This is a genomic window from Streptomyces sp. NPDC050560 (genome assembly GCF_044457285.1).
Taxonomy (GTDB): Bacteria; Actinomycetota; Actinomycetes; order Streptomycetales; family Streptomycetaceae; genus Streptomyces.
In genome coordinates this window covers 229,807-457,390 of sequence record NZ_JBITGT010000006.1, presented here as the reverse complement: position 1 = coordinate 457,390, position 227,584 = coordinate 229,807, and the positions used below count along the sequence as shown (strand labels likewise).

Here is a 227,584-nt window from a genome sequence, read left to right as displayed (position 1 = left end):
GCGGTCTTCGACATCCTCACGCACGGCTGGCGGCCCCCGGAGGCCCCGGCCGCACCCCCTGGTGGGTGAAGAGCGCTCTCCCGGCGGCGGCCATGCGCGTTCCGGCTCCGGCCCGTGGCGGGTCAGCTACCGGCCGCCCCCCGAAGAGCGCTCTCCCCCCCGGCAGCCTCACCCCAGCGACACCAGCCTTGCGCCGCCGTCCGACTCCAGGACCGTGCCGGTCAGGTTGGCGTTGGTGGCGGCCACGGCCACCAGCTCCGCCACCTCCTCCGGGGAGGCGACATGCCGTACGGGCAGTGCCGCGGCGGCGGCCGCGAAGTACTCCGCGCGTGCGGGTGCGGGCATGGCGTTCCACCACGGTGTGTCCACGACCCCCGGGGAGACTGCGTTCACCCGGACCGGGGCGAGTTCCGCGGCGAGCGGTTTCACCAGGGCCTCCACCGCGCCGTTCACCGCGGCCACACCCGAGGTGCCGGGCATGCCCGTCCGCGCGGTCACCGCGCTGACGAGGGTGATGGAACCGTCCGGCGCCAGATGGGGCAGTGCGGCGCGCAGGGTGGTCAGATGCGGCCAGAACTTCTCGTCGAAGGCGGCCCGAAGCACCGCCGGGTCGAGGTCCTTCAGCGGTCCGACTCCCTTGTTGCCGCTCGCGGAGAGGACGAGCCAGTCGACCGTGCCGATGGCGGCGAGCACCGCCCCGATGGCGTCCGGGTCCCGGGCGTCCGCCTGATGGCCCGTCAAGGCCGAGGTCGAGTCGGTGTAGGCCAGTTCGGATATCCGCCGACCGGTGCGGCCGACGACGTGCACCGCGGCCCCGCGGTCCGCCAGCAGGCGTGCCGTGGCCAGGCCGATTCCGGAGGTGCCGCCGACAATGAGTGCCGTGCGCTGGGACATGGGTCTCCCTTGGGTGGGACGGAGTGCCGTGTGTGTGGGGGGGTGACGTGTGCGGGGCGAGAGCTGTGTGTCCGGTGGACTGCGGGCACACCGATGGCGGGCATACTCCTGACCCGCGCCATTTCGAACCGCGCCGTCTCGAAATAAGCTAGCCTCATGACCATGGACAAGCAACCCACCCCCGCCGCCCGCGGCCGCAAGCGCAGTGAGGAGAGCCGGGGCGCCGTCCTGCGCGCCGCGTTCGAGCTGATGGCGGAGGCTGGTTACGGGGCGCTGACCATCGAGGGCATCGCACGGCGCGCCGGTGTCGGCAAACAGACCATCTACCGCTGGTGGCCCTCCAAGGCGCACGTCCTGCGCGAAGCGCTCGCCGTGAAGGCCGAGATGGTCATCGACCACAGTGACCACGGCGACTACGAGGCCGATCTGCGGGCGTTCCTCGGCGACACCTTCCGGCTCGGCGGCCGGGCCGACCTGGCCGCCATCCTGCGCGCGCTCATGGCGGAGGCGCAGATCGACGCGGAGTTCGGGGAGATCTTCCGCGGCGACTTCCTGAGCCGCAGGCGGGCGGCGCTGTGCGCGGTGCTCGACCGTGCCCGTGAGCGCGGCGACCTGCCGGGCACCCCCACGCCCGAACTGGTCCAGGACATCGTGTTCGGGACATTGTGGTACCGGCTTCTGGCCACCCACCGCCCCCTGGACGCCGCCCTCGTGGACGATCTCGTGGTGACGCTCACCGGGGCCCCGCCGCCCCCGCCCGGCGCCCCGGCCACCACCGCACACCCCACGCACCCCACCGAAGCCACCGCGGAGGACCCCACATGACCACACTCATCACCGGCGCCACGGACGGCCTCGGCCGCGGCCTGGCGCAGAGCCTCGCCGCCGACGGCGCCGACCTGATCCTGCACGGCCGCGACCGCGCCAGGCTCGACGCCACCGCCGACGCCATCGCGGCGGGCGGCGCCCCGCGCCCGCGCACCGTGCTCGCCGACTTCGCCGAACTCGACCAGGTACGGCGGCTGGCGGCCGAGGTCCGCGACACCACCGACCGGCTCGACGTCCTGGTCAACAACGCGGGCATCGGCGCGGGCGAACCCGACGGCCGTGAACGGCGGGTGAGCGCGGACGGCCACGAACTCCGGTTCGCCGTCAACCACCTCGCCGGATTCCTGCTCACCCTCGAACTGCTGCCACTGCTGCGGCAGTCGGCCCCCGCCAGGATCGTCCACGTCGCCTCCGCGGGACAGCGCGCGGTGGACTTCGACGACGTCCAGCTCGAACGCGGCTACGACGGCGCCCGCGCCTACTGGCAGAGCAAGCTCGCCCAGATCAGCACCGGCTTCGAACTCGCCGGACGGCTGCCCGCCGACCAGGTCACCGTCAACAGCCTGCACCCCGCCACCTTCATGCCCACCAAGATCGTGCTGAGCGAGGTCGCCAGCAGCATCGACACCCTGGAGACCGGCGTCAACGCGGTCCGCCGCCTCGTCCTCGCCCCCGAACTCGCGGGCGTCACGGGCCGCTACTACGACAGGACCGACGAGGCCCGCGCCGACAGCCAGGCATACGACCCCGCTGCCCGGCGCGCCCTGTGGGAGCTGAGCCTGAAACTCACCGGGGCCCGCGACGTGTGACGCCGGGCGGAGCCGGAGCGGGCGGCCTCGGGGCGCCGCGGAGTGCGGGCCCGGGGCCGTGCCGTGCCGTGCCGGGGTGGGTCCGGTGCGCACGGGGCGCGGGTGCAGCGTGCTGGTGGGGTGGTGGTTTCCAGGGGGCGGTACGCACGCCCCACGGCCTCCGCACGGGCGCCTAGCGCCCCGTATCGCTGTGGGAGAGCGTTCTTCCACAGGGCCGGGAGCGCGGGCGGGCCGGGTGTGCCCTGTGGGAAACCGTATTCCCACAGGGGGAAAGCCGTCGCGGAACGGGCGCTGTTCCACATACCGGGGGCGGCCCTCCGCTTTCTACGGTGAGGAGCGCACCGGGGCAGCACGCCCCGACCGAGCGCACCGGGGGACCCCGTGCACCTGCTGCCACTCGCCGCATCCGGGCCGCCCGCCGACGGCATCGCCGGCTGGGCCGCCGACCTGGTCGCCACCCTCGGCGGGCCGGGAGCCGGGCTCGCCATCGCCCTGGAAAACCTTTTCCCACCGCTGCCGAGCGAGCTGATCCTGCCGCTCACCGGGTTCGCGGCGGGGCAGGGGCGGATCGGGCTCGGGTCCGCGCTGCTGTGGACCACGCTCGGTTCGCTCGCCGGGGCCCTTGTGCTGTACGCGGCCGGGGCGCTGTTCGGCCGGGAGCGGGTGCGGCGGCTGTGGGCGGCGCTGCCGCTGGTGAAGCCGTCCGACCTGGACCGCACCGAACTCTGGTTCGCGCGGCACGGCACCAAGGCGGTGCTGCTCGGCCGGATGGTCCCGGTGTTCCGGAGTTTGATCTCGGTTCCGGCGGGCGTGGAGCGGATGCCGCTGCTCCTCTTCGCGACGCTGACCACGCTCGGCAGCCTCGTGTGGAACGCGGTCCTCGTCCTCGTCGGCTACGCCCTCGGGGACCGCTGGCAGCTCGTCGAGACCTGGGTGGGGCTGGCCTCCAAGGTGGTCGTGGCCGCCGTGGCGTGCCTGCTGGCCGGATACCTGGCGGTGCGGCTGCGCGGGCGGGGCGAGCGGGCCAGGCACCGCAGGACCCCGTGAGGCCGCCGCCGTGCCACCCGAACGATCTTGCCCGCCCCGGATGCCCCCGCTACGCTCGGTGACCGTGCCCCCGCAAGCCCCGGCGCGTGCGGACCCGCCCGCCGACACCCCCGTACCCCGTGCCCCCGGCGCCCCGAAACGCGCCGCGGGCCTGGTGGCGGGCTGCTTCACGGCGCTCCTCGGCGCGCTCTGGCTGGCCGTCGGCGGCCTGCTCTGCGGACCCGGGCTGCTGTGGCACCGCACCGGGCCTCGCGCGCTCGCCGCGCTGACCGCCGGGGCGCGCCGTTTCGCGGACCTGGAGCGGCGGCGCAGGTCGGCCTTCTTCGGAGACCGTTTTCCCACAACCGGCGCACCCTCCGACGAGAAGATCGTCGGCTACCTGCTGCGCCGCACCGCGACCGGCCTGGTGTCGGCCGTGGTGGTGGCGCTGCTCGGGTTCGGCGCCGTCCTCGCGGTGGTGCTCGCGGCGGGCGTGGCACGCGGCGACGTCGGCTGGGCGGACCTGGCGCTCCAGGCGGGGCTCGGCGGGGTGCTGCTCTTCCTCGACGTCCAGGGCCTGCGGTCGCTCGCCGCGCTCGACGCCCGCCTCGCCCGCGACTGCTTCGGCCTGTCCGAGCGCGAACTGCTCCAGCGCCGCATCGGCGAACTCGCCGCCAGCCGCGCCGCCGTGGTCACCGCCGTCGACACCGAGCGCCGCCGCATCGAACGCGACCTCCACGACGGCCTCCAGCAGCGCCTGGTCGCGCTCGCCCTGCTGATCGCCAGGGCCCGCAGGGGCCACGACACCGAGCGTGCCGCCGCCCTGCTCGCACAGGCCCACCGCGAGGTCGGCGACGTCCTCGGCGAACTGCGCGAGGTCGCCTGGCGGGTGTACCCGAGCGCGCTCGACGACCTCGGTCTTCGCGAGGCACTGGGCGGCGTCTGCGACCGCTGCGCGCTCCCCGTCCACCTCTCCTACGAGGTGCCCGGCCCGCTGCCCGAAGCGGTGGAGACCGCCGCGTACTTCGTCGTCTCCGAGGCGGTCACCAACACCGTGAAGCACGCGGCCGCGACCACCGTGCGGCTGCGGCTCGCCCACCGCGACCGGCGGCTGACCGTACGCATCGAGGACGACGGTAAGGGCGGCGCCGACCCCGGCGGCCGCGGCCTCACCGGGCTCGGCGGCCGTGTCGCCGCCCTCGACGGCACCCTCACCGTGGACAGCCCCGCAGGGGGACCGACCATCATCACAGCGGAGCTGCCGTGCGTGTGACGCTCGCCGAGGACTCGACCCTGCTGCGCGAGGGCCTGGCCCGGCTGCTCGCCGAGGAGGGCCACGAGGTGCTGGCCGCCGTCGGCGACGCGGACAGCCTGCTCGCGGCCGTCGCCGCCGAGCCGCCGGACGTCGTCGTCGTGGACGTCCGTATGCCGCCGGGCCACACCGACGAGGGGCTGCGGGCCGCCCTCGCCATCCGCGAACGCACGCCCGCCGTGGGGGTGCTCGTGCTCTCCCAGTACGTGGAGCGCACCTACGCGGCCCGGCTCATCGCGGCGGGCGCCGAGGGTGTCGGATACCTCCTCAAGGACCGGGTCGCCCAGGTCGAGGAGTTCCTTGACGCGCTCGAACGCGTCCACGCGGGCGGCGCCGCCATCGACCCCGAGGTGGTGCGCCAGCTCGTCAGCCGCACCACCCACACCGACCCCCTCACCCGCCTCACCCCCCGCGAGCTGTCCGTGCTCAGCGCGCTCGCCGAGGGCGCCACCAACGCCGCCATCGCCGCGAAGCTGCATATCTCCCTCAGCGCCGTCGAGAAGAACCTCGGCTCGGTCTTCGACAAGCTCGACCTGCCCCGCACCACGGGACACAGCAGGCGCATCCTCGCGATCCTGCGCTACCTCAAGTCCTGACAGCGCCCCCAAGCCCTGACAGTGACCCTGCGGGCTTCGCCGCGGTCACCCGCCGGGCGTCATCAGGCCCATCTCGTGGGACTTGGCGGTGGCCGCCGAGATGTGCGGGGCCGCGGAGTCTCCGTCATGACGCCGCCGCCGCGAGGTGCGTGTGGTGCGGCAGCGGCGGCGGCGCGGGCGCCCGGAAGCCGCCGCCCGCAGCTCACAGCTCGACAGCCCGCACCCCAGTCGCCCGCGTTTATTCCGCAATGAAGAATTACTGGCGTCGTGAATACGACTATGTAAGATTTTCCTTTGTGTCGGTGGCGTAAGGCAGGGGTGCGTGGGGCGCGCCGGGCCCTCCGGGTCTCGCGGGATCGTCCCCGCCGCGCACCCGTATCCGTACGCGTATCCGTCCCCGCTCCCGCCGCCGCACCACCCGGCCAACCGGCCACCCGGCCACCGGAAGGAACCCGCGCATGAGACTCGCCCTCTTCGACGACAACAGGCTCGGCGTCGTCACCGGACCCGCCGCCCGCACCGGGACCGACGCCGCAACCGAGCCAGGCGACCCCTCGGCCCTCACCCTCGTCGACGTCACCGACGTGCTGCCCTGGCCGCATGAGTCCGATCCGCTGGTCGGCGGGTGGTGGCGGGCGTTGTGCCGGGACTTCGCCGGTGTGGCGCCCGAGTTGGCGAAGGCGGCACGCGAGGGCACCGGTGTCCCGCTCGGGTCCGTGCGGCTCGGCGCCCCGGTGCTCGGCCCCAGCAAGATCATCGCCTCGGCCAGCAACTACCGTGCCCACGTCGACGAGATGCACGAGGTACAGCGGCGTACCCTCGGGCGCGTCGAGGCGTGGATGATGGACTTCGACGTCTTCCTGAAGGCGCCCTCGGCCGTCTCGGGACCCGCCGACCCCATCGTGCTGCCGCGTGCCGTGCTCGACGCGGGCGAGGAGGTCCACCACGAGTCCGAGCTGGTCGTCGTGGTCGGCACGGGCGGCAAGGACATCCCCGTCGAGGCCGCGCCCGACCACATACTCGGCTACACCATCGGCCTCGACATCACCGTGCGCAGCGCCGCCGACCGTTCACGGCGCAAGAGCTACGACACCTTCAGCCCGCTCGGCCCCTGGCTCACCACCGCCGACGAGGTGGGCGATCCCGGCGCCCTCGACATCCTGCTGACCTGCAACGGCGAGGTCCGGCAGCACGTCAGCACCGCCACCCTGATCACCTCGGTACCGGAGATCGTCTCCTACGCCTCGCGGATGATGACGCTCAACCCGGGCGATGTGATCTTCACCGGGGCGCCCCCCGGCGTCGGCCCCATCCGCCCCGGCGACGAGCTGGTGACCAGCATCGGCGGCCTCGGCTCGATGACGGTCCAGGTGGTGGCGGAGAACCGCTGAGCCGCCCGGGGCCGCGAAGATGTGAGGGGCCCCGCCGACCGGGCGGGGCCACGCGGAGCCGACCCTGGGAGCGCAGCGTGCCCGAAACCACCCCGATCCTCAGCCGCCTCAGGGAACGCGGGCCCGCGGCCGGTGTGGGACTCGGGCTCGCCGCCGTCGGCAGGCCCGGCTACATCAACCTCGGCCGCGCCGAGGACCTGCCGGACGAGCGCCCCGTCGACGTGATGCGCGAGCGCGCGCACCGGCTGCTCGACGCCGCGTACGAGCAGGGGGTGCGGTACTTCGACGCCGCACGCTCCTACGGCCGCGCCGAGGAGTTCCTCGCCGGCTGGCTGGAGCGGAACCCGGGCCGCGCCGAGGACGTCGTGGTCGGCAGCAAGTGGGGCTACACCTACACCGCCGACTGGCGGGTCGGCGCCGACGTCAACGAGGTCAAGGACCACCACGCCGCCACCTACACCCGCCAGTTGGCGAAGACCAGGGCGCTGCTCGACGGCCACCTGACGTCGTATCAGATCCACTCGCTCACCCTGGAGAGCCCCGCGCTCACCGACCCGGAACTCCACGCCCTCCTCGGCCGACTCCGCGCCGACGGTGTGACGGTGGGGTTCTCCACCAGCGGGCCCCGGCAGGCCGAGACCGTACGGGCGGCGATGGAGATCGAGGTGGACGGCGCACCGCTGTTCGGCTCCGTCCAGGCCACCTGCAACCTGCTGGAACCCTCCGTGGCGCCCGCGCTCGCCGAGGCGCACGACGCGGGGCTCGCCGTCATCGTCAAGGAGGCCATGGCGAACGGGCGGCTCGCCGGTGCGCACGCGCCGCAACCACTGCGCCGCGCCGCCGAGGAGCAGGGCGCGGCGCCCGACGCGCTCGCCATCGCCGCCTGGCTGCACAGGCCCTGGACGGACGTGGTGCTCTCCGGAGCCGTAACCACCGGCCAGCTCACCGCCAACCTCCGGGCAACCGAACTGAGTTGGGACCCCACGTCGCTCGACGGCCTCGCGGAGCCCGCGGCCGACTACTGGCGGACGCGGGCCGCGCTCCCGTGGACCTGACGCCGCGCCCGGCCGCCTGACGCGGCGTCAGCCCCCGGTACTCACCCCCGCGAGGCGCCCGGAACCTCGGGCGCCCTGAACACCGAGCGCACCTCCTGGTGCTCCTCCAGCGTCTCGTGCCGGTCGAGCCGGAGCGCCTCCATCGCCGGGGCGTCGCTGAGTTGGAACAGGTCGGAGGGCTCGCCCACCTCGTGGTCCACCGCGGCCCAGCTCGGCACCGCGAACATGTCGCCCGCGCGCCAGTCGATGGCGGTGCCGCCGACGACCGAGCGCCCCGACCCGGAGCGCACCACGTACACCGAGCTTCCGGTGGTACGGACGCTCGGGGTGCGGGCGCCCGGCAGTACGCGCTCCATGGCGCAGCGCATGGTGGGCAGCGCGTCGCCGCCCGTGGTGGGGTCGGTGAAGCGAATGCGCGCCGTGCGCTCCCCGGTGGTGTCGAGCAGGCCGCCGAGCGCGGCGTCGGTGTTCTTCCAGCGGTAGACGAGCAGCGGCGAGTGCGCGGGGCGGGACGGCAGCGGGTCGGGCACGACGCCCGCGGCGCCGTGCACCAGTTCGCTGCGGCTGACCGGGGGCGCGGGCTTCTCGGCGTCGAGGTCCAGCTCCTCGCGCGGCTGGAAGAACACCCCGCCGAGGCCCGCCACCATCGGCAGGTCGAGGCCGTCGAACCAGATCATCGGGTCGTCGCTGAGGTTGTGGTGCTCGTGCCAGGCCCACCCGGGCGTCAGCACCAGGTCGCCGGGGCGCATCGAGCACGCGTCGCCGTTGACCATCGTCCACACCCCGGTTCCCTCCAGCACGAACCGCACCGCGCCGGGGCTGTGCCGGTGTGCGGGAGCGCTCTCCCGGGGCCCGAGGAACTGCACCGCGCCCCACAGGGTCTCGGTGGCGTACGGGAGCCCGCCGAGACCGGGGTTGCTCAGCGCGAGCACCCGGCGCTCGCCGCCGCGCTCCACCGGCACCAGGTCGCCGGAGCGGCTCGCGAGCCGGTGCAGCAGGTCCCAGTGCCAGGCCCACGGCACCGAGCGGGGCTTCGGGGTGGGTGTCATCAGCTCGGCGGTCTGGGTCCACAGCGGCTGGAGTTCGTACGCCGCGACCTGCGCGTAGAACGCGGTCAGCTCCGGCGGGTCCCCGGCCGCGGTGCGCGCGGTCTCGTCGCTCTGCTGGAGTTCCGTCATGGCAGTTCCTCCGTGAAGGCGTCGGATGGCGGGCGGGAGCGCGGGGCGGCACCCCGGATTCCGAGGGGCGCACGAAGCGGCCGCCGCCTCTTCACAGTAGGTCCGCGACCCGCGATGCGGAATACATGCCCCCCTCACATTCTTCTCAGCGGAAAAGTGACATCGGCGGGGAGCGGGCGGGCGTGGGGCGGGGGTGTGTGAGAGGGAGGGGGCCGGGGGGCGCGGTGGGGGCTACGCCTCCTCCTCCAGGGCGTTGCCGATCGCCGCCGCCGTCTCCCTGAGGGGGCCCAGAACCGCCGTCACCTGCTGGGAGTTCATCCGCACCGAGGGCGCGGACACCGCGAGCGCGGCCACCGCGACCCGGTCCGCGTCCCGGACGGGCACCGCCACCGCGGTGATGCCCTCCTCCGACTCGCCGTCGTTGAGCGCGTATCCCTGCCCGCGCACCGTGGTCAGCTCCTCGCGGAGCGCGTCGAGGCTGACGATGGTGCGGTCCGTCATCGGCAGCATGTCCTGACCTGCGAAGAGCGCGATCAGTTGGCGGTGCGGCAGCTCGGCGAGCAGCACCTTGCCGCCGGAGACGGTGTGGCTCGGCAGCACCGCGCCCATCCGCACGCTGGTCCGCAGCGGGCGCTCGCCCGGCACACCGCCCACGAAACGGCAGAAGGCGCCTTCGAGCACCACCAGGTTCACCGTCTCGTCGAGCGTCCGCGACAGCCGTGCCACATGTGGCTGGGCGCGGGCGGGCAGGTCGGGCTCGGACTGCCCGGCCTGTGCGATGGCGCGCAGCGCGGGGCCCATCCGGTAGGTGCGGGTGCGGTGGTCCACCGCGACGAAGCCGCGGTAGGCGAGGGTGGACAGCAGCCGGTGCGCGGTGGAGGGGGCCACCCCCAGCTCCTGACTCACATCGGTGACCCGCAGCCGGTGCCGGCCGGGCAGCAGCGCAAGCAGGCGCAGCGCCCTGTCGACCGACTCCAGCGAGTACGCGGGCAGCGGTCCCGCGCCGTTCGCGGCGGGGGCGGCCTGGGCGGCACCGGCCGGTGCGGCGGCGGTCCTCCTACGGCCCGGGGAAGCCTTCCCGTCCTTGGCGGCCATGACCACTCCTTCGCCTCTGCGGAACACGGAACGGCACTCGTTCCGCTCACGGGGCCAACTTACGTGAGGCGGGAGCGGGCCTCCATGGCGAAACGGGCGGGTGGGGAGGCCGGTGAGCCTGGTCGTGCGGCGGTGAGTGCGGTGGCGGGGGAGGGGGCCGGGGGGGGTGTGGGCCACCTCCGGGGAAGAAATCGCAACCAGGTGATAGCGGTAGTTGCGATTTCGGCGGGTGGTTGCGACACTGGCCGGGACGGTGTCGACGGTGAGGGAGGGGGCCGCTGTGGCAGGCGGACTTACGGGGAGAGAAGCGCTGGGGCCGTTGCTGCCGGAAGAGCCCTCGACCCGGGCCGCTAGCGCCGCGGACGTGGGGCGGCGGGTCAGCAGGGCACGAGCGCGCCGCGCGCTCGGGGGCGAGGCGCTCGGCGCCCTCGTCGGTCTCGGCAAGGACCAGATCTCCAAGATCGAGAACGGTCGGCGCAGGATCAGCGTCCGGGAGCTGCCGAAGTTCGCAGAAGCCCTCGGGGTCACGGTCGACCACCTCCTCGGGCGGCCGTCCCGGCCCACCCTGGCCATGGCGCACCGGCTGGCGGGAGGCGCGGGGGACGGGGAGCAGGACAACGCCAGGCGCCGGGCCTTGCAGTTGATGGAGGTGGAGGACGTCCTGGCACAGCGCGCGACACCACCGCCCGCCGCGCCGACCGCGGCGGGACAGCGGGTCTTCGACCACGCACGCGGAGAGATGTCCCGCCGTCCGCGCAACCGCGCCGAGGCGGAGCGGCAGGGGCGGCACCTGGCCCGGCGTGCCCGGCAGGACCTCGGCCTCGGCTCGCATGAGCTGGGGGACCTCCCGGGCCTGATCGAGCGGCACTTCGGGGTCGACGTCGCGTTGTCCCCCCTCGGGACCAGGACGGACGGCCTCTGCGCCCACGGCGAAGGGGTGGCGCTGATCGTCGCCAGCACCGACTTCTCGCCGGGACACGTCCGCTTCACCCTCGCCCACGAGCTGGGCCACCACCTGCTCGGCGACCCCCGGGCCGTCATCAACGAGGGCGAGCCCGACATGTTCGCCGACGATCTCCAGGAGAAGCGGGTGAACGCCTTCGCCGGGCACCTGCTGATGCCGGAGGAGGGCATCAGGGAGACCCTGGGATGGCTGAGCGGCGGTCGCGTCACCGAACGCGGTCTGGTGGCGCTCATGGAGCAGTTCGGCGTCTCCCTCGCCGCGCTGGTCTACCAGCTCTGCGTGCTGGGCCTGATCACGTACGAGCAGAACAGGCTGCTGCGTGGCCAGCGGGTGGGAGACCTCGTCAGGCGCCACGCCTCCGCCGCTCCCACCGGGGCCGGGATCACGGTCAGGCACACCGTGCGCGCGCCGGAGCGGTTGCTCGCCGCGGCGGTCGACGCGGCGCGTCGGCAGCAGGTCGGCCTCGGCCTGGTCGCCACCCTGCTGCAACGCGACGACGATGACGTGCTGTGGGACGCCGTGATGGAAGCGGACTCAGGGGTGCTCACCTGACCCCCGTCGGCGCGGTGCCGGCTCCCGCGCCCGCGAAGCCGTCCGTCTGGTTCGTCGACACCTCGTCCCTGCTGTCCCTCGCCGCCGACGGCAACTTACGCCAGATCGTCATGGACGAACTCGTCCCGCACCGCCGCGTCCTGCTGGACGTCGTGGTCGACGAACTGACGGGCCTCGCGGACCACGGCCCACCGGACACCAGGAGCCTCGCCGGTACCGCCCTCGGACAGGCCGACTGGCTCGGCGAGCCGGTCGACACGGGCGAACTCGCCCCGCCAGCACGGGTCGTGGAGATCCGGGACATCATGCGCGGCGGTCGAAGCCTGCGGCACCCGGCGGAACACTGGGCGGAATCGGTCATCATGGCGGTCGCCGAGCGGCTCCAGCAGGTCGCTCCGTACCTCCTCTGCGAGGACTACGACGCGCGCGTCGAGGCGCTCCACCACAACATCACGCCTTACAGCACCCACAAGCTGCTGGCGCGCATGGTCCAGGACAGCAGCCTCCCCGCCGACAAGGCCGCCGCCGTGGCGGCATCCCTGGAGGCGCTGGGCCGCGGGAAGGACTACACCGCCGCGGAGTTCATATCCGGCCGACTGGGACGGGTCGGCAGGCCCTAGCGGAGTTCCCAGGCCCCCCGTGCCCCGACCCCACCCCCGTAGGGGCCGGGGCGGGATAGGATTAGTCGATCATCGCCGAGAACATCCCCGCCTCGTACGAGCCGCCCTTCTGGTGGACGATGACTGCCAGGCGGTTGGCGGCGTTGATCAGGGCTATCAGGGCTACCAGGGCCGCGATCTGGTCGTCGTCGTAGTGTTCGCGTGCCGCGGACCACGTCTCGTCCGACACGCCCTCGTGGGCGTCCGCGAGGCGGGTGCCCTCCTCGGCCATGGCCAGGGCGGCGCGCTCGGCGGGGGTGTACACCGTGGACTCGCGCCACGTCGCCACCAGGCTGAGCCGCACCGCGCTCTCGCCCGCGGCGGCCGCCTCCTTGGTGTGCATGTCGGCGCACCAGCCGCAGCCGTTGATCTGGCTGGCCCGCAGCGACACCAGTTCCTGGGTGGCACGCGGCAGCGTCGACTGGTGGATCAGCAGCGACGCGTTGGCGAAGCGCTTGGAGAACCTGGCGCCGAGGTCGTTTCCGAACATGTCGAAACGGGGCGCTTCCGGGGTCACGGGGGTCATGGGGGTCGCAGCGGTCATGGGAGGGTCCTCACTGTTCTGGGGATGGGCTGTCCTGGATCGGAGTCCGGCGGTGTTCCGGGTCGTAGGGGCGCTCTCGCCCGGGCCGCGCGGGCTGTCGAACACCAGATGCCGGGCGGCCGCGTGCCGTGACACCGTGGAGGTGTGACCTGTACCACCGGCCGCGGATGTCACAGAACCGCCGTGAGCGGCGTCCCGTGTGCATGAGGCGCGCGGGACGGCCCCCGAAGGGGCAGACGGGAGGATCAGTGGGCACTGGGCGGGACGGGCACGTTGGGGACGGTATGAACGACACAGGCGGCATGGGCGACTTGGGTAATGTGGGAGCCGGGGGCCACCAAGGCGCCGGAGGCGGTGCGGCGGGCTCCGCCGTCGGGGGCGGCGGGGGTGTGGATGTTGCCACCGAGGTGTTCCTCACCCACCGGAACCTGCTGTTCACGGTCGCCTACGAGATGCTCGGCTCGGCGGCCGACGCGGAGGACGTCCTCCAGGAGACCTGGCTGCGCTGGGTGGGCGTCGACCTCGACACCGTGCGGGAGCGGCGCGCGTACCTGGTGCGGATCACCACCCGCCAGGCCCTCGGCCGGCTGCGCACCCTCGGCCGCCGCAAGGAGTCCTACGTCGGCACCTGGCTGCCAGAACCGCTGCTCACCACGCCCGACGTCGCCGAGGACGTCGAACTGGCCGACAGTGTCTCCATGGCGATGCTGCTGGTGCTGGAGACCCTGACCCCGACCGAGCGCGCGGTGTTCGTGCTGCGGGAGGTGTTCGCCCTCGGATACGACGAGATCGCCGAGGCCGTCGGCAAGGCCCCCGCCGCCGTGCGCCAGGTCGCGCATCGGGCGCGGGCCCATGTCGCGGCCCGCAGGCCCCGCGAGGCCGTCACCGCGGGTGAGACCGCGGACGCCCTCGCCGCCTTCCGGCGGGCCGTGGAGACCGGCGACCTACAGCGGCTGCTTGACGTCCTCGCGCCGGACGTCGTCCTCCTCGGCGACGGCGGAGGCGTGCGGCAGTCCCTGCCGCGGCCGGTCGTCGGCGCCGACAAGGTCTCCCGCGTCCTCGACGTCGGAACGGCCAGGATGCGGGAGCTGGGCACCCTGCGGCCCGCACAGGTCAACGGCTGGCCCGCGCTGGTCTTCCACGTGGAAGGCGAACTCGACACCGTCCTCGCGATGCGCATCGACAACGGCCTGGTCACCGGGCTCTACGCGGTACGCAACCCGGAGAAGCTGTCCCACATGGCGCACCCGACCCGGCTGCGCCGGGCGGTCGACACCCCGGGGGACCAGGGGCTCACACCTCGCTAGCCCCCGCCTCGGCGGGCGTCCGCCCCCGCACACCGTCCAGGAGCCGTCCGTCGACGTCGGCGGGGCTCGCACACCCCGTCAGCGCCAGCGCCCGGTCCAGCTCCGACGTCAGCAGCCGCACCACGTGCTCCACCCCGGCCTGCCCGCCCGCCGCCAGGCCGTACAGATACGGTCTGCCGATCAGCACCGCGCGGGCGCCGAGCGCCAGCGCCGCCAGTACGTCGGTGCCGCGGCGCACCCCGCCGTCGAGGAACACCTCCGCGCGGCCCGCCACCTCCGCCACCACCCCGGGCAGCGCGTCCAACGAGGCGGGGGCGCGGTCGAGTTGGCGGCCGCCGTGGTTGGACACCACGATGCCGTCCACCCCGAGGTCCAGCAGCGGCCCGCAGTCCCCGGGACGCAGCACGCCCTTGACGACCAGCGGGCCGCTCCACCGCGCGCGCAGCCACTCCAGGTCGGCGGCCGTCACCGGGTACAAGGTGCGCAGCATGGCCCGCTGCTGGGTATGGGGGCTGACCCGGCCCGCCGCCGAGCCGCGCCGCGCCAACTCGCCCCGTACCAGGCCCGCCGCCCACACCGGCCGGGTCGCGCAGTGCGCGAGGGTGCGCGGGCCGAAGCGCATCGGGAGGGAGAAGCCGCTCCTGCGGTCCCGCTCGCGGTTGCCGAAGACCGCGCTGTCCACCGTCACCACCAGCACCCGGTACCCGGCCGCCCGCACCCTGTGCAGCAGCGCCCGTACCGCCTCCCGGTCGTGCCACAGATAGAGCTGGAACCACCGCTCGGGCGCCGACACCGCGGCCGTCGCCTCCAGGGGGTAACTGCCCACCATGGCCTGCACATACGCCGTGCCGGTGGCCGCCGCGGCGCGGGCCACCGCGAGTTCGGCCTCCCGGTGCAGCACCCGGGCGGCGCCGGTCGGCGCCAGCAGCACCGGGGTGGCGAGCCGCTGCCCGAACACCTCCACCGACGTGTCCCGCCCGCCGGGGGCCGCGAGCGCGCTCGGCAGCAGCCGCAGCCGCCGGAACGCCGCCACGTTGCGGCGCAGGGTGACCTCGTCCTCCGCGCCGCCCTCCACCACGTCCGCCACCGGGCGCGGCAGCCGCCGCAGCGCCAGCGCCCGTACGTCCGCCACGTTGACCGCCCCGCGCACCCTCACCGCGCCCCGCCCCCCTCGGCCGCGTAGCGGCGCAGCGCTCCGGCCGCCGCAAGCACCGCGCGCCGTCTGCCCTGCCGGGTGGCGCCCGCGATGTGCGGGGACACCACACACCCCGGCGCCCGCCACAGCGGATGGTCCCCGGGCAGCGGCTCGGGGTCCGTGACGTCGAGGACCGCGAGCAGCCGGCCCGCGACCACCTCCGCGGTCAGCGCCGCGGTGTCCAGCACGGGGCCGCGCGCCGCGTTCACCACCACCGCGCCGTCCGGCAGCCGCTTCAGCACCTCCGCGCCGACCAGGCCCACCGTCTCCGGGGTGGCGGGCACCAGCAGCACCAACGCATCGGTCTCCGCGGCCAGTTCAGGCAGCCGGGCGACCGGCTCCACCCCCTCACGTGCGGTGCGCGCCACCAGTGTCACCCGCACCCCGAGCCCGGTGAGCAGGTCGCGCGCCGCGCGCCCCACGGAGCCCGCGCCCACCACCACCGCCCTGCTGCCGTACAGCTCCGTGCTCTCCGTACGGCGCCAGCGGGCGCGGTGCTGGTCGCGGGCGGCGGGCAGCAGCCCGCTCGCGAGGCCGAGCAGCGCGGACGCCACCCACTCCGCGACCCCGTTGTCCCTGCTCCCGGCCGGGCGCGCGAGCCGTACCCCGGGCGGCAGATGGGGTGCGAGCCAGTCGGTGCCGACGACGAGGGTGTGCACGAGGCGCAGCGCGCGCATGCCGGCGAGGGCGGGGAGCAGGTCCGTACGGGTGTGGTCCAGGACCAGGAACTCGACGGCGTCGAGCACCGCGTCCGCCGCCCCGGGTTCCGGGAGCGCGACCGCCCGCGCCCGCCCGGGGGCGGCGGCACCGAGCGCGCCGAGCGCATCGCCAGGACCGGCCGCCACCACCACCCCCCGCGCACCACCCACCCCGGCCGAACCCGTCCGACCCGTGCCTGCCCCACCCGAGCCCGCCCCACCCGCACCCGTCCGACCCGGACCCCTCTCACCCCGCCCCATCTCAGCCCAGCACCGCCAACGCCTTGTCGAAGCGGTGCAGTTCCTCCACCCCGTCGGCGCCGATGATGACGTTGTCGCAGACCCAGTGGCAGAAGCCGTCGAGGTTGTAGCGGGGGTGGCAGGCGATGTTCATACCGGCGCTGAGCGGCATGTCGTCCTCCGCCCTGATCAACGGCCGCTCCACCAGGTCGGTGCCCTGGCCGTGGCAGTGCAGTCGCAGCTCCTCGGGGCGCCCGTTGTCCCGCAGGAAGGCGTTGTACTCGGACCAGACGTCCGCGGGGCGGGCGCCGGGGCGCAGCAGGCCGTAGCAGAACCGCTGCGCCCGCAGGCAGAACTCGTACTCCTCGGCGACCCGTTCCGGCACCTCGCCGACGATGCCGGAGCGGCCGATCTCGGTGTACATCCCGCCGGGCCCGTTGACCTCCACCATCAGATGGAACGCGTCGCCCTCTCGGATCACCCGGTGCTGGCTGTGCGGGTGGGCGATGCGCCCCGGGGTGCCGAGCGGGGTGGAGGCGCACCAGTAGATGCCCTGCTCGCTGCCGAGGCCGTGCGCGGTGTGCTGGGCGACGGCGGCGATGTCGCTGTCCCTGAGGCCCGGTTCCACCGCCTTGAACGCGGCCTCGATGGCGGCGTCCTGGAGCTTCGCGGTGGCCCTGACCAGGTCGAGTTCCTCCGCGGACTTCACCGCGCGCACCACGTCGACGACGTCGGCCGCCTCCGAGAAGCGGGCCGCGTGCAGATGGCGGCGCAGGTGGTCGCCGAACGCCATCGGGATGGTGGCGGTGCCCACCCAGCCGATGTGCCCGCCCGCCCATGGCCGCAGCGCGTCCAGGGCCATGTCGGCCGCGTCGTGCCGGGTGTAGGCGGCGGACGCCATGAAGGGGCTCGCCATCGCCCTGCCCACACCGCGCAGTACGGGGTCGGCCTCGGGGGCGATCCGCAGGTCCTCGCCGCGGGCGCCGTGCCTGATGAGGGTCATCGGCTCCTCGCGGGGGAAGACGACGGTGACCGGATAGCCGTTGGTGGCGGGGATGTCGGTGAGGTAGCGGATGTAGCCGCCGACGTAGTCGTTGCTGGTCTGCGCCACCAGCACATCGATGCCCCGGTGGGCCATGCCCGCCCTGACGGCGCGCCAGCGGCGCTCCAACTCCGCTGTGCTGACGGGGTGGTTGAGCCGTTCCGAGAGTTCCACGCGGTTCTCCGTAGCGTCGCTGCCGTCGGTTTCTGCTGCCCTGGCCCCGCTCATACGGGCGTCGAAGCGGCGCCGTCGGCCGCGCCGCCAGCCGCGGCACCCCCGGCACCCCCGGCGCCGCCGGACTCGCTGATCAGCTTCAGCACCTCGGTGCGCAGCTCCGTGAAGCGGGGCAGTGCCTTGGTGCCCACCTGGCTGCGCGGCCTGGGCAGGTCCACATCGATGATCTTGCGGACGGTGGTGGGTCTGCCGGACATCACGACGACCCGGTCGCCGAGGTAGGCCGCCTCGTCGATGTCGTGGGTGACGAGCACGATCGTCAGGTTGGCCTCGTGCCGCACCCGCAGCACCAGGTCCTCCAGGTCGGCCCGGGTCTGGGCGTCCACCGAGGCGAACGGCTCGTCCATGATGAGGAACTGCGGCCGGTACGCGATGGCCCTGGCGATGGCCACCCGCTGCTGCATACCGCCGGACAACTGCCAGGGGTAGTGGTCGCCGAAGCCCTCCAACCCGACTTCGGCGAGGGCCTGTTCGACCGCGGCGCGGCGCTCGCCACGGTCCCTGATCTTGTTCTTCAGCGGGATGGCCACGTTCCGCGCCACCTTCGACCAGGGCATCAGGGAGCGGCTGTAGTCCTGGAAGACACAGGCGATCTCCGGCGGCGGGCTGTCCACGAGGCGCCCGGAGCCGGTCAGCACCACCCGGCCCCCGGTGCGCGGCAGCAGCCCCGACAGGCACCGCAGCAGCGTCGTCTTGCCCGCCCCCGAGGGCCCGACGATGCTGACGAACTCGCCCTCGCGGACGGTGAAGGTGATGTCCCTGAGCACTTCGAGGGTGCTGCCCCGGACGTCGTACGACTTCTGGAGGTGTTCCACGGTCAGCATGTCAGCTCCCCTGCTCCTTGGTGTACCAGCGCAGCAACCGCCGCTCGACGAGGACGAAGGCACCGTTGAAGAGCACGCCCAGGATTCCCAGCAGCAGCATGCCCGCCCACATCTCGGACACCTGGAAGCTCTGCTGGGCCTGGAGCGTGACGAACCCGATCCCGCTGGTGGCGGCGGTCAGCTCGGTGACCACCATCATCACGAACGAGACACTGAGCGCGATCCGCATCCCGGCCAGGATGTTCGGCGCCGCCGCGGGCAGTTGCACGAGCAGCACCCGCTGGGCCCTGGTCAGCCGGTAGGAGCGGGCGGTGTCCTCCAGCTCCCTGCCCACCGCGCGCACCCCGTCGACGGTGTTCAGCAGCACGGGGAAGACGGTGACGAACGCGGTCAGGGCGATCTTCGGGGCGTTGCCGATGCCGAGGAGCACGATGCCCACCGGCACCAGCGCGGTCGCGGGAAGCGCCCGCAGGAACTGGAGCGCAGGTTCGAAGGCGCGGCGCAGCACGGGCAGCCGCCCCAGCGGCACCCCGAGGCCAACGCCGACCACCACCGCGAGGGCGTACCCCGCGAGCATCCGCCCCAGGCTCGGCAGGATGTCGGAGCCGAAGCGGTCGAAGAGCCACAGGTCACGGAAGGACGTCACGATCGACTTCAGCGAAGGCCAGAACGGTGAGGTGCTGTCCAGCGACACGAACCACCACACGAGCAGCAGCGCCACCGGCACGATCAGCGACACCAGCCACCTGGCCGTCCTGCGGCCGAGCGCCTTCGAGGTGTGCGGCATGGCCATGGGTCAGCCCTCCCGGTACGAGACGTGCCAGCGCAGCCACCGGCGTTCGAGCAGGCGCAGGCCGACGTCCACCAGCACCCCGAGCACGCCGACCACGAAGACCAGCGCGTACATCCGCGGATACACGGCGTTGGAGGCGTACACCTGGATGTCGGCGCCGAGCCCGCGCACCGACGAGATGATCTCCACGGCGACCACCACGACCAGGACGTGCGAGGCGGCGATGCGCACCCCGGTCGCCACGAACGGGGTCACGGTGGGCAGCACCACGTGCAGCAGCCGCTGGCGCCCGGTCAGCCCGAACACCCGCGCCGAGTCCCGCAGCACCCCGTCCATGCCGCTGACGCCGTAGTACGCCTGGAACAGCGTCGGCCACAGCGCGCCCACCGCGCCGAGCAGCGTCGCCACCCGGGGCGTGGCGCCGAGCAGCAGGAGCAGCAGCGGCAGGTACACCACCGCGGGCACGAACCGCAGGAAGTCCAGCACGTAGTGGAGCAGCCGGTGCAGCAGCGGCACCGCGCCCACCGTGATGCCGAGCGCGATCCCGGCCACCGCGCCGAAGGCGAGCCCCACCGCGGCCTGTTCGAGGGTGGCCAGCAGCGCGTGCACGAAGGGCTTCTCCGGCGCCAGTTCGAGGAAGGCGTCCGCGATCCCGGTGACCGGCGGTATCTCCTCGGGCAGCGCCCCGGTGCGGGCCAGCAGCTCCCACAGCGCGAGGATCGCGGCGGTGGTGGCCCAGGGCAGCGCGCGCAGGAACCACAGCCGGGCGCGCTCCCGCTCGGCGGCCGGTACTGCCCGCGGCGCCGGTGCCGGGGCCGCGGTCAGCTCCGCGGCGGTCGTCCGGCCGCTCATGGCGCCACGTACGTCTCGTACTGCGGCGCGGAGTCCACCACGCCGTACTTCACCGTGAAGGACGCTTCCTTCTCGATCACCTTTCGGCTCACCAGCGAGGTGTACGCCGGCAGGGGCGCCGTCGACACCAGCTTCGGGTCGGCGCCGGTCTGCTCGACCGCCGCCGCGCGCGTCTCCTCGGGATGCGCGTTGGCGTACTCACTGGACTGCTGCACCGCCTTGCGCCACCTTTCCACGATGCCTGGGTGGTCCTTGATGAACGTGCGGGACATGAAGAAGACCGTGTTGTCGGCCGAGGGGTCGTCGAAGGCGACGGCGGGGGAGTCCCCGATGTCGCGGTAGCCGCTCTGCCTGAGCGAGGTGGCGTAGGGCTGCGCGGTGCTGATGGCGTCGACCTTGCCCTGCTTGAGGGCGGTGACCTGGTCGGGGAAGGCGAGCTGCACCAGCTTCACCTTGGCGGGGTCGCCGCCGTCCTTGCGGATGGCCTCCCTGATCCAGAACTCCCAGCAGCACTTCAGGGAGTTCACGGCGACCGTCCTGCCCTCCAGGTCCCTGAAGGACCTGACGGGGCTCTTGCCCGCCACCATCGTCTGGTACTGCGCCCCGTCGTCCGAGGGGCGGTCGGCGACCGAGCCCGACACGATCGTCACCGGGATCTTCGAGGCCGCGGCGATGATCACCGGCGAGATGCCGCCGAGCGCCACCTGCTGCTGGCCGTTGATGACCTGGGTGATGGCCCCGGCCCCCGTGCCCGCGTGGGCGAGGGTGAGGTCGATGCCGTTCTGCTGGAAGAAACCGTGTTTGGCGCCGACGATCACCGCCGTCGACGACTGCGAGGCTGCCACCCCCGCGGTGATGGACACGAGACCGTCGTCCGAGCCACCGCCCAGGCTGTTCGTGCCGCTCAGCGCGCCGCAGCCGGAGAGCAGCAGGGTGAGCCCCGCCAGCAGCAGACAGGCCGCCTTTCGCGTTCGTGTCACATTGGCTCCGTTTCGTCGCTGAAACGAGTCAGGACTCCCGTGTCGCACGGGGCCCTGAAGACCCGGGAGGTCGGGGTGGGGCCCGCTCGGAAAAAGTTGGTATGCGTACGATTCGCGTCGCGGTGGGCGTGCCCGGCGGTGTGCCGGTGGGGGTGTGCGCGTGGGTGTGTCTGTGTCTGTGCCTGTACGTGTACGTGGGCGTGGGGGAGTGGCGGCTAGGCCGCGTCGCCCCGTGCCGCCGTACCACCCCCGATGCCGGGCAGCAGGGCCAGCGCGTTGCCGCGGTTGACCGCGGCGCGCTGCTCGTCCGTGAGCCCGTAGGAGTCGAGCTGGGCGGTGAAGTACTGGGCGTTGTCGCCGCGCGCGTACGGCCAGTCGCTGCCGTACAGCACCCGGGAGGGGCCGGCGAACTCCAGCAGGGTGGGCAGGGTGTCGTGCCCCGCGGACAGCGCGGTGTCGAACCAGAAGGAGCGCAGGTCCGCGAGGAAGTCCTCCCGGGTGGTGGTGTGCCCGCCCGCGCCCTCGGTGAGGCTCGCGATCCGGTGCGCCGCGTACGGCACGAACCCGCCCGCGTGCGACAGGATCATCCGCAGCCGCGGGTACCGCGCCACCACCCCGTGCCGCACCAGGTTGAGCGCGGCGCGGGTGGTGTCCAGCAGGAAGTCGGCGCTGAACGGCGGCACTCCCGGCACCGGCGGCCCGGGCGGCGCCGTCGGGTGGACGAACACCACCGCGCCGCGCCTGTCCAGCTCGGCGAACAGCGGCTCGAAGTGCGGGTCGCCGAGGTACACACCGCCGTAGTTGGCGAGCAGGATCACCCCGTCCGCACTCAACTCGTCGAGCGCGTAGGACAGTTCGTCGAGCGAGCCGTCGACGTCCGGCAGCGGCAGGGAGGCGAAGAGGCCGAAGCGCCCCGGGTGGTCCCGCGCCAGGCCCGCGCCGTACTCGTTGACCTCGCGGGCCAGCCGCCGCGCCGCCCGGTCGTCGCCCAGGTGCACCCCCGGCCTGCCGACCGACACCACGGCGGTGTCGATGCGGAGTTCGTCGAGGAGTCCGACCGCCGCCGGGCTCCACCGCGGTGTGGACTGCCCGCCGAAGTAGCCGTCGGCCGCCAGCGCCGCCGCCCACACCGGGGGGACGATGTGATGGTGTGTGTCGATGCGTCCCGTGCTCATCGCGTCCCTTTCCTCGCTGCACTGCGCCGGTGTCCCGGCGGGGCCGACCGCCCCGGCGGCCCCGCCGGGGGTCAGTGGTGCCCCGCCCCGCTCGGCTCGGCGGCCCGGGTGCCGAGCAGCCTTCTCGCCCGGGTGAACTGCCGGGCGCTGTTCCAGCCGAGCACCCCCGTCACCACCCCGTCCACGCTGTGGGTGGCGACGAACCGCTCGTCGTCGAGCGACCCCTCGGGGCAGCTCAGCACCCCGCCCTCGGGGAAGGCGCCCACCGCCTGGACGCGCAGCTCCCCGACGTCCGTCCAGAAGAACCGCGAGGGGGTGAACTCCTGCCCGGCGCCGAGCAGGTTGAGCGCCGCGCACCTGCCCTGCTCGGTGGCGTTCATCCGGTGCTCGAAGCGGTGCCTCGCGCCGGTGGCGGGGTCCGGGTTGCTCGCCACGTCGCCCGCGACGTACACCCCGTCCGCCGCCTTGCAGTACGCGTCGCAGCACACCCCGCCGGCCAGGTCGAGCCCGGAGCCGGCGAGCCAGCCGGTCGCGGGCTGTGCCCCCACCGCGGCCACCACCAGGTCGGTGGTGAGTACGGTGCCGTCGTCCAGGTGCACCGCGCGCCTGCCGCCGGGGCCCGCGCCCACGCCCCGTACCCCGGTGCCGAGCCGGAAGGCCACACCGAGCGCCTCGCACGCGGTGCGCACCCGCTGCCCGAGCACCGGCCCGAACTGCCGCACCATCGGGTACGGCAGCGGGTCCACCACGGTCACCTCGCCGCCCAGGGCGCGCGCCGCCGCCGCGATCTCCACGCCGAGGAACCCGGCGCCCACCACGACGGTGTGCCGCGCCATGGGCAGCCGCTCCCGCAGGTCGAGCGCGTCCTCCAGGTCCCGCAGGTAGAGCACCCCCGTGAAGCGCTCCACCGCCCCGAGCCGCCTCGGCCGCACCCCGGTCGCGATCACCAGGCCGTCGTAGCCGACCTCGGCGCCGTCCGCGAGCCGCACCACCCGGCGGGCGGTGTCGAGGCCCGCGGCGCGGGTGCCGAGCCGCAGGTCGAGCCCGAGGTCCCGGTAGCGGTCCGGGGCGCGCAGCGCCAGCCGCTCGGGACCCAAGACGCCCAGCAGGACCTGCTTGGACAGCGGCGGTCTGTCGTACGGCAGATGGCGCTCGGCCCCGACCAGGGTGAGGCGGCCGTCGAAGCCGGACTCCCGCAGCGTCTCCGCCGCGGTCAGACCCGCCGCACCGGCCCCCACGACCGCGATCGCGCGGGGTGGGCCGCTCATGCCGCGCTGCCCGCCACCCGGATCGCCCGCGCGGGGCAGATCCGCTCGGCCGAGCGCACGGCGTCCTCCTCGCCCTCGGGCACGTCGCTGCGCCTGAGGACGACGATGCCGTCGTCGTCGCTCTGGTCGAACACCGAGTCGGCGAGCAGCACACACTGCCCCGACGCGATGCACTTGTCGGGCTCGACCTCCACCTTCAGCTCCGCCATCAGGGTCTTCTCCTTCACCACTCGACGGGCATCGAGAACAGCCCGTAGAACACCATGTGGGTCTTGAACGGCAACTCCTCCACCGGCACCGCGAGCCGCAGCCCCGGCAGCCGCTCGAACAGCGCCGGGTACACCTCCTGAAGCTCCACCCGCGCCAGCGGCTGCCCGAGGCACTGGTGGACGCCGTAGCCGAAGGTGAGGTGGTGGCGGGCCTCGCGGCCGAGGTCGAGCCGGTCGGGGTCGCCGGGGAACGCGTCGGGATCGCGGTTGGCGGAGTCGTTGGCCGCCACCACCGGCTCCCCGGCGCGCACCAACTGCCCGGCGACCTCGACGTCCGCCGTCGCCACCCGCCTGCGCCCGAAGTGGGTGATGGTGAGGTAGCGCAGCAGCTCCTCGACCGCGTTCGCCACCCTGGGCGCCGAGGTGTCCGCCCTGAGGGCGGCGAGCTGGCCGGGGTTCTCCAGCAGTGCGAGGGTGCCGAGCGCGATCATGTTGGCGGTGGTCTCGTGCCCGGCGCCGAGCAGCAGCCTGAGCATGTTCAGCAGTTGGTCGCGGTCGATGGCGCCGGTCCGCTCCACCTCGATGAGATGGCTGATCACGTCCTCGGCGGGCTCGGCCGCCTTCCGCTCCACCAGGCCCCGCAGGTACTCGCGCATCTCCTCGTACGCCTGGAGGGCCTCCTCGGGCCCCGTCTCGCCGGAGACGAGCAGGCCGCTCTGGTACTGGAAGAACTCGTGGTCCTCGTACGGCACCCCCAGCAGCTCCGAGATGACCGAGGAGGTGACGGGCAGTGCGAGTCCTGTGACCAGGTCGGCGGGGCGCGGGCGGGCGGTGAACTCGTCGAGGAGCCGCTGTACGTGGTCCCGGATGCGGGGCCGCAGCGCCTCCACCCGCTTGATCATGAAGTCCCTGGTGAGCATGCGGCGGTGCACCGCGTGCTCCGGGTCGTCCATGTTGAGGAACGTCGGGTGCTTCTGCCGGGTCGCGGCCACCCCCGCGCTGTGGCTGGGGAAGCCGGGGGCGTTCATGTCGGAGCTGAACCGCGGGTCGGACAGCACCTCGCGGACGTCGTCGTAGCGGGTCACCAGCCACGCGATCTTGCCGTCCCAGAGCCTGACCTTGCTGATCGGCTCCTGCTCGCGCAGCGTGCTGAACTCGGCCGGAGGGTCGAAGGGGCAGCCCGTGGGCCGCTTGAGGGGATACTCGGGTATCTCTTTCGTAGCGATGACGCACCTCTGGCTCGGGTAGTGCGGTCGGGAAGAGCGCCGTCTCAGGCGACATCATGAGCGCGCGGCGGCGGAAAGACCATCCGTATACGTACTTTATTTACGGGGCCGTGGTGTGGTCCGCCCGTGCGGGGCGGTCCCCGCGGGCGGCTCAGGCGGTGCCGCGGGGCCGTACGGGGGTGACCTCGGCGGGCGGCACGGGCCCCGCGTCCGCGCCGAGCGTGGGGCAGGCGACCGCGCCCTCGGAGGTGACGGAGACGGTCAGCTCGCCGAGCCCGGTGAGCGCGGTCGTCACGGTGTCGCCTTCGGTGATCCTGCCGACGCCCGCGGGGGTGCCGGTGGTGATCACGTCGCCCGGGTGCAGCGTCATCACCGAGGACACGTACGCGATCAGCGCGGGCACGTCCCAGATCAGGTCCGCGGTGTCGGCGTCCTGGCGCAGGGTGCCGTTGACCGCGCAGGTCAGCCGCAGGGTGTCGGGCGCCCCCGCCTCGTCCGGGGTGACCAGCCAGGGGCCCAGCGGGGTGAAGGTGTCGAAGGACTTGCGCACCGAGCGGTCCTCGCCGCCGCGCATCGTGATGTCCAGCAGGTTGGTGTACCCGAAGACGTACGACAGCGCGTCCGCGCGGGCCACGTGCCGGGCCCGCCGGCCGATGACCAGCGCCAGTTCGCCCTCCTGGTCGAAGCGGCGGTCGGTGTACGGCAGCCGGACCGTCCCACCCGCGCCGGTCAGCGAGGACGGCGCCTTGAGGAACACCCCGAGCCCGTCGACCTGGGTGCGCTGGCTCATCTCCGCCTTGTGGTCCAGGTAGTTCACCGGGGCCGCGGCGATCTTGCCGGGGTCCGGCACCGGCGGCAGCAGCCGCACCCCCTCCGCGGGGACGCCGGGACCGTCGGCGAGCACCACACGGGAGGGGTCGCCGCCGCTCGCGGCGATCAGCCTGAGCATCGGGCTGCCGCCCGGCGGCGCCTTGTCGAGGAAGGCGGGGTCGGCGTCCACGAGGGCGCCGTCGACGAGCGCGCCCGCGCGGGGCGCCCCGTCGCCTGGGTGAACGTAGCTGACCAGCCTCATCGTCGGCTCCCTCGGGTGGCGGTCGGGACGGGTGCGCGGGGCGGCGCCTGGCGCCGGGCGGACATGGCGCGGGGCATCAGGACGCGGCCCTCTCCGCGGCGGCCCCCGCGGTGCGTTCGGCGTAGAGCCAGTCGAGTTCGGTGTAGTCGTCGGCCCTGCGCCCCCGCATGAAGCGGTCGCGCAGCGCGAGGGTGACCGGGTCGCCGGTGTGCCACACCTGGCCCCACATCCTGGCCCTGGTCTGGCAGAGGCCCGCGAGCCGCAGCCGGGTGTCCTCGTACCCGCGCAGCGCGGCGCCGAGGTCCCCGCCCGCGCCGCGCACCGCGTCCGCGAGCGCGAGCGCGTCCTCAAGCGCCTGGCAGGCGCCCTGCCCGAGGTACTGGAGCATGGGGTGCGCGGCGTCGCCGAGGAGCACCGCGCGGCCGTGCGTCCAGGTGTCCAGCGGATCGCGGTCGTAGATGGGCCAGTTGCGCCCGCGGTCGATGCGCGAGACGTGCTTCTGCACCTCGGCGCAGGTGGTGGCGAAGCGCTCGGTCAGCTCCTCGACGCCGCCCACCTCGGCCTCGCCGCGCGCGAAGCTGTCGCTGCGGAAGACGGCGACCTGGTTGTAGATCTCGCTGCGGCGCACCGGGTACTGGATGAGGTGCAGCCCGGGGCCCACCCACAGCACCACGTCCTGGTCGGCCACCTCGGTCTTGACCTCGTGCATCGGCAGGGTGCCGCGGTAGGCGACGAAGCCGCTGGGCACGGGCGCGTCGTCGGAGACCAGGGTGCGTACCACCGAGTGCAGGCCGTCGGCGCCGACGAGGAGCTGGGCGCGGTAGGAGCTGCCGTCAGAACACCGCACGCCCGCGCCGTCCTCGTCCGCCCACGCGGCGGTGACCAGCTTGTTGTTCTCCAGGTGGATCAGCGGCTGCGCGCGGCAGGCGCCGACGAGGATGCCCAGCAGGTCGCTGCGGTGCACCACCACGTACGGGTAGCCGTAGCGGGTGCGGAAGGCGTCGCCGAGGTCGAGGCGGGTCAGCGGCTCCCCGGTGACCGCGTGCCGCATCACCCCGTAGCGCGGCAGCACGGCCACGTCGAGGAGCTGGTCGAGCAGGCCGAGGCGGTCCATCATCCGGGTGGCGTTGGGCCCGACCTGGAGCCCCGCGCCGATCTCGGTGAACTCGGCGGCCCGTTCCAGCAGCACCACCTCGCGGCCCGCCCCGGCCAGCGCGAGCGCGGCCGTCAGACCGCCGATGCCGCCGCCCGCGACGAGGGCGTACGTGCCGTCGGCGGACGCGGGGCGGCCCGTGCGGCCCCGGGAGGGCGAGGGAGTCGTCCCCATGCGCTCAGCACTCCCGTCCGCGCGCGGGGCGGGTGCCGGTGGCGGGGGGTGTCCCGTGGCGGTCGGGGTCTGGGCCCTGGTGGGTGGGTGTGAAGCGAGACGTAGCCATGGCGGCGTTCCTCCGGTTCACTTCGCGGGCCCGCGCAACCCCCGGGCCCTTGCCGCTCGTTCGCCGGGGCGCGGATCGCGGCCCGCCCCCGGACCGTGCGGTATTAGTACGTGTACGTACGATGTGCCGTCACGGTAGGGCGGGCTTTCCCGGCCGTCAAGGGGTGTTGGGGCAATCCGTGACCGGCGCACTCCCCGGAGATCGTACGGATGCGTTCGAATGACGTTCCGCCGCGAGCCGCGCCTCGGATACGGTGGCGTGTGCGCAGGACAGGAGAGGACCACGTGCGAAACCCCGCGGCCGACAGCGGTCCCCCAGCCGAGGCACCCCCCGCTGCCGTGCCGCCCGCGCTGCCGCTCGACACCACCGCGGGCCACCTCATCCGCCGCGCCCAGCAGGCGCACACCGCCATCTGGTCGGCCGAGGTCGGCGGCGACGTCACCAGCCCGCAGTACGCGATACTCAGCGCGGTCGGACGCACCCCGGGCGTGGACCAGCAGACCGCGGGGCGGCTCGCCTCGCTCGACAAGTCGACCACCGCGAACGTCGTCGAACGCCTGGAGCGCAGGGGCTGGATAGCCCGCGGCCGGGACACCGAGGACGGCCGCCGCAACATCCTGGAACTCAGCGCCGAGGCCAAGTCGACGCTGCACGGTCTCACCGCGCGGGTGGCCGCCGTCCAGGAGCGCCTGATGGCCCCGCTCGGCCCCCACCTCAGGCGCACCTTCCACCGGCTCCTCGGCCGGGTCGCCTACCAGGGCCCCGTCCCGGCGGCGGGCGGCGGCCCCGGCCCCGGCGGCGACGTGGACGTCCTCGGGCTCACCGCCGCCGCGGGCCACCTCATCCGCCGCGCCGAGCAGGTGCACGGCGTGCTGTGGGGCAGACACGTCGGCGCCCTGCTGACGCCGTCCCAGTACGCGCTGCTCAGCGGTCTCGCCTGGCGGCCCGCCATCGACCAGACGGCGGCGGGCGAGATGGCGTCGCTCGACAAGTCGAGCACCGCGGACATCGTGGCCAGGCTGCGCCGCAGGGGCTGGATACTCGACACCCGCGACGAGACCGACCGCCGCCGCAAGCTCCTCACCCTGACCGACCTCGCCCACGAGGCGCTTGCCGAGGTGACCCCCGCGGTACGCACCGTCCAGCGGGACCTGGTGGCACCGCTGTCACCGCGCGAACAGGACCGCCTCGTCAGCCTGTTGCGCAGGATCGCCTACCGCTGAGACCGCGGGCGCCGCCGCCCGCGCGCTCAGGGCCGGTCAAGCGCCTCGTTGAAGTCCCCGAGGAACCGGAACGCGCCCTTGTCCACCCGGTAGAGGTACAGGCCCTCGCGCCGCCCCTCGTCGCCGCTGACGTGGAACGCGGACGTCGTCGCGTCGAACCGGTAGGAACGGGTGACGCCTTCGTACCGCCCCTCGCGCAACTCCCGCACCAGCGCGCCGCGTTCCGGCTCCGTGCCGAGCGAGCGCAGCCCGGAGGCGAGGAAGCCCACCGTGTCGTACGCCTCCGCCGCCCAGCGCGGGGGAGCGTGCCCGAAGCGGCGGCGGAACGCGGCGCTGAAGTCCCGGGCGCGCGGGTCGGCCGACGCGTCGGTGAACGCGGCGGCGAGCGTCCAGCCCTCGGCCGCCGCCCCCGCGCCCGCCAGGAACGCCGGGGTCAGCACCGTCTCCGTGGCGCACCGCGGCCCCGAGAAGCCCGCCGCGTCCAGGGCGCGCGCCAGCAGCGCCGCGCGCTCGGGGCCCCCGGCGAAGAACACCGCGTCGGGCTTCGCGGCGGCCACCTCCCCTGCCACGCCGGTGAAGTCACGTGTCCCCGACGGCACCGTGTGGGTACGGGTCCTCCGCTCCTGCCCCAGCGAACGGGCGACCGAGTCCACCAACTGCCAGGCCGGGTCGCCGCCCGCCCGGTCGAGCACCAGGCTGGTCAGCGCGCTGTCGACGGCACGGACCAGGAACGAGAGCACCGGCAGCGCCAGCGCGGAGGCGTCCGCGCGCGGCTGGAACACCGACTTGGTGCCGTAGGAGGTGAGGGCGTCGGAGGCCGCCGCCACACACACCGCGGCGAGGCCCGCGTCCCCGTACGACTCCGCGGCGGCGAGCGCCGTCGCCTCACCGCTCGGCCCGAGCACCGCCGTCACCTCCGGGTCGCCGGCCATACGGGCCGCCACGTCCCGGGCGCCGGACGCGCCGCCCCGGTCGTCCAGCGTGCGCAGCCGCAGCGTGAACGGCCGGTCGCCGCGGGCGTTGAACCGCTCCACGGCCAGCGTCGCGCCGTCCCGCAGCGCCCGCCCCGTGTCGGCGCCAGGGCCCGACAGGGTGGTGTGCACGCCCAGCGTCCGCCGCGGCGGCGGCGCCCCGCCACCGCGCCCCGCGGCCCACGCCGCGAGCCCGCCGCCCGCGGCGAGCACCCCGGCGGACGAGCCGAGCGCCAACAGCCGCCGCCTGCCGAGGCCGCCACCGGCAGCGCCCGCCGCGAGGGTCCCCGGCTCGGTGGCGGCGATGTCGGGAAGCTCGATCACCCGCGCCGAGCGCTCCGCGATCAGCGCGCTCACCGCAGGCGGCAGCCAGCCCTCGCCCCGCGCCGGCTCCCCGCCCGCCGCCAGCAGTTCCGCAAGCCGCCCGGGTCCTGGCCGCGCCGCCGCCTCCTTGGCCAGGCACGCCGCCACCACGCCCGTGAGCGCCCCCGGCACGCCCGACAGATCGGGCTCGTCGTACACCGTGCGCAGCAGCACGGACGCCGCGGAGCCCGCGCCGAAAGGACGCACCCCGCTCGCCACATAGGCCAGTACGCACCCGAGCGAGAACACGTCGCTCGCGGGCCCCACCTCGCCGCCCCCGCCGCGCGCCTGCTCGGGTGAGAGGAAACCGGGGGAGCCGACGACGGCGTCCGCCGAGGTCAGCGCGGTGGCATCGGCGGTGCGCGCGATGCCGAAGTCGATGAGGCGTGGCCCGTCGGGCGCGAGCAGGACGTTGCCCGGTTTCACGTCCCGGTGGACGAGCCCGGCCTCGTGCACCGCCGTCAGCGCCCCCGCGAGCCGCACCCCGAGCACCCGTACCGTGTGCTCCGGCAGCGGCCCGCAGGCCGCGACCGCCTCCGCGAGCGAGGGCCCCGGCACATACGGCGTCGCCAGCCAGGGCGCGGGCGATTCCGGGTCGGCCGCGGTCACCGGCACCACCCAGCGGCTCGTCACCCGGCCCGCGGCCTCCGCCTCCCGCCGGAACCTGGCGCGGAACGACGGCTCCTGCGCGTACCCGGCGCGGATCACCTTCAGCGCGGTGAGCGCGCCACCGGGGGAGCGGGCCAGGTACACCAGGCCCATACCGCCCGCGCCGAGCCTGCCGAGCAGCCGGTGCCCGCCCACCGACGCGGGATCTCCTGGCAGCAGCGGTTCCATCGCGCTACGCCGCCGCCCCGTACCCGGCGGCGCCCGCGAACCGGAACCGGCCGCCGTTTACCTCGTAGCGGAACGCGGCGCCCGTGCCCGTGAACGTGCCGTCCTTCGCGTCGAACCGGAACGTCCTGGTCACCCCCTGGTACGCGGTGCCGCGCAGCCGCTTCAGCAGCGCCTGCCTGTCGCCCGCCGCCCTGCCCAGCGCCCGCATCCCCGCCGCCACCATGCCCGCCGCGTCGTACGCCTCCACCGCGTACCAGCCGGGCGCGGAGCCGAAGCGGTCCCGGTGCGCGGCGGTGAAGTCCTTCGCCGCGGGGAACGCCGCCGCGTCCACGAAGGTGGCCATGCCCACCCACCCCTCGCCCGCCGCGCCCGCCCGGCCGGGGAAGCGGGTGTCGACGAGCGCCTGCCCGGCGAACCTGGGCCCGGTGAAGCCGCGTTCTTCGAGCGCGTGCGCCAGCAGCGCCGCCCGGTCGTAGTACCCGGCGAACACCAGCGAGTCCACGTCCTCGCCGAGGAGTTCCGCGACCGGCGGCCCGAAGTCGGTGGCGGCCGCCCGTGTCACCTTCACCCGGGGTACCCGGCCGCCGGAGCGCAGCGTCGCGTTGACCATCTGCGCCACCTGCCAGCCGTAGGTGTCGGCGGCACGGTCCTGGACCAGCGCGGGCCGCCGCCCGCCCGCCGCCACGAGCGCCGCCTGCACGGCCACCGCGACCCGCGCCTCCGCGGGCCTGGCCTGGAACACCGAGCGGTTGTTGCCGTCCTGGGTGACCTCGATGGAGCCCGCGGAGACCGTCACCACGGGCAGCAGCGCCTTGTCGTAGACGGACAGCGCCGCTGCCGCCGCCTCGTCGGTGGTGGGCCCGACCACCGCCACCACCGAGCGGTCCCCCGCGAGCCGCTTTGCCACCTCCACCGCCCGCGCCGGCTCCCCGCCGTCGTCGTGCACGGCGAGCGCCAGCTCGAACGGCCGCCCCGCGCGCGCGTTGAACCGCTCCACCGCGAGCCGCACCCCGTTGTGCTGCGCCCTGCCGAACGCCGCGGCGCCGCCGCTGAGATCGGCGTGCAGTGCGAGGGTCCTGCGCCCGCCGCCCGCGGCCGGGGAGCCGCCCCGGGTCAGCGCCCAGGCGGCGGCCCCGCCGCCCGCCGCGACCAGCGCCGCGGCGCCGCCCGCGAGCAGCGCCCGGCGGCCGGGGCGCCGCGCGCCGTCCCGCGGCGGCTGCGCGAGGGTGTCCTCGACACCGGGCAGCGCGAGCGCCGCCGCCGAGCGCTCCGCGATCAGCCGCAGCAGCGGCTCGGGCAGCCAGTCGCCGCCCGGCCGTGCGTCGGCGGCGAGCAGCCCGGGCAGCGCGGCGGGCGCGGGCCGCGCCTCCGGGTCCTTCGCCAGACAGGCGTCGAGCACGGGGCGCAGGTCCTCGGGGACGCCGTCGAGCGCGGGTTCGTCGTGGACGGTGCGGAACAGCAGCGCCTCCGCCGCGCCCCGGCCGAACGGCGGGCGCCCGGTGGCCGCGTACGCCAGCACGCACCCGAGCGAGAACACATCGCCCGCGGGCCTGGCCTCCGCGCCCTCCGCCTGCTCGGGCGCGAGGAAGCCGGGCGTGCCGATGACCGAGCCCGCCGCGGTGAGCGCGGTCTCGTCGGTGGCGCGCGCGATGCCGAAGTCGATGAGGCGTGGCCCGTCGGGCGCGAGCAGGACGTTGCCCGGTTTCACGTCCCGGTGGACGAGCCCGGCCGTGTGCACCGCCGCGAGCGCCTCGGCGAGCCGCGCGCCCAGCACCCGTACCGCCGCCTCGTCGAGCGGGCCGAACTCGCGCACCGCCTCCTCCACCGAGGGCCCCGGCACATAGCGCGTCGCGAGCCAGGGCGCGGGCGCCTCCGGGTCGGCGGCGGTCACCGGCACCACCCAGGGGTTCGCCACCCGGCCCGCGGCCTCCGCCTCCCGCCGGAACCTGACGCGGAAGTCCGTGTCGTGCGCGAACTCGGGGCTGATCACCTTGAGCGCGCTCAGCGCCCCGCCGGGGGAGCGGGCCAGGAACACGGTGCCCATTCCACCGGCGCCGAGTCTGCCGAGCAGCCGGTGGCCGCCGACGGCGGCCGGGTCTCCCGAGTGCAGCGGGTCCATTCAGTCTCCTGTGAGCTGGTCGGTGAGGCGGGAGAGCATGTTCGGCAGCGCGTGGGCCGAGTAGTCGTCGAAGGCGGCGTCGTCGATCCCCGCCCCGCCCTTGGCGGCGACGGCCACGGTGACCTGCCCGATGCGCGCGATCTGCCAGAGATAGGGGTACGGGCCCTTGTCGCCGTCGGTGGCGAAGGTGCCCGTCTCCCCGATGGAGTCCTCGGCGTACTCCTGGGCCCGCTTGCCGAAGGGGTTGCCCGAGGAGATCAGCCCGTGGACGTGCTGGCCGGCGCCGAGGTCCTGGTCGGGGCACTGGAGCGCCTCCTCCAGGGTGGTGGCCATCTCCTGGTCGGCGCCCGCGACGGACGAGTGCACCGTCACCACGGCCGACATCCGCAGCCTCGGCCGCCCCGGTTCCTTCCCGGGCACCTCGCTTGCCCGGCTCAGGCTCGCCAGCACCCCGGGCGGCAGCGGCTCGCGCCGCCATACGCACGCGCGGTCGAGTACGGGCCAGGTCGCCGTGTCCGTCTCGTACGGGTCGGAGCGCACGAAGTCGGGCCCCAGATCGCCCGGTTCGAGCGCGACCTCGGCGGCGAGCCGCGCCGCGCGCTCCCGGGTCCTCGGCAGCAGTTCCGGCGACGGCGTGAACGCGAAGCCGCCGGGCGACGCGCTCGCGCCCCCCGGCGGCGCGGAACCCGACGCCGGGCGCCCGGACTCCCCGCCGCCCTCGGACCGCGCCCCGCCCCCCGAACAGCCCGCCAGCAGCACCACGGCCGCGAGCGCCGCACCGCACACCCGCACCGGCCCCGTGAACCTCACCCGCGCCCCCCTGTTCCTCGTCCCCCCGGGCCCGACGACCCGTCACCGTCGCGCTCGTACTTCTTCCTTATGTCCATACGCCGTGGGGCCGCGGACGGTTTCCGACCAGCGCATGAACTTTCGGCCCTTTTCCGGCGACGCGCCCCGACCCCGCGGGGCGGGCCTGATCAACGGCCTGATTCGCGGCCTGATCCGAAGGACGGCCACCGCTCGGCGGCCCACTCGCGCCAGCCCGGCCAGCCCGGGGGCGGGGCGTCGAGGACGCGCCCGGCGAGTTCCGCGGTGCCGGGCTCCTCGAACAGCTCGCGCCACCGGGCCAGGTCGGCCTCGGTCATGGGGAAGGTCAGGTCCGGGGCCGTCGCCTGTCTGCGGGCGATCCTGGCGCGCTGGGTCTCAGCGTCGACCGGCACGTACACGAGGCGGCACGCCGCGCCCGCGGACCGGGCGAGCCGGCGGATCGCGGACCGCTCGGCACGCGACCAGCATCCGAAGCCCAGGACCACACCGGTCCCGAGCCGCAGCGCCGCCAGGGCGAACGAGAGCATCCGCCCCTCCAGGACGTCGCGCCTGCCGCCCGCGTCGGACTCGCCGAACAACGGGATCATCCACTCGTCGGGCGTCGGCCGCAGCGCGCCGTGCTCCTCGGCCATCCTCCTGGCGAGCGTGGTCTTTCCCGCCCCTGGCAGGCCGACCGTCAGAAACAACGTGGGCACACCGCGATCGTTCACGCGGACCGCGCGCCGCACAACCGCATGTCACGGGCCGTGCCCGTGGTGTGTGTGGGTGTGGGCAGGTGAGTCGGGCTGTACGCCGGATTCTGTCGCCCGGTCGCCTCGCGGCGGCCGGGGAGACGGCCATCCATCTGGGACCGGTGTCACCACCGGCCTCAAGCGGTCTACCCGCGGACTCGGGCGGGCCGCCCTCAACCGTCCGCGCGAGAACACCCCCATTACGAGGGTGCCCCCTTCTTGACCTTGCTCCGGGTGGGGTTTACCAAGCCGCCCGGGTCACCCCGGACGCTGGTGGTCTCTTACACCACCGTTTCACCCTTACCAGACCGGCCCGAAAACCCGCCTGGCGGTCTCTTCTCTGTGGCACTGTCCCGCGGGTCACCCCGGGTGGCCGTTAGCCACCACCCTGCCCTGCGGAGTCCGGACGTTCCTCGGCGACAACCCCCACAACAGGAGCCACGCCGCGACCGCCCACCCGACTCACCTGCCCACCCCATGCTACCCGTCGCCACGGCGGGCGCGGGCCACGGTGGTTCGCGCCCGCCGGTCAGACGCCCTCGGAGTCCGGGGCGTTCTCGTCGTCGTCCGCCATCTCCCGCAGCGCCCTGCCGCGCGCGCAGACCATCGCGGCCGCTCCCGCGGCGGCAGCGGCCAGGGCCACCGGCACCATCCACGGCCGGTTGAACACGTGTCCGAAGGCGTGGTCGAGGGAGATCCTGCCGGGGCCCGCCACCGCGAGCCCGGCCGTGACCAGCCCGACGGAGGCGGGCAGCTCAAGGCCGCCGTTCTGCGCGAAGTAGCCGTTCGGGGCGTGCACGGCTGCGGCCGCGGCCATCCCGCCCGCCGCCGTCGCCCCCGCGACCGGGGTCGCGAGGCCCACCGCGAGCAGTGCCCCGCCCCCGGCCTCCGCGAGCCCGGAGGCCACCGCGCTCGGCCGCCCGGGACGGTAGCCCATCTGCTCCATCCCGGCTGCGGTGCCCTCGATGCCGCCGCCACCGAACCAGCCGAACAGCTTCTGCGCGCCGTGGGCGGCCAGCGAGCCGCCGATGCCGAGGCGGAGCAGCAGCAGCCCCAGATCGCGCCGGTCGACATGAGTCACGGTGAGCCTCCCTGGTCCCGTGGGCCTGATGTGCTCTCCACCGTGCCACGCGCCACGGCGCCCGGCCCCTCTCCGGAGCCGTACGGGTGGCGGGGAGGGCCCGCCGCGCCGCGCGGGCTCAGCCGCGGCCCCCGAACGGCATCTCGGTGGCGAGGACCGTCATGAACGGCACGTTCGCGTTCAGCGGCAGCTCCGCCATGTGCCGCACCAGGCCCGCCACCTCGGCCACCGACATCACCGGCTCGACGGCCGTCCCGCCGTCCGCCTGCCGCACCCCGCGCGTCATGCGCCCCGTCATCTCGGTGGCCGCGTTGCCGATGTCGATCTGGCCGCAGGCGATGTCCAGCCCGCGCCCGTCGAGCGCGAGCGCCTTGGTGAGGCCGGTCAGCGCGTGCTTGGTCGCCGTGTACGCGGCCGACCTCGGCCGGGGCACGTGCGCGGAGACCGAGCCGTTGTTGATGATCCGGCCGCCGCGCGGGTCCTGCGCCCGCATCATCCGGAACGCGGCCTGCGCGCACAGGAAGGCGCCGTTGAGGTTGGTGTCCACCACGTGCCGCCACGCCTCGTACGGCAGCTCGTCGAACGGCACGTCACCGGGGCCGAAGGTGCCCGCGTTGTTGAACAGCAGGTCGCACCGCCCGAACCGGTCGCGCACCGCCGAGAACAGCGCCCCGACCTGCTCGGGCACCGCCACGTCGGTGCGCACCGCGAGCGCGGCGGCCCCGGGCGGCGCCAGCTCCCGTGTCGCGTGCAGGGCCTCCTCGCGGCGCCCGGCGAGCGCCACCGACCAGCCCGCGCCCAGCAGTTCCAGCGCCACGGCCCGACCGACACCGGAACCGGCGCCCGTCACCACCGCCGTCCTCGCTCGCTTCTCGTCCATGGCGGCAGCGTATTGCCCCGCCGTCCGCGTCGCGGCGCCGTCCGCGCGGCTCCGCTCAGGCGGCGTCCTCGCCCGGGTAGCGCACCCCCACCTGCCGCCGTGCGCTGTCCAGGGTCCGCATCACCGCGAGCGTGCCGTCCAGCGGCACGAGCGACGACTCCGTCTCGCCCGCGCGCAGGCAGCGCATCACCTCCGCCGCCTCGTGCGCGTACGAGCTGCGGTGCCCGTCCTCGGGGCCGAGCCGGAACTCCTCGGGCTCCCGGCCCGCCCGGTGCAGCACGAAGCGCTCCGGGTGGAAGAACCCGCCGGGCACCTCCACCCGGCCCCGCGAACCCGCGAGCGTGGCCCTGGTCTCCGTCGCCGTGTCGATCGCGCACTGGAGCGCCGCCTGCTGGCCGCCCGGCCAGGACAGCAGCAGCCCCGTCCTGAGGTCGACGCCCGCCGGGGACAGCAGCGAGCGGGCCGTCACCTCCTCGGGCTCGCCGAGGAAGAGCTGCGCGAACGACACCGGGTACACCCCGAGGTCGAGCAGCGCGCCGCCGCCCTGCGCCGGGTCGGCGAGACGGTGCCCAGGGCCGAAGTCCCCGGTGATGCAGAAGTCCGCAGAGACGCTGTGGACCTCGCCGATCGCCCCGTCGTCCACCAGCGCCTTCAGCCGCCGGATCAGCGGGTTGCAGTACATCCACATGGCCTCCATCAGGAACAGGCCGCGCTCCTTCGCGAGCGCGACCAGCTCCCCCGCCTGGCGCGCGTTCAGCGTCAGCGGCTTCTCGCACAGCACCGCGCGCCCGCCCTCCAGGCAGATCCCGGCCGCCGTGCGGTGCGCCGCGTGCGGGGTGGCCACGTAGACCACGTCGACATCGGCGTCCACGGCGAGCGACGCCCAGTCGCCGTACGCGCGCCCCGCGCCGAACCGCTCCGCGAACGCCTCGGCCGCGGGCGCGGAACGCGACCCCACCGCCAGCAGCTCGGCGTCCGGCAGCGTCACCAGATCGGCGGCGAACTTCGCGGCGATACCGCCGGTCGCCAGCACGCCCCACCGCACCCGGTCAGCCATGACCCCACCGTCCGTCCCACGTCAGGGCGGGCACCCCGGCGGCGCCGCGGCCACCCGCCTCCCGGTCGACTGCGATCATAGGACGAAAGGAACACACCCCTGGAGGCCCCCTGAGCACCCCGGGCAGGCACCGCGCGCCGCCCTCGGGACCGCACTCGCCGCCGCGTCCCGCTGACCGCGGCCCCACCCCGCCCCGGGAACCGTACGATGGCGCGCATGCCCTCGGACCCCGACACCGGCGCACGGCTGCGCTCGGCCCTCGACGCCCTGGCCGAAGGGCTCGCGCCGCGCCGGGCCGCCGACGCCGTCGCCCGGCTGATGGCCGCCTACCGCGGCGGCCCCACCCCGACCGCCGCGCCCGTGCTGCGCGAGCGCGCCGACGTCGTCGCCTACGCCGCGTACCGGATGCCCGCCACCTTCGAGGCAGCGCGCGCCGCGCTCACCGCCGCCGCGGGGCACGGGCCCGCGCCCGACAGCCAGCTCGACATCGGCGGCGGCACCGGGGCCGCGGTCTGGGCGGCGCAGGCCGTGCACGGCGGCAGCCGCCGTGTCACGGTGCTCGACTGGGCCGCGCCCGCGCTCGACCTCGGCCGCGAACTCGCCGCGGCGCACCCCGCGCTCGCCGGGGCCGACTTCCGCGCCGCCCGTATCGGCCCCGGGCTCACGCCCGGACCCGCCGGGCTCGTCACCGTCAGTTATGTGCTGGGCGAGCTGACCGAGGCCGACCGCGCCGCCGTCGTCGACACGGCGGCCGCGGCCGCCACCGGCGCCGTGGTGGTCGTCGAGCCCGGCAGCCGCGAAGGGCACGCGCGCGTGCTCGCCGCCCGCGACCGGCTCATGGCCGCCGGGCTGCGGATCGCCGCGCCCTGCCCGCACACCGCGCCCTGCCCCCTGGCCGGCGGCGCCGACTGGTGCCACCTCTCCGCCCGGGTCGCGCGCTCCTCGCTGCACCGCAGGGTCAAGGCCGGCTCGCTGCCGTACGAGGACGAGAAGTTCAGCTACGTCGCCGCCGTCCGCGGCGAGCCAGGGCCCGCGCCTGCCCGCGTCATCCGCAGGCCGCGGCAGCGCAAGGGGCAGGTACTGCTCGACGTGTGCAAGGCCGACGGTACCGTCGCCGCCGAGACCGTCACCAAGCGGCAGGGCGAGCGCTACCGGCGGGCCAGGGACACCGCGTGGGGCGACCCCTGGTGAACCGGGGCCGCCCGCGCCCCGGCCCGGCCACCCACCGGCCCCCGCCCGCGCCGGAGGCACCGCGGCACTAGATTCGCCGCATGCCCAACAGCCCGCAGCCCGCCGCCCGGAAGCCGTCGCGGACAACGGCGGGGAAGCCCGCGCGTCCCGCCCCCGACGCCGCCCGCCGCAACGAACGCTCCCGCCGCGCCATCCACGACGCCGCCCTCGCCCTCGTCGCCGAGGAGGGCTACCGCAGGACCACCGTGGAGGGCATCGCGGCCCGCGCGGGCGTCGGCAAGCAGACCATCTACCGCTGGTGGTCGTCCAAGGCCGAGGTGCTGCTCGAAGCGTTCCTCGGCCTCGCCGCGCGCATGGGCGAGAGCCCCGAGGGCGCCCCGTTCGCCTTCCCCGACACCGGCGACCTGGCCGCCGACCTCAGGACGGTGCTGCGCGCCACCGTCGACGAACTGCTGGACCCCGCCTTCGCCGCCCCGGCCCGCGCGCTCGCCGCCGAGGGCGTCGTCAACGCCGACTTCGGCCGCCAGGTCGTCGCGGAGCTGCTCGAACCCCAGCTCGGGCGGTACGAACAGCGGCTGCGCGCCGCCCAGGACACCGGCGCCGTACGGCTGGGCGTCGACCCCCGTATCGCCCTGGAACTGCTGGTCGCGCCGCTGGCGCAGCGCTGGCTCCAGCACACCGGGGAGATCACCCACGCCTACACCGACCGCCTGGTCGACTACGCGCTGTACGGCCTGGCGCCGCGGCCCGACAGGGCCTAGGCGGCCTCCCGGCGCCGTGCGCGCCCCCGTCCTGCCTCTCTCCGCCCCCCGTGCACCCCGCCTTTTGTCTCCGGAGAGATGGGGCGCAGGATGGTGGGACGATAGAACGGAAGCCGGTCGGGCACGAGGGCAAGGCGAGGGGATGTATGGGCGCTGGGTTCGAAGGCCGCTCGGGCGGGCGCGGCAGGTTCTCCGGATGGCTGCGCCGCCGCCCCAAGGACACCAGCGAACACCCCGCCCGTGAGGAACTGCTGCTCGCCGTCGCCGCCGCGGGAATGCCCCTGGCGCCCGCGGCGCACCCCCAGGGCTACCGATGTTCGTGCGAGCGCATCGGGTGCCCCACCCCCGCCAGGCATCCGGTCTCCTTCGCCTGGGGCACCCAGGCGACCACCGACCGCGCCCAGATCGAGCGGTGGGCGCGGCACCAGCCCGCAGCCAACTTCGTCACCGCCACCGGCATGATCCACGACGTCCTCGACGTACCGGCCGCGGCGGGCCGGGAGGCGCTGGCGCGGCTGCTCGCCGAGGACGTCGCGGTGGGCCCCGTGGCCGAGTCCGACGACGACAGGATGCTGTTCTTCACGGCGACCAGGGGCACCCCGCAGGACGAGGACGAGTGGTGGCCCTGCGAGCTGGACTGCCACCCCGAGACGATGGACGAGCACCCGGGCCTGCGCTGGCACTGCCGCGGCTCCTACGTCCTGGTGCCCCCCGCCCGCCTCCCCGGCGACCTCGGCGTCTACTGGACCCGCGGCCCCGAGCACCCGCTGCCCGACCCGCTGACCCTCCTCGAACCCCTCACCGACGCCTGCGCCCGGCACGCCCCCGCCGGGTCCGACCAGGAAGCGGCCCCCGCCTGGCCGATGCGGGGCTGAGCCCACCCGGCGGACGGGGGCGGCGGGACCGGCGCGCGCGGCCGGGGGCGGTTCAGCCCCCGAGACCCGGGTACAGGCGCCGCGCGGTGCCCGCGAAGATCTCCCGGCGCTCGGGCTCGGGCACCTCAGCGAGCACCCCCCGGGCCAGCGCCACCAGCTCGGGCAGCGACTGCTCGGCCGCGGGCAGGTTGGAGCCCCAGGCGATCCGGTTCGCGCCGAAGGCGGTCAGCACGGGGGAGAGGAAGTCGTTCGCCTCCTTGCCCGCGTCGTGCAGGCGCTCCAGGTTGCGGTGGGTCAGCTTGAGGTGGAGGCCGGGGTGCACGGCCAGCTTGGCGACCTCGGTGGCGGCGTCCGCGGGGGAGGCCGCGATGTCCGGGTAGCCCATGTGGTCGAGCAGCACCCGGACCGTCGGGAACCGCCGCAGCAGCGCGTGCAGTTGCTCGGTCGCGGGGCCGAGCCGCATCTGGAGGCACACGGTCACCCCGAGCGCGCCCGCCCGCTCCCAGAACGGGAAGGTCTCCGGCGCCGCGAACCACTCGCCCTGGGTGGGCACGGTGCTGCCGCTGGTGAACAGCCGTACCCCGGACAGGCCGCCCTCCCCGGTCACCGCCTCCAGGTTGTCGGCGGCGTCGGGCCGCAGCGGGTCCACGGTGCCCACCGCGATGAACCTGTCGGGCCGCCGCGCCGTGCTGTCGAGCACATAGGAGTTGTCGTAGCCGTAGGCGGTCGTGGCCTGCACCAGTACGGCCCGGCCTATCCCGGCCCCGTCCATGCGCTCGGCCATGCCGTCGGCGGTGACCGGCCGGGTGGTGGCCCAGCCTGACTGCTTCCCGCCGATCGGCGCGCGCGGATAGCGGGCCACGTCGTCGGAGATGACGTGGCAGTGGGTGTCGACGATGTCCATGGATCGCTCCTCGGTGGTGTCGGTGGCGTGGTCCTTCCGCTGCCGGACGGTCACACGTCCTCGCCGTACTGGAGGCGCCGGTAGGGCACGCTGAGCACGTCGCGGGTGATCCGGACGTCGATCACGGTGGGCCGCGGGGCGGCGACGTACTCGGCCAGCGCGGCCCGCAGCTCGCCCGTGGTGCGTACGGTGGCGCCCGCGCCGCCGAGCGAGCGCGCCACCGCGCCGAGGTCCGGGGTCGGGATCACGGCGAGCTGCGGGTCGAGGCCCTTGGCCTGCGCCTTGTGGTACTCGGCGCCCAGGCCCTCGTCGTTCATGACCACCACGAGCACCGGCAGGTCGTAGCGGCAGGCGGTCTCGAATTCGGAGAGGTGCATCAGGAAGCTCGCGTCGCCCTCCACCACGAACGCCGGTTTGCCACCGGACGCGACGACGGTGCCGATGGTCAGCAGCGGGGCCTGGCCGATGGCGCCGAACATGCCGTAGTTGGAGGTGACCTCGCGGGAGCGCTGGAAGAGCATCGTGCCGAAGTCCGTCTGGTGCCCGCTGCCGAGCACGAGCCCGATCTCGCCGGGCAGTTCCTCGTCGAGGACCGCGATCGCCTCGCGCGGGTCGAGCAGGCCGTGGCCGCCGCGGTACTCGGCGGGGTCGATCAGCGGGGCGGTGAGCCTGCGGTGCACCTCGTCGGTGTGGAAGCCCTCCAACTGGACGCCGCGCCCGGCGAGTCCGGCGGTCAGGGCGGCGAGCCCCGGGACCGCGTCGGCCTGCACGTACGCGTCGGCCACCCGGCCGTTGCCCATCACCACGTGCGGCGCGGTGTCGATCTGCACATAGCGGGCGTCGGGGAAGAGGTAGCCGCTCTCGATGGTGTAGTGGTTGAGGCTCGCACCCACCGCCACCACGCAGTCCGCGCTTTGCAGCAGCTCCATCGCCAGCTTGCTGCCGAACAGGCCCGCGATCCCCACGTGGTACTCGCTGCGGTCGCACAGCCAGTTCTTGGCCTGGAGCGTGGTGGCGAGCATGCCGCCGGTACGCCGCTGGAGCGCGAGTACCTCCTCGCCGGCCCCCGCCCCGCGGGCACCGCGCCCCGCGATGATGACGACCCGCTTGCTCGACCCGACGATGTCGCACGCCCGCGCGATCAGGTCCGGGTCGGGCAGCAGCCTCGGCGTCTTCAGCAGCTCGGTGGACGGCACGTAGGGCATGTCGTCCTCGAACTCCGCGAGCTGCACGTCGAACGGGGCGCTGACCATCACGGGCCGGGACTCGGAGCGCGCCGTGTAGAAGGCCCGCCGTACCACCTCGTGGGCCGAGTCGGCCTTCGCCACCCGGAGGAACGCGCACTCGACGGCGGCGGCGAACCGCCGCTGGTCGAGGTACTGCACGGCGCTCTCGTCGCCGAGCGGTGTCTCGCCGCAGAAGGCGACCAGCGGGGTGCGCGCCCGGCTCGCCACGATCATGGAGGTGGCGAGCTGCGCGGTGCCGGGGCCGCTGGTGGTCGTCACCACGCCGGGACGGCCCGAGGCGCGGGCGTACCCGTGCGCCATGCTGAGGCCCGCGCCCTCGTGGCGGACCTCGTACAGCCGGGTGCCGCGGCCGGCCAGGGCGTTCATCCAGTGCATGTTGGCGTCGCCCATCATGCCGAACACATCCGTGGTGCCCTCGGCCGCGAACGCCTCCGCGAGCGCTTCGTAGACCTTCACCGTGCGGCCTCCTTCTGCTGGTCGTCATCGGCCGTGGCCCGGCCCTTCAGGCGCGGGAACACCCGCAGCGCGTTGCCGCCGTAGATCGCCTCCCGGTCGTCGTCGGCGAGGGATTCGATGGTGTCAAGCAGCGCCTTGACGTCGTCGAAGCGGTGCCCGGTCTCCGGGTCGACGCCGCGGACGGCGCCGATCATCTCCGAGGCGAACAGCACGTTCGCGGCCGGAATGACGTCCGTGAGCAGTTCGAGGCCGCGCCTGTGGTACACGCAGGTGTCGAAGAAGACGTTGCCGAGCAGCGCCTCTTCGAGCGGCGGGCGGCCCTGGTCCTGCATCACCCCGCGGTAGCGGCCCCAGTGGTAGGGCACCGCGCCGCCGCCGTGCGGCAGGATGAGACGCAGCGTCGGGAAGTCCTTGAACAGGTCCGACTGGCACAGTTGCATGAAGACGGCGGTGTCGCCGTTGAGGTAGTGCGCGCAGGTGCCCTGGACGGCCGGGTTGCGCGACATCGCGACGTGCACCATCGCGGGCACGTCGAGTTCGGCCATCTTCTCGTACAGCGGGTAGTAGACCCGGTCGGTCAGCGGCGGCGCCTGCCAGTACCCGTCGGACGGGTCCGGGTTGAGCAGGCAGCCGACGAAGCCGAGTTCGGTGACGCACCGCTCAAGCTCCGCGGCGGAGCTGCGGACCGAGGAGGCCAGCGCGTCGCCGGGCGACTGCGGGAGCTGGCAGGCCCCGGCGAACCGGCCGGGGAAGAGGCCGCAGACCCGGGCGACGAGGTCGTTGGCGACGCGGGACCAGTCGAGGCTGGTGCGCTCGTCGCCGTAGTGGTGCGCCATCTTCCCCGCGCCGGGCGAGAAGACGGTGAGATCGGTGCCGCGCTCCCGTTGCAGCCTGAGCTGGCCGCCCTCGATCGCCGCCCTGATCTCGTCGTCGCCGATGCGCAGTTCCCCGGGGTCCACGCGCGCGCCCGCGTCCTCGAACGCCCTGATCTGGCGCTCGCGCCACTGTCCGAGCGCGGGCGGCGCGGTCGTGAAGTGGCCGTGGCAGTCGACAATCATGAAAGGTCTCTCCTCGTGGTTCCGGGTCAGGCGCGGCCGGTGAGCCCGCGGCCCGCTTCGAGGCCGGGGAAGGTGCGTACGGGCGCCGACATGAGGAAGCGGTAGCCCTCCTCGACCACCTGCTGGACGTTGTCCGCGGTGACGTGCGGATGGCCGACGACGACGTCCTGCGCGAGGCAGACCTCCACGATCCGGCGCCTGGCCTCGACCATCAGCGGGTGGTCGAGCTGCCGCGGCACGCCCAGCTCCTGGCTGAGGTCGCCCTCGCCGATCAGGACGAGGCCGATGCCCGGCACCTCGTCGAGGATCGCGGGCAGGTTCTCGATGCCGAGCTGGTCCTCGATCTGGATGACGACGAGGACCTCGCCGTCGGGGGCGAGCGGCCATACGTCGGCCCTGGTGTAGTACTCCTGGTTCGGGAGGCCCCAGTAGCGTGCCGCCGCCGCGGGCGCGTCGCCGCGTACGCCCGCGGGCTCGTACCGCTCCGTCCCGGGCAGCCGCGGGTAGCGGCACGCCGCGACCGCGTTGCGCGCCTCCTCGACCCGGCTGATGTGCGGCCACACGATCCCGTACGCGCCCAGGTCGAGGGCCTGCTTCGCGTGCCACTGCCCCTGCTCCGCGCCGTTGACGGGCACCCGGACGAGGGGGGTGGGGGACGCGGCGAGGGTGGCGGCCTCGTGGACGCGCCGCCGGTTGAGCAGGTACTGGAGGCTGTCCCGCAGCGTCGTGGCGTCCCACGGCTTGTGCTCGGCCTCGAAGACGAGCCCGTCGTAGTCGCTCGTGGCGAACTCAAGGGCCGTGGCCGGGTCGGGCGACGCGAACGCCGCGAAGGCGTGCCTGCCCGTCTCCAGCGCGTCGATGATGCTGTTCAGGCGTGCCACTGGGCGCTCCGCTCTGTCGGTTGTGGATGGTCCGCCACCAGGCGCGGGCTCGCGTCCACGGGGACGGGCCGCCGGTCGGCGTCGTGCGGGCCGGGCGGCGCACGAGGACGAGGGACAGGGCTCTGCCGCCCGACGCGAGGACGACCGCGTCGGGCGGGAAGGCCCGCGGGGCTGCCTCCCGCGTCCCGTCCCCGGTGTCGGCGTCGGGGGCCGCGCGGCAGCCGACCGGGTACTCCAGCGCGGCGAGAGGGTCGGACAGCAGCAGCGACCAGGTGGCGGCCAGCACCAGGCCCGCCGCCCCGCCGTTACGCGGCCCTGCCATCTGGCGCCCCGTCCCGCCGCCGCCCGCGGAAGACCCGCCGCAGCCGGGCGCGCAGCCGCGCCCACCGGGACGGCCGCACGGGCGCCCCGGTCTCCTGCGCCGTCGCCCGCGCGGCCGTGCCGGTGGCCGCCTGCGCCGTGTCGCCGGTGCAGCGGCGCACGAGTTCGCCGGTGAAGTCCCTGGTCATACGGCCCACCACGGCTCCCGCGCCCGCCTCGATCACCGATGCGAGACGCCCGGCGAGGTTGATCTCGCCCGACACCCGCACCCGGGTGCCGCCGGCCCCGTCCTCGCGCACCTCGAAGGTGGCGTGCGCGGAGAACCGGGTCGCGCCCTGCCCGTCCCTGCCGCGGGCGGACAGCCGCCCCTCCTGCTCGGCCTCGTCCAGGTCCAGTGACACCCGGGCGCCGAAGCGCACCCGGATGGCGCCGAACTTCACGGCCAGGGTGCCGTCGAAGGAGCCGTCGTCGTGCGAGGCGCCGAGGGCGGCGCCGTCGATGCACGACACCACCTCGGCGGGGTCGGAGACGACCTCCCAGACCCGCGGGGGCGGCGCGGGCACGGCGATCTCTTCGTCGATCTTTATCACAGTGGTTCCTCGCCAGTAGATCGTGAGCGGGCTCTCCCGAGCCCCCTCGGCTCTTCCGCACCCTGCCTAAAAATTGTTCGACAACTTTTCCCGTCAAGCTAGCAGCGCCCCGCGGAGATCGGCAAGGACTCGGCCGGGAACAGGATTTTCTCGGTCGCGACCCTATCCACCGCCAGGATCGTGTACAACAATCAGCCAATCCGAGTCGCCGTGCGCACTGCCCGGCCCGGGGATCTCCCGGAGGCGGTGCCCCGGAGGTGCCTCAGGTCCGGCGCACAGCTCAGATTGTTTGACGATCGGGCCGGAGAAGTCTTGATGGTGTCGAGTCTCCCGCGTACGGTGGCCGAAACTGTCTGACACTTCATGTTAATCCGGCGGTCGCACCGTGCCCCCGGGGCACCGGGACCGGTCCACTCCCCGGACCGGGACGCAACAGAGGAGTCGCTTCATGCCCAGCACCTTGTCCGTCGCGGTGAAGTCCTATCCGCACACGACGTTCCTCACCGATCCCGGCTTCCGCGCCGACGGGCACGCCGTCGAATTGGCCGCGGCCGACCCGATCTACCAGGCGTTCGCCCCGATGGTGCGCGAACTGCGCTACGACGTCAGTGAGATGGCCATCGCCACCTTCCTCCAGGCCCACGAGGCCGGGGTGCCCCTCGCGCTGCTGCCCGTGGTGCTCAGCGGCGACTTCCACCACCACTCCCTCACCCGCTGGCCGGGCTCCGCCGAGATCGCCCCCGCCGACCTGGCGGGCGAGCGGGTCGCCGTGCGCGCGTACAGCCAGACGACCGGGCTGTGGGTACGCGGCATCCTCCAGGAGGAGTTCGGCGTCGCCGCCGAGGACGTCACCTGGGTCACCACCGAGGAGCCGCACGTCGCGAGCTATGTCGAGCCGCCCAACGTCGAGCGCACCTCGGGCAGGGTCCTCGACGTGCTGGAGCGCCGCGACGCCGTCGCCGCCGTCCTCGGCCCGCCCGCCCTCGACGGCGCCCAGGGCCCCCTGGTGCCGATCATCCCGAACTGGCGCGAGGCCGAGGAGAACTGGGGCGCCCGGCACGGCACCGTGCCGATCAACCACATGCTCACCGTCCGCCGTGACCTGCTGGAGTCGGAGCCGAAGGCCGTCGCCGCGCTGTACCGGGCCCTCGGCGCCCGGATCGAGGAGCGCAGGGCGGCCGAGAGCGAGCCGGGCCCCCGGGTGCGCGCCCTGCGGTTCGGCGTGAGCGACGAACTGGTCGCCGGACTCCGGACGGCGATCGACTACGCCCTGCGGCAGAACGTCATCCGCACACCCGTCACCGTGACCGACCTGCTCGCGGACTTCACCCGGCACCTCGGCGACCCAGCCTGACCCCGTCCGCCCGCCGAGCCGTCCGCCCAACAGAGGTGCCCATGTTCCACGTCGACACGCACACCCACATCATCTCGCCCGACACCGACGCCTACCCCCCGGCCCCGCTCGGCGGCCACCGCTCCACCTGGTCCCGGGAGCGGCCCACCGACATGGCGGGACTGCTGCGCCAGGCCGACGCCGCGCACGTCGACCACCTCGTCGTCGTCCAGGCGTCCACCGTCTACGGCTTCGACAACAGCTACGTCGCCGACCAGCTCGCCCGGCACCCCGACCGCCTCACCGGAGTCTGCTCGGTCGACTTCCTCTCCCCTGGCGCGGTCGACGACCTCACCCACTGGATCGACGAGCGCGGCTTCGGCGGGGTCCGCATCCGCGCCGCCGACGGCACCACCGCCGTCCCCACCCCGGGCCGCGGCCTCGACGACGAACGGATGGCGCCGGTCTGGCAGTTCCTCTCCGAGCGCCGGGTGCCCGTCTGTATCCAGATGCACGCCCGGCACGCCCCCGTACTCGCGGGGCTGCTGACCCGCTACCCCGGGCTCACCGCCGTCCTCGACCACGCCGCGAGGCCGCAGCTCGACGCGGGCGCGCCCCGCTACCCCGACGCCGCCTCGCTCAGCGGCACGGGCCGGGTCTTCGTCAAGCTCACCCCGCCCGCCGTGCTGCGCGCCCGGCGCGAGGCGGGGGCCGCGGGACCGCTGCTGCGGGCGCTCGTCGAGGAGTTCGGCGCCGCGCACGTCATGTGGGGCTCGAACTACCCGGCCTCCGAGGGCACGCTCGCCGAGCTGGCCGACCTCGTCAAAGGGGACCTGCCGGCGCTCGACGACGCCGGCCTCGCCATGATCGCGGGCGGCACCGCGGCCCGGCTCTACGGGCTTCCCGACGCCGCCGCGGCCCGGCGCTAGGCGGCCCCCGTGAAACGAGCCCGCCTCCCCGCAGGCCGCGGGCGCCGCGGCCCCCTCCTGACCGCGCTCGCCGCCGTGGTCGCCCTGCTCGCCACCGCCTGCGGCAGCGGCCCTCCCCCCGACCCGGAGGCCACCGACCTGAACGGCCTCTACCAGGAGGCGAAGGACGAGGGCCAGGTCATCTGGTTCGCGCCGAAACCCGAGGCGCAGATGCGCCCCGCCATCGACGCCTTCAAGAAGAAGTACCCCGGCATCAAGGTCAAGTACACGAACAAGAAGGCCCCCGACCTCGTCACCCAGGTCAATGTCGAACAGGCCGCGGACCGGGTGAGCTTCGACGTCTCCAACGCGGGCGGCCTCACCGTGCTGCCGTCGCTCGACATGGCGGCGCCGGTGGACTGGGCCGACTACGGGGTGCCCGGGGACCAGGTCTTCGCCGACGACTTCGTCTACGTCTGGGCCGTGCCGAAGGTCTGGGCGTACAACACCCGCGCCGTCCCCGCGAAAGCCGTGCCCAGGAGCTGGAACGACCTGCTCTCGTCCCGCAGGAAGGGGCAGAAGCTCACCGTCGAGTCCCGCGGCTCGTTCATGACCGTATGGGCGCAGGACCCCTCCCTCGGCACCGCGGCGGGACTCGACTACGCCTCCCGGCTGGCGAAGCAGCAGCCGCACTACACGGACAACACCACCCAGGCGCACACCAACATCGTCTCGGGACAGACCCCGGTGGGCACCGACCTCATCAACCTGGTGCTGGCCGACCAGGCCAAGGGCGCCCCGATCCGGGTCGCGCCGGTCGGGCCCACCAACGCCAACAAGTCGTACCTCTTCGTGCCCAAGGGCTCCCCGCACCCGGCGGCGGGCCGCCTCCTGACGGCCTTCCTCGCGTCCAAGGAGGGCCAGGCCGCCCTGGTCGACACCTACAACTCGATCATCCCCACCGACACCGACTGCACCCGCGCCGCCACCAACCAGGTCATCGGCGCCCTCTGCAAGGCCGGCGTCACCTGGTTCAGCGAAAAGGACGTCGCGCAGTACAAGCGGTTCTCGGCGTTCTTCCCCAAGGTCGAAGACGCCCTCGGCACCGACGTCGACTGACCGCCGCCACCGACGCACCTCCGCCCGCGGCCCGCGCCCGTCGCGGGCGGGGCCCCTCCGCTCACCCTTGGAGACTTCAGCGATGCAGTCTGGCACCCAGCCCTCCGGTCCGCGCCCCGAGCGGCGCGACCGCGTCCGGGGCGGCGCGGCCGGTGCGGGCCCCGAGCGCCGGGACCGCGTCCTGGCCGGCGTCAACATCGCCATCGGCGCCGTCCTCGCCTACCTCGTGCTCTTCCCCCTGGGCATGCTGCTCTACAGCAGCCTCAAGGACAGCGACTACAAGCTGCCCTTCCAGGTCCCCTCGTTCTCGATCGCCAACTTCACCCACATCTTCACCTCCGACCGGCTGCTCGACATCACCGTCAACTCGCTGGTGTTCGTGGTCGGCACCGTGGTCCTCGCGCTCGTCGTCAGCGTCGGCCTCGCCTACCTCTTCGAGCGCACCGACATCCCCGGGCGCCGCGTCCTCGCGCCGAGCACGCTGGCCCCCATGGCCGTGCCCGCCACGGTCATGGCGGTGGCCTGGGTCCTCGCGGCCAACCCCGCCAACGGGCCCCTCGCGCTCGCCGTCGAACGGGCCCTCGGCTACACGGTCGACATCTACTCGCTGCCCGGCATGATCCTGGTGGCCGGCATCTTCGCCGTCCCCGGCATGTACATCATGCTGGCGCCCGCGTTCGCCCGGCTCAACCTGGAGTTCGAGGAGGCCGCGGCCACCTCGGGGGCGGGCTGGTTCACCAGGACGCGCAAGGTGGTCCTGCCGCTCACCGTCCCGGCCATCTCGGCCGCGAGCATGCTGCTCGTCGTCATCGCCCTTGAGGAGTTCGCCATCCCGGCCATGCTCGGGACGCCGGACCAGATCTACGTGTTCAGCAGCTACGTCCAGGCCGCCCTCCAGCCGCCGTCCGGACTGCCCAACTACGGCCGGGCCAGCGCCTACGGGGTGCTGCTCGTCCTGCTGTCCCTCGTGATGATCGCCGTCTACCGGCGCCAGACCCGCGAGGCGCACCGCTTCCGGGTGGTGAGCGGCAAGGGCTACCGCGCCGCCCCCGTACGGCTGGGGCGCTGGCGCGTCCCGGCCGCCGCCCTCGTCACGCTCTACGTGCTCGTCGCGATCGTGGTGCCCATCCTGACCCTGGTCTGGACGAGCCTGACCCCGTTCCTCCAGCCGATCACCCTCGACAACCTCGACGGGCTCAGCCTCGACAGCTACACCACGATCTTCACCGACCCCAGCCTGAGCCGCGCGGTCGTCAACACCCTCGTCATCAGCGTGCTCACGGCGACCCTGACCGCCGTCTTCGGCTCCTGGCTCGCGCTGGCCGCCTCCCGCGGCGGGCGCGCCGGACGGCTGCTGTTCGACCTGTCCTTCCTGGTCTTCGCCATCCCCAGCGTCGTCCTCGGCATGGCGGTGCTCTTCCTCTACCTCTACCTGCCGATCCCCGTCTACGGCACCGTGTGGATCATCGTCATCGCGCTCACCACCCGCTACATCCCGCGTGGCTCCCGCATGATCGAGACCGCGCTGCTGCAACTCGACCCCGGGCTCGAAGAGGTGGCCAGGGTCTCCGGGGCGTCGCAGACCTCGGTACTGCGCCGGGTGGTGTTCCCGCTCATCGGGCCCGCCGTCTCGCGCACCTGGCTGTGGGTGTTCGCGAACGCGCTGGGCGAACTGCCCGTCGCGCTGCTGCTGTCCAGCTCCGACAACCGCACGGTCGTCGTGATGCTCTGGGACATGATCGGGGAGAGCGCCAACTACCCCGAGGCCAGCGCCCTCGCCGTGCTGCTGCTCGCCCTCTCCTCCGTCTCCGTCTGGTGGGTCAACCGGCGTGGCTTCCAACAACACATGTGAGGTGTCGTGACCGTGCAGAACCTGGTTTCCTCCGACTACGCCGTCGAGATCTCCGGCCTGGAGAAGCGGTACACCCCCCGGCGCGGCGGCGAGCCGGGCCGCGGCATCGAGGACGTCGGCTTCACCGTGCCGCGCGGCGACTTCTTCACCCTGCTGGGGCCCAGCGGCTGCGGCAAGACGACCACCCTGCGCTGTCTCGCCGGGCTTGAGACCGCCGACCGCGGCGAGATCTCGATGAACGGCGAGCCGGTCTTCTCCGCCGCGGGCCGCCGCGACGTGTCCCCCGACGCCAGGCCCATCGCGATGGTGCCGCAGTCCTACGGGATCTGGCCGCATATGAGGGTCTTCGACAACGCCGCCTTCCCCCTCCGCTACGGCCGCACCACCTACCCCAAGGACCAGGCGCGGCAGCGGGTGCTCGCCATGCTCGAACAGGTGGGCCTCTCCGAGTACGCCGACCGGTGGGCGGTCCAGCTCAGCGGCGGCCAGCAGCAGCGCCTCGCCCTCGCCAGGGCCTTGCTGTGCGAGCCGGAGGTACTGCTCCTCGACGAGCCGCTCTCCAACCTGGACGCCAAGCTGCGCTCCCAGCTCCGCGCCGAACTGCGCGCCTTCCAGCAGGAGTTCGGCGTCACCACCATCTATGTGACACACGACCAGGGCGAGGCACTGGCCATGTCGGACACGATCGTCGTGATGAACGGCGGCCGTGTCGAGCAGATCGGATCGCCGAACGACATCTACGACTCCCCGGCCTCCCGCTTCGTCGCCGACTTCGTCGGCAGCGCCAACCTGGTCCCCGGGGTGACCGAGCGCGCGGTGGGCCCTGACGACACCGCGGTCGACGCCAAGACCGCGGCGGGCGTGGTGCGCTGCGAGCGCTTCACCACCCCCGGGCGGCGGCCCGCCGCGGGCCAGGAGCTGTCGGTGTGCGTCCGGCCCGAGAACATCCGGGTCACCACGGGGGAGCCGGAGGGCGCGGCGGCCAACCGCTTCACGGCGCGCGTCACCTCCAGCGAGTACCTGGGCGACCGCCAGGAGGTCGTCGTCACCGTCGGGGACATCCCGCTGCGCGCCCACGCCGACGCACACCTGCGCGCCCGCCCGGGCGACGAGGTGAACGTGGTCCTCGACCCCCGGTGGACCATCGCGCTGTGGTCCTGACCGGCCGCGCGCGGTCAGCCGAGCTGGATCTGGAGGGCGTGCCTCGCCGCCGACAGATGGTGCCGCATCGCCGACGCGGCGGCCTCCGGATTGCGGGTGGCGATGGTGGCGAGCACGGCCTCGTGCTCCCTGACGGAGTCGGTGCGCGGGTGCGACCTGTCGACGTTGCGGTACTGCTGCATGACCAGCGGGTAGAGCAGGCTGTCGACGAACCGGGCGAGCGTGGCGTGCCGCGCCGCCTCCCTGACCTGCCCGTGGAACCTGTGGTTGAGCCGCCAGTACTCGTCACGCCCGCCCGGCACCTGGCACTCCCACATCCGCTCGCAGGTCTCCTTCATCGCGGCGATCTCGGCGTCGGTGGCGCGTGTCGCGGCGCTCGCCGCGAGCGCCGCCTCAAGCACCTCGCGGGTCTCCAGGATCTCCAGGGCCTCGGCCACCGAGAACGAGCGGGTGCGCGCGCTGCGGTGCGCCTCCGCGGTGACGTAGCCCTCCTGCGCCAGCCGCGCCAGCACCGAGCGCAGCGTGCCGCGCGAGACGCCGAGCCGGGTGGTCAGCTCCGACTCGGTCAGCCGCGAGTCCGGTTCGTAGTGGCCGGACAGCAGCAGCGCGCGCAGCTCGTTGTACGCGTGCAGCGTCCGGTTGGCACCCGAGTCCGCACCGCCCTCGTTGCCCGCGTCGGTCTCCGCGGCTGCCGCCATGACGTTGTCCTCCAAGGTGCTGTCCCTCCCCGCGACCGGGCCGCGCGACGCGGCACGCCCCGGACACCGGAACCGGCAATGTACAACAACTTTACGTCCTCGCGGCGGAGCAGGGCGGCCCGCCCCGGAGGGAGTCGTACCGGTACGGCGGGGGACCGCCCCGGTTTTGTTGCACAATCGGCCGTCGGCCGGGCGGTTGTCGCGTGGGAGGCTACTCGCCCTTGGCGCCGGTGAGGCCCTCCACCCTGCTCAGGAAACGCACCCCGCCTGAGGCGGACTTCGGGGGGTCGGCGACCACCTGGTTGGACACCCAGTCGAGGGTCACCGACTGCTTGGCGTCGCCGGTCATGAGGGCCCTGACGTCGGAGCTGATCTCCAGGTTCAGGCCCTTGGCGGCGGTCCGCTTCTCGTAGTGGCGGCTGCTGAAGAAGACCAGCGCGCCGCCGTCCGCGGTGCGCAGCCCGACCGGGGCATAGGTGCCGTCGGTCAGCGGCTCGTCGATGAACTGGGTGGACATCCCGGGGCGCGAGGCGTTCTTCTCGCGGGCCTCGCGCCAGCCGGAGGTCTGGGGCCCGTCGGCGAACGCGTCGCCGCCGTGCGCGAGGTAGCCGGTGTACGCGGAGCTGAGCTTCCCCGGCGGGAGCGCCAGGTGCGCGGCGTTCGGCCGCACCGGGGTCGCGAGGCCGTCGCCGTCCTTCACGAACTTCGGCACCTCGGAGGGGAGCACGACGTTCAGGTACGACGCCTTCCAGCGCTCGTCGGGCCCCGAGCGGGTGAAGACCAGCATCCAACTGTTGTCGAGCTTCGGGTCGCCGTCCCTGTCGCGGTTGGAGTCCGCCGTCACCACCCAGAACTTGGGCCAGCCGGCCATCTTCGGGATGGTGAACTCGGGGTCCGTGAGCGCCAGCGGCGAGTGGTTCTCGTTGCCGTGCGGGTGGTTGACCCGCTTGGCCTTGAGACCCGCCTGGTTGATCGCGCCGAAGGGCCCCGTGATGACCGGCGCGTCGAGCGCCGGGTCGTACGCCTTGTCGGCCTTGTTGTACGCGGTCACGAACGAGCTGAGCGCGCGGCCCGCCTCAGCCCTGGTCGCCGACGGGATGACCTCCCGCTCCCCGTGTACCGTCACGCAGCCGCTCGCCGTCACCGCCAGTACCGTCGTCACGGCCGCCGCCACCACCGGCCGCAGCGGGACCGCCGTCCTCGGCCCGCGCGGTGTTCGAAGAGTGCGCATCGGTCGTCCTCACCTTCCCCTTCCCGGGCCCGAACCCTATCGGGGACAGGAACAGGCCGAGGACCGGGACCAGGTACACCAGCCACACCACCGCCTGGACGACGGTCGGGTCGGGCTGGAAGTTGAACACGCCCTTCAGCAGGGTGCCGTACCAACTGTCCGGCGGAATGGCCGACGAGATGTCGAAGGCCAGGTCGGTGAGACCGCCGAGGACGCCCGCCTCCTGGAGGTCGTGGAAGCCGTACGCGAGCACCCCGGCGGCCACGATCACCAGCATGCCGCCCGTCCAGGTGAAGAACCTGGCCAGGTTGATGCGGATCGCGCCCCGGTAGAACAGCCAGCCGAGCACCACCGCGGTCAGCAGCCCCAGCACCACGCCGAGCAGCGGCCCGTGGGTGCCGTCGCTCGACGCCCGCACCGAGGCCCACACGAAGAGTGCCGTCTCCAGGCCCTCCCGGCCCACCGCGAGGAACGCCGTGAGCACCAGCGCCGCCGTGCCCATCTGGAGGGCCGCGTCCAGCCTGCCGTGCAGCTCGGCCCGCAGATGCCGGGCGGTGCGGCGCATCCAGAACACCATCCAGGTGACCAGGCCCACCGCCACGATCGACAGGGAGCCGCCCAGGCCCTCCTGCGCCTCGAACGTCATCTCCTGCGACCCGTACGTCAGCACACAGCCGAAGCCGAGCGCGAGCAGCACGGCGGCGGCGATACCGAGCCAGATCGGGCGCAGCGCCTCGCGCCGCCCGGTCTTCACCAGGTAGGCCACGAGGATGCAGACGACGAGGCTGGCCTCAAGGCCCTCGCGCAGCCCGATCAGATAGTTGGCGAACATGTCGCGTCCGTTTCCCCCGGCGCTGTCGCCGGGCCGTGTCGGTTGCCTGGGGCCTGGGCCCGGCGGGCGGCGGGGTCAGCCGTCGAACAGGGCGCGGGCCCACCAGTCGTGCGCGTCCCGCACGCCCGGCGGCACCGCGAAGACCGCGGAGCCCACGTGCTGGATGTACTCGCCCAGCGCGTCGTGCCGGGCGAGGTTGCGCTGCACCCGGGTGAAGCCGGTACGCACGTCGCGCTGGTAGGCGAGGAAGAACAGGCCCGCGTCGAGCCGCCCGAGGCCGTCGGTGCCGTCGGTGAAGGAGTAGCCGCGGCGCAGGATGACGGTTCCGTGGTTGGAGTCGGGGTGGGCGAGGCGCACGTGCGCGGTCGGCTTCATCGCCGCGAGGAGCGGCGCGTCGTGCTCCTTGGCGCGGGCCGCGGGGGCGCCCTCGCCCTTGTCGCGCCCGAAGACGTCCTCCTGCTCCTGGAGCGGGGCGCGGTCCCAGGTCTCGATGTTCATCCTGATGCGCCGCGCCACCAGGTAGGAGCCGCCGGTCATCCAGCCGGGCCCGTCGCCCTCGGCCACCCATACGTGCTTGTCGAGGCGGGCGGTGTCGGTGCCCGCGATGTTGCGGGTGCCGTCCTTGAAGCCCATCAGGTTGCGCGGGGTCTGGGCGTCGGGCGTGGTCGAGGAGGTCTTCCCGAAGCCGAGCTGGGACCAGCGGATCGCGACGGTGCCGAAGCCGATCCTGGCGAGGTTGCGGATGGCGTGCACGGCGACCTGGGGGTCGTCCGCGCACGCCTGCACGCACAGGTCGCCGCCGCTCCTCGCCGGGTCGAGGTCGTCGCCGGGGAATCCGGGCAGGTCGGCGAGGGCCGCGGGCCGCCTGCCCGCGAGCCCGAAGCGGCCGAGGAGGGACGGGCCGACGCCGAGGGTCAGGGTCAGCCGGGACGGCTTCAGGCCCAGCGCCTCCCCGGTGTCGTCGGGCGGTGCCTCGGCGACGCCCCCGTAGGCGCCGGCGCCGACCGTGTGCCCCGCGGTCAGCCGCGCCGCCGCCTTCGTCCACTCCTTGAGCAGCGCCACAAGGGCCGCCCTGTCCTCGGTGGTGACGTCGAACGCGGCGAAGTGCAGCCGGTCCTGGACCGGGGTGGCGATGCCGGCCTGGTGGGCGCCGTGGAAGGGCACCGCGGCGCCGCCGTCCCCGGCCGCCGCGTCGGTGCCGGTGGCGAGCGCGACCCCGCCGCCCGCCGCGGCCGCGCCCAGCGCGAGCCCCGCGCCGCCCCAGCCGAGCAGGGCGCGCCGGGAGTGCGCGGCGGGCCCGCGCGCACCCTCCTGCCGTGTGTCGTCCGCCATGCCGCGCCCTAGGAGCCGACGACCGCGGCGGCCAGCTTGGACAGCGGCTCGGCGAGCGCGTTCACCGCGTCCGAGAGGTCCTTGCGGTCGGCCTTGGACACCTTGTCGTACCGAGTGAACTCGTAGGAGTCGGCGCCGCCTCCGGTGCGGTAGCCGTCGAGGAGCTTGTTCAGGGTGGCGAAGCGGCCGTCCAACTCCTTGGTGAGCGCGGCGTCGTGCCCGGAGGCGACCGGCCGCAGCAGCTCGTACGCCTTCTGGGCGCCCTCCACGTTGGCCTTGAAGTCCACCAGGTCGGTGTGCGAGTAGCGGTCCTCCTCGCCGGTGACCTTGCCGGTGGCGACCTCGTCGAGGAGTTCCTTGGCGCCGTTGGCCATGGAGGTGGGGGTGATCTGGGCCTGGCCGACCCTGAGCCGCCAGTCCGTCAGGTCCTTGACGAGCTGGTCGGCGAGGCCCTTCTCGGTGGGGCCGATCTTCTTGTCCTGCCAGAGGGCCTTCTCCAGGCGGTGCCAGCCCGTCCACTTCTGGCCGTCCTCCAGGCCGTCGGCCCTGGTGTCCACCTTGGGGTCGATGTCGCCGAAGGACTCGGCGACCGGCTCCGTGCGCTCCCAGCCGATGCGGGAGGTGGCGTACGCCTTCTCGGCCGCCGCGATGTCGCCCGCCTTGACCGCCTTGGTGAACTCCTCCACCCGGGGCAGGGTGTTGTCGGCCTGGTCCTGGGCGTAGCCGCGGTAGGCGGCGACGGCCTTGTCCGCCTTCGGGTCGCGCTTCGCGCCGGAGCCGCCGGTGACGGTGAGCTTCTGGCGTACCCCGCGGCCCTTCATGCCGGGGCGGCAGGCGATCTCGTACGTGCCCGCCTTGATCTCGGCGGTGAGCGTGTACTTGGTGCCGGGGCCGATGTTCTCCTTCTCCGAGGCGATCCGGTCGTCGGGGAAGAGGATCTCCACCTCGGTGGCGCGCGAGCCCTTGTTCTCTATCGCCAGGGTGACCTTCCCCGCCTCCGTCTTCTTCGCCGAGGTGTCGCACGTGGTGTCGGCGGCGGTGACGGAGATGGCGTCGCTGTCGGCGGCGCTGCTCTTCTCGGTGCACCCGGCGGCGCCGAGCGCCACCGCGGCAGCGGCGGCGGTGGCAACGGAGAGTCTGACGGCACGCATACGGGCTCCAGGCGTTCGGCTAGATGAGGCTTACCTAAGTTAACTGAGGCTTGCCTCAGTTAACCCACTGTGTCAGGTGATTCAGGTCTCAACCACCGCCGGTGGGCACAGCCAGGTCACGGTTGTCTCAAGTGAGGGCCCGCCAGAGGTCAAGAGCCGGTCAGGCGGGGGCTGATGGGAAACCCCCGACGTCTTTTGCCGGGTCTGCCGGGCCTGCTGTGTCCGCTGCGTGCGCCGTGTGCGCCGCGTCCCGCTCCCGTACCGGGACCACCAGCGGCTGCCCGGTGCGCGGGTGCGGGAAGACCTCGACCGGCTGCCGGTAGACGGTCGAGAGCAGGTCCGCGGCGAGCACGTCGCCCGGCGGGCCCTCGGCGACGATACGGCCGCCGTGCAGCACCGCCACCCGGTCCGCGCACGCCGCGGCCAGGCCCAGGTCGTGCAGGACGGCCACCACCGCGTCCCCCGCCCAGGCCCGCTCCCGGCAGACCCGCAGCACCATCTCCTGGTGCCGCAGGTCGAGCGCGGCGGTCGGCTCGTCGAGCAGCAGCAGCCCGGTGTCCTGCGCCAGCGTCCGCGCGAGCGCCGTCCTGGCCCGCTCCCCGCCGCTCAACTCGCCGAACGGGCGCCCCGCGAGCGCGGCCGTCTCCGTGGTGGCGAGCGCGGCGGCCACCGCGCGATCGTCGTCGTCCACGCGTCCGGTCCCCGACCACGGCGCCCGGCCCATCCGCACCACCTCCTCGACCGTGAAGGGGAACGACACGGACGCCGACTGCGGCAGCACGGCGCGCAGGCGCGCGAGTTCGGCGGCCGGCACCCCGTGCGCCGCCCTGCCGCGCACCAGCGCCGTGCCCGCGGCCGGGGCCAGGTCCCCGGCCAGGGCGGCAAGGAGGGTCGACTTCCCGGCGCCGTTGGGCCCCACGAGCGCCAGCACCTCCCCGGCCCGCACCGCGAGCGTGACGTCTGCCAGCACCGTGCGCCCGCCCAGCGCCACCGCGAGCCCGCGCGCCTCCGCCAGCGTCTCGCCCGGGGCGTGCGGCGCGGGCAGCGCCCCGCGCCGCACCCCGAACAGCGCCCGTACGCCCGCCGCCCCAGGACCTCCCCTGCGGCTCACCGCAGCGTCCTGCGCAGCAGCCAGAAGAAGAACGGGCTGCCGAGCAGCGCCGTCAGCACCCCGAGCGGCAGCTCGGCGGGCGCCGCCACGGTGCGCGCCGCGAGGTCGGCGGCGGTGAGCACCAGCGCCCCGCCGAGCGCGCTGCCCGGCACCAGGAAGCGGTGCCCAGGCCCGGCCGCGAGCCGCAGCGCGTGCGGCACGACGAGGCCGACGAAGGAGATGATCCCGGAGACCGCCACCGCGGCCGCCGTCAGCAGCGCGATCACCAGCACCAGCGCGAGGCGCAGCCGCTCCACGTCCACCCCGAGGTGGCGCGCCGACCGCTCGCCGAGCGCCAGCAGGTCGAGCCGCCGCGCGAACAGCGGTGCCACCGTGAGCCCCAGCGCGGCGGGCACCAGCACCGCGAGCACCTTCGGCCAGGTCGCCTGCGCCAGCGAGCCCAACTGCCAGAAGGTGATCTGGGAGAGCTGCGCGTTGTCCGCGAGGAACACGCACAGACCGGTCAGCGCCCCCGCGAAGGCGTTCACCGCGATCCCGGTGAGGATCAGCGTCACCACCTCGGTACGGCCCCCCGAGCGGGAGAGCCCGTACACCACCAGCACGGTGACGAGGCCCGCGGCGAACGCGGACGCGGGCAGCGTCCAGGTGCCGAGGAAGCCGACGCCGAGCGCGATGGAGGCGACCGCGCCCACCGCGGCGCCCGCGGAGACCCCGATCACCCCGGGCTCGGCCAGCGGATTGCCGAACACCCCCTGCATCAGCGCCCCCGCGCACCCCAGCGAGCCGCCCACCAGCAGCGCGAGCACCACCCGCGGCAGCCGCACGTTCCACAGCACGCTCTCCCCGACCCGGTCGAGCGGCGCCCCGCCGAGCCCGGCCCTGTGCAGCAGCGAGCCCAGCACGTCGCCGAGCGGGATGTGGTACGCGCCGGTCCCGGCGGACACCAGCGCGATCAGCACCAGCGCGCAGCCGAGTCCCACCGTGAGCGCGCCCGCGGGCACCCGGCGGCGGCCGGCGCCCGGCGTGCCGGGCGGCGGCGGTGACTCCTCGGGCGGCGCCACCTCCACCTCGCGGTGCGCGGCGGCGGTCACGTGGCGTCGCCCGCGTACAACTGCCCCACCAGGGACTTCAGTACGGCGTCGGTGCGCGGCCCGTAGCTGAGCAGGGCGCCGTCCTCGATGGAGACGATCCTGCGGTCGAGGCCCGCGGGGGTCTCGGCGACGCCGGGGACCTTCAGCAGCCCGTCGACGCCGCCGACCGACTCCAGGCCCTTGGTCATGACCAGGATCGCGTCGGGCGCGGCCTTCGCCAGCGCCTCGCTGGTGATCGCGGTGAAGTCCTTGCGCAGTCCCGACGCCTTGCCCGCGTCGATCCCGCCCGCGGCCTCGATCAGCGAACTCGCGCCGGACTCCGCGCCGCCGAGCAGGTATACGGACGCGGTGCCGCGGACGTAGAGGAACGCCACCCTGGGCCGGTCGGCCGCGGGGTGGTGGGGGATCGTGGCGCGCACCGCGTCCAGCCGGTCGCGGGTGCGCTCGTCGAGCCGTTCGCCCGCGTCGGGCACGCCGAGCGCCCGCGCCACCGCGTCGATCCGCGGGCTGACGTCGGACAGGCCCTGCGGCGGGTCGTACACGATCAGCGGCACGCCCGCCTCCCTGATCTGGGCGACGGCCTCGGCGGGCCCCGTGGTGGTGTCCGCGAGCACCACCGTGGGGTGCAGCGCGAGCACGCCTTCCGCCGAGACGTCGTGCGCGCGCGTCACCAGCGGCAGCTTCGCGGCCTGCTGGAAGGTGGTGCTGACGTCCCGCGCCACCACGTGCGAGCCGAGGCCCAGGGTGAACACGATCTCGCTGAGGCTGCCGGTGAGCGGCACGATGCGGCTCGCGTCGCGCACGGTGACCTTGCGGCCGTCCGCCGAGCGCACGGTCGCGGGCAGTTCGGGCTCGGGGGCGGGGGAGAGGGGCTCCACCCGGTTCTGTGCCGCCGCGGCCGCGGCCTCGGTGGACGGGCCCGCCCCGCCGCCGTCGGACGAGGACCCGCAGCCCGCGACGGCCAGGGCGAGGACGGCGGCGAGGACGCCGAGGAGACGTGGGATGCGCGACAACGGGGCCGTCCTGTCATGGAGTCGGGCGGGTGGCACGAGGAGTACGGCGGGGTGCGGCGGGGCGGGGGCCCCGGGGAGACGGGGAGGGTTCCCCGGGGACCCGGCGATAGCTTAGGTTAGCCTTACCTTGCTTGGCCAGCCTGAAAGGGAGGACCCATGCTGCCCGTACGGGCCCCACGTGCCACCGCGGCCCTGTGGCTCGCCACGCTGCTCGCGCTGCTGGCGCCCGCCGTGGTGCTGCTGCCCGCCGCCTCCGCCGACGCGGCCGGCGCCAGGACGGTGTCCGGCGGGCGGCTCGACTGGGGCGTCAAGGCGTCCTTCCAAAGCTACGTCACCGGACCGATCGCCGGGGGAAGTTGGCGACTCGAAGACGGTGCGGCGACGGTCGGCGAGAGCCAGTTCCGCTTCCACTCGGCCACCGGCACGTACGACCCGGGCACCGGCGCCTTCCGCGCGGGCTTCTCGGGCGCCGTGCACTTCCTCGGCCACCGCGCCTCCGACGGCTCCTACCAGCTCGACCTGACCATCGGCGCCCCCACGGTCCGCATCTCGGGCGGCAGCGGCACGCTCTACGCGGACATGGTCAGCAAGGCGAAGGGCACAGGCAAGGTCACCAGCAGCCGACAGGTCCCACTGGCCGCGCTCGACCTCTCCGGCGTCGACATGCGCGGTGCCACCACCCCCGTGGCGCTCGCCCACGTCCCCGCCACCCTCACCGCGCGCGGCGCCACCGCCTTCGCCGGCTACTACACCGAGGGCACCGCGCTCGACCCCGTCACCCTCTCCGTGGACACCGCGGCCGCCGCGAAGACCGAGCCTTCCACGACGCCGAAGACCTCCGCGAAGCCCACCGAGGACACCGCGAAGGACGGCCGCTTCACCGACGCCGCCGCCGACTGGGGCGTGCGCCGCACCTACCGCGAGTACGTCACCGGGCCCGTCGCCCAGGGCAAGTGGACCCTCGGCGACGGCGCGAGGGACGGCGGCGCGCTCTTCCGCTTCCCCCGCGGCACCGGCGCCTACCACCCGGACGCCAAGGGCGGCGGCGGCCTCGACGCGCGGTTCACCGGCTCCGTCCGCTTCACCGGGAAACGCGGCCTCGACCTCACCATCGCCCGCCCCTCGGTCACCGTCGCCGACGGCAAGGGCACCCTGTACGCCGACGTGAAGGGCGGAGCGCTCACCCGGGACCACACCCCGCTCGTCACCTTCACCCCCGGCGAACTCAAGCCCGTGGACGGCCTGTTGCGGGTGAAGGAGGCCCCCGCCAAGCTGACCGCGGACGGCGCGAAGGCGTTCGGCGGGCTCTACCCGGCGGGCGCCGCCATGGACCCGGTCTCGCTGGCCCTCGCCCTCGACGCGGACGCCGCGCTGCCCGCCCTGCCCGACCTCGGCTCCGACACCGCGTCCCCGGCCGCCGCGCCCGAGGAGTCACCGGCCGCGAAGCCCGCGGCCTCGTCGGGGAGTTCCGCGCCGGTCGGGGCGCTGGTGGGCGGGGGAGCCGGGGCGGCCGTCCTGGTCGCCGTCGTCGTCCTGCTGGTCGTGCGCGCCCGCCGCGGCACCAAGGCCCCCGCCGACTGACCCCCGCCGCACCCCCCCCGTACACCCGTTCCTTCCCGGGCCGCGGCACGCGGCCCCATCCCGACGAGGAGAACCACACCATGGCCCCCATCCACAGATCCCTCGCGCTCGCCGCCGCGGTCGCGGTCACCGTGGGAGCCGGTGCGCTCGCGCTGCCCGCCACGGTCGCCGCCGCCGCGCCCGCCGCGCCCGCCGCCTCCATCGGCCTTGAGGACGGCACCCTGGAGTGGGGCTTCAAGGAGTCGTTCCGCTCGTATCTGCTCTCCCCGATCGCGAACGGCAGCATCACCGTCGCCGACGGCGCGGAACAGGCCCCGGACAACGGCCCGTTCACCTTCACCGGCGGCACCGGCGACTACGACACCACCGACCACGCGGTGAACACCGCCTTCCAGGGCAGCGTGCACTTCCTCGGCCACGAGGGCGTCCTCGACATCGAACTTGCCGACCTGCGCGTGTCCACCACGGGCACCACCGGCACCATCACCGCCGACGTGACCACGACCACCGACGGCACCGCCACCACCGACGACGACACCCCGCTCGCCGACCTCGACCTCTCCGACGTCGCGCCGGGCTCGGGCGACGGCGGCGCGATGGTGTTCGCGGACATCCCCGCCACCCTCACCGCCGAGGGCGCCGACGCCTTCCAGGGCTTCTACACCGAGGGCACCGCCCTCGACCCGGCCACCCTCGCCGTCACCCCCGCGCAGGAGGGCAGCACCGGCGGCTCTGGGAACGGCGGCTCCGACAACGGCGGTACGGGCAGCGGCGGTTCCGACGGCGGGGGCCAGGCGGGCGGCGGCTCCGACACCGGCGGCACCGGCGGCACGGGGGACAGCGGCGGCACGGGCGGTACCGGCGGCACGGGCGGCGACCAGCCCGCGGACGAGTCCGGGAAGATCTACGACGGCGCCCTCTCCTGGGGCCTCAAGGAGTCCTTCCGCGCCTACATCAAGACCGGCGGCGACATCACGGTCGGCGACGGCGCCTCCGACAACGGCGACGGCTTCGACTTCCCCTACGCCACCGGCACGCTGGACGCCGACGCCAAGAAGCTCACCGCCGCCTTCGACGGCACCGCGCGCTTCACCTACCCGGCGCACGGCATCGACATGACCTTCGGCGCCCCCGAGATCGAGGCGGAGGGCGCCAAGGGCACCCTCAAGCTCGACGTCACCACGCCCGAAGGCACCGACAAGGGCGTCGAGTTCGCCACCCTCGACCTCGGCAAGGCGTCGTACGAGGCCGACGGCGACGTGCTGCTGCTCGACAAGGTGCCCGCGGCGCTGACCGCCGCGGGCGCCGCCGAGTTCACCAACGACACCACCGGGTCGCCCTACCCGGAGGGCACCGCGCTCGACCCGGTGACCGTCGCCCTCACCCTCTCCGCCGACGCCGACGTCCCCGGCGGCTCGGGCGGCTCGGCCACCGGCGGCGCCTCCGGCGGCTCCGCGACCGGCGGGGGCGGCGGCACGGCCGGCGGCGGCACCGGCGCGCTGGCCTCCACCGGCACCGGCATGCCGGCGGCCGGGATCGCCGGGGCGGCAGCGGCGGTGACCGCCGTGGGCGCGGGCGCCTTCTGGCTGGCCCGCCGCCAGGCCCCCGCCCGCGCCTGACGGTGGGGCCGCGCCCGCGGCTGAGGCGGGTGGGCGGCGCCTACTCCCCGATGAGTTCGGCGAACCGCCCCGCGTCGGTGTTCCCTCCGGAGACGAGCACACCGACGCGGGGCGGCAGCGGGGCCACCCGGCCCGAGAGCAGCGCCGCGAGCCCGACGGCACCGCTCGGCTCGACGACGATCTTCAGCCGCTCGAAGGCGAACCGCATCGCCGCCCTGATCTCCTCGTCCCCGACGAGCGCGATGCCGTCCACGAGGCGGCGGGTGAACTCGAAGGTCAGCTCGCCCGGGGTGTCCCCGGCGAGACCGTCCGCGATGGTGCGCGGCACCGGCACCGCGACCCGCCGCCCCGCCTCGAACGACCGCCTGGTGTCGTCACCCGCCTCCGGCTCGACCCCGAACACCGCGATGCCCGGGTACAGCCCCTTGGCGGCCGTGGCGCTGCCCGAGATCAGCCCGCCGCCGCCGACCGGCACCACCAGCGCACCCAACTCGCCGGTCTCTTCCAGGAGTTCAAGCGTCGCGGTGCCCTGGCCCGCGATCACATGCGGGTGGTCGTAGGGCGGTATCAGGGTCAGCCCGCGCTCCGCGGCGAGCGCCGCGCCGAGCGCGACCCGGTCCCCGGTGTAGCGGTCGTACGTGACGATCTCGGCGCCGTACCCGGCCGTCGCGGCGAGCTTGGCGCGCGGGGTGTCCTCGGGCATCAGGATCACCGCCCGGGTCCCCAGCTCCCTGGCGGCGAGCGCCACCGCCTGGGCGTGGTTGCCCGACGAGTACGCGGCGAGGCCCCCGGCCAGCTCCGCCGGGGTCAGCCGGGAGGCCGCGTGGTAGGCGCCGCGGAACTTGAACGCCCCCACCCGCTGGAAGTTCTCGCACTTCAGATACGTCTCGGCGCCGACGAGGGCGTCCAGGGTGCGGGAGTGCAGCACGGGCGTACGGTGCGCGACCCCGCGCAGCCTCGCGGCGGCGTCCCGGATGTCGTCCAGGCTGACGGGCAGGGCGCTCGGCATGGGGGTCCCCTCGGCGACGTGACGGCGTACGGCCGCCACCGCGGCGGCCGCCCACAGCCTCTCACCGGCGCGAACACACCGGAACCCGCGCCCGGAGCGCCCCCCCCCGCGCCCCGGGCGCCCCACTCCTCGCCCTGGGGCGCCCGTCCCTGTGCCCCGGCCGCCCGGCGATCGCGCCCTACATCCGCAGCCCGTCCAGCAGGCGCGCCACCCGCCGCCATGCGTCCGCCGCCGCCTCGGGCCGGTAGCTGTCGCGCTCGTCGCAGAAGTAGCCGTGCGGGATGCCCGCCGGGACGACGAGTTCATGGCGGGGCCCTGCCGCGGCGAGCGCGGCGGCGATCCGCTCCCGGTCCGCGGCCGGCACCACGTGGTCGTCCTCGCCCACCAGCACAAGCAGCCGCCCCCTGATGTCCCCGACGAGTCCGAGCGTCGGCTCGGGGCGGCCGATCGGGAACTCGGTGCCCGTGAGCCAGCCCGGGTAGAACGCGGCCGTCGCGTCGAGGCCGAGCCGGGCCGCGGCGATCACCGCGAGGTGCCCGCCCACGCTGAAGCCGACCATCCCGGTGCGCGGTGTGGTGCCCTCCCGGCGGCTCAGATGGGTGAGCGCGGCGGCGACGTCCTCGGTGACCCCGTCCCTGGTGAGCGCGTTCAGCAGCGCGAAGCCGCGCTCCCGGCCCGCCGTGTCGTAGCCGAGGGCGGCGCGGGGCTCGGTGCGGTGGTGGAAGTCGGGCGCGATCGCCACACAGCCCAGTTCCGCGACGCGCCGGGTGACGTCCTCGACATGGCCGTTCACGCCGAAGAGTTCCGGCGCCACCACCACCCCGGGAAACGGCCCCGCGCCGTCCGGCCGCGCCACGTACGCGCCCAGGGTGCCGCCGTCCGCGGCGGCCGTCGGGATCTCGGTCCACCCGGCGGCCAGCATCCGCACCACGGCACGCGCCACCGCCGCGGCCGACGCCGGGTTCTGCCCGGTGACCAGCCGCCCGTCGCGCACCGTGTGCTCGGCGAAGCCGGGTCCGGGCACCTGCGTGGCGCCCTCCGCGACCAGCCGCTCGACGAGCGGGAAAGGCGCCGCGCCGCCGAGCCCCACCGCCTTCTCCTCCGCCCCCGTGAGCGCCGCCACCCGTTTGCCGGCGAGGAGCCGGGAGCCGTCCGTGAGCGTGACCCCGAGCAGCGCGGCGGGCCCGTGGCTGACCGCGGCCACCCCCCCCGCCGCCCTCGTGGACCTCGCGGGCGATCCGCGCGAGCGCGGGGTTGTCGGGGAAGTCCCCCAGGGCGCCGTGGCCGCCCGCGAAGAACACCGCGCCGTAGCGCGCGGGTTCCGCGGACGCGGCGGGCGGCGCCGCGGCGAGCGCAGCGGCGACTCCGGGGTCGGCGAAGAAGCGCCGCTGCACCGGGTCGGCGTCGTCCCTGGCGGCCACGGGGGGCGGCCCGCCCGCGCAGCTCACGATGTCCACCGGGTGGCCCGCCCGGGTGAACACCTCCCAGGGGTGCGCCGCCGCCCCGGCGTGGAAACCGGTGCCCCGGCCGGTGTCCCCCGGCCTGCCGTGGCTGGTCAGCACCAGCAGAATCCGGTCCTTCACCGCACATCGCCCCCTGCCCGCGCCCCGGGACCACCCCGGGCGTACACCGTCGAGCCTCGCCCACCGGGCCATCGGATTCCAATAGCCGATCACGGGTGCTCCCATCGGAATTCCGATGCCGCTCTGGTACGGATATCCCATGGGCGTCTCCCTCGATCTGCTGCGCACCTTCCTCGGCGTCTACCGCGCGGGCTCGGTGACCCGCGCGGCCGAACTGCTCGGCCTCGCCCAGCCGACCGTCACCGACCGCGTCAGGGCCCTCGAAACGGCCCTGGGCAGGCCGCTGTTCGAGCGGGTGCCCCGGGGCATGGCCCCGACGCCCGCGGCGGACCGGCTCGCCGCGCGCGTCGCGGGACCGCTCGACTCCCTGGAGGACACCGTCCGCGCCGACCTCGGCGCCGCGGCCGGCCGGTTCGCCCGCACCGTCCATCTGGGCGGTCCCGCCGAGTTCGTCTGCGCCCGGGTGCTCCCCGCCCTCGCCCCGCTGGTCACCGAGGGCCTGCACCTGCGCGTCACCCTCGGGCTGCCCGAGGAACTGCTCTCCGGGCTGACCGGCGGCGCGCTCGACCTGGCGGTCTGCACGGTGCGGCCGCGGCTGCGGGGGCTGCGCGTGGAGCCCCTGTGCGACGAGGAGTTCGTGCTCGTCGGGGCGGGGGACGGGGCGGCGGGCGAGCCGTCCGCGGCCCCGCTGGTGTCGTACGCGGAGAACCTGCCGATCGTGCGCCGCTACTGGCGCACCGTCTTCGGCACCCGCCCCACCCGCGCCCCCGCGCTCGTGGTACCCGACCTGCGGGGCGTGCTCGCGGCGGTGGCGGCGGGCGCGGGGGTGTCGGTGCTGCCGCGCTATCTGTGCGCCGCCGAACTCGCCGACGGGCGGCTGCGCCCCCTGCTCGAACCCGCGCTCCCGCCGCTCAACACCCTCTATCTGGCGGCGCGTTCCGGACCCGCGTCGCCTGCCGCCGCCGCGGTGTGGGACCTGCTGCGCACGGCGGGCCGCGACTGGCGTGGCTGAGCCGCCGCGCGGGGGAGTGCGGCGGTCCGGGGGCTGGTTCAATGGGGGCGCCATGACAACGCGCCGCCCCACCGTCGACCGCCTGCGGGTCTTCTGCGACCCCCGGGGGCGGCACGGCACCCCGCTCGCGGTCGTACGGGACGGCGGCGCCGTCCCCGGGGCGGCGGAGCGGGAGGCGACGGCGGCGGGCCTCGGCCTGTGGACGGTGTTCGTGGACGACCCCGAGCGCGGCGCCGTCGACATCCACGCGCCCACCGCCCGGGTGCCGTTCGCCGCGCACGCCTGCGTCGGCGCCGGCTGGCTGCTCGACCTGCCCGAGCTGGTCACCCCCGCGGGGGAGCCGCTCGCCCGGCTCGACGGCGAGTTCAGTTGGATCGAGGCACGTCCCGAGTGGGCACCGCCGTGGACCCTGCGGCAGTGCGCCGCCCCCGCGGAACTCGACGCCCTCACCGCGCGCGACGGCCCCGTCTACGGCTGGGCCTGGCAGGACGAGGCGGCGGGCCGTATCGAGGCCAGGGAAGTCACCCCCGCCCCCGAGGCCCCGGGCGCCCCGGACGACGCCGTCACCGGCACCCCCGCGCTGCTGCTGACGGCCGCGCTCGGCCGCGCCCTCAACATCCACCAGGGCCCCGGCGGCCAGCTCCTGACGGCGCCCCAGCCCGAGGGCTGGATCGAGATCGGCGGCCGGGTCGCCCTCACCCACGAGGGCGACCCGGGACACTGACGCGACGTCCGCCCCTCCGAGGGGGGCGTCTCAGGCGGTCAGCGGGAACTGCTCCCCGAGCGCCCCGAACACCCGGGTGTTCAGCTCGAACGCCCGCCCGCACTCCGCCACGATCCGCTGCCGCTCCAACTCGTCGGCGGGGACGGCGTCGAGCAGCGCGCGGTACTCCCGCTTGAACGCGGCCGGGTTGGGAATGCCCTCGAACACGTAGAACCGCACCCCGTCCCCCTTGCGGGCGAACCCCCAGGCGCGCTCGGCGCGGTCCCTGATGATCTGGCCGCCGGAGAGGTCGCCGAGGTAGCGCGTGTAGTGGTGCGCCACATAGCCGCCCGGCCAGTCGGCCGCGCAGGCGCGGACCCGGGCGGCGTACTCGGCGGTGGCGGGCAGCGCCGTGAGCCCGGCGCGCCAGTCGGGGCCCCGCAGATGCGCGAGGTCCCGTTCGAGCTGGGGCAGCCGCAGCAGCTCGGGGCGGATGAAGGGCCCGGCGACCGGGTCGTCCCGCAGCCGCTCGGCGCCGGACTCCAGGGCCTCGTAGACGAAGTAGAGCTGTTCCGTGTAGCGGGCGAAGGCCGCTATGCCGAGCGAGCCGGCGAGCAGCGCGCCCATGAACGGGGAGGTCTCGGCCTCGGTGTGGGCCTCCTGGGACGCGGCGCGAATCGCGGCCGAGAACGGCGTCGTGTCCATGAACGGCGTCGTGTCCATACGGACCTCCGGGACGGGACGGATGGCTGACCCGATGATGATGTTAGGCAAGGCTTACCTAAGTCAACACCCCGGGTCATGTCCTGTCACCCGGCCACGAGGAAATCCGCCCCCGACCGCCCCCTCACCGGCCGCCGCCGGGCCCGCCCGGCACCCGGGACCGGCGCCCGCCGCCGGGCGCCGTGACCCCGCTCAGGGCAGCGTCAGCACCTCGGGAGCGCCGTCCGTGACCACCAGCGTGTGCTCGAACTGGGCCGTCCTGCGGCGGTCCTTGGTCACCACCGTCCAGCCGTCGTCCCACATGTCGTAGTCGTAGCTGCCGAGCGTCAGCATGGGCTCGATCGTGAACGTCATCCCCTGCCGCATCACCGTCGTCGCCTGGGGGCTGTCGTAGTGCGGGATGATCAGCCCGGAGTGGAACGACTCGTTGATGCCGTGCCCGGTGAAGTCCCGCACCACGCCGTAGCCGAAGCGCTTCGCGTAGGACTCGATGACCCGCCCGATGACGTTGATCTGGCGGCCGGGGCGCACCGCCCTGATCGCCCGGTCGAGGCACTCCCTGGTGCGCTCCACCAGCAGCCGCGACTCCTCCGCCACGTCCCCGACCAGGTAGGTGGCGTTGGTGTCGCCGTGCACACCGCCGATGTACGCGGTCACGTCCAGGTTCACGATGTCGCCGTCGCGCAGCACCGTGGAGTCCGGGATGCCGTGGCAGATCACCTCGTTGACGGACGTGCACAGCGACTTGGGGAAGCCGCGGTAGCCGAGCGTCGAGGGGTAGGCGCCGTGGTCGCACATGTACGTGTGCCCGATGCGGTCAAGCTCGTCCGTGGTCACCCCGGGCGCGATGGCCTTCGCCGCCTCCGCCATGGCGCGCGCCGCGATACCCCCGGCGATCCGCATCCGCTCCACCGTCTCAGGGTCCTGCACCTCCGGGCCCTCGTAGGGCGTCGGCGCGGGTTTCCCCACGTACTCGGGGCGCCTGATGGCGGGGGGCACGGAGCGGGTGGGGGAGACGTCCCCAGGTACGAGCAGCGGCTGACCAGACATGCCAGCGAGTGTAACCAGCGCCGCTGGGGCACCATGGCGAGCGTGGGCCCGTGACCCGGCTCCGTACGGGCGCCCGTGCCGGGCCCGTGCCGGTGGCGCGGCGGCGCACGGGCCCGACGACAGCAGCAGACGCGAAGGAGCCGACGATGGCCCTGTTCAAGAGGCGGACCACGGGGAAGCCCGGCGAGTGGTACTACTGCCTGGAGCACGGGAAGGTCGAGGAGGGGCCCGAGTGCCCCGCGAAGAACAGGCTCGGCCCCTTCCCCACCCGCGAGGCGGCCCAGCACGCCAGGGAGACCTCCGCCGAGCGCAACGCCGAGTGGGAGAACGACCCCCGCTGGCACGACGCGGACACCACGCGCGACGCGGACACCCACGGGAACGGCTGACCGGGCGCGGCGCGGGGCCGCGGTGGGGTCGCGGTGGGCACGAAAGCCCCGAACCGTCCCGCTTATAGACTCCGGCCATGACTTCTCCTGATGCTTCCGCGGCCAAGCCCCCCGCCAGGGACCCCTGGGACCTGCCCGACGTCTCCGGGCTCGTGGTGGGGGTGCTCGGCGGCACCGGCGACCAGGGCCGCGGCCTCGCCTACCGGCTGGCCCGCGCGGGCCAGCGGGTCGTTATCGGTTCCCGCGCCGCCGAGCGCGCCGCCAGCGCCGCCGCCGAACTCGGGCACGGGGTCACCGGCGCGGCCAACGCGGACTGCGCCGCCCGCAGCGACGTCGTGATCGTGGCGGTGCCGTGGGACGGGCACGCGGCCACCCTCGAAGGGCTGCGCGCGGAGCTGGCGGGCAAGCTCGTCGTCGACTGCGTCAACCCGCTCGGCTTCGACAAGAAGGGCGCGTACGCGATCCGCCCCGAGGAGGGCAGCGCCGCGGAACAGGCCGCCGCCCTGCTGCCCGACTCCCGGGTCGCCGCCGCCTTCCACCACCTCTCGGCGGTGCTCCTCCAGGACGCGGGCGTCGCGGAGATCGACACCGATGTGATGGTCCTCGGCGAGGCGCGCGCCGACACCGACATCGTGCAGGCGCTCGCCGGGCGCATCCCCGGGATGCGGGGCGTGTACGCGGGCCGCCTGCGCAACGCCCACCAGGTGGAGGCGCTGGTGGCCAACCTCATCTCGGTCAACCGCCGCCACAAGGCCCACGCGGGCCTGCGCGTCACCGACATCTAGGGCCCGTACGGGCCGCCCCCCTTGGAGCGGGCGGCGGCCCGGGCGCCCGTACCGGAGAAGGACACCAGCACCCATGCCACGCCTCGCCGCCTACGCCACCGCCCTCTTCGTCCTCGCCCTCGCCGCCGCCGTGTTCTCCTTCGTCCACGGCAGTTGGCTCGGCGTCGTCTGGCTGCTGCTCGCCGGGCTCGCCTCCAACATGGCCTGGTACTACGTCCGCAGGGCGAGGGCCCGCCGCGCGGCCGGCGCCCCGGGCGGCGCCCCCGCCGCCCGCTGACGCCGCGCCGCCCGCGGCCGCCTCACCGCCGCGCCCCGGCCTCGGGCCGCCGGTAGGTGTCGCCCGTCATCTCCTCCAGCGTCTGCTGCTTCGTCTCCGGTACCTTCAGCCGTACGAAGAAGAACGACAGGAAGGCGAAGAGCGCGAACGCGCCGTACAGCCAGGACAGGCCCACGTTGCGGGTCGCGGGCTCGAACGAGAACGTCACGATGAAGTTGAAGATCCAGTTCGAGGCGGTGCCGATGGCCAGCGCCATCGCCCGCATCCGGTTCGGGAACATCTCCGCGAGCATCACCCACATCACCGGGCCCCAGGACAGCGCGAAGAACACCACGAACAGGTTCGCGCCGACCAGCGCGAGCGGGCCGTACGGGTCCGGCAGCGCCACGTCCTCGCCGCTGCCCTGCTGCTGCGAGAACGCGACGGTCGTCAGCAGCAGCGCCAGGCACATCCCCACGGAGCCGATCGTCAGCAGCCTGCGCCTGCCCACCCGGTCCACGTACAGCATCGCCACGACGGTCATCACGACGTTGATCGCCGCGGTGATCACCGACGTGGTGAAGGAGCTGGACTCGCTGAAGCCGACCGACTGCCAGAGCGTGGTCGAGTAGTAGAAGATCGCGTTGATGCCGACGAGCTGCTGGAGCGCCGCCATCACGATGCCCACCCACACCAGCGGGTGAAGACCGAAGGACGCGCCCCTGATGTCGCCAAAGCTGCTGCGGTGCTCCTTGCGGAGCGTGGTGCGGATCTCCTCCACCTTCGCGCGCCCGTCGCGCTCCCCGGAGACCCGCTCAAGCACCCCGGAGGCGCGGTCGAAGTCGCCCTTGAGCACCAGGTAGCGCGGCGACTCCGGGATCATCAGCGCCAGCACCCCGTACACCGCCGCCGGGACCACGCCCACCAGGAACATCCACCGCCAGGCCGGGAGCCCCCACCACAGGTTCTGGGAGGCGCCGCCCGCCGCGCTCGCCAGCCCCTTGTTGGAGCTGAGCACGACGAGCTGCCCCACCGTGATGGCGAGCTGCTGGAGCGAGCCCAGCGCGCCGCGCCCCGACGCCGGGGCCACCTCCGAGATGTACGCGGGCGCGATCACCGAGGCGATGCCGATGCCCAGGCCGCCGATCACCCGCCACACCAGCAGGTCGGGCACGCTGAACGCGAGCGCGGAGCCCACCGAGCTGATGACGAACATCGCCGAGCCCAGCAGCATCACGTTGCGCCGCCCCCAACTGTCGGCGAGCCGCCCCGCGTACCAGGCGCCCACCGCGCAGCCGAGCAGCGCGATCGAGACGACGAACCCCGAGAGGAAGGAGCCGAGCCCGAAGTGGGAGTCGAGGGAGTTGACGGCGCCGTTGATCACCGAGGAGTCGAAGCCGAAGAGGAAGCCGCCCACCGCGGCGGCGATCGAGACGCCCACCGCCTTGCCCTTGCGCCCGCCGGAGTCAGGCCGCCCCGGCCTCCCTGTATCCGTGACCGCGTCGGCCATCGGCGCACCACCCGCCTCACCTCGTCGCCCTGACCGCCCCCGCGCACACTCTCCGCATACGCGGACGAAGCGGTCCGTGTGCGTCCATGTAAGCGCCCCCGCGGCCGTGCGGCCCACCGAGCCGGGGCCGCTGCCGCCGCCCGGGCGCCGCCTCGCCGCCCGGGGCGCCGTCATGATCCGCCACGCCCCCGTCTACCCGGTCGCCCCCGGTTCATCGCGGGATATTCGCGTACGGGAGGCTTCCCGCCGCCGACGCAGGACAGGCGGACCGGGTGAGGTGCGGCCCGCCGGGGACGCTCCCGCGGCAGGCGGCCGTACGGGTGGCACGTACACCGTTCACCGGGGCGGGCGCCGGGCGGGGCGCGTGGCCTTCAGAGTCCGATCTGGGGGATGTCCGCGCTGTCCTTCCAGAAGCGGAAGAGGTCGCGGCCCAGGAACGTGTCGAGGTCCGACACCCCGAGGCCGCGCAGGATCGCGTCCACCGCGTCGAAGAACACGTCGTTCACCGCCGGAATCCACAGCAGCGCGAAGACCAGCAGGAAGCCCACGGGCGCCAGCGGCTCCACCTGGCGGCGGGCCGCGGGTGTGAGCCAGGGCTCGATGATCCCGTAGCCGTCGAGGCCCGGCACCGGGATCAGGTTCAGGATCGCCGCCGACACCTGGAGCAGCGCGAGGAACGCGAGCCCGAAGCGGAACGCGGACGGCACCCCGTCGAGGGCGTGCAGCCAGAACGGGGCCGTGCACACCACCGCGAAGAGCACGTTCGTCAGCGGGCCCGCCGCCGAGATCAGGCTGTGCCGCCAGCGGCCCCTGATCAGATGCCGGTCGATGTAGACCGCGCCGCCCGGCAGACCGATCCCGCCCATGATCACGAAGAGCACCGGAAGGATGATGCTCAGCCACGCCTGGGTGTACTTCAGCGGGTTCAGCGTCAGATAGCCCTTGGCGCCGATGGTGCGGTCCCCGCTGTGCAGCGCGGTGCGCGCGTGCGCGTACTCGTGCAGGCAGAGCGAGACCACCCACGCGGCCACCACGAACAGGAACACCGCGAAGCCTCGGTCGTAGGACCCCGTCCACGCGCCCCAGCCGCCGAGCACCATCACGGCCACGATCCCCAGGAACACGGGGCTGACGCGCTGGTCGCCGCCCTGGCGGCGGTAGGCGCTGGTGGTCATCGCGGTGGCTCCTGTACATGGGGTGGACGGGGGGCAGGTGTGGGGCGGGCACCGGACGGACACGGTACGGCGCCGCCGGGCGGACACGGTACGGCGCCGCCGCGGGAGGGCGGCGCACCGGATGCCGCCCGCGCGGCGCCGCCCGTGGCACCGGGCGCCGCCGCGGCCGCAAGGCCAGAACGAGTCGAGCACGCGGCGAGTTCCGCACCGGCGGGGCGCGGCGCGCGCCGACCCGGGGGGAGCCGTGCCCCCGCGGCCCCCGAGCGGGGACAATGGCCGGGTGCGCTATCGCATCCTCGGCACCACCCGCGTCCTGAAGGCCGACGGCACCCCCGTCCCGGTCGGCGGGGCGCGGCTGCGCGGCCTGCTGACCGTCCTCGCGCTGCGCCCAGGGCGCACCGTGCCCACGCCCGTCCTCGTCGGCGAGGTCTGGGCGGGCGAGCCGCCCGCCGACGCGCCCGCCGCGCTCCAGGCCCTGGTCAGGCGGCTGCGCCGGGCCATCGGACCCGACCTGGTCGTCTCCGAGGAGGGCGGCTACCGGCTCGTCGCCGAGCCGGACGACATCGACCTGCTCCGCTTCGACCGGCTCGCCACCCAGGGCGCACGCGCGCTCGCCGACGGCGACCCGGTCAAGGCCGGGGCCCTCCTCGACGACGCGCTCGCGCTCTGGCAGGACCCGGTGCTCGCCGACCTCGCCGACCGCGGCTCCGAGGGCCACCGCTGGGAGGCAAGGCACCGCGAGGTCAGCAGGGCCGCGCTCGCCGCCAGGGTGGCGCGCGGCGACGCCGAGGGCGCGCTGCCCGAGCTGACCGCGCTGTGCGACGCCCACCCCCTCGACGAGCCCGTCCAGGTGCTGCGGCTGCGCGCGCTGCGCGACGCGGGACGCGGCGCCGAGGCGCTCGCCGGATACGAGGCGGTGCGCCGCGCGCTCGCCGCGAGCCTCGGCACCGACCCGGGCCCCGAGCTGCGCGCCCTGCACGCGGAACTGCTGCGCGGCGCCCCCGCCCGCCCGGCCCGCCCCGCCGCGCCGGGCCCCGGCCCCGACCCCGCGCGCGCTCACGGACCTGCACCGGCGCCGCGTCCCGCGGTCCGTGGCAACCTGCGGGCCCGCCTCACCTCGTTCGTCGGGCGTGAGGAGGACATCGAGGACATCACCGCGAGGCTCGGCTCGGAACGGCTCGTCACCCTCCTCGGGCCCGGCGGCTCGGGCAAGACCCGGCTCTCCCAGGAGGCCGCAGAGCGGGTCGCGGCCGGCCTGCCCGACGGCGCCTGGATGGCCGAACTGGCGCCCGTGGACGACCCGGAGGCGGTGCCCGAGGCCGTCGCCGCCGCGCTCGGCGCCCGTACCACCGTGCTGCGCGGCGGCGGCGCGGAGGAGCTGCGAGCCGTCACCGACCGGCACGGCGGCAGCCTGGCCCGGCTCGTCGAGCACTGCGCCCCGCGCCGCATGCTGCTGGTCCTCGACAACTGCGAGCATGTGATCACCGCGGCCGCCGGGCTCGTCGAACAGCTCCTCGCGTACTGCCCCGGGCTCACCGTGCTCGCCACCAGCAGGGAACCGCTCGGTGTCCCCGGCGAGTCGGTGCGCGCCGTGGAGCCGCTGCCGCAGCCGGTCGCCATGCGGCTGCTCGCCGAGCGCGGCTCGGCCGTACGCACCGGCTTCGACATGGCCGACGACCCGGAGGCCGCCGCCGAGATCTGCCGCCGCCTCGACGGGCTGCCGCTCGCCATCGAACTGGCCGCGGCCCGGCTGCGGCTGCTGACGCCCCGGCAGATAGCCGACCGGCTCGACGACCGCTTCGCCCTCCTCACCGGCGGCGCCCGCACCGTGCTGCCGCGCCAGCAGACCCTGCGGGCCGTCGTCGACTGGTCCTGGGACCTGCTCGACGCGGGCGAGCGCGCGGTGCTCGGCCGCCTCTCGGTGTTCTCCGGCGGCTGCGAACTCGCCGCCGCCGAGGCGGTGTGCGGCACACCCGGCGGGCCCGACGTGCTGGACGTGCTCGGCTCCCTCGTCGACAAGTCGCTCGTCGTCGCCGCACCCGGCGGCGCGGGCGCCATGCGCTACCGGTTGTTGGAGACCGTCGCCGAGTACGCGGGCGAACGGCTCGACGAGTCCGGCGGCAGGCCCGCCGCCGAGCGCGCCCACCTCACGTACCACCGCGAGCTGGCCAGGACCGCCGACCCCGAGCTGCGCGGCCCAGGACAGGCCGCCGCGATCGCCAGGATCAGCGCCGACTACGAGAACCTGCGCACCGCCCTGCGGCACGCGGTCGCCGTCCGCGACGAGCACGAGGCGCTCTGCCTGGTCCTCTCGCTCGTCTGGTACTGGCAGATCCACGACCTGCGCGACGAGGCGAGGATCTGGTCCAACGCCGTCGCGGCGCTCGGCCCCGACCCCTTCGAGGACACCGACACCCCGGTACCGCCGCTGTACGAGCCCTGCACCGCCGCGCCGCCCCCGATGGCCCCCGAGGTGCTGGTCGAGGCCCGCCGCGAGATCCGCGTCATCATGCTGACCTGCATGGACCTGGAGCTTGAGCGCTGGCAGACCCCGGCGGCCAAGGCCCTGCTCGAAGCGATCACCCGGGTCTACTCGCAGGGCCTGCCGCAGTCCTGCCGCACCCCGGGCAACCTCTGGTTCTACGCGATGCTCTTCCAGGGCGAGGCCAGGGCGGTGCACGCCGCCATCGACAGGACCATCGCCGCCTGCCGGGCCCTCGGCTACCGCTGGGAGCTGGCCGCCGCCCTCCAGTCCAGGGCCAACATCCTCGCCAACGACAGCGCTTTGGCCGCCGACGCGCGGGTCGACGCCGACGAGTCGCTGCGGATCTTCGGCGAACTCGGCGACTCCTGGGGCACCGCGGAGGCGCTGTCGGCGCGGGCCGAGGCCGCGGAGCGGGTGGGCGACTACGCCCGCGCCGCCGACGACCACCGCGGCGCCATCCGGCTCGCCAGGCGGCTCGGCGCCCACTCCCAGGTCGCCGTGCTCACCCTCAGGCTCGGCAACGTGCTCGCCGAGGCGGGGGAGACCGCGGAGGGCGAGCGGCTGCTGCGCGCCACCATCGAGGACGACCGCGGCAGCGCCCACGAGGCCATGGCCGCCGGGCGGCTCTTCCTGGCCCTCCTGCTCGGCCGCACCGGGCGCGTCGCGGAGGCGCGCGAGCAGGTGCAGCTGCTGCGCGAGGGCTTCAACTCGTCCGTCTTCCTCGTCTTCGAGGGCTTCCTCGACAGTTGCGAGGGCTGGCTGCTGCTCATGGAGGGGGACTACGAGGGCGGCCTCGCCCAGGTCAGGGCGACGCTCACCCGCCCCCTCGACCCGCTCGCGCGCATGGTCGCGCCCCAGATGCCGTCCCTGCTGCTGCTGATCGCCGCCCTGGGGGTCGCGGAGGCCGACGGCTCGGCGCGGGCCGCGGACGCCGCCCGGCTGCTCGGTGCCGCGCACGCGCTGCTGCCCGACCGCTTCGTGCCCGGCGCGATGGAGCGCACCGTCGTCGAACGCGCCCGCACCGCCGCCGTCGCCGCCCTCGGCGACGACGCCTTCGACGCCGCGTACGCCGAGGGCGGCGGGCTCTCCCTCCCGGAGGCCGCCGCCCTCGTCTGACGCGAGACGCGGTTCAGCTCTTCGTACGGAACTTGTGGATCGCGATCGGCGCCATCACCGCCGTGATGACCACCGACCAGACCAGCGTCACCAGCACGTCGTGCCCGACCGGGCCGCCGTTCATCAGCCCGCGCGCGGCGTCGGCCAGCGACGACAGCGGGTTGTAGTCCGTGAACGCCTGGAGCCAGCCCGGCATCGAGCTGGTCGGCGCGAAGATCGACGAGCCGAACTGGAGCGGCATCAGCACCAGGAAGCCCATGCCCTGGATGGCCTGCGCGCTCTTCATCACCACGCCCATCGTGATGAAGATCCACATGATGGACATGCCGAAGACCGCGGAGAGCCCGATCGCGGCGAACAGGCCCGGCACGTCGGCCACCGAGAGCCCGAGGATGAAGCCCACCGCGAGCAGGATCGCGGTGGCGAGCAGCATCCGCCCGATCTCCACGACGATCTTCGCGATCATCACCGAGGCCCTGGCGATCGGCAGCGACCTGAAGCGGTCCATGACCCCGGTCTGGAAGTCCTGGTTGAACCCGGTGCCCACCCCCATGGCGAGGTTCATCCCCATCATCGCCATGAGCCCCGGCACCACGTACGCCACGTACTCGTCCTGGTTGCCCTTGCCCGCGATCGCGCCGCCGAAGACGAACACGAACAGCAGCGTGAACACGATCGGCATCAGCACCGCGTCGAAGATCGACTCGGGGTCCTCCTTGATCCACAGGAGGTTGCGGCGGGCCAGCGCACCGGTGTGCCGCAGATGCGCGCGCAGGCCGATACGGCCGTCGTCCTTCAGGTGCGCGGGGGCGTCGATCACTGCGGTCGTCATGCGGAGACCCCTTCGGGTACGGGCGCGGGGTCCTGGGGAGCACTGGCCTTGTGGCCGGTGAGCGACAGGAACACCTCGTCGAGGCTGGGCAGTTCCGTGCTGATGGAGGCGATCGTGATGCCGCGCGCGGTGACCGCGCCGACGACCGCGGTGAGCTGCTCGTCGCTGAGGATCGGCACCAGCAGGGAGCCGCTCTCCTCGTCGACGGCGGATGTGGCGAGGCCGGTGAGGCCGAAGTCGTCGAGGGCGCGCGCGGTCGGGTGCAGCTCCGCGCGGTCGGCGGGGGTGACCCGCAGGGTGCGCCCGCCGACCTTCGCCTTCAGCTCGTCGACCCGGCCGCCCGCGATCACCCGGCCCCGGTCGACGACGGTCAGCTCCTTCGCGAGCTGCTCGGCCTCCTCCATGTACTGCGTGGTCAGCAGCACGGTGGCGCCCTCGGCGACCATCCGCTTGACCTCGGCCCACACCTCGTTCCTCGTACGGGGGTCGAGGCCGGTGGTGGGCTCGTCCAGGTACAGCACCGACGGGCTGCCGATCATGGAGGCGGCCAGGTCGAGCCGGCGCCGCATACCGCCCGAGTAGGTGTTCGCGGGCCGCTTGGCCGCCTCGGTGAGCGAGAAGCGCTCCAGCAGCTCCTCGGCCCTGGTCCGCGCGGTCTTGCGGGGCAGGTCGAGCAGCCGGCCGATCAGATACAGGTTCTCGCGGCCCGACAGCTTCTCGTCGACCGAGGCGTACTGCCCGGTCAGGCCGATCACCCGGCGCACCGCGCGCGGCTGTCGCAGCACGTCGAGCCCGGCGACCGTCGCCTCGCCCGCGTCCGGTGTGATCAGCGTGGACAGGCAGCGCACGAGGGTGGTCTTCCCGGCGCCGTTGGGCCCCAGCACCCCCAGTACGGTGCCTTCGTGGACGTCCAGGTCCACTCCGTCCAGGGCCTTGGTCTCGCCGTAGTGCTTGACCATCCCCCGAACGCGGACGGCGGACGCCGTCGTGTGGTTCTCAAGGTTTCGCGTCATGCCACCAAGGTGTCAGCCGTCACCGACAACCCGCCGACAGCCGCCTACAGAGGGCCTACAGGACGGCGGCGCCGCGGTGTCGGCGCCCCCACCGGACGCCCCGGGCGCCCCACAAAGCCCCGGCGGCACGCCGCGGGGGCGCTTCCCGGGGCGTGTGGCTCCCGGGAAGCGCCCCCGCACACTTCAGGGCGCCGGTCGGCTCAGTGGACCGAGTTGTCGGCGGTGGGGAACCCGCCCGACACCACCTCGTCCGCGTAGCCGCGTACCGCCTGCGTCATCACGGACCGCAGGTCCGCGTACTGCTTGACGAACCTCGGCACCCGGCCGGGGGTGAGGCCCAGCATGTCCGTCCAGACCAGCACCTGGGCGTCGGTCTCGGGGCCCGCGCCGATGCCGACCGTCGGCACGTGCAGCACCCGGGTCACCTCGGCGGCAAGCTCCGCGGGGACCAGTTCGAGCACCACCGCGAACGCGCCCGCGTCCTGCACCGACTTCGCGTCCCGCAGCAGTTGCGCCGCGGCCTCCTCGCCGCGGCCCTGCACCCGGTAGCCCATGGCGTTCACGGACTGCGGGGTCAGGCCGATGTGCGCCATCACCGGGATGCCCGACTCCACCAGGAGCTGTATCTGCCGGTGCGAGCGCTCGCCGCCCTCCAGCTTGACCGCCCCCACCCCGGCCTCCTTGACCAGCCGGGTGGCGCTGCGCAGCGCCTGGGTGGCGCCCTCCTGGTAGCTGCCGAAGGGCAGGTCGGCCACGATCAGCGACCTGCGGGTGCCGCGCACCACGGCGGCGGACAGCATCGTCATCTCGTCGAGTGTCACCGGCACCGTGGTGTCGTAGCCGAGATGACAGTTGCCCATCGAGTCGCCGACGAGCAGCACCGGAATCCCGGCCTCGTCGAACACGGACGCCGTCATCGCGTCGTAGGCCGTGAGCATCGGCCACTTCTCGCCACGCTCCTTGGCGGCGGTGATGTCGCGGACGGTGATGCGCCGGGAGGACTTGCCCCCGTACAGCGCCTTGCTCGTGTCGCCGGTGTGCTGGGTGCCGCCGCCGTGCGCCGCGCCGGTCACGGCGGGCGTCTGGGCAGCCGGGTTCTGCGTCATCACAACGCTCCTCGTGTCATCTCGAAGCGCCCTCACGGCGTCTCCGGACCATCTCCATGGTGGCACTTCAGGCCAGAGGGGGCCAGAGCCGACCGACGGCCCGTAAGCGCCCGACCGCGGCGGACACGGGACGTACCGGACCCGTGGCGGCGTGTGAGTATGCGCGTTCTGTCACAGCAGGGGCGGATGCGGCGCCCGGCCGGAACCCGGGACACCGCCGCGCCCGTCCTCCGGCGTGAACACCCCCTCGGCCGGGAGCCGCAGGGGCGGCGAAAGCACGGGGTTCCATCCCCTAGGGTCGTGGCGGGAACGCACGCACGGGTAGGCAGTGAGGCGGCTTCATGGCGCAGGCGTACGTAGCGGAGACGGGCCGGGACGACGCGGGGAATACCGGCCCACGAGCCCGTCTTGCCCGCCTGCTGCGCGGCTGGCGCGACGGCCGCGGCATGTGGCGCCGCGGCCTGGTGCTCGCGGCCCTCGCCGTGCTGCTCGCCCTGGTGCTCGCGCTGCACGCCAGCATCCCCAACCGGGTGGGCAACCTCGGCAGCCTGAGCGAAACATTTCTGCCCTGGTTCGGGCTGCTGATCCCGGTGCTGCTGGTCCTCGCGCTCGTCCGCAAGTCCGCGACCGCGCTGATCGCGCTGATCCTGCCGCTCGCGGTCTGGCTGAACCTGTTCGTCGGGCTGCTGCCCGACCGCACCGGGGGCGGCGGCGACCTCACCGTCGCCACCCACAACGTCAACGCGGACAACCCCGACCCCGCGGGCACCGCCCGGGACGTCGCCGCCTCGGGCGCCGACCTCGTCGCCCTTGAGGAGCTGACCGAGAGCGCCGTCCCCGTCTACGAGAAGGCGCTCGCCTCGACCTACAAGTACCGGGTCGTCAGGGGCACCGTCGGGCTGTGGAGCAAGTACCCGCTCAGCGGGGTCAAGCCGGTCGACATCGAACTCGGCTGGACCAGGGCCGTGCGCGCCGTGGTCAGCGCGCCGGACGGCAGGGCCGCCGTGTACGTCGCGCATCTGCCCTCGGTACGGGTCAAGTTGCACTCCGGCTTCACGGCGAGCCAGCGCGACCGCAGCGCCGACGCGCTCGGCCGCGCCATCTCGCACGATTCCGAGCACCGGGTGGTGCTCCTCGGCGACCTCAACGGCACCATGAACGACCGCTCGCTCAACGGGGTCACCTCCCAGATGCGCTCCACCCAGGGCGCGGCGGGCAGCGGATTCGGCTTCAGTTGGCCCGCGTCGTTCCCGATGGCCCGCATCGACCAGATCATGGTCAAGGGCGTGCAGCCGGTGTCCTCGTGGACCCTGCCGCGCACCCCGAGCGACCACCTGCCGATCGCGGCCCGGCTCGACCTGGCGTCCTCGGACTGACCGCGGGCCTGGCGCCGCGAGAGGAGCCGCGGCCGGGGCGGGGGCCGCGCGCCCCCCTCAGCCCGTGCGTCCCTCGCGCCAGCCGCTGGTGATCGGCAGCCTGCGGTCCTTGCCGAAGCCCTTCGCGGAGATCTTCGTGCCCGGCGGGTACTGGCGCCGCTTGTACTCGGCCGCGTCCACCATCCTGAGCGTCCTGGCCACGAGATCCGCGTCGAACCCGGCGGCCACGATGGCGTCCGCGCCCTGGTCGCGGTCCACGTACAGGTCGAGGATCGCGTCGAGCACCGGGTAGTCGGGCAGCGAGTCGGTGTCCACCTGGCCGGGGCGCAGCTCCGCGCTCGGCGGCTTGGCGATGGAGTTCTCCGGGATCGGCGGCGTCTGCCCGCGCCGCTTCGCCTCCTCGTTGCGCCACCGCGCGAGCCGGAACACCGACGTCTTGTAGACGTCCTTGATCGGCCCGTAGGCGCCCACCGAGTCCCCGTAGAGCGTCGAGTAGCCCACCGCGAGCTCCGACTTGTTGCCCGGCGCGAGCACGATGTGCCCCTCCTGGTTGGAGAGGGCCATCAGCAGGGTGCCGCGCAGCCGCGACTGGAGGTTCTCCTCGGCGAGCCCGGTGAGCCCGAGCGCGCCCATGTACGCGTCGAACATCGGCTCGATGGGGACCGTGCGGAAGTGCAGCCCCGTGCGCTCGGCCAGCTCCGCCGCGTCGTCCCTGGAGTGCCCGGACGAGTACTTCGACGGCATGGACACCCCGTACACCCGGTCGGCGCCCAGCGCGTCCACGGCGAGGGCCGCCGTCAGCGCGGAGTCGATGCCGCCGGAGAGCCCGATGAGCACGGACCTGAAGCCGTTCTTGAGGACGTAGGCGCGCACCCCGGTCACCAGCGCCTCGTAGACCTCCGCGTCGTCGTCGAGCGGCTCGGCGTGCCCGCCGGTCAGCGGGGCGGCGGGGGCGGGCGCCCGGTCCTCGGAGAGCACCAGGCGCTCGACGCGCAGTCCGTCGTCGACGACCCCGGTCACCGGCTCGGCCGCGGCCGCGGGCAGGTCGAGGTCGAGGACCACGCACTCCTCGGCGAACTGCCCGGCCCTGGCGAGGCAGGTGCCCGCCGCGTCCACCACGACCGAGTCGCCGTCGAAGACCAGCTCGTCCTGCCCGCCGGTGGAGGCCAGGTACGCGGTGGTGCACCCGGCCTCCTGGGCGCGCTTGCGCACCAGGTCGAGCCGGGTGTCGTCCTTCTGCCGCTCGTAGGGGGAGGCGTTGACCGACAGCAGCAGGCCCGCGCCCGCGCTGCGCGCCGCGGGCACCCGGCCGCCGTCCTGCCACAGGTCCTCGCAGATCGCGAGGGCCACGTCGACCCCGCGCACCCGCACCACCGGCAGGGTGTCGCCCGGCACGAAGTAGCGGAACTCGTCGAAGACGCCGTAGTTCGGCAGGTGGTGCTTGGCGAAGGTGAGCGCCACCCGGCCGCCGTGCAGCACCGCGGCGGCGTTCTGCGGGGCGCCCGCGGGCTGCCCGTAGCGCGGCTGCGCGGCCGGTGAGCGGTCGAGGTAGCCGACGACCACCGGCAGCTCCCCGAGGCCCTCGTCGGCGAGCCGGGCGGCGAGCGAGCGCAGCGCCGCACGGGACGCCTCGACGAAGGACGAGCGCAGCGCCAGGTCCTCGACGGGGTAGCCGGTGAGCACCATCTCGGGGAACGCCGCCAGGTGCGCGCCGCGCTCGGCGGAGCGCCTGGCCCAGCGCAGCACCGCCTCGGCGTTGCCCGCGAGGTCGCCGACGGTCGAGTCGATCTGATTCAGGGCGAGACGAAGTAGAGGCACCACGCCAGTGTAATCGTCAGAGCGACGCGATGTCGGCGCCCCGGGGTGTGGGCCGCCCCACGCCGCCCCACGTCGACCCGCGCGCCCCGGCGCCGCGTGCGCGAGGCGCCCGCCCCCGGGTTCGGGGACGGGCGCCTCGGGGAACGGACCGCGGGGCGGCGCCGGTTACCGCTTGCGGTACGACTCGACGTAGCCGGGCGCGGGCGAGCCGACCCCGGTGACGTCGTCGTAGCCGCGCACCGCGCTCAGCGAGCTGTCGTTGCCGAGGCTGCGGACGGAGGTGAGCAGGCCCTCGGAGTCGTCGAAGCCGTTGGCGTAGTCGACCCGCACCACCGCGAGGCCCTTGCCGCTGCCGCGCGGATGGTCCGTCACGTCGTTGATCCGGCGGGTGCCCTCGCGGTCGTAGATCGCCGGGTTGGCGAAGCCGAGCGCCCTGCCGCCGTGCGCCTGCTGCGCCAGCGCCTGTACGCCCGCGATCACCGGGGCGGCGAGCGAGGTGCCGCCGATGCGGTACTCGCCGTACTGCTGCGAGCCGTCCGGGAAGGTCTGGGTCTGCCCGACGAGGAAGCCGGTGTTGGGGTCGGCCACCGCCGCGATGTCGGGGACGGTGCGCATCGGGGTGTCGCCGTTCGCCTTCGCGAGCGAGTCGGGCACGACGCCCTTCTGGTAGTACGGCTGCTCCACCACGGCGCTCGTGCCGCCGCCCGCGCCCGAGGTGTAGGCGCCGGGGAAGTCCGTCCAGCTCCTGCCGTCGTCGGAGAGGGCGGCTTGGTCGGTGCCCCAGCCGGTCTCCCACTCGTACCTGTCGTGCCTGCCGACGGCGAGCGAGGTGCCGCCGACGGAGGTCACCCACGCCGAGCCCGCGGGCACGTCGACCTGCTTGGTGCCGGTGCTCGCGACCTCGTCGCCGCTGTCGCCCGAGGAGAAGTAGAAGCCGATGCCCTCGATGGCGCCGAGCTGGAAGACCTGGTCGTAGGCGTCGTGCAGGGCCGGGGTCTGGTTGGTCTCGACGTCGCTCCAGGAGTTGGAGACGATGTCCGCGAGATGGCCGTCGACGACGCTGCTGAGCGTGTCGAGGAAGTCGTCGTCGTTGCAGGAGGCGGAGCCGACGTAGGTGATGTTCGCCTCGGGCGCGACCGCGTGCACCGCCTCGACGTCCAGGGTCTCCTCGCCGTACCAGCCGGAGGCGCCGCACGCCTCGGTGTCCGTGTACGCGTCCGGCAGCACCTGGCCTAGCTGGCCCTTGCGGTAGGCCGCGTCGCCGTTGCGCTTCGCGTAGCGCGCCGCGTCCTCGGCGATGGTCGAGGAGGCGTAGGCGTCGGTGATCGCCACCGTCACGCCCCTGCCGGTCTCCCTGCCCGCGCCGTAGGCGCCACGGAGCTGCTTTCCGGTGTAGCCCTTGACGGTGTACGGGGCCTTCTTGCCGTAGGCGCGCGGCAGGTCCTTCGCGACCTTGGAGCCGTAGTACGACGAGAGAGGGCCCGAGTTGCGGAAGACGGCGTCGGGCGGCGGCAGCTCGTCCTGGTGGCTCGCCCGGTGCGGGGCGTTGTCGAGGCCCGAGACGGTCAGCACGGCGTCCTTCAGCCCTGCGGGCGCGGAGGCCGTGCGCTGCGGGGCGCGGTAGGTCCTGCCGTCCTTGCGGTAGCTGTGCAGCTCGGTGCCGAACGCCTGCTGCGCGGTGGCCACGTTGCCGCTGACCGCGACGTAGTGGCGGGTGGTGGCGGTGACCTTCAGGCCCGCGCCCTTGAGCCAGGACGTGACGGCCGTCACCTGGTTTTTGGTCGCGCCGAAGCGCCGCTGTGCCTCCTCGGCGCTGAGGAACTTGCCGTACGAGGCCGACCCGGGGTCGGACACCGCCTTCGCGTAGGCCGTGAGTCCCGCCGCGTCCCGGCCCGCGAGGTAGACGCGCGCGGTGACGGCGGAGGAGGCCGGGGCGGCGCCCTGGTCGGCCTTCGCGGTCGCCCACAGCGGCTTGGTCCCGCTCAGCGCGGCCCTGGCGCCGGGGTCAGGCGCGGCCTGGGCCGTGGGTATGCCGAGGGCGAGCGCGCCGGCGAGCAGCGGCAGGGTGGCCGCGAGGCTCACTCCGGTGCGCACCGCGGCGCGGTTGGTTCTCCTGGATCTCATGGAACCCCCTGTGATGCGGTTCGTTCCGTGTGGCTGAGGACGCGCACACGTAAGGGATCACTTTGGCGATGAACCGTTCATGTCAGGGGAACGGAATGCTCAAGAAGACCCCAAGTGTGTGCGATACACGGTCTTCTTGTGTCATCCAGGTGCTCGACCGGCCCCGAACAGCATCAATTTGACGGTAAGTCGACACCGATCCGGCATGCATCGACCCCCCGGCGCGCCGCCCGGGTCCCGCGCGCCAGGGGCGCGCCCCCCGCACCACCGCGCCCGGGCGGCGCCCCCGCGCGGGGCGAACGGGACGGGGGTCGCCCCGTGCCGCACAATGGGCGGAAAGGAGACCGGCGAGCACGCGGGAGCCCCCCACGCCGACGCAGACGACACGAACGACACGAACGACGCGACCGGCACGGTGGCACCGCGGGCCCGCGCGGTACACCGGCAGGACACGAGGCATTCAGCGGACGCCCGCAATGCGCTTGAAACGGTGTGGTGGGATGCTCGTACGCCTTCGGTGCGACTCGCGGAGCCCACCCGGGGAAGCGCCATCGCGGGAAGCCTGACCAGCAAGGATGGGTGGAAGTCGACAATGGACAAGCAGCAGGAATTCGTGCTCCGCACCCTGGAGGAGCGCGACATCAGGTTCGTACGCCTGTGGTTCGCCGACGTGCTCGGGTTCCTCAAGTCCGTCGCCGTGGCTCCGGCCGAGCTTGAGCAGGCGTTCGACGAGGGCATGGGCTTCGACGGCTCGGCGATCGAGGGCTTCGCCCGCGTCTACGAGTCCGACATGATCGCCAAGCCGGACCCCAGCACCTTCCAGGTCCTGCCCTGGCGCGCCGAGGCGCCCGGCACCGCCCGGATGTTCTGCGACATCCTCATGCCCGACGGCTCCCCGTCCTTCGCCGACCCCCGCTACGTCCTCAAGCGCGCCCTCGCGCGCACCTCCGACCTCGGCTTCACCTTCTACACCCACCCCGAGATCGAGTTCTTCCTGCTCAAGGAGAAGCCGGTCGACGGCTCCCGGCCCACCCCCGCCGACTCCTCCGGCTACTTCGACCACACCCCCCAGGCCGTCGGCATGGACTTCCGCCGCCAGGCGATCACCATGCTGGAGTCCATGGGCATCTCGGTCGAGTTCTCCCACCACGAGGGCGCCCCCGGACAGCAGGAGATCGACCTGCGCTACGCCGACGCCCTCTCCACCGCCGACAACATCATGACGTTCCGGCTGGTCATGAAGCAGGTCGCGCTGGAGCAGGGGGTGCAGGCCACCTTCATGCCCAAGCCGTTCTCGGAGTACCCGGGCTCCGGCATGCACACCCACCTCTCCCTCTTCGAGGGCGACCGCAACGCCTTCTACGAGTCCGGCGCCGAGTACCAGCTCTCCAAGGTCGGCCGCTCCTTCATCGCGGGACTGCTGCGGCACTCCGCCGAGATCTCCGCCGTCACCAACCAGTGGGTCAACTCCTACAAGCGCATCTGGGGCGGCTCCGAGCGCACCGCGGGCGCCGGAGGCGAGGCCCCCTCGTACATCTGCTGGGGCCACAACAACCGCTCCGCGCTGATCCGCGTGCCCATGTACAAGCCGGGCAAGACCGGCTCCGCGCGCATCGAGGTGCGCTCCCTCGACAGCGGCTGCAACCCCTACCTGGCGTACGCGCTGCTGCTCGCCGCGGGCCTCAAGGGCATCGACGAGAACTACGAGCTGGGCCCCGGCGCCGACGACGACGTCTGGGCGCTCAGCGACGCCGAGCGCCGCGCCATGGGCATCGAGCCGCTGCCGCAGAACCTCGGCGAGGCCATCGCCCTGATGGAGCGCAGCGAACTGGTCGCGGAGACCCTCGGCGAACACGTCTTCTCGTTCTTCCTCGCCAACAAGAAGCACGAGTGGGAGGAGTACCGCTCCGAGGTCACCGCCTTCGAGCTGCGCAAGAACCTGCCGGTGCTCTGAACCGCCGCGGGGGCCGGGGCCCCCGCGCGGCCCGCTCCCGGCGCCCGGCACCGCGCCCCCGGCACCCCGCGCGGCGCCCGCGCCCCTCGAAACACGCACGCCCCGAGCCAACCGCAGACATCCGGCATATCCTCATCCATCCGGCATTGCGGCTTGTAAAAAACAGACATCATCCTTGTAAAGGGCAGGACTCATCCCCGGGCACGCTCCCGGGAGCCCGACGTAGGCTCGGGTCCTTGATCGGACAGGGCCGGGCCGTACCGGTCCGGACGGGAGGCCCCCGAGATGACGGTGCCGCAAGGGCGCAGAAGCAGCACGTTCACCAGGCTGCTGCGGCTCGGCTTCACCGACCCCTCCGCCGCCGAGCGCCTGCTGGAGGACGAGGCGCTCGCCCGGGTGCGCTCCGACTCCGTACTCCTCGAAGCGCTCGGCGCCACCGCCGACCCCGACCAGGCGCTCCTCGGCCTCGCCAGGCTCGTCGAGGCGCAGCGGGACGCCGGGGGCCGCATCGAGCTGCTCGACACCCTGCTCGCCGCCAAGCCGCTGCGCGACCGGCTCCTCGGCGTCCTCGGCGCCTCCGAGGCCCTCGGCGACCACCTCGCCCGCCACCCCCTGGACTGGCAGGCCCTCGTCACCTACGAGCAGCGGGACCTGCACCCGGGCGTCGCGGAGTTCGAGCGCGGCCTCGCCGACGTGGCGGGGCCCGTGGCGCTGCGGATCGCCTACCGCAGGGCGCTCCTCTCCATCGCCGCCCGCGACGTCTGCGGCACCATCGACGTCGCCGAGACCGCCGCGGAGCTGGCCGACCTCGCCACCGCCACGCTCCGCAGCGCCCTCTCGCTCGCCCGCGACGCCGCGCCCGCCGACGCCGCGCTCTGCCGCCTCGCCGTGATCGCCATGGGCAAGTGCGGGGGACACGAGCTGAACTACGTCTCCGACGTCGACGTCATCTTCGTCGCGGAACCCGCCGACGACGTCCCCGAGGACGAGGCGCTGCCCGCCGCCACCCGGCTCGCCTCCCATCTGATGCGGATCTGCTCCGACACCACCGTCGAGGGCACCATCTGGCCCGTCGACGCCAACCTGCGCCCCGAGGGTCGCAACGGCCCCCTCGTGCGCACCCTCGCCAGCCACATCGCCTACTACCAGCGCTGGGCCAAGGCGTGGGAGTTCCAGGCGCTGCTGAAGGCCCGCGCCGTCGCGGGCGACGAGGAGCTGGGCGCCGCCTACCTCGACGCCGTCGCCCCGATGGTCTGGCAGGTCGCCGAGCGCGACAACTTCATCGACGACGTGCAGAAGATGCGCCGCCGCGTCATCGCCAACATCCCCGTCGGCGAGGTCGACAGGGAGCTGAAGCTCGGCCCCGGCGGGCTGCGCGACGTCGAGTTCGCCGTCCAGCTCCTTCAGCTCGTGCACGGCCGCAGCGACTCCGCGCTGCGCAGCGGCAACACCCTCGTGGCGCTCGCCGCGCTCGCCGCGGGCGGCTACATCGGCCGGGTCGACGCCGTCCAGCTCGACGACGCCTACCGCTTCCTGCGCTCCCTCGAACACCGCCTCCAGCTCCACCGGCTGCGCCGCACCCACCTGGTGCCCGAGGACGACGCGGAGCTGCGCCGCCTCGGCCGCTCGCTCGGCCTGCGCACCGAGCCCATCTCCGAGCTGGGCGCGGCCTGGCGGCGCCACACCTCGGTCGCCCGCAGGCTCCACGAGAAGCTGTTCTACCGGCCGCTGCTCGACGCCGTCGCCCAACTGGCGCCCGGCGAGGCCCGGCTGAGCCCGGACGCCGCCAGGGAGCGCCTCGTCGCCCTCGGCTACGCCGACCCGTCAGCCGCGCTGCGCCATATCGAGGCGCTGGCGTCCGGGGTGACCCGCAAGGCCGCCATCCAGCGCACCCTGCTGCCGGTACTGCTCGGCTGGTTCGCCGACTCCGCCGACCCGGACGCCGGGCTGCTGAACTTCCGCAAGGTCTCCGACGCGCTCGGCAAGACCCCCTGGTACCTGCGGCTGCTGCGCGACGAGGGCGCCGCCGCCGAGAACCTGGCCCGGGTGCTGTCCGCCGGGCGGCTCGCGCCCGACCTGCTGCTGCGCGCCCCCGAGGCGGTCGCCCTCCTCGGCGACGGGCCCGGGCTCGAACCCCGCGGCAGGGCCGCGCTGGAACAGGAGACCCTGGCCGCCGTCGGCCGCGCCGAGAACGGCGAGCAGGCCGTCGCCGCCGCCCGCGGCGTGCGCAGGCGCGAGCTGTTCCGCACCGCGGCCCGCGACATCATCGCCTCCCACGGCACCGAGGAGAGCCCCGCCGAGGTCGACCCCGGCGCCCTCGTCGACCTGGTGGGCGACGCGGTCTCCGACGTGACCGCCGCGGCCATCGCCGGCACCCTGCGCGCCGTCGTCCGCACCGGCTGGGGCGACACCCTGCCGACCCGGTTCGCGGTCATCGGCATGGGCCGCTTCGGCGGGCACGAACTGGGCTACGGCTCCGACGCCGACGTCCTCTTCGTCCACGAGCCCCGCCCGGGCGACGACGAGCGGGAGGCGGCCCGCGCCGCGAACACCGTGGTCGCCGAGATGCGCAGGCTCCTCCAGATCCCCAGCTCCGACCCGCCCCTGGTGATCGACGCCGACCTGCGGCCCGAGGGCAAGTCGGGCCCGCTGGTGCGCACCCTCGGCTCCTACGAGGCGTACTACCGCCGCTGGTCGCTGACGTGGGAGTCGCACGCGCTGCTGCGCGCCGACTTCGTCGCGGGCGACGCGGACCTCGGCCGCCGCTTCCTCGCCCTGATCGACCCGCTGCGCTACCCCCCCGAGGGGCTGTCCGACGACGCGGTGCGCGACATCAGGCGGCTGAAGGCGCGCATGGAGTCCGAGCGGATGCCGCGCGGCGCCGACCCCACCCTGCACAGCAAGCTCGGCCGCGGCGGCCTGTCCGACGTGGAGTGGACCGTGCAACTGCTCCAGTTGCGCCACGCGGGACGCGTCCCCGAACTGCGCACCCCCCGCACCAGGGACGCCCTCGCCGCCGCGAGCGCCGCGGGGCTGCTGCCCGCGGAGGACGTCGCCGTCCTCGACGAGGCGTGGGTGCTGGCGACCCGGGTGCGCAACGCCGTCATGCTGGTGCGCGGCAGGGCGGGCGACATGTTCCCCTCGGAGGGCCGGGAGCTGGGCGCCGTCGGCCGCTACCTCGGCTACGGGCCGGGGCAGACCGGCGACATGCTGGAGGCGTACCGGCGCACCACCCGCAGGGCGCGGGCGGTGGTCGAGGAGCACTTCTACGGGGCGCCCGTGGGGTGAACGGCGGCCCTCAGGGCCGATGAGCGGCGCCCGCCCTCAAGGGCCCGCCCCTGCGCTGCCGAGCCCGCGCCGCCGCCCCCCTGCGGCGCGGCGGCCCGGCGTCAGGCCCTTCTCGCCGCGGGCAGCGACCCGGGCGGCGGCTTGAGCGGCTGCACCGTGCGCGGCAGGGTGTACGGCAGCCGCCCGTACAGCGCCTTGCACACCGCGTAGCCGGCGGCCAGGCAGATGATGCCGCCGACCGCGTCGAGCCAGAAGTGGTTGGCGGTGGCCACGATCACCGTCAGCGTCAGCATCGGGTACAGCAGCCCCAGCACCCTGGCCCACGGCACCGACGCCAGCGCGAAGATCGTCAGCCCGCACCACAGCGACCACCCGATGTGCATGGACGGCATCGCCGCGTACTGGTTGGAGACGTGCTTCAGGTCGCCTGACGCCATCGAGCCCCACGTCCTGTGCACCAGCACCGTGTCCACGAAGTTGCTGCCCGGCATCAGCCGCGGCGGCGCGAGCGGGAACAGGTAGTAGCCGATCAGCGCCGTGCCGGTGGCGACGAACAGCACCGTGCGGGCCGCCGCGAAGCGCCCCGGGTGCTTTCTGAACAGCCAGACCAGCACCCCTATGGTCACGATGAAGTGCAGCGTCGCGTAGTAGTAGTTCATCCCGACGATCAGCCAGCTCACCGAGTTCAGCGCGTGGTTCACGGAGCCCTCGACCGCGATGCCCAGATGGTGTTCGAGCGACCACAGCCAGTGCGCGTTGCGCAGTGCCGCGCCGCGCTGCTCGGGCACGGCGTTACGGATGAGCGAGTAGATCCAGTACGCGAGCCCGATCAGGAGTACCTCGAACCACAGCCGGGGCCTGCGCGGGGTGCGCAGGCGCAGCGCGACCGCCCGGACGGCGCGGTACGTCCGCCCGCGCTCGCGGTCCGGCATGGGTGAGTCGGTGGCTCCCTGCGGGCCTTCCAGTGTGGTCACGATTCGGTCACCCATAGTCAGAGTCTGCCAGAAACCCCGTCCACGGCCGATCATCCCCCGGTCGGGTCAAGAACGCATTTCTGTCCACCCTAGGAACGACTCCGTTCTCCGCCATGGGAGGCGGTCGAGCCCCTGACCACCAGTTCCGGCATGAACACGAACTCGCTGTGCGGCGCGGGCGTCCCCGCCACCTCCTCAAGGAGGGCGCGCACCGCGGCCTGGCCCATCGCCGTCACCGGCTTGCGCACGGTCGTCAGCGGCGGGTCGGTGAACGCGATCAGCGGCGAGTCGTCGAATCCCACCACCGACACGTCCTGCGGCACCCGAAGGCCGTGCCCGCGCGCCGCCCTGATCGCGCCGAGCGCCATCATGTCGCTCGCGCACACCAGCGCCGTACAGCCCCGCTCAAGCAGCGCGGCGGCCGCCGCCTGCCCGCCCTCCAGCGAGTAGAGCGAGTGCTCCACCAGGCTCTCCTCGACGGCCTCGGCGTCCCCGGCGCCGGGCCCGAGCAGTTCCCGCATGGCCCGTACGAACCCCTCGATCTTCCGCTGCACCGGCACATAGCGCCGCGGCCCCAGCGCCAGCCCCACCCGGGTGTGCCCCAGCGACACCAGATGCGTCACCGCGAGCTGTGCCGCCGCCCGGTCGTCGGGCGAGATGAACGGTGCCCGCACCTTCGGCGAGAACCCGTCGACCAGCACGAACGGCACCCCCTGCGCGCGTAGCTGCTCGTAGCGGCCCATGTCGGCCGTGGTGTCCGAGTGGAGCCCTGACACATAGATGATGCCCGCGACGCCGCGTTCCACCAGCATCTCCGTCAGTTCGTCCTCGGCGGGACCGCCCTCGGTCTGCGTCGCCAGGATCGGGGTGTACCCCTGGCGGGTCAGGGCCTGGCCGATGACCTGCGCCATCGCGGGGAAGATCGGGTTCTCCAGCTCGGGGATGATCAGGCCGACCAGGCCCGCGCTGCGTCTGCGCAGCCGCAGCGGGCGCTCGTAGCCGAGCACGTCGAGCGCGGCGAGCACGGACTGACGGGTCGTCGGGGCCACCCCCGGCTTGCCGTTCAGCACCCGGCTCACGGTCGCCTCGCTGACGCCCGCCCGGGCCGCGATGTCGGCGAGCCGTGTGGTCACGTGTCCGGACTGTACCGGGCCGCCCCCGCGCTGCCCACCGATACCGGCCCCCGACCCGCCCGTTGCCCCCGACCCGCCTCCGCGCCGCACCATGCCGTGGCCTCCCGCCCCTGCCGTCCGTCAGCCGTCCGTATGCCGTACGTGTGCCGATGTCGTCCGCCGTCCGTACCGCCCGCACGGCGTCCGTGCGCGCCGCCACGCGCGCCCGTGTTCCCGCCGGGAAGCCGCCGGAGGCAACCGCTTGCAGATTCTTGCACGCCCCGAAAGCGCCCCCAAGTCCCGCTTTCCGCGCCCTCGTGCCCCTACTGACGGTCACAACTGGATAACCGTCGGGATATTTTTCGCCATATTGCTGCAAGCTATTTCGTAAGTGACAGCGCCGTTACGAGAGGCGTCGCCCGGTCGCGCGGCGGGGAGGCGGCCGGGCGCTCTCACGCCTGCCCGTCCGACCAGTCAGGAAGCCATGACTCGAGACACCGCAGCCATCACCCCCCGGCCGCGGCGGGCACCCACCGCCCCCGCGAGGCACGGCGACTGGTGGCGCGACGCCGTCATCTACCAGGTCTATCCGCGCAGTTTCGCCGACGGCGACGGCGACGGCGTCGGGGACCTGCCCGGCATCCGCGCCCGGCTGCCGTATCTGAGCCGGCTCGGCGTCGACGCCCTCTGGCTCAGCCCCTTCTACACCTCGCCGGGCGCCGACGGCGGCTACGACGTCGCCGACTACCGCGGTGTCGACCCGCTGTTCGGCGGCCTGTTCGACGCCGACGCGCTGATCTCGGACGCCCACGCGCTCGGTCTGCGCGTCATCGTCGACGTGGTGCCCAACCACTCGTCCGACCAGCACGAGTGGTTCCGCCGCGCCCTCGCGCAGGGCCCGGGATCGCCGCTGCGCGCGCGCTACCACTTCCGGCCCGGCCGCGGCCCGCACGGCGAACTGCCGCCCAACGACTGGGAGTCCGTCTTCGGCGGCCCCGCATGGACCAGGACCACCGACCCCGACGGCACCCCGGGCGACTGGTACCTCCACCTCTTCGCGCCGCAGCAGCCCGACTTCGACTGGGACCACCCCGCGGTCGCCGACGAGTTCCGCTCCGTGCTGCGCTTCTGGCTCGACATGGGCGTCGACGGCTTCCGCGTCGACGTCGCACACGGCCTCGTCAAGGCGCCCGGGCTGCCCGACATCGGCCACAGCGGCCAGGCCAGGCTGCTCGGCAGCGCCGCCATGCCCTTCTTCGACCAGGACGGGGTGCACGAGGTCTACCGCTCCTGGCGCTCCGTCGCCGACGAGTACGCGGGCCAGCGCATCTTCGTCGCCGAGGCGTGGACCCCCACCGTCGAGCGCACCGCGCGCTACGTCCGCCCGGGCGAGCTGCACCAGGCGTTCAACTTCCAGTACCTGACGACGCCGTGGGACGCCGCGGAGCTGCGCACCGTCATCGACCGCTCCCTCGACGCGATGCGCCCCGTCGGTGCCCCCACCACCTGGGTGCTCTCCAACCACGACGTCACCCGGCACGCCACCCGCCTCGGCAACCCGCCGGGCCTCGGCACCCAACTGCGCACCCCCGGCGACCCGGTGCTCGGGCTGCGCAGGGCGCGCGCCGCGACGCTGCTGATGCTGGCGCTGCCCGGCTCCGCCTACCTCTACCAGGGCGAGGAGCTGGGCCTGCCGGACGTCGTCGACCTCCCCGACGAGGCGCGCCGCGACCCCTCGTTCTTCCGCGCCGACGGGCAGGACGGCTTCCGCGACGGCTGCCGGGTGCCGCTCCCCTGGACCAAGAACGGCCCCTCGTACGGCTTCGGCTCCGGCGGCGCCTGGCTGCCGCAGCCCCCGCACTGGGGCGAGCTGAGCGTGGAGGCGCAGACCGGCACCCCCGGCTCCACCCTTGAGCTGTACCGCGCGGCCCTCGCCGCCCGCCGCGAGCACCCCGCGCTCGGCGCGGGGGACTCCGTGGAGTGGCTGGCCGCGCCCGGGGGCGTGCTCGCGCACCGCCGCACCGGCGGGGGCCGCACCCTGGTGTGCGTCACCAACACCACGGGCGCCGCGGTGCGCGTGCCGGCGTACGGGGCGGTGCTGCTTGCCAGCGGCCCCGAGGAGATCCGGGTGTGCGACGGGATCGCGGAGGTCCCGGGGGACACCACGGTGTGGTGGACCGCCTGAGACACCCCCGGCCAGGTCCTGGCGCGCCCCGGCCGATGGGGGCGCGCCAGGACCGCAAGCCGTTGCGCAGGCCACCGCGCGCGGGCCCGTCCCCGGCCGCCTCCGCGCACCCCGGGCGCCGTCGCGCGCGCCTCCCGCAGGCGCCGTACACCCGGTGCTTGCCGCAAGAACCGGCGGCGCACGCCCGGCCGCGCCCCGGCGCGCACCCCGTCAGAGAGAGGCGCCCTCGGCCGTGGCGTCCTCGGCGTCCACACCGCCCCGGGCGCTGACACCGCCCACCGCGGCCTCGCCGCCCGTGCGGTCCACGCCGTCCGCGCCCCCCTCGGTGTCCCGCGGTGCGGTGAACGCCGACAGGCTGCCGAGCAGGGTGTGCAGCGGTCCTGTGCCGTGCTCCTCGGCGAGCAGCCGCCCCAGTACGCCGGCCATGCCCGGGTCCTGTGCGGCGGCCACCGCGACCAGTGCCGCGAAGTCGCCCACCAGCTTCAGTTCGAGTTCCGCGCGCGGCACCGCGCGGTCCTCCAGCCAGATCAGCGCCGTGGACTCGGCGAGCGACACCCAGGAGCGCACCACGAGTTCGAGCCGCGGCGGCGGGTCCTGGGCGTCGAGATGGCTGAGTATCTGCACCTTGGCGGCCTCCCGCACCCCCTCCACGAGGGCGCTCGCCGCCGAGGAGCCCGCCGCGGGGCCGCCCCGCATCAGCGCGGAGAACCCCGGTCCGTGCTCCTCCACGAAGTCGAAGAACCGCCCCATCACCCGCAGCAGCCGGGCCCCGAGCGGCCCCTGCCTCGGCTCCGTGAAGCGCTCCGCCAGGTCCTCCGCCGCACGCCTCAACGCGGCCTCGTAGAGGCTGAGTTTGCCGGGGAAGTAGTGGTAGACGAGCGGGCGTGAGATGCCCGCGGAGGCCGCTATCTCGTCGATCGAGACATCGTCGGGCGAGCGCTGGCTGAACAGTTCGAGCGCGACCCCGATCAACTGCCGCCGCCGCTCCTCGACTCCCATCCTGCGACGTACCCCGGTTGTCATACGAACACCTTACCGACCAGTTCGAGACATCCGGAGTTCGCGGCCCCGGCCGTACGGGAGCGGCGACCTCCCCAGGTGCGCCCTCCGGGCGGCGGAGGACCTCAGCCGAGCCGCAGCACCAACTTTCCGCGCGCCCGGTGCGACCTGCTCAGTTCGAGTGCGGCGGGCCAGTCCTCCAGGGAGAAGGTGCGGGACACCGGGATGGCGAAGCGGCCCTCGGCGGCCAGCCGCCCGAACGTGCCGAGCACGTCGTAACGCGGCCCGCCGCCGATGTCGAGTGCGGACCGCACGCCCAACTCCCTGGCGGGCTCGGGGCCGCCGACCGTCAGCACGTGCTCCGGCGCCTTGACGGTGCGGACGAGTTCCGCCAGTGCGTTGCTGAACGGCGCGGTGTCGAGGGCGAGTTCGACCGGGCCCCCGGCGAGTTCCGTCACCCGCCGGGCCATGCCGTCGCCGTAACCGGTCACCTCGACGCCGATGTCACGGAGGGCCGCGGCGTGTGTCTCGCCCGCCGTGGCGATCACCCGAGCCCCGCGCCCGGCCGCGATCTGTGCCGCGGCGTGCCCCGTGGTGGTGCCCGCGCCGTGAATGAGCACGGTGTGTCCCGAGTCGACGCCGAGCGCGTCAAGCGCCGCGTAAGCCGTGCCCACCGCCATTGGCAGCGCGGCGGCCCCCGCCGTGTCGAGCCCCCGGGGCCGCGGGAACCAGATGTCGAGCAGTGCCTGTTCGGAGGCGCCGGCGGTGGGGCCGGTGAACGGCGCGGGCCCGAACACCGGGTCGCCGATGCCGACGCCGGTCACTCCGTCGCCGACCGCGTCGACGGTGCCGGAGACCTCCAGCCCGATCCCGCGCGGCAGGTCGCCCGCGAACAGGCCGCCGCACAGCCCCCAGTCGGCCGGGTTCAGCCCGCACGCCGTGACGGCGACCCGGATCTGGCCGGGGCCGGGGCGCGGGGGCTCCGCGTCCTCGATCCGCAGTACGTCGGCCGGGTCCCCGTAGGTGTGGAAGCGAAGGGTGCGCATCGGTCTCCTCCCGAGTCGGGACAGCAGAAGTGACGACAGAACCAAAAGTGACGACAGGATCTGTCGACGGTCACGCTAGCAGAGTGACGACAGCATCTGCTGTCATGTGTGTCGACAGCATCTGCTGTCGCTACACTCGTGACATGGCACGGTGGGAGGGCAACGCACGAGGCCGCCTAGAACAGGCGGCGCTCGCCCTGTTCGAGGAGCAGGGCTACGACCGCACCACGGTCGCGCAGATCGCCCAGCGCGCGAACCTGACGGAGCGGTCGTTCTACCGGTGGTTCACGGACAAGCGGGAAGTGCTGTTCGGCGGCGCCCAGGAACTCGGGGAGCAGCTCGTCACGGCCATCGGCGACGTCCCCGAGGGCACCGGTGCGCTGCGGACGCTGCTGGCCGCCTTCGCCACCGCGCCACGGGTGTTCCGGCCCCATGAGTTCCTGCTGCGCAGGGCGGCGGTCATCGCCGCCAACCCGCCCCTCCAGGAACGCGAACTGATCAAGATGGCCACCGTCTCCGAGGAGATCACCGCCGCCCTGCTGAGCCGCGGCTTCGACCGCGCGACCGCGCGGCTGGCCACCGACATCGGTCTCGCCGTGCTGCGGGTGACCACCGAGCGGTGGGTGACCGAGGAGCACACCGACTTCGCCGGGTTCGGCGAGGCGCTGACGGCGGGCGCGGCGGAAGTCCTCGCCGTCGTCGCCGACGGAGTGCCGTCCGCGCCCGCCTCCTGACCGGCCCCCCGCAGCACGCCCCCCCCCGGGTCAGGACAGCGGCGCCAGCTCCCCGCCCCCCGCCAGGGTTCCCTTGAGCCGCGCCTGCGCCCCCTGCTTCGCGGGCAGCGCGAGGACGGGGCCGTGTGCCGTGCCGTCCACGTCGCCGCTCGCCGAGACCGACGTGACGCTCCTGTTCGCCGCCGCGAGCAGGTACCAGTCGCCGCCCTTCGACTTCCACAGCACCCCCGCGAGCACCCCGGAGCCGCGCTCGCCGCACGCCGCCGAGTCCTGCGCCTCCGCCACCGGGGACGCCATCGGGTGCTTCGGCGCGAGGAACTGGGCGAGGACCCTGCTGCCGGTGCCCCGCCATGTCTCGGCCCTGGTGCACAGCCACTTCGCGGTGCCGTTCGCCTCCGGCAGCTCCTGGTCCGCGTACGGCCACGAGTTCACCGTGCGTACCCCGTGCCCGCGCAGCGCCCCGAGCGAGCACGCCGTGTGCTGCCAGTCCGTGAGCGCCGCCGCGCCGACCGAGCCCCGCACGTCGCCGGGGGAGCCGTCGGTGAGCCGGGCGGGCACCAGCTCGCCCAGGTCGGTCAGGAGCGGCGGCGAGGCGCCGTCGCCGAGCTGGAGCACGTTCCACGAGCCGCACTCGCCGCTCTGCGGCGGGCCAGGCACCGGCGCGCTCACCCCGTCGCCGCCACTGTCGAGCGGCTGCGGCTCCGCCTCGGGCTTCAGCAGGTCGCGCACCCGCGCGCCCCGCACCCAGGGCGCCGTCAGAAAGCGCACGTTGGTGTCCGAGCGGTCCACGACCAGCGCGCCCGCCTCGTCCTCGGTGGCGCCGTCCACCCGGGCGAAGTCCAGCGCCGTGGTGCCCTCGCCGCCCTTCGGCTCCGCGTACCGCACCACCCGGAGACCGTCGTAGAACAGCACCACCCGGGTGCCGTCCACGGTGCCCGCGTACAGGAGCTGCGCGGGGCCCGCGGGCGCCCCTGAGGCGGTGCCCGGCGTCGCCGACACATGCACCGAGCCGCCGGGCCGCGCCCACACCGCGAGCGCCCTGCGCAGCAGCGCCTTGTCGCCGACGGCGTCCCCGCGCGCCGGCCACACCGAGAAGTCCCGCCGGGTGGAGCTGTGCCAGGCCGTCGCCGCGGCCGTGGTCACCTTCGCCGGGTCGAGCGCGGCCTCCTGCGCGGGGTTGCGCGCGTACGGCGGCGCGGCGGGACCGTCCGGGCCCCAGCCGTCGCCCGGCAGCCCGAGCAGCGCCCCGCACAGCACCGCGGCGACCGCGGCGGCGAGCGCGGCCTTGCGGTGCTGCCTGCGCCGCATCAGATCGGTGGGCCGTGCCCGCAGCGAGCAGGGGTCGAACTCGGGGGAGCGCAGCAGCGCCGCCGCCCTGTCGTCCTTCGGGTCCCCCGCCTCGTCGAGCGCGGCGTCCGGGTCGTCGGCGCCCGCGGCGTCGAGCACCCGCAGCGTCTCCTCCTCCGTGAGCCCCTCCAGCACCCGCAGCGCGTACGCGGCGCGGCCCGGGCCCGACAGCGCCGCGAGCCGCTGGTCCAGGGCGAGTTCGTCGGCGCCGCCCGAGCGCGGTGTGAGCCTGAGCCCCCACACCAGCGGCAGCGGCGGCGGCAGTTGGGCCCGCTTCGGCACCGCGAACCGCAGCAGCGGCAGCCCCGCCTGGAGCGAGAGCCGCACCACGCGCTCGCGCACGAGCCCATACCCGGGGCCCGCGCCGCGCCCGCCGCCTGCCTGCCGCGGCCCCGGCACCGACGGTTCGAGCGCCCTGGCCCTGCCGCGCGGCAGGGCGCGCTGGGTCAGCGCATGGGCCCTGAGCACCCGGCGGTGTCTGCCGAGCCCCGGCGGCAGCACCAGATAGGCGAGACGCACCAGCCGTGTGTAGTGCTCGACGAGCGCGGCTTCCGCCTGCTCGACATCGACGGCCGGCCCGTCGACGGGCGGATGGTCGGGGTGGGATGCGACGTCCTGTGACTGCACGCTGAGCAAAACGAGCGACCGCGGCGTTGGTCACCCGCCGCCCTCGCGCAGCGCTACGCCCGCCCACCGCGGCCGCGCCCCGGGGGCGCCGCACCGCCCGCCCCGCGCCCGCTCCTGCGGGCTCACTCCACCCGGAACCCGCTGAACTCCACGGTGCCGCGGGCCCCGCCCGCCGCCGTCATGAACAGCCCCGCGTCGCGTGGCCCCGCGCCGCCCGCGGGCGCGCTCGCCACCGGCTGCCACCGCTCGCCGTCCCTCGACCACTCGCCGGTGTACGAGCCGTCGGCCATGCCGAGCCGGAGCACCACGGGCGCCGTCACTCCCGTCACCCGCCGGTAGGTGTCGAGGAGCCCGTCGCCGTCGGCGTCCCAGGAGAGCACCACGCCGTTCGACGGCGTCACCGCCAGATTGACGAAGCCGCCGGAGCCCGCGTCGGCGAGCCCGGCGCGGGCCACGATCCCGGCGCGCGCCCATGGCCCCGTGTGCTCCTGCGCGTCCACCCGCAGCACCACCAGGCCGCCGTCGTCGAGCGCGCCCTCCCGGTAGACGGCGCCGAACTCGGCCGTGGACCGCCACAGGTCGGCCCCCGCCCCGTTCACCGCGAACCGCCCGCCCGCCTGCCCGAACACCGCGTCGTTGGTGGTCACCGTGCGCAGCCCCGCCGCCAGTGGCCCGGCCTCGTACAGCGTGCCCTCGTGGACGGCGCGCACCCGCTCGGCCCCCTGCGGCCCGTACCGCGCGGTCAGCGTGTACGGCAGCGGGCGCAGCGGCTCCGTCAGGGGCGCGCCGGGCGCCGTCACCCGCCAGCTCACGGACCCGCGCCCGGCGGGCGCCACCCCGGGCAGCGCCTCGGCGCCCTCGGGCGCGGCGTCCCCCGCGTCCGGCAGGGCGAGCGTGAAGTCGACGCGGCCCGTGGCGCGCAGCCCGTTGACGTTGGTGAACTCGGCCGTCACGCGCGCGTGCCCGCCAGGGGGCAGCGCGGCGGGCTCCGCGCGCACCGCGAGCCCGCCCTGGTACGGGGCGCCCGCGAGCCGGTCGCGCACCCGCGCCGCCGTCTCGTACGGGTCGCCCGACGGTTCCGTCGCCTCCCCGCCGCGCCGCCGCGTCCACGGCTCCTCGACCGCGTACCAGTCGACCGCCGCGGGCTGCCTGCCCTCCGCGAGCGCCGCGCCCAGCTCGTCCAGCCACCGCTGCCAGCGCGGCAGATGGAACCCGCCGACGAGCCCGTGCCAGTCCCGCGCCGCGTAGTCGTGCAGCCTGCCCGCGTCGGACGTCGCCCGGGTGCCCCACACCGTCACCAGCTCGCGCGCGGTGCGCTCGAAGACCGCCGACTCCCCGGCCGTCGTGCCGAAGCGGCTCGCGGCCTCGGTCCACGGCCCCAGCAGGAACGCCGTGTGCGTGCCGGTCAGTTCGTCGAGCAGCCGCATCAGATCCGTCCACAGCTCCGCAAGCGCCCCGAAGGTGTCCGCGTCGCCGCGCTCGTACGCGGCCCTGAGCTGCGGCAGGTACTGCCTGGCCCGGTGGGTGAGCGCCTGCCTGGCCACGTCCACCACGTCGTAGCGGTAGCCGGGGGAGTCCCGCAGCGGCTCCCCGACGTCGAGCAGCGCGGCGAGGGCGGCGTCGAAGCGCGCCGGGTCGTACGTGAGCGCCGGGGGCGCGTACACCGAGGCGCGCTCGGCCGCCAGGTCGGGGCGCGCCGCGAACAGCGAGTCGTGCGGGTCGCTGCGCCGCACGGCGTGGTGCCGGTACGCGGTCTCGTGCAGCACCCGCCAGGCGCGCCGCGCCGCCGTGTCGCGGCCCCCGTAGCGGTAGTCGGCGTAGCCGCCGTCCCCCGCGAACCAGGCCGCGCCGTCGAACGGCCCCTCCTGCCAGGCCAGTTCGGAGAACAGCTCGAACGCGGCCGGGTCCCTTTCGGTGCCCTCCGGGAGGTACGCGGTCCCGGCGAGCGCGCTGTCCGCGCGGTCCCGCCAGGCGAAGAACCGCTCACGCCACAGATGCGTGCGCGCGCCCAGGGTGGTGCGCCCGCCGAAGTTGGGGATGGTGCCGAAGGCGTACGGGGTGCCGTTCCAGTCCCGCTCCCGCTCGCCGGTCTCCGGGTAGCGGTCGGAGAGACCGTCGACGATCAGCAGCCGCTCCCTGTCCACCGCGTCGAGCAGCGCGGGCAGCGGATTGGCCTCCCAGCCGAGGATGACCCAGGTGGCGTCGGGGCGCGCGGTGAGCAGCGCCTTCTGCACCCCGCGCGCGGCGTCCGCCACGGGCACCCCGCCGGACAGGCCGCCCTCGTGCAGCAGGTCCATCTTGAAGTGCGCGGCGGGCCCGAGGAGTTCGGCCTGGAGCCGGTAGAAGGCCGCGGCGGTGCGCGCGTAGGAGTCGGTGCGCGGGTCGAGCCAGCCGGGGCGCTCGAAGCCGTGCCACGTCCCCTGCGGCACCACGCGCGCGTCGCCCCCCGCGCGCTCGGCGAAGTCCGTGGGCACGTGCCCGTAGTAGCCGGGCAGCACCGGCGCCATGCCGAGTTCACGCAGCCGCCCGGTGATACGGCGCCCGAGGTCCGCGCGGGCCGCGACGACGTCGGCGGAGAGCGGCCCGCCGTATCCGTAGAGGTTCTGAAGCAGCCACCAGGGCTGGTGCGAGGGGGCGGGCAGCCACGCGCGCGCGTCCGCGTCGCCGTACCCGGACTCGGTCAGCAGCCGCCGGTACACGGCCTCGGTGCCCGCGATCACCAGCACCTCGTTGACGCCGTGCAGCGCGAGGACGTCGATCAGCCGCTCCCAGTACGGCCAGTCGGCGTACGGGGCGGTGTAGCCGTCGTTGGTGTCGTTCAGCGCGAACCGGTGCGGCAGCGCGGTGGAGCCCTCGACGGGCGCGGCGGGTGCGGGCAGGGTGCGCGGCAGCGCGGGCACCTCACCGCCCCAGGTGACATGGGCGCCGACGGCGCGCTTCAGATACTGGTGGACGCCGGTCAGCGCGGTGGCGGGGCTGGTCGCGGCGACCGTGAGGCGCCCCGCGGCGCCGTCGACCCGGAAGCGCTGGACACCGTCGGCCACCGGCAGCGCCTCGCATGTGAACTGCCCCTGGTGGCGGGGCAGCAGCCGCCGCAGCGCGGCCCGCGCCGCCGCCATCGGGTCGGGCGCCGCGGCCGCGGACGACCCGGCGCCGAGGGCGAGCCCGGCGCCCAGCAGCCCCGCGGCCCCCAGCAGCGCCCGCCTCGACGGCGGCACGGCGGCCCCGGCGACGGCCTTCTGACGGTACGGAGCGGCCATGGACTTCCCCCCGGGGCATATGTGCGGCGTGGACACGGGGCGGGCGCGGCCCGCGCCGCCCCGCCTTCGCGCCGCCCAGGCTGACGCAGCCCCCCGCGCCGCGCGGCGCCACGGGGGGTGACGCGCCGGGGGGTGTCACCCCGGTGGGGGTGTGGGGCCGCCGCGCCTACCGGTCCTGGTCGAGGTAGGCCAGGACGGCGAGGACGCGGCGGTTGTCGTCGTCGGAGACCTCAAGGCCGAGCTTGGTGAAGATGTTGGAGGTGTGCTTCGCCACCGCCCGCTCCGTCACCACCAGCTTCTCCGCGATGGCCTGGTTGGAGCGGCCCTCTGCCATCAGCTCAAGCACCTCGCGCTCGCGCGGTGTGAGCTTGCCCATCGGCCGGTCCACCTCGCGCCGCGACAGCAGTTGCGAGATCACCGTCGGGTCCATGGCCGTACCGCCCGCGCGCACCCGCTCCACGGCGTCGATGAACTGCTCGGCGTCGAAGACCCGGTCCTTCAGCAGATAGCCGATGCCGCCGTTGCCGTCCGCAAGCAGCTCGCGCGCGTAGAGCTGTTCCACGTGCTGGGACAGCACGAGCACGGGCAGCCCCGGCTTGGCCCGCCGCGCGGCCAGCGCGCATTGCAGGCCCTCGTCGGTGTGCGAGGGCGGCAGCCGTACGTCCACGATGGCGACGTCGGGGTCCAACTCGGCGAGCGCCTTGGTCAGCTCGGGCCCGCTCTCGACGGCCGCGGCGATTTCGAAGTCGAACGCCTCCAGCATGCGCACGAGTCCGTCACGCAGCAGGAAGAGGTCCTCTGCGAGGACTACACGGGGGCTCATTGCCCTGAATTTACAGGGTGCCGCCACCGCACCGCAGCGCCGTGGCGGGTCCCGGCGCGGGGGAGGGGGAGCGGGTCTCCCGGCGAACCGCGGCGCCTTCCCCGCCCACGCCCCGCCCGTGAGACGCCGGTATCGAGGAGTGAGAACGTGACCTGGGGGCCTGCTGCCGGGGACCGAGTTCTGCTTCAATAGCCGCATGGTCGGCTATCGGAACACCCCAGTCGGGTGCGGGGACCTTGAGCCTTTCTGGCCCTCCCGTCAGCACCACGACTTCGACCGGGTGTGTTGTCGCGCGCGGAACGCGCGGGCCCTCTAAAGCCGCACCCCGGCCTTCGGCCAGCGCGCACGACGTACGTCCTCCCGGCGACCCTCGCGCGAAAGAGCTGACCTCCCATGGCACATTCGACCCCCTTCTCGACACCCCTGTCCGCCGTCCCCTCCGAGCCGCCACGGCACCGGCTGCGCGCCGTGGACAAGGACGAGACGCCCACGGGCACCGCGGTGTTCCCGCCCGGTACGACCTGGCTGCCCGCGCCCCCGCACACGGTGCCCGCGCTGCCGGGGAACCCCCCGATGATCGGCTACCTCGTCCTCGTCCCCGCCGACCAGCAGACCGGCCTTCCCGTCGTGCAGGCGCCCGCCGCCGCCCCGGTGGAGCCCGCGCCCGCGCAGGAGCCGGCCGGGGAGCCCCTGATCACCGTCGACCCGGCCCGCCGCACCGCCGTCGTGGCCGGGCGGCGTCTCGACCTCACCTACCTGGAGTTCGAACTCCTCGCCCACCTGGTGGCCCACCCGCACCGGGTCCACACCCGCGACGCGCTCGTCACCACGGTCTGGGGCTACGGCCACGTCGGCGACGGGCGCACCGTCGACGTCCACATCGCGAGACTCCGGCGCAAGCTCGGCGGCGAGTACCGCGGCGTGATCCAGACCGTGCGCCGCGTCGGCTACAAGTACGCGCCGCCGCAGTAGCCCCGGCGGCGGGGGAGCGGCACCGGTACGCCCCGGGACCCGGCGCGCCCTCGGGGCGCCGGGTCCCGGGGCGGCTTCCCGTGTGCGGGCCCCGGGAGGGCGCGCCCCGCCGCCCGCGCGCCCCGCCACCGACCCCGTACCCGAACCGTCTGTTCGATTTCTCGCGCACCCGTCGCAGCCGCCCCACGGCCACCGTGGCCAGGTCCTTCTGTCAGTGCCCCGCAGTACACTTGACTCAGTGTTCGAGGGCCTGCCGAGGCCCCGAGTACGCGTCAAGTCGACCTGTTCACGAGCGACAGGAGGATGCCCGTGCCCGCTGCCGCGCTCACCCGGAAGCCGGTCCTGTTCGACGTCCCGTACACCCCGCTGGAGAAGAGGAGGCTGCCCGCGGGCCGCCCCCGGGAGTGGTACATCACCCACAACCGCCGGCTGAAGGCCATGCGCCTGGCCATCGCCCTGCTCGACTCGGGCGTCTACCTCCCGAACCAGGCGCACGACAACCGCATCAGGCTCACCGCGGAGCGCATAGGCGTCCACCGGCCGTCGGACACCACCTGCCACATGGTCCGCGCCCTCATGCGCTACAGCCGCTGACCCGCTGACCCGCCGCCGGGCCGCGCGGCACGCGCCCCCGGCGGCGGTGCGGCACCCGCCCACCGGCCCGCGTACACCACGCGCCCCGCCCGCACCCGCGCCGCCCCCGCTATCCTCCCGACCCTGGGGCCACGGCGGCCCCGGCCGCCCGCACCCCCGGCGGTCCCCACCATCCGACGGGACGGGCATGACGACGGCACCGGTGACCGTGTTCACCCTCGGCGGCACCATCTCCGCGGCGCGCGGCGGGGACTCCCGCCTCACCGGCGCCCAGGTGCTCGCAGGCGTCCCCACGGACACCCCCGTGGAGCTGTGCGACTTCCGGCGGCTGCCCAGCTCCTCCCTCACCGTCGAGGACATCACCGAACTCGCCGCCGCCATCCGCGCGAAGGGCACCGGCTGCGTCGTGGTCCAGGGCACCGACACCCTGGAGGAGACCGCCTTCCTGCTCGACCTGCTCTGCCCGCAGGGACCCCCGGTCGTCGTCACCGGCGCCATGCGCCGCCCCGACCTGCCCGGCGCCGACGGCCCCGCCAACCTCGCCGCCGCCGTCGCCGTCGCCGCCGACCCGGGCTGCCACGGCCTCGGCGTCCTGGCCGTCCTCGCCGACCAGATCCACGCCGCCCGCCATGTGCGCAAGGCCCACACCACCTCGCCCGCCGCCTTCGCCTCGCCCACCGCAGGCCCCCTCGGCACCGTCTCCGAGGGCCGCCCCTGCATCCTGCTGCGCCCGCCCGCGCCCACCGTGCCCCGCCCCCTGCTGCCGCGGCGCACCGCACGGGTGGCCCTGCTCACCCTGAGCCTCGGCGACCGCGGCGAACTCCTCGACGCCGTCGACGACCGCTTCGACGGCCTCGTCCTCGCCGCCTTCGGCGCGGGCCACGCACCGCGCGAACTGACCGGTCCCCTGGGGCGGCTCGCCGCCCGCATCCCGGTGGTGCTCGCCTCCCGTACCGGCGCGGGACCCGTACTGACCGACACCTACCGCGGCCCCGGCTCCGAGACGGACCTGCTCTCCCGCGGCCTGCTGCCCGCCGGCACCCTCGACGCCCCCAAGGCCCGCCTCCTGCTGCACTCCCTCATCGCCTCAGGCGCCCACGGCGACGCCCTGCGCACCGCCTTCACCACCGCCGCCGGAGCCTGACCCGCACCCCCAACTCCCTTACCCACCGGCCGCGTTCCGGAAGGTTCACCCGGGGGACGCCGGGAAGACCACCGGTAGCCACCGCGGCGCCCCCGGTCGGCGGGTACACCTGCGCAGATCCCCTCGCGCCGCGCCCCGCGCACGGCGCGGCCGCGCACCCGAAGCACCGATGGAGAGTGACGATGCCGCACCCGAACACGCCGCAGCAGCCGCCCCGCCGCGCCCGCGGCCCCCGCCTCGCCGGGGTGCTCGCCGCCACCGCGCTGCTGTGCGGGACGGGGCTCGCCGCCGGGGCGCCCGCGGGCGCCGCGAGCTGCTCGGGCAGCACCGGCGCCCGGCTCTGCGCCGCCGCGGGCGACCTGCTCGACGTGCGCCTGGGCGACCTGCGTCCCACCCAGGAGACCCTGGGGTTCGACCAGATCTACTACAAGCTCGACCGGTACGCGAGCAGCAAGGACGAGGAGAACGGCGACCCCAACAAGCGGTTCGACGACTACTGCGAGACCAACGGCCAGGACAAGGCCGACAAGGTCCCCGGCTCCGCCACGCTCTCCGACCCCTCCAGCTTCACCTGCGAGGTCGACGAGGGCGACGAGAGCGACGACACCCTGGCCCAGATGAAGACCGTCGTCGTCGGCCCCGGCGGCGCCCTCTACCTCACCGACGGCCACCACTCCCTGACATCGCTCCTCGAAACCCCCGACGGCGGCCCCGACCTGCACATCCGGCTCAAGGTCCAGGCGAACCTCAGCGGCGACTCCGAGACCGGCTTCTGGAACACCATGGAGCGCAACGACTGGGTCTGGCTGCGCGACGAGAACAACCAGCCCATCACCACCGCCCAGCTCCCCCGGCACCTCGGCCTGAGCGGCTTCCACGACGACCGCTACCGCAGCCTCGTCTACTTCACCCGCGACATCGGCTACACCGCGCCCGACGACGCCGCCGAGTTCCTCGAATTCCTGTGGGGGACCTGGCTGCGCGACCGCGTCGACCTCGACGACCACGACCTCACCGACGAGGACGACTACCTGGACGCGGTGCGCGACGCCTCCGAGGAGATGACCGACGCCGACGGGGACACCGTCATCGCGGACGGCCACACCGCGAAGGACCTCGGACGGCTCGACAAGTGGAACGACGGCGACGACGCGGACGACGGCGAGTTCGACAAGCTCGGCAGGCCCCTCTCCGACGACGAACCCGGCAAGCTGGCCTACGCGTTGGACTACCGCTCCCATCTGTGAGCCGGACGGCGGCACACCCCCAGTGACCCCGGCCGCGCCGCCGCCGACCCCTCCCCACGGCACACCTCACGCACCACGCGGGGGCCGCCGTCCCGCCCCGGGGACGGCGGCCCCCGCGGCGTTTCGACTCCCGCGCCCACCGCGACGTAAGATCATCGCATTCCGGACGTCCTTCCGGAGCGGCCGCGCCGCCGTCCCGGTCCGCCGCGGCGATCCCGCCCCGCGGAAGGAGCCCGCCAAGCGAGGAGTTGTACACGATGTGGGACTCGGCACGGCGCCCCACGGTCAAGGACGTCGCCCGGGCGGCCGGCGTCTCGGCGAGCACGGTCTCCAACGTGCTCCACGACCACCCCTACGTCACCGCCGAGACCCGCCGCCGCGTGGAAGAGGCGATCGAACGCCTCGGCTACGCGCCCTCCCTGGTCAGCAGGCAACTGCGGGCGGGCCGCTCCCAGGTGCTCGCCCTCGCAGTGCCGGACATCACCTCGCCCTACTTCGGCCGCCTCGCACACGTGGTGATCACCGAGGCACGCCGCCGCTCCATCGCCCTCTTCATCGACGAGACCGGCGGCGACGCGGAACAGGAACGCGCCATCGCCCGCGGCTACCCCATCCGCGGCGTCACCGGCGTCATGTTCTGCCCCGTCACCATGTCGCCCGCCGAACTGGAACGCCTGAAGAGCGACGTCCCCACCGTGCTGCTCGGCGAGTACGTACCCGGCGGCACCTTCGACCACGTCGCCATCGACAGCATGCGCTCGGCCGTCGAGGCGACAGAACACCTGCTGGCCACGGGGCGCCGCCGTCTCGCCTTCGCCGGAATGCGGCTGGCGAGCGGCACGGGACCCGCCCACGAACGCCTCGAAGGGGTACGGCGGGCGCTGCGCGCACACGGCCTCGCACTCGCCCCCGAGCTGGTGTTCGACGTGCGCGACCACAGCCGTGACGAGGGCTACCGGGTGGCCGGCGAACTGGCGGAGGCGGCGGCGGACTGCGACGCCCTGGTCTGCGCCGCCGACCTGCTCGGCGTCGGCGCCGCGGCCGCCCTGCGCGACCTCGGCGTCCGCGTCCCCGCCGACATGGCGCTCGTCGGCTGGGACGACGCGCCCGAAGTCCGCTACACCGCACCGCCGTTGACCTCCATCGCGCACGACATGGAGGGCCTGGCGGGCCGGGCCATCGACGCCATCCTGGCCCGCCAGGCGGACCCCCGCAGGCCCCCCGAGCACACCGTGATCGGACACCGCCTGGTGGTACGGGCCTCGACGGTGGCCCCCGCACACCCCGGCCCCCGGTAGGCCGCACCTCACGACGAGACTCCCGCGGATTGCCTCGTTCCCCGGTATTGCAACGTTACAAGACGGGCTCCTACGGTGGCTGTGTCGCGAGGCGAGGAGGAGACGACATGCACCGTGAGGGCATCAGCAGGGCGGCGTTCCTGCGGCGGGCCGCCGGGGCCGCGGGCCTCGGCGCGCTGTCGGCGGCGGCGCCGGGCGTGGCATCCGCCCGGCCGTCCCACGAGGCCGAGGGGGCCGCGGCAGCCGCGGGGGCCGACGCGGCTTCCGGCGGCGCCAGGCCCGAGGAGAGCGGCTGGACCCCGGGCACCCCCCGGCTGACCACGCCGTGGACCGGCCGGGTCTCGCCGCGCAACGCCCGCCACGAGTACCCGCGCCCGCAGTTGACGCGCGAGCGCTGGCTGAGCCTGAACGGGGTCTGGCAGTTCGCGGCGGTGGCAGCGGACGCGCGGCCCGCACCGGGCCGGGAGCTGGCCGAGCGGATTCTGGTGCCCTACCCGGTGGAGTCCGCGCTGTCCGGGATCATGCGGCACGAGCCGCGGATGCTCTACCGCCGCCGCTTCACGGTCCCGCCCGCCTGGGGAGTGCGCACCGGCACGGGCGGCATGCGGCTGCTGCTGCACCTCGACGCCGTGGACCACCGGGCCGAGGTGCTGGTCAACGGGCGCTCGCTGGCCGTGCACGAGGGCGGGTACGACCGCTTCACCGTGGACGTCACCGACGCGCTCGCCACCGGCAGCGCCGGGGCGCCCACCGGCGAGCAGGAACTGCTCGTCCTCGTCGACGACCCGACCGAGGACGGCGACCAGCCGCTCGGGAAGCAGCGCGTCGCGGCCCTCGACCCCGCGGCCCCGCACAGCTCCCTCTACTACACGCCCTGCTCCGGCATCTGGCAGCCGGTGTGGCTCGAACCGGTGCCCGCGGTCCACGTCGAACAGGTCGTCACCGCACCGGACATCGACGCCCGCACCGCGGCCGTGACGGTGGCCCTGGCCGGGGACCCGGGCGCCGAGGTGCGGCTGACCCTGCGCTACGGCGGCCGGAAGACGGCGGAGGTACGCGGGCGCGCCGACCGCGCACTCGTCGTGCCCGTACGCCCGCTGCGGCTCTGGTCGCCCGACGACCCCTTCCGCTACGAACTCGACGTCGAGGTCGCGGGCCGGGGCGGCGACCGCGTCACCCATGTCTTCGGGATGCGCTCCGTCGGCATCGCACAGGTCGGCGGCGCGCCCCGGCTCATGCTCAACGGGCGGTTCCTGCCGCAGGTGAGCTGCCTCCAGCAGGGCTACTGGCCCGACGGCCTCTACACCGCGGCCACCGACGAGGCGCTGCGCTTCGACATCGAGGAGGCCAGGAACCTCGGCTTCACCACGGTCCGCAAGCACATGAAGACCGAACCCGACCGCTGGTACCACTGGGCCGACCGGCTCGGCGTCCTCGTCTGGCAGGACATGCCCGCCACCGCCACGGGACGCCAGCCCCCGAACCAGCAGGAGCCGTCCCAGCCGCCCGCCGCGGGCAAGGCCCGCTTCGAACGCGAACTGGAGCGCGTCATACGCCAGTTGCGGGTCTTTACCTCGATCGTGATGTGGATTCCGTTCAACGAGGGCTGGGGCGCCTACGATCTGGCCCGTATCGCCGACCGGGTACGCGCCCTCGACCCGGGCCGCCTCGTCAACGAGATGAGCGGCACCAACGTCGCCGACTACGAGGAGCGCGGCGGCCAGGTCGCCGACTGGCACAACCTCGGCGACCCCTGGGCCGGGCCCGCGCCCCGCCCGGGACACGGCAGGGCGTCCGTGATCGGCGAGTTCGGCGCCTTCGGCTACGCCCCCGAGGGGCACGAGTACCTGCCGGGCCACAGCACCCCGAACCAGGAGGTCGCGGGCGCCGCCGAGCTGACGGACCGCTACACGGCCGCGCTGCGCGACGTCGTGGGCTTCGTCCGTTACGAGGGGCTGAGCGCCGCCAGCTACAACCTGTTCGAGGACGCCGAACTCCAGGTCAACGGCCTCTACAGCTACGACAGAAGAGTGTTCAAGCTATCGGACCGCGACCGGGTGGTCGCCGCCAACCGCGCGGTGACCGCCGCCGCCCGCCATCTGGGCCGCACCACGGGGACGGCGCGGTGAACCACGCAGACGACGCGGTGAACCACGGGGACGACGCAGTGAGGAGCACCGACGCCATGACCACCAGGCCCAACGTCCTGTGGATCTGCACCGACCAGCAGCGCTGGGACACGCTCGGCTCGGCCGGCAACACCTGGACCCGCACCCCGCACCTGGATGCCCTCGCCGAGGGCGGCGTGGTCTTCGACGCCGCGTACACCCAGAGCCCGGTCTGCACCCCCTCCCGCGCCAGCTTCCTGACCGGCCGCTACCCGAGGACCACCGGCGCCCGCCAGAACGGCCAGTCCCTCTCCGAGCACGAGGTGCTGGTGACCCGTACCCTCGCCGACGCCGGCTACGTCTGCGGCCTCGCGGGCAAGCTGCACCTGTCGGCCGCCCACCCCTCCGTGTCCCCCGGCACGGAGCCCCGGGTGCGGGACGGCTACTCCGAGTTCCACTGGTCGCACCACCCCGACCCCGACTGGCCGACGAACGAGTACGAGCACTGGCTGCGCGAGCGGGGCACGACCTACAGCACCCCCTTCCTCGAAGGCTCCCACCACGTCATGGAGGGCATGCCGGAGGAGGACCACCAGACGACCTGGTGCGCGAACAAGGCCGTCGAGTTCATCGAGGCCCACGAGGACTTCGAGAACCCCTGGCTGTTCTCCGTGAACATCTTCGACCCGCACCACCCCTTCGACCCCCCGGCCGCCTACCTGCGCCGCTACCTCGACCGCCTCGACGAGATACCGCTGCCCGCCTACGAGGACGGCGAACTCGACACCAAACCGGTCTTCCAGCGCATCGACCACGAGGGCGCCTACGGCGGCAACGAGGACTTCTCGTACCCCCGGATGTCCGATCGCGAGCACCGCCTGGTCCGCGCCGCCTACTGGGCCATGTGCGACCTGATCGACGCGCAGGTGGGCCGCATGCTCGACGCCCTCGGCCGCACCGGGCAGCGCGACAACACCATCGTGGTCTTCTCCACCGACCACGGCGAGATGCTCGGCGACCACGGCATCTACCTGAAGGGCCCCTACTTCTACGAGGCGGCCGTCCGCGTCCCCCTGATCGTCTCCTTCCCCGGCCGCGTCCCGCCCGGCCGCCGCGCGCCCGAACTGGTGGAACTCGTCGACATCGCACCCACCCTGCTCGACGCCGCCGGGCTGCCGAGGACACCGGGCATGCAGGGGCGCTCGCTGTGGCCGCGGCTCAGCGGGCAGGACGACACCGCCGAGCCGCGCGAGGACGTGTACTGCGAGTACTACAACGCGATGCCCTGGCACCCCGACCCCAAGCCACAGGCCACCATGATCCGCACGGCCGCCCACAAACTGGTCGCCTTCCACGGCCTGGACACCGGCGAGCTGTACGACCTGACGGCCGACCCCGGGGAGCACACCAACCTCTGGGACTCCGAGGACCACGCCGCCCTCAAGGCGGAACTGCTGATCAGACTGGCCGACCGGATGGCCTGGACGGTCGACCCACTGCCCGGACGCACCGCGAATTTCTGAACTCCGGGGGGCGGGCCGGGTCCGGGGCGTTCCGGCGGGCGCAATCGCGCACCCGTGGACGCGGGCCGCCGCACCCCCGGGTGCAGTCTGCCCGCCGCGTCCGAGGCGCGATCCGCCCGCCGTACCCGAGACGGCCCGCCGCACTCGGGGCGCACCGCGCCCACCGCACCCGAGGCGTGGCCGCCGAGGCACCAGCCCGCCGTCAGGCACCGCTCAGCCAGGAGAGGGAGGCGTACCGTGACCGGACCCCGCGCACCCGCCGCCCCGCCGATGATCGGCCGGGGCAGCTATGTCCTCGGCGCCCTCGGCGGCGGCATCAGAGGATACGAACTGGGCGTGGTCTCCACCGCGCTGATCTTCGCCAAACCCGCGCTCGACCTGACCCCGTCCACCACCGGCTGGGTCGTCAGCTCCGCGCTGATCGGCTCCCTGTTCGGCGCGCTCGGCGCGGGCCCACTCGCCGACCGCTTCGGACGGCGGGTGCTGCTCTCACTGGCCGCCGTCCTCTACAGCGCCGGCATCCTCATCGCCGCGTTCGCGCCCGACGCGGGCGTCCTGATCGCCTCGCGCGTGGTGCTCGGCGTCGCCGTCGGCATCGCCACCGCGATGATCCCGGTCTACCTGAGCGAGATCTCGCCCGCCCTGCGCCGCGGCACCTTCAGCGGGCTGTTCCAGGTCATGATCACCGTCGGGGTGCTCGCGGCCAGCCTCGTCGGCCTCGCCTTCACCCCGATCGACGGCTGGCGCTGGATGATCGGCCTCGGCATCGTGCCGTCGGTCGTCATGTTCGCCGGGGCCCTGCGGCTGCCGGAGAGCCCGCGCTGGCTAGTCGACCACGGCCGCGACGCCGAGGCCCTGGCCGTGCTCTCCGGCTCCCGCTCCGCCGACGAGGCCCGCCGCGAGATCGAGGACATCCGCACCGTCAGCCGGGAGACCGCCGACCGCGAAGGCGAACGCCCCGCCGCGCGCGTCTTCCTCTCCCTCTTCCGCTCCCGCCCGCTGGCGCGCCTCCTGCTGGCCGGTTCCGTACTCGGCGTGCTCCAGCAGCTCATCGGCATCAACGCCATCACCTACTACGCGCCCAGCGTCCTGAAGGGCATCGGCTTCAGCGACACCGCCGCGGTCACCGCCAACGTCGGCCTCTCGGCGCTCGGCCTGATCGCCACGGTGGTCATGGCGTACGTGGTGGTCGACCGGGTCGGCCGCAGACTGCCGCTGATCTGGGGCGCGCTCGCCATGGCGGTCAGCATGCTCGTACTCGCCCTGGTCTTCCTCGGCGCCCACGACGGCAAGGTGTCGGGCGGCGCAGGCTACCTGGCCGTGGCCGGCCTCGCCCTCTTCCAGGTGGCCTTCGCACTGAGCTGGGGCGGCATCGTCTGGATCGTACTGGGCGAGATGTTCCCGCTCGCGGTACGCGGGATGGCCATGGGCATCGCCACATTCCTGACCGAACTGGCCAGCGTCGTCGTCAGCCAGGTCTTCCCTTCCCTCCTGGACGCGGGCGCCACCACGGTCTTCCTGGCCTTCGCGGCGATGGGCGTACTCGCGGTGATATGGGCGATCTACATGGTCCCCGAAACGGGAGGCCGCACCCTGGAACAAATCGAAGAATCCCACACAACACCTGCCCCACCCCCCACCCCCATCCCGGACTGCTTGAACGAGCGCCCGTCACCGTAAAGCCTTGGCGCGGGGGCGGCGGCGGTCATCGGTGAGGGGAACGACACCCGGCATCCGCAAACTCCATGCGTCAGGAGTGTGTCCCTGCGACGATCGTGTCGGTGGCGAGACCGGAGGAGTGATGGCGTCGGCAGCATCCCGATCCGCGCCGGGGCCGGCCTTGGAGCATCTCGGGCAGCGGATGAAACGGCTTCACCGGGAGAGCGGGGAACCCAGCTTCCGAGTCATCTCGCCGCGCACAGGCAAGGCCATCAGCCATACGACGCCGGGGAGCGTACTGCGCTGTGAAAGCCCGCCCGGCTGGGGCCCGCTGGAACTCGTCGTGGAAGCCCTGGGCGGCGACGTGGACGAGTTCCGGACGCTCTGGACCGCGGTTCGTGACGAGACGTCGCCTCTGGCCCTGCCGACGCCCGTCGCCTGGGAGGAGGAGCCGGAGGAGCCCGCCAGGACCAAGGACCTGAGCATCCCCGATCTCGATGCCGAGCCGCGGGCGGTCCGTGACGAGCGGCTGGTGCTGCTGGAGAAGCTGAACGGGCTGCACGCTCGGCGGGCGGAGCTGTACTTCACCTGGGCCAGGGAGGAAGAGAGCCAACGGCGCGTCGTGGCGACGGGCCGCGAGGCAGACAAGTGCGAGCAGGATCTGGAAGTTCAGGATCTCCGTGAACGGCTCAGCGCGGCCGAGAGCCTGCTGACCTCCGTCATGGCGTCGAAGTCCCGCGACGAGCAGGATGAGGCGGAAGACGACGACACCGAAGAGAACACCCCGCGCATGGACTGGCGCCGCTGGCGCCGCTCGCGCCGGGCGCGGTGACTCGCCACCCCCGTGGCACGACAGTGAGGGCTGCTTCCCTGATCCCCAGGCAAGCAGCCCTCACCGACGACTGTGACATCCCCCGCGGCAAGAAACACCGAAAGGCGCTTCCGCAGATCACATCAGGCCCTCGGGCCTCCGGCCAAGGCCGGTTGACCGCGCCCCTTAAATGTCGAAGTAGAGTTGGACGAACCTTCTGACTTGGGTAGATGCCTTCAGCCAGACGGGCCGGTGCACAACGGGTGCACGAGATGACTGCCAGGCGGAGTTACTGCGCCCCCTGCGGTTTCGGGGTTTCGGTTGGCTGAGCTTCCTGGTGGCGCGCGGCTTTCGTGCGCCGGCCCCGGTGCTCCAGGATGGCAATCCACCATGCCAGTCGATCACTGGACTTGTCTGGGATGAGCAGCCGAAGGGCCCGGAGGCAGAAGTAGATGAGGGTAGTGAATGCGACGACCAGGCAGGCTGCCCACCAGGGTAGGCCAGAGCCCACGGCCCCGAGGATCTCGATCACGACGTGAGTGCTTTCTGTCGGCAACGCAGAGAGGTGAACGACATGCGATTGATTAGGCGCGTCGCAAGAGAAGGCGGAGCGAAGCGTTTCCGAGTGTGACGGTGAGGTGATCGTGCGCCGACACTGTCTTGCTTCCGGGAATGCCGATGACTGGATCTGTCATAGACGCGGCCAGGTCGTCCGGGTAGGGGTATGAGTCCCATTGCAGTTCCCAGTTGTCACCGGTCCCGTGAAGCTTCCGGATTTCGCCGAAACTTCGATCGCTGTCGAACCAGCCTCGGCGTCGCAGGGGGTCGTGGAACCAGTTGCCGATTGCCCACCTGCTACGAGGGTCCCGTGCTGAGATGCGACAGAGGACGCCAGCAAGCAGGCATTGAGCGTGCTCAGTCATGTGAGGCACCCTGGCCAGCTGTTCGAGTTCGTCAGGTGTGAGCGGAGTGGTCACGGTGAAGAAGTCGACGTAGGAGTCGCTTCGTGCACCGACAGGCTTCCCTGACGGATTATCCGTGACTACGAACTGCGCGTCCGTGGGCAGGTGTCGCATGATGTAAGTGCCGTACCCACGGTGCTCCTCAACTCGCAGTCCTGGCAGGCCACCTGCTCTGTTGGGCTCTGGGAGGAGGTAGTCGACCACGTTATGGGGAACGTCAGTGATGAGTACCAGGCGATTGAATCGTGGGGACGCCGTGATGGTGTATGCGGATAGGGCAGCAATGCGCCACCCCGCGGGGGTGCTGTAGTCGTACCCGCGGTTCAGTAAACCGAGCGCGAGTAGTGCACGTAGCTCTCGTTGCCCGGGGCTACAGGCATCTAGTCCGACGGAGTGGTCGCGGGCGATGCCTGTTTTGGCTGCGGCGAACTTCTCGCCGGTGTACAGCGCGCGAGTACGGGCCGCCATGTTTCGCTGGCTTTCGGGCATGCTTCACCTCATCGCTGCCCGGTCAGCGCATCAGGGCCAGATACCTTGTGAAACCACGCGCCGTCTGCTGCGTCGCGGAGTAGGTGCTCCACACCCTGCACAGCTTCCGTGAGTACCGGGCTCACATACTTCTGCTGGCAACCGGGCCTCCGCGGACCGGCATCTGGCCACACTGTACCCGATGCCTGCCCACCTCTGCGTCGAGTTGTAATGTAGGAAAGCCTCAACCGAACCTCGCGGCGTGAGGTGAACGTGCTGTGGGTGCAGGGTGGCGGTACCGGCTGCAGTGTCGGCGGCGTCCGCTGCTGGACTGCGTCACGCCCGGTTCGACGACGTGGCTCCGTTACGGCTGTGCCTACCTACCGTGCACGAGCTCGTTAGTGGCCACGGCCTCCGAGTCGACCACGCCACCGACGCCTCCCACGAACAGGCGGCTCAGACGTCTGGGACGTCCGGCCCGATGTCCACCACCAGGCCGGACAGATCCTTGACTGGAGCGCTCTGCACCTTCGAACCGTTGGTGAGCCGCGCCGTGACGTACACGTACCGGGGGTTCTTCCCGTCGTGCAGCAGAGCACTGAGCTGGATGTTCTCTTAATGCTTCAAGTCGCTGAGGCGCTCAATCACCTTGGGGTCCGGGAACCGTTGGCCGCTCTCTCGCTTCTTCTTTCGGTCCCATCATCGCCACCACGGACTGTGGACGGGGACAACCTCGATACGCTCGACCCCGATGGCGATAACGCCACGGTTAGCCAGCCGGATACGCATACGGTACTTATGCTCTTGCCGTGGCTTAGGTGCTACTGGGCTCATCTCGTGGTTTTCCACGATCACGAGCACCTTGGGCCTCACTGGCTTGTATGTCAGGGCTGCAATACCCATGTTGCAGAGCGCGCCTACCGCACTGCCACCGGATACCAAGAGAGCGACGTTTGTACGTTCGAGGTCCATGGGCCGAGTCTGTCGGCGCACACGCCTTCTGACGACAGGTTGGCCGCACTCCGAACGGGCGTGTCGCCGTGGTGGCCAAGCCCGTAGGCGGCGCCAGAACTCACTCCCAGGGCCAGGGACAGTCGTTGTGCGGCTTAGAAACCAGTTTTACCCTGACGGCCGCTTTGCCGCTGACAGGCGGCAAAGGAGAGAGAAAAGCGCTCTGAACTGCTCGGACGTTTGCTCCACGGACAGTCCGGACGCAAGCGGTGCACATCGCAGGAGAGAGGCGACGGGCTGGTGTTTCAGATAGCCCTCGGCGGCACATCCTGTCCCTTATGGCTGACACACCAAAAGAACAGCTCGATGGTCTTGTACGAGCCATCAACGATCTCCACATAGAGACCGTGCCTGCTGAGGATGCCCGTGTGGCGTCCGAAGCCGCCGCCAACCTCCACTCGGGCAGCGGTTACTTGAACGCGCCGATGGAGGTCCTGGAGGCGTTCTCATGGGCCATCGAGATCGGCTACGCGGCCGCCCTCCAGGACGTCCGCCGAGGCAAGTTCGACACGGATATCCAGGAGTGGCGGCCCGATCTGCTCGAAGGCGAGTGACGCGGGTGAGACCTCTTCAGGCGGCTAGGCGGTAGCTCCGGCTGATCGCCATGCGGGCCTTCTCGACGGCACCCGTCACACGGTGGACGTAGCGGCGGAGGGTAGACGCAGGTCCTCGTGGCCGAGGAGGTCGGCGAGGGTGTAGACGTCGATGCCCTCGTTGATCGCCTCGGAGGCGAAGAGGTGCCGTAGTGATTGCATCATCTTGTCCCGGCACTCTTCCCATTTGCGGCCCTTTCCGACGGGCTTGTCGTTGAGGGCTGCTATCGCGCCGATTGCCTCCAGGGTGCCCTTCCAGAGGTAGTTGAAGTAGTTCTTGTCCAGCGGCTTCAGCTCGCGCGTGGTGAGCACGAGGCGGACGGTGATCGGCTCGCCGCCCTTCTCCAGCCAGGGAAGTGAGACTTCGGCTGGCGGATGCTTGCGTATGTGCTCGGTGAGCAACGCCGCCAGCCCGTCGCTGAGCGGCATGAACCGTTCCTTCGGGCCGTTCTCCGTGCCACCCTTCGGGAGAGCGAAGACCAGCGTGCCGCGATCGTGGGTGATCTGATGGCGTATGTGGACGACCTTGTCCTTCTGTATCCAGGTTGACGTCCTCGGGGCTGAACCCGAAGATCTCGCCCTGCCGCATGCCCAGCCCTCGGCCGCAGTCGACCGTGGCCTGGTAGCGCTCGGGCAGGTGTGGCCGTAGGGCATCCGTCTGCTCCCACGACAGCGGTACGGACGGCATGACCTCCGACCGCACCCGCAAAGCGATCTCCTCCATCAGATCCACGCTCGCGGTCTACCAGCGCCGTAAAGTCCCCGGAGCCGCCGAACTCACCCGCCGCACCCGCGAAGCCCTGACCTGACTGACCTACTATGCCGATCAACCCTGCCGACGAAGGAATCACCGTGGCTCAGCCGAACACCGACGACCGCCCCAGACCCTCAAGCCTGCCCTTGACTCCATGACCCTCCTTGTCGCGGCCGTCATTGTCCACGACCAGGCAACCAAGCGCATCGTCCTCCTCCAGCGCAGCCAGCCCGCCAAGTTCGCCCAGGGCATGTGGGACCTTCCTGTCGGCAAGAGCGAACCCGGTGAGGCCATCACCGAAACCGCCGTCCGCGAGCTGCACGAAGAGACCGGCCTGACCGGGAAGCCGGAGTCCCTGAAGGTCGCCCACATCATCCACGGCGAAGCCCCAAATGGCTTCCTCACCGTCGTCTTTGCTGCCCACGAATGGACCGGCGAACCCGAAAACCGCGAACCCCACAAGCACGCCCAGGCCCGGTGGGTCGACGCCAACGCGATCCCGGAGAACTTCGTGGACACTACCTCAAACGCCCTCCACCAGTACCTCGAGGCAGGCTCGGAGGTCTCCCTCGACGGCTGGCGATAGAGGCACCAATCGCGGCCCGACCGTTGCCAGGGCGGACCCTTCGCCACCCGTACTCGGCAACCAAGATCGGCCGCATGATGACCGACACCACTGCCCGCATTCGCGAGCTCGACCTCTACCGCCAGTACTTTGACCTCGTCACCGCGGGCAACAAGACCATCCGCTTCCATATCAAGGGCAGCGACGAGACCTGCGAGGTCAAGGTCAGGCGCGTCACCGAATATCTTAACTTCGAGGCCCTGTTCGACGGCGAGGGCGCCGCAAACGTCAACCCGACTGCCACCCGTGAACAGCAACTCGTCAACAATTTGTGTCATCTGCCCGCCGGGGGCCCTGGGCGCTCTCGCCAGTGAGATTCAGCTCTCGCGCCCTTAGGTATGGGTCTTGCACAGCGCCACCGATGGGGCCGCGTACGTGTCATCGTCCCAGCGCGGCCCTTACGGCTTCCACGACGAAGCTGACGAGCCCGTTCACGACGGCGGTCGACATTCCGCCGACTGCCGCCGCCAGCAAAGCGTTTCGCTCGGCACGGGACAGTCGCGGCCCGCGTCGGATCTTGCGCTTGCCCTGCTTGGTCTCGCACACATTCGCCTCCCACTGAGCGTCCGGCGGGCGTGTCTTCTGCCCGCTCACGTGACTACGCTGCGGGGCTGCGGAGGGCACACGATGAGTTGCGACGGCAGGATCACCAGCGGCGGGGCCCCGACCTGGAGAAACCTGACGGAGCGAGGCGGAGGCGGGATGATGCTGCGATGAGCCGAGACAAGGGAGAGTACGGGGAGTCGAGCGGCGGTGGTCAGCGCCGAATTCCCGCACCGCGAGTCGCGCCGGGCCCGTTGCGTGAACTGAAGCTGCTGCTCTACCGCCTTTATGTGGAGGCCAGGACTCCCCCAGTGGCGCGGATCGCCAAACTGATCGCTGATGACCCCGACGATCTGCTCCCGGGGGCCCCGTCGAAGGACACCGTGCACAGGATCATCGGTTCGAGCGAATTCCCCGCACAACAGGCAAATGTTGTCTCCGTCGCGGCGGTACTGGCCCGCGAAGCCCGCTGGGATGTCACGGACACGATGGAGCGGGTCCGAACAGCATGGGTGAAGGTGCTCCTCGCCGAGCCTCCGGGCAAGCCGCTGAGTGAACTCGACCCCTACGCCCTCGAAGTTCACCAGTCCATCACTGTCGCCGAAAACGAGCACACGCCAACGTTGCCGACCTATGTGGTACGTGATCACGACTGGCACGTACGAAAGAAGGTCGACCGCGCGGTTTCGGAACAGAGCGTAATCGTCACGCTCGTTGGAGAATCCTCGACAGGAAAGACCCGAGCCCTCTGGGAGGCAATTCAGCAACTGCCCCCGAAGTGGCGCCTGTGGCAAGCTCTGGACTCCGCCCCCCGTTCTGATCTGGCAGCAGAGCTCGAGAAGGTCGGTCCGTACACGGTAGTGTGGCTGAACGAGGCCCAGCGCTTTCTCCTCACGTCCGACCCTGCGGAGGGCGAGCAAGTGGCGGCCGCACTTCGACGGATCATGCGCGCGTCTGAGCGACGTCCCGTGCTTATCCTTGTGACCCTCTGGCCCAAGTACTGGGACCAGTTGACATCGGAACCACGCGACGGTCACAGAGACGTGCACCCGCACGCGCGCCACGTTCTCAACGGGAGTTCCATACGCGTTCCAGCCACCTTCGAGCCGGATGATCTGGACACTCTGAGAGTGGCCGCTGCACGCGATGCCCGGCTTGCTCAAGCCATGGAACACGCGGAACAGCGTCAGGTGACCCAGTACTTGGCCGGAGTGCCGGCGCTGATTCAGCGCTACCAGACAGCTCCGCCCCCGGTCAGAGCCCTCATCGACGCAGCGATGGACATCCGCCGACTTGGCTATGGCGAACACATGCCACTGGAACTGCTCGAAGCCGCAGCGTATGAATATATGACTGACCTGGAGTTCGACTACTTGCCCGATGACTGGCTGGAAGCCGCCCTGGCTTACGCGGCAAAACCTCAACGCGGGATCCGCGGGCCATTGACCCGTGTCCGTCCACGCAAGAAAGGAGGGATGGAACGATCGGTGCGGTACCGCCTGGCAGACCCCCTGGATCACCTGGGGCGCGAAGAGCGGCGTCGACTGTCCCCGCCACCAGGGCTTTGGGACCTCCTGGTGCACCACTCAACGCCAGCCGAGGCGCTGAATGTCGGAAGATCGGCGGAATATCGTGGCCTATACCGCACGGCCGTCGATCTCTCCAAGATATCTGCCGACTCTGGAAACGGTGAGGCCGCCCTGAAGATTGCCGAGATTCTCTCCATGACAGACAGAAAGGGGGAAACTGTCGAATGGTTCGAGGAGGCCCACTCTCTCGGATCTTCCCATGCGCTGCGTTTCGCCGCGCAGACGTTGGTGACCTGCGAGGAAGCGGACTGGGACTCGGCGAAGTCCTATTACATGCGGGCAGCCCGCCAGGGTGACATTTTCGCGCTCATTGACTGCAGGGACCACATGAACGAATGGGAATACGATGGTGATGCGGATGAGTGGCTCCACGATGCGTTTGCGGACACTTGGCGCCACGTCTCCGTAGAAGCGGCTCTGACCTGGTGCGAGCAGTTCGGCACGAAGTATAACCTGGGTAAACTACTCATTGGAGTAGGGCGACGAGCGAGAGGGCTGGATGTACTTGAGGAATCGGTACTCGAGGGCGACTTTATGTCAATGTACACAGTCTGCCAAGAGAAGCGACTATCCGGCGGAATTGAATCCGAACTCTCATACTTGAAGGAGCTGGGACATGGGGGCCATATGGGATCTATCTTTGCCCCTATGGCTCTGAAAAATATTCTGCTCTCGGAGGGGCGCGAGGAAGAATGTGCGACCATCTTGAGAGAAATGATCCAAAAGGGAAACAGTTCGGCAGCCAGCGAGTTTACTGAACTGATGCGCCGCCTGAGACGCAGCGATGAGGCCATCACCTTCCTCTACTGCCAGTCCGAGGACAACGCTGGCGTGACATACGAGCTTGCAGATCTTCTGCAACAGGATTCCAGGGGTGATGAAGCGGTTTCCTTGCTGGCCCCACTGGCAACTGCTGGGGATTCTCGGGCTCAGCACGAATTGGCCAAAATTCTTGAGAAGAAGGGCCGGCTCGACGAGGCGTTCACCTGGTACCAGGAGAGCGCGGAGGACGGCAGGCACGACTCAGTTTCCGGCGCGGTGAGGCTGCTATTGCGTGCCAAACGTGCGCCTGAGGCTCTCACTTGGCTCAGGTCGATCAGCGAGCCTGACACTTCCCACGAACGAATGGACTGCGCGGTATGGGTATTGGAATCCATGGGCCGCCACGAGGAAGCGAAGCGGCTGAAAGACTACGGCTGGGAGCCGGACGGCACCATCAGCGCCCGGTGGTCCATCGCTCCTTCCACACGCGAGAAGGCGTGATCTCCGCTCAGCCAGTCTGCCTCCGCTCACACCAGCGCATTCCTCAACAAGCCCGCGGGTGAAGCCCTCGGCTTCCTGGACCAGAACCGAGCGCGTCGCCTGACCAACCGTCTGACGCCGCCCTCGAACCGGAACTGCTCTAAGGAAGGCCCACTCCTCCTGTACCGGCACCTCACCAGAGGAACTAGTCGACCGCTGAAGCGCAGCCGCAGTCCGTATACAGTCCCCAGGACACCCGATCACACCCGTCGGCCCCCAACGCCAAACAATCGGGGAAAGGCCAGGTCAGCGACCTGTAGCGGAAACCTTCGCAGGTCGCTGCCCCACCCCATTACTGGGAGACCAAGAAGGCAACGATTCGCCGTTACATCGGCCAGCGTGACCAGGGATGTGCAAGGGCGGCGAAGCATTGCCAACCCAGTGAGGGCCGCCCCCCGATTCCGGGTGACGGCCCTCAAAAGCCAACCTGACATCACATCGGAGCTCTCGCCGACCGGTGCACGCGCGGTACACAAGGTGGTGGAAAACAGCTGGGAACGACGAGAACTCAGGGGAAAAGTTTTCGCAGATCACAGCCGGTTTCCCAGGCTTACGCCCAGGTCATTCGCCCCCGCCCCTTAAATGTCAAAGTAAAGCTCAAACTCATGCGGATGCGGCCGCAGTTGGATGGGCTCGATTTCCTTTGTGCGCTTGTAGTCCAGCCACGTGTCGATCAGGTCGGCGGTGAAGACGCCGCCTGCCTGGAGGTACTCGTTGTCCGCCTCCAGGGCGTCGAGGACCGCCGGGAGGGAGGTCGGGACCTGGGGGACGCCGGCGTGCTCCTCGGGGGCCAGTTCGTAGAGGTCCTTGTCGATCGGCTCGGCGGGCTCGATCTTGTTGCGGACGCCGTCCAGGCCCGCGAGCAGCAGGGCGGAGAAGGCCAGGTACGGGTTGGAGGACGGGTCGGGGGCGCGGAACTCGACGCGCTTGGCCTTCGGGTTGCTGCCGGTGATCGGGATGCGCATGGCCGCCGAGCGGTTGCGCTGCGAGTAGACCAGGTTCACCGGGGCCTCGAAGCCGGGCACCAGGCGGTGGTACGAGTTCACCGTCGGGTTGGTGAACGCCAGCAGCGACGGGGCGTGCCTGAGGATGCCGCCGATGTAGTAACGGGCGGTGTCGGAGAGGCCCGCGTAGCCCTGCTCGTCGTAGAAGAGGGGGTCGCCGCCGTTCCAGAGGGACTGGTGGACGTGCATGCCCGAGCCGTTGTCGCCGAAGATCGGCTTCGGCATGAAGGTGGCCGTCTTGTTGTTGCGCCAGGCGACGTTCTTCACGATGTACTTGAAGAGCATCAGGTCGTCGGCGGCGGCCAGCAGGGTGTTGAACTTGTAGTTGATCTCCGCCTGCCCCGCGGTGCCGACCTCGTGGTGCTGGCGCTCGACCTTCAGGCCCGCCTTGTTCAGCTCCAGGCTGATCTCGGCGCGCAGGTCCGCGAAGTGGTCCACCGGGGGCGCCGGGAAGTAGCCGCCCTTGTAGCGGACCTTGTAGCCGCGGTTGTCCTCCAGGGCGCCGGTGTTCCAGGCGCCCGCCTCGGAGTCGATCTCGTATACGGAGCGGTTGGCGGTCGTCTCGAAGCGCACCGAGTCGAAGACGTAGAACTCGGCCTCGGGGCCGAAGTACGCGGTGTCCGCGATGCCCGTGGAGGCCAGGTACGCCTCCGCCTTCTTCGCCACGTTCCGCGGGTCGCGGCTGTACTGCTCGCCGGTGATCGGGTCGTGGATGAAGAAGTTGATGTTCAGGGTCTTGTCGCGGCGGAACGGGTCCACCCGGGCCGTGCTCAGATCGGCGCGCAGGGCCATGTCCGACTCGTGGATAGCCTGGAAGCCGCGGATGGAGGAGCCGTCGAACGCCAGCTCGTCCGCCGGTTCGAACGCCTCCGCCGGCACCGTGAAGTGCTGCATCACCCCCGGGAGGTCGCAGAAGCGTACGTCGACGAACTTGACGTCCTCGTCCGCGATGAACTTTTTGGCGTCCTCGACGTTCTGGAACATCCAGCTCCTCCTATCCCGGCCCTGGGGGAGGGCGGGGGTCCTGTCGCTCGTCTGCGCGGCCGGTGCGCGGTCGCACACGCTGGACCCGACCATATGGAGCGGCTATTTCTCAAGCGTGACTCATTTGTTTCGCGGAAGTTAACCGGCCTTGGGGCTGTTTTGCACCATGTTCCTCCATGTCCGGTCCGTGCGACCCACCTCGTACGGGGCGCGGCGACCGTTTCGCGGAGGTGTCCCGGGTGTGGCGCCCCCTGGGCATCGCCGCCGAAATCGGGCGCAGTACCGTGGAGCCGTGGACAACAGGCGAGCAATGGGATCGTGGCTCTCGGGGCCCCGCGCGGCCGCCGAGGACATGGGTGTCGACTTCGGCTACCGGGGCCAGCAGCTCGGGCTGCCGCGTGAGGGCGCCGGGTCCGTCGCGCCGCTGGGGCGCCGCTTCGGCGCCCTCTTCCTCGACTGGGCGCTCTGCGTCCTCATCGCATACGGCCTGTTCGCCCACGGTGACCAGCGGGCGCTGAGCAACTGGTCGCTGCTGATCTTCTTCGTGCTGAGCGTGCTGACCGTCGGGACCGTCGGCAGCACCCCGGGCAAGCGGATCTTCGGGCTGCGGGTCGTCGCCGAGGGCGGCGGGCGGCTGTCACCGCTGCGCGGGTTCTTCCGCAGCCTGCTGCTCTGCCTCGCCATCCCGGCGCTGATCTGGGACCGGGACTCCCGGGGCCTGCACGACCGGCTGGCCCGCGCCGTTCAGGTCAGGATCTGAGCCCCGGCCCCGCGCAGTAGAGGCTCCGCACCTGGAGGCCCGGGGCGGCGGCTTGGCCGGTCGGGGCCGAGGCAACCGGTGTCCGCAGGGTCGGGGCGAAGCCGGCAGACGCGGTCGCGCCGTCCTGCCGGCCGGGCAAGGTCAAGCTCGTCGTCGCGAAGCGACCGCACACCACCCGGTAGCTGGCGAAAGGGGTGGGTTCATGCGCAGGGAGCGGGACGAGACAGGGCCGCCATCTTGCGGGAATTGCAGAAGGCGAACGCGAACGGCCCCAGCACCGCCGCGCCCGTACTCGCGGCGAGCACCACGCCGGGCCGGAACCACGCCGGGAGATCGGCGAACAGCTCGCCACCGGTGAACACCACGCCGATGAGCGTCACCACGGTCAGGAGAATCCCACCCACCGAGACGACGGCGCCGCACTCGGCGAGGAACTCCCATGCCCGTACACGCCCGGCCGAGGGGCCCTCGGGACGAAGCGGTTCCGGAGTCCTCCTGACCTTGTCGGGCCACCGAATGACATGCACGCCGTCGGGTCCGGCGGTGTGCCGGAGGACGACTGCCTGTCCGACCAGGTCGCGTCCGCTGCCGGGGATCGAGAGCGGCGAGGTCACCCGCAGGCGGAGGGCCCCGTGTCCAGGTACGTCGGCGCTGATGATGAGCGTGTCGGGGCCCTGCACCTCGGTGGGGCCGTCCTCGATCCAGTCCTCGATCATGCCGATGGCCAAGCGCCCCTCGGTGGCTGGTTCCTCTTTCGGGCGGGCCGGCCTGCCGAGGCGTCCGAAGCTCATCGACGGCTCTCCTTCGTGTCGTCGGGCCATCCGTCAAAGAGCACGTCATGCTCGTCGTCGGGGTCGGATGAGTTGTGGCGGAAGCGGATCGCCCGTCCGACCCAGCGATCGTCCGGCCCCGACGAGTCTCCCGATCCCCAATTGACGGTGCGCCGGAGCGCGCGCCCTTCTGGAAGCTCGGCGCGAACGGCGAGGTCGTAGGCCGGGTTCCCGTCGCCGTCGGCCGGCAGCTCGACTACTTCCTCGACTACGCCCATGGTGCGCTGCGCGTCGGCGAACCGGGCCTCTGCAAGCCGGGACTTGGTGTATGCGTCGAGGCCGGCCCAGAGGAGCAGCACCCCTACGGCCGGTCCGTACAGCCAGGCGAAGACATCGAACCGGTCGACGCCGGCGATCCAGAACCAGAGGGCGAGACCGATGCCGACCGGGATCGCCGCGACGAACGCCACCGTACCGATCAACAGGATCAACCCGGAGACGGTCTCCACTTGCGACCACCGGCGGATTCGCGTCCGGGTCTCCGGGGTCTTCGCGCGGCTCATCCACTCCTCGGTCTGCCCCCGTGTCATGATGCTGCCGCCTTCCGCGCGCGGCGATCGTCGGCGAAGCGACGCAGCAGGTCCGATCCCGGTCCCGGTTCGTTGTGCAGCGCCCAGGTGCCCAGGTCGTATCCGGAACGGATGACGTCCTCGTGGGTTTCGGCGAGGATGACCCGGGTCCGGTGGTCATGGTTCAGCTCGGCCGGGTCCTCGAACGCGTACACGTCCCAGACCGAACCGGCCACGAAGCGCGCGAGGCTTTCCGCGGCGACAATGTCGGCGGTGGCTCGCCGTGGCGTCCGGTCGAGCGCGGGGAGTCTCTTGCGATAGCCGCTGGTCGCGATCATGGGCGCGGCGAGGCAGCAGGCGAGGCAAACGACGATCCACCGCTCGGGCCACGAGGCCGGCTCCCGGACGAATCCGAAGGCCAGCCAGGCGAACAGCACGGCGACCACGATCCACAGGGCTCTGAACAGCACGTGCTCGGAATACCGGCGGTCCTCGGGCCGCGGGCGCACGGGCACGAGCCCCTCGCTGATGCCGGTCCCATGCCCGGTCGGATACTCGTCGCTCATGGCGTTGGCCTCCGTCTCAGGCCGTCACGCGGGAACGGCGATCCCGGGCCTTGTGCGGGCGGCCCGGGGCAGGTGCCGAGGCGGACGCGGTCGAGGGCGTGACCGTCACGCCGGGCCTCGCCGTGCTCTGCGGTGAGGAGGACGAGCGTCCCGGCCGGGGTGGCGTCGCTGACGATGCGGACCAGGGGGGATTCGCTGCTCTCCGGCCTGCTCATGATCGCGGCGATCTCGTGTCCGCGCCGGGGAACCCGCCGAACAGGACGTCGTGCGCGTCGTCAGGATCGAGGGTGTTGTGACGGAAGCGGATCGGTCCTCCGATCCGCCGACGGGGGTTGGCTCCGTCCCGGTACACCTTCCGGTGCAGGACGACTCCGTCGGACAGTTGAGCGCTGACTCTCAACTCGTACCACGTGGAGTCGTCGCCACCGCCGGGGCACTCGATTACCCTGTCGACCCGGCCTGTCGACACATACCCGTCCGCGAAACAGGCCGTGAGGCGCCGATGGCCGCTCACGCCCATGAGAATGCCTCCGGCGAGCAGCACCCCGCCGGCGAAGCCCCACAGCCACCAGTACACGTCCGTGCGTTCGATTCCGGCAACGGCGAACCAGATGACCAATGCGACCGTGGCGATCAGGGCGAGGAGGAACAGCGCGATACCGGCCAGCGCCACGCCCGCCCCGATCGTCTCCATCCGCGACCACCGCCGGATGCGCGCGCCCGTCTCGGGCGTACGCGCCTTCGCTATCCAGTCCGCGGTCTGGTCATCGGCGTTGTGGAGCTGAATCATCTGGCCGGGCCACTTCATCGCCTGCATCTTCACGCTGCCCCCCCCGGATGAAGTCTGCCCCGCCCGCCCGGCGATGACCACCCGTCGGGACGCCTCGCAGTCATCACCGGAGCCCGGCCCGGGGGGACTCGACGCAGCACCCGCGCGCGGTGTCCGAGCCCCCGGGGACCGCCTGCGCCGCGATCACCCCCGCGGCCGCCGCGGGCGCCTGTCGTGCAACCGCCCGCCCGGGTGTCAGCGTCGCGGTCGGGGGGTGCGACCTGAAAGGCCACGCCCGGGAACCGGGCCCTTCGGCAGGGGCATGTTGCTCATCAGGTCGCCCAGCGCGCGCAGCCGGTCGGTGGTCGTGGTGACCTGGGGGCCTGTCAGCACCCGGGGGTAGCGCAGCAGGGTCGTGCGGAGCTTCTTCAGGGGGACCTGGCCCTCGCCGTTGCCGACGATGATGTCGTGCACCGGGACGTCCGCCACGATCCTGGCCATCTTGCGCTTCTCGGAGGCGAGCAGGCTCTTGACGCGGTTGGGGTTGCCCTCGGCGACCAGCACGATGCCGGCCTTGCCGACGGAGCGGTGCACCACGTCCTGGTTGCGGTTCATCGCCACCGCGGGCGTCGTCGTCCAGCCGCGCACCTTCTCCAGCACTGCCGCCGCCGCGCCCGCCTGGCCCTCCATCTGCCCGAAGGCGGCGCGCTCGGCGCGGCGGCCGAAGACGATCGCCGTCGCGAGCAGGGCGAGGAGCAGCCCGACGATGCCCAGGTAGACCGGATGACCGATCAGGAAGCCGACGGCGAGGAGCACGCCGAGCGTGATGATGCCGATGCCACCGAGGATCAGGCCGATTTTCGGGTCGGCCTTACGGGTCATCTGGTATGTCAGGGCGATCTGCTTGAGCCGCCCGGGTTCCGCGGCGGTCTCCGCCGCCGTGTCCTTCCTCGCCATGCCCCGAGTCTACGTGGCGTACGCGCGGGCTACGACGTGCGGGCCGATACCGATCCGTCCAGGCGTGCGAAGGCGTCCTCCGCCTCGACCCGGGCGCGTGCCCTGCGGCGGTCCTCAAGGACGGATGTCCAGGCGTTGCGGCGCGCGGTGCGGTGGCCCCGGCTCATCAGCAGGGTCTCGACGACGCGGAGGGTGTCGGTGACGGTGGGAAGGGCGCTGGCGCGCAAGGACGACGCTGCCTGCATGGTCTGTATCCCCTTGGGACGCTGCTCGGACAGGGAGGCGGTGCGGGGTGGTGCGGCTTGCGGTGCGGGTCGGGCATGAAGCGGCGGTACGGGTCGGGCGCGAACGGTCACATGCCGCCGAACAAATGCAGTCGAAATGCTAGTCGTTATCGCGCGCTGTGTGATCTTCAGTGGGCGCTGAACGACCGAAGTCGGAGGCATTCATACACATCCGGTTTCACCGTCACTCCACGGTGTTACCAGCGCGTGACCGGGCGGTCAAACGGCGATGAAAGCGTCGCAGGGGCCGGTAAAACACCGCTTCAGCGGCGGGGGAGCCGTCACCTGCGGGGACCGGCGCGCGGTGCGCCCCGCCGAGGCTACCGGGCGGTAGCCGTTTGTGCGCGGATTCACACGGGCGCCCGTACGACGGCCCCTCCGAGGGGCGGGCGCGGTCCGCTCCCCGAAGGGGCCCGGGCGGGGCTCAGACGGCCTGCGAGGCGACGTACGCGCCGCGGCGCTCCACCGCCATCCGGTACAGCCGCCCCGCGCGGTACGAGGAGCGCACCAGCGGGCCCGACATCACACCGGAGAAGCCGATCTCCTCGGCCTCCTCCTTCAGCTCCACGAACTCCTGCGGCTTGACCCAGCGCTCCACCGGGTGGTGGCGCACGGAGGGGCGCAGGTACTGGGTGATGGTGACCAGCTCGCAGCCCGCGTCATGGAGCTGCCGCAGCGCGTCGCTGACCTCGGCGCGCTCCTCGCCCATGCCCAGGATCAGGTTGGACTTGGTGACCAGGCCCGCGTCCCTGGCCTCGGAGATCACCTTCAGGGAGCGCTCGTAGCGGAAGCCGGGGCGGATGCGCTTGAAGATCCGCGGCACCGTCTCGACGTTGTGCGCCAGCACCTCGGGCTCGGCGGAGAACACCTCGGCGAGCTGGTCGGGCTCGGCGTTGAAGTCCGGGATCAGCAGCTCGACCTTGGTGGCGCCCGACTCCCTTGCCGCGGTCATGGCGTGGATCTGCCGCACCGTCTCCGCGTACAGCCAGGCGCCGCCGTCGGGCAGGTCGTCGCGGGCCACGCCGGTGATGGTGGCGTAGTTGAGGTCCATCGTCAGCACCGAGTCGGCGACCCTGCGCGGCTCGTCGCGGTCGAGGGGCTGGGGCCTGCCGGTGTCGATCTGGCAGAAGTCGCAGCGCCTGGTGCACTGGTCGCCGCCGATGAGGAACGTGGCCTCGCGGTCCTCCCAGCACTCGTAGATGTTGGGACAGCCCGCCTCCTGGCAGACCGTGTGCAGGCCCTCGCTCTTCACCAGCTTCTGGAGCGCGTTGTACTCGGGGCCCATTTTCGCCCGGGTCTTGATCCACTCGGGCTTGCGCTCGATCGGGGTCTGGCTGTTGCGGACCTCAAGGCGCAGCATCTTGCGTCCGTCGGGTGCGACTGCGGACACGTCGGCTCCCTGCTGATCGATGGTTCCCGGCTGCCGCCGGGTCCTTGGTACGGGGCCCACGGCTCAGGAGGGCCGGATGAATGCCTGGATTCCTCGCCGTGGTTCCTTCACATCACGGGCCCACACCAGCGTACGCCAGTGATGTGCAGGTCCTTCCTCCGGGCCAACCGGGGTCGGGGCGGGCGCATTCCCACCCCGCGCCGGGCCCTCGCGGCCGCTCACGCCACCGTCTTCTCGACCGCGCGCGGTGCGGGGCGCGCGTGCTCCAGGACGTCCCGCAGATGCCGCTCCACCGGGTCGAGCAGCTCGGGGACGGTGAGGTCGCGCCCCAGCTCGTTGCTGAGCGAGGTGACGCCCGCGTCCCTGATCCCGCACGGCACGATGCGGTCGAACCAGGTGTTGTCCGGGTTCACGTTGAAGGAGAAGCCGTGCATGGTGACGCCCTTGGCGACCCTGATGCCGATCGCCGCGATCTTGCGGTCCTCGCGCCGCTGACCCGCGTTCGACGGCGCGTACTCGGGGCCGCGCAGCCTGGGGTCGTACTCGACGTCGCCGGGACCGCCCGCCGGCCGCGGCATGAAGTCGAGCGACAGGCCGCCGAGGTCCGCGGGGTCGCGGTCCTCGCCCAGCACCCACACCCCGCTGCGGCCCTCGACCCGGGAGGTGGCGAGGCCGAACTCGGCGCAGACCCGGATCAGCGCCTCCTCAAGGCGCCGCACGTGCGCCACCACGTCCACCGGGCGCGGCAGCTTCAGGATCGGATAGCCCACGAGCTGCCCCGGGCCGTGCCAGGTGATCTTCCCGCCGCGGTCCACGTCGACCACCGGGGTGCCGTCCAGGGGGCGCTCGCTGTCCTCCGTGCGTCTGCCCGCCGTGTACACCGGCGGATGTTCCAGCAGCAGACAGGTGTCCGGGACCTCGTCGGCGAACCGGGCGGCGTGCACCCGGCGCTGCTCGTCCCAGGCCGCCCGGTACTCGACGGCCCCGTCCCCGAACCCGAGCCGGGTGAACCGCAACTCACTCACGGCGCGTGCCTCCTCGTCCCCGCACGGCCCGTGCCGTACGAGCGGTGTGCGTCTCACGGTGGCACGCGCACCGCACCGCGCGCCCGCGGATGGCGCCGTATCGGCACGGCGCCCAAACCACTGTACGACCAGCGGATTCACGTCAGCCTGCCACCCGATCCTCACACGATCGGATGAATGCAGAGCGAAGGGGGCGAGTAATCGGGCGCGGACCGCTACATTCGCGCCGTTCAGGAGGCCAAAGGGCTGATCAAGGGCTGCTCAGGACGGCCCGAAAGGCAGGAGACCGCACAGCTGATGACGGAACGACCTCCGCAGCGCACCCCCAACCGCCAGCTCGCCGCTCTCATCGCGGAGGCCGGGTTCTCCAACGCGGGCCTCGCGCGCCGCGTCGACCAGCTCGGAATCGAGCACGGCCTCGACCTGCGCTACGACAAGACCTCGGTCACCCGATGGCTGCGCGGCCAGCAGCCACGGGGCACCACGCCCGCGCTGATCGCCGAGGTCTTCACCAGACGGCTCGGCCGCCGCCTCACCGCGCAGGACCTCGGCCTCGACGCCTCGGCGCCGGTCTACGCGGGCCTGGAGTTCGCCTCCTCGCCAGAGGAGGCCATCGACATCGTCGGCGGCCTCTGGCGCAAGGACTCGGGCAGCCACGCCGAGCTGCGCAAGATCGCGTTCACCCCAGCGGGGCTCGTGGTGCCCAGCAGGGACTGGCTCATCGGGCGCGCCGACGACCGCGTCGCCCGCGGCCCCGAGCGCGCCGCCGAGCGCAGGACCGCGGCCGGCGGCCGGCCCCTCGTCCCCGAGCAGCGCAGACGCGCCGTGGAGCCGGGCCCTGGGCAGCGGGTCAGCGGCGGCGACATCGCCGCGCTGCGCTCCGTGGGCGAGCTGTTCCGCGCGCTCGACAACGCCTACGGCGGCGGCCACGCCCGCCAGGCACTCGTGCGCTACCTGGAGCACGAGGGCGAGCCGATGCTGCGCGGCACCTACGGCGAGCAGACAGGGCGCAGGCTGTTCGGCGCCGCCGCGGAGCTGACCAGGCTCGCGGGCTGGACCTCGTACGACATCGCGGCGCACGGGCTCGCCCAGCGGTACTTCGTCCAGGCCCTCAGGCTGGCGCAGGCCGCGGGGGACAGGGCCTTCGGCTCGTACATCCTCGTGACCATGAGCCGCCAGGCCGTCTACCTCGGGCACGGCAGGGAGGCGGTGCAGTTGACCCGGGTCGCCCAGCAGGGCGTGGGCGCCTCGGCGCCGCCCGTGGTGCAGGCGCTGCTCCAGGCCGCAGAGGCGCGCGGCCACGGGGTCCTCGGCGAGGTGCGGGCCTGCACGGCGTCGCTGGCACGCGCCGAGCGCGCCCTGGAGTCCGCGCGCCCAGGCGACGAGGTACCGCACTGGGCGCGCTTCTTCGACGAGGCGCAGCTCGCCGACGAGTTCGGGCACTGCCACCGCGACCTCAACCAGCACAGGGCCGCCGCCCAGCACGCCGAGCGCTCGCTGCAACTGCGCGCGCCCGGCTTCGCCCGCAGCCGCGTCTTCTGCCGGGTCGTCCTCGCCACCGCCCGCCTCGGCCTCGGCGAACTCGACCAGGCGTGCCAGCTCGGCGCCGAGGCCGCCCAGCAGGCGTCGGACATGCGCTCGGTCAGGGCACTGGAGTACGTACGCGACTTCGAGCGCCGTCTGGAGCCGTACCGGGACGCCGCGGCCGTGCGCGGCTACCGCGACCGGGTCGCGGCCCTCGGCTGACCCCGCGCCCCGCGAGCCCGACGCGCCCCGCCCGCGGTCGGCCGCCGACGCCCCGCACGCCCGCCCGGAGGGACCCCCGCGGCGGGCGCGCGGGGCGGGCACCGGCGACCATGGGGGCATGGAACGCTCCCGTGTGGTGATCGCCGGCGCCTCGGGCCTCATCGGCTCCGCCCTGACACGCTCGCTGACCGCGGACGGGCACGAGGTCGTACGGCTCGTGCGGCGCCCCGCCCGCGGCCCCGACGAGGTCCGCTGGGACCCGGCGCGCCAGTGGATCGACGAGGCGGGCCTCGCGGGCTGCGACGCGGTCGTGAACCTCGCGGGGGCCGGGATCGCCGACCACTACTGGACCAAGGAGTACAAGCAGGAGCTGCGGGCCAGCAGGATCGGCGGCACCACCGCGCTCGCCGAGGCCGTGCTGCGGCTCGGCACCCCGCCGAAGGTCTTCGTCGTCGGCGCCGCCATCGGCTACTACGGCGACACGGGTGACCGCGCGGTCACCGAGGACGACCCCGCGGGCGACGGCTTCCTCGCCGGGCTCTGCGTCGACTGGGAGGCGGCCGCCGAACCCGTCGCCCATGTCGGCATCCGCACCGTGTGCTGCCGCACCGGCCTCGTGGTGGCGCGCGAGGGCGGCGCCTGGAAGCGGCTGTTCCGGCTCTTCGGCGCCGGGCTCGGCGGCCGGGTCGGCGACGGCCGCCAGTACTGGAGCTATATCTCGCTGCACGACGAGGTCGCCGCGCTGCGGCACGTCCTCGACACCGGGAGCCTCGCGGGCCCCGTCAACCTCACCGCGCCGCGCCCGCGCACCAACCGGGAGATCACCGCCGCCATGGGCCGCGTGCTGCGCAGGCCCACCGTGCTCACCGCGCCCGCGCCGCTGCTCAGGCTGGCGCTCGGGGACCTCGCGCAGGACGCGCTCGGCAGCCAGCGGGTGCTGCCGCGGCGCCTCGTGGACTCCGGTTTCACCTTCGCCTTCCCCGACATCGAGGACGCCCTGCGCGCCGCGCTCGACCGGCACCCCGCACCCGTGCGCACCCGCACCGGCGCCCGCTGACCCCCGGCCCGCGCGGGCCCGCCGCGGAGGTTGCGCCGGGGCGGGGACGGGCCGGAAAACCGGCCGAAGCCGCGCGTAGAGTGGCGTCATGCCCGACACGGACATACGCCTCGCCGAGCCGGGCGACGACGCGGCACTCGGCGTGCTCGACCGCGCGACCTGGTCGCCGCTGCACGCCGTGAAGCCCCCCGACACCCCGCCGTACGGGCCGTTCTTCAGCGCGCGCTTCGGGCCGCGCGAGCACCTGGTCGCCGAGGTGGACGGCAGGCTCGTCGGCTACATCCGCATCGCGCCGCCCACCCCGCTGCCGTCCAACGCGCACGTCCGCCAGATCCAGGGCCTCGCCGTCGCGCACGAGGCCAGGGGGCGAGGGGTGGGGCGCGCGCTGCTCACCGCGGCCATGGAGGAGGCGCGGCGCCAGGGCGCCCTGCGCATGACCCTGCGGGTCCTCGGGCACAACACCCCCGCCCGCGCCCTCTACGCCTCGCTCGGCTTCGCCGTGGAGGGCGTCCAGCCGGACGAGTTCTACCTGGACGGCTCGTACGTGGACGACGTGTACATGGGGCGCAAGCTCTAGCCTCCGCACGGTCCGTACGGGAGGCGGGGCGGCGCCGTCCCGTTCAGGGGCCGAAGCGCTCCCAGAGCCTGGGGCAGCGCTCGGCGGCCTGGGCGCTGTCGCGCGGGTCGAGGGGGCGGCCCGCGGGCTCGGGGGGCGCGGAGCCGATGCCGAGGCCGGGCGCGGGCACCCCGGTAAGCTGCTCGTACGCCTCGTCGGCCGCGTAGCCGAGCTCCTCGCCGTCGCCGTCGAGTTCCGGGTCGAAGTCGTCCAGCAGGTCGGCCAGCGCGTCCGCCTCGTGGACGGCGCCCTCGTACAGCTCCCGGCCCTGGCCGATCAGCCAGCAGCGGAACGCGTCGAAGGACTCCTCGTCCACCGCGTCCACCAGGACGACGGCGGCCGCCCACAGGTCCCACTGGTAGGCACGGTTCATACGGGCCTCGAAGTGGCGGGCGAAGTCGAGCACCGCGTCGGGGTCGGCGCCCTCAAGGCGCTCCACGAGCAGGTCGGCCTGCTCGTCGGGGTCGCCGCCCGCGGACTCGCGGGCGGTGTCGACCATCTCCCAGAACTCGGTCTCGTCCATCACGGGACAAGTCTCTGCCGCCCGCGCGCCGCGCGCACGTCGTGGCGCGCGCGGGCGCGGCGCCCGCGGCGCGTCCGGCCGCCCGGGCGAACCGGCGGGGCCCGCGGAAAAGGCCGACAGAAGGTGTCGGGTTTCGATGGCAGCGTGGTCCGCATGGACAACACACGTGAAGGAAGCGGGGGGACGGTCGCGCTGGTCGCGGGCGCGACACGGGGCGCGGGCCGCGCCATCGCCGTGGAACTGGGCAGGACCGGAGCCACCGTGTACGCCACCGGGCGCACCACCAGGGAGCGGGTCAGCGAGGTGGGGCGCGCGGGCGAGACCATCGAGGGCACCGCGGAGCTGGTCGACGAGGCGGCGGGCAGGAGCGGCGCCGGGATCGCCGTCCCCACCGACCACCTCGACAAGGAGGCGGTACGTGCCCTCGTCGCCAGGATCGAGCGGGACCACGGCAGGCTCGACGTCCTCGTCAACGACTGCTGGGGCGGCGAGCACCTGGTCGAGTTCGGACCCCGGCTGTGGGAGGCGGACCTCGACGGCGGGCTGCGGATGCTGGACCTCGGGGTGCGCACCCACCTCATCACCAGCGCCCTCGCGCTGCCGCTGCTGCTGCGCCGCCCCGGCGGCCTGGTCGTGGAGGTCACCGACGGCACCGCCGAGTTCAACCGCGACTACCGCCCCGAGGCCGGCATCTTCTACGACCTCGCCAAGAACGCGCCCCTCAGGATCGCCTCCGACCTCGCCGTCGAGATCGCCGACGCGGGGGCCACCGCGGTCAGCGTCACGCCCGGCTTCCTCCGCTCCGAGCAGATGCTCGACCACTTCGGCGTCACGGAGGCTACCTGGCGCGACGCCGTCGCCCGGGAGCCGCACTTCGCCATCGCGGAGTCCCCGGCGTACCTGGGACGCGCCGTCGCCGCGCTCGCCGGGGACCCCGAGCGCGCCCGCTGGAACGGGAAGTCCCTCAGCAGCGGCGGACTCGCCCGGGTCTACGGCTTCACGGACACCGACGGCTCCCGCCCCGACGCGCAGGCGTACTTCAGCGAGGTGGTCAAGGGCGGCGCGGACCGCACGGCCGACGACTACCGCTGAGCCGACGACTACCGCTGAGAGGCGGGCCGCGCGGGCCGGGGGCGACGGACGGCCCCGGCCCGCGCGCTCGCGTCGCCTCTCCGGTGGCCGCCTCACCCGTAGAGACGGGCCGTGCGCCGCGCCGCGCGGGCGAACCGCTCGCGCAGCGGCGCGGGGCCCAGGATCTCCGCCTCAGGGCCGAGCGTGAGCAGTTGGGCGTACGCCACCTCGTGGGACTCCACGGGCAGCGACAGCGTCACCCAGCCGTCCTCGTCGGGCCCCTCGGCCGCGGCCAGGGCCTCCCGCACCGGGTCGGCGGGGGACGCCGCCGCGGGCAGCATCCTGGCGCCCGCGGGGGAGACCCGCAGCCGCACCGTGGCCCGCAGCATGGCCCGCGCGAACTCGGCGGCCCTGGCACGCCAGAACGCCGGCAGGTCGAAGCCGGTGTCGCGCGCGAAGCGCTCCTCGCCCGGCGCCACCGACGTGAACCGGTCGACCCGGTACACCCGGAACGCGCCGCGCGGCCGCTCCCCAGGCCCCGTACGGGCGCACACGTACCAGACGCCCGCCTTGAGGACGAGGCCGTGCGGTTCGAGCACCCGGGACACCTCGCGGGGCGCGGGCGCGCCTGTGGGGCCGGCCCGGCCCCGGTAGCGCGCGGTGATCCTGCGGTCGTCCCACACCGCGTCGGCGATCGCGGGCAGCGCGGGCGGCGCGGACGCCTCGCTGAACCACGCGGGCGCGTCGAGGTGGAAGCGCTGCGCCGCCGAGTGCGAGGCGTCCCGCAGCGAGGGAAGCAGCGCCGCCGACACCTTCAGCCGGGCCGCGGAGGCGGCGTCCTCCAGGCCCATCTCGCGCAGCGCCCCCGGCACCCCGGACAGGAAGAGCGCCTCGGCCTCGCTCCTCGCGAGCCCGGTCAGCCGGGTGCGGTAGCCCCCGAGCAGCCGGTAGCCGCCCGTCCTGCCGCGGTCCGCGTAGACCGGCACCCCGGCCTCCGAGAGCGCCTGGGCGTCCCGGGTCACCGTGCGCTCCGACACGCCCAGCTCCGCGGCGAGTTGGGCCGCGGTCATGGCCGGGCGCGACTGGAGCAGCAGCACCATCTTGATCAGCCGGGCAGCGCGCATACGGCCATCATCCCGGCCGCACGCCCCGTCGGGAACCGTGTTTCCGCTGGCCCGCCGGTCCGGAACAAGTCACCCCGGCCGCGACGCGCACGCGCCGCGACCGGGGGGCCGGGAGGGAGCCGGCGGAAGGGGCCGCGGGCCTACAGGCCGTAGCGCTCCCTGGCCTCCTTCACGGCCGCCGCGGGGGCGGCACCGCGGCGGGCGAGCTGGGCGAGCGCCGCCACCGTGATCGCGTGGGCGTCGACACCGAAGTAGCCGCGGGCGCCCTCACGGGTGTCCGAGATGCCGAAGCCGTCGGCGCCGAGCGAGGTGTAGTCCTGCTCGACCCACTGCGCGATCTGGTCGGGAACCTGCCGCATGTAGTCGCTGACCGCGAGCACGGGGGAGTCCACGCCCGCGAGCGCCTGGCGCAGGTACGGCACCCGGTCCTCGCCGCGCAGCAGCGCCGCGTCGCACTCCATCGCGTCCCGGCGCAGCTCGCCCCAGGACGTCGCCGACCACACGTCGGCCGCCACGCCCCACTCCTCGGCCAGCAGCCGCTGCGCCTCCAGCGTCCAGTGGATCGCGGTGCCGGAGCCGAGGAGCTGGATACGGGGCGCGTTCGCCTGGACCGTCAGGCCCGCGGACTCCGCGGTGTTGAAGCGGTACAGGCCCCTGACGATGCCGTCGTCGACACCCGCGGGCTTCGCGGGCTGCGGCATCGGCTCGTTGTAGACCGTCAGGTAGTAGAAGACGTTCTGGTCCTCGCCCGGCAGGGCCTCGCCGTACATGCGGCGCACGCCCTCCTTGACGATCGCCGCGACCTCGTACGCGAACGCCGGGTCGTACGTCAGCGCCGCCGGGTTGGTCGCGGCGATCAGCGGGGACTGGCCGTCCGCGTGTTGCAGGCCCTCACCGGTGAGCGTGGTGCGGCCCGCGGTGGCTCCGACGAGGAAGCCGCGGCCGAGCTGGTCGCCGAGCTGCCACATCTGGTCGCCGGTGCGCTGCCAGCCGAACATCGAGTAGAAGATGTAGAAGGGGATCATCACCTCGCCGTGCGTGGCGTACGAGGTGGCCGCGGCGATGAAGTCCGCCATCGAACCGGCCTCGGTGATGCCCTCGTTGAGGATCTGCCCGTCGGCGGCCTCGCGGTAGTACATGAGCTGGTCGCGGTCGACCGGCTCGTACGTCTGGCCCTTCGGCGAGTAGATGCCGAGCGCGGGGAACAGCGACTCCATGCCGAAGGTGCGGGCCTCGTCCGGGACGATCGGCACCCAGCGTTTGCCGGACTGCTTGTCCCTGATCAGGTCCTTCATCAGGCGTACGAAGGCCATGGTGGTGGCCACCGACTGGGAGCCGGAGCCCTTGTCGAACGCCGTGAACGCCTTCTCGGCCGGGGCCGGGAGCGGGGCGACCGGGTGGACGCGCCGGGCCGGGGCGGGGCCGCCGAGGGCGGCGCGCCGCTCCTTGAGGTAGCGGACCTCGGGGGAGTCGGCGCCCGGGTGGCCGTAGGGGACCACGCCGTCGACGAACTCGCTGTCCGGGATCGGCAGGTCGAGCAGCTCCCGCATCGTCTTGAACTCGTCCACCGAGAGCTTCTTCATCTGGTGGTTGGCGTTCTTCGACGCGAATCCGGTGCCGAGGGTGTGGCCCTTGATGGTCTGCGCGAGGATCACCGTCGGGGCGCCCTTGTGCGCGAGCGCCGCCCGGTACGCCGCGTAGACCTTGCGGGGCTCGTGGCCGCCGCGGGAGAAGTGGAAGCACTCCAGGATCTTGTCGTCGCTCAGCAGCTTCGCCAGTTCGACGAGCGCAGGCTCGGCGCCGAAGAAGTCCTCCCGGATGTAGGCCGCGTCGCGCGTCTGGTACGTCTGCACCTGGGCGTCCGGCACCTCGCGCAGCCGCCGCACGAGCGCGCCGGTGGTGTCGAGCCGCAGCAGCTCGTCCCAGGCGGTGCCCCAGAGGCTCTTGACGACGTTCCAGCCGGCGCCGCGGAACTGGGCCTCAAGCTCCTGTACGACCTTGAAGTTGGCCCGGACCGGGCCGTCGAGGCGCTGGAGGTTGCAGTTGATGACGAAGGTCAGGTTGTCCAGGCCCTCGCGGGAGGCGAGCGCGAGCGCCGCGGTGGACTCGGGCTCGTCCATCTCGCCGTCGCCGAGGAACGCCCATACGTGCGAGTCCGAGACGTCCTTGATGCCGCGGGCGGTCAGATAGCGGTTGAACCGCGCCTGGTAGATCGCCGAGAGCGGGCCGAGGCCCATGGAGACCGTGGGGAACTCCCACAGCCAGGGCAGCCGGCGCGGGTGCGGGTACGAGGGCAGGCCCTCGCCGCCCGACTCGCGGCGGAAGTTGTCCAGGTGGGTCTCGGTGAGGCGCCCGTCGAGGAAGGCGCGGGCGTAGATGCCGGGGGAGGCGTGGCCCTGGATGTAGAGCTGGTCACCCGAGCCTCCGGGCGCCTCCTTGCCCCGGAAGAAGTGGTTGAAGCCGGTCTCGTAGAGCCAGGCGGCGGAGGCGAAGGTGGCGATGTGGCCGCCGACGCCGTACTTCGAGCCGCGGGTGACCATCGCGGCCGCGTTCCACCGGTTCCACGCCGCGATCCGCTCCTCCATCGCCTCGTCGCCGTCCACGGCGGGCTCGTCGGCGGTGGGGATGGTGTTGACGTAGTCGGTCTCCAGCAGCTTGGGCAGCGCCAGGCCCGCCCCCTCGGCCCGCTCCAGCGTGCGGCGCATCAGGTAGGCGGCGCGGTGCGGTCCTGCCGCCTCGGTGACCGCGTCCAGGGATGCCTGCCATTCGGCGGTCTCCTCGGGGTCGCGGTCCGGGAGCTGATCCAGCTCGCTCGGCTGGACGGGGGTGGGGTCGGTCATGTCGCCGCCTTCCGGAGTCGAAGGGGGTTTCCCTCATCGATTAGGGTCGGTGCCCTTGGTCGTGGCAGGACAGGGCGAGGGGCTGTGGTTCCAGCCCGCATTCGACTGTAATCCCGCGATCGATGATCGATCAAAGTATCGGGTGGAAAAAGTAGGTCGTCGAAGCAAAGTCGGCACTGCGTGCCGGAGGGCGGGGCACCGGGTGCCCCTCCGCTGTGCGGTTCGCGCAGGTGAGGGGCGGTTTTTTGGGGGCGGGGTTTTGGCTGGTCGTGGGTGGGGGTGAGGTCGGCATCGCCGGGGGTCGCCGTTGTGGTTGCTCGCCGTTGCTGCGGAATCGAGGGGCGCGCGGCGCCCCTCGGGCCCCCGGGCCCGGGGTGGGTTTGGCACCGCCGGTTTGCGTCGTTGCGCTTTCTCGCCGTTGCGGCGGATAGAGGGGGCCTGGCGGCCCCCTCGGCCCCTCTCGGCCCCCTCGGCAGTGATGGGGGTGCGATGGGGCCGGGGTGAGGGGCCGGCAGGCCCCTCAGATCCGCCGCGGCGGTGCGCAACCACGACGGTGCGGCCCGGCGGTGCCGAGTTCAGCGGTGCGGCCCGGCGGTGCCGAGTTCGGCGCAACCCTGTCGGCTCCCGGCCCGTCAGGGCCGCGGCGCGCAGCCCAGGACGTGGATCTTGACCAGTTCGCCGATGCGGGGGTCGCGGCGGCGGAACGCCGCCACCAGGTCCTGGTGCTCCTCCGCGTACGACTGCTGCACCGTGCCGAGCCAGCGTATCGACAGCGCCGTGAACACCTCGATGCCGAGCCCCTCCCACGTGTGCAGCAGCACACTGTTGCCCGCCGCCCGTACCAACTCCCGGTGGAAGGCGACCGTGTGCCGCACCTGCTGGGTGCCGTCCGACCGCCGGTCCGCCTCGTACAGCGCCTCCACATGCGGCTCCAGCGCCGAGCAGTCCAGCGCAAGGCGCTCGGCCGCCAGCTCCGCCGCGATCTGTTCGAGCCCCGCCCGGACCGGATAGCTCTCCTCCAGATCGGCCGCGGTCAGATTCCGTACCCGTACGCCCTTGTTGGGAGCCGACTCGATCAGCCGCAGCGACTCCAGCTCGCGCAGCGCCTCCCGCACCGGCGTCTGGCTCACCTCAAGCTCGGTCGCGATCCTGCGCTCGACGATCCGTTCCCCCGGCTGCCAGCGCCCGCTGACGATCCCCTCCACGATGTGCTCGCGGATCTGCTCGCGCAGCGAGTGGACGACGGGGGCGGTCATGTAGGGCTCCGTGGGGTCTGGGACGGCGCGCGGGGGACGCACCCTGGGGGGAGATTCACCCATAGACAATACGGCCAGGCGACGCCCCGGCACCGTGACAGGCGGTGAGCCATCCATCACGTCCCGGCCCCGGGACCCCGCCGTACACACGGCGGCACACGGCGAAGCCCCCGCCCGCCACGGCACGGGGCCGCGGTGGACGGGGGCGGGCAGACGCGCCCTGGGGAGGGCTCAGAGGCCCAGCTCGACCTCGAACTCCCCGGCTTCGAGGATCGCCTTGACCGTGGTCAGGTAGCGGGCCGCGTCGGCGCCGTCCACCAGCCGGTGGTCGTACGAGAGCACGACGTACGTCATGTCACGCACCGCGATCGTCTCGCCCAGGTCCGGGTGGTTCACCACCACGGGCCGCTTCACGGTCGCGCCGATGCCCAGGATCGCCACCTGGCCGGGCGGCACGATGATCGTGTCGAAGAGCGCGCCGCGCGAACCGGTGTTGGAGATCGTGAACGTCGCACCCGCGAGGTCGTCCGGGGTGATCTTGCTGGCCCGCACCGCGCCCGCAAGCTCCGCGGTCCGCTTGGCGATGCCCGCCAGGTTCAGGTCGCCCGCGCCCTTGATGACCGGGGTCATCAGGCCCTTCTCGGAGTCCACGGCGATGCCGACGTTCTCCGTGTCGAAGTAGGTGACCGTGCCGTCGTCCTCGTTGATACGGGCGTTGACGACCGGGTGGGCCTTCAGCGCCTGCGCCGCCGCCTTCACGAAGAACGGCATCGGGGACAGCTTGACGCCCTCACGCGCGGCGAACGCGTCCTTGGCGCGGGCCCGCAGCCGCATCAGCCGGGTGACGTCCACCTCGACGACCGAGGTGAGCTGCGCCTGGCCGTGCAGCGCCTTCATCATGTTGTCGCCGATGACCTTGCGCATCCGGGTCATCTTGACGGTCTGGCCGCGCAGCGGGGACGCCTCGATGGCCGGGGCCTTCGGCGCGGAGGCGGCGGGCGCCGCGGGCGCCGCCGACTGCGCGGCACGGGCGGCCTCGGCCGCCGCGAGCACGTCCTGCTTGCGGATACGGCCGCCGACACCGGTGCCGCTGACCGTCGCCAGGTCCACGCCGTTCTCCGCCGCCAGCTTGCGCACCAGCGGGGTGACGTACGCGCCGTCGCCCCCGGAGGGAGCGGCGGGCGCCGGGGCCGGTGCGGCCGGGGCCTGCGGCGCGGGGGCGGCGGGCGCGGGGGCCGGGGCGGGCGCCGGCTTGGGCTGGGGCGCGGGCGCGGGTGCCGGCTTGGGCGCCGGAGCTGCGGGCGCCGGGGCCGGGGCCTCGGGCGCCGGAGCGGGCGCCGCCTGCGGGGCGGGCTGCGCGGGCGCGGGCGCCGCGGCCGGAGCGGAACCGGCGGCGCCGATCACCGCGAGGCGCGCGCCGACCTCGGCCGTCTCGTCCTCGCCCACCACGATCTCCAGCAGCACACCTGCGGTCGGGGAGGGGATCTCGGTGTCGACCTTGTCCGTGGAGACCTCAAGCAGCGGCTCGTCGGTCTCGACGGAGTCGCCGACCTTCTTCAGCCAGCGGGTCACGGTGCCCTCGGTGACGCTCTCACCGAGCGCGGGAAGCACCACGTCGGTGCCCTCGGCCGCACCACCGGACGAGGACGGCGCCGACTCGGCTGCGGGCTCCGGAGCCGGGGCCTGGGCCTCGGGCTCGGGCTGCGGGGCGGGCTCGGGGGCCGACTCCTGCGCGGGCGCGGGCTGCTCGGCAGGGGCGCCGGAACCGTCGTCGATCAGGGCCAGCTCGGCGCCGACCTCGACGGTCTCGTCCTCGGCGACCTTGATGGAGGAGAGCACACCCGCGGCGGGCGAGGGGATCTCGGTGTCGACCTTGTCCGTGGAGACCTCAAGCAGCGGCTCGTCGGCCTCGACGCGCTCGCCCTCGGCCTTCAGCCAGCGGGTGACAGTGCCCTCGGTGACGCTCTCGCCGAGCGCCGGAAGAGTTACGGAAACCGCCATGGTTTCAGTTGCTCCTTACGGTGGGGTTTCCCCTGCTCGCACGGCGTCGAGACCACGGGGAGGTGCGGAAGTCTGCGGTCGTCGCACCCTGCGGCGGGTGCGGGGCGAAGGGCCGGGCGCCCGGGGCCGCGCGGCCCACGGACGACGGCACGGCCGGTCCGGTCGGCCCGGGCGCCAACCGCCCGGGCGGCCCGACGGGCTCAGTCATGCGAGTGCAGCGGCTTGCCCGCGAGCGCGAGGTGCGCCTCGCCGAGCAGCTCCGTCTGGGTCGGGTGGGCGTGGATGAGCTGGGCGACCTCGGAGGGCAGCGCCTCCCAGTTGTAGATGAGCTGGGCCTCGCCGACCTGCTCGCCCATGCGGTCGCCCACCATGTGGACGCCCACCACCGCACCGTCCCTGACCTGGACGAGCTTGACCTCGCCCTGGGTCTTCAGGATCTTGCTGCGGCCGTTGCTCGCCAGGTTCTGCTTCAGCGTGACGACCTTGTCCGCGCCGTAGACCTCCTTGGCCTTGGCCTCCGTGAGCCCCACCGAGGCGACCTCGGGGTGGCAGTACGTGACCCGCGGCACACCGTCGTAGTCGATCGGCACGGTCTTCAGACCCGCGATGCGCTCCGCCACGAGGATGCCCTCGGCGAAGCCGACGTGGGCGAGCTGGAGCGTCGGGACCAGGTCGCCCACCGCGGAGACGGTCGGCACGTTGGTCTGCATGTACTCGTCGACCAGGACGAAGCCGCGGTCCATGGCGATCCCGGCCTCCTCGTAGCCGAGGCCGTCCGAGACCGGGCCGCGGCCGATGGCGACCAGCAGGACCTCCGCCTCGAACGTCTTGCCGTCCGCCAGCGTGACCCGCACCCCGTCCTGGGTGTACTCGGCCTTCTCGAAGAAGGTGCCCAGGTTGAACTTGATGCCCCGCTTGCGGAACGCGCGCTCCAGCAGCTTCGAGCTGTTCTCGTCCTCCACCGGCACCAGGTGCTTCAGGCCCTCGACGATGGTCACGTCGGTGCCGAACGACTTCCACGCCGACGCGAACTCGACGCCGATCACACCGCCGCCGAGGATGATCGCCGACTTCGGGACCCGGCCGAGCGTCAGCGCGTGGTCGGAGGAGATGATCCGGTCGCCGTCGATGTCGAGGCCCGGCAGCGAACGCGGCACGGAGCCCGTCGCCAGCAGGACGTGGCGGCCCTGGACGCGCTCGCCGTTCACGTCCACCGAGGTCGGCGACGACAGCCGGCCCGCGCCCTCGATGTAGGTGATCTTACGGGCGGCGACCAGGCCCTGGAGGCCCTTGTACAGGCCGGAGATCACGTCGTTCTTGTACTTGTGGACGGCCTCGATGTCGATGCCCTCGAAGGCGGCCTTCACACCGAACTGCTCGGACTCGCGCGCCTGGTCCGCGATCTCACCGGCGTGCAGCAGGGCCTTCGTGGGAATGCAGCCGTTGTGCAGGCAGGTGCCGCCGAGCTTGTTCTTCTCGATCAGGGCGACGTCAAGACCCAGCAGCGCCCCGCGCAGCGCCGCGGCATAGCCGCCGCTGCCACCGCCCAGGATCACTAGGTCGAAAACGGTGCCGGCGTCGTTCGCCACGTCACGTCCTCCATGCATGTGCGCCGTACGACGGGTCCCGTGTGGTGCGGAACACCGTCCGGCTGGTGTTCGGCCGCTCGAATCTCCGGCCCTGTGAGGGCCCTGTCCTGCCGGTCACCCATCTTTGCACCTTTTTTTGGCTCGTTCGCCTCCGGGCCCCTGAGTCGGTGTCCCGGCCCTCCCGTGCTCACTCCGCTCCTTCGTCGCTGCGCTGCGCGCGCGAGGACCGGGACACCGACGGGGCCCTTCGGCTCTCTTCGCCCTACGGGAGCCTTGGTGGACGCCGGCGTCGGGATCGCCATGGCCGGGGCCCTTCCCCCCCCGGGGCGACGTCTGTCCCCCGCCTCTTCCGTCGTCCCGCTGTGTCGAACGCCACGCGAAAGCAGCGGCCCGGCCGTGGCACTCCCAGCGCAGTGCTGTTCGCGAGGCGCCTCGCAGGGCGAGTGAGCCGAAGGGCCCCGTCGGTGTCCCGTGCCGCCCGCGCGGAGCGCAGCGACGAAGGAGCGGAGTGAGCACGGGCGGTGCGGGACACCGACTCAGCGGGCCCGGAGGCGAACGAGCCTAAAAATTCAGAGAACCCCGCCGGAGGCGACCCGCTCCGCAAGACCCACCAGGGTTCGTACCGCCGTCCCGGTCCCACCCTTGGGGGTGTAGCCGAACGGCGCGCCCTCGTTGAATGCCGGTCCCGCGATGTCCAGGTGGGCCCAGGGGGTGCCGTCGGGGACGAACTCGCGCAGGAAGATCCCGGCGACCAGGCCGCCGCCGCGGCGCTCGCCGATGTTCTGGAGGTCGGCGATGGGGGAGTCGAGGCTCTTGCGCAGGTGGTCGGGGAGCGGCATGGGCCAGGACGGCTCGCCGACCTCCTCGGAGAGGGTGTGCAGCGCGTCGCGGAAACCGTCGTCGTTGCCCATCACGCCGAAGAAGCGGCCGCCGAGCGCGATCATCATGGCGCCGGTGAGGGTCGCCACGTCGACGATGGCGTCGGGGCGCTCCTCGGCGGCCTTGGTGATCGCGTCGGCCAGGACGAGGCGGCCCTCGGCGTCGGTGTTCAGCACCTCCACCGTCTTGCCGCCGTACATCCGCAGGACGTCGCCGGGGCGGGTGGAGGAGCCCGACGGCATGTTCTCGGCCAGGGCGAGCCAGCCGGTGACGTTCACGTCGAGGCCGAGCCTGGCCGCGGCCAGCACGGCGGCGAACACCGCGGCGGCGCCGCTCATGTCGCACTTCATGGTCTCGTTGTGGCCGACGGGCTTCAGGGAGAGGCCGCCCGAGTCGTAGGTGATGCCCTTGCCGACGAACGCGAGCGACTTCTTCGCCTTGCCGCTCGTGTACGAGAGCCTGACCAGCCGCGGCGGGGTCGCGGAGCCCACGCCGACGCCGAGGATGCCGCCGAAGCCGCCCTTGGCGAGCGCCTTCTCGTCCAGGACCTGGATCTTGACGCCGTGCTCCTTGGCGGCGGTCGAGGCGAGCGCGGCGAACGCCTGGGGGTCCAGGTCGTTCGACGGGGTGTTGATCAGGTCGCGGGCGCGGTTCAGCTCCTCGGCGACCGCGGTGGCCCGCGCGACGGCGGCCTTGTGCGCCTTGTCCCGCGGCTTGGCGCCGAGGAGCGCGACCTCGGCGAGCGGCGCCTTGCCGCCCCGCTCCGCGGTGCGGCCCCTGCGGGGCGCGGGCGCCGACTTGTAGGCGTCGAAGGCGTAGGCGCCGAGCAGGGTGCCCTCGGCGACCGCGCCGAGGGCGGCGGCGTCGGCGAGGGGCAGCGAGAACGCCGCCTTCTTCGAGCCGGCGAGCGCGCGCGCCGCGCAGCCCGCGGCCCCCCGCAGGGTCTCGTCGTCGTAGCGCCCACCGCTCTCCACCGCGGTGCCGAGTCCGACCGCGAGCACCACGGGCGTCCTGAACCCGGAGGGGGCGGGCAGTCTGGTCACCTCGCCCTCGCCGCCGCGGGCGCCCAGGGTCTCCAGGGTCGCGGCGAGCTTGCCGTCGTACGCCTTGTCGACGGCCTCGGCGCCCGGTGCCAGGACCGGGCCGGCGGTGCCCTTGGCGACGCCGACCACGATCACGTCGGCACGCAGCGAGGACGCCGCGGCGGTGCTGAGAGTAAGAGCAGTCACGGTGATGCAGTCTCGCTTCCGTTGAGTTCCTTGGCCGAGGGGTGGTTCGACCTGGCCCGACGGCAGCCCGGGAGTTCCGGTGGGGGACCGGGCCGGGAAGGAGCCTACGCTCCGTGACGCCGCGCGCTCTCCACCGGTTGCCGGGGCGGCACCCGGCGCACGGGCCGTGAGCGGCGGCCCGTGCGGGCGCCGGGGCGTCATCACGCGGTGCCGAAGGTCATCACCACGAGTGCCGCGGTGGCGGCGGCTTCGGCGAGCGCCCCGAACACGTCGCCGCTCACCCCGCCGAGACGGCGCCCGCAGTGCCTGCGCAGCGCCTCTGCGGCGGCGCAGCCGGCGAGCACCGCGCAGCCGCACCGTGCGATCGAGGCGGGCCCGTCGAGTGCGCCGGCGCCCGCCCCGGCGGCCGTCACCGCGGCAAGCGCGAGCCACGCGGCGCGCGCCGGTACGGTTTCGGCCACCGCGGCGCCCAGGCCCTCGGGGCGCGCCGCGCGCACCCCCTCGCGCGCGGCGAGGGTCAGCGCGAGCCGCCCCGTGGTCGCGGAGAGCGCGACGGCCACGGCGCCGTACGGCCAGGAGACGGCGTAGCAGCGGGCGAGTGCGGCGATCTGCGCGGCGAGCACGAGCAGCAGCGCCACCACGCCGAAGGGGCCGATGTCGGAGCGCTTCATCACCGCGGCCGCCGCCTCGGGCGGCCGCCCGCTGCCGAGGCCGTCGGCGGTGTCCGCGAGCCCGTCGAGGTGCAGCGCCCTGGTCAGTACGGCCCCGGTGGCGGCGCCCGCGACGGCCGCCAGTACCGGGCCCGAGCCCGCCGCCAGCAGCAGCCCGCCGAGGGCGGCGGCGCACAGGCCCACGGTGAGCCCGGCGAGCGGCGCGCCGAGCATGCCCGCGCGGGCCGCCGCGCGGTCCCAGCGCGCCACGGTGACGGGCAGCGCGGTCAGCGTGCCGAAGGCGAACCGCAGTCCCTCGGCCACCGAGGCGCGCGAGCCGCCAGGCCCTTCCGTCACGCCTCGCCCGACGGCGGTTTCGCCCCGTCCGCCGCCACGGGCTCCGCTTCCTCCGTGCCGTCCCCGGCCCCCTCGGGCCCCTCGGGGGCGGGGAGTTCGGCGGCGAGCGCCGCGGCCGAGCGCACCAGCGGCAGCGCGAGGAGCGCGCCGACGCCGCCGCCGATCCGCACGCCGTGGTCGAGCAGCGGCTCGAACGCCATGCGGTCGTACGCCTTCTCCTGCCCCGGCTCCCCGCTCGCGTGCCCCGCGAGCCACCAGTCCGGCGCCCGGAACGCGACCCGCTGCGCCACCAGCGCGCACGCCGCCGACACCACCCCGTCGAGCAGGACGGGCGTGTGCCGCACCGCGCACTGGAGCAGGAAGCCCGTGGCGGCGGCGAGGTCGGCGCCGCCGACGGTGGCGAGCAGGTGGAGCTGGTCGCCGAGGACGGGGCGGGCCCGCCGCAGCGCGTCCCTGATCGCCGCGCACTTGCGCATCCACGCCAGGTCGTCGATGGCGCCGCCGCCGCGGCCCGTCACCAGCGAGGCGTCCGTGCCGCAGAGGGCGGCGATCAGGGTGGCGGCCGCGGTGGTGCCGCCCACGCTCAGGTCGCCGAGCACGACGAGGTCGGTCCCCGAGTCGGCCTCCTCGTCCGCGAGCGCCACCCCCGTCTCCAGGGCGGCCTCGGCCTCCTCGACGGTCAGCGCGTCCTCGACGTCGATACGGCCCGAGCCGCGCCGCACCCGGCGCCGCACCAGGCCGCTCGCGCCCTCCGGCAGCGACTCGGGGTCGCAGTCGAGCGCCATGTCCACCACCCGCACCGGCACGTCGAGGCGGCGGGCCAGCACCGCCGTGGGCGCCGTGCCGTCGAGCACCGCGCGCACCAGGGTGTGGGCGCTGCCGGGGGCGCGGGTGGACACCCCGAGTTCCGCGACCCCGTGGTCGCCCGCGAACAGCACGGCGCGGGGCCGCTCGACCGGCCTCACGGGCGCGGCGCCCTGCGCGGTGGCGAGCCAGGAGCCCAGCTCGTCCAGCCTGCCGAGGGCCCCGGGGGGAAGGCCCGTCCTGGCCCTGCGGTCCTCCGCGTCGCGGCGCACCCCGCCGTCGGGGCGCTCGATCAGATCGGTGAAGTCGTCGAGATTCACTCAGGCTCTCCTCGGGGCGGGACGTTCGCGAAACAGTATCGACGCCGCGGCGGCCCGCCAGGGCGCAGGTCCCGGCGCGCGGTCCGGCTCCCGCGGGCCGGGGGGTGCCCCCGCGGGCCCCGGCGGCCCCCCGCGCGGACGGCCCGTGGGGTCCGGGGCGCCGCCCGTGGGGCGACCGGCGCGGGACGCACCGGCGCCGTCGTTGAATCGGCCCCGTCCTTCCCCTACGTTCCCGTACGTTCCGCGCCGGGGGGCCGAGCCACTGGAGCCGCCATGCCCACCCCGTCCCGCGCCCTCCACAGGAGGCGGCACCGCGCGGCGCTGCGTGCCGTGCTGCGGCACACCGAGCCGGAGAGCTGGCTCGATGTCGGCGCCGGGCCGCTGCCGTTCGCCGCCGCCGCCCGCGAGGCGGAGCCGTACATCGCCTTCGACGGGCTCGGCCCCGGCGACGGGGTGCGGCGCGCGGCGGCCGACGGCCACATCGAGGAGGCGCACCTGGGCACCCTGCCCGCGCTCGCCCGGCGGCTCGCGGGCCGCTACGACGCGCTGAGCATGCTCCACCACCTGGAGCGCGTCGAGGACCCGGCGGCGGAACTGGCCGCCGCGCACACCGTGTTGCGGCCCGGCGGCCATCTGCTGATCGAGGCGCACGGCACACCGCGCCCGGGACTCGGCCGCAGGGCCGTGCTCCCGGCGCCGCGCCCGCTGCCGAGGCCGCTGCTGCGGCGTGCCCTGGACGCGGCGGGCTTCACACTGCTGTCGGTGTGCCCGCTGCCGCCCGCCTTCGGCGGCCTCGGCCGCGCGGGCGCGTACCGGGCGGTGGCGCGGCGCGCGGCGGGGTGAGCTGCCTCAGCCGCGCAGCGCCAGCGCCTGCCCGGCGACGATCAGCAGCACATGCTCGCACTCCGCGGCGAACGCCGTATTGAGACGGCCCAGTTCGTCGCGGTAGCGGCGCCCCGAGGGGGTCGCGGGCACGATGCCGGAGCCCACCTCGTTGGAGACCGCCACCAGGGTCCGCCGGGTCCCGCGCACCGCCGCCGTCAACGCGTCCACGCGGCGCCGCAGTTCGCGCTCGCCGCCGCAGGACCACTCGGTGTCGTCCCAGGCGCCCACCTCGTCCATCACCGACGTCAGCCACAGCGACAGGCAGTCCACGAGCAGCGCGGGCCCCTCCCCTTCGAGCAGGGGCACCAGGTCGCAGGTCTCCTCGGTGCGCCACGACCCCGGCCTGCGCTCCCGGTGCGCGCGCACCCGCTCGGCCCACTCGCGGTCCCCCGCGCGGGTGCCGCCAGTCGCCACGTACAGCACGTCGGGGCAGGTCGCGAGGCGCCGTTCCGCCTCGGCCGACTTGCCCGACCTGGCGCCGCCGAGCACCAGGGTGCGGCGGGGCACGGGCGGTGCGGCGGGCGCCATGCCGCGCCTGATGCCCGCCGCCACCCCGGTCCGCGGCGTCACGTCGAGCCCGGTGCCGTCGGGCACCGCGCGCACCCCGGCGGCGGCCAGCCTGCGGTGCAGCTCCCGGCCCGGCGGCACCTGGTGGTCCAGGTGCACGGCGAGCACGTCCGTGTGCGCGTTCCTGGTGTCCACGGCGCCCCGTGCACGCAGCGCCGCCAGCGCGTCCGGCCTGCCGAGGACGTCGGCGAGCACCATGTCGTACGGCGCCGTGCCGGCGGGCGGCCCCGCGGGCGCTGCGCCGGGCGGCAGGTACAGCAGCCGGGCGCCGTCCGGCCCTGTGACCTCGTAGCCGGTGCCCGGGGAGTCCAGGGCGACCACCCGCACCCGGTGCCCCGAGGGCAGCGCGATGTCCTCGCCGTCCGCGGGCCTGCCGGGCGCGGGCAGCCCCGCGGGCACCTGCGGCGGCGGGCCCTGGTGCGGATGGGACAGCAGCACCCGCCCCACCTCGGCCAGACTGCCGCCCGCGCGCGCGGCCGTGAACGCGGCGCCCGGGGTGAGGTCGAGCAGCAGCACCCCGTCGACGAGCACCGACGTGGCGGCGCGCGCCTCGGGGCCCCGGGCGGCGCCACAGGCCGCGCAGGGGCACCCGGGGATCGGCAGCCCGTCGGGGCCCCCGGTGCCGAGCAGTGTCAGTTCCATACGAAGATCCTCCCGCGCCCGCGCGGACCGTGCGCGCCCGGTTACGCTTCAGGCGGCCGAAGCAGCGAGATCCCCGGGAGGCATACGTGGTGGCGTGGACGTGGCGGTTCGAGAAGGCGGACGGGACCGAGGTGCCGCCCGCGGTGCGGCCCGAGGAGTTCACCACCCAGGGGGACGCGGAGTCCTGGCTCGGGGAGAACTGGCGGGGCCTCGCGGAGGGCGGCGCGGACCAGGTGCGTCTTTTCGAGGACGGCACGGAGGTCTACGGCCCGATGAGCCTGTCCCCCGACAGCCCGAGCGGCGCCGACGCCGCGGGGCGGGAAGCCGGGGCCTGACCCGGCGGGCGGCCGGGGTCCGCGCGCGGGGCGCGTGCGCCCCGGTGACGGCGCCGCGCGCGGCCGTGCGGCTCACATCTCCCCCAGGGTGACCCGGGCGGTGCGCCGCTGCTCGGAGCGTACGTAGGTCACGTCGACCCGTTCGCCGGGGGAGCGGCCCGCCAGCGCCTCCGCGAGCGAGGTCACGGAGTCGACCGGGGACTTGTTGAGCCGGGTGATCACATCGCCCGCGCGCAGCCCCGCGTCGGCCGCGGCGCCGCCCTTGCGCACTGACACCACCGCCACCCCCGAGGGCCGCGCCGAGCTGTCCACGACGCTGCGCGCGGTGATGTCGAGCGCGGCCCGCCCCGAGTCGGTCACCCTGCCCTTCTTGATGATCTGGTCGGCGATATGGGTGACGGTGCGGGAGGGGATGGCGAAGCCGATACCGGGGGCCGCGCTGTTGCCGAGGTCGGGGTCGGTGGCGGCGAGCGTCGGGATGCCGATGACCTTGCCGTCGAGGCCGACCAGCGCGCCCCCGCTGTTGCCGGGGTTGATCGCGGCCGACGTCTGCACCATGTTCGCGATGGTGGCTCCCGTACCGCTGTCGCCGTCCCCCGAGCGGCCCTCGCTCACCGTCCTGCCGATGGCCGAGACGATGCCCTGGGTGACGCTCGACGAGAGCCCCAGCGGCGAGCCCATCGCCAGCACGATCTGCCCCACCTCGGCCCGCGACGAGTCGCCGAACGAGGCCGCCTTAAGACCCGCCGGCATGTTGGTCAGCTTGACGACGGCGAGGTCCTGCTCGGGGTAGGCCGACACCAGGCGGGCGGTCAGATTGCTCTCGCTGCCCGCCGTGGTGACCCGGAAGGTGCGCTCCTTGCCGACGACGTGCGCGTTGGTGACCACATGGCCCTGGTCGTCGTAGACGATCCCGGAGCCCAGGTCCTTGCTGCCCTGGATCTGCACGACGGACGGCAGCACGTCCTTGATCACCCGCTGGTAGTCGTCCTGGAGGTCGCTTGCGGCGGCGGGCGCCCGGCGCTCGGAGGCCGCCCGCGCGGTGTGCCCCGCGTCGGCACCCGCACAGCCGCCGAGCAGGGCCGCGGCGCACAGCGCCGCCACCGCCGTCAGAAGGGGTCCGTGGCTGCGGGCATGCGATGCGTCCATGTCCGGGAGTATCCCCAGGGGCGCGGGCCCCGGCCCGCGGTGCGCCGCCGTTCGGGGGCCCCGCGTACGTGCGCCGCGCGTGGGCGCCCGACGGGCCGTACGCGCGCGTGCGCGCCCCGCGGTCAGCCGCCGCGTACCCCGCACAGGTGCAGCAGCGCCGCCATCCTCCGGTACGGGTCCGTGCGGCCCGCGCGCTCCTCGGCGGCGAGCAGGGTCTCCACGTCCGGCGGCGGCGCGCTCTCGTCGGGCGCCAGGTCGGTGAAGAGCCGCACCCCGTACCAGGCGCGCAGCGGCGCCCCGATCCCGGCGAGGGTGCTCTTCAGCGCCGCGAGCCGGTCGGCCCGCACCGTCACCCCGAGCCGGTTGGTGTACGTGACCGTGTCGAAGGCCGCCAGCGCGCCCCGCCAGTCGCCCAGCAGCCCCGGGCGCAGCGCCAGCGCGTCCGCGTTGCGCACCAGCAGCGACAGCAGCCCCCCGGGCGCCAGCATCCTGGCGAGCCCCGCGACCAGCGGGTCGGGCTCCTGCGCGTACATCAGGACACCGTGGCAGAGGACCACGTCGAAGCTGCCGGGCAGGAAGTGCACCCCGGTGTCGCGGCCGTCGCCCTGTACGAGCCGCACCCGCCCGCGTATGCCCTCGGGCTCACCCGCCAGCGCGGCGCGGGCCGCGGCCAGCATCTCCTCGTCCTGTTCGAGGCCCGTGACCTCGTGGCCCGCGCGGGCCAGACGCAGCGCCTGGGTGCCCTGCCCCATGCCCACGTCGAGCACCCGAAGGCGCTTGCCCACGGGGAAGAGCCCCGCTATGCGCTCGTCGAGCTGGCGGGCCACCAGCTCCTGGCGCACCACGTTCCTGAGGCCGCCGAGGCCGCGCAGCCATGCCTCGGCGCCGTCCCTGAAGCCTCCCGGTGCCTCCGTACTCAGGGCCGCTCTCCCCGCGCCACCTGCGGCTTCGGCAGCCGGAGCCGGCGCATCTGGAGGGTGCGCATGAGGGCGTAGGCGGTGGCGCCCTTGTGGGACTCGTCGGGGAAGCGCTCGGCGAGCCGCCTGCGGAGCCGGAAGGCCACACCGGCGGAGTCCACCACGATCAGCACGATCACCAGGAGCCACAGCAGCAGCGCGATGTTCTGGAGCGAGCCGATCCGCACCATGCTCAGCACCAGGATCACCACGGCGAGCGGCAGGAAGTACTCGGCCGCGCTGAAGCGCGAGTCCACGAAGTCCCGGGCGAACCTGCGCACAGGGCCCTTGTCGCGGGCGGGCATATAGCGCTCGTCGCCCGTCGCCATGGCCTGGCGCTGGCGCTCCATCGCCTCCCGCCTGCCCTCGCGCTGCCGCTTCGCCGCCTCTTTGCGGTTCGTCGGCGTGGAGGCGACGCTGCGGCGCTGGCCCTGGGCCACACTCCGCTTCGGCGTGGGGCGCCCCTTGGGGGCCTCCGGGTGACGCTCGCGGTCGTTCACCTGGGCCTTGGCGCCCGTGGTCTTCTCGTCGTTCGCTCGGCTACGGAACACAAACCCCAAGGGTAAGGGGTTCCGGCGCATGGACCACAGCCCCCCGGGGAACGATCCCGCAACGCCACGCGTCTGTAGGGGCGTACGCGTCGACGACCGGGCCGGTCGACGGTCGGCGGCGCGGCGGTGAGCGGGACGGGCGCGGTCCCGGGGGCAGGACCGGGGGATGACCCCGAAGCGCTCGTAGTACTCACGCCGGAGCAGCCGCGGACGCAGTCGTCCTTGGGGATGAGCGCATCCGCACCGGAACAGTGCGGTAATGGATGCAGGGCCCGTACTGTGGGTTCTGTTGGAGCTGGAGCTGAGAAGTCCGTCAGAAGGGGGCGCGCGAAGCCCATGAGCGGTGTCATGAAGCGTATGGGGATGATCTTCCGCGCGAAGGCGAACAAGGCCCTTGACCGGGCCGAGGACCCGCGCGAGACCCTCGATTACTCGTACCAGAAGCAGCTCGAACTGCTACAGAAGGTGCGCAGGGGCGTCGCCGACGTGGCGACCTCCCGCAAGCGGCTCGAACTACAGCTCGGCCAGCTCCAGGGCCAGTCGAGCAAGCTGGAGGACCAGGGCCGCAAGGCGCTCGCCCTCGGCCGTGAGGACCTGGCCCGCGAGGCCCTGTCCCGGCGCGCCGCGCTCCAGCAGCAGGTCACCGACTTGGAGACCCAGCACCAGACGCTCCAGGGCGAGGAGGAGAAGCTCACCCTCGCGGCCCAGCGCCTCCAGGCCAAGGTCGACGCCTTCCGCACGAAGAAGGAGACGATCAAGGCCACCTACACCGCCGCCCAGGCGCAGACCAGGATCGGCGAGGCGTTCTCCGGCATCTCCGAGGAGATGGGCGACGTCGGCCTCGCGATCCAGCGCGCCGAGGACAAGACGGCCCAGCTCCAGGCCAGGGCGGGCGCCATCGACGAGCTGCTGGCCTCCGGCGCCCTCGACGACCAGTCCGGCATGGCCAAGGACGACATCGCCGCCGAGCTGGACCGCATCTCCGGCGGTACCGATGTCGAGCTGGAGCTCCAGCGGATGAAGGCCGAGCTGGCCGGGGGCTCCTCGTCCCAGCAGCAGGCCATCGAGGGCGGCCAGGAGGGCGGCCAGACCCAGCAGCCCCAGGAGCAGCCCCAGGACTCGGCCCGCCCCCGCTTCGACAAGCAGTGAGGGCGGTTTCCCAGCCGATGCCAGTCGGCGCCGGCCGGCGCGGCCCGCGGCCGGCCGACGCCCGATGATGCCGAGGAGGGCGTCATGATCGTACGGATCATGGGGGAGGGCCAGCTTCTGCTGGCCGACAGCCGCTTCAGCGAACTGAACAGGCTCGACGACGAGCTGCTCGCCGAGGTGGAGCGGGGCGACGGCCCCGGCTTCCGCCGCACCCTGCACGCCCTGCTCGACAAGGTCCGCGAGATCGGCGAGCCGGTCCCCGACGACTCCCTTGAGCCCTCGGAGCTGATCCTGCCCGCTCCCGACGCGACCCTCGACGAGGTACGCGCCATGCTCACGGACGACGGCCTGATACCGGGCTGAGAAGGCCCGGCGGTCGCGCACCGCCGCGACCGCCCGGCGCCCAGGACACCGGCTGCCGGGCCCCGGCAGCCGGGCGGCCACCGCCGCCTCCGCCCCGTACCAGTGAAGCCGCAGCCCGTGAGCGCACTCTCCGACATCCCCCGTGTCTCCCGCATCAGAGCCTGGCTGAACGCCAACCCGCTCGCCCTCGACGCAGCCGTCGCGCTGGGCGCGCTCGTCTGCATGGTCGTCGGCTCCTTCGTCCGCCCCGGCGGCCCGCACGGCAGCACCTGGGGCACCCGCACCCCCGGCGCCCTCAGCCTCGTTCTGATGGTGCTCGGCTCCCTCTCCCTTGTCCACCGCCGCCGCGCCCCGGTGCCGGTGCTCGCCGCCACCGGCGCCGTCTCCCTCGCCGAACTCCTCTCGGGGGAGCCGCGCGCCCCCGTCGCCATGTGCGCGGCCGTGGCCCTGTTCACCGTCGCCGCCAGCACCGACAGGACCACCACCTGGCGGGTCGGGCTGCTCACCATGACGGTGCTCACCGCCGCCGCGATGCTCGCGGGCCCGCTGCCCTGGTACGCGCAGGAGAACATCGCGATCTTCGCCTGGACCGGCATGGCGGCCGCGGTCGGCGACGCCGTGCGCAGCCGCCGGGCCTTCGTCGGCGCCATCAGGGAGCGCGCCGAGCGCGCCGAGCGCACCCGGGAGGAGGAGGCGCGCCGCAGGGTCGCGGAGGAGCGGCTGCGCATCGCCCGCGACCTGCACGACGTCGTCGCCCACCACATCGCGCTCGTCAACGTCCAGGCAGGGGTCGCGGCCCATGTCATGGACAAGCGCCCCGACCAGGCCAAGGAGGCCCTGTACCAGGTCCGCGAGGCCAGCCGCTCTGCGCTCGGGGAGCTGCGCACCACGGTGGGGCTGCTGCGGCAGTCAGGCGACCCCGCGGCGCCGAGGGAGCCCGCGCCCGGGCTCGACCGGCTCGACGAGCTGGTCGGCACCTTCAGGGCCGCGGGCCTGACCGTCAGCGTCGGCGGCCCCGGGCCGCACGGCGAGCTGCCCGCCGCCGTGGACCTGGCCGCGTACCGCATCGTGCAGGAGGCGCTGACCAACGTGCACAAGCACGCGGGCCCCGGCGCGAGCGCCGAGGTGTGTGTGGTGCGCGCGGCGGCCGCACTGGAGCTGACCGTCCTCGACGGCGGCCCCGCGGGGGAGTGCAGGGCGGAGCGCCCCCCTGACGACCCCACGTTCCACGGCGGCCACGGTCTGCTCGGCATGCGCGAGCGCGCCGTGGCGCTCGGCGGCACCCTCGCCACCGGGCCGCGCCCCGAGGGCGGCTTCCGTGTCCACGCGGTCCTCCCGTTCGCCGGCCGGCCGGATGGCGCGCGGCTCGCGGCGGGCGGCGCCGGGGCCCTGGGGACGCCGCCATAGGGTGGCCACGCCCCCAGGGGCGTGATGCCGGGGTGCGCGGCGCGCCGTCCGCGGCGGCCCGCACGTCGGCGCCGGAACGAGGACCAGGGAGCGAAGATGACGACCGGTAAGGCCCCGGGCGACGGCGCCGCCGACCAGAGCGCGATCCGGGTGGTGCTCGCCGACGACCAGGCGCTGCTGCGCAGCGCCTTCCGCGTGCTGGTGGACTCCGAGCCCGACATGAGCGTCGTGGGCGAGGCGTCCGACGGCGCGGAGGCCGTACGGCTCGCCCGCGACGAGCGCGCCGACGTCGTCCTCATGGACATCCGCATGCCCGGCACCGACGGCCTCGCCGCCACCCGGCTGATCGGCGCCGACCCCGGGCTCGCCGGGGTGCGCGTCGTCATGCTCACCACCTTCGAGGTCGACGAGTACGTCGTCGAGTCGCTGCGCGCGGGCGCCTCCGGGTTCCTCGGCAAGGGCTCGGAGCCCGACGAACTGCTGAACGCGATCCGGGTCGCCTACGCGGGCGAGGCCCTGCTCTCCCCGATGGCCACCAAGGGCCTCATCGCCACCTTCCTCGCCCAGGGCGACGGCGGCGGCGCCCACGACCCCGCCGCCGGGGCGCACGCCGCCCGCCTCGAAGCGCTCACCGGGCGCGAGCGCGAGGTCCTCGTCCAGGTCGCGGGCGGCCACTCCAACGACGAGATCGCCGAGCGCCTCGTCGTCAGCCCGCTCACCGTCAAGACCCATGTGAACCGCGCGATGGCCAAGCTCGGCGCCCGGGACCGCGCCCAACTCGTCGTCATCGCCTACGAGTCGGGCCTCGTACGGCCCAGGAGCGGCTGAGCTTTCTCCACCCCCCGGCGCCGCGAAACCCTACCCACGGGTGGGGTCGCGCTAGACCCCCCGGTGTAGACGTCGTACTGCGCCCGCAGTAGCACCCCCCGGGGGATTTGGACCTGGAGGCGACGAAGGCGGCCTCCTCCATGGCCGAGGGTGGTGTGTGGTGGCCCCGCGGGTCCCCCTGCGTCCCAGCGCCGCGGTGCCCCGCGTGCGGGCCACCTCCAGCGGGGTTCACGCCTGCCCTCGCCTGCCGCGCACGCCACAGAAGAGAGACCGACCCATGTCCTGGCTGTCCAGATTCAGCCTCGCCCAACGGGCCCTGATAGGGCTGATGTCGATCATCGCGCTGATCTTCGGCGTGATCGCGATTCCGCAGCTCAAACAACAACTCCTGCCCACCATCGAACTGCCCATGGTGTCCGTCGTCGCCCCCTACCAGGGCGCCGCCCCCGACGTGGTCGAGAAGCAGGTCGTCGAGCCGCTGGAAGACCAGATCAAGGCGGTCGACGGGGTCACCGGGGTCACCTCCACGGCCTCCGAGGGCAGCGCCGTGGTGATGGCCCAGTTCGACTACGGCAACGGCTCGAAGCAGATCGCGGCCGACATCCAGACGGCCGTCAACCGCTCCCAGATCCCCCAGGACGTGGACCCCCAGGTGGTGTTCGGCTCCACCGACGACCTCCCCACCGTCGTCCTCGCCGTCACCTCCGACAAGGACCAGCAGGCGCTCTCCGACCAGCTCGACCGCACCGTGGTGCCCGCGCTGAAGGACATCGACGGGGTCAACCAGGTCACCGTCGACGGTGTGCAGGACCTCCAGGTCACGGTCACCCCCGACCAGAAGAAGATGGCCGCGGCCGGTGTCACGCCCACCGCGCTCGGCCAGGCGCTCCAGGCGGGCGGCGCCACCACCCCGGCGGGCTCCCTCGACGAGAACGGCGCCAACCGCAGCGTCCAGGTCGGCGGCGGCTTCACCTCGCTCGCGCAGATCAAGGCGCTGATGATCCCCGGCGCCGACGGCGGCTCGCCGGTGAAGCTCGGCGACATCGCGGGCGTCGAGCAGCAGCCGTCGAAGGCGACCTCCATCACCCGCACCGACGGCAAGCCCAGCCTCGCGGTCTCCGTCACGATGGGCCAGGACGGCAGCGCGGTCTCCATCTCCAAGGCGGTCAAGGACAAGCTGCCCGACCTGCGCAAGGACCTCGGCGCGGGCTCCAGCCTCACCGTCGTCAGCGACCAGGGCCCCGCGGTCTCCGACTCCATCAGCGGCCTGACCACCGAGGGCGCGCTCGGCCTGCTGTTCGCGGTCATCGTCATCCTGCTGTTCCTGGCGTCGCTGCGCTCCACCCTGGTCACCGCGATCTCCATCCCGCTGTCGGTGGTGCTCGCGCTGCTCGTGCTGTGGATCGGCGGCCAGTCGCTGAACATCCTCACGCTCGGCGCCCTCACCATCGCCATCGGCCGCGTCGTCGACGACTCGATCGTGGTCCTGGAGAACATCAAACGGCACCTCGGCTACGGGGAGGAACGCAAGCACGCCATCCTCACCGCGGTGAAGGAGGTCGCGGGCGCGGTCACCTCGTCGACCCTGACCACCGTCGCCGTCTTCCTGCCCGTCGGACTCGTCGGCGGCATGGTCGGCTCCCTGTTCGGCGGCTTCTCGCTCACCGTCACGGCCGCGCTGCTCGCCTCGCTGCTGGTGGCGCTGACCGTGGTGCCGGTGCTCTCGTACTGGTTCCTGCGCGCCCCGAAGTCCGTACGGGACGCGGAGCCGGACGCCGCGCGCAGGGTCGCGGAGGAGAAGGAGGCACGCAGCAGGCTCCAGCGGTTCTACGTGCCGGTGCTGCGCTTCGTCACCCGGCGCAGGCTGACCACGGTGATCGTGGCCGTGCTCGTGCTGGTGCTCACCCTCGGCATGGCGTCGCTGCTGAAGACCAACTTCTTCGACCAGGGCGAGCAGGACACCCTCAGCATCAGCCAGGAGCTGAAGCCGGGCACCAGCCTCGCGGCCACCGACGCCGCCGCCAAGAAGGTCGAGAAGACCCTCGACGGCATCGACACCATCAAGGACTACCAGGCGACCATCGGCAACTCCGGCTTCGCCGCGGCGTTCGGCGGCAGCACCGACACCAACCACGCCACGTACCAGGTCACGCTCAAGGACAAGGCGTCGTACGACGAGACGCAGGACCGTATCGAGGCGGACCTCGGCAAGGTCTCCGGCATCGGTGACACCACCATCAGCGCCGGGGACGGCTTCGGCAGCCAGGACCTGAGCGTGGTCGTGAAGGCCGCCGACGAGGGTGTGCTGCGCAAGGCCGCCGACCAGGTGCGTGCCACGGTGGCCAAGCTGGACGACGTCACCGACGTGCAGAGCGACCTCTCCCAGTCGGTGCCGCGGATCTCGGTGAAGGCCAACTCGAAGGCGGCCGCCGCCGGGTTCGACGACACCACCCTCGGCCAGGCCGTCGCGCAGGCCGTCGACGGCAACAAGACGGGCAAGGCCACGCTGGACGACACCGAGCGCGACATCGTGGTGCGCTCCCCGCAGCCCGCCACGACCGTCGGCCAACTGCGCAACCTGTCGCTCGGGTCGGTGAAGCTCGGCCAGATCGCCGACGTGAAGATGGTCGACGGGCCGGTCTCGATGACCCGCATCGACGGCCAGCGCGCCGCCACCATCAGCGCCCGCCCCACGGGTGACAACACCGGCTCGGTCAGCAGCTCCCTCCAGTCGAAGATCGACGCGCTGAAGCTGCCCGAGGGCGCCACCGCCTCCATCGGCGGTGTCTCGCAGGACCAGGACGACGCGTTCGCGAAGCTGGGGCTCGCCATGCTGGCGGCCGTGGCCATCGTGTTCATGCTGCTGGTGGCGACCTTCAGGTCGCTGGTGCAGCCGCTGATCCTGCTGGTGTCCATCCCGTTCGCCGCGACCGGCGCGATCGCGCTGCTGATCCTCACCGGCACGGCGATGGGGGTCCCGGCGCTGATCGGCATGCTGATGCTCATCGGCATCGTGGTCACCAACGCGATCGTGCTCATCGACCTCATCAACCAGTACCGGGCACAGGGGTACGGGATCGTGGAGGCGGTCGTCGAGGGCGGCAGGCACCGGCTCCGCCCGATCCTGATGACCGCGCTCGCGACCATCTTCGCGCTGCTGCCGATGGCCCTCGGCGTCACGGGCGAGGGCGGCTTCATCGCCCAGCCGCTCGCGGTGGTGGTGATCGGCGGTCTGATCTCGTCGACCATCCTGACACTGCTGCTGGTGCCGACGCTGTACGCGATGGTGGAGCTCCGCAAGGAGCGGCGCCGCCGCAAGAAGGCCGCGAAGCGGGCTGCGCGCGCGGAGCAGCCGGCTCCGGAGCCGGCTGGGGTCTGAATCCCGCTGCGCGGGGCGGGGGCCGGGGTGCGTCGGGCACCGCCGGTCCCCGGCCGTCGTGGTCGGGCGCCGTCGCGGCGGAAAAGAGGGGGCGCTGCCGCGCCCCCTCGCCCCGGTTCTGACCTCTTCCCCCGGGCGCGCCACGCCACCACGCACGGCAGGGGGCCGAGGAGGACGCGCCAGCGTCATCCTCGGCCCCCGACCCGCCCACAACGGGGGCCGAAGGGGGCCGCCAGGCCCCCTTCAAACCGCCGCAACGGCGAGCAACCCCCACGGCGGCCCCCGGCGGTGCCGAACCCGCTCAGCCCAGTCACGCGCCTACGGCAACGCAAGCATGCGATCCAGCGCGAGCCGTGCGAACCCCGCCGTCCGCTCGTCGACCGTGATCCTGTTGACCGTCCTGCCGTCGGCCAGCGCCTCAAGCGCCCACACCAGGTGCGGCAGGTCGATCCGGTTCATCGTGGAGCAGAAGCACACCGTGCGGTCCAGGAAGACGATCTCCTTGTCCTGTTCCGCGAAACGGTTCGCCAGCCGCCGTACGAGGTTCAGCTCCGTGCCGACCGCCCACTTGGACCCGGCGGGCGCCTCCTCCAGCATGCGGATGATGTGCTCGGTGGAGCCGACGTGGTCCGCGGCGCGCACCACCTCGTGCCGGCACTCGGGGTGCACCAGCACCCGCACGCCGGGTATCCGCTCCCGCACCTCCCGCACGGAGTCCAGGCTGAAGCGGCCGTGCACCGAGCAGTGCCCCCGCCACAGGATCATCTTCGCGTCCCGCAACTGCCCTGCCGTGAGCCCGCCGCCCGGCCGGTGCGGGTTGTAGACCACGCAGTCGTCGAGCGAGAGGCCCATGTCGAGGACCGCGGTGTTCCTGCCGAGGTGCTGGTCCGGCAGGAAGAGCACCTTGCCGTCGGGCCCGCCCTGCTCGAAGGCCCAGCGCAGCGCCCGCTCCGCGTTGGACGAGGTGCAGATGGTGCCGCCGTGCTCCCCGGTGAACGCCTTGATGTCCGCGGAGGAGTTCATGTACGACACCGGCACCACCCGGTCGGCGACCCCGGCGTCCGTGAGCACGTCCCAGCACTCGGCGACCTGCTCCGCCGTGGCCATGTCGGCCATGGAGCAGCCCGCGGCGAGGTCGGGGAGCACGACCCGCTGGGCGTCCGAGGTGAGGATGTCCGCGGACTCGGCCATGAAGTGCACCCCGCAGAACACGATGTACTCCGCCTCCGGCCGGGCGGCGGCGTCCCGGGCGAGCTTGAAGGAGTCGCCGGTGACGTCGGCGAACTGGATGACCTCGTCGCGCTGGTAGTGGTGCCCGAGCACGAAGACCCTCTCGCCGAGGCGCGCCCTGGCGGCGCGGGCGCGCGCCACCAGGTCGGGGTCGGAGGGCGCGGGCAGGTCCCCGGGGCACTCGACCCCGCGCTCGCTGTGCGGGTCGGCCTCCCGGCCGAGCAGCAGCAGCGCGAGCGGGGTGGGCTCCACGTCGAGGTCCTGGGTGGTCTTGGCGGTGGTCACGGCACGCACCCTCTCTTCTTCCGGGGACCCCGAGGCGGGGAGGCACCGTTGTCTCCACGGCGCGCTGCGGCGTCCGGCTCATGCGGCTCGTGCGGTACGGACGCCGGGCGCGCCCCGGGTGCGGGGAGGACACACGGCACCACTTTTCGTCTATGTGACGTTATCTATCATAACCCCTTCACGTCACGTTGACGATGGCCATCATGTCGATGTGACGCAATTCCCGGCCGGCGGCGATGGGCCCCGCGGACGGCCGTATGTGGCCGTCGGCGCCCTCCCGGGACCGTCAGCGTGCGTCCGTACGGGGGAACGGGGCGTGTGCGAGCATGGGGGAGGACAACAGAAACGAAGACGGTCGCCTCGGTCGCCGAGGAACGGAATGAATCCGCGGCAGCATCGGTTGGACCCGTCGGCAAGCAGTCTCCGAACTACCCGGGAGAGATGTAGATGTCCGTATCGGACGACACCACCACCGCCACCGACGGCATCATCCTGTCCGACGGCGCCGCGGCCAAGGTCAAGGCCCTGCTGGACCAGGAGGGCCGTGACGACCTCGCCCTCCGCGTCTCGGTCGAGCCCGGCGGCTGCTCCGGTCTGCGGTACCAGCTCTTCTTCGACGAGCGCTCCCTCGACGGCGACGTCGTCAAGGAGTTCGGCGGCGTCAAGGTCGTGACCGACCGCATGAGCGCCCCGTACCTGAGCGGTGCCTCCATCGACTTCGTCGACACCATCGAGAAGCAGGGCTTCACGATCGACAACCCGAACGCGACCGGCTCCTGCGCCTGCGGCGACTCGTTCCACTAGTCGCCGAGGCCGGGGCCGCGCGCCCGGTCCACACGGAAGAGGGGAACTGCCCAGGCGGTTCCCCTCTTCGTTTTCCGTCCTTCGTTTTCCGGTCGCGCGACGGGACCCCCGTACGCCCTGACTGCGCGGCGACTACTCGGCGCGCACCGGCTTGTGGTCGCCGTCCACCACCGTGCGCTCGCCCACCGGCTCGTCCAGTGTGACGGTGCGCTCGTAGACGCGCGCCAAGTCGATGCAGACGCCCTTGCCGCCGCTCTCGTGGACCGTGACCTCGACCGTGTCCCCCGTCTCCCGCGCGGAGACCGAGTAGTGGGCGCACACACCGGCCTCGAAGCGGACCGTGAGGCTCCGGCCCGCGGCGGCGTACGAGGTCAGCGCGGTGCTCGTCGGGGTGCCGCCCTCCTGCTCACCGAGGTACTTCGGCGCCACCGCCGGATACGGCACCGTACGGGCGCTGTCGCCCGAGCCCACCTCGTACAGCCACGAGGGCACCAGCGCGGGCCTGCCGTCGACATACCGCGCGGCAAGACCGAAGTCGGCGTCCTCGACCTGCTGCCGCGGCTGCTTTGCGGGCCCTGCGCACGGCATCTCCTTCAGGTCCTTCTGACCCTTCTGGTCCTTCTGGTCCTTTTGGAGCGGTTCCGTGGAGGCGCAGCCGCCGGGCGCCTCCCGCCCACCACCACCGCCGCCGCGGGCGGCGTTGAGCCGGTCCAGGGTCTCCTTGGCGCTCAGCACCGGATAGGTGTCGCCCTTCTGCGGCACCGTCAGCCGGCCGCTGCCGCCGGTGATGTGGCCGTCGGTGCCGACCCTGAGGGCCGTGGCCCAGCCGTAGGTGGGCAGCCCGTCGACCACCGGGTCCGCGTCGACCACCCGTACCGAGCCCATCAACTGGTCCGTGTCGACCTTGGCGTCGGACTCGCCGACCGCCTTCAGCACCGGGGCCGCCGCGGCCTTCGCCGCCGCCGCGTCCACCGGGTCGCCGTGCTGCCCGTCGGGGGAGACCGAGCAGGTCTCGCCCCGCCGGCAGTCGTCCGAGCCGTTGGAACCCAGCGCGGTGTAGGTCCAGGCGCCCGGCGCCTGGCGGCTCACCCGTAGCTGCGGGCCCGCGCCGTCGCCGTCCGGGCCGACCTGCCAGCTCGCGCCGGTCTGCCGGGGCTCGCCCGCGAGGCCGAGGGCGCGCGCCAGCCGCCGCACCGCGTCGGCGCCGACCGTGCCGCCCCCCTTGTAGACGGCGGCCTTGTCCGGGCCCTTCGGCAGCGCGCCCTCGTCGGCGCGGTACCCGGGCCCGTTCGGGTCCGGCTCGCCCGGCGCGATACCGGGCGCCCCCGAGGATGCCGCCGTGCCGCTCGCCGCGTCGCCCGGGGAGTAGCCGTCGAGGGACAGCACCGGGGGGCTGCCCTCGCTCGCGCGGGGCTCTCCCGAGCCGCCGGACGCGCCCGTCGCCAGATACGCTCCGCCGCCGCCCGCCAGCAGTACCGCTGCCGCCACGGCGCCCACCGCGAGCCGCGGCCGTCGGCGCGCGCCGCCCGCCCGGGGCTCGCCGCCCCTGGCCTGGTCGGCCGCCCGCGCCTCGGCCCGCGCGTCCTCGTGCGCCGCCGTGCCGTCGTGGCCTTCGCCGTTGTCGGGGGTCGGTCGCTCGGTGCTCACCACATCGCTCCTTCGGCTGTCCTGCCGTCCCGCCGCACCCGGCGGCGGGCCCCGCGTCCGTCCGCGAGGGACGGCTATGGGACGCGGGGAGTGCGCGAGCGGTTCCACCGCGCCGGGGGAGCGCCCGGGCGGCGGCGGGGGCGCGGTGCCCCCGGCGGGTCAGTCCCCGTACTCCGACATGGCGTCGAGCAGCCGGGCGGAACCCGGCGGCACCACCACGCCGTTGATCAGGGACGGCGGCACCGGGCGGCACGCCTCGGGCGCACGCCGGTCCGCCCACTGCGGCATCATCCCGGCCGCCGCGCCCCGCAGCGCGGCGAGCCCCCCGTCAAGCTCGAACGGAGCGGCCCGATACGCCTGGTCATTCGTCATGCTGGAACCGTAGCCATCGGACAGTGTGCGAAGAAAGCCCTACTATCGGGTAGTTTCGATGGCCGGGCGAGTGAAACGCGAACCCGGTAGCGTACGAAGGGCGCCGTGCCCGGCACCGGTGAACTCGAAACCGCCGACCGGCCGGGACGACCGCAAGGACAGCACACCCAGCCGCGCGTCACCACCACCCCGCGCGGGCGCCCAGCCAGCGCCGCGCATGCGCCATGCGCGGCCCCCCGACCGCAGGAGCGTGTAACCGCCGTGCGTATCGCAGTCTCCGGCTCCATCGCCACCGACCATCTGATGACCTTCCCAGGCCGCTTCACCGACCAGCTCGTCGCCGACCAACTGCACACGGTGTCGCTCTCCTTCCTCGTGGACGGCCTTGAGGTGCGCCGCGGGGGAGTGGGCGCGAACATCTGCTACGGCATGGGTCAGCTCGGCACCGCGCCCGTCCTGGTCGGCGCCGCCGGTGAGGACTTCGAGGAGTACCGCGCCTGGCTGGAGCGCAACGGCGTCGACACCGGGTCCGTACGGATCTCCGAGGTGCTGCACACCGCCCGCTTCATCTGCACCACCGACGTGGAGCACAACCAGATCGGCTCCTTCTACACCGGCGCCATGAGCGAGGCCAGGCTGATCGAGCTGAAGGCGGTCGCCGACCGGGTCGGCGGCCTCGACCTCGTCGTCATCGGCGCCGACGACCCCGAGGGCATGCTGCGCCACACCGAGGAGTGCCGCACCCGGGGCATCCCCTTCGCCGCCGACTTCTCCCAGCAGATCGCCCGGATGGAGGGCGACGAGATCCGCACCCTGCTGGACGGCGCCGCGTACCTCTTCTCCAACGAGTACGAGAAGGGCCTCATCGAGACCAAGACCGGCTGGAGCGACGCCGAGATCCTGGGCAGGGTCGGCCACCGCGTCACCACCCTCGGCCCCCGCGGCGCCCGTATCGAGGCCGAGGGCGCCGAGACGATCGAGGTCGGCTGTCCCGAGGAGCACGCCAAGGCCGACCCGACCGGGGTCGGCGACGCCTTCCGCGCCGGGTTCCTCTCCGGGCTCGTCTGGGGCGTCACCCTGGAGCGCGCCGCCCAGGTCGGCTGCATGCTGGCCACCCTGGTCATCGAGACCGTGGGCACCCAGGAGTACGAGCTGAGCAGGATCAACTTCATCGAGCGCTTCACCAAGCGGTACGGCGACGAGGCCGCCGCCGAGGTCCAGGACCACCTGCCCCGGGTGGTCTGAGGCGCAACCGGGGCGGGGCCCGCGCCCCCGGCCCCGCCCCGGCGGCCGCCGCTCAGCTCACCCGGCGCACCACATACGCCACCCCGCGCTCGGCGGCCTCCTCGCCCACGTACTCCTGCCCGCGCATCTCGCACCACGCCGGGATGTCGTGCCGCGCCGCCTCGTCGTCCGCGAGCACCGCCACCCGGCCGCCCACCGGGACCGCCGCGAACACCTTCGCCAGCTCGATCACCGGCAGCGGGCACCGCTTCCCCAGGGCGTCGACCACGAGGGGCCCCTCGGCCGCCACCCGTGCCGCCCCCGCAGCGCTCGCCGTGCCCTCCGTCGCCGTAGCCGGTGCGCCCAGCTCCCCCCGCACCCCGGCGACCACCCCGGGCAGCACGTCGAGGAACCGCTCGACCTCCTCCGCGGGGGTGCCGGGCGGCAGCGACACCCGTACGTTGCCCTCGCTGAGCACCCCCATCGCCACCAGCACATGGCTCGGCGTCAGCGTCGAACTGGTGCAGGAGGAGCCCGAGGACACCGAGAACCCGGCGCGGTCCAGCGCGTGCAGCACCGTCTCCCCGTCGACATAGAGACAGGAGAAGGTGACCAGGTGCGGCAGCCGCTGCTCCGGGTCGCCCACCACCTCGGTGTCCGGCACCAGCGAGGGCACCCGGCTCCTGATGCGCGCCGTCAGCTCCCGCAGCCTGGCCGCCTCCGCGTCCGCCGCGGCCCGCACCGCCCGCAGCGAGGCCGCCGCCGCCACGATCGCCGGAATGTTCTCGAAGCCGGGCGCACGCCCCGACTCCCGCTCGTCCGAGGGCCCCGGCGGCGCGAACCGGGTGCCCTTGCGCACCGCGAGCAGCCCCACCCCCGGCGGCCCGCCCCACTTGTGGGCGCTCGCCGTGAGCAGCGACCACGGTCCGGGCACCGGGCCCCAGCCCAGCGACTGCGCCGCGTCCACCAGCAGCGGCACCCCCGCCGCCCGGCACGCCTCGGCCGCCTCGGCGACCGGCTGCACGGTGCCGGTCTCATGGTTGGCGGATTGCAGACACGCCAGCGCGGTGTCCCCGCGCAGCGCCGCCGCGAAGCCGTCCGCGGCCACCGCGCCCGTGCGCCCCACCGGCACCCGCTCCACCCGGCCGCCGCCCGCGGCGTGCTTCTCCGCGGCAAACAGCACGCAGGAGTGTTCGACGGCGCTCACGATCAGGTGATCCCCGGCGCGCCGCCGCCCGGCGAGCGCCCCCGCCATCCCGGTGTGCACCGCGCGGGTGCCCGAGCCGGTGAACACCAACTCGTCGGGGCGGCACCCCACCTCGGCCGCCGCGCTCTCCCGCGCCGCGTCCAGCAGCAGCCGCGCCCGCCGGCCCTCGCGGTGCGGCCTCGCGGGATCGGCCCACCCCTCGTCGAGCGCGGCGGCCAGCGCCTGCCGCGCCACCGGATGCAGGGGCACCGCGGAAGCGGCGTCGAAATACACCATTCCCCCACGCTAGTCGGCGGATTCGCGCGGGTGCCCCGGGCGCTCCGTCAGAAGCCCGCGCGCCGGGCGCACATGTGCCCGTACGAGGCCGTCCCCGGCCTGCTCAGCGACCCCGAAAAGGGGCCCTGACATGGCCCGGCCCACCCCTTCGGTGAGGCCCCCGGCGCGTTGGGCACCCTCCCCGCGCAGTGCCAAATAGCGTCCAGTAGGGTTTGCACCGCATAAACATCAAACCCTGCCCGCCGCGGTACGGCGCACGACCACCGAGAAGGCCGAAACGGACCGCGCGGGCGAAACTCTCGGGAAGGCGCTACGTGAGTCCCAACGGCTCCGACCTCCCCCATCGCCGTAAGGGCGTGGGCGGTACCCCCATGTCGCGGCGCCCGATGCGGCGGAAGCTTGCGCAGGTGCTGACCGCGGGCCTGATCCTGGCGACCGCCACCGGTTGCACCTACAAGGACTTCCCCCGCCTCGGTATGCCCACGCCCACCACGGAGGAGGCACCGCGCATCCTGTCCCTGTGGCAGGGCTCGTGGGCGGCCGCGCTCGCCGTCGGTGTGCTCGTGTGGGGTCTCATCCTGTGGAGCGTGGTCTTCCACCGGCGCGCCCGCACCAAGGTCGAGGTGCCCGCGCAGACCCGGTACAACATGCCCATCGAGGGCCTGTACACCGTGGTCCCGATCGTCATCGTCGCGGTCTTCTTCTACTTCACCGCGCGCGACGAGTCGAAGCTGCTCGACACGTCCGACAAGCCCCAGCACACGGTGAACGTGGTCGGCTTCCAGTGGAGCTGGGCCTTCAACTACGTCGAGGACGTGCAGGGCTCGACCGGAAACGCCAAGTCGGCCAAGGAACTCGCCGCGATCCCGGACCGGTTCAAGGACAAGTTCCCGGCGGACGCGGGCGGCGTGTACGACGTCGGCACCCCCGGTGAGCGCAACCCGCAGAACGGCAACCCGGGCCCGACCCTGTGGCTGCCGAAGGGCGAGAAGGTCCGCTTCGTGCTGACCTCACGCGATGTCATCCACTCCTTCTGGGTGCTGCCGTTCCTCATGAAGATGGACGTCATCCCGGGCCACACCAACGCCTTCGAGGTGACCCCCAACAAGGAGGGCACCTTCCGGGGCAAGTGCGCCGAACTGTGCGGCGTGGACCACTCCAGGATGCTGTTCAACGTCAAGGTCGTCTCGCCCGAGCGCTACCAGCAGCACCTTGAGGACCTGGCGAAGAAGGGCCAGACCGGTTACGTCCCGGCCGGTATCGCACAGACGGGCCACGAGAAGAACCGGGAGACGAACAACCTGTGAGCATCCTCAACGAACCCCAGGGTGCCGCGGCGGCGGGCACGGCGGTGAGCGAGCCGCCGGAACGCGTCAGGCGGCCCGGCGCCACCGTGGTCAAGTGGCTCACCACCACCGACCACAAGACCATCGGCACGCTCTACCTGGTGACGTCCTTCGCCTTCTTCTGCATCGGCGGCGTCCTCGCCCTGTTCATGCGCGCCGAGCTGGCCAGGCCCGGCACGCAGATCATGTCGAACGAGCAGTTCAACCAGGCGTTCACGATGCACGGCACGATCATGCTGCTGATGTTCGCGACGCCGCTGTTCGCCGGGTTCGCCAACTGGATCATGCCGCTCCAGATCGGCTCGCCCGACGTGGCCTTCCCGCGGCTGAACATGTTCGCGTACTGGCTCTACCTCTTCGGCTCGCTGATCGCGGTGGGCGGCTTCCTCACCCCGAGCGGCGCCGCCGACTTCGGCTGGTTCGCCTACTCGCCGTTGTCCGACGCGGTCCGCTCGCCCGGTGTCGGCGCCGACATGTGGATCATGGGTCTGGCCTTCTCCGGCTTCGGCACCATCCTCGGCTCGGTCAACTTCATCACGACCATCATCTGCATGCGCGCCCCCGGCATGACGATGTTCCGCATGCCGATCTTCGTGTGGAACGTGCTGCTGACCGGTGTGCTCGTCCTCATCGCCTTCCCCGTCCTCGCCGCCGCGCTCTTCGCTCTTGAGGCCGACAGGAAATTCGGGGCCCACGTCTTCGACGCGGCGAACGGCGGGGCACTGCTGTGGCAACACCTCTTCTGGTTCTTCGGCCATCCAGAGGTGTACATCATCGCCATTCCATTCTTCGGCATCATTTCCGAAATCATTCCGGTATTCAGTCGAAAACCGATGTTCGGATATGGCGGCCTCATTGGCGCCACCATCGCCATCGCCGGTCTTTCCGTGACCGTCTGGGCGCACCACATGTATGTCACGGGCGGAGTCCTCCTCCCGTTCTTCTCCTTCATGACATTCCTGATCGCGGTACCGACAGGAGTGAAGTTCTTCAACTGGCTCGGCACGATGTGGAAGGGATCGCTGTCGTTCGAGACACCGATGCTCTGGTCCATCGGCTTCCTGATCACCTTCCTCTTCGGTGGTCTGACCGGCGTCATCCTGGCGTCGCCGCCGCTGGACTTCCACGTCTCCGACTCGTACTTCGTGGTCGCGCACTTCCACTACGTGGTGTTCGGCACCGTGGTCTTCGCGATGTTCGCCGGATTCCACTTCTGGTGGCCCAAGTTCACCGGCAAGATGCTCGACGAACGGCTCGGCAAGATCACCTTCTGGACGCTGTTCTGCGGCTTCCACGGCACCTTCCTCGTCCAGCACTGGCTGGGCGCCGAGGGCATGCCGCGCCGGTACGCCGACTACCTGGCGGCCGACGGCTTCACCGCGCTGAACACCGTCTCCACGATCAGCTCGTTCGTCCTCGGCCTGTCGATCCTGCCGTTCCTCTACAACGTCTGGAAGACCGCCAAGTACGGCAAGAAGATCGAGGTCGACGACCCCTGGGGCTTCGGCCGCTCGCTGGAGTGGGCCACGAGCTGCCCGCCCCCGCGGCACAACTTCCTCACCCTGCCCCGCATCCGCAGCGAGTCCCCGGCGTTCGACCTGCACCACCCGGAGATCGCCGCCATGGACCAGCTTGAGAACGTGCCGGAGCACGCGGGCGCCGTGTCGGGCGGCAAGGAGGCCGGACAGTGAAGCTCCAGGGCAAGATGTTCGTCTGGCTCAGCGTGTTCATCCTGGTCATGGCGATCGTGTACGGGGTGTGGTCGAAGGAGCCCGCGGGCACCACCGCGCTGTTCCTCGCCTTCGGGCTGAGCGTGATGATCGGCTTCTACCTGTCGTACACCGCCCGCCGGGTCGACACCGGCGCGATGGACAACCAGGAGGCCGACGTCGCCGACGACGCCGGCGAGGTGGGCTTCTTCAGCCCGTACAGCTGGCAGCCGCTCGCCCTCGGGCTCGGTGGCGCGCTCGCCTTCCTGAGCATCGCCATCGGCTGGTGGCTGCTGTACTTCTCGGCCCCTGTCATCATGATCGGCCTCTTCGGCTGGGTCTTCGAGTACTACCGCGGCGAGAGCCAGAACCAGTAGCACACGCGCCCGCGCGCCGAGCCCGGACACTCCGCAGCGGAGGGTCCGGGCTCACGCGTACGGCCCAGCTGACCGGCCCCGAGACCCCTCGAACGGCCCACAGCGCGCGCCGGAACGGTGCCGCGTTCCTACGTTGAGGGCATGAACCACTCACCGCGTACCCGCACGGTCACCGGCTGCTGCCTGCTGGTCCTCGCCCTCGTCGGCACGGCCACCGCCTGCGGCTCGGACGACTCGCTCTCCTCCGCCCCCTACGACGCGGCCGCCCAGCTCTCCTTCGGCGGCATCAAGAAGGGCGCCGACGCCGACCCCGACAAGCCCCTGGAGATCTCCTCGAAGTCCGGCGAGGGGCGCATCACCGACGTCACCGCCGTCGACGCCACGGGCCGCTACCTGCCGGGCCGCCTCTCCGACGACGGCAGCCGCTGGCACAGCACCGCCCCGCTCGCCTCGGGCGCCCACTACACGCTGCGCGTCAGCACCGAGAACAGCGACGGCGCCCCCGGCCGCAAGGTCGTCAGCTTCGCCACCGCGAACCCCCGGCACAAGAACGTCCTCAAGGTCGAGTTCGGCCCCAAGAAGGGCGAGTACGGCGTCGGCCAGCCCATCACCGCCAAGCTCAGCAGCCCCGTCAAGGACAAGGCCGCGAGGGCCGTCGTGGAGCGCGCCCTGAGCGTGCAGTCACGCCCCGCCGCCGAGGGGAGCTGGTACTGGGTGAGCAGCAGGGAGCTGCACTACCGGCCCCGCGCGTACTGGCCCGCGCACGCCACCATAGAAGTACGCAGCGGCCTCAAGGGCATAAAGATCGGCGGCGGCATGTGGGGCGGCGACTCCAATCCGCTGCGGATCACCACGGGCGACAAGATAGAGGCCGTCACCGACGCCTCCTCGCACCGCATGACGGTCTACCGCAACGGCGAGGAGATAAACGACCTGCCCGTCACCACGGGCAAGCCCGGGTTCGAGACCCGCAACGGCGTCAAGGTCGTCCTCGGCAAGGAGGCGTTCGTACGGATGCGCAGTTCCACGGTGGGCATCGCCGCGGGCAGCGGGGACTCGTACGACCTGCCGGTGCACTGGGCCACCCGGGTGACCTGGAGCGGCGAGTACGTGCACGCGGCGCCCTGGTCCGTGGGCTCGCAGGGCAGCGCCAACACCAGCCACGGCTGCACCGGGATGAGCACCGACGACGCCGAGTGGTTCTTCAACACGGTGCACGTCGGGGACATAGTCAAGGTCGTCGGCAGCGACGGCGACGAGATGACACCGTTCGACAACGGCTTCGGCGACTGGAACCTCTCCTGGCCCAAGTGGCGCCAGGGCAGCGCCGTCACCGGCTCGGGCACCAACGACACCGGCTCCGACGCGGTGCCCTCCGTGCAGGCGGCACGGCTGCGCCCCCAGGTCTGAGGGCGAGGGGCCGCCCGCGCGCCGGGGAGGCCAGGGGGCTACGCGCCGACGGCGAGCCGGGTGCGCAGCAGCGCGGCCAGCGCGTCGGCGAACTCCACCGGGTCGACCGGAAGCGTCACCGCGGAGTCCGCGCGGCTCCAGGTGGCGAGCCAGGCGTCCTGCGGGCGGCCCATCAGCAGCAGCACGGGCGGGCAGTGGAAGATCTCGTCCTTGAGCTGGCGGCACACGCCCATGCCGCCCGCCGGGACCGCCTCGCCGTCCAGGACGCAGACGTCCACGCCGCCCTGGTCCATCTCCTTGAGGACGGCAGGCAGGGTCGCGCACTCGACGAACTCGACCTCGGGCACGTCCATGGCGGGCCGGCGGCCGGTCGCCAGGCGCACCTGCTCGCGGACATTGGCGTCGTCGCTGTAGACCAGGACCGTGGCCTTCGCCTGCATCGTTCCTCCATGCCTGTCCCGGCCGGTCGAGCGGCGCCCCGGCCGGGAGATCTACGGGAGCCGTTGCGCGGATGCTACCCCTTCGCCGCCCGGGCCGACACCGGCCCTGCCGGTGCGCCCGCTGAGCCGTATGAGCAGCGCACAGCGTGTCAACACACCGAACAGCACCCCCCGGAGTGAGCGCCACATAAGGGACCGACATAATGTCGGTCGTGGCGACAGCAACGACAGTAGAAACCGGGCACGCGCACCCGTCGGTGAACCGGCCGAACCTCACCAGTGTCGGAACCATCATCTGGCTGAGTTCCGAGCTGATGTTCTTCGCGGCCCTCTTCGCGATGTACTTCACCCTGCGATCGGTGACGGGCCCCGATCACTGGAAGGAAATGGCCGACCATCTCAACCGGCCGTTCTCGGGCACCAACACGGTGATCCTGGTGCTCTCCTCGTTCACCTGCCAGCTCGGTGTGTTCGCGGCCGAGCGCGGGGACGTGAAGAAGCTCCGCATGTGGTTCATCGTCACGTTCGTCATGGGCGCGATCTTCATCGGCGGGCAGGTGTACGAGTACACGAGCCTCGTCAAGGAGGACGGCATCTCCCTCTCCTCCGACCCGTACGGCTCGGTCTTCTATCTGACCACCGGCTTCCACGGACTGCACGTGACGGGCGGGCTCATCGCCTTCCTGCTGGTCCTCGGCCGCACCTACGCGGCCCGCAGATTCACCCATTCGCAGGCGACCGCCGCCATCGTCGTGTCCTACTACTGGCACTTCGTCGATGTCGTCTGGATCGGCCTCTTCGCCACGATCTACCTGATCAAGTAGTCCGGGCCAGAGGCCCGACCCCTCCTGAAGCATCGACGCAGAAGATCCTGACACCGGGGTAATCCGTGAAAAAGCTCTCCGCACGACGACGCCATCCGCTGGCGGCGGTCGTCGTCCTACTCCTCGCGCTGGCGGCCACCGGGGGGCTGTACACCGCGTTCGCGCCCGCGGACAAGGCGCAGGCCGATGAAACCTCGCAGTCCCTCGCCATCGACGAGGGGAAGAAGCTCTTCGCGGTGGGCTGCGCAAGCTGCCACGGGACCGGCGGGCAGGGCACGTCCGACGGCCCGTCCCTGGTGGGAGTCGGCTCCGCCGCCGTCGACTTCCAGGTCGGCACCGGCCGGATGCCGCTCCAGCAGCAGGGCCCCCAGGCCCCGAAGAAGAAGGTCGTCTACTCGCAGGCCGAGATCGACCAGCTCGCCGCGTACGTGGCCTCCCTCGGCGCCGGTCCCTCCCGCCCGACCGAGGACGACTACAACCCCGCGGGGGCCGACGTCGCCAAGGGCGGGGAGCTGTTCCGCACCAACTGCGCGCAGTGCCACAACTTCTCCGGCGAGGGCGGCGCCCTGACCAACGGCAAGTCCGCGCCGAACCTGGAGAACGTCGACCCCAAGCACGTCTACGAGGCCATGCAGACCGGCCCGCAGAACATGCCGTCGTTCCCCGACACGACGATGCCCACGAAGAACAAGAAGGACATCATCGCCTATCTGCACGCGGTCAACAGCGACGAGACGACCAACCAGGGCGGCCTCAAGCTGGGCGGCCTCGGTCCGGTCAGTGAGGGCCTGTTCGCCTGGGTCTTCGGTCTCGGTGCGCTGATCGCCGTCGCCACCTGGGTCGCCGCACGGACCGCAAAGGCCAAGAAGTCATGAGTAGCCACGACATGCCAGAAGAAGAGCCCCACGGGGAGATCCAGGCCCACGGGGACGCCGGGGGCGAGCACGGCGCCCTCGCCAGGGGCGGCGACAAGGACCCCTTCGCCGACCCCGGCCTGCCGCCGCACGAGCACCGCGTCCAGGACATCGACGAACAGGCCGCGAAGCGCTCGGAGCGCCTGGTCGCGCTGCTGTTCACGCTGTCCATGCTGTGCACCGTCGGCTTCATCGCGGCCTACGTCGCCATCGACCCCGACAAGTCGATCTACGTCTTCCCGATCGGCCACCTCAGCGCGCTGAACTTCACCCTGGGCCTCACCCTGGGCATCGCCCTGTTCAGCATCGGCGCGGGCGCCGTGCACTGGGCGCGCACCCTGATGTCGGACGCCGAGATCGCCGACGAGCGGCACGCCATCGAGGCGGAGCCCGAGGTGAAGTCGAAGGTCGTCGCCGACTTCAAGCAGGGCGCCAAGGATTCCGCGTTCGGCCGCAGGCCGCTGATCCGCACCACCCTGTTCGGCGCCCTGGCGCTCGTGCCGCTCTCCGGCCTCGTCCTGCTGCGCGACCTCGGCCTGCTCCCCGAGGACAAGCTGCGCCACACCCAGTGGAAGCGCGGCAAGCTGCTCGTCAACATGAACACCGACCAGCCGCTGCGGCCCTCCGACGTCACCGTCGGCTCCCTGACCTTCGCCAAGCCCGAGGGCCTTGAGGAGAAGCAGGAGGACTACCAGGAGCAGATCGCCAAGGCGGCGCTCATGATCGTCAGGTTGCAGCCCGGCGACATCAAGGACAAGCGCGAGCTGGACTGGTCGCACGAGGGCATCGTCGCGTACTCCAAGATCTGCACCCACGTCGGCTGCCCGATCTCGCTGTACGAGCAGCAGACCCACCACGTGCTCTGCCCCTGCCACCAGTCGACGTTCGACCTCGCGGACGGCGCCAAGGTGATCTTCGGCCCGGCCGGTCACGCACTGCCGCAGTTGCGGATCGGCGTGAACAGTGACGGATACCTGGAAGCCCTCGACGACTTCCAGGAGCCCGTCGGTCCTGCCTTCTGGGAGCGTGGATGACGATGAGTGCGACGAGTACCACTTCCACCGACGCCGACCGGCGCCAGGCACCCGCCGGGGAGAAGATCGCGGACTGGGCGGACGGCCGCCTCGGGATCTACTCCCTGGCCAAGGCCAACCTCCGCAAGATCTTCCCGGACCACTGGTCCTTCATGCTGGGCGAGGTCTGCCTCTACAGCTTCATCATCATCATCCTCACGGGTGTGTACCTGACGCTGTTCTTCCACCCGTCGATGAACGAGGTGGAGTACCACGGCAGTTACCTCCCGTTGCAGGGCCAGATGATGTCGGAGGCGTTCAACTCCACCCTGCACATCAGCTTCGAGGTCCGCGGCGGTCTGCTCATCCGGCAGATCCACCACTGGGCGGCGCTGGTCTTCCTCGCCGGCATGTTCGTGCACATGATGCGTGTCTTCTTCACGGGCGCCTTCCGCAAGCCGCGCGAGGTCAACTGGCTGTTCGGCTTCCTGCTGTTCGTGCTCGGCATGTTCACCGGGTTCACCGGCTACTCGCTCCCCGACGACCTGCTGTCCGGCACGGGCGTCCGCTTCATGGAGGGCGCGATCCTGTCCGTGCCGATCGTCGGCACGTACCTGTCGTTCTTCCTCTTCGGCGGGGAGTTCCCCGGCGGCGACTTCGTGGCCCGGTTCTACTCGGTCCACATCCTGCTGCTGCCCGGCATCATGCTCGGCCTGGTGGTGGGCCACCTGATCCTGGTCTTCTACCACAAGCACACCCAGTTCGCGGGCGCGGGCAGGACCAACAAGAACGTCGTCGGCATGCCGCTGATGCCGGTCTACATGGCCAAGGCGGGCGGCTTCTTCTTCCTGGTCTTCGGTGTCATCGCGATCCTCGCGGCGATCGCCTCGATCAACCCGATCTGGTCCATCGGCCCCTACAAGCCCGACCAGGTCTCCACGGGCGCCCAGCCCGACTGGTACATGGGCATGGCCGAGGGGCTGATCCGCGCCATGCCGGGCTGGGAGATCAACGTCGCGGGGCACACCCTCGTCCTCGGGGTGTTCATCCCGCTGCTCCTGCTGCCGGTGGTGCTCACCGCGATCGCGGTGTACCCGTTCATCGAGTCCTGGGTCACCGGGGACAAGCGCGAGCACCACATCCTGGACCGGCCGCGGAACGTGCCGACCCGCACCGCATTTGGCGTCGCCTGGATCACCTGGTACTTCGTGCTGATGATCGGCGGCGGCAACGACCTGTGGGCCACGCACTTCCACCTGTCGATCAACTCGATCACCTGGTTCGTGCGGATCGCCTTCTTCGTGGCGCCGGTCGTCACGTTCCTGATCACCAAGCGGATCTGCCTCGGCCTCCAGCGCCGCGACCGCGACAAGGTGCTGCACGGGCGCGAGTCCGGCATCATCAAGCGGCTGCCGCACGGTGAGTTCATCGAGGTCCACGAGCCGCTGGACGCGGACGAGCTGCACACCCTCACCGCGCACGAGCAGTACAAGCCCCTCGATGTCGGCTCCGGCGTCGACGACAACGGGGTCGAGCGGCAGGTCTCGCGCGGCACCCGGGTGCGCTCCAGGCTCTCCAAGGGCTACTACGGCGAGGGGAACCAGATCCCCAAGCCGACCGCCGAGGAGTACCAGGAGATCACCAGCGGCCACGGCCACCACTGACCGCCCTCCGCCGCGACCGCAGGGCCCCGTCCGCCGTGACAGCGGACGGGGCCCTTCCGCGTGCCGGGGCTGGATAGGGTGGCACCAGGGGACCCTCCCCACCCGTACGGCATCAGGAGCGGCAGATGAGCGCTGTGACACCCGCTGGAGGCGGCACCGCGGCGGGCCCGTCCTGGCCGCTGGTGCTGAACGAGCTGCTGGACGGCCACGACCTGGACGTCGACACCGCCGCCTGGGCCATGGACCGGATCATGCGCGGCGAGGCGACCGACGTGGAGATCGCCGGGTTCGCGGTCGCGCTGCGCGCCAAGGGCGAGACCGTGACAGAGATCACGGGACTCGTCCGCGCCATGTACGAGCACGCCCACGTCATCGAGGTCCCCGGACCCACCGTGGACATCGTCGGCACCGGGGGCGACGGCGCCCACACGGTCAACATCTCCACCATGTCGGCCATCGTGGTCGCGGGCACCGGCGCCAAGGTCGTCAAGCACGGCAACCGCGCCGCCTCCTCCCTCAGCGGCGCCTCCGACGTGCTCGGCAAGCTGGGCGTCAACCTGGAGCTGCCGCTCGCCCGGGTGCCGCGGGTGGCGGAGGAGGCGGGGATCACCTTCTGCTTCGCCGTGAAGTTCCACCCCGCGCTGCGCCATGTCGCCGCCGCGCGCGCCGGGCTCGGCATCCGCACCGTGTTCAACTTCCTCGGCCCGCTGACCAACCCGGCCAAGGTCGAGGCGCAGGCCACCGGTGTCGCGGACGCCCGGGTGGCGCCCATCGTGGCGCAGGTGCTCGCGGCCCGCGGCTGCTCCGCGCTGGTCTTCCGCGGCGACGACGGCCTGGACGAGCTGACCACCACCGCCACCTCCCGGGTCTGGGTGATAAGGGACGGCGCCGTCGCCGAGACCTCCTTCGACCCCCGTGACGTGGGGCTCGACCTGGTTCCCGTGGAGGCGCTGGCCGGTGGCGACGCCTCGTACAACGCGGACGTGGCACGGCGGCTGCTCGCGGGCGAGCGCGGGCCCGTGCGCGACGCGGTCCTCCTCAACTCGGCGGCCGCCCTGGTCGCCCTCGCCCCCACGGCCGCCTCCCTTGAGGACCAGATCAGGGCGGGCATGGAGCGCGCCGCCGAGTCGGTCGACAGCGGCGCGGCGCGGCGCTGCCTCGAACGGTGGGTGGCCGCCACCAACTAGGTCGTGTCGTTCGGATCTTCGCGGGGGCGCGACGCCAGCTACGGCACCTCGCCGCGTTGTCGGACCGTCCACGTACGCCCAGTACGAGGACGATCCTCCGCCTTGCGATGCTCCCCCACAGCCCGAAGGGCGTGGGAGGTACCCCCAGCATCTGACGCCGCACCCTGGTCCACGAAGATCCAAACGACACGCCCTAGCTCCAGGGGCCGTGGCGCGTGCCACGGCCCCGGTGCCGGGTGGGCGCGTGCGCCCCCCTCGCCCGCGCCATGAGTCCGGTATGTGGGAACCGCTTGCCAAGCCGCCGCGGGAACCTGGCATACTTTTCGGCAGGTCAAGAGTGACAGCGACACGGCCCCGGCCCGCTGTCCGGCAACCCTCCGTCCGTGGCGGGGTGCCCCCGGGTGAAGACCAGGCCGCCTCACAGCAAGGTGACGCGGCAAGCGCGGACCCCCCAGGGGTCCTTGGCCCCAGGAGAGGTACATCCGTGTCCACCGCCGCCCCCGTCGCCCCCGCCCGTGCCCTCGCGCCGCTGCTCCCGCTCGCAGTCCTCGGCCACGACGTCCGCGTCCCGCTCGCCACCGGCGGTGAGACCACCTACGCCGCCCTCGACTACGCCGCGAGCGCCCCCGCGCTGCGCCGCGTCTGGGACGACGTCGCCGCCTACGCCCCGTACTACGGCAGCGTGCACCGCGGCGCGGGCCACCTCTCGCAGCTCTCCACCCGGCTCTTCGAGGACGCCCGCGCCACCGTCGCCCGCTTCCTCGGCTGCCGCCCCGGCGACCAGGTCGTCTTCACCCGCTCCACCACCGACTCGCTCAACCTCCTCGCGGGCGCGCTCCCGCGCGGCTGCCAGGTCTTCGTCTTCGAGACCGAGCATCACGCGGCGCTGCTGCCCTGGCGCGGCCACGGCACCGTCTGCCTGCCCGCGCCCCGCAGCCACGAGCAGGCGGTGCGCACCCTCGACGAGGCGCTGGCCGACCGGGACAGGACGCGGCCCGCGCTGGTCTGCGTCACCGGCGCCTCCAACGTCACCGGCGAGCTGTGGCCGGTCTCGGCGCTGGCGTCGGTGGCGCACGCGCACGGGGCGCGGATCGTCCTCGACGCCGCCCAGCTCGCCCCGCACCGCGCCGTGGACATCACCGCGCTCGACGTGGACTGGGTCGCCTTCTCGGGCCACAAGCTGTACGCGCCCTTCGGCTCGGGGGTGCTCGCCGGGCGCGCCGACTGGCTCGCCGAGGCCGAGCCGTACCTGGCGGGCGGCGGCGCCTCACGGCAGGTCGTCACCCGCGAGGGCGGCGGCGGCCTCGACGTGGTCTGGCACGACGGGGCCGCCCGGCACGAGGCGGGCTCGCCCAACGTCATCGGCGCCCACGCCATCGCCTCCGCCTGCACCGCCCTCACCGAGGCCGGCTTCGACGCGCTGGCCGAGCGCGAGGACGCCCTGGTCCGCAGGGTCGCCGACGGGCTCGCGGCGGTGCCGGGGGTGCGGGTGCTCTCGCTGTTCGGACCCGGTGCGCCCCGGGTGGGCGTGCTGTCGTTCGTGGTCGCGGGCTGGAGCGGCGGCAGGCTCGCCGCGGCGCTCTCCGCCGAGTACGGCATCGGGGTGCGCGACGGCCTCTTCTGCGCCCACCCGCTGGTCAGGGCGCTGGTGGACGGCGCGGCTGGGGAGTGCGGCGGCGACGCGCCCTCGGGGGCGGTACGGGTCAGCTTCGGCGTGGGGACGCCGGACGAGCACGTGCAGCGCTTCGTACGGGCCGTGGGGGAGCTGGTGCGGCGCGGGGCGCGGCTCGACTACGTGGTCGAGGACGGGCACTGGCGCCCGGCGCGCGGCCGCGGCTGAGCGTGCCCCGGCGCGCGGCTGCGGCTGAGCCTGCGCCGGGTCAGGAGTCGAGGCCGATGGAGAACGCGGCCTCCAGGTCGTGCTGGGAGTACGCGCGAAACGACACGTGGGTGTCGGTGGCGACCACGCCGGGGATCTTGCTGATCCGGCCCGGGATGATGTCGGCGAGTTCGTCGTGGGCCGCCACCCGCACCATCGCGATCAGGTCGTAGGTGCCGGTCACGGAGAACACCTCGCTGACGCTGTCCAGCGCGGCGATCGACTCGGCGATCTCCGGGATGCGGTCCACGCTGGTCTTGATGAGCACGATCGCGGTGATCACGGTGCGCTGTCTCCCTCGCTCGCCCTGGCTGGCGTACCACTGTATCCGCCCGCACGGCGTCCGGCGCCGCGCCCGTACACGGTCCACGCGTACCCGAAGCCCAGCGCGAAGCCGATCAGATGGGCCAGGTAGGCCACCCCTCCGGCGCCCGCGGCGCCGTCCGCGCCCCGGGCCGCGAGCCACTGCAACGCCAGCCAGAACGGCAGCACCACCCAGGCCGGAAACCGCAGCGGCAGGAAGAACAGGAACGGGAAGAGGCTGGTGACCCGGGCGCCGGGGAAGAGCCGCAGGAACGCCCCGAGCACCGCCGAGATCGCCCCGGAGGCGCCCACGAGCGCCTGCTGCGAGCCGCCGTTCGCCAGGGCGTACCCCAGCAGCGCCAGCGCGCCGGCGGCCACGTAGAACAGCGCGTAGTGCAGCCGGCCGAGGCGCTCCTCGACCAGGGCGCCGAAGACGTACAGGAAGAGCATGTTGCCGAGCAGGTGCGGCCAGCCGCCGTGCACGAACAGGGCGGTGACCAGGGTCCAGGCGCCGCGCACGGGGCCGTGCAGCAGCCGGGCGGGGACGACGCCCCAGTGGTCGTAGTACGCGTGCGCCGCGAGGTCCCTGGCCGCCGCGTCGCCGTGCCCGAAGCCCGTGGCGGGGCCGAGCACGAACGCCAGGACACAGCCCAGCATGAGCGCGCCGGTCACCAGGCCCTCGCGGCCGCGTCCCCTGCCGATCACGGACCGATCATGGCGCAGCGGGACCGCCGCGGCGCCGCGCCTCGCCGTGCGCCGCACCCGAGCGCGGGCCGCGGGTAAGGCCGTAGGGTTACGAGCCGAACGCGCCGTGCAACCGGAGACGGCCCACGGCGGCCCGCGCCGCGGTGTGCCGAGTAAACATCCGAACACGGGAAACCCGGGAGGCGTGCGCCGTGCGTATGGTCTCACCACGGCGTGCGCCGTCCGCGCCCGGGTGGCGCTCGGGGCGGCGCGGCCGCGAGCGGAGAGAGAACAGCAGAGCGAAGGGCGGCCGATGAGACCATCGTCGCGAAGCGCCGTACGGAAGGCGCGGCGACGGGGCGGCCGGGAGCCGGTCCGCGGTGGACCTGTTCCGTGAAGACGCGCGGTGCCGTCTCCCCCGGGAGCGGCGCCACTGAGCAAGTGGGGTGACGGATGGTGGAGAGCGCAGGCGGGGAGCCGGACGACGGCACCGCTGAGGTGCTCGACCGCCCGCTGCCCGAGGGTGTGCGCCGCAGGGTCGTGCGGATCGTATCCGACGGCTTCGGCGGGCTCACGGTCGCCGAACTGCCCACCCAGCTCCGGCAGTACGCGCGCTTCACGCCGAGCAGGCGGGCGAAGTTCGCGGGGAACGCGATGGCGTCGGCGGTCGAGAGCGAGCCGCTGTTCAGGCAGCGCATCGCGGAGCGGCTGCGGGAGGCCGAGCCCGAGCTGTGCGGGGCCCTGGACTCCGGCACCCCGCCCCCGGCGGCCGACCCCCTTGAGGTGGCCGCCGCGGCGTATGTGCTGCGGCCCACCGGCTGGGTGAAGTTGGTCACGGCGGCGGGCGAGGAGGTGCAGCGTGCCGACGCGGAGCGCGCCGACGACCGCACCCGCGCCGAACTGCGGCAGTTGCGCGAGGAGCTGGCCGAGGCCAGGGAGGGCGCGCGGCGGCAGTCGGAGGCGCTGCGCGAGGAGCTTGACGCGGCCCGCAGGGAGGGCGAGGCGCTGCACCGCAAGCTGCGCGCCGCGCTCAGCGACATCAGGCGCGGCGAGGCCGCCGTGCGCAAGGCCCGTCTGGAGACGGAGGCGGCGCGCACCGAGAGCCAGTCCCAACTGTCCGCCGCCGAGAGCGAGACCAGGCGGCTCAAGGCGCGCCTGGGGGAGGCGGAGGCGGCGCTCGAAGCCGCGAGGCGGGCCGCGCGCGAGGGCCGCAGCATGGAGGACATGCGGGTGCGGCTGCTGCTCGACACCCTGCTCGGCGCCGCCCAGGGGCTGCGCAGGGAGCTGGCGCTGCCGCCGGTGTCGACGCTGCCCGCGCAGACCGTGGACGCGGTGGAGCCGGGGCGTATGACGCCGAAGGACATCGCCGCACGCGCCCTGTCGGAGCACGATCCGGCCATTCTCGACCAGTTGTTGGCACTGCCCCAGGCCCATCTGGTCGTCGACGGCTACAACGTGACCAAGACCGGCTATCCGCAGATGCCGCTGGACAAGCAGCGGCTGCGGCTGCTCGGCGCGCTCTCGCTCCTCGCGGTACAGACGGGCGCCGAGGTCACCTGTGTGTTCGACGGCGCGGAGCTTGCGGCGCCCGTGCTGCTCGCGCCGCCGCGCGGGGTACGGGTGCTGTTCTCGAAGCCCGGGGTCACCGCGGACGAGCTGATCAGGCAGTTGGTGCGGGCCGAGCCGCCGGGCCGCCCGGTGATCGTGGTGTCGACCGACCGTGAGGTCGCGGACGGCGTGGCGAAGGCGGGCGCGCGCCCCGTCGCGTCCGCGGTGCTGCTGAAGCGGCTGTCGCACGGCTGAGCGCCGCTCCGTTCCCGGAGCCCCCGACTCCCTTTTGTCTGTTTGCTGTTGACTCTTAAACGCATTCCGACCGGAGCCGTTCGCTCCGCCGCCGTGAGCCCATGATCACCCGGACGGTCACCTAAGCACCATCAGTAACGTGTGGCTCGTATGCCCGAATTACTGCCTAATGCGGGCAACATTTGGTCAGATTGGGATCACGGGCAGTGAGTTATGAGTAAAGAATGAGCTTCGCAACAGAGTTTTTTCCCATCGGGATTTGAACTGATCACAAGAAGGTCACTAGGGTCTGGCCTCGAACCTCCGCTCGGTTGGTCGCTCAGCGGGAGCGCCGGTGGAGTTCACCGCCTTCCGGCATCTCGGAGGCGGTCGAAGGAAGAAGGAGACCGCCTTCGTGGCGTCCCACCGTCGACCCAAGCAGGCGAGCCGCGCCCGCGTGAGCGTGCTCACCCTCACCGCCGCAGCGGCGGTGGCCCTGACCTCGCAGACCGCCCAGGCCGATCCCAAGCCGAGCAAGGAAGAGGTCAAGTCGAAGGTCGACAAGCTCTACGAGGAGGCGGAGAAGGCCACCGAGAAGTACAACGGGGCCAAGGAGAAGCAGGAGAAGCTGGAGAAGGAGGTCAGCGACCTCCAGGACACCGTCGCTCGCGGGCAGGGGGAGCTGAACGACCTCCGCGACGGCCTCGGTTCACTGGCCAACGCCCAGTACCGCTCCGGTGGCATCGACCCCTCCGTGCAGCTCTTCCTCTCCTCCGACCCGGACAGCTACCTCGACAAGGCGTCCACCCTCGACCAGCTCAGCGGACAGCAGGTCGAGGCGCTGAAGAAGATCCAGGAGAAGCAGCGCTCCCTGGCCCAGAAGCGCAAGGAGGCGTCCCAGAAGCTTGAGGACCTCTCCACCACCCGCACCCAGCTCAAGAAGAAGAAAACCCAGGTCAAGGACAAGCTCGCCGAGGCGCAGAAGCTGCTCAACACGCTGACCGCCAAGGAGAAGCAGCAGCTCGACGACCAGGAGAACCGCGCCAGCCGGGACAGCGAGCGCACCGCCATCGGCACCGGCGCCAAGGCCCCCTCGGGGCGCGCGGGCTCCGCCTACGCCGCGGCACAGAGCGTCATCGGCTCGCCCTACGTCTACGGCGCGGCAGGCCCCTCCTCCTTCGACTGCTCGGGGCTCACCTCCTGGGCCTACGCGCAGGCGGGCGTCTCCATCCCCCGCACCTCCCAGGCGCAGGCCAACGCGGGCACCCGCATCTACTCGCAGAGCCAGCTCCAGGTCGGCGACCTCGTGCTCTTCTACGGCGACCTCAGCCACGTCGGCTTCTACGCGGGCAACGGCCAGATCCTGCACGCCCCGCACACCGGCGCCTCCGTGCGCTACGAGTCGCTGAGCGCCATGCCGTTCGAGTTCGGCGTGCGCATCTGACCGCCGCGCCCCCGCACTTCCCCACGGCGCCCCCGGCCACCACGGCCGGGGGCGCCGCGCGTGTCACCGCCCGAACGGGCGGGCGGGGGCGGGACGTTCGCTCGCCCCAGCGGCCCCCCGCCGCGCGCCGTGCCCCCGAACGAGGGAATTGCGCTCGCCCCCCAAGGGCCCCGTACGCGCCGGTGACCTGCGCAGAGGGCCCCGGGTTACCGCCCGTACCCGGCGCGGGTGCCTGGCCTGAGCGTAGTCGCGCGATTACTCTCGGGCACCGCATCCCCCACGCGGGGGGACCCGTTGGCACGAGGGAGAGCGGTCGCCCGTGGGAGCGCATCGACGCACGGCAGCCTCCGGTCACGGCCGGAAGCGCCAAGGCACCCGAGTCACCGTCCTGTCGGCCCTGTCCGCCGTCTCGGCGGTGACGGCCACCGCCGCCACCCTGGTGGCGCCCGCGACCGCGGCGCCGCCCGAGCGGCCGCCTGGCAGCCCCGCCGAGATCGGCAGGCTCTACCACGAAGCCGAGACCGCCACCGAGGCGTACAACGCCGTCCACGAGCGCGTCACCGCGCTCGGCCGCCGGGTCGCCGGCGCCCGGGACGAACTCGCCCGCGGCAAGCAGCGCGTGAACGACCTGCGCGACCAGATCGCCCCGCTCGCCCGCGCCGAGTACCGCTCAGGCGGCGTCGACCCCGCGCTGCGGCTGCTGCTCTCCTCCGACCCGGACGGCTACCTCGACCGCGCCGAGACCCTCGGCCGCATCGGACAGCGCCGCGTCAGCGAACTCGCCGCCCTGCGCACCGCGCAGCGCACCCTCTCCCAGCGCGAGGCCGAGACCGAGCGCAAGCTGCGGGAGCTGACCGCGTCCCGTGCCGCCCTCGCCCGCCACAAGCGCACCGTGGCCCGCAAGATCGCCGCCGTGCGGCGCCTCGTCGGCCACCGCGAGCGACAGGGCGGCGGCTCGGCGGCCCAGTGGCCCACGGGGGTCTCCGGGCGCGCCGCGGCCGCCGTCGCCGCCGCGCGCTCCGCCATCGGCAGCCCCTACGTCTGGGGGGCCTCGGGCCCGAACGCCTTCGACTGCTCGGGACTGATGCAGTGGGCGTACGCCAAGGCCGGGATCTCGCTGCCGCGCACGTCCCAGCAGCAGCGGTACGCGGGCCGCTCGGTGCCGCTCTCCCAGGCGCGCCCCGGCGACCTCGTCGCCTACCGGCAGGATGCGAGCCATATCGCCATGTACATCGGCGGCGGCATGGTGGTGCACGCCCCGCACCCCGGTGCCCGGGTGCGCACCGACCCCGTCGGGATGCTCCCGATCTCCTCCGTCACCCGCGTCTGAGCGCCGCCGTACGCCCGCCCGCCCCGGGTCTCGTACGATTTGGGCGTGGCGGGTCACGGCGGTGTGCGGGCGGCGCGGGCCGCGCTCGCGCTGCTCCTGCTGCTCGGCCCGGCCCTCGCCGGCGGCTGCGCGCCGCGCGCGGCGGCCGACCCCGAGCGCGCCCGGGTGCAGCGGCTGCTCGACCGGCGGGCCCACGACCTCATCGGCCGGGACGAGTCCGGGTTCCTCACCACCGGCGGCCGGGGCGCCGACACCGCGGCGGAGCACCGCTCGGCGACCTGGTTCGACAACCTCGCCGACGTGCCGCTCGCCTCCCTCACCTACCGCGTCACCGGCTTCCACCGCTCGGGGCACACCGCCACCGCGGACGCCGAACTCGGCTACCGGCTCACCGGCTTCGACGCCGCCCCGCTCACCTCGCGGCGCACCGTACGGCTCCGGGAGAGCCGGGGCCGCTGGTACGTCACCGCCGACACCCCCGCGAAGAAGGCGTCGCGCCAACTGTGGGAGCAGGGCCGGGTGCGAGTCGTGCGCGGCACCCACAGCCTGGTGCTCGGCGTCGGCCAGGACACCGCAAGGCTGCGGCACTTCGCCGCCCTCGCCGACCGCGCCGTGCCCGCCGTCACGGACGCCTGGGGCGGGGCCTGGGCCCGCCGGATCGTGGTCGAGGTGCCCGGTTCCCTGAACGCCATGGGCGACCTGCTCGGCTCGCCCGCCTCCGGCTACCGGGGCATCGCCGCGGTCACCACCGGCGAGGCGGGCGGCATCCCGCGTGCCCCCGCCGACCGCATCGTCGTCAACCCGGAGGCGTACGGCGTCCTCGGCGACTTCGGCCAGCAGGTCGTCCTCACCCACGAGACCACCCATGTCGCCACCCGCTCCGCCACCACCGCCGCCACCCCGCTCTGGCTCTCCGAGGGCTACGCGGACTGGTCCGGCTACCGCGGCAGCGGGCGCACCGCCCCCGAGATCGCCCCGGAGCTGCGCCGGGCGGTGCTCGCCGGGCACCAGCCGGCCGGCCTGCCCACCGACGCCGACTTCGGCTTCGCCCGCGCCGCCGACCCGCTCGCCGAGGCGTACGAGGGCGGCTGGCTGGCCTGCCGCATGATCGCCGAACGCTGGGGCGAGGACCGGCTGCGCGCCTTCTACGCCAGGGTCGGCACCCATGACGCGCGCGAGGGTGCCGTCGAGTCCGCCCTGCACGACGTCCTCGACACCGGGCTCGACGACTTCACGGCCCAGTGGCGCGCCTACGTACGCAAGGCACTCACCGCGGCCACCCCGTGACCGCGGCCCCGACCGCGCCCCGTGACCGGCGCCGCGCTCAGGCCCGCGGAGGCCCCAGCACCCCGTCGGGCCCCTCCCCGGACCGTGCGGACGGCTCGGATGCCGCGGGCGGCCCTGACGGCCCGGAGGACGGCGCCGACGGCCCCTGCGCCCCCGGGAGCGCCGCGGCGCGCGCGTGCCGCCCCCGCGCCCCCGCCGCGCCTGCCACGCCCGCCGCGCGCTCCTCGGCGCGCGGCCCCACGGTCGACCGCCACAGCCGCCACCCCGCCAGCCCGCAGGCCGCCACCAGCAGCCCGTTGCGCAGCACCAGCAGCGTCACCCCCAGCGTGTCGCCCGCCACCACGTGCCCGAAGCCCAGCGGGAACTCCAGCAGCGTCACCGCCGTCGCGGCCAGCACCAGGCACACCGGCGCGACCATGCGCCCGCGCCGGTACGTCAGACACACCGCCCCGAGCCCCAGCAGCCACACCATGTACTGGGGGCTGATCACCCGGCTCGTGGTGGTGAACAGCAGCACCGCCACGAACGCCGCGTCCGCGGGCGTGCCGGGGGTGCGCACCCGGGCCCGCAGCCGCCACAGCACCAGCCAGCCGAGCGCCAGCACCGAGAGCGCCTGCGCGGCGTCGCTCACCAGCGCCACATGCGGGCCGAGGAACTCCACCGAGCCGTAGTTCAGCCGCACCTCGCCCTGCCACCCGTGGTGCCTGGCGAACTGGAACACCAGCGCGCCGAGCGACTCCACCTCCGTGCCCCGGTCCCGCTGCGCCGTCAGGAAGTCGAGCGAGCCCGGCAGCCACAGCCACGCCCCGCCGAGCAGCACCGCCGCCGTCACCGCCGCGGTGGTCCAGGAGGCCCGGGTGGGGCGCCCCCGCGGGGTGCCGAGCAGCACGAACACCGGCCACACCTTCAGCAGCGCCCCGAACGCCGCCAGCACCCCCAGGCTCCTGGCCCGCCGCGCCCCCGCGAGCAGCGCCGCCACCGCCACCGCGGTGACCATCACGTCGTACCGGGAGAGCACCGTGGGGCCGAGCAGCGGCACCCCGCACACCCACACCCAGACACCCGCGGCCGAGCGGCCCCCGCCGCGGCAGGCGTACGCCAGCAGCCCGTAGACCACCGCGTCCGCCAGCAGCGCCAGCACGAAGAAGGCGTGCGGGTACGAGAGAAACGGCAGCGCGCCGGGCGCGAGCACCGGCAGCGCGGCGGCCGGCGGGTACTGCCAGGTCACGTCGCCGACCGGGAAGGTGCCCGAGGTGAGCACGTCGTACCAGCCGTGGTAGATCACCGACACGTCGCTGGTGACGTCGGGCCCCGGCACCGTGAGCACCTTGAGCACGCACAACAGCAGCGCCGTCCTGGTGAGGCACCACACCGCGAGGGCCGCCCACCGCCCTGGGAACCCGTTCTCCCGTGCGGCCCTCATGCCCACCTGCTCCCTTGCTCCGTGCTGCTCGTGGTCCGACGCGGGTCATGATGCCGGTCCCCGCGGCACCCGGACCACACGGGCGGTCCGTTCGGTACTGTCGGCGGCGATGCACAAGACTCTGATCGTCACCAATGACTTCCCGCCACGATCTGGCGGAATCCAGACGTTTCTGCACAACATGGCGCTGCGCCTCGACCCCGGGCGCTTCCTGGTCTACGCGTCCACCTGGAAGCGCGGCAGGCAGGGCGCGCGGGCCACCGCCGACTTCGACGCCGAGCAGCCCTTCCAGGTCGTGCGCGACCGCACCACGATGCTGCTGCCCACCCCCCGCGTCACCCGCCGCGCCACCGCGCTGCTGCGGGAGCACGGCTGCACCTCCGTCTGGTTCGGCGCCGCCGCGCCGCTCGGCCTCATGGCGCCCGCGCTGCGCGCCGCGGGGGCCACCAGGATCGTCGCCACCACCCACGGCCACGAGGCGGGCTGGGCGCAGTTGCCCGGCGCGAGGTCGCTGCTGCGCGCGATCGGGGAGCGCACCGACACGGTCACGTACCTGGGCGAGTACACCCGCTCCAGGATCGCCGCCGCGCTCACCCCCGAGGCCGCCGCCCGGATGGTGCGGCTGCCGCCGGGCGTCGACGAGAAGGTCTTCCACCCGGGCTCCGGGGGCGCCGAGGTCCGCGCGGGGCTCGGCCTTGCCGGGCGCCCCGTGGTGGTGTGCGTCTCGCGCCTCGTGCCGCGCAAGGGCCAGGACACCCTCATCGCGGCGATGCCCCGGGTGCTCGCCGCCGTGCCGGACGCGGTGCTGCTCATCGTGGGCGGCGGTCCCTACGAGAAAAGGCTGCGGGCGCTGGTACGGGAGCGGGGGCTCGGGGACGCGGTCCGCTTCACCGGCCCGGTGCCCCGGGCTGCGCTGCCCGCGCACTTCGGCGCGGGCGACGTCTTCGCCATGCCCTGCCGCACCCGCCGCGGCGGGCTCGACGTGGAGGGCCTCGGCATCGTCTACCTGGAGGCGTCCGCCACCGGGCTGCCCGTCGTGGCCGGTGACTCCGGGGGCGCGCCCGACGCCGTCCTCGACGGCGAGACCGGGTGGGTGGTGCGCGGCGGCGACCCGGGCGCCACCGCGGACCGCGTCGTGTCCCTGCTCGAAGACCCGGTGCTGCGCAGGCGCCTGGGGGAGCGGGGGCGCGGCTGGGTGGAGGAGACCTGGCGGTGGGACCTGCTCGCCGAACGGCTCAAGGAACTGCTGTAGCGGCCGGGGCCACTCCAGGCCCCGGTCCGGTCCCCGCCCGGCGCTCACTACCCGGTCCCCGCCCGCCGCTCAGCCCTCAGCTCTCGTACAGTGCCTCGATCTCGTCCGCCAAATCCTTCGCCACCGCGGCGCGCTTCAGCTTCATGGACGGGGTCAGATGGCCCGACTCCTCGGTGAACTGGCCGGGGTACACCCGGAACTTGCGTACCGACTCCGGCCTGGAGACCGCGGCGTTGCCGTCGTCCACGGCGCGCTGAAGCTCCGCCAGCAGCTCCGGGTCCGTGCGCAGCGCCCCGGGGTCGGGCTGCTTGCCGTGCTCGCGCGCCCAGTGGCCGAGGAACTCCTCGTCGAGGGTGACCAGCGCGGCCACGAACGGGCGCTGGTCGCCGACCACCATGCACTCCGCGACCAGCGCGTGCGCCCTGATCCTGTCCTCGATCACCGCCGGGGCCACGTTCTTGCCGCCCGCGGTGACGATGATCTCCTTCTTGCGGCCGGTGATCCGCAGATAGCCGTCCTCGTCGAGGGTGCCGACGTCGCCGGTGTGGAACCAGCCGTCGGCCAGGGCCTCGCGGGTGGCCTCCGGGTTGTTCCAGTAGCCGCGGAACAGGTGCTCGCCGTGCAGCAGCACCTCGCCGTCGTCGGCGATCCGCACCACGGAGCCCGGCAGCGGCTGGCCCACCGTGCCGACCTTCGGCCGGTCCCAGGGGTTGAACGTGGTCGCCGCGCAGGACTCCGTGAGGCCGTACCCCTCAAGGACGGTGAAGCCGATGCCGCGGAAGAAGTGGCCGAGCCGCTCCCCGAGCGGGGCGCCGCCCGAGATCGCGTACTCGCCCCGGCCGCCGAGCACCGCGCGCAGCCGCGCGTACACCAGCCGGTCGAAGACCGCGTGCCGCAGCCGCAGCCCGAACGAGGGGCCGCCTGGGGTGTCCCTGGCCCTGCTGTGGGCGACGGCGGTCTCCGCGGCCCGGTCGAAGATCTTCCCCTTGCCGTCCGCCCGCGCCCTGGCGGCGGCCGCGTTGAAGACCTTCTCGAAGACCCGGGGCACCCCGAGGATCAGCGTCGGCCGGAACGCCGCCAGCTCCTCGGTGAGCTGCTTGACGTCGGGCACACAGCCCAGGGTCAGCGGCGCCATCATCGACGCCACCTCCACCAGCCGGCCGAAGACATGCGACAGCGGCAGGAAAAGCAGCACCGAGCCGCCGTCCCTGAACAGCGGGCGCATCCGCTCGACGACGTTGCCGCACTCCGCGAAGAAGCTGCGGTGCGTCAGCACACAGCCCTTGGGACGGCCCGTGGTGCCCGAGGTGTAGACGACGGTCGCCGGGTCGTCGGCGCGGGCGCTCGCGGCGCGCTCGTCGACGACGGCGTCCGCGACGCCCTCGCCCGCGCGTCGCAGCTCCTCGACCCCGCCCGCCTCGATCTGCCACACGTGCGCGAGCGCCGGCACCTCGTCCCGCACCGAGGCCACCACCCCGGCGTGCGCGTCCAGCTCCACCACGCAGGCCACCGCGCCCGAGTCGCCGAGCACCCACCGCACCTGCTCGGCCGAACTGGTGTCGTACACCGGCACCGTGACCCCGCCCGCGGTCCAGATGGCGAAGTCGAACAGCACCCACTCGTAGCGCGAACGGGACATCAGGGCCACCCGGTCGCCCGGCTGCACCCCACTCGCGACCAGCCCCTTCGCGACCGCCCGCACCTCGCCGAGGAACGCGGCGGCGCTCACCTCCCGCCAACGGCCCGCCACCTTGCGCGCGATGACGGGGCTGTCGGGGTGCCGTGCGGCGTTGCCGCGGACGATGTCGGTGAGATTGCCGTCGGCTGGGACCTCGTACAGGGCCGGTAGACTGAACTCACGCAAGGCTGTTGCTCCTCAACGGACACCGGCGCCACGGCGCCCCCGGGGAGGTGACGAGCGCCGACGCGGGTCCCTGCATCGTGCGGGGCGCTCATGGTCGCCGCCGGGGCGAAAGCCGCCGATCCGCGGACAACCCGAGCACAGTGGGCCCCCCGGAGGTTACTCGCCGGTACCGCGGCTTCGGTAGGGGGCAGGGTCATCTGTCTGCCGCACCGCGGGCGGGACCACCACCCCGCGCACAGTAGTGCACCCCCGCGCCGCCGCGGAAGTCGTCGCAGGTCCGGGACCCGCGACCGGGCCCGAGATCCAGGACGGGCCCGCCCGCCGGGCGGTCTCCGCCGCCGCGGCGGCGGGTTCTAGGGTGAGGCCATGGCAGGCACTGGTAGCGGGCGCACCCGCGTGCACGTGGTCAGCGACGTCCATGGCAACGCCCAGGACCTGGCACGCGCAGGGGAGGGCGCCGACGCCCTGGTCTGCCTCGGCGACCTGGTCCTCTTCCTCGACTACTTCGACCACTCCCGCGGCATCTTCCCCACCCTCTTCGGCACCGAGAACGCCGACCTGATCGTCAGACTGCGCACCGAGCGCCGCTTCGAGGAGGCGCGCGCCCTCGACCGCAGGCTCTGGTCCGGCATGGGCGAGGACCGGGCGCGGGCCGTGGAGCAGGCGGTACGGCGCCAGTACGAGGAACTGTTCGCCGCCTTCCCCACCCCGACGTACGCCACCTACGGCAACGTCGACATGCCGGGCCTGTGGCACGAGTACGCCCGCGAGGGCACCACCGTCCTCGACGGGGAGCGCGCCGAGATCGGCGGCCTGGTCTTCGGGTTCGTCGGCGGCGGGCTGCGCACCCCGATGCGCACCCCGTACGAGATCGGCGACGAGGAGTACGCGGCGAAGATCGAGGCCGTGGGCGAGGTCGACGTGCTGTGCACCCACATCCCGCCCGAGGTCCCCGAGCTGGTGTACGACACCGTGGCGCGGCGCTTCGAGCGCGGCAGCACCGCCCTGCTCGACGCCATACGCCGCACCCGGCCCCGCTACTCCCTCTTCGGACACGTGCACCAGCCGCTCGCCGCCCGCATGCGGGTCGGGGCCACCGAGTGCGTGAACGTCGGCCACTTCGCCCGTACCGGCAGGCCCTGGGTCCTTCAATGGTGAGACGCGGTGCGCGGTAGCCTGCTCGGGGCATGCACATCACCCCTGACGGGACCGCTTCCTCAAGGAGCCACGGCGATGGCGGAACACACCAGTTCGAGTATCACGATCGAGGCGGCACCCGCCGATGTCATGGGCGTGATCGCCGACTTCGCGCGCTACCCGGACTGGACGGGCGAGGTGAAGGAGGCCGAGGTGCTGGCCACCGACGGCGACGGCCGCGCCGAGCAGGTCAGACTGGTGATGGACGCCGGTGCGATCAAGGACGACCAGACCCTCGCCTACACCTGGCACAGCGCCAACGAGGTGAGCTGGACCCTGGTCAAGTCCCAGATGCTGCGCTCCCTCGACGGCTCCTACCTCCTCAAGCCCAAGGGTGCGGGCACCGAGGTCACCTACCAGCTCACCGTCGACGTCAAGATCCCCATGCTCGGCATGATCAAGCGCAAGGCGGAGAAGGTCATCATCGACCGGGCGCTCGCGGGCCTGAAGAAGCGCGTGGAGTCCGCCGCCAAGGGCTGAGCCGCCGCCAGGGCCCGAGCCCGCACGGCGACCGCCCCGCCACCGCCCGCGCACCCGGCGGACCCGGCCGCGACGCCCCGACACCATCGGCAGGAAGACACCATCCGCACAGTCCTCGTAACCGGTCCAGGCGGCGCGGGCCGCACCACCCTCGCGGCGGCCACCGCCCTCGCGGCGGGGCCCGCCACCCGCACCCTGCTGATCTCCGCGGACCCCACCGACACCCTCGGCGCCGTCCTCGGCACCCCCACGGGGCACACGCCGACCGGGATCGCCCCCGGGCTCACCGCGCTCCGTCCCGACCAGGCGGCCGCCTTCCGCGACGACTTCCTCGCCCTCCAGCAGCGCTCCGCCACCGCCCTCGACCTCCTCGGGACCGCCCCGTTCGAGGCGGACGAGCTGGCACCGCTGCCCGGCAGCGCGGAACTCGCCCTGCTGAGCGCCCTGCGGGACGCCGCCGCGGGCCCCTTCGACCTGGTCGTCGTCGACCTGCCCGCCACCGTCCCCGCGCTCACCGCGCTCGCGCTGCCCGAGCGCCTTCGCCGCTATCTGCGCAGGCTGCTGCCGCCCGAGCGGCAGGCCGCCCGCGCGCTGCGGCCCGTGCTCGGCCGCCTCGCCGGGGTGCCCGTACCCGCTCAGTGGCTCTACGACGCCGCCGGGCGCTGGGACCTCGAACTCGCCGGGGTGCAGAGCGTCATCGAGGACCCCGCCACCACCGCGCGGCTCGTCGTGGAACCGGGCGCCGCGGGCACCGAGGCCCTGCGCACCGCCCGGATGGGCCTGGCCCTGCACGGCGTGCGCGTCGACGCGGTGCTCGCCAACCGGGTGCTGCCCGGGGGCACCGCCGCGGGACCGCTCGCCGCGCTCGCCGCGTCCCAGCGCAAGGCCCTCGCCGAGTGGGGCCCGCAGCCGGGCTCCCCGCCCGCGCCGTACGAGATCCCGCACCTCGGGTACGAGCCCCGCGGCACCGACGACCTGGCGGCGCTCGCCGCCCCGCCGCCAGGCCCCGCGGGCGCGGGGGAGCGCGGCCGGGTCACCGACCGCCTCGCCGAGGACGGCGTCCTCGTCTGGGCGCTGCCGCTGCCGGGCGCCACCCGTGGCGAACTCGACCTCATGCGGCGCGGCGACGAACTCTGCGTCGCCGCGGGCCCGTTCCACCGCGTCCTGGAACTCCCCTCGGTGCTGCGCCGCTGCACCGTCGCGGGCGCCGGTCTCCGCGAGGGCGAGCTGCGGGTCCGCTTCGCCCCCGACCCGGAGCTGTGGCCGCGCGAGCGGTGACACCGCCGCACCTTCGGGGGATCGCGGCCCCTTCGGGTACCGTCGAAGGGACCGGGAACCACCGGTAGGCACCGGCAGACGGCGCGCACCGCCGTCGGGCGGCCGCCGTCAGGCCGCCGGAGGCGGCCCAGAGGCGTGGGAGGGACCCCAACGTGTCCGAACCAGTCGAGACCCCCGACGCCGACGCGTGGGCGACCGCCTGCGCCGAGGACCTCGCCGCGGAGAAGGCCCGTCGCCGCGGCAGGTACGGCCCCCCGCCCGGCTCCGCCGCCGAGGAGCTGCGCAGGCTCGCCGACGTGCTCGCCGACAAGCTCTCGGGCGGCGGCTCGCTGCTCGGGTTCGCCGGGCAGAGCGCCGCCCAGCAGGTGGTGCAGCAGGCCGTGCGGCAGGCCAGGGCCGCCGTCGAGCCCGTCATCGAGCGCAACCCCGACCTCTTCGACCATCTGGCCGCCGCCGGTTCTGAGCTGCTGGCCGCCTACCGCTCGGCCGTCGAGTCCCAGGAGGGCCGCTGGACCCGCACGGCCGCCGACCAGGACCCCGCCCCCGCCGACCGCGGCGAGCGCCCGCTCCTCGACAAGCGCGACGGGCCGAGCGGCACCGGGCGGGCCGGCGAGGACGGGCCCCGTGAGCCCGGCGCGGGCGGCACGTCCGGCCGGGAGGACGGCGCCACGGGCCCCTCCGACGGCCGCCACGACCCCGGCGACGAGGGCCCCGCCTCCGGCGAACACATCGACCTGGACTGACAGTCGCCCCTGTGGCCCTCCGGTACCGTTGCCCGTAGCGGGGCTCGACCGAAACTGAGGGACACATGGGACTGACCATCGGCGTCGACATCGGTGGTACCAAGATCGCGGCCGGTGTGGTGGACGAAGAGGGCACGATTCTGGACACACACACCGTGCCCACTCCGTCGACCGCCGAGGGCATCGTCGACGCGATCAGTACGGCCGTCACGGCCGCAGGCCAGGGGCACGACATCGAGGCCGTCGGCATCGGCGCCGCCGGCTACGTGGACGACAAGCGGGCCACCGTGCTCTTCGCGCCCAACATCCAGTGGCGGCACGAACCGCTCAAGGACAAGGTCGAGCAGCGGGTCGGGATGCCGGTCGTCGTGGAGAACGACGCGAACGCCGCCGCCTGGGGCGAGTACCGCTTCGGCGCGGGCCAGGGCCACGAGGACGTCATCTGCATCACCCTCGGCACCGGGCTCGGCGGCGGCATCATCATCGGCAACAAGCTGCGCCGCGGACGCTTCGGCGTCGCCGCCGAGTTCGGGCACATCAGGGTGGTCCCCGACGGGCTGCTCTGCGGCTGCGGCAGCCAGGGCTGCTGGGAGCAGTACGCGTCGGGCCGCGCCCTGGTGCGGTACGCGAAGCAGCGCGCCCAGGCCACCCCGGAGAGCGCGGAGATACTCCTCGGCCTCGGCGACGGCACCGTCGAGGGCGTCGAGGGCCGGCACATCAGCGAGGCCGCGCGGCTCGGCTGCCCGGTGGCGGTCGACTCCTTCCGTGAGCTGGCGCGCTGGGCGGGCGCGGGCCTCGCCGACCTCGCCTCGCTCTTCGACCCGTCCGCGTTCATCGTCGGCGGCGGCGTCTCCGACGAGGGCGAACTGGTCCTCGACCCCATCCGCAAGTCCTTCCGCCGCCGCCTCATCGGCAACCAGTGGCGCCCGCACGCCCAGGTGCTCGCCGCCCAACTCGGCGGCAAGGCGGGCCTCGTGGGCGCCGCGGACCTCGCCAGGCAGGGCTGAGGCCCCGGCCCCGCCCGCCGCGGGAAGGGGCACACGCGCCGCGGGAAGGGCCCCAGGGCCCTTCCCGCCCGGCACGCTAGATTGACGCCATGAACGGCAGCACAGCCCCGGAACTCCCCGTCTCCCGCACCGAATCCGACGGCTCGGCCGTCGTACGGGTGCTCTCCTACAACGTCCGCTCGCTGCGCGACGACGTCCCGGCGCTCGCCCGGGTGATCAGGGCCTGCGCCCCCGACCTCGTACTGGTGCAGGAGGCCCCCCGCTTCTTCCGCTGGCGCAAGAAGCTCGCCGCGCTCGCCTCCGCCTCCGGGCTCGTCCTGCTCTCCGGGGGCGCGCCCGCGGCGGGACCCGCGCTGCTGTGCTCGCTGCGCGCCACCGTCGAGCGCACCGAGGACGTGCTGCTGCCGCTCACCCCGGGCCTGCACCGCAGGGGCTTCGCCACCGCGGTCGTCGGCTTCGGGGCCGCCAGGCTCGGCGTGGCGAGCTGCCACCTCTCGCTCGGGGCGCAGGAGCGGGCCGTACAGGCGGGGCTGCTGCTGAAGCGGACCGAGGCGTTCGGCACCCCCCACGCCGTCGTCGGCGGAGACCTCAACGAGCGGCCCGAAGGGCCCGCCTTCCGCCGCCTCGCAGGCGCCCTCCAGGACTGCCGCGGGGCCGCCCCCTGGGGCGGCGAACTCACCTACTCGCCCGAGCTGCCGCGCCGCCGCATCGACGCCGTCTTCGCCACCGCGGGCGTGACGGTGCTGGGCTGCGGGGTGCCCGACGCGCTGCCCGGTGTCACCGGGGCCGACCTGAGGGCCGCGAGCGACCACCTCCCGGTGCTCGCCGCGGTACGCGTCCCGGCGGGCTGACGCGCCCACTGGGCGCGGGGCCCAGCACCGGCCCCGGGGGTCAGCACCGGGCCCCGGGGGTCAGACGACCGCGCCGCGGCCCGGGTCGTCGTCGTCCTCCTCGTCGGTGCGCATCCTGACCACCAGCGTGATGAAACCGCCGACGAAGCCGCCCACGCCGAGCGTCGTCAGCCACCATGTCATCGGCCAGCCGAGCAGCACCGCGAGCAGCAGCAGGATGGGGCCGCCCACCACGGCGAGCCAGGCGAAGCGCGACGTCACGTCGGGGCTCGGCAGCGGCGGGGGCTCGGGGGGCATGAAGTGGCCCTCGTCGTCCGCGTCGAAGTCGTCGTCCGACGGCCGGGCCGGGGCGAAGTCCCGCGGGCCCACCCCGGGCGCGAACGTCACCGAGTCGCCGAGCGCGCCGTCCCCGCCCGCGGGGCGCCCGGCGCCGCGCTTCCCGTCGGGCTTCCTGTCGGGCTCCTCGGGTTCCCCGGGCTTCTCGGTCTTCCCGGGCTTCGGGGGAGCGGGCTCCTCGTTCTGCTCCGGGTCGAGCAGCGCCAGGTCCTCCACCGACTTGAACGGCTTGGCGCCCGGCGGGTCCGGCGGCTCCTCGCCGTACCCGGCGACGATCGCGGCCCAGGCCGCCTCCTCGTCGAACTCCGGGACGGCGTCCCCCGCCGCGCCCGGCCGCTCCACGGCCTCGGCCGCCGGGGCGCCGCCCGAGTCCTGGGCGCCGTGGCCCGGCTCCGCCGCCGGCTCGTCGGGGTCGAGGCCCTCGTCGCGGTTCGCGTCCTGCTCAGCCACCGGTCCCCGTCCCTTCCTTGCCGACTGCGGGGGCGGACCGGCCGACGAAAGCCAGGCTCTCGTCGACGATGAGGTCCGCGTCGAAGTCCAACGTCGCGACGTGGTAGCTCTGTTCCAGCACCCGGCGGGTCACGTCCGTGGACGACACCCGGGACAGCACCCGGGCCGAGTCCGCCGTGGGCACCGTGTGGTCCTGGCGGCTGGTCATCAGCAGCAGCGGCTGCGTCACCATCGGCAGCTCCGAGTCCACGAGCCGGAAGAACCGGCGCAGCGAGTCGACAGCGGTCAGCGGCATCCTGGCATAGCCCAGCTCCCGCCGCCCCGGCTTGGCGATGTCGTCCGCGATGCCGGGGACCGCGCGCACCAGGTGCTTCACCACGGGCAGTACGGGGGCCAGCGGGCTGTGCACCCGGTTCGCCGGGTTCACCACCATCACCCCCGCCACGCCCTCCCCGTGCCGCGCCGCGAGCCGCAGCGCCAGCGTGCCGCCCATCGACAGGCCCGCCACGAACACCTCGCGGCACTGGCGGCGCAGCGCCAGAAGCTCCCGGTCCACCTCCGCGTACCAGTCCTGCCAGCCGGTGACCGCCAGGTCCTCCCAGCGGGTGCCGTGCCCCGGCAGCAGCGGCAGCGAGACGGTGAGGCCATGGGCGGCGAGCCGCTCGGCCCAGGGGCGCAGCGACTGGGGCGACCCCGTGAAGCCGTGGCAGAACAGCACTCCGGTGTCACCGGCCTGGTGGTGGTAGGGCTCTGCTCCGGGAAGGACCGGCACCTCGGTCTCCTCTTCGTGCTACGTCGTGAAGTCGTGCTGTTTCGTAGTGCTGTCTCGTCGTGCTGCGGCGTCGTGCTGTGTCGTCGTGGTGCGGGAGCCGTGGAACCGCCCGCAACCGCGCGCAACCGGTCGCGGAACGGCCCGCCGAGGCCGTCCACGGGCCGCCGCACGGCCCTCCCGGACGGGAGCCCCCGACTGACCCGCGCCGCCGGACGCGCGCGGTGTACCTCACCGTACGCGACGGCACCGACACCGACCAGGGCCTTCCGCGGGGCTCCGGGGAGGGTGAGGGGTCCGGGCGCGGGTAAGGTCGGCAGTGAGGAAACGGGAGGCAGTGGGTTGATCTACGGAGCGATGAAGCTTTCCCTCGGAGGGTCGCTGAGGCTCGCCTTCCGGCCCTGGGTGGAGGGCCTGGAGAACATCCCCGCCGAGGGGCCCGCCATCCTGGCCAGCAACCACCTCTCGTTCTCCGACTCCTTCTTCCTGCCGATCATGCTCGACCGCAAGGTGACGTTCATCGCGAAGGCCGAGTACTTCACCACCCCCGGGCTCAAGGGGCGGATGACGGCGGCCTTCTTCAAGGGCGTGGGGCAGCTCCCCGTCGACCGCTCGGGCGCCAGGGGCGCGGGCGAGGCGGCGGTGCGCAGCGGTGTGGAGGTGCTGGAGCGCGGGGAGTTGTTCGGCATCTACCCGGAGGGCACCCGCTCTCCCGACGGCCGCCTCTACCGCGGCAAGCCCGGCGGCCTCGCCCGGGTCGCGCTCGCCAGCGGCGCCCCCGTGATCCCGGTCGCGATGATAGACACGGAGAAGATCCAGCCGCCCGGCAAGGTGCTGCCGAAGCTGATGCGCCCCGGCATCAGGATCGGGCGGCCGCTGGACTTCGGGCGCTACCACGGCATGGAGCAGGACCGCTTCGTGCTGCGGGCGGTGACCGACGAGGTGATGTACGAGATCATGAAGCTCTCCGGCCAGGAGTACGTCGACATCTACGCGACGGCGGCGAAGCGGAAGCTGAACGAGGCCGCGGCGGCCCAGAAGACGGGCAGGGCCGAGCGGCAGCGGGACGCCAGGGGGGCACGGCCCGCGGTGGCGGGCGCGACGTCCGCCACCGCTGGCGGCGGGCCGCGGAGCGAGGGACAGGACGGCGGCCCGGCCGGGGGAACGAACCCTTAGGGCGGGCGCCAGGGGGCAGGGGGGAACGAGATGACCGGGCGCGGACGCGTCATGCGGATGTCGGTGGAACAGCCGATGTGGCAGGCACTCATCGCCTACCGGCTGCTGACCGTAGTCTACGCCGTCTGTATCGCGGCGTTCGGCGACCGCGAGTACGAGCGTCCTGGGGTCGCCGTCTGCTACCTCGTGGCGCTCGCGCTGTGGAACGTCGCCACCGTGCGCCGTATCTCCACGGCCGCCGCCTGCACCCGGGGCTTCCTCGCCGCCGACCTCTGCATGGCGGTGGCCGGCATCCTGCTGACACCGCTGGCGGCGGGCACGTCCCCGGCCGCCGTCGGGGGCCCCACGCTGCCGACGATATGGAGCGCGGGCTCCGTCCTCGCCTACGCGCTCAAGGGCGGCTGGCGGTGGGCCGCCGGTGCCTCCACCCTGGTCGGCGTCGCCGACATCGCGCAGCGCGGCACCCCCACCTGGGGCACCCTGCACAACGTCCTGCTGGTCTGGGTGGCCGCCATCGCGATCGGCTACGTCGTCGAGGTGGCCAGGGCCTCGGAGCGCACCCTCGCGAGGGCGCTGGAGATCGAGGCCGCCACCCGGGAGCGCGAGCGCCTGGCCCGCGACATCCACGACAGCGTCCTCCAGGTCCTGGCCATGGTGCAGCGCCGCGGCACCGCCCTCGGCGGCGAGGCTGCCGAACTCGGCAGGCTCGCGGGCGAGCAGGAGGTGGCGCTGCGCACCCTGGTCACCGGCGCCGCCCCCGCGCCCGCCGAGGAGGCGCCCCCGGGACGCGCACCGGCCGCCGTCAGGAAGAGGCGCCCGGCCGCGTCCGCGGGCCCCGGGGGCGAGTCGGACGTACGGCCGCTGCTCGCCCCGTACGCGGGCTCCCTGGTGACGTTCGCCGAGCCCGGCGCCCCGGTGCCGCTGCCCGGGCACGCCGCGCGCGAGCTGGCCGCGGCCGTCGGCGCGGCGCTCGACAACGTCCGGGTGCACGCGGGCCCGGGCGCGCGCGCCTGGATACTCGTCGAGGACGAGCCGGACGCGGTCACGGTGACGGTGCGCGACGACGGGCCCGGCATCCCGGAGGGCAGGCTCGCGGAGGCCGAGGGGGAGGGGCGGCTCGGGGTGGCGCTCTCCATCAAGGGGCGGCTGCGTGACATCGGCGGCACGGCCGCACTGGTCTCCGTGCCGGGACAGGGCACCGAGGTCGAACTGACGGTTCCGAGGACAGGGCGGGGTGAGCGGGCATGACGGACGGCGCGGCGGCGGGGGAGCCGCTGAGGGTGATGGTGGTCGACGACCACCCGATGTGGCGTGACGCGGTCGCCCGCGACCTCGGCGAGGCCGGGTTCCGGGTGGTCGCCACGGCGGGCGACGGCGAGCAGGCGGTACGGCGCGCCCTCGCCGCCGCGCCCGACGTACTGGTGCTTGACCTCAACCTGCCCGCGAAACCGGGGGTGCTGGTGTGCGGGGAGCTGGTCGCGGCGCTGCCGGGGCTCCGGGTGCTGGTGCTCTCGGCGAGCGGGGAGCACGCCGACGTACTGGAGGCGGTCAAGTCGGGCGCCACCGGCTATCTGTTGAAGTCCGCCTCCACCGAGGAGCTGACCGACGCGGTGCGGCGCACCGGCGCGGGCGAGCCGGTGTTCACGCCGGGGCTCGCGGGCCTGGTGCTCGGGGAGTACCGCAGGCTGGCGTCCGAGCCCGCGCCGTCCGCGCCGGACGGGCCGCGGGCGCCCCGGCTGACCGACCGGGAGCGCGAGGTGCTGCGCCTGGTGGCGAAGGGGCTGAGCTACAAGCAGATCGCGGAGCGCCTCGTCATCTCGCACCGCACCGTGCAGAACCACGTTCAGAACACCCTGGGCAAGCTCCAACTGCACAACAGGGTCGAGCTGGTCCGCTACGCCATAGAGCGCGGCCTGGACACCTGAGCCGCCGGGCGCGTGCGGGTGAGCCATGGGGCGCGTGCGCGGGCGCTCGCCCGTGGTGCCGGTACGCCCCGGTTTCCCGGTTCTTGCCCCCATCGTGTACGTTCAGTAAGCCGAACGGTCACCCGGAGGGCCGTACGTTAAACCGAACACCGCATCAGGCGCGGCGGCGGGACGTGAGCCCCGTGGAACAGGCCGCCGGGCCGGCTCAGCCGAAGGAGTCCCGAGTGAAGTCCCCCGAGAGTTCGATCAGGGACGTTCTTGCGGCCAACCTCCGTCGGGAGCGGGTGCGGCGCGGCCTGTCCCTCTCGAAGCTCTCCCAGCTCTCCAAGATCGGCAAGGCGACCCTCTCGCAGCTTGAGTCCGCGACGGGGAACCCCACCATCGAGACCGTGTTCAGCCTCTCCAGGGCGCTGGAGATCCCCATCTCCGACCTGATGGACGCCCGGCACTCGGACGCGGTCACGGTGGTGCGCGCGGCCGAGACCGAGGTGCTGTCGGGGGAGGGCGTCGACCTGCGGGCGCTGCACAGGATCGAGGCGAGCGGCATGATCGTGGAGGTGTTCGACCAGCAGGTGCGCGCCGACGGTAGGCAGCGCTCGCTCGGCCACGCGGGCACCGAGCACACCGTCGTCCAGTCGGGGCGGCTCGTCGCCGAGGTGGACGGCCGCCGGGTGGACCTCGGCCCCGGCGACTACATCGCGTTCGACGGCCGCCTCCCGCACAGCTACGCGGCCCCCGAGGGGCCGGTGCGCTCGGTGCTGCTGCTGCACTACCGCTCCGGCCGGCACGAGGCCGCCGACCAGCCCAACTCCCCTCACTGAGACCGCGTTCCCGCCTCTGCGCGCGGGCCGCCGCTCCGTCGTTCGCGCCCGCGCGCTGCTGTCGTTCCGCGCCGCCGCCCCGCCGTTCGCGCCTCTGCGCGTGGCCGCCGCCCCGCCGCCCCCGCCCCTGCGGGTGGCCGCCGTACCGCGTCGCCGCGGCGCCGTCCGCGGGCCGATCGGCGGGCGGACGGTCCGTTGACACCCGCTCCCCGGATACCTAGCCTGAATTTCGTTCGTTATACAGAACGGAGGCGGGCGAGTGAGCCGAACGCGGGTGGTGGTGCTCGGCGCCGGGATCATCGGCGCCGCCTGCGCCCGCGAGCTGGCCGCCGCCGGTTTCGACGTCGCCGTCGTGGACAGGGCGGGCGCCGCCGCCGCGACCACCTCGCACGGCGAGGGCAACATCCTGGTCTCCGACAAGGGCCCGGGGCCCGAACTCGAACTCGCCCGCCTCTCCCGCCGTCTGTGGCCCGAAGTGCTCGCCGCCCTCGACGAGCGCACCCCGGGCGCCTCGCGCGCCGCCGAGTGGGAGCCCAAGGGCGGCATCGTCGTGGCCACCACCCCCGGGGGCGCCGACGGACTGCTCGGCTTCGCCGCCGCGCAGCGCGCCGCCGGGGTGCGCGCCGACCCCCTCGATGCCGCGGAACTGCGCGCCGCCGAGCCCTTCCTGACGGAGGACCACACCGCCGCCGTGCACTACCCCGAGGACGCCCAGGTGCAGCCCGCGGGCGCCGCGGCCGCGCTGCTCGGCGACGCGCTGGCGGCGGGCGCCCGGCTGCACACCGGGCGCGAGGTGCTGGGCGCGGTCACCCGCGGCGGGCGTATCACCGCCGTACGCACCACACGCGGGACGCTCGGCGGCGACGTCTTCCTCGACGCGGCGGGGCCCTGGGCGGGCGAACTCTCCGTGAGGCTCGGCGCCCCCGTCGCGGTCCGCCCGCGCCGCGGCGAGATCCTGGTGACCACCCCGCTGCCGCCCACCGTCTTCCACAAGGTCTACGACGCGGACTACGTGGGCGCCGTCGGCAGCGGCGCCGGGGAGCTGATGACCTCCGCGGTGGTGGAGGCCACCCGCGCGGGAAGCGTGCTCATCGGCTCGTCGAGGCGCCGCGCGGGCTTCGACGACAGGACGCGCCCCGAGGTGCTGTCCGCCGTCGCCGCCAAGGCGCTGCGGCTCTTCCCCGCCCTCGCCGCAGTCCCCGTGATGCGCGCCTACGGCGGCTTCCGGCCGTACGTCCCCGACCACCTGCCGCTCATCGGACCCGACCCGCGCCTCGCCGGGCTCTGGCACGCGACCGGCCACGAGGGCGCCGGTATCGGCCTCTCCGTGGGCACCGCCAGGCTCCTGCGCGACCTGCTGCTCGACGCGGAACCCGCCCTCGACCCCGCCCCGTTCCGGGTGGACCGCCCCGCCGCCCTCGGCACCCCGCCCGACGGCGCCCCCGCGCCCGCCGCCAAGGAGGAGTCATGACCCCGAGGCTCGTGCCCGCCGCCACCGACCCGGTGCGCCGCGGCGACCGCCCCCTCACCATCACCGTCGACGGCACCCCGCTGCCCGGCGTCGCGGGCCAGAGCCTGGCCGGAGTGCTGCTCGCCGCGGGCCGCACCGCCTGGCGCACCGGCCGCGACGGGCGCCCCCGCGGGGTGTTCTGCGGCATCGGGGTCTGCTTCGACTGCCTGCTCACCGTCAACGGCGAGCGCGACGTGCGCGCCTGCCGCCGCCGCGCCCGCGACGGGGACACCGTCACCACCCAGTCACGTACCGGCCCCGGGGCCGATGGGGCACGCCCGTGACGCGCCGCGCGGTCGTGGTGGTCGGCGCCGGGCCCGCCGGGCTCGCCGCGGCGGACGCCGCGCTCGCGGCCGGGGCCCAGGTCACCCTCGTCGACGACGCCGAGCGCCCCGGCGGCCAGTACCACCGCATGCTCCCCGACGCCTACGGCGCGACGCGCCCCGAGGCCGTCCAGCACGGCTACCGCTCCTTCGCCGAGCGCAGCGCCCGGGTGCTCGGCCACCCCCGCTGCTCCTGGTGGGCGGGCGCCGAGGTGTGGGCGCTCGAACGCCCCGAACCCGGCGAGGCGCGCCCGCCCGCCGTGCACGTACTGCGCGGCGAGCCCGGCGCCCCCCGCGCCCGGCACGTCCTCACGCCCGACGCGCTGGTGCTCGCCACCGGCGCCCACGACCGGGTGCTGCCCTTCCCCGGCTGGGACCTGCCGGGGGTCTGCACCGCGGGCGCGGCCCAGGCGCTCGCCAAGGGCGAACGGCTGGCGGTGGGGGAGCGGGTGGTGGTCGCGGGCACCGGGCCCTTCCTGCTGCCGGTGGCCGCCGCGCTGCTCGACGCCGGGTCCGAGGTCGCCGCCGTCCTCGAAGCGGGCCGCGGCGCCGCGCTCGCCCGCGGCTGGCTGCGGCGGCCCTGGGAACTCGCGGCGCAGGGCGGCAAGGGCGCGGAACTCGCCGCGCTCGGCGCGACGCTGACCCGCCACCGGGTCCCGTACCGCACCGGCAGGGGCGTGGTCGAGGCGCGCGGCGACGGCCGGGTCGAGGAGGTCGTCGACGCGGCGCTGCGGCCGGACTGGTCCGTGGTCCCCGGCACCGAGCGGACCACCCCCGTGGACGCCGTCTGCGTCGGCCACGGCTTCACGCCCCGCCTCGAACTCCCGGTCGCCGCGGGCTGCGACCTCACCGCGCCGCCCGGCGCCCGCCCCGGAGAGGCGTACGTCGCCGTCGACGGCGACCAGGCCACCAGCAGCCCCGGCGTCTACGCCTGCGGGGAGCTGACCGGTGTCGCCGGGGCACCCGCCGCCCGCACCGAGGGCGCCCTCGCGGGCTGGCTCGCCGCCGGGGGCGACCCGGCCGCCCGGCCGCTCACCGCGCTGCGCCGCCGCCGCGACCAGGGCAGGGCCTTCGCGGCGCGGCTCGCCCGCGCCCACCCCGTCGGCGCCGACTGGCCGGGCTGGCTGCGCCCCGACACCGTGGTCTGCCGCTGCGAGGCGACCGACTACGCGAGCCTGTGCGCCGCCGCGGACGCCGACGACCGGGTGGCGCGGCTGAACACCCGCGCCGGGCTCGGGCCCTGCCAGGCCAGGGTCTGCGGCCCCACCGTCGCGGAACTGCGCGCCCGCAGCGGCCCCGACACCCCGCCGCGCCCCGGGGGCCCCGTACCCGCGGGAGCGCACCACAGGCCCGTCGCCGTGCCGGTGCGCCTCGGCGAACTCGCCGCCCCACCCGTGCCGCCCGCCCCGCCCGCGTGACCCACCGATTCCGTCAGGAGAGCCGTACATGACCAGCACCACCCCCCAGGCCGAGGCGCTGACCGGCGTCGTCGTCGCGACCGCCCTGCCCTATCGCGAGGACCCGGGCGCCCCCGCGGGCCTCGCCGTCGACTACGACCGCTACGCGGAGCACTGCCGCTGGCTCGTCGACAGCGGCTGCGACGGCGTCGGGCCCAACGGCTCGCTCGGCGAGTACTCCTCGCTGACCGACGAGGAGCGCCGCCGCGTCGCCCGCACCGCCATCGAGGCCGTCGCGGGCCGCGGCCGGGTCATCGTCGGGGTGCACGGCGTGGGCTCCCACCTGGCCGCGCACTGGGCCGAGGCCGCCGCCGAGGACGGCGCCGACGGCGTGCTCTGCCTGCCGCCGACGATGTACCGGGCCAACCGGGGCGAGATCCTGGCCCACTTCGAGGCCGTGGCCGCCGTCGGACTGCCCGTCATGGTCTACAACAACCCCCTCGACACCAAGGTCGACCTGACCCCCGGCCTGCTCGCCGAGATCGCCGCCATCGACAACGTCCACGCCGTCAAGGAGTTCTCGGGCGACGTCCGCCGGGTCCTCCAGATCAAGGAGGAGGCGCCCGGGCTCGACGTGGTCTGCGGCGCCGACGACGTCACCCTGGAGAGCCTGGTGATGGGCGCCACCGGCTGGTTCGCCGGGTTCCCCAACGTGTTCCCCGCCGAGTCCGCCCGGCTGTTCGCGCTCGCCGTGGAGGGCAGGCTCGCCGAGGCGCGGGCGCTGTACGAGCCGCTGGTCGCCGCGTTCCGCTGGGACTCGCGCACCGAGTTCGTGCAGGCCATCAAGCTCGGCATGGAGCTGGTCGGCCGCTACGGCGGCCCCTGCCGCCCGCCCCGGGGACCGCTCGTGCCCGCCCACCACGCACAGGTCACCGCCGACATGCGGCGCGCCGTCGACGCCATCGCCGCCGGGGCCGCCGCCGAGGGGCAGCCGGCCTGATGCGCAGCGTCCGCACCCTCAGCGCCGTCGACTCCCACACCGAGGGCATGCCCACCCGGGTGGTCACCGGCGGGGTGCCCGCGCTGCCGGGCGCCACCATGGCCGAGCGCCGCGCGTACGCCGTCGGGCACCTGGACGGTCTGCGCAGGTTCCTGATGGACGAGCCGCGCGGCCACCCCGCGATGAGCGGCGCCCTGCTCCAGCCGCCGATCCGCGAGGACGCCGACTGGGGCGTGGTGTACATCGAGGTCAGCGGCTTCCTGCCGATGTGCGGCCATGGCACCGTGGGTGTCGCGACGGTGCTGGTGGAGACCGGCATGGTCGAGGTGCGCGAGCCGGAGACCGTGGTCAGGCTCGACACCCCGGCGGGGCTCGTCGAGGCCAGGGTCGCGGTGCGCGACGGCGCCGCCGAGCACGTCACCCTGCGCAACGTGGACGCCTTCGCGCTCGACCTCGGCGCGAAGGTCGAGGTGCCCGGCATCGGCGAGGTCACCTACGACATGGCGTACGGCGGCAACTTCTACGCCATCGTCGAACTCGCCGGCCTCGGGCTCCCGTTCGACCGGGCACGCAAGGACGACATCCTGGCCGCCGGGCTCGCGATCTCCCGCGCCGTCGACGAGCAGAACATGCCGCGCCACCCCGCGGACCCGCTCATCCACGGCTGCAAGCACGTGCAGTTCCTCGCGCCGGGCTCCACCGCACGGCACTCCCGCAACGCGATGGCGATCAGGCCGGGCTGGTTCGACCGCTCCCCGTGCGGCACCGGCACCTGCGCCCGGATGGCGCAGTTGCACGCGCGCGGGGAACTGCCGCTGCACACCGAGTTCGTCAACGAGTCCTTCATCGGCACCCGCTTCACCGGGCAGTTGCTCGCCACCACCGAGGTCGGGGGGCTGCCCGCCGTGGTGCCCGAGTTCTCCGGGCGCGCCTGGATCACCGGCAGGGCCGACTACCTGCTCGACCCCGCCGACCCGTTCCCGCACGGCTTCGTCCTCTGACGCGGCCCGCGCACCGCCGGGCGCGGCGGCCACCGGCATGCACCGCCGGGCACGGCGGCCACCGGCACACCAGGAGGTGTCCCTTGGCGTTCCAGCAAACCGACCGCGCCGCACGCGGCGGCCTGTTCTCACGGGCCGGGCTCTTCCGGCTCAAGCCCGCGGAGACCGGCGAGGAGGAGACCGCGGGCGGGCTGCGCCGCACGATGGGCCTGTGGCAGTTGGTCGCGCTGAGCCTCGGCGGCCTCGTCGGCGCCGGGGTCTTCTCGCTCGCCGGGGTGGTCGCGCACGACGACGCGGGACCCGGCGTGATGATCTCCTTCGGGATCGCCATCGTCGCGAGCGGCGCGGCCGCCCTGTGCTACGCGGAGTTCGCGGGCGCCGTGCCCAGGGCGGGCAGCGCGTACACCTACTCGTACGCGGCGCTCGGCGAGCTGGTGGGCTGGCTCATCGGCTGGGACCTGCTGCTTGAGTACACCGCGATCGTGGCGGTGGTCGCCATCGCCGTCTCCGGCTACCTCACCTACATCCTCGACCACATCGGGCTGCACCTGCCCGCCTGGTCGCTGGGGGCGCCCGGCAGCGGCGACGGCCACCGCGTCGACCTCTTCGCGCTGCTGCTCTGCCTGCTGCTGGCGTTCGTGCTGTCCCGCGGCACCCGGCAGTCGGCGCGCTTCGAGACGGTGCTCGTGGTGGTCAAGCTGCTGATCGTCGCGGTCGTCGTGGTGGCGGGCGCCTTCCACATATCCTCGGGGCACTTCAGCCCCTTCCTGCCGTTCGGCCTCGACGGCACCTTCACCGGGGCCGCCACCGCGTTCTTCGCGGTGTACGGGTACGACGCGATGAGCGCGGCGGCCGAGGAGAGCGCCGACGCCAAGCGGGTGCTGCCGAAGGCCATCGTGATCTCCCTCGCCATCGCCGCCGTGATCTACCTGCTGACCTGCGTGGTACTCCTCGGCATGCAGGACTACCGGGACATCTCGGTCGGCAGCCCCTTCTCCAGCGCCCTGGAGTCCGTGGGGCTCTCCGGGCTCGGCATGGTGGTGGCGATCGGGGCGGTCGTCGGCGTCACCACCTCGGCCTTCGCCAACATGCTCGCGGTGACCCGGGTCTGGTTCTCCATGAGCCGCGACGGCCTGCTGCCCGGCTACTTCGCCAGGAACCACCCGCGCCGCCACGTGCCGACCCGGGTGATCTGGCCGGTCGGCGCCGGTTCCGCGCTGATCGCCGGTTTCCTCCCGATCCGGGAGGCGGCCGACCTCACCAACATCGGCATCCTGGCCGCGTTCGTGGTGGTAGCGGTGGCAGTGGTCGTCCTACGACACACCCGCCCCGACCTCCCACGCTCCTTCCGCACCCCCCTGGTCCCCCTGGTCCCCGCGACCGGCGTGGCATTCTCCCTCTGGCTGATCACCAACCTGGACCGGGTGACGTGGCTGCGCTTCGCCGTATGGATGGTTGTCGGCTTGGTGCTCTACGGGACGTACGGCTTCCGCAACTCGGCGGAGAATCGGGGGGTGCCGGGGGTGGGTGACTGACGGGGGTGGTCACACCCTCCCTAGGTGTATTGACCACCAGCGTTGTTAACGGCTGGGCAGTGTCGCCCGCGGTCAAGTTTGGAGGCTCGCCGAGGTGCCGCGACTCGCGCACCTGCCCGCCGTCTCGTCCGGATAGGAGAAAGGTCGTGGCAGAGCGAGCTCGCCGGCGCATTCGTGACTGAGTGCGCTAGCTGAGGGTGCTCAGCGTGTTTGCGCAGATGTCAGCGCTCTCCGAGGAGGTCATTGGTGACTGCGGTGACCGCGGACACGACGGCGGTGCGGTGTTCCTGAAGGCGGTGAGCCTTGTCTTCGCCGTGCGGGTTGCGGATCTTCGCTTCGGTCGCGTTCCAGTTCATGGCGATGCCCAGCACGATCATCATGACGTCGGTGGCACGTGACATGCCGATGCCGTAGTGCTCGGCGACGGCGGCGGCCTTGGATACGTGGGCCTCGACTTCGCCTGCGGAGGCTTCCGGATTTTCGAGCATCTTCCACTGGTTCAGGCGCTGCACCCCGGGGTCGGCGGCCAGGGCGTCGAAGAGGGCGCCGGCGTATCCGGGCAGGTCGTCCGGTGTGAAGGGAGCGGCGTCGGCCAGGATGCGCAGCCTGTCGGTCATGACCGCTTCGAACAGGGCTTCCTTGGAGCCGAAGTGATGGTAGGCGGCCTGCTTGTTGACCTTGGCGGCCTCGGCGATCCGGGCAATACGGGCACCGGCAAGGCCGACCCGGAGGAACTCCTCGTATCCGGCAGTCAGCAGGCGTGCACGGGTGGCAGCGGGGTCGTAGGCCATGGCTCCATCCTATTTCAACCGCCCGTTTGACATCGCCATTGGGCACGCCTACGTTCTAAGAGTCAACCAAACGGTTGAAATAGAAGGGCGATGTCATGACATTGAAGACCTGGTTCATCACCGGAGCCACCGCGGGCATCGGCCGCGCCGTCACCGAGCAGCTCCTGTCCCAGGGCCACCGGGTGGCGGCTACCGCGCGGCACCCCGAGGCGCTGGCAGACCTGGCGGAGAAGTACCCGGACCTGCTGTGGACCGCGCCCCTCGATGTGACCGACACCCAGGCGCTGCGCGCCGTCGTGGACCGCGTTTTCACCGAGGTGGGACCGGTGGATGTGGTGTTCTCCAACGCCGGACGCGGTTCCGTCGGCGCGGCCGAGGAGCTGACGGACGAGCTGATCGATTCGCAGATCGCGTTGAACATGACCGCGCCGATCCAGCTGCTGCGGGCTGTGCTGCCGCACCTGCGGGCGCAGGGCGGGGGCCGGTTCGTCCAGACCTCGACCATGGGCGCGCACATCACCACGCCTGGCGCCAGCATGTATCACGCCTCGAAGTGGGGCGTGGAGGGCTTCTTCGAGTCCGTGATCCCTGAGGTCACCCCCTTCGGTGTCGGAATCACCATGGTCGAGCCCGGCGTCATCCGCACCACCTTCGGCGCCAACCTCGACATCGCGCCGGGGATGCCCGAGTACGCCGCGGGCCCGGCCGGTCAGATCCGCGGCTATCTCACCACGGTCGACAACGTCACCGCCCAGGCGCCTGGCGATCCGCAGAAGGTCGCCGCCGCGATCATCGCCTCCGCCGAGGACAGTCCGGCGCCGCGCCGCCTGGCCTTGGGCAGCGACGCCTACAGCGCCATGCGGACAGCACTGAGCGACCGCATCGCCGAGCTTGACGCCGGCAAGGCGACCGCCGCCTCCACCGACTTCTAAAACCTCCTCGATCCAGCCCCTGGGGTCCTCTGCGCGACGGCCCCCTACCCAGGCACGCCCGAAACCGGGCCACCCTGCCCCACCACACCACGAAGGACGCAACAGCCATGTCCAAGGTTCTCGCCATCTTCGGTGCCGGCTCCGGCCTCGGTACCGCCCTCGCCCGCCGCTTCGGCAGGGAGAACTACCGCATCGCGCTGATCGCCCGGAACGCCGAGCGGCTGCAGGCCATGACCGACGAGCTCGCCGCCGAGGGCATCGAGACCGCCGCGTTCCCCACCGACCTGTCCGACCCCGGCAACGCCACCACGGTGGTGCAGGCCATCAAGGACCGCTTCGGCCGCATCGACGTCGTGTCCTACCAGCCTCTTCCGGCCGGCACCGCCTTCATGCCCGCCACCGAGCTCGATGCCGAGCGGCTGAGCCACTGGGTGAACCTCTTCCTGCTCACCCCCGTCGAGATCGCTCACACCGTGCTGCCCGAGATGACCGAGCGCGGCGAAGGCGCCTTCATGGTCACCGGCGGCTTCACCGCCGCCGACCCCCAGCCCTTCATCAGCGGCATCGGCCCGGCCATGTCCGGCATCCGCAACTTCGTCTACTCCCTGCACGGCGAAGTCGCCGACGCCGGCGTCTACGCCGGAGTCGTCACCCTCTCCGCGCTCATCAAGAACAGCGAGTCCTACAACGCGATCTCGCCCGAGCAGCTCGCCGAGATCACCGGCGGCACCACAGGCATGCACGTCATCGACCCCGCCGACCTCGCCGAGACCTACTGGCAGCTCTACACCGGCCGCACCCAGATCGAGTACCGCTTCCCCGCACCTGCGGCGCACTAACCGCCCGCAGGTCCACTGAAGAGCTTTCGGAGAGAGCAATGACTGACCTCACCGGCAAGACCGCCCTGATCACCGGCTCCGCCCGAGGCATCGGCAAGGCCATCGCCCTGCGCTACGCGCAGCTCGGCGCAGGCGTCGTCATCAACTACGCATCCAACAACGCCAACGCCGATCAGGCACTCAAGGAAGTCCTCGCGCACGGCGGCAAGGCCATCGCCGTCAAGGCCGACATCTCCCAGCCCACAGACGTCGACCGGCTGTTCGCCGAGGCCAGGGAAGCCTTCGCCACCGTCGACATCGTCGTCGCCAATGCCGGACTGGAACTGCTCGGCACCCCGATCGCCAACCTCAGCGACGAACAGATCGACCGCATGGTCAACGTCAACGCCCACGGCGCGCTCCTGACCCTGCAGCGGGCCGCGCAACACGTCGCTGACAACGGCAGGATCATCAACATCGCCTCCACCGCCATCGCCGGCCCCGTCGCCGGGGCGGGCCTCTACACCGCGACGAAGGCGCCGAGCCGCTACTTCGCCGAGGTCCTCGCCCGCGAGACGGCAGAGCGCGGCATCACCGTCAACACCATCCAGCCCGGACCCATCGACGAGGCCGGAGTCTTTATCGACTCCATCCCCAGCGATTCCCCCTTCCGCGGCCTCCAGGCCGCCGGCCGCATCGGCGACCGTATCGGCAACCCCAGCGACGTCGCCGACGCCGCCGAATACCTCGCCAGCGACCTCGCCACCTGGGTCAGCGGCACCACCCTCACCGTCACCGGCGGGCTGCCCCAGTAACGAGCCGAGCCAGACACAACGAGACAGACAGGCGAGACGACCTCACCGAACGTCCCCCTCGCGGCGCGCCGACTGACCCCCGGCGCGCCGTCTCATGCCTGCTGCCGCCCCCTCCGCAGCCCGTCCCCTGGCAAAGCGGCACGAACTCCCATGCTCCTCCCGTTCCATTCTGATCAACTCGCGCAGAGGTACCCGTGCCCCATCCCCATGCCCGGATGACCATTCACGGCAGACGCCTCCTCGTCGACAGAGTCCGGGCCGGCCGCCCCGTCGCCCACGTGGCCGACGAAATGGGCATCTCCCGCACTACCGCACACAAGTGGGTCCGCCGCTGGCGTGCCGAAGGCGACGCGGGACTGCACGACCGCACGAGCAGACCTCGAACCACGCCGCACCGCACCCCCGCTGAAATAGAGAAACAAATCTGCGCCCTGCGGCAAGAAAAGAAACTCGGCCCGGCTCGGATCGGCCCCATCCTCGGCATGCCCGCCTCCACGGTCCACCGCGTCCTCACCCGCCACAGCCTGAACCGGCTGCGCTGGATGGACCGGCCCACCGGCCAGATCATCCGCCGCTACGAACGCGAACAGCCTGGCGAACTCATCCACGTCGACATCAAGAATCTCGGCAACATCCCCGACGGCGGCGGACATCGCTTCATGCCCCGACAGCACGCCCTCGCCAACCGGCAGGTCACTACCAGTGTCCGCAAGGGCGGTAGTCCGGTGATCGGCTACAGCTTCATCCACACCGCCATCGACGACCACTCCCGGCTCGCCTACAGCGAAGCCCTCGCCGACGAACGCAAGGAAACCGCCTCCGCATTCTGGCGACGTGCCGACGCCTTCTTCGCCGCGCACGGCATCACCGTTCAGCGCGTCCTGACCGACAACGGCTCGTGCTACCGGTCCGCGCTGTTCCGCCGGACTCTGAGCGCGGCCGGCATCGTCCACAAGCGCACTCGGCCCTACCGTCCGCAGACGAACGGCAAGGTGGAGCGCCTGAATCGCACTCTGCTCGACGAATGGGCGTACGTGCGCCCGTACGCCAGCAACGCCGAACGCACCGACGCCCTGGCGGACTTCCTTCACACCTACAACTACCACCGATGCCACACCGCACTCGGCAGGCAGCCACCCATCAGTCGCGTAAACAACCCTGCAGGTCAATACGCCTAGGCAGAACTCGGGGGGCGACTCACCGGTCGCGCAGCGGCCCCGTTTCCACGTGGTGGTAGCGGTCGGCCGCGGCCGTCCACGCTGACGAACATGACTCGATCGTGGTCAGAAAAGGGCCGGAGTCTCATCGGTACCCCCTTCCGGCGGCAGGCCGCGCAGTCCTTCCAGCGAGCCGGCCACCGTGGCGAGCCGGACGAAGAGACGCGCCGCAACCAAGGCGTCGTAGCCCGCCCGATGAGGCCGCACATCATGCGGCAGCCCCTCGGCAAGCTGAAGCGCCTCGACCAGCGAACCGAGCCGGAAACTCATCTGGTCAGGCATAAAACGCCGCGCTAGCTTGAGCGTGTCGAACACTTCGGGGCACGTCCAGTCGGGCATCTTGCGCCGAAGAACGCCTGCGTCCACGTGCGCGTTGTGTGCCACGAAGGCCGAGACGTCCAACGCTTTGAGAACATCGTCCCTGATGTCCGTGAACACCGGGGCGTCGGCCACGGCCTTGTTGCTGATGCCGTGAACGCGCCGCGCCATCGGCGTGATCGCTTGGTCGGGACGGACCAGCCATGAGACCGGCTCCCCGATGACACCGCCGACGACGGGGACAGCAGCCAGCTCCACAAGGTCCGGCGGCTGGTGGCCGTTCCCCTCCACGTCAACGACCGCGTAGGAGAGTTCCGTCCAGTCAGCCATCTTGCGTGCCGTCCTTCCAGCCGATCTCAGCTCGGCCATGTCGCCGCTCCCGGTGCGGGTGCCGTACGTCGTGCACCTGGAACCTGAAAGTGTGTTGCAGGTAGTAACGCGGCTGCTCGGTCTCCAGTCCCGAGACGACGGCCGCGTGCTCCGTGACGTCCACGACCACCGGACCACGAGCCTCCGGAAGGTCGGCGGCGACTTCCCGCAGCCGCTTCGCGGTCGGGACGTGGTGTGCATCCTTGCAGCGGTCGAGCTGCGCCAGCGGGCAGATGTCGCAGAGTTCAGGGACGCCGTAGTGGCCGTTGTAGTCCGGCAACTCATGGGCGTAGGCCACGGCGCACGAGGTCTTGCGGAACAAGGAGTCGCTGTCGGCGAAGCTGGAAAGGACGCGCCTTTCCAACGTCTCCGGCACAATCTTGCGCCGGGCCGTCTCGTCGTACGGCTCGGGCAGGTTGTTCGCCTTGTAGTAGGCCGCGATCTGGTCGCGGTAGAACAGCCCCGTGAAGACCGTCGCGTCGGCGTGCTTGCTCAGCTCGTACGCCTGGTCCAGGTGCTCGGGTGAGTCGTTGAGACCAGGCACCAGCGGGCGCCAGTAGAGAACCGTCCGGTACTTGCGGCTCCGCGGCGCGCTCATGAGTTTCAGGGACTCGGCCGCGACATGCGACGGGTAGGGCTCGATGCCCTTGTCGTCGATCCCGGAGTACGTGAACAGCAGCGTCAGCTTGACGTGCTGGAGCCGGTTGAGCCGGTCAATGTCCTCGGGCTTCATCTGGTGCCTGGTGATGACGAGTGCGTGGTTCGTCAGCTTCCGGGCGTCCAGGTCCTCCAGCACGGCGAGAGTGTGCGGCCGGACCACAGGCAAGAACGGGTCGGTGGCGCGGTTGAACACCTGTACCGGCGTGACGTGCGGCTGGAAGTAGCGATGACCGACCAGTTCTTCGACGGCTTCGGCGTCGCTCATGAGCGCACGCGGCACACGCTGGTCCCACAGACCGTAGGTGTGCCGGATGCAGTACGCACAGTCCAGCGGGCAGCCCTGAATGTGATTCAGGCTGAGCCCGCTTTTGCGATACTCCACGACTTCGCGGGCGCGCTCGGGCATCCGCTCTGTCTGATCACGAGTTAAAAGTTGCACTGAGACAGGCACTTGACGGCCTCCCGAGTCCGGGGACGGGGGAGCGCGGAGTAACGCGCTCCATGGGAAGCGTAGGGGTGCACTTTGGCATTGAATAGAAAATTTCTGGGAATTTCTAGAAACTCACTCGCCAGGAGAGAAGGCGCGCAATCAGGAGCCATCCTCCGAGGTGTCAGGAGCGAAGGCTTCGATCACCCGATTGATGATCGCCCGCGCCGCCCTGCCGTAGCTGGCAACGGCCGCAAGCTGCTCAAACGCGCTGCCGTACAGCTCGATTTCTTGTGGTTGGCGGAGGTCAAGCTCAGCCGACAGCGTCTCAACGAGCACCCGTTCGTTGTCGTAGATCCAGAAGCCATGCCACGGCGAAGTGGCGTATTGAGCCTCGAAGCTGATAATGCCGAGACGCACGTTCGGGAGCTGCGACAGTGAAACCATCCGATCAAGCTGACCGATCATGACGTCCGGAGCGCAGAGACGAAACCTGAGCGCCGCTTCGGTAAGAACGAAGTGGAATCGCTTGTCCGGTCGGTACAGGATCTCTTGGCGCCTTGCCCGCCCGGCCACGGCCTCGTTGATGTCATTGGGCAACTTCAGCCGGCGGATGCCTTCGGCGAAGCGGGCACGTGCGTACTCGGGTGTTTGGAGGAGACCTGGAATCACGGTTGCTTCGAAGGCACGGAAAAGCCGGGTCCTCTGGTCCCACGAGATCAGCTCTTGCTGGTGGGGCCTCAAGCCGGTGCGGAGGATGCGCTGCCACTCGGCGTGCTGCACTTCCAGCGTGTGCAGCGAAGCGAGCAGCGCTTCGGTCTCGCCCTCGCTCCCCGTGACCGCGGCCCACTTGCGAATGTCGTCGTCGGTGGGGGTCTGGCGGCCGTTCTCCAGCTTGGACACCTTGGAAGGCGGCCACGACAACGACTCCGCGAGCTGCCTGCCGCTCATGTCGGCAGCTTGGCGAAGCTCGCGGAGTCGTTTGCCCAGGGCATCTCTGGCCTCGTGGACGTTAGACGAACCCGAGGTGTTGTTCGGTGGCAAAGTCATCCCGCCTGATGGCGTGGTGCCAAGCGGCATCGCGCCAGTAGTTGTGCTGCACGACTTCGCGGGCGTCTTCGATGACCTCGCCGCCAAGGAAGGCGTCGGCGTCATCAAAGTGCATCCGCACCAGCTTGCGCGAGTCGAACAGCCAGTAGTCGTGAGGGGGGAGCTGTTCGGCGTCCGCCCGGTCGCGCGTCAAGTAGCGGATGTCCTCGCCGGCGCCGTTGGTGAACTGAGCACACCACACACCGAACCGGCTGTAGTCGGTGAGCGGCAAGCTGACCACCCGTACACGCGTGAAGCGTCGCGCCCTGGACGTAGCGTCACGAATCATAGTCAGCCAGTCCTGCAGCCACGGCAGGTCGTCCTTCTCCTGCGCAAGGAACTTCCGCAGCGACTCGTTCTCATAGTCCGCGTCGTAGCGGTCGCGGACTTCCAGACGAAACGCTGTGTGCTCGAACGACTGGAAGAGTCGGCCGAACTCTTCTCCGGTCAGAAAGCTCAGTGTTCTCCCTCCTCCATATAGCGGCGGGCGTACATCTTGAGCACGTCTTCCGGGATCTCGATCAGCGTCTCATGGTCGGGGACCTCGCCGACGTCGGCCAGTACCTGGAGGTCCGTCACCTTCCAGCCCTGCGCGATGTAGGTGACGCGGTCGGTGCGGTCGGTGGCGAACAGCGTCGGGGAGTTGCCGATCTGAGACTCAGGGTCCTTACCGAGGAACCGAGCACGCATGGTGTCCTCCCTTGCTCGAAACTTGACGAACCGTTCTCGCACATCGTGAGGCGGACGGCTCGAACGGTCAAGGCGGCCTCTCTACAGGGGGCATGGAGCAGCGGAGAGCGGTCGGCACGGCGACGCCGGAGGATTGGCCCGCCGTTCGCGTCACCCCTGGTCCGACGCTGTCCGACGCCGATGGCGCTGACACGGATGGAAGGGGCCGCGGAGCGCGGATCGGACTCGGTCGTCGGCGGCATGTACCGGCATATGCGGGCGCTCCCGTATCTGCGCCCGGGCCAGTACCGGACGGTGCTCGGCTGGTGCGGCTCGGCCTGGCGAAGCTCGGGCAGGCCGAGCCTGGCCGGGAGCGGGAATGGTGACGGGGGCAGTTGCACCTCGGGGCCGCGGTGATGGCGGGGCGCGCGCACGACAATGCCGCAGCGCCCGGGCACCTTGAGGAGCCGGAACCAACGCCCCCGACACCCTCCACGCCCAGCCCGGTGGACGCCTGGGCGGGCCCGCGATCCATGATCCGCCGCGTGCCCGCTACTGCTCCCTCGCGTCCACGGACACCGCCAAGTCCTGGCGTCGCGCGGTGGTGTGCGTACGGTGTCTGGAACCTAAGCGGGGCGAGCGGGGGCCGCTTCGGCATGTCTGCGTGAAACGGCGTTGCCCCATACTGGCGGTGACGAGCTGTAAGGAGGGCAATGCCGTGACGACTCCCGATGGTACGCCGGACCCCTACGCCGCCCCGATCGTCTTCGGCCAGCGCATGCAGATCCTGCGTCAGCGCCGGGGCATCACACGCACCCAGCTCGGCGGACTCCTCGGGCTCACCGCATCGTGGGTGAAGGGGGTGGAGACCGGCCGTCTCCAAACCCCCAAGCTGAACATGGTGCTCCGCATCGCCGAGGTACTGCGTGTCCGAAATCTGGCCGACCTCACGGGACACGACGTGGCCGTGGATCTGTTCACGGGTCCTGGGCACCCCCGACTCCCCGCCGTGGGCGCGGCGGTGGACGCGTTCCCGATGACCGGCCGGTCTCAGGAGCAGCCTGCCGCGCATCTGCGGGCCCGGCTCGACGCGGCGTGGACGGCGCGGCATTCGGCGCCGAACCACCGGGAAATCATCGGCGGTCTGCTGCCGAACCTGATCGGGGACGCGCAGACGGCGGTGCGGCAGGCAGCCACCGGCACGGAGCGGCGAGCGGCGCAGGCGATCCTCTCTGAGGTGTACAGCCTCGCGCAGTTCTTCGTGGCGTATCAGCCGGATGCGGCACTGCTGTGGCGGGTGGCCGAGCGCGGCCTGATCGCGGCGCGGGAGAGCGAGGACCCGCGCGCCATCGGTGTCGCGGCGTGGCTCACCGCACAGGCCCACCGCGACAGCGGCCCCGCGCACTTCGACGCTGCCGACACCGTGACTCGCGAAGGTCTTGAGTACCTGGCGCCGCACCTGCCCGACGCGACGGACGCCGTGTTGGCCATCGCGGGCGCGCTCACGTTCGAGGCGGGCTACACCGCGGCGCGCCGTCTGGAGACAGGCACGGCGTGGCGGTTGTGGGACCGGGCCCGGGAGATGGCAGGGCGCCTGCCCGCGACCTACTACGACCCGGTCACGTCGTTCGGCCGGGCCATCATGGGGGCCCACGCGGTCACCGTCGCCGTGGAGCTGCACGCGGGCGGAGAGTCGGTGCGGCAGGCCGCGGCAGCGGACGCCGCGACGATCCCGTCCCGGCCGCGACGAGCGCGCCACCGGATCGAGGAGGCACGCGGGTACCAGCTCGACGGACAGCCGGATGTGGCACTGGCGACGTTGGCCAAGGCGCACGAGGCGGCGCCGGAGACCATCAAGTACAACGGCTACGCGAAGGCGATCATCCTGGAGGAAGCGGAGTCGAAGGCCCCCGTCCGCCGCCGCCGTGCCTCCGAACTCGCAGTGCGGATCGGCATGCTGACCGCGTAGTCGTGGGGGCACAATCTGTGCCCCCGATTGCGCCGCACCGCTCCTACGGTCACGAAGAAGCCCGGCGACCTGCCACCGGTCCCGGGGATGGCCGACTGGTTGGAGCCGACGTGCAGCACGCTACACAGCGTCCCCCCGGACGAGCGAACAGAACTTGACGAGCCCGGAGCGGTGCCGGCGCCCGCGTACCGTACGGCCGCCGCTGCCGCCTGGCTCACCCAGGCGTACCCACGCCCGGCTGAGGTGTACGAGGCGTGGTCGCATCCGTACGGTGTGGCCGCTCTGCCGTGCAATGGGCCGTTCACCGCGGTGCGTCTGGCTGAGAGCGTCGTGCGTGCCGCCGTCGACCGCGACGATCCGGCCGCTGTCCGCGCCCGCCTTGCCGAGACCCTGTACGGGCCGGTCATCCACGATCCGCAGCACCGGCGCTACTACGCCCTTGTTTCGGCAGGTGCCGCGAAGGGGTGGCGGGTGCCCGGGGTGGAGTGCCTTGGCTCGGAGTATTACCTCGGCGTTCCCAACCCCGCCGCGATCCGTCCCTCGGGAATGAACGGGTACTGGGTGGTGCCGATGGACGGCCCAGGACACCTGTGCGATCCGGTCGCGGTGGAGGAGTTGGCGCGGCGCGGGCGGGAGCGCGCGGCGGCCGGGGCGATGCGTCTGTGCTTCCGGTGTCAGGAATGGGCCCACGGCACGGAGTTGGTGCAGATTATCGAGCAGGGCTCGACCTTTGGTGCCGGTCTGTACGCCTGCCCGAGCTGCCGCGCGGCACACCGACTGACGCCACTCACCGAGAGTGGTGCCTGAGATGGTGGACCATGCCAGCCCTGCGGCCGACTGGCTCGCCTCCGCACACCCCCGCCCCGCCGAGGCACACCGGGCCTGGAAGCAGCCCGGCGGCCTGGCCCCGCTGCCCTGCGGGGTGCTGTTCACCGCCGTACGCCTGCCCGCGCTGCTCGTCCACGCCGCCACCGGGACCGACGATCCCGACACCCTCCGCGCCCGGCTATACGAACACCTGGGCGGGCCCGTGATCCACGACCCCGCCCGCGCCCGCTACTACCCCCTCGTCCCCACGGACACCGCGAAGTCCTGGCGCCACACGGTCGCGTACATCCGGTGTCTGGAACCGGAGCAGTGCCTCAACATGCCAGCGCCCACCGCCTCCGAGCCCTCCGCACAGACCCCGTACTGGACCGTGCCCCCGGCGAAGCCGTACAAGCTGTGCGACCCGGAAGCGGTGAAGGACCTGACCCGGCACGGCCAGCGGCAGGCGGCGGCGAGCGGCGCAGGGTGGTGTCACTGGCACGCGGGCTACGCCCCCGGCACCCGGCTCGTGACCGTCACCGGGACGTCGAGTCTGGACGCCGGTGGACGCTGGGCCTGCCCACCCTGCCGCAGAACCCACCGGCTCAAACCCTTCTACGAACAACAGCGGAACTGATCCCCTTGGCTCTCGCGCGATGGCTGTCAGCCTCACCACCGCGGCCCGTGCCGCCCTCAGCCCCCGCCGTCACGCCCCCACCGGCAGCTCCCCACGCTCCGCCAGCATCCCGCGCAACCTGCCGAAGACCCGGCCGTCGGAGGCGAGGCCGTCGTGTTCGTATTCGTTGGTGACCCAGGTGCGGACGCGGCCCACCGCGGACGCCGTTTCCAGGGAGAGGTCCGCGTCGACGTACATGTCGTCCGCGTACACCACCGCCGCCACCGGCACCTCGTTGGCGGCGAGGCGTGCGGTGTCGTACAGCGGTGGCCAGGACGGGCGGGTGGCCAGTTCCTCCACCGCGGCCCTGAAAGGACGCAGGCCCCGCAGCTCCTCGAACATCCAGGGGTAGATCATCTCTCCCGTGAACAGCAGCGGCCTTGCCTCCGGGCGGAACGCGGGGTGCGCGGCCCGCTCCCGCTCCGCGGCCCAGGCCGCCACCCCGTCCCCCACGGCGAAGATCGACTCCTGGAGAGCGGCGAACAGCGGCCGGTCGGCGAAGCCCGTACGCTCCATCACCCGGCCGAGGAACGTCTCGGTCAGCCGCTCCCCGGCGCCCGCGCCGCCGTCCGCGAACGCCTCGTCGAAGAGCCAGTGCATCCGCTCGAAGCCCGGCGCCATCCCGAAGTCGAGGCCCAGCGTTTGGAGCCGGCGTACCGTCAGCGCGTCTCCGTCGGGCAGCCGCACCCCGCCGCCCGCCACCAGGTCGGCGACCCGCGCCACCACCTCCACGTCCCCCGGGTACCGCTCCCGGTAGACCCGGTTCTTCGCGGCCACCCTGGGATATGTGCGCCGGTACAGCTCCGTGGCGTCAGGGCGTATTACCGCGGGCAGGCCCCCCGCCACCAGGCAGGCCGCGAGACCGCCTGGCGCCCGGGAGAGGTACGTCATCGTCAGGAAGCCGCCGTAGCTCTGGCCGAGCGTGGTCCACCGCCCGCCGCCGAACTCGGCGACCCGCAGATGCTCGGCGTCCGCGACGATCGAGTCCGCCCGGAACATGCCCAGGTACGCCGCCGCCTCCCGGGCCGAGCCGAACGCCTCCACCACGGGGCCGTCCACCGGGCTGCTGCGGCCGGTGCCGCGCTGGTCGAGCAGTACCACCCGGTAGTGCCGCAGCGCCTCGGGCAGCCAGCCGCCGTCGTGCACGCCCATCGGCCTGCTCGCCTTGCCGCCCGGGCCGCCCTGGAGGTAGAGCAGCAGCGGCAGCTCCGCGTTCCTGCGCGCCGGGTCAACCACCTCGCGCGCGAACACGGAAAGCGCGGGGCCGCCCTCGGCCGCCCAGTCGAGCGGCACCGCCACCCGGTGCTCGCGCACATGCGCGCCAGGCAGCGTGTACTCGGCGGTGATCACCGCGCCCTCACCTGCCCACCGCGTAGCCCTGCGCGCCCCGGGGGCTCGCGCCCGCCCGCAGCCAGCCGTCCTCGCTGGCCACGGCGGTGACATGGCCGAGCGCCCAGGCGTCCACGGTCTCCACCAGGTGCCCACGCGCCCGCAGCCCCGCGCGCACCTCCGCGTCCATGCGCTCCTCGACCAGTACGGCCCCGGGGTGCGCGTCGCGCGGGTAGAAGGAGCTTGGCATGTGGGTGGTGTGGAACTCGGGGGCGTCGATGGCCTCCTGGAGGTTCATGCCGCCGTGCACCACGTTGAGGAAGAAGTGCAGCGTCCACTGGTCCTGGAAATCGCCGCCCGGGGTGCCGAACGCCAGCCAGGGCCGCCCGTCGCGCAGTGCCAGGGACGGCGTCAGCGTGGTGCGGGGGCGCGCCCCAGGCCGCAGCGAGTTCGGCAGTCCCTCGGGCACCCAGAACATCTGGCCCCGGGTGCTGAGGCAGAAGCCGAGCCCGGGGACGGTCGGGGACGCCTGGAACCAGCCGCCGCTCGGCGTCGCCGAGATCACCATGCCGCTGCTGTCGGCCACGTCGAGATGGCAGGTGTCGCCCCTGGTCTCGCCGGACGCGGCCACCGTGGGCTCCCCGGTGCCGCCGCCGCCGGGCGCCCCGCCGCCGGACGGGCCGGGGTACGGCGGCAGCACGGGCTTCCGGCCGCCCGGCGACCCCGGCCGCAGGTCGAGGGAGGCGGCGGAGGTGATGAGGCGGCGCCGCTCGTCGTTGTAGCCGCGCTCCAGCAGCGCGCCCAGCGGGACGTCGGTGAACCGCGGGTCGCCGTACCACGCCTCCCGGTCCGCGAGGGCGAGCTTCGCCGACTCCACGACGGTGTGCACCCAGTCCACCGATCCTGGGCCCATCTCCGCCAGGTCGAACCCGTCGAGCAGCGCGAGCTGTTGCAGGAACACCGGGCCCTGCCCCCAGGGGCCCGTCTTGCACACGGTGTGCCCCCGGTAGTCGAAGGTGACGGGCTCCTCGACGGTGGCCTCCCAGCGGGCGAGGTCGTCCGCGTCGAGCAGCCCCCGGTGCGCGCGGCCCGAGGTGTCCATGACCTCGGTGGAGCGGCAGTACGCGCCGATGGCCTCGGTGACGAAGCCCCGGTACCAGGCGTCGCGGGCCGCGGCGATCCCCTTCTCCCGGGAGCCGCCCGCCTGCTGCGACGCGTCCACGAGCCGCTGGTAGGTGTCGGCGAGCACCGGGTTGGTGAAGCGCGCCCCCGCCTTCGGCACCGCGCCGCCGGGCAGCCAGGTGGCGGCCGAGGTCGGCCAGTGGGCGCGGAACATGTCCGCCACCGTGCCGAGCGCCGCGGCGGCCCTGCCCAGCAGCGGATGGCCCGCGCGGGCGTAGTGGATCGCGGGCGCGAGGACGTCGGCGAGCCGCCAGGTGCCCCACCGTTCGAGCAGCAGCAGCCAGGCGCCGAACGCCCCGGGCACCACCGCGGGCAGCAGCCCGGTGCCCGGCACCAGGTCGAGCCCGAGGTCCGCGAGGCGCCGCCCCTCGGCCGCGGCGGGCGCCACGCCCTGGCCGCAGATCACCGAGACGCGTGCGTCGTCCGGCGACCACAGCAGTACGGGGACCTCGCCGCCGGGGCCGTTGAGATGGGGCTCGACGACCTGGAGGACGAAGCCCGCCGCGACGGCGGCGTCCGCCGCGTTGCCGCCGCGCTCCAGCACACTCATACCGGTGGCCGAGGCCAGCCAGTGGGTGCTCGCGACCATGCCGAAGTCGCCGGTGAGTTCAGGGCGTGTGGTCAGCAATGCCGTTCTCTTTCCTGGTTGTTCCGGCGGCCTTGGCCAGGTCGGGGCCGCCCTGAGGGGTGACGAGGTGGCAGGAGACCCGGTGCTCGGGCGCCGTGACACCGGTCAGCAGCGGCGGCTCGGTGCGGCAGCGGTCCACGGCGACCGGGCAGCGGGTGTGGAAGGAGCAGCCCGCGATCCGCCGGGTCTGGCTGGGCGGGTCGCCGCGCAGCACGATCCGGCCGCCGGTCGCCGCCCGCGGCCGCGGCACCGGCGCCGCGGACAGCAGCGCCTGGGTGTACGGGTGCTGGGGGTCGGCGAAGAGGTCCGCGCGGGAGGCGGTCTCCACCACCCGGCCCAGGTAGAGCACCGCGATCCGGTCGCCGACGAACTCCACCACCGACAGGTCGTGGGTGATGAACAGGCAGGAGAAGCCGAGGTCGGTACGGAGGTCGAGCAGCAGGTTGAGGATCGACGCCTGCACCGACACGTCGAGCGCCGACACCGGCTCGTCCGCCACCACAAGGCGCGGGCGCATGACCAGCGCCCTGGCCAGCGCGACCCGCTGCCGCTGCCCGCCCGACAACTCGTGCGGGCGGCGCGCCGCGGTCCGCTCGCCGAGCCCGACCCGCTCCAGCATCTCCGCGACCCGGCGCTGCCGCTCGCGCGCGTCGCCCTCGCCGTGCTGGCGCAGCGGCCCCGCCACGATGTCGCCGATGCTGCTGCGCGGGTTCAGCGACGAGTACGCGTCCTGGAACACCACGTGCACATTCCGGCGCAGCGGGCGCAGCCGGCGGGCGCCCATGGTGGAGATGTCCTCCCCGAGCAGCCGTATCCGCCCGCCGGTGGGCGTGGTCAGCCGGGCCACACAGCGGCCGATGGTCGACTTGCCGCTGCCCGACTCGCCGACAAGGCCCAGGATCTCGCCCCTGCCGATGCGCAGGTCGACCCCGTCCACGGCGCGCACGGTGCCGCCCGGGCCGCTCCCGTAGTGCTTGACGAGGCCCTCGACCTCAAGGACCGTGTCGTCCGCGGCCCCGGCGGCCCCGCCGTCGGCGGCGTCCCTGCTCATGCGCCCTCCTCGGGTCCTGGGTGGTAGCACGCC

Annotated in this window: 200 protein-coding genes, 1 other RNA gene, 2 pseudogenes and 1 riboswitch (2 of these 204 running past the window's edge); of the genes and pseudogenes, 100 read left to right on the top strand and 103 right to left on the bottom strand. The window is 73.2% G+C overall.

The window, feature by feature from the left end:
* A protein-coding gene (locus tag ACIBIW_RS16735; protein WP_399336619.1) for a TetR/AcrR family transcriptional regulator crosses the window boundary here: on the top strand, positions 1 to 69 show its 3' portion. 534 nt of this gene lie to the left of the window's left edge; the window shows 69 of its 603 coding nt (coding positions 535–603); its start codon lies beyond the left edge, outside the window; its stop codon occupies positions 67 to 69.
* A 99-nt stretch (positions 70 to 168) separates the two neighbouring features.
* Here the strand turns inward: ACIBIW_RS16735 and ACIBIW_RS16730 are convergent, their stop codons facing one another.
* A complete protein-coding gene (locus ACIBIW_RS16730) occupies positions 169 to 894 on the bottom strand; it encodes an SDR family oxidoreductase (protein ID WP_399336617.1) in 726 nt (241 codons plus the stop codon).
* Positions 895 to 1,056: 162 nt separating this feature from the next.
* On the opposite strand from ACIBIW_RS16730, the gene ACIBIW_RS16725 reads away from it, so the two are divergent.
* From ACIBIW_RS16725 to ACIBIW_RS16695, 7 genes are all read left to right on the top strand, one after another.
* Positions 1,057 to 1,719, top strand: a complete 663-nt coding sequence (locus ACIBIW_RS16725; protein ID WP_399336615.1) for a TetR/AcrR family transcriptional regulator — start codon at positions 1,057 to 1,059, stop codon at positions 1,717 to 1,719.
* A complete protein-coding gene (locus ACIBIW_RS16720; protein ID WP_399336613.1) occupies positions 1,716 to 2,531 on the top strand; it encodes an SDR family NAD(P)-dependent oxidoreductase in 816 nt (271 codons plus the stop codon). Before ACIBIW_RS16725 ends, ACIBIW_RS16720 begins: the two co-directional genes overlap by 4 nt.
* A gap of 381 nt (positions 2,532 to 2,912) precedes the next feature.
* Positions 2,913 to 3,578, top strand: a complete 666-nt coding sequence (locus tag ACIBIW_RS16715) for a DedA family protein (RefSeq protein ID WP_399336611.1) — start codon at positions 2,913 to 2,915, stop codon at positions 3,576 to 3,578.
* A gap of 64 nt (positions 3,579 to 3,642) precedes the next feature.
* A complete protein-coding gene (locus ACIBIW_RS16710) occupies positions 3,643 to 4,830 on the top strand; it encodes a sensor histidine kinase (RefSeq protein WP_399336609.1) in 1,188 nt (395 codons plus the stop codon).
* Positions 4,821 to 5,465, top strand: a complete 645-nt coding sequence (locus tag ACIBIW_RS16705) for a response regulator (RefSeq protein WP_399336607.1) — start codon at positions 4,821 to 4,823, stop codon at positions 5,463 to 5,465. The genes ACIBIW_RS16710 and ACIBIW_RS16705 overlap by 10 nt, the downstream gene beginning before the upstream one ends.
* Positions 5,466 to 5,923: 458 nt before the next feature.
* Entirely contained in the window at positions 5,924 to 6,856 is a 933-nt protein-coding gene (locus tag ACIBIW_RS16700; protein WP_399336605.1) for a fumarylacetoacetate hydrolase family protein, read from the top strand.
* A 77-nt stretch (positions 6,857 to 6,933) separates the two neighbouring features.
* Positions 6,934 to 7,911 carry an aldo/keto reductase gene (locus ACIBIW_RS16695; protein WP_399336603.1) on the top strand — a complete coding sequence of 326 codons (978 nt, stop codon included), beginning with the start codon at positions 6,934 to 6,936 and terminating at the stop codon, positions 7,909 to 7,911.
* Positions 7,912 to 7,952: 41 nt separating this feature from the next.
* Here ACIBIW_RS16695 and ACIBIW_RS16690 read toward each other — a convergent pair whose 3' ends face one another.
* Both ACIBIW_RS16690 and ACIBIW_RS16685 read right to left on the bottom strand, forming a co-directional pair.
* Positions 7,953 to 9,089, bottom strand: coding sequence for a cupin domain-containing protein (locus ACIBIW_RS16690; protein ID WP_399336601.1), 1,137 nt, complete (start codon positions 9,087 to 9,089; stop codon positions 7,953 to 7,955).
* A gap of 231 nt (positions 9,090 to 9,320) precedes the next feature.
* Positions 9,321 to 10,184 (bottom strand): IclR family transcriptional regulator, encoded by an 864-nt coding sequence (locus tag ACIBIW_RS16685; protein ID WP_399336599.1) that lies wholly within the window; start codon positions 10,182 to 10,184, stop codon positions 9,321 to 9,323.
* Positions 10,185 to 10,464: 280 nt separating this feature from the next.
* Between ACIBIW_RS16685 and ACIBIW_RS16680 the strand changes: the two genes are divergently transcribed.
* Entirely contained in the window at positions 10,465 to 11,700 is a 1,236-nt protein-coding gene (locus ACIBIW_RS16680; protein ID WP_399336597.1) for a helix-turn-helix domain-containing protein, read from the top strand.
* Positions 11,701 to 11,714: 14 nt separating this feature from the next.
* Entirely contained in the window at positions 11,715 to 12,320 is a 606-nt protein-coding gene (locus ACIBIW_RS16675; RefSeq protein ID WP_399336595.1) for a hypothetical protein, read from the top strand.
* A gap of 61 nt (positions 12,321 to 12,381) precedes the next feature.
* On the opposite strand, the gene ACIBIW_RS16670 is transcribed toward ACIBIW_RS16675, so the two are convergent.
* A complete protein-coding gene (locus tag ACIBIW_RS16670; RefSeq protein WP_399336593.1) occupies positions 12,382 to 12,903 on the bottom strand; it encodes a carboxymuconolactone decarboxylase family protein in 522 nt (173 codons plus the stop codon).
* Between the two features lie 302 nt (positions 12,904 to 13,205).
* Here ACIBIW_RS16670 and ACIBIW_RS16665 point away from each other — a divergent pair, with 302 nt between their 5' ends.
* Positions 13,206 to 14,210: an RNA polymerase sigma-70 factor gene (locus ACIBIW_RS16665; protein ID WP_399336742.1), complete on the top strand. Its 1,005-nt coding sequence runs from the start codon at positions 13,206 to 13,208 to the stop codon at positions 14,208 to 14,210.
* On the opposite strand, the gene ACIBIW_RS16660 is transcribed toward ACIBIW_RS16665, so the two are convergent.
* The 13 genes from ACIBIW_RS16660 to ACIBIW_RS16600 all read right to left on the bottom strand — a co-directional run bounded on the left by ACIBIW_RS16660 (position 14,197) and on the right by ACIBIW_RS16600 (position 27,345).
* Entirely contained in the window at positions 14,197 to 15,366 is a 1,170-nt protein-coding gene (locus tag ACIBIW_RS16660; RefSeq protein ID WP_399336591.1) for an alpha-hydroxy acid oxidase, read from the bottom strand. The genes ACIBIW_RS16665 and ACIBIW_RS16660 overlap by 14 nt on opposite strands.
* Entirely contained in the window at positions 15,363 to 16,256 is an 894-nt protein-coding gene (locus ACIBIW_RS16655; protein ID WP_399336589.1) for an NAD(P)-dependent oxidoreductase, read from the bottom strand. The genes ACIBIW_RS16660 and ACIBIW_RS16655 overlap by 4 nt, the downstream gene beginning before the upstream one ends.
* Before the next feature lie 109 nt (positions 16,257 to 16,365).
* Positions 16,366 to 17,559: a M24 family metallopeptidase gene (locus ACIBIW_RS16650; protein WP_399336587.1), complete on the bottom strand. Its 1,194-nt coding sequence runs from the start codon at positions 17,557 to 17,559 to the stop codon at positions 16,366 to 16,368.
* Positions 17,560 to 17,609: 50 nt separating this feature from the next.
* Positions 17,610 to 18,443 carry an ABC transporter ATP-binding protein gene (locus ACIBIW_RS16645; RefSeq protein ID WP_399336585.1) on the bottom strand — a complete coding sequence of 278 codons (834 nt, stop codon included), beginning with the start codon at positions 18,441 to 18,443 and terminating at the stop codon, positions 17,610 to 17,612.
* Between the two features lies 1 nt (position 18,444).
* Positions 18,445 to 19,236, bottom strand: a complete 792-nt coding sequence (locus tag ACIBIW_RS16640; protein ID WP_399336583.1) for an ABC transporter permease — start codon at positions 19,234 to 19,236, stop codon at positions 18,445 to 18,447.
* Between the two features lie 3 nt (positions 19,237 to 19,239).
* Positions 19,240 to 20,088, bottom strand: coding sequence for an ABC transporter permease (locus ACIBIW_RS16635; protein ID WP_399336581.1), 849 nt, complete (start codon positions 20,086 to 20,088; stop codon positions 19,240 to 19,242).
* The gene (locus ACIBIW_RS16630) at positions 20,085 to 21,068 is read right to left on the bottom strand and encodes an ABC transporter substrate-binding protein (protein ID WP_399336579.1); all 984 of its coding nucleotides are present in this window, start codon (positions 21,066 to 21,068) and stop codon (positions 20,085 to 20,087) included. Before ACIBIW_RS16630 ends, ACIBIW_RS16635 begins: the two co-directional genes overlap by 4 nt.
* Before the next feature lie 215 nt (positions 21,069 to 21,283).
* Positions 21,284 to 22,243 (bottom strand): amidohydrolase family protein, encoded by a 960-nt coding sequence (locus tag ACIBIW_RS16625; protein WP_399336577.1) that lies wholly within the window; start codon positions 22,241 to 22,243, stop codon positions 21,284 to 21,286.
* Positions 22,244 to 22,314: 71 nt separating this feature from the next.
* Entirely contained in the window at positions 22,315 to 23,511 is a 1,197-nt protein-coding gene (locus ACIBIW_RS16620; RefSeq protein ID WP_399336575.1) for an NAD(P)/FAD-dependent oxidoreductase, read from the bottom strand.
* Entirely contained in the window at positions 23,508 to 23,720 is a 213-nt protein-coding gene (locus tag ACIBIW_RS16615; RefSeq protein ID WP_399336573.1) for a ferredoxin, read from the bottom strand. Before ACIBIW_RS16615 ends, ACIBIW_RS16620 begins: the two co-directional genes overlap by 4 nt.
* Before the next feature lie 14 nt (positions 23,721 to 23,734).
* Entirely contained in the window at positions 23,735 to 24,931 is a 1,197-nt protein-coding gene (locus ACIBIW_RS16610; protein WP_399336740.1) for a cytochrome P450, read from the bottom strand.
* Positions 24,932 to 25,097: 166 nt separating this feature from the next.
* Positions 25,098 to 26,018: a fumarylacetoacetate hydrolase family protein gene (locus ACIBIW_RS16605; RefSeq protein ID WP_399336571.1), complete on the bottom strand. Its 921-nt coding sequence runs from the start codon at positions 26,016 to 26,018 to the stop codon at positions 25,098 to 25,100.
* 76 nt (positions 26,019 to 26,094) lie between these two features.
* Positions 26,095 to 27,345, bottom strand: a complete 1,251-nt coding sequence (locus ACIBIW_RS16600) for an FAD-dependent monooxygenase (protein WP_399336569.1) — start codon at positions 27,343 to 27,345, stop codon at positions 26,095 to 26,097.
* Positions 27,346 to 27,738: 393 nt separating this feature from the next.
* Between ACIBIW_RS16600 and ACIBIW_RS16595 the strand changes: the two genes are divergently transcribed.
* Positions 27,739 to 28,677: a MarR family winged helix-turn-helix transcriptional regulator gene (locus ACIBIW_RS16595; RefSeq protein ID WP_399336567.1), complete on the top strand. Its 939-nt coding sequence runs from the start codon at positions 27,739 to 27,741 to the stop codon at positions 28,675 to 28,677.
* A gap of 26 nt (positions 28,678 to 28,703) precedes the next feature.
* On the opposite strand, the gene ACIBIW_RS16590 is transcribed toward ACIBIW_RS16595, so the two are convergent.
* The 8 genes from ACIBIW_RS16590 to ACIBIW_RS16555 form a co-directional block, all read right to left on the bottom strand.
* Entirely contained in the window at positions 28,704 to 30,848 is a 2,145-nt protein-coding gene (locus tag ACIBIW_RS16590; RefSeq protein WP_399336565.1) for a bifunctional serine/threonine-protein kinase/ABC transporter substrate-binding protein, read from the bottom strand.
* 4 nt (positions 30,849 to 30,852) lie between these two features.
* On the bottom strand, positions 30,853 to 32,967 hold the full coding sequence (locus tag ACIBIW_RS16585) for a bifunctional serine/threonine-protein kinase/ABC transporter substrate-binding protein (protein WP_399336563.1): 2,115 nt from the start codon (positions 32,965 to 32,967) through the stop codon (positions 30,853 to 30,855).
* Entirely contained in the window at positions 32,968 to 33,777 is an 810-nt protein-coding gene (locus ACIBIW_RS16580) for a hypothetical protein (RefSeq protein WP_399336561.1), read from the bottom strand.
* 167 nt (positions 33,778 to 33,944) lie between these two features.
* On the bottom strand, positions 33,945 to 34,490 hold the full coding sequence (locus ACIBIW_RS16575) for an AAA family ATPase (protein WP_399336559.1): 546 nt from the start codon (positions 34,488 to 34,490) through the stop codon (positions 33,945 to 33,947).
* Positions 34,491 to 34,567: 77 nt separating this feature from the next.
* An RNA gene (rnpB, locus tag ACIBIW_RS16570) (RNase P RNA component class A) lies at positions 34,568 to 34,991 on the bottom strand.
* A 64-nt stretch (positions 34,992 to 35,055) separates the two neighbouring features.
* Entirely contained in the window at positions 35,056 to 35,607 is a 552-nt protein-coding gene (locus tag ACIBIW_RS16565; protein WP_399336557.1) for a DoxX family protein, read from the bottom strand.
* A 118-nt stretch (positions 35,608 to 35,725) separates the two neighbouring features.
* Positions 35,726 to 36,487, bottom strand: a complete 762-nt coding sequence (locus ACIBIW_RS16560) for an SDR family oxidoreductase (protein ID WP_399336555.1) — start codon at positions 36,485 to 36,487, stop codon at positions 35,726 to 35,728.
* Between the two features lie 55 nt (positions 36,488 to 36,542).
* On the bottom strand, positions 36,543 to 37,544 hold the full coding sequence (locus tag ACIBIW_RS16555; protein ID WP_399336553.1) for a Gfo/Idh/MocA family protein: 1,002 nt from the start codon (positions 37,542 to 37,544) through the stop codon (positions 36,543 to 36,545).
* A gap of 216 nt (positions 37,545 to 37,760) precedes the next feature.
* On the opposite strand from ACIBIW_RS16555, the gene ACIBIW_RS16550 reads away from it, so the two are divergent.
* The 3 genes from ACIBIW_RS16550 (at position 37,761) to ACIBIW_RS16540 (ending at position 40,371) form a co-directional block, all read left to right on the top strand.
* Positions 37,761 to 38,735, top strand: a complete 975-nt coding sequence (locus ACIBIW_RS16550; RefSeq protein WP_399336551.1) for a small ribosomal subunit Rsm22 family protein — start codon at positions 37,761 to 37,763, stop codon at positions 38,733 to 38,735.
* Positions 38,736 to 38,815: 80 nt separating this feature from the next.
* On the top strand, positions 38,816 to 39,496 hold the full coding sequence (locus ACIBIW_RS16545) for a TetR/AcrR family transcriptional regulator (RefSeq protein ID WP_399336549.1): 681 nt from the start codon (positions 38,816 to 38,818) through the stop codon (positions 39,494 to 39,496).
* A gap of 146 nt (positions 39,497 to 39,642) precedes the next feature.
* A complete protein-coding gene (locus ACIBIW_RS16540) occupies positions 39,643 to 40,371 on the top strand; it encodes a bifunctional DNA primase/polymerase (protein ID WP_399336547.1) in 729 nt (242 codons plus the stop codon).
* 52 nt (positions 40,372 to 40,423) lie between these two features.
* Here ACIBIW_RS16540 and ACIBIW_RS16535 read toward each other — a convergent pair whose 3' ends face one another.
* The 5 genes from ACIBIW_RS16535 to ACIBIW_RS16515 form a co-directional block, all read right to left on the bottom strand.
* A complete protein-coding gene (locus tag ACIBIW_RS16535) occupies positions 40,424 to 41,329 on the bottom strand; it encodes an amidohydrolase family protein (protein ID WP_399336545.1) in 906 nt (301 codons plus the stop codon).
* Entirely contained in the window at positions 41,326 to 42,978 is a 1,653-nt protein-coding gene (locus ACIBIW_RS16530; protein WP_399336543.1) for a thiamine pyrophosphate-binding protein, read from the bottom strand. Before ACIBIW_RS16530 ends, ACIBIW_RS16535 begins: the two co-directional genes overlap by 4 nt.
* Positions 42,975 to 44,036, bottom strand: a complete 1,062-nt coding sequence (locus ACIBIW_RS16525; RefSeq protein ID WP_399336541.1) for an amidohydrolase family protein — start codon at positions 44,034 to 44,036, stop codon at positions 42,975 to 42,977. The genes ACIBIW_RS16530 and ACIBIW_RS16525 overlap by 4 nt, the downstream gene beginning before the upstream one ends.
* A gap of 26 nt (positions 44,037 to 44,062) precedes the next feature.
* Complete coding sequence (locus ACIBIW_RS16520; protein ID WP_399336539.1) at positions 44,063 to 44,917, bottom strand: HpcH/HpaI aldolase/citrate lyase family protein; 855 nt, start codon at positions 44,915 to 44,917, stop codon at positions 44,063 to 44,065.
* A gap of 305 nt (positions 44,918 to 45,222) precedes the next feature.
* A complete protein-coding gene (locus ACIBIW_RS16515; RefSeq protein ID WP_399336537.1) occupies positions 45,223 to 45,828 on the bottom strand; it encodes an SRPBCC family protein in 606 nt (201 codons plus the stop codon).
* 448 nt (positions 45,829 to 46,276) lie between these two features.
* Between ACIBIW_RS16515 and ACIBIW_RS16510 the strand changes: the two genes are divergently transcribed.
* The 5 genes from ACIBIW_RS16510 to ACIBIW_RS16490 all read left to right on the top strand — a co-directional run bounded on the left by ACIBIW_RS16510 (position 46,277) and on the right by ACIBIW_RS16490 (position 52,201).
* Positions 46,277 to 47,182 carry a hypothetical protein gene (locus ACIBIW_RS16510; RefSeq protein ID WP_399336535.1) on the top strand — a complete coding sequence of 302 codons (906 nt, stop codon included), beginning with the start codon at positions 46,277 to 46,279 and terminating at the stop codon, positions 47,180 to 47,182.
* A gap of 41 nt (positions 47,183 to 47,223) precedes the next feature.
* Complete coding sequence (locus tag ACIBIW_RS16505) at positions 47,224 to 48,090, top strand: amidohydrolase family protein (protein WP_399336533.1); 867 nt, start codon at positions 47,224 to 47,226, stop codon at positions 48,088 to 48,090.
* Positions 48,091 to 48,099: 9 nt separating this feature from the next.
* Complete coding sequence (locus tag ACIBIW_RS16500; protein WP_399336531.1) at positions 48,100 to 49,188, top strand: ABC transporter substrate-binding protein; 1,089 nt, start codon at positions 48,100 to 48,102, stop codon at positions 49,186 to 49,188.
* An 82-nt stretch (positions 49,189 to 49,270) separates the two neighbouring features.
* Positions 49,271 to 51,040, top strand: coding sequence for an ABC transporter permease (locus ACIBIW_RS16495; protein WP_399336529.1), 1,770 nt, complete (start codon positions 49,271 to 49,273; stop codon positions 51,038 to 51,040).
* Positions 51,041 to 51,052: 12 nt separating this feature from the next.
* The gene (locus ACIBIW_RS16490; RefSeq protein ID WP_399336527.1) at positions 51,053 to 52,201 is read left to right on the top strand and encodes an ABC transporter ATP-binding protein; all 1,149 of its coding nucleotides are present in this window, start codon (positions 51,053 to 51,055) and stop codon (positions 52,199 to 52,201) included.
* A gap of 14 nt (positions 52,202 to 52,215) precedes the next feature.
* On the opposite strand, the gene ACIBIW_RS16485 is transcribed toward ACIBIW_RS16490, so the two are convergent.
* From ACIBIW_RS16485 to ACIBIW_RS16450, 8 genes are all read right to left on the bottom strand, one after another.
* The gene (locus tag ACIBIW_RS16485) at positions 52,216 to 52,899 is read right to left on the bottom strand and encodes a GntR family transcriptional regulator (RefSeq protein WP_399336525.1); all 684 of its coding nucleotides are present in this window, start codon (positions 52,897 to 52,899) and stop codon (positions 52,216 to 52,218) included.
* A 211-nt stretch (positions 52,900 to 53,110) separates the two neighbouring features.
* Positions 53,111 to 54,076: a hypothetical protein gene (locus ACIBIW_RS16480; protein ID WP_399336738.1), complete on the bottom strand. Its 966-nt coding sequence runs from the start codon at positions 54,074 to 54,076 to the stop codon at positions 53,111 to 53,113.
* Positions 53,976 to 54,962, bottom strand: a complete 987-nt coding sequence (gene efeU / locus ACIBIW_RS16475; protein ID WP_399336523.1) for an iron uptake transporter permease EfeU — start codon at positions 54,960 to 54,962, stop codon at positions 53,976 to 53,978. Before efeU ends, ACIBIW_RS16480 begins: the two co-directional genes overlap by 101 nt.
* A gap of 75 nt (positions 54,963 to 55,037) precedes the next feature.
* Positions 55,038 to 56,294, bottom strand: coding sequence for an iron uptake transporter deferrochelatase/peroxidase subunit (gene efeB / locus ACIBIW_RS16470; protein ID WP_399336521.1), 1,257 nt, complete (start codon positions 56,292 to 56,294; stop codon positions 55,038 to 55,040).
* A gap of 8 nt (positions 56,295 to 56,302) precedes the next feature.
* Positions 56,303 to 57,445: an iron uptake system protein EfeO gene (efeO, locus tag ACIBIW_RS16465; RefSeq protein ID WP_399336519.1), complete on the bottom strand. Its 1,143-nt coding sequence runs from the start codon at positions 57,443 to 57,445 to the stop codon at positions 56,303 to 56,305.
* A gap of 160 nt (positions 57,446 to 57,605) precedes the next feature.
* Positions 57,606 to 58,556: a heme ABC transporter ATP-binding protein gene (locus ACIBIW_RS16460; protein WP_399336517.1), complete on the bottom strand. Its 951-nt coding sequence runs from the start codon at positions 58,554 to 58,556 to the stop codon at positions 57,606 to 57,608.
* Complete coding sequence (locus ACIBIW_RS16455) at positions 58,553 to 59,647, bottom strand: FecCD family ABC transporter permease (RefSeq protein WP_399336515.1); 1,095 nt, start codon at positions 59,645 to 59,647, stop codon at positions 58,553 to 58,555. Before ACIBIW_RS16455 ends, ACIBIW_RS16460 begins: the two co-directional genes overlap by 4 nt.
* On the bottom strand, positions 59,644 to 60,660 hold the full coding sequence (locus tag ACIBIW_RS16450; RefSeq protein WP_399336513.1) for a hemin ABC transporter substrate-binding protein: 1,017 nt from the start codon (positions 60,658 to 60,660) through the stop codon (positions 59,644 to 59,646). The genes ACIBIW_RS16455 and ACIBIW_RS16450 overlap by 4 nt, the downstream gene beginning before the upstream one ends.
* Positions 60,661 to 60,816: 156 nt before the next feature.
* On the opposite strand from ACIBIW_RS16450, the gene ACIBIW_RS16445 reads away from it, so the two are divergent.
* Positions 60,817 to 62,241, top strand: a complete 1,425-nt coding sequence (locus ACIBIW_RS16445; RefSeq protein WP_399336511.1) for an HtaA domain-containing protein — start codon at positions 60,817 to 60,819, stop codon at positions 62,239 to 62,241.
* Positions 62,242 to 62,321: 80 nt separating this feature from the next.
* Complete coding sequence (locus ACIBIW_RS16440; RefSeq protein WP_399336509.1) at positions 62,322 to 63,860, top strand: HtaA domain-containing protein; 1,539 nt, start codon at positions 62,322 to 62,324, stop codon at positions 63,858 to 63,860.
* A gap of 40 nt (positions 63,861 to 63,900) precedes the next feature.
* Here the strand turns inward: ACIBIW_RS16440 and ACIBIW_RS16435 are convergent, their stop codons facing one another.
* Both ACIBIW_RS16435 and ACIBIW_RS16430 read right to left on the bottom strand, forming a co-directional pair.
* Entirely contained in the window at positions 63,901 to 64,869 is a 969-nt protein-coding gene (locus ACIBIW_RS16435) for a pyridoxal-phosphate dependent enzyme (protein WP_399336507.1), read from the bottom strand.
* A gap of 178 nt (positions 64,870 to 65,047) precedes the next feature.
* Complete coding sequence (locus ACIBIW_RS16430) at positions 65,048 to 66,073, bottom strand: dienelactone hydrolase family protein (RefSeq protein ID WP_399336505.1); 1,026 nt, start codon at positions 66,071 to 66,073, stop codon at positions 65,048 to 65,050.
* Positions 66,074 to 66,591: 518 nt separating this feature from the next.
* Here ACIBIW_RS16430 and ACIBIW_RS16425 point away from each other — a divergent pair.
* Both ACIBIW_RS16425 and ACIBIW_RS16420 read left to right on the top strand, forming a co-directional pair.
* Positions 66,592 to 67,464, top strand: coding sequence for a LysR substrate-binding domain-containing protein (locus tag ACIBIW_RS16425; RefSeq protein WP_399336503.1), 873 nt, complete (start codon positions 66,592 to 66,594; stop codon positions 67,462 to 67,464).
* Positions 67,465 to 67,516: 52 nt separating this feature from the next.
* Entirely contained in the window at positions 67,517 to 68,188 is a 672-nt protein-coding gene (locus ACIBIW_RS16420) for a PhzF family phenazine biosynthesis protein (protein WP_399336501.1), read from the top strand.
* A 30-nt stretch (positions 68,189 to 68,218) separates the two neighbouring features.
* Here ACIBIW_RS16420 and ACIBIW_RS16415 read toward each other — a convergent pair whose 3' ends face one another.
* Together ACIBIW_RS16415 and map are read right to left on the bottom strand one after the other, a co-directional pair.
* Entirely contained in the window at positions 68,219 to 68,890 is a 672-nt protein-coding gene (locus ACIBIW_RS16415) for a heme oxygenase (biliverdin-producing) (RefSeq protein WP_399336499.1), read from the bottom strand.
* A 192-nt stretch (positions 68,891 to 69,082) separates the two neighbouring features.
* The gene (gene map, locus ACIBIW_RS16410; RefSeq protein ID WP_399336497.1) at positions 69,083 to 69,940 is read right to left on the bottom strand and encodes a type I methionyl aminopeptidase; all 858 of its coding nucleotides are present in this window, start codon (positions 69,938 to 69,940) and stop codon (positions 69,083 to 69,085) included.
* A gap of 146 nt (positions 69,941 to 70,086) precedes the next feature.
* Between map and ACIBIW_RS16405 the strand changes: the two genes are divergently transcribed.
* From ACIBIW_RS16405 to ACIBIW_RS16395, 3 genes are all read left to right on the top strand, one after another.
* Positions 70,087 to 70,329 carry a hypothetical protein gene (locus ACIBIW_RS16405; RefSeq protein WP_399336495.1) on the top strand — a complete coding sequence of 81 codons (243 nt, stop codon included), beginning with the start codon at positions 70,087 to 70,089 and terminating at the stop codon, positions 70,327 to 70,329.
* 77 nt (positions 70,330 to 70,406) lie between these two features.
* A complete protein-coding gene (npdG, locus tag ACIBIW_RS16400; RefSeq protein ID WP_399336492.1) occupies positions 70,407 to 71,114 on the top strand; it encodes an NADPH-dependent F420 reductase in 708 nt (235 codons plus the stop codon).
* Positions 71,115 to 71,187: 73 nt separating this feature from the next.
* Positions 71,188 to 71,391, top strand: a complete 204-nt coding sequence (locus tag ACIBIW_RS16395) for a hypothetical protein (protein WP_399336490.1) — start codon at positions 71,188 to 71,190, stop codon at positions 71,389 to 71,391.
* Between the two features lie 22 nt (positions 71,392 to 71,413).
* Here ACIBIW_RS16395 and ACIBIW_RS16390 read toward each other — a convergent pair whose 3' ends face one another.
* Positions 71,414 to 72,880, bottom strand: coding sequence for a sugar porter family MFS transporter (locus ACIBIW_RS16390; protein WP_399336488.1), 1,467 nt, complete (start codon positions 72,878 to 72,880; stop codon positions 71,414 to 71,416).
* 371 nt (positions 72,881 to 73,251) lie between these two features.
* On the bottom strand, positions 73,252 to 74,055 hold the full coding sequence (locus ACIBIW_RS16385; protein ID WP_399336486.1) for a site-2 protease family protein: 804 nt from the start codon (positions 74,053 to 74,055) through the stop codon (positions 73,252 to 73,254).
* Between the two features lie 280 nt (positions 74,056 to 74,335).
* Between ACIBIW_RS16385 and ACIBIW_RS16380 the strand changes: the two genes are divergently transcribed.
* The gene (locus tag ACIBIW_RS16380) at positions 74,336 to 77,656 is read left to right on the top strand and encodes an AfsR/SARP family transcriptional regulator (protein ID WP_399336484.1); all 3,321 of its coding nucleotides are present in this window, start codon (positions 74,336 to 74,338) and stop codon (positions 77,654 to 77,656) included.
* 13 nt (positions 77,657 to 77,669) lie between these two features.
* Here the strand turns inward: ACIBIW_RS16380 and ACIBIW_RS16375 are convergent, their stop codons facing one another.
* The 3 genes from ACIBIW_RS16375 to panB all read right to left on the bottom strand — a co-directional run bounded on the left by ACIBIW_RS16375 (position 77,670) and on the right by panB (position 80,607).
* Positions 77,670 to 78,488, bottom strand: a complete 819-nt coding sequence (locus ACIBIW_RS16375; RefSeq protein WP_399336482.1) for an ABC transporter permease — start codon at positions 78,486 to 78,488, stop codon at positions 77,670 to 77,672.
* Positions 78,485 to 79,501: an ATP-binding cassette domain-containing protein gene (locus ACIBIW_RS16370; protein WP_399336480.1), complete on the bottom strand. Its 1,017-nt coding sequence runs from the start codon at positions 79,499 to 79,501 to the stop codon at positions 78,485 to 78,487. Before ACIBIW_RS16370 ends, ACIBIW_RS16375 begins: the two co-directional genes overlap by 4 nt.
* 200 nt (positions 79,502 to 79,701) lie before the next feature.
* Positions 79,702 to 80,607, bottom strand: coding sequence for a 3-methyl-2-oxobutanoate hydroxymethyltransferase (panB, locus tag ACIBIW_RS16365; protein ID WP_399336478.1), 906 nt, complete (start codon positions 80,605 to 80,607; stop codon positions 79,702 to 79,704).
* A gap of 446 nt (positions 80,608 to 81,053) precedes the next feature.
* Between panB and ACIBIW_RS16360 the strand changes: the two genes are divergently transcribed.
* The gene (locus tag ACIBIW_RS16360) at positions 81,054 to 81,983 is read left to right on the top strand and encodes an endonuclease/exonuclease/phosphatase family protein (protein WP_399336736.1); all 930 of its coding nucleotides are present in this window, start codon (positions 81,054 to 81,056) and stop codon (positions 81,981 to 81,983) included.
* Between the two features lie 57 nt (positions 81,984 to 82,040).
* On the opposite strand, the gene ACIBIW_RS16355 is transcribed toward ACIBIW_RS16360, so the two are convergent.
* Positions 82,041 to 83,801, bottom strand: a complete 1,761-nt coding sequence (locus ACIBIW_RS16355; protein ID WP_399336476.1) for an NAD+ synthase — start codon at positions 83,799 to 83,801, stop codon at positions 82,041 to 82,043.
* A gap of 165 nt (positions 83,802 to 83,966) precedes the next feature.
* Positions 83,967 to 85,925, bottom strand: a complete 1,959-nt coding sequence (locus ACIBIW_RS16350; RefSeq protein ID WP_399336474.1) for a protease pro-enzyme activation domain-containing protein — start codon at positions 85,923 to 85,925, stop codon at positions 83,967 to 83,969.
* Positions 85,926 to 86,517: 592 nt separating this feature from the next.
* On the opposite strand from ACIBIW_RS16350, the gene ACIBIW_RS16345 reads away from it, so the two are divergent.
* Positions 86,518 to 87,879, top strand: coding sequence for a glutamine synthetase family protein (locus tag ACIBIW_RS16345; RefSeq protein ID WP_399336472.1), 1,362 nt, complete (start codon positions 86,518 to 86,520; stop codon positions 87,877 to 87,879).
* Positions 87,880 to 88,164: 285 nt separating this feature from the next.
* The gene (locus tag ACIBIW_RS16340; RefSeq protein ID WP_399336470.1) at positions 88,165 to 91,167 is read left to right on the top strand and encodes a bifunctional [glutamine synthetase] adenylyltransferase/[glutamine synthetase]-adenylyl-L-tyrosine phosphorylase; all 3,003 of its coding nucleotides are present in this window, start codon (positions 88,165 to 88,167) and stop codon (positions 91,165 to 91,167) included.
* A gap of 101 nt (positions 91,168 to 91,268) precedes the next feature.
* On the opposite strand, the gene ACIBIW_RS16335 is transcribed toward ACIBIW_RS16340, so the two are convergent.
* Positions 91,269 to 92,156: a phosphatase PAP2 family protein gene (locus ACIBIW_RS16335; RefSeq protein ID WP_399336468.1), complete on the bottom strand. Its 888-nt coding sequence runs from the start codon at positions 92,154 to 92,156 to the stop codon at positions 91,269 to 91,271.
* A gap of 74 nt (positions 92,157 to 92,230) precedes the next feature.
* On the bottom strand, positions 92,231 to 93,274 hold the full coding sequence (locus ACIBIW_RS16330; protein WP_399336466.1) for a LacI family DNA-binding transcriptional regulator: 1,044 nt from the start codon (positions 93,272 to 93,274) through the stop codon (positions 92,231 to 92,233).
* Between the two features lie 463 nt (positions 93,275 to 93,737).
* Here ACIBIW_RS16330 and ACIBIW_RS16325 point away from each other — a divergent pair, with 463 nt between their 5' ends.
* Positions 93,738 to 95,438, top strand: a complete 1,701-nt coding sequence (locus ACIBIW_RS16325; protein WP_399336464.1) for a glycoside hydrolase family 13 protein — start codon at positions 93,738 to 93,740, stop codon at positions 95,436 to 95,438.
* Between the two features lie 210 nt (positions 95,439 to 95,648).
* Here ACIBIW_RS16325 and ACIBIW_RS16320 read toward each other — a convergent pair whose 3' ends face one another.
* Entirely contained in the window at positions 95,649 to 96,461 is an 813-nt protein-coding gene (locus ACIBIW_RS16320) for a TetR/AcrR family transcriptional regulator (RefSeq protein ID WP_399336462.1), read from the bottom strand.
* Between the two features lie 101 nt (positions 96,462 to 96,562).
* Positions 96,563 to 97,483, bottom strand: a complete 921-nt coding sequence (locus tag ACIBIW_RS16315; RefSeq protein WP_399336460.1) for an NADP-dependent oxidoreductase — start codon at positions 97,481 to 97,483, stop codon at positions 96,563 to 96,565.
* Positions 97,484 to 97,626: 143 nt separating this feature from the next.
* On the opposite strand from ACIBIW_RS16315, the gene ACIBIW_RS16310 reads away from it, so the two are divergent.
* Positions 97,627 to 98,217: a TetR/AcrR family transcriptional regulator gene (locus ACIBIW_RS16310; RefSeq protein WP_399336458.1), complete on the top strand. Its 591-nt coding sequence runs from the start codon at positions 97,627 to 97,629 to the stop codon at positions 98,215 to 98,217.
* 30 nt (positions 98,218 to 98,247) lie between these two features.
* Here the strand turns inward: ACIBIW_RS16310 and ACIBIW_RS16305 are convergent, their stop codons facing one another.
* The 3 genes from ACIBIW_RS16305 to ACIBIW_RS16295 form a co-directional block, all read right to left on the bottom strand.
* On the bottom strand, positions 98,248 to 100,191 hold the full coding sequence (locus tag ACIBIW_RS16305; RefSeq protein WP_399336456.1) for a hypothetical protein: 1,944 nt from the start codon (positions 100,189 to 100,191) through the stop codon (positions 98,248 to 98,250).
* A 122-nt stretch (positions 100,192 to 100,313) separates the two neighbouring features.
* Positions 100,314 to 103,451, bottom strand: a complete 3,138-nt coding sequence (locus ACIBIW_RS16300; protein WP_399336454.1) for an alpha-N-acetylglucosaminidase — start codon at positions 103,449 to 103,451, stop codon at positions 100,314 to 100,316.
* Positions 103,452 to 103,617: 166 nt separating this feature from the next.
* Positions 103,618 to 104,274: a LuxR C-terminal-related transcriptional regulator gene (locus ACIBIW_RS16295; protein ID WP_399336452.1), complete on the bottom strand. Its 657-nt coding sequence runs from the start codon at positions 104,272 to 104,274 to the stop codon at positions 103,618 to 103,620.
* Between the two features lie 393 nt (positions 104,275 to 104,667).
* Here ACIBIW_RS16295 and ACIBIW_RS16290 point away from each other — a divergent pair, with 393 nt between their 5' ends.
* The 9 genes from ACIBIW_RS16290 (at position 104,668) to ACIBIW_RS16250 (ending at position 115,651) form a co-directional block, all read left to right on the top strand.
* Positions 104,668 to 105,246, top strand: a complete 579-nt coding sequence (locus tag ACIBIW_RS16290) for a winged helix-turn-helix domain-containing protein (RefSeq protein ID WP_399336450.1) — start codon at positions 104,668 to 104,670, stop codon at positions 105,244 to 105,246.
* Positions 105,247 to 105,549: 303 nt separating this feature from the next.
* Complete coding sequence (locus ACIBIW_RS16285; protein WP_399336448.1) at positions 105,550 to 105,840, top strand: hypothetical protein; 291 nt, start codon at positions 105,550 to 105,552, stop codon at positions 105,838 to 105,840.
* 187 nt (positions 105,841 to 106,027) lie between these two features.
* Positions 106,028 to 106,984 carry an asparaginase gene (locus ACIBIW_RS16280; RefSeq protein ID WP_399336446.1) on the top strand — a complete coding sequence of 319 codons (957 nt, stop codon included), beginning with the start codon at positions 106,028 to 106,030 and terminating at the stop codon, positions 106,982 to 106,984.
* A 182-nt stretch (positions 106,985 to 107,166) separates the two neighbouring features.
* Entirely contained in the window at positions 107,167 to 108,231 is a 1,065-nt protein-coding gene (locus ACIBIW_RS16275) for a ParB/Srx family N-terminal domain-containing protein (protein WP_399336444.1), read from the top strand.
* Between the two features lie 257 nt (positions 108,232 to 108,488).
* Positions 108,489 to 109,529, top strand: a complete 1,041-nt coding sequence (locus tag ACIBIW_RS16270) for a LacI family DNA-binding transcriptional regulator (RefSeq protein WP_399336442.1) — start codon at positions 108,489 to 108,491, stop codon at positions 109,527 to 109,529.
* 107 nt (positions 109,530 to 109,636) lie between these two features.
* Positions 109,637 to 111,658 carry a glycoside hydrolase family 2 protein gene (locus ACIBIW_RS16265; RefSeq protein WP_399336439.1) on the top strand — a complete coding sequence of 674 codons (2,022 nt, stop codon included), beginning with the start codon at positions 109,637 to 109,639 and terminating at the stop codon, positions 111,656 to 111,658.
* A 56-nt stretch (positions 111,659 to 111,714) separates the two neighbouring features.
* Positions 111,715 to 113,160 (top strand): sulfatase, encoded by a 1,446-nt coding sequence (locus ACIBIW_RS16260; protein ID WP_399336437.1) that lies wholly within the window; start codon positions 111,715 to 111,717, stop codon positions 113,158 to 113,160.
* Positions 113,161 to 113,397: 237 nt separating this feature from the next.
* Positions 113,398 to 114,840: a sugar porter family MFS transporter gene (locus ACIBIW_RS16255; RefSeq protein WP_399336435.1), complete on the top strand. Its 1,443-nt coding sequence runs from the start codon at positions 113,398 to 113,400 to the stop codon at positions 114,838 to 114,840.
* 121 nt (positions 114,841 to 114,961) lie between these two features.
* A complete protein-coding gene (locus ACIBIW_RS16250; RefSeq protein WP_399336433.1) occupies positions 114,962 to 115,651 on the top strand; it encodes a hypothetical protein in 690 nt (229 codons plus the stop codon).
* Between the two features lie 563 nt (positions 115,652 to 116,214).
* Here the strand turns inward: ACIBIW_RS16250 and ACIBIW_RS16245 are convergent.
* Both ACIBIW_RS16245 and ACIBIW_RS16240 read right to left on the bottom strand, forming a co-directional pair.
* Positions 116,215 to 117,081: a hypothetical protein gene (locus ACIBIW_RS16245; protein ID WP_399336431.1), complete on the bottom strand. Its 867-nt coding sequence runs from the start codon at positions 117,079 to 117,081 to the stop codon at positions 116,215 to 116,217.
* Positions 117,082 to 117,759: 678 nt separating this feature from the next.
* Positions 117,760 to 118,032: a hypothetical protein gene (locus ACIBIW_RS16240; protein ID WP_399336429.1), complete on the bottom strand. Its 273-nt coding sequence runs from the start codon at positions 118,030 to 118,032 to the stop codon at positions 117,760 to 117,762.
* A gap of 407 nt (positions 118,033 to 118,439) precedes the next feature.
* Here ACIBIW_RS16240 and ACIBIW_RS16235 point away from each other — a divergent pair, with 407 nt between their 5' ends.
* Entirely contained in the window at positions 118,440 to 118,625 is a 186-nt protein-coding gene (locus ACIBIW_RS16235) for a hypothetical protein (RefSeq protein ID WP_399336427.1), read from the top strand.
* Between the two features lie 75 nt (positions 118,626 to 118,700).
* Here ACIBIW_RS16235 and ACIBIW_RS16230 read toward each other — a convergent pair whose 3' ends face one another.
* Entirely contained in the window at positions 118,701 to 119,093 is a 393-nt protein-coding gene (locus ACIBIW_RS16230; RefSeq protein ID WP_399336425.1) for a hypothetical protein, read from the bottom strand.
* Between the two features lie 257 nt (positions 119,094 to 119,350).
* Here ACIBIW_RS16230 and ACIBIW_RS16225 point away from each other — a divergent pair, with 257 nt between their 5' ends.
* From ACIBIW_RS16225 to ACIBIW_RS16215, 3 genes and pseudogenes are all read left to right on the top strand, one after another.
* Positions 119,351 to 119,473, top strand: a complete 123-nt coding sequence (locus tag ACIBIW_RS16225; RefSeq protein WP_399336423.1) for a hypothetical protein — start codon at positions 119,351 to 119,353, stop codon at positions 119,471 to 119,473.
* Positions 119,474 to 119,483: 10 nt separating this feature from the next.
* Positions 119,484 to 120,004, top strand: a pseudogene (locus ACIBIW_RS16220) (NUDIX domain-containing protein).
* Positions 120,005 to 120,081: 77 nt separating this feature from the next.
* A pseudogene (locus ACIBIW_RS16215) lies at positions 120,082 to 120,379 on the top strand (RNA-binding protein).
* A 42-nt stretch (positions 120,380 to 120,421) separates the two neighbouring features.
* Here the strand turns inward: ACIBIW_RS16215 and ACIBIW_RS16210 are convergent.
* A complete protein-coding gene (locus tag ACIBIW_RS16210) occupies positions 120,422 to 120,637 on the bottom strand; it encodes a hypothetical protein (RefSeq protein WP_399336421.1) in 216 nt (71 codons plus the stop codon).
* A gap of 119 nt (positions 120,638 to 120,756) precedes the next feature.
* Between ACIBIW_RS16210 and ACIBIW_RS16205 the strand changes: the two genes are divergently transcribed.
* Complete coding sequence (locus tag ACIBIW_RS16205; RefSeq protein ID WP_399336419.1) at positions 120,757 to 123,438, top strand: tetratricopeptide repeat protein; 2,682 nt, start codon at positions 120,757 to 120,759, stop codon at positions 123,436 to 123,438.
* Positions 123,439 to 124,055: 617 nt separating this feature from the next.
* Here ACIBIW_RS16205 and glnA read toward each other — a convergent pair.
* On the bottom strand, positions 124,056 to 125,465 hold the full coding sequence (gene glnA / locus ACIBIW_RS16200) for a type I glutamate--ammonia ligase (protein WP_399336417.1): 1,410 nt from the start codon (positions 125,463 to 125,465) through the stop codon (positions 124,056 to 124,058).
* Positions 125,466 to 125,757: 292 nt separating this feature from the next.
* On the opposite strand from glnA, the gene ACIBIW_RS16195 reads away from it, so the two are divergent.
* Positions 125,758 to 126,225, top strand: coding sequence for an RDD family protein (locus tag ACIBIW_RS16195; protein ID WP_399336415.1), 468 nt, complete (start codon positions 125,758 to 125,760; stop codon positions 126,223 to 126,225).
* Positions 126,226 to 126,425: 200 nt separating this feature from the next.
* On the opposite strand, the gene ACIBIW_RS16190 is transcribed toward ACIBIW_RS16195, so the two are convergent.
* The 8 genes from ACIBIW_RS16190 to lipB form a co-directional block, all read right to left on the bottom strand.
* Positions 126,426 to 127,016, bottom strand: a complete 591-nt coding sequence (locus ACIBIW_RS16190; RefSeq protein ID WP_399336413.1) for a hypothetical protein — start codon at positions 127,014 to 127,016, stop codon at positions 126,426 to 126,428.
* Complete coding sequence (locus tag ACIBIW_RS16185; RefSeq protein WP_399336412.1) at positions 127,013 to 127,558, bottom strand: hypothetical protein; 546 nt, start codon at positions 127,556 to 127,558, stop codon at positions 127,013 to 127,015. The genes ACIBIW_RS16190 and ACIBIW_RS16185 overlap by 4 nt, the downstream gene beginning before the upstream one ends.
* Positions 127,559 to 127,581: 23 nt before the next feature.
* Positions 127,582 to 128,130: a hypothetical protein gene (locus tag ACIBIW_RS16180; protein WP_399336410.1), complete on the bottom strand. Its 549-nt coding sequence runs from the start codon at positions 128,128 to 128,130 to the stop codon at positions 127,582 to 127,584.
* Positions 128,131 to 128,341: 211 nt separating this feature from the next.
* The gene (locus ACIBIW_RS16175; protein WP_399336734.1) at positions 128,342 to 128,947 is read right to left on the bottom strand and encodes a phage holin family protein; all 606 of its coding nucleotides are present in this window, start codon (positions 128,945 to 128,947) and stop codon (positions 128,342 to 128,344) included.
* Between the two features lie 207 nt (positions 128,948 to 129,154).
* The gene (locus ACIBIW_RS16170) at positions 129,155 to 129,856 is read right to left on the bottom strand and encodes a DUF4191 domain-containing protein (RefSeq protein WP_399336408.1); all 702 of its coding nucleotides are present in this window, start codon (positions 129,854 to 129,856) and stop codon (positions 129,155 to 129,157) included.
* Positions 129,857 to 129,885: 29 nt separating this feature from the next.
* The gene (locus ACIBIW_RS16165; RefSeq protein ID WP_399336406.1) at positions 129,886 to 130,101 is read right to left on the bottom strand and encodes a hypothetical protein; all 216 of its coding nucleotides are present in this window, start codon (positions 130,099 to 130,101) and stop codon (positions 129,886 to 129,888) included.
* Between the two features lie 463 nt (positions 130,102 to 130,564).
* The gene (lipA, locus tag ACIBIW_RS16160) at positions 130,565 to 131,530 is read right to left on the bottom strand and encodes a lipoyl synthase (protein WP_399336404.1); all 966 of its coding nucleotides are present in this window, start codon (positions 131,528 to 131,530) and stop codon (positions 130,565 to 130,567) included.
* A 218-nt stretch (positions 131,531 to 131,748) separates the two neighbouring features.
* Complete coding sequence (lipB, locus tag ACIBIW_RS16155; RefSeq protein WP_399336402.1) at positions 131,749 to 132,555, bottom strand: lipoyl(octanoyl) transferase LipB; 807 nt, start codon at positions 132,553 to 132,555, stop codon at positions 131,749 to 131,751.
* Positions 132,556 to 132,852: 297 nt separating this feature from the next.
* On the opposite strand from lipB, the gene ACIBIW_RS16150 reads away from it, so the two are divergent.
* From ACIBIW_RS16150 to ACIBIW_RS16140, 3 genes are all read left to right on the top strand, one after another.
* The gene (locus tag ACIBIW_RS16150; RefSeq protein WP_399336400.1) at positions 132,853 to 134,301 is read left to right on the top strand and encodes a regulator; all 1,449 of its coding nucleotides are present in this window, start codon (positions 132,853 to 132,855) and stop codon (positions 134,299 to 134,301) included.
* A 118-nt stretch (positions 134,302 to 134,419) separates the two neighbouring features.
* On the top strand, positions 134,420 to 135,358 hold the full coding sequence (locus ACIBIW_RS16145; protein ID WP_399336398.1) for a TIGR01777 family oxidoreductase: 939 nt from the start codon (positions 134,420 to 134,422) through the stop codon (positions 135,356 to 135,358).
* Positions 135,359 to 135,446: 88 nt separating this feature from the next.
* Positions 135,447 to 135,935, top strand: a complete 489-nt coding sequence (locus ACIBIW_RS16140) for a GNAT family N-acetyltransferase (protein ID WP_399336396.1) — start codon at positions 135,447 to 135,449, stop codon at positions 135,933 to 135,935.
* Between the two features lie 43 nt (positions 135,936 to 135,978).
* On the opposite strand, the gene ACIBIW_RS16135 is transcribed toward ACIBIW_RS16140, so the two are convergent.
* Complete coding sequence (locus tag ACIBIW_RS16135) at positions 135,979 to 136,500, bottom strand: DUF4240 domain-containing protein (protein ID WP_399336394.1); 522 nt, start codon at positions 136,498 to 136,500, stop codon at positions 135,979 to 135,981.
* Between the two features lie 150 nt (positions 136,501 to 136,650).
* On the opposite strand from ACIBIW_RS16135, the gene ACIBIW_RS16130 reads away from it, so the two are divergent.
* A complete protein-coding gene (locus tag ACIBIW_RS16130; protein WP_399336392.1) occupies positions 136,651 to 137,589 on the top strand; it encodes an SDR family oxidoreductase in 939 nt (312 codons plus the stop codon).
* 92 nt (positions 137,590 to 137,681) lie between these two features.
* On the opposite strand, the gene ACIBIW_RS16125 is transcribed toward ACIBIW_RS16130, so the two are convergent.
* From ACIBIW_RS16125 to cobT, 8 genes are all read right to left on the bottom strand, one after another.
* Complete coding sequence (locus ACIBIW_RS16125) at positions 137,682 to 138,692, bottom strand: helix-turn-helix transcriptional regulator (protein ID WP_399336390.1); 1,011 nt, start codon at positions 138,690 to 138,692, stop codon at positions 137,682 to 137,684.
* 140 nt (positions 138,693 to 138,832) lie between these two features.
* Positions 138,833 to 141,532 carry a pyruvate dehydrogenase (acetyl-transferring), homodimeric type gene (aceE, locus tag ACIBIW_RS16120; protein WP_399336388.1) on the bottom strand — a complete coding sequence of 900 codons (2,700 nt, stop codon included), beginning with the start codon at positions 141,530 to 141,532 and terminating at the stop codon, positions 138,833 to 138,835.
* Positions 141,533 to 142,164: 632 nt separating this feature from the next.
* Positions 142,165 to 142,788, bottom strand: a complete 624-nt coding sequence (locus tag ACIBIW_RS16115; RefSeq protein ID WP_399336386.1) for a GntR family transcriptional regulator — start codon at positions 142,786 to 142,788, stop codon at positions 142,165 to 142,167.
* 231 nt (positions 142,789 to 143,019) lie between these two features.
* Positions 143,020 to 144,789, bottom strand: a complete 1,770-nt coding sequence (sucB, locus tag ACIBIW_RS16110; RefSeq protein ID WP_399336384.1) for a 2-oxoglutarate dehydrogenase, E2 component, dihydrolipoamide succinyltransferase — start codon at positions 144,787 to 144,789, stop codon at positions 143,020 to 143,022.
* A gap of 200 nt (positions 144,790 to 144,989) precedes the next feature.
* Complete coding sequence (gene lpdA / locus ACIBIW_RS16105; RefSeq protein WP_399336382.1) at positions 144,990 to 146,378, bottom strand: dihydrolipoyl dehydrogenase; 1,389 nt, start codon at positions 146,376 to 146,378, stop codon at positions 144,990 to 144,992.
* A 569-nt stretch (positions 146,379 to 146,947) separates the two neighbouring features.
* Complete coding sequence (locus tag ACIBIW_RS16100) at positions 146,948 to 148,486, bottom strand: leucyl aminopeptidase (protein ID WP_399336380.1); 1,539 nt, start codon at positions 148,484 to 148,486, stop codon at positions 146,948 to 146,950.
* Positions 148,487 to 148,686: 200 nt separating this feature from the next.
* Complete coding sequence (locus ACIBIW_RS16095) at positions 148,687 to 149,493, bottom strand: adenosylcobinamide-GDP ribazoletransferase (protein ID WP_399336378.1); 807 nt, start codon at positions 149,491 to 149,493, stop codon at positions 148,687 to 148,689.
* Positions 149,490 to 150,617, bottom strand: coding sequence for a nicotinate-nucleotide--dimethylbenzimidazole phosphoribosyltransferase (gene cobT, locus ACIBIW_RS16090; RefSeq protein ID WP_399336376.1), 1,128 nt, complete (start codon positions 150,615 to 150,617; stop codon positions 149,490 to 149,492). Before cobT ends, ACIBIW_RS16095 begins: the two co-directional genes overlap by 4 nt.
* 273 nt (positions 150,618 to 150,890) lie before the next feature.
* On the opposite strand from cobT, the gene ACIBIW_RS16085 reads away from it, so the two are divergent.
* Positions 150,891 to 151,460, top strand: a complete 570-nt coding sequence (locus ACIBIW_RS16085) for a methyltransferase domain-containing protein (protein ID WP_399336374.1) — start codon at positions 150,891 to 150,893, stop codon at positions 151,458 to 151,460.
* Positions 151,461 to 151,466: 6 nt separating this feature from the next.
* On the opposite strand, the gene ACIBIW_RS16080 is transcribed toward ACIBIW_RS16085, so the two are convergent.
* On the bottom strand, positions 151,467 to 152,711 hold the full coding sequence (locus tag ACIBIW_RS16080; RefSeq protein WP_399336372.1) for a bifunctional adenosylcobinamide kinase/adenosylcobinamide-phosphate guanylyltransferase: 1,245 nt from the start codon (positions 152,709 to 152,711) through the stop codon (positions 151,467 to 151,469).
* A gap of 86 nt (positions 152,712 to 152,797) precedes the next feature.
* On the opposite strand from ACIBIW_RS16080, the gene ACIBIW_RS16075 reads away from it, so the two are divergent.
* Complete coding sequence (locus ACIBIW_RS16075; protein ID WP_399336370.1) at positions 152,798 to 153,046, top strand: hypothetical protein; 249 nt, start codon at positions 152,798 to 152,800, stop codon at positions 153,044 to 153,046.
* 72 nt (positions 153,047 to 153,118) lie between these two features.
* Here the strand turns inward: ACIBIW_RS16075 and ACIBIW_RS16070 are convergent, their stop codons facing one another.
* The 3 genes from ACIBIW_RS16070 to ACIBIW_RS16060 form a co-directional block, all read right to left on the bottom strand.
* Positions 153,119 to 154,195 (bottom strand): S1C family serine protease, encoded by a 1,077-nt coding sequence (locus tag ACIBIW_RS16070; RefSeq protein WP_399336368.1) that lies wholly within the window; start codon positions 154,193 to 154,195, stop codon positions 153,119 to 153,121.
* A 122-nt stretch (positions 154,196 to 154,317) separates the two neighbouring features.
* Entirely contained in the window at positions 154,318 to 155,022 is a 705-nt protein-coding gene (locus ACIBIW_RS16065) for a class I SAM-dependent methyltransferase (RefSeq protein WP_399336732.1), read from the bottom strand.
* Positions 155,023 to 155,111: 89 nt separating this feature from the next.
* Positions 155,112 to 155,732 (bottom strand): DUF3043 domain-containing protein, encoded by a 621-nt coding sequence (locus ACIBIW_RS16060; RefSeq protein ID WP_399336366.1) that lies wholly within the window; start codon positions 155,730 to 155,732, stop codon positions 155,112 to 155,114.
* A gap of 306 nt (positions 155,733 to 156,038) precedes the next feature.
* Here ACIBIW_RS16060 and ACIBIW_RS16055 point away from each other — a divergent pair, with 306 nt between their 5' ends.
* From ACIBIW_RS16055 to ACIBIW_RS16035, 5 genes are all read left to right on the top strand, one after another.
* Entirely contained in the window at positions 156,039 to 156,851 is an 813-nt protein-coding gene (locus tag ACIBIW_RS16055) for a PspA/IM30 family protein (protein WP_399336364.1), read from the top strand.
* 84 nt (positions 156,852 to 156,935) lie between these two features.
* Positions 156,936 to 157,214: a hypothetical protein gene (locus ACIBIW_RS16050; protein WP_399336362.1), complete on the top strand. Its 279-nt coding sequence runs from the start codon at positions 156,936 to 156,938 to the stop codon at positions 157,212 to 157,214.
* Between the two features lie 135 nt (positions 157,215 to 157,349).
* Complete coding sequence (locus ACIBIW_RS16045) at positions 157,350 to 158,621, top strand: sensor histidine kinase (RefSeq protein ID WP_399336730.1); 1,272 nt, start codon at positions 157,350 to 157,352, stop codon at positions 158,619 to 158,621.
* 96 nt (positions 158,622 to 158,717) lie between these two features.
* Complete coding sequence (locus ACIBIW_RS16040; RefSeq protein WP_399336360.1) at positions 158,718 to 159,449, top strand: response regulator; 732 nt, start codon at positions 158,718 to 158,720, stop codon at positions 159,447 to 159,449.
* A 277-nt stretch (positions 159,450 to 159,726) separates the two neighbouring features.
* Positions 159,727 to 162,828: an efflux RND transporter permease subunit gene (locus ACIBIW_RS16035; RefSeq protein WP_399336358.1), complete on the top strand. Its 3,102-nt coding sequence runs from the start codon at positions 159,727 to 159,729 to the stop codon at positions 162,826 to 162,828.
* A gap of 318 nt (positions 162,829 to 163,146) precedes the next feature.
* On the opposite strand, the gene nadA is transcribed toward ACIBIW_RS16035, so the two are convergent.
* Entirely contained in the window at positions 163,147 to 164,343 is a 1,197-nt protein-coding gene (gene nadA / locus ACIBIW_RS16030) for a quinolinate synthase NadA (protein WP_399336356.1), read from the bottom strand.
* Between the two features lie 447 nt (positions 164,344 to 164,790).
* Between nadA and ACIBIW_RS16025 the strand changes: the two genes are divergently transcribed.
* The gene (locus ACIBIW_RS16025; protein WP_399336354.1) at positions 164,791 to 165,147 is read left to right on the top strand and encodes a HesB/IscA family protein; all 357 of its coding nucleotides are present in this window, start codon (positions 164,791 to 164,793) and stop codon (positions 165,145 to 165,147) included.
* A 132-nt stretch (positions 165,148 to 165,279) separates the two neighbouring features.
* Here the strand turns inward: ACIBIW_RS16025 and ACIBIW_RS16020 are convergent, their stop codons facing one another.
* Both ACIBIW_RS16020 and ACIBIW_RS16015 read right to left on the bottom strand, forming a co-directional pair.
* A complete protein-coding gene (locus tag ACIBIW_RS16020; RefSeq protein WP_399336352.1) occupies positions 165,280 to 166,794 on the bottom strand; it encodes a hypothetical protein in 1,515 nt (504 codons plus the stop codon).
* 159 nt (positions 166,795 to 166,953) lie between these two features.
* The gene (locus tag ACIBIW_RS16015; RefSeq protein WP_399336350.1) at positions 166,954 to 167,166 is read right to left on the bottom strand and encodes a hypothetical protein; all 213 of its coding nucleotides are present in this window, start codon (positions 167,164 to 167,166) and stop codon (positions 166,954 to 166,956) included.
* Between the two features lie 261 nt (positions 167,167 to 167,427).
* Between ACIBIW_RS16015 and ACIBIW_RS16010 the strand changes: the two genes are divergently transcribed.
* Positions 167,428 to 168,411 carry a carbohydrate kinase family protein gene (locus tag ACIBIW_RS16010; protein WP_399336348.1) on the top strand — a complete coding sequence of 328 codons (984 nt, stop codon included), beginning with the start codon at positions 167,428 to 167,430 and terminating at the stop codon, positions 168,409 to 168,411.
* Between the two features lie 52 nt (positions 168,412 to 168,463).
* On the opposite strand, the gene ACIBIW_RS16005 is transcribed toward ACIBIW_RS16010, so the two are convergent.
* Positions 168,464 to 169,873, bottom strand: coding sequence for a cysteine desulfurase/sulfurtransferase TusA family protein (locus ACIBIW_RS16005; protein ID WP_399336347.1), 1,410 nt, complete (start codon positions 169,871 to 169,873; stop codon positions 168,464 to 168,466).
* A gap of 314 nt (positions 169,874 to 170,187) precedes the next feature.
* On the opposite strand from ACIBIW_RS16005, the gene coxB reads away from it, so the two are divergent.
* The 4 genes from coxB to ACIBIW_RS15985 all read left to right on the top strand — a co-directional run bounded on the left by coxB (position 170,188) and on the right by ACIBIW_RS15985 (position 174,715).
* The gene (gene coxB / locus ACIBIW_RS16000) at positions 170,188 to 171,180 is read left to right on the top strand and encodes a cytochrome c oxidase subunit II (protein WP_399336345.1); all 993 of its coding nucleotides are present in this window, start codon (positions 170,188 to 170,190) and stop codon (positions 171,178 to 171,180) included.
* Positions 171,177 to 172,910 (top strand): cytochrome c oxidase subunit I, encoded by a 1,734-nt coding sequence (gene ctaD, locus ACIBIW_RS15995; RefSeq protein ID WP_399336343.1) that lies wholly within the window; start codon positions 171,177 to 171,179, stop codon positions 172,908 to 172,910. Before coxB ends, ctaD begins: the two co-directional genes overlap by 4 nt.
* The gene (locus ACIBIW_RS15990; protein WP_399336341.1) at positions 172,907 to 173,305 is read left to right on the top strand and encodes a cytochrome c oxidase subunit 4; all 399 of its coding nucleotides are present in this window, start codon (positions 172,907 to 172,909) and stop codon (positions 173,303 to 173,305) included. The genes ctaD and ACIBIW_RS15990 overlap by 4 nt, the downstream gene beginning before the upstream one ends.
* A 141-nt stretch (positions 173,306 to 173,446) precedes the next feature.
* Positions 173,447 to 174,715 (top strand): Ig-like domain-containing protein, encoded by a 1,269-nt coding sequence (locus ACIBIW_RS15985; RefSeq protein WP_399336339.1) that lies wholly within the window; start codon positions 173,447 to 173,449, stop codon positions 174,713 to 174,715.
* 38 nt (positions 174,716 to 174,753) lie between these two features.
* On the opposite strand, the gene ACIBIW_RS15980 is transcribed toward ACIBIW_RS15985, so the two are convergent.
* Complete coding sequence (locus ACIBIW_RS15980; protein WP_399336337.1) at positions 174,754 to 175,155, bottom strand: hypothetical protein; 402 nt, start codon at positions 175,153 to 175,155, stop codon at positions 174,754 to 174,756.
* Positions 175,156 to 175,358: 203 nt separating this feature from the next.
* Between ACIBIW_RS15980 and ACIBIW_RS15975 the strand changes: the two genes are divergently transcribed.
* From ACIBIW_RS15975 to ACIBIW_RS15950, 6 genes are all read left to right on the top strand, one after another.
* Positions 175,359 to 175,979 carry a heme-copper oxidase subunit III gene (locus ACIBIW_RS15975; protein ID WP_399336335.1) on the top strand — a complete coding sequence of 207 codons (621 nt, stop codon included), beginning with the start codon at positions 175,359 to 175,361 and terminating at the stop codon, positions 175,977 to 175,979.
* 65 nt (positions 175,980 to 176,044) lie between these two features.
* Complete coding sequence (locus ACIBIW_RS15970) at positions 176,045 to 176,854, top strand: c-type cytochrome (RefSeq protein ID WP_399336333.1); 810 nt, start codon at positions 176,045 to 176,047, stop codon at positions 176,852 to 176,854.
* Positions 176,851 to 177,927 (top strand): Rieske 2Fe-2S domain-containing protein, encoded by a 1,077-nt coding sequence (locus tag ACIBIW_RS15965; RefSeq protein WP_399336331.1) that lies wholly within the window; start codon positions 176,851 to 176,853, stop codon positions 177,925 to 177,927. Before ACIBIW_RS15970 ends, ACIBIW_RS15965 begins: the two co-directional genes overlap by 4 nt.
* 2 nt (positions 177,928 to 177,929) lie before the next feature.
* Positions 177,930 to 179,570, top strand: a complete 1,641-nt coding sequence (locus ACIBIW_RS15960; protein WP_399336329.1) for a cytochrome bc complex cytochrome b subunit — start codon at positions 177,930 to 177,932, stop codon at positions 179,568 to 179,570.
* A 125-nt stretch (positions 179,571 to 179,695) separates the two neighbouring features.
* Positions 179,696 to 180,757, top strand: a complete 1,062-nt coding sequence (trpD, locus tag ACIBIW_RS15955; RefSeq protein ID WP_399336327.1) for an anthranilate phosphoribosyltransferase — start codon at positions 179,696 to 179,698, stop codon at positions 180,755 to 180,757.
* A gap of 329 nt (positions 180,758 to 181,086) precedes the next feature.
* A riboswitch (SAM riboswitch) is annotated at positions 181,087 to 181,206 on the top strand.
* Between the two features lie 35 nt (positions 181,207 to 181,241).
* Entirely contained in the window at positions 181,242 to 182,597 is a 1,356-nt protein-coding gene (locus ACIBIW_RS15950) for an aminotransferase class V-fold PLP-dependent enzyme (protein ID WP_399336325.1), read from the top strand.
* 40 nt (positions 182,598 to 182,637) lie between these two features.
* On the opposite strand, the gene ACIBIW_RS15945 is transcribed toward ACIBIW_RS15950, so the two are convergent.
* Together ACIBIW_RS15945 and ACIBIW_RS15940 are read right to left on the bottom strand one after the other, a co-directional pair.
* Positions 182,638 to 182,919, bottom strand: coding sequence for an Lrp/AsnC family transcriptional regulator (locus ACIBIW_RS15945; RefSeq protein ID WP_399336323.1), 282 nt, complete (start codon positions 182,917 to 182,919; stop codon positions 182,638 to 182,640).
* Entirely contained in the window at positions 182,916 to 183,596 is a 681-nt protein-coding gene (locus tag ACIBIW_RS15940) for a rhomboid family intramembrane serine protease (RefSeq protein ID WP_399336728.1), read from the bottom strand. Before ACIBIW_RS15940 ends, ACIBIW_RS15945 begins: the two co-directional genes overlap by 4 nt.
* Positions 183,597 to 184,076: 480 nt before the next feature.
* Here ACIBIW_RS15940 and ACIBIW_RS15935 point away from each other — a divergent pair, with 480 nt between their 5' ends.
* From ACIBIW_RS15935 to ACIBIW_RS15920, 4 genes are all read left to right on the top strand, one after another.
* Entirely contained in the window at positions 184,077 to 185,426 is a 1,350-nt protein-coding gene (locus ACIBIW_RS15935; protein WP_399336321.1) for an NYN domain-containing protein, read from the top strand.
* Positions 185,427 to 185,820: 394 nt separating this feature from the next.
* Positions 185,821 to 186,849 carry an NlpC/P60 family protein gene (locus ACIBIW_RS15930; RefSeq protein ID WP_399336726.1) on the top strand — a complete coding sequence of 343 codons (1,029 nt, stop codon included), beginning with the start codon at positions 185,821 to 185,823 and terminating at the stop codon, positions 186,847 to 186,849.
* Between the two features lie 319 nt (positions 186,850 to 187,168).
* A complete protein-coding gene (locus tag ACIBIW_RS15925) occupies positions 187,169 to 188,179 on the top strand; it encodes an NlpC/P60 family protein (protein ID WP_399336319.1) in 1,011 nt (336 codons plus the stop codon).
* A gap of 45 nt (positions 188,180 to 188,224) precedes the next feature.
* The gene (locus ACIBIW_RS15920) at positions 188,225 to 189,466 is read left to right on the top strand and encodes a hypothetical protein (RefSeq protein ID WP_399336317.1); all 1,242 of its coding nucleotides are present in this window, start codon (positions 188,225 to 188,227) and stop codon (positions 189,464 to 189,466) included.
* A 37-nt stretch (positions 189,467 to 189,503) separates the two neighbouring features.
* Here the strand turns inward: ACIBIW_RS15920 and ACIBIW_RS15915 are convergent, their stop codons facing one another.
* On the bottom strand, positions 189,504 to 190,889 hold the full coding sequence (locus ACIBIW_RS15915) for a glycosyltransferase 87 family protein (RefSeq protein WP_399336315.1): 1,386 nt from the start codon (positions 190,887 to 190,889) through the stop codon (positions 189,504 to 189,506).
* A gap of 109 nt (positions 190,890 to 190,998) precedes the next feature.
* Between ACIBIW_RS15915 and ACIBIW_RS15910 the strand changes: the two genes are divergently transcribed.
* Positions 190,999 to 192,141 carry a glycosyltransferase family 4 protein gene (locus tag ACIBIW_RS15910; RefSeq protein WP_399336313.1) on the top strand — a complete coding sequence of 381 codons (1,143 nt, stop codon included), beginning with the start codon at positions 190,999 to 191,001 and terminating at the stop codon, positions 192,139 to 192,141.
* 76 nt (positions 192,142 to 192,217) lie between these two features.
* Here ACIBIW_RS15910 and ACIBIW_RS15905 read toward each other — a convergent pair whose 3' ends face one another.
* A complete protein-coding gene (locus tag ACIBIW_RS15905; RefSeq protein WP_399336311.1) occupies positions 192,218 to 194,005 on the bottom strand; it encodes an AMP-dependent synthetase/ligase in 1,788 nt (595 codons plus the stop codon).
* A 366-nt stretch (positions 194,006 to 194,371) separates the two neighbouring features.
* Here ACIBIW_RS15905 and ACIBIW_RS15900 point away from each other — a divergent pair, with 366 nt between their 5' ends.
* The 6 genes from ACIBIW_RS15900 (at position 194,372) to ACIBIW_RS15875 (ending at position 199,561) form a co-directional block, all read left to right on the top strand.
* On the top strand, positions 194,372 to 195,163 hold the full coding sequence (locus ACIBIW_RS15900; RefSeq protein ID WP_399336309.1) for a metallophosphoesterase: 792 nt from the start codon (positions 194,372 to 194,374) through the stop codon (positions 195,161 to 195,163).
* A gap of 75 nt (positions 195,164 to 195,238) precedes the next feature.
* Positions 195,239 to 195,682: an SRPBCC family protein gene (locus tag ACIBIW_RS15895; protein WP_399336307.1), complete on the top strand. Its 444-nt coding sequence runs from the start codon at positions 195,239 to 195,241 to the stop codon at positions 195,680 to 195,682.
* Between the two features lie 102 nt (positions 195,683 to 195,784).
* The gene (locus ACIBIW_RS15890) at positions 195,785 to 196,960 is read left to right on the top strand and encodes an ArsA family ATPase (RefSeq protein WP_399336724.1); all 1,176 of its coding nucleotides are present in this window, start codon (positions 195,785 to 195,787) and stop codon (positions 196,958 to 196,960) included.
* Positions 196,961 to 197,112: 152 nt separating this feature from the next.
* On the top strand, positions 197,113 to 197,703 hold the full coding sequence (locus ACIBIW_RS15885; RefSeq protein ID WP_399336305.1) for a DUF5304 domain-containing protein: 591 nt from the start codon (positions 197,113 to 197,115) through the stop codon (positions 197,701 to 197,703).
* A gap of 65 nt (positions 197,704 to 197,768) precedes the next feature.
* Positions 197,769 to 198,710 carry an ROK family glucokinase gene (locus ACIBIW_RS15880; protein ID WP_399336303.1) on the top strand — a complete coding sequence of 314 codons (942 nt, stop codon included), beginning with the start codon at positions 197,769 to 197,771 and terminating at the stop codon, positions 198,708 to 198,710.
* An 89-nt stretch (positions 198,711 to 198,799) separates the two neighbouring features.
* Positions 198,800 to 199,561: an endonuclease/exonuclease/phosphatase family protein gene (locus ACIBIW_RS15875; protein ID WP_399336301.1), complete on the top strand. Its 762-nt coding sequence runs from the start codon at positions 198,800 to 198,802 to the stop codon at positions 199,559 to 199,561.
* A gap of 60 nt (positions 199,562 to 199,621) precedes the next feature.
* On the opposite strand, the gene ACIBIW_RS15870 is transcribed toward ACIBIW_RS15875, so the two are convergent.
* Both ACIBIW_RS15870 and ACIBIW_RS15865 read right to left on the bottom strand, forming a co-directional pair.
* Complete coding sequence (locus tag ACIBIW_RS15870) at positions 199,622 to 200,347, bottom strand: hypothetical protein (protein ID WP_399336299.1); 726 nt, start codon at positions 200,345 to 200,347, stop codon at positions 199,622 to 199,624.
* On the bottom strand, positions 200,340 to 201,119 hold the full coding sequence (locus ACIBIW_RS15865) for an alpha/beta hydrolase (RefSeq protein WP_399336298.1): 780 nt from the start codon (positions 201,117 to 201,119) through the stop codon (positions 200,340 to 200,342). Before ACIBIW_RS15865 ends, ACIBIW_RS15870 begins: the two co-directional genes overlap by 8 nt.
* A gap of 339 nt (positions 201,120 to 201,458) precedes the next feature.
* Here ACIBIW_RS15865 and ACIBIW_RS15860 point away from each other — a divergent pair, with 339 nt between their 5' ends.
* The 10 genes from ACIBIW_RS15860 (at position 201,459) to ACIBIW_RS15815 (ending at position 211,804) form a co-directional block, all read left to right on the top strand.
* Positions 201,459 to 202,292 carry a lysophospholipid acyltransferase family protein gene (locus ACIBIW_RS15860; RefSeq protein WP_399336296.1) on the top strand — a complete coding sequence of 278 codons (834 nt, stop codon included), beginning with the start codon at positions 201,459 to 201,461 and terminating at the stop codon, positions 202,290 to 202,292.
* 30 nt (positions 202,293 to 202,322) lie between these two features.
* A complete protein-coding gene (macS, locus tag ACIBIW_RS15855; RefSeq protein WP_399336294.1) occupies positions 202,323 to 203,540 on the top strand; it encodes a MacS family sensor histidine kinase in 1,218 nt (405 codons plus the stop codon).
* Positions 203,537 to 204,217 carry a response regulator gene (locus ACIBIW_RS15850; RefSeq protein WP_399336292.1) on the top strand — a complete coding sequence of 227 codons (681 nt, stop codon included), beginning with the start codon at positions 203,537 to 203,539 and terminating at the stop codon, positions 204,215 to 204,217. The genes macS and ACIBIW_RS15850 overlap by 4 nt, the downstream gene beginning before the upstream one ends.
* A 224-nt stretch (positions 204,218 to 204,441) precedes the next feature.
* On the top strand, positions 204,442 to 205,038 hold the full coding sequence (locus ACIBIW_RS15845; protein WP_399336290.1) for a helix-turn-helix domain-containing protein: 597 nt from the start codon (positions 204,442 to 204,444) through the stop codon (positions 205,036 to 205,038).
* 259 nt (positions 205,039 to 205,297) lie between these two features.
* Positions 205,298 to 206,509: an NAD(P)/FAD-dependent oxidoreductase gene (locus ACIBIW_RS15840; RefSeq protein WP_399336288.1), complete on the top strand. Its 1,212-nt coding sequence runs from the start codon at positions 205,298 to 205,300 to the stop codon at positions 206,507 to 206,509.
* On the top strand, positions 206,506 to 206,832 hold the full coding sequence (locus ACIBIW_RS15835; RefSeq protein WP_399336286.1) for a (2Fe-2S)-binding protein: 327 nt from the start codon (positions 206,506 to 206,508) through the stop codon (positions 206,830 to 206,832). Before ACIBIW_RS15840 ends, ACIBIW_RS15835 begins: the two co-directional genes overlap by 4 nt.
* Positions 206,829 to 208,289, top strand: a complete 1,461-nt coding sequence (locus ACIBIW_RS15830) for an FAD-dependent oxidoreductase (protein WP_399336284.1) — start codon at positions 206,829 to 206,831, stop codon at positions 208,287 to 208,289. Before ACIBIW_RS15835 ends, ACIBIW_RS15830 begins: the two co-directional genes overlap by 4 nt.
* 28 nt (positions 208,290 to 208,317) lie before the next feature.
* Complete coding sequence (locus ACIBIW_RS15825; protein ID WP_399336282.1) at positions 208,318 to 209,268, top strand: dihydrodipicolinate synthase family protein; 951 nt, start codon at positions 208,318 to 208,320, stop codon at positions 209,266 to 209,268.
* The gene (locus tag ACIBIW_RS15820; protein WP_399336280.1) at positions 209,268 to 210,269 is read left to right on the top strand and encodes a proline racemase family protein; all 1,002 of its coding nucleotides are present in this window, start codon (positions 209,268 to 209,270) and stop codon (positions 210,267 to 210,269) included. The genes ACIBIW_RS15825 and ACIBIW_RS15820 overlap by 1 nt, the downstream gene beginning before the upstream one ends.
* Before the next feature lie 83 nt (positions 210,270 to 210,352).
* Positions 210,353 to 211,804: an amino acid permease gene (locus ACIBIW_RS15815; protein ID WP_399336278.1), complete on the top strand. Its 1,452-nt coding sequence runs from the start codon at positions 210,353 to 210,355 to the stop codon at positions 211,802 to 211,804.
* A 221-nt stretch (positions 211,805 to 212,025) separates the two neighbouring features.
* Here the strand turns inward: ACIBIW_RS15815 and ACIBIW_RS15810 are convergent, their stop codons facing one another.
* Positions 212,026 to 212,595 (bottom strand): TetR family transcriptional regulator, encoded by a 570-nt coding sequence (locus ACIBIW_RS15810; RefSeq protein WP_399336276.1) that lies wholly within the window; start codon positions 212,593 to 212,595, stop codon positions 212,026 to 212,028.
* 95 nt (positions 212,596 to 212,690) lie between these two features.
* Here ACIBIW_RS15810 and ACIBIW_RS15805 point away from each other — a divergent pair, with 95 nt between their 5' ends.
* The 4 genes from ACIBIW_RS15805 (at position 212,691) to ACIBIW_RS15790 (ending at position 216,338) form a co-directional block, all read left to right on the top strand.
* On the top strand, positions 212,691 to 213,527 hold the full coding sequence (locus ACIBIW_RS15805) for an SDR family oxidoreductase (protein ID WP_399336275.1): 837 nt from the start codon (positions 212,691 to 212,693) through the stop codon (positions 213,525 to 213,527).
* Between the two features lie 107 nt (positions 213,528 to 213,634).
* Positions 213,635 to 214,366 (top strand): SDR family NAD(P)-dependent oxidoreductase, encoded by a 732-nt coding sequence (locus ACIBIW_RS15800; protein WP_399336273.1) that lies wholly within the window; start codon positions 213,635 to 213,637, stop codon positions 214,364 to 214,366.
* Positions 214,367 to 214,404: 38 nt separating this feature from the next.
* Positions 214,405 to 215,160, top strand: coding sequence for an SDR family oxidoreductase (locus tag ACIBIW_RS15795; RefSeq protein WP_399336271.1), 756 nt, complete (start codon positions 214,405 to 214,407; stop codon positions 215,158 to 215,160).
* 194 nt (positions 215,161 to 215,354) lie between these two features.
* Positions 215,355 to 216,338 (top strand): IS481 family transposase, encoded by a 984-nt coding sequence (locus ACIBIW_RS15790; protein WP_399336269.1) that lies wholly within the window; start codon positions 215,355 to 215,357, stop codon positions 216,336 to 216,338.
* Between the two features lie 105 nt (positions 216,339 to 216,443).
* Here ACIBIW_RS15790 and ACIBIW_RS15785 read toward each other — a convergent pair whose 3' ends face one another.
* From ACIBIW_RS15785 to ACIBIW_RS15765, 5 genes are all read right to left on the bottom strand, one after another.
* Complete coding sequence (locus ACIBIW_RS15785; RefSeq protein ID WP_399336267.1) at positions 216,444 to 217,025, bottom strand: exonuclease domain-containing protein; 582 nt, start codon at positions 217,023 to 217,025, stop codon at positions 216,444 to 216,446.
* On the bottom strand, positions 217,018 to 218,130 hold the full coding sequence (locus ACIBIW_RS15780) for a radical SAM protein (RefSeq protein WP_399336265.1): 1,113 nt from the start codon (positions 218,128 to 218,130) through the stop codon (positions 217,018 to 217,020). The genes ACIBIW_RS15785 and ACIBIW_RS15780 overlap by 8 nt, the downstream gene beginning before the upstream one ends.
* A gap of 183 nt (positions 218,131 to 218,313) precedes the next feature.
* Entirely contained in the window at positions 218,314 to 219,201 is an 888-nt protein-coding gene (locus ACIBIW_RS15775) for a helix-turn-helix domain-containing protein (RefSeq protein WP_399336722.1), read from the bottom strand.
* A complete protein-coding gene (locus ACIBIW_RS15770) occupies positions 219,164 to 219,691 on the bottom strand; it encodes a DUF6879 family protein (protein ID WP_399336720.1) in 528 nt (175 codons plus the stop codon). Before ACIBIW_RS15770 ends, ACIBIW_RS15775 begins: the two co-directional genes overlap by 38 nt.
* Positions 219,692 to 219,696: 5 nt before the next feature.
* Positions 219,697 to 219,930, bottom strand: a complete 234-nt coding sequence (locus tag ACIBIW_RS15765) for a hypothetical protein (RefSeq protein ID WP_399336264.1) — start codon at positions 219,928 to 219,930, stop codon at positions 219,697 to 219,699.
* A gap of 180 nt (positions 219,931 to 220,110) precedes the next feature.
* Here ACIBIW_RS15765 and ACIBIW_RS15760 point away from each other — a divergent pair, with 180 nt between their 5' ends.
* The 4 genes from ACIBIW_RS15760 to ACIBIW_RS15745 all read left to right on the top strand — a co-directional run bounded on the left by ACIBIW_RS15760 (position 220,111) and on the right by ACIBIW_RS15745 (position 223,322).
* Positions 220,111 to 220,326 (top strand): hypothetical protein, encoded by a 216-nt coding sequence (locus ACIBIW_RS15760; protein WP_399336262.1) that lies wholly within the window; start codon positions 220,111 to 220,113, stop codon positions 220,324 to 220,326.
* A 361-nt stretch (positions 220,327 to 220,687) separates the two neighbouring features.
* A complete protein-coding gene (locus ACIBIW_RS15755; RefSeq protein ID WP_399336718.1) occupies positions 220,688 to 221,878 on the top strand; it encodes a helix-turn-helix domain-containing protein in 1,191 nt (396 codons plus the stop codon).
* A gap of 273 nt (positions 221,879 to 222,151) precedes the next feature.
* Positions 222,152 to 222,685: a hypothetical protein gene (locus tag ACIBIW_RS15750; protein ID WP_399336260.1), complete on the top strand. Its 534-nt coding sequence runs from the start codon at positions 222,152 to 222,154 to the stop codon at positions 222,683 to 222,685.
* A 1-nt stretch (position 222,686) separates the two neighbouring features.
* Complete coding sequence (locus ACIBIW_RS15745; RefSeq protein WP_399336258.1) at positions 222,687 to 223,322, top strand: hypothetical protein; 636 nt, start codon at positions 222,687 to 222,689, stop codon at positions 223,320 to 223,322.
* Positions 223,323 to 223,391: 69 nt separating this feature from the next.
* Here the strand turns inward: ACIBIW_RS15745 and ACIBIW_RS15740 are convergent, their stop codons facing one another.
* The 4 genes in view from ACIBIW_RS15740 to ACIBIW_RS15725 are tightly spaced (at most 7 nt apart) and all read right to left on the bottom strand, a layout consistent with a single transcriptional unit that may run on beyond the window.
* Positions 223,392 to 224,711 (bottom strand): alpha/beta fold hydrolase, encoded by a 1,320-nt coding sequence (locus ACIBIW_RS15740; RefSeq protein ID WP_399336256.1) that lies wholly within the window; start codon positions 224,709 to 224,711, stop codon positions 223,392 to 223,394.
* A 7-nt stretch (positions 224,712 to 224,718) separates the two neighbouring features.
* Positions 224,719 to 226,500, bottom strand: a complete 1,782-nt coding sequence (locus ACIBIW_RS15735; protein WP_399336254.1) for a gamma-glutamyltransferase family protein — start codon at positions 226,498 to 226,500, stop codon at positions 224,719 to 224,721.
* The gene (locus ACIBIW_RS15730) at positions 226,481 to 227,551 is read right to left on the bottom strand and encodes an ABC transporter ATP-binding protein (protein WP_399336252.1); all 1,071 of its coding nucleotides are present in this window, start codon (positions 227,549 to 227,551) and stop codon (positions 226,481 to 226,483) included. Before ACIBIW_RS15730 ends, ACIBIW_RS15735 begins: the two co-directional genes overlap by 20 nt.
* Positions 227,548 to 227,584, bottom strand: partial view of an ABC transporter ATP-binding protein gene (locus ACIBIW_RS15725; protein WP_399336250.1) — the final stretch only. Its footprint extends 947 nt past the window's final position; only the last 37 of its 984 coding nucleotides appear in the window; its start codon lies beyond the right edge, outside the window — the gene reads right to left on this strand; it ends in the stop codon at positions 227,548 to 227,550. Before ACIBIW_RS15725 ends, ACIBIW_RS15730 begins: the two co-directional genes overlap by 4 nt.

Coding starts and splice junctions, on each gene's coding strand:
- ACIBIW_RS16625 (WP_399336577.1), bottom strand. CDS start 22,243: ATGAGCACGGGACGCATCGACACACACCATCACATCGTCCCCCCGGTG.
- ACIBIW_RS16190 (WP_399336413.1), bottom strand. CDS start 127,016: ATGAGCTTCGGACGCCTCGGCAGGCCGGCCCGCCCGAAAGAGGAACCA.
- ACIBIW_RS15880 (WP_399336303.1), top strand. CDS start 197,769: ATGGGACTGACCATCGGCGTCGACATCGGTGGTACCAAGATCGCGGCC.
- ACIBIW_RS16555 (WP_399336553.1), bottom strand. CDS start 37,544: ATGGCTGACCGGGTGCGGTGGGGCGTGCTGGCGACCGGCGGTATCGCC.
- ACIBIW_RS15810 (WP_399336276.1), bottom strand. CDS start 212,595: ATGGCCTACGACCCCGCTGCCACCCGTGCACGCCTGCTGACTGCCGGA.
- ACIBIW_RS15765 (WP_399336264.1), bottom strand. CDS start 219,930: ATGCGTGCTCGGTTCCTCGGTAAGGACCCTGAGTCTCAGATCGGCAAC.
- map (WP_399336497.1), bottom strand. CDS start 69,940: ATGTCTGGTCAGCCGCTGCTCGTACCTGGGGACGTCTCCCCCACCCGC.
- ACIBIW_RS16035 (WP_399336358.1), top strand. CDS start 159,727: ATGTCCTGGCTGTCCAGATTCAGCCTCGCCCAACGGGCCCTGATAGGG.
- ACIBIW_RS16270 (WP_399336442.1), top strand. CDS start 108,489: ATGTGGGACTCGGCACGGCGCCCCACGGTCAAGGACGTCGCCCGGGCG.
- ACIBIW_RS16590 (WP_399336565.1), bottom strand. CDS start 30,848: ATGGAACCGCTGCTGCCAGGAGATCCCGCGTCGGTGGGCGGGCACCGG.
- ACIBIW_RS15835 (WP_399336286.1), top strand. CDS start 206,506: ATGACCCCGAGGCTCGTGCCCGCCGCCACCGACCCGGTGCGCCGCGGC.
- ACIBIW_RS16300 (WP_399336454.1), bottom strand. CDS start 103,451: ATGGCCGCTCCGTACCGTCAGAAGGCCGTCGCCGGGGCCGCCGTGCCG.
- ACIBIW_RS16435 (WP_399336507.1), bottom strand. CDS start 64,869: ATGCCGAGCGCCCTGCCCGTCAGCCTGGACGACATCCGGGACGCCGCC.
- ACIBIW_RS15745 (WP_399336258.1), top strand. CDS start 222,687: ATGGTGGACCATGCCAGCCCTGCGGCCGACTGGCTCGCCTCCGCACAC.
- ACIBIW_RS16495 (WP_399336529.1), top strand. CDS start 49,271: ATGCAGTCTGGCACCCAGCCCTCCGGTCCGCGCCCCGAGCGGCGCGAC.
- ACIBIW_RS16340 (WP_399336470.1), top strand. CDS start 88,165: ATGACGGTGCCGCAAGGGCGCAGAAGCAGCACGTTCACCAGGCTGCTG.
- ACIBIW_RS16315 (WP_399336460.1), bottom strand. CDS start 97,483: ATGCGCACCCTTCGCTTCCACACCTACGGGGACCCGGCCGACGTACTG.
- ACIBIW_RS16205 (WP_399336419.1), top strand. CDS start 120,757: ATGAGCCGAGACAAGGGAGAGTACGGGGAGTCGAGCGGCGGTGGTCAG.
- ACIBIW_RS16620 (WP_399336575.1), bottom strand. CDS start 23,511: ATGAGCGGCCCACCCCGCGCGATCGCGGTCGTGGGGGCCGGTGCGGCG.
- ACIBIW_RS16245 (WP_399336431.1), bottom strand. CDS start 117,081: ATGCCCGAAAGCCAGCGAAACATGGCGGCCCGTACTCGCGCGCTGTAC.
- ACIBIW_RS16320 (WP_399336462.1), bottom strand. CDS start 96,461: ATGACAACCGGGGTACGTCGCAGGATGGGAGTCGAGGAGCGGCGGCGG.
- ACIBIW_RS16125 (WP_399336390.1), bottom strand. CDS start 138,692: ATGCGCGCTGCCCGGCTGATCAAGATGGTGCTGCTGCTCCAGTCGCGC.
- ACIBIW_RS15960 (WP_399336329.1), top strand. CDS start 177,930: ATGAGTGCGACGAGTACCACTTCCACCGACGCCGACCGGCGCCAGGCA.
- ACIBIW_RS16015 (WP_399336350.1), bottom strand. CDS start 167,166: ATGACGAATGACCAGGCGTATCGGGCCGCTCCGTTCGAGCTTGACGGG.
- ACIBIW_RS16390 (WP_399336488.1), bottom strand. CDS start 72,880: ATGGCCGACGCGGTCACGGATACAGGGAGGCCGGGGCGGCCTGACTCC.
- ACIBIW_RS16055 (WP_399336364.1), top strand. CDS start 156,039: ATGAGCGGTGTCATGAAGCGTATGGGGATGATCTTCCGCGCGAAGGCG.
- ACIBIW_RS15900 (WP_399336309.1), top strand. CDS start 194,372: ATGGCAGGCACTGGTAGCGGGCGCACCCGCGTGCACGTGGTCAGCGAC.
- ACIBIW_RS16265 (WP_399336439.1), top strand. CDS start 109,637: ATGCACCGTGAGGGCATCAGCAGGGCGGCGTTCCTGCGGCGGGCCGCC.
- ACIBIW_RS15940 (WP_399336728.1), bottom strand. CDS start 183,596: ATGCTGGGCTGTGTCCTGGCGTTCGTGCTCGGCCCCGCCACGGGCTTC.
- ACIBIW_RS15775 (WP_399336722.1), bottom strand. CDS start 219,201: ATGACTTTGCCACCGAACAACACCTCGGGTTCGTCTAACGTCCACGAG.
- ACIBIW_RS16395 (WP_399336490.1), top strand. CDS start 71,188: ATGCCACGCCTCGCCGCCTACGCCACCGCCCTCTTCGTCCTCGCCCTC.
- panB (WP_399336478.1), bottom strand. CDS start 80,607: ATGACGCAGAACCCGGCTGCCCAGACGCCCGCCGTGACCGGCGCGGCG.
- ACIBIW_RS16335 (WP_399336468.1), bottom strand. CDS start 92,156: ATGGGTGACCGAATCGTGACCACACTGGAAGGCCCGCAGGGAGCCACC.
- ACIBIW_RS15975 (WP_399336335.1), top strand. CDS start 175,359: ATGTCGGTCGTGGCGACAGCAACGACAGTAGAAACCGGGCACGCGCAC.
- ACIBIW_RS16525 (WP_399336541.1), bottom strand. CDS start 44,036: ATGATTGTCGACTGCCACGGCCACTTCACGACCGCGCCGCCCGCGCTC.
- ACIBIW_RS16700 (WP_399336605.1), top strand. CDS start 5,924: ATGAGACTCGCCCTCTTCGACGACAACAGGCTCGGCGTCGTCACCGGA.
- ACIBIW_RS16040 (WP_399336360.1), top strand. CDS start 158,718: ATGACGACCGGTAAGGCCCCGGGCGACGGCGCCGCCGACCAGAGCGCG.
- ACIBIW_RS15850 (WP_399336292.1), top strand. CDS start 203,537: ATGACGGACGGCGCGGCGGCGGGGGAGCCGCTGAGGGTGATGGTGGTC.
- ACIBIW_RS15820 (WP_399336280.1), top strand. CDS start 209,268: ATGCGCAGCGTCCGCACCCTCAGCGCCGTCGACTCCCACACCGAGGGC.
- efeU (WP_399336523.1), bottom strand. CDS start 54,962: ATGTTCGCCAACTATCTGATCGGGCTGCGCGAGGGCCTTGAGGCCAGC.
- ACIBIW_RS16560 (WP_399336555.1), bottom strand. CDS start 36,487: ATGGACGAGAAGCGAGCGAGGACGGCGGTGGTGACGGGCGCCGGTTCC.
- ACIBIW_RS15730 (WP_399336252.1), bottom strand. CDS start 227,551: ATGAGCAGGGACGCCGCCGACGGCGGGGCCGCCGGGGCCGCGGACGAC.
- ACIBIW_RS16280 (WP_399336446.1), top strand. CDS start 106,028: ATGACGACGGCACCGGTGACCGTGTTCACCCTCGGCGGCACCATCTCC.
- ACIBIW_RS16070 (WP_399336368.1), bottom strand. CDS start 154,195: ATGGACGCATCGCATGCCCGCAGCCACGGACCCCTTCTGACGGCGGTG.
- ACIBIW_RS16545 (WP_399336549.1), top strand. CDS start 38,816: ATGCCCAACAGCCCGCAGCCCGCCGCCCGGAAGCCGTCGCGGACAACG.
- ACIBIW_RS16310 (WP_399336458.1), top strand. CDS start 97,627: ATGGCACGGTGGGAGGGCAACGCACGAGGCCGCCTAGAACAGGCGGCG.
- ACIBIW_RS16615 (WP_399336573.1), bottom strand. CDS start 23,720: ATGGCGGAGCTGAAGGTGGAGGTCGAGCCCGACAAGTGCATCGCGTCG.
- ACIBIW_RS16640 (WP_399336583.1), bottom strand. CDS start 19,236: ATGGCCATGCCGCACACCTCGAAGGCGCTCGGCCGCAGGACGGCCAGG.
- glnA (WP_399336417.1), bottom strand. CDS start 125,465: ATGTTCCAGAACGTCGAGGACGCCAAAAAGTTCATCGCGGACGAGGAC.
- ACIBIW_RS16145 (WP_399336398.1), top strand. CDS start 134,420: ATGGAACGCTCCCGTGTGGTGATCGCCGGCGCCTCGGGCCTCATCGGC.
- ACIBIW_RS16085 (WP_399336374.1), top strand. CDS start 150,891: ATGCCCACCCCGTCCCGCGCCCTCCACAGGAGGCGGCACCGCGCGGCG.
- ACIBIW_RS15760 (WP_399336262.1), top strand. CDS start 220,111: ATGGCGCTGACACGGATGGAAGGGGCCGCGGAGCGCGGATCGGACTCG.
- ACIBIW_RS16440 (WP_399336509.1), top strand. CDS start 62,322: ATGGCCCCCATCCACAGATCCCTCGCGCTCGCCGCCGCGGTCGCGGTC.
- ACIBIW_RS15800 (WP_399336273.1), top strand. CDS start 213,635: ATGTCCAAGGTTCTCGCCATCTTCGGTGCCGGCTCCGGCCTCGGTACC.
- ACIBIW_RS15895 (WP_399336307.1), top strand. CDS start 195,239: ATGGCGGAACACACCAGTTCGAGTATCACGATCGAGGCGGCACCCGCC.
- ACIBIW_RS16720 (WP_399336613.1), top strand. CDS start 1,716: ATGACCACACTCATCACCGGCGCCACGGACGGCCTCGGCCGCGGCCTG.
- ACIBIW_RS15795 (WP_399336271.1), top strand. CDS start 214,405: ATGACTGACCTCACCGGCAAGACCGCCCTGATCACCGGCTCCGCCCGA.
- ACIBIW_RS15755 (WP_399336718.1), top strand. CDS start 220,688: ATGCAGATCCTGCGTCAGCGCCGGGGCATCACACGCACCCAGCTCGGC.
- ACIBIW_RS15980 (WP_399336337.1), bottom strand. CDS start 175,155: ATGCAGGCGAAGGCCACGGTCCTGGTCTACAGCGACGACGCCAATGTC.
- ACIBIW_RS16605 (WP_399336571.1), bottom strand. CDS start 26,018: ATGAGGCTGGTCAGCTACGTTCACCCAGGCGACGGGGCGCCCCGCGCG.
- npdG (WP_399336492.1), top strand. CDS start 70,407: ATGACTTCTCCTGATGCTTCCGCGGCCAAGCCCCCCGCCAGGGACCCC.
- ACIBIW_RS16275 (WP_399336444.1), top strand. CDS start 107,167: ATGCCGCACCCGAACACGCCGCAGCAGCCGCCCCGCCGCGCCCGCGGC.
- ACIBIW_RS16375 (WP_399336482.1), bottom strand. CDS start 78,488: ATGACGACCGCAGTGATCGACGCCCCCGCGCACCTGAAGGACGACGGC.
- ACIBIW_RS16050 (WP_399336362.1), top strand. CDS start 156,936: ATGATCGTACGGATCATGGGGGAGGGCCAGCTTCTGCTGGCCGACAGC.
- ACIBIW_RS15910 (WP_399336313.1), top strand. CDS start 190,999: ATGCACAAGACTCTGATCGTCACCAATGACTTCCCGCCACGATCTGGC.
- ACIBIW_RS16325 (WP_399336464.1), top strand. CDS start 93,738: ATGACTCGAGACACCGCAGCCATCACCCCCCGGCCGCGGCGGGCACCC.
- ACIBIW_RS16060 (WP_399336366.1), bottom strand. CDS start 155,732: ATGCGCCGGAACCCCTTACCCTTGGGGTTTGTGTTCCGTAGCCGAGCG.
- ACIBIW_RS15785 (WP_399336267.1), bottom strand. CDS start 217,025: ATGGCTGACTGGACGGAACTCTCCTACGCGGTCGTTGACGTGGAGGGG.
- ACIBIW_RS15985 (WP_399336339.1), top strand. CDS start 173,447: ATGAACCACTCACCGCGTACCCGCACGGTCACCGGCTGCTGCCTGCTG.
- ACIBIW_RS16585 (WP_399336563.1), bottom strand. CDS start 32,967: ATGGACCCGCTGCACTCGGGAGACCCGGCCGCCGTCGGCGGCCACCGG.
- ACIBIW_RS16405 (WP_399336495.1), top strand. CDS start 70,087: ATGGCCCTGTTCAAGAGGCGGACCACGGGGAAGCCCGGCGAGTGGTAC.
- ACIBIW_RS16165 (WP_399336406.1), bottom strand. CDS start 130,101: ATGCAGGCAGCGTCGTCCTTGCGCGCCAGCGCCCTTCCCACCGTCACC.
- ACIBIW_RS16540 (WP_399336547.1), top strand. CDS start 39,643: ATGGGCGCTGGGTTCGAAGGCCGCTCGGGCGGGCGCGGCAGGTTCTCC.
- ACIBIW_RS16140 (WP_399336396.1), top strand. CDS start 135,447: ATGCCCGACACGGACATACGCCTCGCCGAGCCGGGCGACGACGCGGCA.
- ACIBIW_RS16150 (WP_399336400.1), top strand. CDS start 132,853: ATGACGGAACGACCTCCGCAGCGCACCCCCAACCGCCAGCTCGCCGCT.
- ACIBIW_RS16005 (WP_399336347.1), bottom strand. CDS start 169,873: ATGGTGTATTTCGACGCCGCTTCCGCGGTGCCCCTGCATCCGGTGGCG.
- ACIBIW_RS15825 (WP_399336282.1), top strand. CDS start 208,318: ATGACCAGCACCACCCCCCAGGCCGAGGCGCTGACCGGCGTCGTCGTC.
- ACIBIW_RS16080 (WP_399336372.1), bottom strand. CDS start 152,711: ATGGAACTGACACTGCTCGGCACCGGGGGCCCCGACGGGCTGCCGATC.
- ACIBIW_RS15915 (WP_399336315.1), bottom strand. CDS start 190,889: ATGAGGGCCGCACGGGAGAACGGGTTCCCAGGGCGGTGGGCGGCCCTC.
- aceE (WP_399336388.1), bottom strand. CDS start 141,532: ATGACCGACCCCACCCCCGTCCAGCCGAGCGAGCTGGATCAGCTCCCG.
- ACIBIW_RS16225 (WP_399336423.1), top strand. CDS start 119,351: ATGACCTCCGACCGCACCCGCAAAGCGATCTCCTCCATCAGATCCACG.
- ACIBIW_RS16730 (WP_399336617.1), bottom strand. CDS start 894: ATGTCCCAGCGCACGGCACTCATTGTCGGCGGCACCTCCGGAATCGGC.
- ACIBIW_RS16415 (WP_399336499.1), bottom strand. CDS start 68,890: ATGGACACGACGCCGTTCATGGACACGACGCCGTTCTCGGCCGCGATT.
- ACIBIW_RS15875 (WP_399336301.1), top strand. CDS start 198,800: ATGAACGGCAGCACAGCCCCGGAACTCCCCGTCTCCCGCACCGAATCC.
- ACIBIW_RS16170 (WP_399336408.1), bottom strand. CDS start 129,856: ATGGCGAGGAAGGACACGGCGGCGGAGACCGCCGCGGAACCCGGGCGG.
- ACIBIW_RS16115 (WP_399336386.1), bottom strand. CDS start 142,788: ATGACCGCCCCCGTCGTCCACTCGCTGCGCGAGCAGATCCGCGAGCAC.
- ACIBIW_RS16685 (WP_399336599.1), bottom strand. CDS start 10,184: ATGGCCGCCAAGGACGGGAAGGCTTCCCCGGGCCGTAGGAGGACCGCC.
- ACIBIW_RS16230 (WP_399336425.1), bottom strand. CDS start 119,093: ATGCCGCTCAGCGACGGGCTGGCGGCGTTGCTCACCGAGCACATACGC.
- ACIBIW_RS16550 (WP_399336551.1), top strand. CDS start 37,761: ATGCCCTCGGACCCCGACACCGGCGCACGGCTGCGCTCGGCCCTCGAC.
- ACIBIW_RS16025 (WP_399336354.1), top strand. CDS start 164,791: ATGTCCGTATCGGACGACACCACCACCGCCACCGACGGCATCATCCTG.
- ACIBIW_RS16180 (WP_399336410.1), bottom strand. CDS start 128,130: ATGAGCGACGAGTATCCGACCGGGCATGGGACCGGCATCAGCGAGGGG.
- macS (WP_399336294.1), top strand. CDS start 202,323: ATGACCGGGCGCGGACGCGTCATGCGGATGTCGGTGGAACAGCCGATG.
- ACIBIW_RS16350 (WP_399336474.1), bottom strand. CDS start 85,925: ATGAGATCCAGGAGAACCAACCGCGCCGCGGTGCGCACCGGAGTGAGC.
- ACIBIW_RS16510 (WP_399336535.1), top strand. CDS start 46,277: ATGCCCAGCACCTTGTCCGTCGCGGTGAAGTCCTATCCGCACACGACG.
- ACIBIW_RS16600 (WP_399336569.1), bottom strand. CDS start 27,345: ATGGGGACGACTCCCTCGCCCTCCCGGGGCCGCACGGGCCGCCCCGCG.
- ACIBIW_RS16175 (WP_399336734.1), bottom strand. CDS start 128,947: ATGCAGGCGATGAAGTGGCCCGGCCAGATGATTCAGCTCCACAACGCC.
- ACIBIW_RS16130 (WP_399336392.1), top strand. CDS start 136,651: ATGGACAACACACGTGAAGGAAGCGGGGGGACGGTCGCGCTGGTCGCG.
- ACIBIW_RS16505 (WP_399336533.1), top strand. CDS start 47,224: ATGTTCCACGTCGACACGCACACCCACATCATCTCGCCCGACACCGAC.
- ACIBIW_RS16665 (WP_399336742.1), top strand. CDS start 13,206: ATGGGCGACTTGGGTAATGTGGGAGCCGGGGGCCACCAAGGCGCCGGA.
- ACIBIW_RS15805 (WP_399336275.1), top strand. CDS start 212,691: ATGACATTGAAGACCTGGTTCATCACCGGAGCCACCGCGGGCATCGGC.
- ACIBIW_RS16725 (WP_399336615.1), top strand. CDS start 1,057: ATGGACAAGCAACCCACCCCCGCCGCCCGCGGCCGCAAGCGCAGTGAG.
- ACIBIW_RS15780 (WP_399336265.1), bottom strand. CDS start 218,130: ATGCCCGAGCGCGCCCGCGAAGTCGTGGAGTATCGCAAAAGCGGGCTC.
- ACIBIW_RS15935 (WP_399336321.1), top strand. CDS start 184,077: ATGGTGGAGAGCGCAGGCGGGGAGCCGGACGACGGCACCGCTGAGGTG.
- ACIBIW_RS16670 (WP_399336593.1), bottom strand. CDS start 12,903: ATGACCGCTGCGACCCCCATGACCCCCGTGACCCCGGAAGCGCCCCGT.
- ACIBIW_RS16240 (WP_399336429.1), bottom strand. CDS start 118,032: ATGGACCTCGAACGTACAAACGTCGCTCTCTTGGTATCCGGTGGCAGT.
- ACIBIW_RS16485 (WP_399336525.1), bottom strand. CDS start 52,899: ATGGCGGCAGCCGCGGAGACCGACGCGGGCAACGAGGGCGGTGCGGAC.
- ACIBIW_RS16250 (WP_399336433.1), top strand. CDS start 114,962: ATGGCGTCGGCAGCATCCCGATCCGCGCCGGGGCCGGCCTTGGAGCAT.
- ACIBIW_RS16385 (WP_399336486.1), bottom strand. CDS start 74,055: ATGACCACCAGCGCCTACCGCCGCCAGGGCGGCGACCAGCGCGTCAGC.
- efeO (WP_399336519.1), bottom strand. CDS start 57,445: ATGCGTGCCGTCAGACTCTCCGTTGCCACCGCCGCCGCTGCCGCGGTG.
- ACIBIW_RS16690 (WP_399336601.1), bottom strand. CDS start 9,089: ATGACGGAACTCCAGCAGAGCGACGAGACCGCGCGCACCGCGGCCGGG.
- ACIBIW_RS16185 (WP_399336412.1), bottom strand. CDS start 127,558: ATGAGCCGCGCGAAGACCCCGGAGACCCGGACGCGAATCCGCCGGTGG.
- ACIBIW_RS16345 (WP_399336472.1), top strand. CDS start 86,518: ATGGACAAGCAGCAGGAATTCGTGCTCCGCACCCTGGAGGAGCGCGAC.
- sucB (WP_399336384.1), bottom strand. CDS start 144,789: ATGGCGGTTTCCGTAACTCTTCCGGCGCTCGGCGAGAGCGTCACCGAG.
- ACIBIW_RS16425 (WP_399336503.1), top strand. CDS start 66,592: ATGGGCGTCTCCCTCGATCTGCTGCGCACCTTCCTCGGCGTCTACCGC.
- ACIBIW_RS16260 (WP_399336437.1), top strand. CDS start 111,715: ATGACCACCAGGCCCAACGTCCTGTGGATCTGCACCGACCAGCAGCGC.
- ACIBIW_RS16360 (WP_399336736.1), top strand. CDS start 81,054: ATGTGGCGCCGCGGCCTGGTGCTCGCGGCCCTCGCCGTGCTGCTCGCC.
- ACIBIW_RS16285 (WP_399336448.1), top strand. CDS start 105,550: ATGCCCGTGCCCGCTGCCGCGCTCACCCGGAAGCCGGTCCTGTTCGAC.
- ACIBIW_RS15965 (WP_399336331.1), top strand. CDS start 176,851: ATGAGTAGCCACGACATGCCAGAAGAAGAGCCCCACGGGGAGATCCAG.
- efeB (WP_399336521.1), bottom strand. CDS start 56,294: ATGGCGGACGACACACGGCAGGAGGGTGCGCGCGGGCCCGCCGCGCAC.
- ACIBIW_RS16635 (WP_399336581.1), bottom strand. CDS start 20,088: ATGAGCGGCCGGACGACCGCCGCGGAGCTGACCGCGGCCCCGGCACCG.
- ACIBIW_RS16420 (WP_399336501.1), top strand. CDS start 67,517: ATGACAACGCGCCGCCCCACCGTCGACCGCCTGCGGGTCTTCTGCGAC.
- ACIBIW_RS16295 (WP_399336452.1), bottom strand. CDS start 104,274: ATGAGCCCCCGTGTAGTCCTCGCAGAGGACCTCTTCCTGCTGCGTGAC.
- ACIBIW_RS16370 (WP_399336480.1), bottom strand. CDS start 79,501: ATGACGCGAAACCTTGAGAACCACACGACGGCGTCCGCCGTCCGCGTT.
- ACIBIW_RS16290 (WP_399336450.1), top strand. CDS start 104,668: ATGGCACATTCGACCCCCTTCTCGACACCCCTGTCCGCCGTCCCCTCC.
- ACIBIW_RS16645 (WP_399336585.1), bottom strand. CDS start 18,443: ATGCTGACCGTGGAACACCTCCAGAAGTCGTACGACGTCCGGGGCAGC.
- ACIBIW_RS16445 (WP_399336511.1), top strand. CDS start 60,817: ATGCTGCCCGTACGGGCCCCACGTGCCACCGCGGCCCTGTGGCTCGCC.
- trpD (WP_399336327.1), top strand. CDS start 179,696: ATGAGCGCTGTGACACCCGCTGGAGGCGGCACCGCGGCGGGCCCGTCC.